This window comes from Iningainema tapete BLCC-T55, assembly GCF_014698965.1.
GTDB classification, from domain to species: domain Bacteria; phylum Cyanobacteriota; class Cyanobacteriia; order Cyanobacteriales; family Nostocaceae; genus Iningainema; species Iningainema tapete.
Genome location: NZ_JACXAE010000086.1, coordinates 57,672 through 288,357, shown reverse-complemented (window position 1 = coordinate 288,357; position 230,686 = coordinate 57,672). Strand labels below are relative to the sequence as shown.

General features: G+C 40.5%; 210 protein-coding genes, 1 tRNA gene and 3 pseudogenes (2 of these 214 only partly in view). 99 read left to right on the top strand and 115 right to left on the bottom strand.

Going from position 1 to position 230,686, the window contains the following annotated elements:
* Positions 1-173, top strand: partial view of an O-antigen ligase family protein gene (locus tag ICL16_RS29295; protein ID WP_190835098.1) — the 3' end only. It extends 1,153 nt beyond the left edge of the window; 173 of the gene's 1,326 nt are visible here — the last part of the coding sequence; the start codon falls outside the window, past its left edge; the stop codon is at positions 171-173.
* Here the strand turns inward: ICL16_RS29295 and ICL16_RS29290 are convergent.
* The 9 genes from ICL16_RS29290 to pgsA all read right to left on the bottom strand — a co-directional run bounded on the left by ICL16_RS29290 (position 122) and on the right by pgsA (position 10,091).
* Complete coding sequence (locus ICL16_RS29290) at positions 122-1,273, bottom strand: glycosyltransferase (protein WP_190835097.1); 1,152 nt, start codon at positions 1,271-1,273, stop codon at positions 122-124. The genes ICL16_RS29295 and ICL16_RS29290 overlap by 52 nt on opposite strands.
* 14 nt (positions 1,274-1,287) lie before the next feature.
* Positions 1,288-2,370, bottom strand: coding sequence for a glycoside hydrolase family protein (locus tag ICL16_RS29285; RefSeq protein WP_190835096.1), 1,083 nt, complete (start codon positions 2,368-2,370; stop codon positions 1,288-1,290).
* Between the two features lie 75 nt (positions 2,371-2,445).
* The gene (locus ICL16_RS29280) at positions 2,446-3,555 is read right to left on the bottom strand and encodes a glycosyltransferase family 4 protein (protein ID WP_190835095.1); all 1,110 of its coding nucleotides are present in this window, start codon (positions 3,553-3,555) and stop codon (positions 2,446-2,448) included.
* Between the two features lie 36 nt (positions 3,556-3,591).
* The gene (locus ICL16_RS29275; RefSeq protein WP_238361003.1) at positions 3,592-4,725 is read right to left on the bottom strand and encodes a glycosyltransferase family 4 protein; all 1,134 of its coding nucleotides are present in this window, start codon (positions 4,723-4,725) and stop codon (positions 3,592-3,594) included.
* Positions 4,715-6,145 (bottom strand): lipopolysaccharide biosynthesis protein, encoded by a 1,431-nt coding sequence (locus tag ICL16_RS29270; protein ID WP_190835094.1) that lies wholly within the window; start codon positions 6,143-6,145, stop codon positions 4,715-4,717. The genes ICL16_RS29275 and ICL16_RS29270 overlap by 11 nt, the downstream gene beginning before the upstream one ends.
* A 71-nt stretch (positions 6,146-6,216) precedes the next feature.
* The gene (locus ICL16_RS29265; protein ID WP_190835093.1) at positions 6,217-7,170 is read right to left on the bottom strand and encodes a glycosyltransferase family 2 protein; all 954 of its coding nucleotides are present in this window, start codon (positions 7,168-7,170) and stop codon (positions 6,217-6,219) included.
* A 140-nt stretch (positions 7,171-7,310) separates the two neighbouring features.
* A complete protein-coding gene (locus tag ICL16_RS29260; RefSeq protein ID WP_337907144.1) occupies positions 7,311-8,510 on the bottom strand; it encodes a WecB/TagA/CpsF family glycosyltransferase in 1,200 nt (399 codons plus the stop codon).
* Between the two features lie 829 nt (positions 8,511-9,339).
* Positions 9,340-9,564, bottom strand: a complete 225-nt coding sequence (locus ICL16_RS29255) for a type II toxin-antitoxin system HicB family antitoxin (RefSeq protein ID WP_190835092.1) — start codon at positions 9,562-9,564, stop codon at positions 9,340-9,342.
* Positions 9,564-10,091 carry a CDP-diacylglycerol--glycerol-3-phosphate 3-phosphatidyltransferase gene (gene pgsA / locus ICL16_RS29250; RefSeq protein ID WP_190835091.1) on the bottom strand — a complete coding sequence of 176 codons (528 nt, stop codon included), beginning with the start codon at positions 10,089-10,091 and terminating at the stop codon, positions 9,564-9,566. The genes ICL16_RS29255 and pgsA overlap by 1 nt, the downstream gene beginning before the upstream one ends.
* Before the next feature lie 86 nt (positions 10,092-10,177).
* Between pgsA and ICL16_RS29245 the strand changes: the two genes are divergently transcribed.
* From ICL16_RS29245 to ICL16_RS29220, 6 genes are all read left to right on the top strand, one after another.
* A complete protein-coding gene (locus ICL16_RS29245; protein ID WP_190835090.1) occupies positions 10,178-11,614 on the top strand; it encodes an aspartate ammonia-lyase in 1,437 nt (478 codons plus the stop codon).
* Positions 11,615-11,688: 74 nt separating this feature from the next.
* A complete protein-coding gene (locus tag ICL16_RS29240) occupies positions 11,689-12,660 on the top strand; it encodes an Npun_F2552 family protein (RefSeq protein ID WP_190835089.1) in 972 nt (323 codons plus the stop codon).
* A 717-nt stretch (positions 12,661-13,377) separates the two neighbouring features.
* Complete coding sequence (locus tag ICL16_RS29235) at positions 13,378-13,563, top strand: TLTLP motif-containing protein (protein ID WP_190835088.1); 186 nt, start codon at positions 13,378-13,380, stop codon at positions 13,561-13,563.
* Between the two features lie 143 nt (positions 13,564-13,706).
* Positions 13,707-14,249, top strand: coding sequence for an inorganic diphosphatase (locus ICL16_RS29230; protein WP_190835087.1), 543 nt, complete (start codon positions 13,707-13,709; stop codon positions 14,247-14,249).
* Positions 14,250-14,280: 31 nt separating this feature from the next.
* A complete protein-coding gene (gene panD, locus ICL16_RS29225) occupies positions 14,281-14,664 on the top strand; it encodes an aspartate 1-decarboxylase (RefSeq protein WP_190835086.1) in 384 nt (127 codons plus the stop codon).
* Positions 14,665-14,675: 11 nt separating this feature from the next.
* Positions 14,676-15,587 (top strand): MBL fold metallo-hydrolase, encoded by a 912-nt coding sequence (locus ICL16_RS29220; RefSeq protein ID WP_190835085.1) that lies wholly within the window; start codon positions 14,676-14,678, stop codon positions 15,585-15,587.
* Positions 15,588-15,668: 81 nt separating this feature from the next.
* Here ICL16_RS29220 and ICL16_RS29215 read toward each other — a convergent pair whose 3' ends face one another.
* Both ICL16_RS29215 and ICL16_RS29210 read right to left on the bottom strand, forming a co-directional pair.
* Positions 15,669-16,739 (bottom strand): anthranilate phosphoribosyltransferase family protein, encoded by a 1,071-nt coding sequence (locus ICL16_RS29215; protein WP_190835084.1) that lies wholly within the window; start codon positions 16,737-16,739, stop codon positions 15,669-15,671.
* Positions 16,740-16,801: 62 nt separating this feature from the next.
* Entirely contained in the window at positions 16,802-17,746 is a 945-nt protein-coding gene (locus tag ICL16_RS29210; protein ID WP_190835083.1) for a LysR family transcriptional regulator, read from the bottom strand.
* Positions 17,747-18,064: 318 nt separating this feature from the next.
* On the opposite strand from ICL16_RS29210, the gene ICL16_RS29205 reads away from it, so the two are divergent.
* The 5 genes from ICL16_RS29205 (at position 18,065) to ICL16_RS29185 (ending at position 21,799) form a co-directional block, all read left to right on the top strand.
* Positions 18,065-18,550 carry a hypothetical protein gene (locus tag ICL16_RS29205; protein WP_190835082.1) on the top strand — a complete coding sequence of 162 codons (486 nt, stop codon included), beginning with the start codon at positions 18,065-18,067 and terminating at the stop codon, positions 18,548-18,550.
* A 177-nt stretch (positions 18,551-18,727) separates the two neighbouring features.
* Positions 18,728-19,363: a pentapeptide repeat-containing protein gene (locus ICL16_RS29200; RefSeq protein ID WP_190835081.1), complete on the top strand. Its 636-nt coding sequence runs from the start codon at positions 18,728-18,730 to the stop codon at positions 19,361-19,363.
* 18 nt (positions 19,364-19,381) lie between these two features.
* Positions 19,382-20,203 (top strand): SDR family oxidoreductase, encoded by an 822-nt coding sequence (locus ICL16_RS29195; RefSeq protein WP_190835080.1) that lies wholly within the window; start codon positions 19,382-19,384, stop codon positions 20,201-20,203.
* A complete protein-coding gene (locus ICL16_RS29190; protein WP_190835079.1) occupies positions 20,204-21,118 on the top strand; it encodes an alpha/beta fold hydrolase in 915 nt (304 codons plus the stop codon). It begins immediately after the preceding gene.
* Positions 21,119-21,163: 45 nt separating this feature from the next.
* The gene (locus ICL16_RS29185; RefSeq protein ID WP_190835078.1) at positions 21,164-21,799 is read left to right on the top strand and encodes a type I restriction endonuclease subunit R; all 636 of its coding nucleotides are present in this window, start codon (positions 21,164-21,166) and stop codon (positions 21,797-21,799) included.
* A 282-nt stretch (positions 21,800-22,081) separates the two neighbouring features.
* Here the strand turns inward: ICL16_RS29185 and ICL16_RS29180 are convergent, their stop codons facing one another.
* From ICL16_RS29180 to ICL16_RS29160, 5 genes are all read right to left on the bottom strand, one after another.
* Positions 22,082-22,990 carry an SDR family oxidoreductase gene (locus ICL16_RS29180; protein ID WP_202895770.1) on the bottom strand — a complete coding sequence of 303 codons (909 nt, stop codon included), beginning with the start codon at positions 22,988-22,990 and terminating at the stop codon, positions 22,082-22,084.
* 141 nt (positions 22,991-23,131) lie between these two features.
* The gene (locus ICL16_RS29175) at positions 23,132-23,437 is read right to left on the bottom strand and encodes a type II toxin-antitoxin system RelE/ParE family toxin (protein ID WP_190835077.1); all 306 of its coding nucleotides are present in this window, start codon (positions 23,435-23,437) and stop codon (positions 23,132-23,134) included.
* Entirely contained in the window at positions 23,434-23,700 is a 267-nt protein-coding gene (locus tag ICL16_RS29170) for a ribbon-helix-helix domain-containing protein (RefSeq protein WP_190835076.1), read from the bottom strand. Before ICL16_RS29170 ends, ICL16_RS29175 begins: the two co-directional genes overlap by 4 nt.
* A 74-nt stretch (positions 23,701-23,774) precedes the next feature.
* A complete protein-coding gene (locus ICL16_RS29165) occupies positions 23,775-24,701 on the bottom strand; it encodes a phosphotransferase (RefSeq protein WP_190835075.1) in 927 nt (308 codons plus the stop codon).
* Positions 24,702-24,760: 59 nt separating this feature from the next.
* Positions 24,761-25,324: a GNAT family N-acetyltransferase gene (locus tag ICL16_RS29160; RefSeq protein WP_190835074.1), complete on the bottom strand. Its 564-nt coding sequence runs from the start codon at positions 25,322-25,324 to the stop codon at positions 24,761-24,763.
* Between the two features lie 21 nt (positions 25,325-25,345).
* Here ICL16_RS29160 and bioB point away from each other — a divergent pair, with 21 nt between their 5' ends.
* On the top strand, positions 25,346-26,329 hold the full coding sequence (gene bioB / locus ICL16_RS29155) for a biotin synthase BioB (RefSeq protein ID WP_190835073.1): 984 nt from the start codon (positions 25,346-25,348) through the stop codon (positions 26,327-26,329).
* Between the two features lie 154 nt (positions 26,330-26,483).
* Here the strand turns inward: bioB and petL are convergent, their stop codons facing one another.
* Entirely contained in the window at positions 26,484-26,579 is a 96-nt protein-coding gene (gene petL, locus ICL16_RS29150; protein WP_190835072.1) for a cytochrome b6-f complex subunit PetL, read from the bottom strand.
* A gap of 201 nt (positions 26,580-26,780) precedes the next feature.
* On the opposite strand from petL, the gene aroB reads away from it, so the two are divergent.
* Complete coding sequence (aroB, locus tag ICL16_RS29145; RefSeq protein ID WP_190835071.1) at positions 26,781-27,884, top strand: 3-dehydroquinate synthase; 1,104 nt, start codon at positions 26,781-26,783, stop codon at positions 27,882-27,884.
* Between the two features lie 675 nt (positions 27,885-28,559).
* Complete coding sequence (locus tag ICL16_RS29140; RefSeq protein ID WP_190835070.1) at positions 28,560-28,940, top strand: response regulator; 381 nt, start codon at positions 28,560-28,562, stop codon at positions 28,938-28,940.
* A gap of 120 nt (positions 28,941-29,060) precedes the next feature.
* Here ICL16_RS29140 and ICL16_RS29135 read toward each other — a convergent pair whose 3' ends face one another.
* On the bottom strand, positions 29,061-29,936 hold the full coding sequence (locus ICL16_RS29135) for a lipid kinase (RefSeq protein WP_190835069.1): 876 nt from the start codon (positions 29,934-29,936) through the stop codon (positions 29,061-29,063).
* On the opposite strand from ICL16_RS29135, the gene ICL16_RS29130 reads away from it, so the two are divergent.
* Positions 29,935-30,681 (top strand): TIGR02117 family protein, encoded by a 747-nt coding sequence (locus ICL16_RS29130; RefSeq protein WP_190835068.1) that lies wholly within the window; start codon positions 29,935-29,937, stop codon positions 30,679-30,681. The genes ICL16_RS29135 and ICL16_RS29130 overlap by 2 nt on opposite strands.
* Positions 30,682-30,736: 55 nt before the next feature.
* Here the strand turns inward: ICL16_RS29130 and ICL16_RS29125 are convergent, their stop codons facing one another.
* The 4 genes from ICL16_RS29125 to ICL16_RS29110 all read right to left on the bottom strand — a co-directional run bounded on the left by ICL16_RS29125 (position 30,737) and on the right by ICL16_RS29110 (position 36,074).
* Positions 30,737-31,603, bottom strand: a complete 867-nt coding sequence (locus ICL16_RS29125) for a nitrate ABC transporter ATP-binding protein (RefSeq protein WP_190835067.1) — start codon at positions 31,601-31,603, stop codon at positions 30,737-30,739.
* Between the two features lie 80 nt (positions 31,604-31,683).
* A complete protein-coding gene (locus tag ICL16_RS29120; RefSeq protein ID WP_190835066.1) occupies positions 31,684-33,687 on the bottom strand; it encodes an ABC transporter ATP-binding/substrate-binding protein in 2,004 nt (667 codons plus the stop codon).
* Between the two features lie 101 nt (positions 33,688-33,788).
* Complete coding sequence (gene ntrB, locus ICL16_RS29115; protein WP_190835065.1) at positions 33,789-34,628, bottom strand: nitrate ABC transporter permease; 840 nt, start codon at positions 34,626-34,628, stop codon at positions 33,789-33,791.
* An 87-nt stretch (positions 34,629-34,715) separates the two neighbouring features.
* Positions 34,716-36,074 (bottom strand): CmpA/NrtA family ABC transporter substrate-binding protein, encoded by a 1,359-nt coding sequence (locus ICL16_RS29110; RefSeq protein ID WP_190835064.1) that lies wholly within the window; start codon positions 36,072-36,074, stop codon positions 34,716-34,718.
* Between the two features lie 868 nt (positions 36,075-36,942).
* Between ICL16_RS29110 and ICL16_RS29105 the strand changes: the two genes are divergently transcribed.
* Positions 36,943-37,389, top strand: a complete 447-nt coding sequence (locus tag ICL16_RS29105; RefSeq protein ID WP_190835063.1) for a DUF6932 family protein — start codon at positions 36,943-36,945, stop codon at positions 37,387-37,389.
* Complete coding sequence (locus tag ICL16_RS29100) at positions 37,386-37,913, top strand: helix-turn-helix domain-containing protein (protein ID WP_190835062.1); 528 nt, start codon at positions 37,386-37,388, stop codon at positions 37,911-37,913. The genes ICL16_RS29105 and ICL16_RS29100 overlap by 4 nt, the downstream gene beginning before the upstream one ends.
* Positions 37,914-37,981: 68 nt before the next feature.
* Here the strand turns inward: ICL16_RS29100 and ICL16_RS29095 are convergent, their stop codons facing one another.
* Positions 37,982-41,650, bottom strand: coding sequence for a hypothetical protein (locus ICL16_RS29095; RefSeq protein WP_190835061.1), 3,669 nt, complete (start codon positions 41,648-41,650; stop codon positions 37,982-37,984).
* Between the two features lie 353 nt (positions 41,651-42,003).
* On the opposite strand from ICL16_RS29095, the gene ICL16_RS29090 reads away from it, so the two are divergent.
* The 3 genes from ICL16_RS29090 (at position 42,004) to cobT (ending at position 44,554) form a co-directional block, all read left to right on the top strand.
* Positions 42,004-42,705, top strand: coding sequence for a Crp/Fnr family transcriptional regulator (locus ICL16_RS29090; RefSeq protein ID WP_190835060.1), 702 nt, complete (start codon positions 42,004-42,006; stop codon positions 42,703-42,705).
* Between the two features lie 98 nt (positions 42,706-42,803).
* The gene (locus tag ICL16_RS29085) at positions 42,804-43,424 is read left to right on the top strand and encodes a DUF2232 domain-containing protein (RefSeq protein ID WP_190835059.1); all 621 of its coding nucleotides are present in this window, start codon (positions 42,804-42,806) and stop codon (positions 43,422-43,424) included.
* On the top strand, positions 43,421-44,554 hold the full coding sequence (cobT, locus tag ICL16_RS29080) for a nicotinate mononucleotide-dependent phosphoribosyltransferase CobT (RefSeq protein WP_190835058.1): 1,134 nt from the start codon (positions 43,421-43,423) through the stop codon (positions 44,552-44,554). The genes ICL16_RS29085 and cobT overlap by 4 nt, the downstream gene beginning before the upstream one ends.
* Before the next feature lie 56 nt (positions 44,555-44,610).
* On the opposite strand, the gene ICL16_RS29075 is transcribed toward cobT, so the two are convergent.
* Entirely contained in the window at positions 44,611-44,991 is a 381-nt protein-coding gene (locus ICL16_RS29075) for a hypothetical protein (RefSeq protein WP_190835057.1), read from the bottom strand.
* Positions 44,992-45,313: 322 nt separating this feature from the next.
* Between ICL16_RS29075 and ICL16_RS29070 the strand changes: the two genes are divergently transcribed.
* A complete protein-coding gene (locus ICL16_RS29070) occupies positions 45,314-46,459 on the top strand; it encodes an extracellular solute-binding protein (protein WP_190835056.1) in 1,146 nt (381 codons plus the stop codon).
* Positions 46,460-46,505: 46 nt separating this feature from the next.
* Here the strand turns inward: ICL16_RS29070 and ICL16_RS29065 are convergent, their stop codons facing one another.
* Positions 46,506-46,991 carry a hypothetical protein gene (locus tag ICL16_RS29065; protein ID WP_190835055.1) on the bottom strand — a complete coding sequence of 162 codons (486 nt, stop codon included), beginning with the start codon at positions 46,989-46,991 and terminating at the stop codon, positions 46,506-46,508.
* Positions 46,992-47,150: 159 nt separating this feature from the next.
* Positions 47,151-48,539: a hypothetical protein gene (locus tag ICL16_RS29060; protein WP_190835054.1), complete on the bottom strand. Its 1,389-nt coding sequence runs from the start codon at positions 48,537-48,539 to the stop codon at positions 47,151-47,153.
* 809 nt (positions 48,540-49,348) lie between these two features.
* Between ICL16_RS29060 and ICL16_RS29055 the strand changes: the two genes are divergently transcribed.
* The gene (locus ICL16_RS29055) at positions 49,349-50,497 is read left to right on the top strand and encodes a response regulator (protein WP_202895769.1); all 1,149 of its coding nucleotides are present in this window, start codon (positions 49,349-49,351) and stop codon (positions 50,495-50,497) included.
* Positions 50,498-50,504: 7 nt separating this feature from the next.
* On the opposite strand, the gene ICL16_RS29050 is transcribed toward ICL16_RS29055, so the two are convergent.
* The 7 genes from ICL16_RS29050 to ICL16_RS29020 form a co-directional block, all read right to left on the bottom strand.
* Entirely contained in the window at positions 50,505-51,497 is a 993-nt protein-coding gene (locus ICL16_RS29050) for a chemotaxis protein CheW (protein ID WP_190835053.1), read from the bottom strand.
* On the bottom strand, positions 51,494-52,348 hold the full coding sequence (locus tag ICL16_RS29045) for a CheR family methyltransferase (RefSeq protein ID WP_337907143.1): 855 nt from the start codon (positions 52,346-52,348) through the stop codon (positions 51,494-51,496). Before ICL16_RS29045 ends, ICL16_RS29050 begins: the two co-directional genes overlap by 4 nt.
* Positions 52,349-52,401: 53 nt before the next feature.
* Positions 52,402-53,439, bottom strand: coding sequence for a chemotaxis-specific protein-glutamate methyltransferase CheB (gene cheB / locus ICL16_RS29040; RefSeq protein WP_190835051.1), 1,038 nt, complete (start codon positions 53,437-53,439; stop codon positions 52,402-52,404).
* Positions 53,429-56,500 carry a hybrid sensor histidine kinase/response regulator gene (locus ICL16_RS29035; protein WP_202895768.1) on the bottom strand — a complete coding sequence of 1,024 codons (3,072 nt, stop codon included), beginning with the start codon at positions 56,498-56,500 and terminating at the stop codon, positions 53,429-53,431. Before ICL16_RS29035 ends, cheB begins: the two co-directional genes overlap by 11 nt.
* 106 nt (positions 56,501-56,606) lie before the next feature.
* Entirely contained in the window at positions 56,607-58,463 is a 1,857-nt protein-coding gene (locus ICL16_RS29030; protein WP_190835050.1) for a methyl-accepting chemotaxis protein, read from the bottom strand.
* Positions 58,464-59,254: 791 nt separating this feature from the next.
* Positions 59,255-60,025 carry an SDR family oxidoreductase gene (locus tag ICL16_RS29025; protein ID WP_190835049.1) on the bottom strand — a complete coding sequence of 257 codons (771 nt, stop codon included), beginning with the start codon at positions 60,023-60,025 and terminating at the stop codon, positions 59,255-59,257.
* A gap of 84 nt (positions 60,026-60,109) precedes the next feature.
* Entirely contained in the window at positions 60,110-61,054 is a 945-nt protein-coding gene (locus tag ICL16_RS29020) for a zinc-binding dehydrogenase (RefSeq protein ID WP_190835048.1), read from the bottom strand.
* A 120-nt stretch (positions 61,055-61,174) separates the two neighbouring features.
* Between ICL16_RS29020 and ICL16_RS29015 the strand changes: the two genes are divergently transcribed.
* Together ICL16_RS29015 and ICL16_RS29010 are read left to right on the top strand one after the other, a co-directional pair.
* A complete protein-coding gene (locus tag ICL16_RS29015) occupies positions 61,175-61,435 on the top strand; it encodes a hypothetical protein (RefSeq protein WP_190835047.1) in 261 nt (86 codons plus the stop codon).
* Between the two features lie 24 nt (positions 61,436-61,459).
* Positions 61,460-62,164 carry a Nif3-like dinuclear metal center hexameric protein gene (locus ICL16_RS29010; protein WP_190835046.1) on the top strand — a complete coding sequence of 235 codons (705 nt, stop codon included), beginning with the start codon at positions 61,460-61,462 and terminating at the stop codon, positions 62,162-62,164.
* Between the two features lie 53 nt (positions 62,165-62,217).
* Here ICL16_RS29010 and ICL16_RS29005 read toward each other — a convergent pair whose 3' ends face one another.
* The 9 genes from ICL16_RS29005 to ICL16_RS28970 form a co-directional block, all read right to left on the bottom strand.
* Positions 62,218-63,150 (bottom strand): tetratricopeptide repeat protein, encoded by a 933-nt coding sequence (locus ICL16_RS29005; protein WP_190835177.1) that lies wholly within the window; start codon positions 63,148-63,150, stop codon positions 62,218-62,220.
* A 121-nt stretch (positions 63,151-63,271) separates the two neighbouring features.
* The gene (locus tag ICL16_RS29000; RefSeq protein WP_190835045.1) at positions 63,272-65,809 is read right to left on the bottom strand and encodes a U32 family peptidase; all 2,538 of its coding nucleotides are present in this window, start codon (positions 65,807-65,809) and stop codon (positions 63,272-63,274) included.
* A gap of 62 nt (positions 65,810-65,871) precedes the next feature.
* Complete coding sequence (locus ICL16_RS28995) at positions 65,872-66,039, bottom strand: DUF3368 domain-containing protein (RefSeq protein WP_190835044.1); 168 nt, start codon at positions 66,037-66,039, stop codon at positions 65,872-65,874.
* An 11-nt stretch (positions 66,040-66,050) separates the two neighbouring features.
* Complete coding sequence (locus ICL16_RS28990; protein WP_190835043.1) at positions 66,051-66,302, bottom strand: UPF0175 family protein; 252 nt, start codon at positions 66,300-66,302, stop codon at positions 66,051-66,053.
* A 71-nt stretch (positions 66,303-66,373) separates the two neighbouring features.
* Complete coding sequence (locus tag ICL16_RS46170; RefSeq protein ID WP_337907142.1) at positions 66,374-66,919, bottom strand: DNA adenine methylase; 546 nt, start codon at positions 66,917-66,919, stop codon at positions 66,374-66,376.
* 76 nt (positions 66,920-66,995) lie between these two features.
* Positions 66,996-67,265, bottom strand: a complete 270-nt coding sequence (locus tag ICL16_RS46165) for a DNA adenine methylase (RefSeq protein WP_238361002.1) — start codon at positions 67,263-67,265, stop codon at positions 66,996-66,998.
* 193 nt (positions 67,266-67,458) lie between these two features.
* Complete coding sequence (locus ICL16_RS28980) at positions 67,459-68,304, bottom strand: peptidoglycan-binding domain-containing protein (RefSeq protein ID WP_190835042.1); 846 nt, start codon at positions 68,302-68,304, stop codon at positions 67,459-67,461.
* Between the two features lie 34 nt (positions 68,305-68,338).
* Entirely contained in the window at positions 68,339-68,575 is a 237-nt protein-coding gene (locus ICL16_RS28975) for a hypothetical protein (RefSeq protein ID WP_190835041.1), read from the bottom strand.
* 178 nt (positions 68,576-68,753) lie between these two features.
* Positions 68,754-69,245 carry a hypothetical protein gene (locus ICL16_RS28970; RefSeq protein ID WP_238361001.1) on the bottom strand — a complete coding sequence of 164 codons (492 nt, stop codon included), beginning with the start codon at positions 69,243-69,245 and terminating at the stop codon, positions 68,754-68,756.
* 666 nt (positions 69,246-69,911) lie between these two features.
* Between ICL16_RS28970 and ICL16_RS28965 the strand changes: the two genes are divergently transcribed.
* The 4 genes from ICL16_RS28965 to ICL16_RS47835 all read left to right on the top strand — a co-directional run bounded on the left by ICL16_RS28965 (position 69,912) and on the right by ICL16_RS47835 (position 76,128).
* Complete coding sequence (locus tag ICL16_RS28965) at positions 69,912-73,517, top strand: WD40 domain-containing protein (RefSeq protein WP_190835040.1); 3,606 nt, start codon at positions 69,912-69,914, stop codon at positions 73,515-73,517.
* A gap of 275 nt (positions 73,518-73,792) precedes the next feature.
* Positions 73,793-74,620, top strand: a complete 828-nt coding sequence (locus tag ICL16_RS28960) for a DUF7453 family protein (protein WP_190835039.1) — start codon at positions 73,793-73,795, stop codon at positions 74,618-74,620.
* A 134-nt stretch (positions 74,621-74,754) separates the two neighbouring features.
* Positions 74,755-75,669 (top strand): DUF7453 family protein, encoded by a 915-nt coding sequence (locus ICL16_RS28955; protein WP_190835038.1) that lies wholly within the window; start codon positions 74,755-74,757, stop codon positions 75,667-75,669.
* Between the two features lie 60 nt (positions 75,670-75,729).
* The gene (locus tag ICL16_RS47835; protein WP_190835037.1) at positions 75,730-76,128 is read left to right on the top strand and encodes a trypsin-like peptidase domain-containing protein; all 399 of its coding nucleotides are present in this window, start codon (positions 75,730-75,732) and stop codon (positions 76,126-76,128) included.
* 855 nt (positions 76,129-76,983) lie between these two features.
* On the opposite strand, the pseudogene ICL16_RS28945 reads toward ICL16_RS47835, so the two are convergent.
* From ICL16_RS28945 to ICL16_RS28935, 3 genes and pseudogenes are all read right to left on the bottom strand, one after another.
* Positions 76,984-77,061: pseudogene (locus ICL16_RS28945) on the bottom strand (histidine kinase dimerization/phospho-acceptor domain-containing protein); the annotation flags it as partial.
* Positions 77,062-77,226: 165 nt separating this feature from the next.
* Positions 77,227-77,901: a LabA-like NYN domain-containing protein gene (locus ICL16_RS28940; protein WP_190835036.1), complete on the bottom strand. Its 675-nt coding sequence runs from the start codon at positions 77,899-77,901 to the stop codon at positions 77,227-77,229.
* A 937-nt stretch (positions 77,902-78,838) separates the two neighbouring features.
* Positions 78,839-79,372, bottom strand: a complete 534-nt coding sequence (locus ICL16_RS28935; RefSeq protein ID WP_190835035.1) for a universal stress protein — start codon at positions 79,370-79,372, stop codon at positions 78,839-78,841.
* Positions 79,373-79,723: 351 nt separating this feature from the next.
* Here ICL16_RS28935 and ICL16_RS28930 point away from each other — a divergent pair, with 351 nt between their 5' ends.
* On the top strand, positions 79,724-79,945 hold the full coding sequence (locus ICL16_RS28930; RefSeq protein ID WP_190835192.1) for a hypothetical protein: 222 nt from the start codon (positions 79,724-79,726) through the stop codon (positions 79,943-79,945).
* Positions 79,946-79,964: 19 nt separating this feature from the next.
* On the opposite strand, the gene ICL16_RS28925 is transcribed toward ICL16_RS28930, so the two are convergent.
* Positions 79,965-80,423 carry a hypothetical protein gene (locus tag ICL16_RS28925; RefSeq protein WP_190835034.1) on the bottom strand — a complete coding sequence of 153 codons (459 nt, stop codon included), beginning with the start codon at positions 80,421-80,423 and terminating at the stop codon, positions 79,965-79,967.
* A 104-nt stretch (positions 80,424-80,527) separates the two neighbouring features.
* Complete coding sequence (locus ICL16_RS28920; RefSeq protein ID WP_190835033.1) at positions 80,528-81,082, bottom strand: peroxiredoxin; 555 nt, start codon at positions 81,080-81,082, stop codon at positions 80,528-80,530.
* A gap of 168 nt (positions 81,083-81,250) precedes the next feature.
* Between ICL16_RS28920 and recJ the strand changes: the two genes are divergently transcribed.
* Positions 81,251-83,287, top strand: a complete 2,037-nt coding sequence (recJ, locus tag ICL16_RS28915) for a single-stranded-DNA-specific exonuclease RecJ (protein WP_190835032.1) — start codon at positions 81,251-81,253, stop codon at positions 83,285-83,287.
* Positions 83,288-83,317: 30 nt separating this feature from the next.
* Here the strand turns inward: recJ and psb30 are convergent, their stop codons facing one another.
* Entirely contained in the window at positions 83,318-83,437 is a 120-nt protein-coding gene (gene psb30 / locus ICL16_RS28910; RefSeq protein ID WP_190835031.1) for a photosystem II reaction center protein Ycf12/Psb30, read from the bottom strand.
* Positions 83,438-83,594: 157 nt separating this feature from the next.
* Between psb30 and ICL16_RS28905 the strand changes: the two genes are divergently transcribed.
* The 3 genes from ICL16_RS28905 (at position 83,595) to ICL16_RS28895 (ending at position 84,754) form a co-directional block, all read left to right on the top strand.
* Positions 83,595-83,945 carry a YkgJ family cysteine cluster protein gene (locus ICL16_RS28905; protein ID WP_190835030.1) on the top strand — a complete coding sequence of 117 codons (351 nt, stop codon included), beginning with the start codon at positions 83,595-83,597 and terminating at the stop codon, positions 83,943-83,945.
* 145 nt (positions 83,946-84,090) lie between these two features.
* Positions 84,091-84,417 (top strand): TMEM165/GDT1 family protein, encoded by a 327-nt coding sequence (locus ICL16_RS28900; protein ID WP_420485313.1) that lies wholly within the window; start codon positions 84,091-84,093, stop codon positions 84,415-84,417.
* 49 nt (positions 84,418-84,466) lie between these two features.
* The gene (locus tag ICL16_RS28895; RefSeq protein ID WP_190835028.1) at positions 84,467-84,754 is read left to right on the top strand and encodes a TMEM165/GDT1 family protein; all 288 of its coding nucleotides are present in this window, start codon (positions 84,467-84,469) and stop codon (positions 84,752-84,754) included.
* A 63-nt stretch (positions 84,755-84,817) separates the two neighbouring features.
* On the opposite strand, the gene ICL16_RS28890 is transcribed toward ICL16_RS28895, so the two are convergent.
* Complete coding sequence (locus ICL16_RS28890) at positions 84,818-85,309, bottom strand: DUF4149 domain-containing protein (RefSeq protein ID WP_190835027.1); 492 nt, start codon at positions 85,307-85,309, stop codon at positions 84,818-84,820.
* A gap of 192 nt (positions 85,310-85,501) precedes the next feature.
* On the opposite strand from ICL16_RS28890, the gene ICL16_RS28885 reads away from it, so the two are divergent.
* Positions 85,502-86,062 (top strand): DUF2808 domain-containing protein, encoded by a 561-nt coding sequence (locus ICL16_RS28885; protein WP_190835026.1) that lies wholly within the window; start codon positions 85,502-85,504, stop codon positions 86,060-86,062.
* 94 nt (positions 86,063-86,156) lie between these two features.
* Here ICL16_RS28885 and ICL16_RS28880 read toward each other — a convergent pair whose 3' ends face one another.
* Both ICL16_RS28880 and ICL16_RS28875 read right to left on the bottom strand, forming a co-directional pair.
* Positions 86,157-86,363 carry a hypothetical protein gene (locus ICL16_RS28880; RefSeq protein WP_238361000.1) on the bottom strand — a complete coding sequence of 69 codons (207 nt, stop codon included), beginning with the start codon at positions 86,361-86,363 and terminating at the stop codon, positions 86,157-86,159.
* Positions 86,364-86,469: 106 nt separating this feature from the next.
* Complete coding sequence (locus ICL16_RS28875; RefSeq protein WP_190835024.1) at positions 86,470-89,004, bottom strand: NACHT domain-containing protein; 2,535 nt, start codon at positions 89,002-89,004, stop codon at positions 86,470-86,472.
* A gap of 664 nt (positions 89,005-89,668) precedes the next feature.
* Here ICL16_RS28875 and ICL16_RS28870 point away from each other — a divergent pair.
* Both ICL16_RS28870 and ICL16_RS28865 read left to right on the top strand, forming a co-directional pair.
* Entirely contained in the window at positions 89,669-89,947 is a 279-nt protein-coding gene (locus ICL16_RS28870) for a TRADD-N-associated membrane domain-containing protein (RefSeq protein ID WP_190835023.1), read from the top strand.
* 106 nt (positions 89,948-90,053) lie between these two features.
* Positions 90,054-90,989: an RpnC/YadD family protein gene (locus ICL16_RS28865; RefSeq protein ID WP_190835022.1), complete on the top strand. Its 936-nt coding sequence runs from the start codon at positions 90,054-90,056 to the stop codon at positions 90,987-90,989.
* Between the two features lie 135 nt (positions 90,990-91,124).
* Here ICL16_RS28865 and ICL16_RS28860 read toward each other — a convergent pair whose 3' ends face one another.
* The gene (locus ICL16_RS28860) at positions 91,125-93,707 is read right to left on the bottom strand and encodes a GAF domain-containing protein (RefSeq protein WP_190835021.1); all 2,583 of its coding nucleotides are present in this window, start codon (positions 93,705-93,707) and stop codon (positions 91,125-91,127) included.
* 507 nt (positions 93,708-94,214) lie between these two features.
* Between ICL16_RS28860 and ICL16_RS28855 the strand changes: the two genes are divergently transcribed.
* The 3 genes from ICL16_RS28855 (at position 94,215) to ICL16_RS28845 (ending at position 96,933) form a co-directional block, all read left to right on the top strand.
* A complete protein-coding gene (locus ICL16_RS28855; RefSeq protein WP_190835020.1) occupies positions 94,215-94,652 on the top strand; it encodes a filamentous hemagglutinin N-terminal domain-containing protein in 438 nt (145 codons plus the stop codon).
* 11 nt (positions 94,653-94,663) lie between these two features.
* The gene (locus tag ICL16_RS28850; protein ID WP_190835019.1) at positions 94,664-96,097 is read left to right on the top strand and encodes a hypothetical protein; all 1,434 of its coding nucleotides are present in this window, start codon (positions 94,664-94,666) and stop codon (positions 96,095-96,097) included.
* Positions 96,098-96,288: 191 nt separating this feature from the next.
* On the top strand, positions 96,289-96,933 hold the full coding sequence (locus ICL16_RS28845; RefSeq protein WP_190835018.1) for an S-layer family protein: 645 nt from the start codon (positions 96,289-96,291) through the stop codon (positions 96,931-96,933).
* Positions 96,934-96,962: 29 nt separating this feature from the next.
* Here the strand turns inward: ICL16_RS28845 and ICL16_RS28840 are convergent, their stop codons facing one another.
* The gene (locus ICL16_RS28840) at positions 96,963-97,910 is read right to left on the bottom strand and encodes a malate dehydrogenase (RefSeq protein ID WP_190835017.1); all 948 of its coding nucleotides are present in this window, start codon (positions 97,908-97,910) and stop codon (positions 96,963-96,965) included.
* A gap of 384 nt (positions 97,911-98,294) precedes the next feature.
* Between ICL16_RS28840 and ICL16_RS28835 the strand changes: the two genes are divergently transcribed.
* Positions 98,295-98,669 (top strand): papain fold toxin domain-containing protein, encoded by a 375-nt coding sequence (locus ICL16_RS28835; protein ID WP_190835175.1) that lies wholly within the window; start codon positions 98,295-98,297, stop codon positions 98,667-98,669.
* Between the two features lie 30 nt (positions 98,670-98,699).
* Positions 98,700-99,059, top strand: a complete 360-nt coding sequence (locus ICL16_RS28830; protein ID WP_190835016.1) for a hypothetical protein — start codon at positions 98,700-98,702, stop codon at positions 99,057-99,059.
* Positions 99,060-99,225: 166 nt separating this feature from the next.
* Here the strand turns inward: ICL16_RS28830 and ICL16_RS28825 are convergent, their stop codons facing one another.
* On the bottom strand, positions 99,226-99,390 hold the full coding sequence (locus tag ICL16_RS28825) for a hypothetical protein (protein WP_190835015.1): 165 nt from the start codon (positions 99,388-99,390) through the stop codon (positions 99,226-99,228).
* Positions 99,391-99,692: 302 nt separating this feature from the next.
* On the opposite strand from ICL16_RS28825, the gene ICL16_RS28820 reads away from it, so the two are divergent.
* Entirely contained in the window at positions 99,693-100,979 is a 1,287-nt protein-coding gene (locus tag ICL16_RS28820; protein WP_190835014.1) for an amino acid permease, read from the top strand.
* On the opposite strand, the gene cbiD is transcribed toward ICL16_RS28820, so the two are convergent.
* The 4 genes from cbiD to ICL16_RS28800 form a co-directional block, all read right to left on the bottom strand.
* Complete coding sequence (gene cbiD, locus ICL16_RS28815; RefSeq protein WP_190835013.1) at positions 100,935-102,092, bottom strand: cobalt-precorrin-5B (C(1))-methyltransferase CbiD; 1,158 nt, start codon at positions 102,090-102,092, stop codon at positions 100,935-100,937. The two genes, ICL16_RS28820 and cbiD, sit on opposite strands and share 45 nt — an antisense overlap.
* Positions 102,093-102,194: 102 nt before the next feature.
* Positions 102,195-103,208, bottom strand: coding sequence for a cytochrome d ubiquinol oxidase subunit II (gene cydB / locus ICL16_RS28810; RefSeq protein ID WP_190835012.1), 1,014 nt, complete (start codon positions 103,206-103,208; stop codon positions 102,195-102,197).
* A gap of 8 nt (positions 103,209-103,216) precedes the next feature.
* Complete coding sequence (locus ICL16_RS28805) at positions 103,217-104,662, bottom strand: cytochrome ubiquinol oxidase subunit I (protein WP_190835011.1); 1,446 nt, start codon at positions 104,660-104,662, stop codon at positions 103,217-103,219.
* 302 nt (positions 104,663-104,964) lie between these two features.
* The gene (locus ICL16_RS28800; RefSeq protein WP_190835010.1) at positions 104,965-105,615 is read right to left on the bottom strand and encodes a hypothetical protein; all 651 of its coding nucleotides are present in this window, start codon (positions 105,613-105,615) and stop codon (positions 104,965-104,967) included.
* Positions 105,616-106,266: 651 nt separating this feature from the next.
* On the opposite strand from ICL16_RS28800, the gene ICL16_RS28795 reads away from it, so the two are divergent.
* From ICL16_RS28795 to ICL16_RS28780, 4 genes are all read left to right on the top strand, one after another.
* On the top strand, positions 106,267-107,715 hold the full coding sequence (locus tag ICL16_RS28795; protein WP_190835009.1) for an APC family permease: 1,449 nt from the start codon (positions 106,267-106,269) through the stop codon (positions 107,713-107,715).
* Between the two features lie 2 nt (positions 107,716-107,717).
* A complete protein-coding gene (locus ICL16_RS28790) occupies positions 107,718-108,371 on the top strand; it encodes a cadmium resistance transporter (RefSeq protein WP_190835008.1) in 654 nt (217 codons plus the stop codon).
* Positions 108,372-108,499: 128 nt separating this feature from the next.
* Complete coding sequence (locus ICL16_RS28785) at positions 108,500-109,333, top strand: sulfite exporter TauE/SafE family protein (RefSeq protein ID WP_190835007.1); 834 nt, start codon at positions 108,500-108,502, stop codon at positions 109,331-109,333.
* A 7-nt stretch (positions 109,334-109,340) separates the two neighbouring features.
* A complete protein-coding gene (locus ICL16_RS28780; RefSeq protein WP_190835174.1) occupies positions 109,341-109,856 on the top strand; it encodes a DUF1634 domain-containing protein in 516 nt (171 codons plus the stop codon).
* 58 nt (positions 109,857-109,914) lie between these two features.
* On the opposite strand, the gene ICL16_RS46150 is transcribed toward ICL16_RS28780, so the two are convergent.
* Entirely contained in the window at positions 109,915-112,200 is a 2,286-nt protein-coding gene (locus ICL16_RS46150) for a putative bifunctional diguanylate cyclase/phosphodiesterase (RefSeq protein WP_238360999.1), read from the bottom strand.
* A gap of 152 nt (positions 112,201-112,352) precedes the next feature.
* On the opposite strand from ICL16_RS46150, the gene ICL16_RS28770 reads away from it, so the two are divergent.
* Both ICL16_RS28770 and ICL16_RS28765 read left to right on the top strand, forming a co-directional pair.
* Positions 112,353-113,432, top strand: a complete 1,080-nt coding sequence (locus ICL16_RS28770) for a glycosyltransferase family 61 protein (protein ID WP_190835006.1) — start codon at positions 112,353-112,355, stop codon at positions 113,430-113,432.
* 161 nt (positions 113,433-113,593) lie between these two features.
* Positions 113,594-114,049, top strand: coding sequence for a DUF7980 family protein (locus tag ICL16_RS28765; protein WP_190835005.1), 456 nt, complete (start codon positions 113,594-113,596; stop codon positions 114,047-114,049).
* 97 nt (positions 114,050-114,146) lie between these two features.
* On the opposite strand, the gene ICL16_RS28760 is transcribed toward ICL16_RS28765, so the two are convergent.
* Positions 114,147-114,959, bottom strand: coding sequence for a prohibitin family protein (locus ICL16_RS28760; protein WP_190835004.1), 813 nt, complete (start codon positions 114,957-114,959; stop codon positions 114,147-114,149).
* 310 nt (positions 114,960-115,269) lie between these two features.
* On the opposite strand from ICL16_RS28760, the gene ICL16_RS28755 reads away from it, so the two are divergent.
* The 9 genes from ICL16_RS28755 to ICL16_RS28715 all read left to right on the top strand — a co-directional run bounded on the left by ICL16_RS28755 (position 115,270) and on the right by ICL16_RS28715 (position 125,198).
* Complete coding sequence (locus ICL16_RS28755; RefSeq protein ID WP_190835003.1) at positions 115,270-116,565, top strand: ABC transporter ATP-binding protein; 1,296 nt, start codon at positions 115,270-115,272, stop codon at positions 116,563-116,565.
* An 8-nt stretch (positions 116,566-116,573) separates the two neighbouring features.
* On the top strand, positions 116,574-117,542 hold the full coding sequence (locus ICL16_RS28750) for a glycosyltransferase family 2 protein (RefSeq protein ID WP_190835002.1): 969 nt from the start codon (positions 116,574-116,576) through the stop codon (positions 117,540-117,542).
* 36 nt (positions 117,543-117,578) lie between these two features.
* Positions 117,579-118,478 (top strand): hypothetical protein, encoded by a 900-nt coding sequence (locus ICL16_RS28745; RefSeq protein WP_190835001.1) that lies wholly within the window; start codon positions 117,579-117,581, stop codon positions 118,476-118,478.
* 206 nt (positions 118,479-118,684) lie between these two features.
* Positions 118,685-119,119, top strand: a complete 435-nt coding sequence (locus ICL16_RS28740) for a cupin domain-containing protein (protein ID WP_190835000.1) — start codon at positions 118,685-118,687, stop codon at positions 119,117-119,119.
* Positions 119,120-119,122: 3 nt separating this feature from the next.
* Positions 119,123-120,238: a DegT/DnrJ/EryC1/StrS family aminotransferase gene (locus ICL16_RS28735; protein ID WP_202895766.1), complete on the top strand. Its 1,116-nt coding sequence runs from the start codon at positions 119,123-119,125 to the stop codon at positions 120,236-120,238.
* Between the two features lie 111 nt (positions 120,239-120,349).
* Complete coding sequence (locus tag ICL16_RS28730) at positions 120,350-121,411, top strand: hypothetical protein (protein WP_190834995.1); 1,062 nt, start codon at positions 120,350-120,352, stop codon at positions 121,409-121,411.
* Between the two features lie 72 nt (positions 121,412-121,483).
* Complete coding sequence (locus ICL16_RS28725) at positions 121,484-122,251, top strand: class I SAM-dependent DNA methyltransferase (RefSeq protein ID WP_190834993.1); 768 nt, start codon at positions 121,484-121,486, stop codon at positions 122,249-122,251.
* A 271-nt stretch (positions 122,252-122,522) separates the two neighbouring features.
* Entirely contained in the window at positions 122,523-123,809 is a 1,287-nt protein-coding gene (gene iscB / locus ICL16_RS28720) for an RNA-guided endonuclease IscB (RefSeq protein ID WP_190834991.1), read from the top strand.
* 165 nt (positions 123,810-123,974) lie between these two features.
* A complete protein-coding gene (locus tag ICL16_RS28715) occupies positions 123,975-125,198 on the top strand; it encodes a glycosyltransferase family 4 protein (RefSeq protein WP_190834989.1) in 1,224 nt (407 codons plus the stop codon).
* A 42-nt stretch (positions 125,199-125,240) separates the two neighbouring features.
* Here ICL16_RS28715 and ICL16_RS28710 read toward each other — a convergent pair whose 3' ends face one another.
* Positions 125,241-125,786, bottom strand: coding sequence for an NUDIX hydrolase (locus ICL16_RS28710; RefSeq protein ID WP_190834986.1), 546 nt, complete (start codon positions 125,784-125,786; stop codon positions 125,241-125,243).
* 61 nt (positions 125,787-125,847) lie between these two features.
* Positions 125,848-126,345 carry a 2-amino-4-hydroxy-6-hydroxymethyldihydropteridine diphosphokinase gene (gene folK / locus ICL16_RS28705; RefSeq protein WP_190834984.1) on the bottom strand — a complete coding sequence of 166 codons (498 nt, stop codon included), beginning with the start codon at positions 126,343-126,345 and terminating at the stop codon, positions 125,848-125,850.
* A gap of 209 nt (positions 126,346-126,554) precedes the next feature.
* Between folK and ICL16_RS28700 the strand changes: the two genes are divergently transcribed.
* Complete coding sequence (locus ICL16_RS28700; protein WP_190835172.1) at positions 126,555-129,134, top strand: PBP1A family penicillin-binding protein; 2,580 nt, start codon at positions 126,555-126,557, stop codon at positions 129,132-129,134.
* Between the two features lie 172 nt (positions 129,135-129,306).
* Entirely contained in the window at positions 129,307-129,531 is a 225-nt protein-coding gene (psb35, locus tag ICL16_RS28695; RefSeq protein WP_190834982.1) for a photosystem II assembly protein Psb35, read from the top strand.
* Between the two features lie 62 nt (positions 129,532-129,593).
* Here the strand turns inward: psb35 and ICL16_RS28690 are convergent, their stop codons facing one another.
* Genes ICL16_RS28690 through ICL16_RS28680 form a run of 3 tightly spaced genes read right to left on the bottom strand, consistent with a single transcriptional unit; the run spans position 129,594 to position 132,891 of the window.
* A complete protein-coding gene (locus ICL16_RS28690; RefSeq protein WP_190834980.1) occupies positions 129,594-130,016 on the bottom strand; it encodes a tellurite resistance TerB family protein in 423 nt (140 codons plus the stop codon).
* A complete protein-coding gene (locus tag ICL16_RS28685) occupies positions 130,006-131,388 on the bottom strand; it encodes a 16S rRNA (cytosine(967)-C(5))-methyltransferase (protein WP_337907141.1) in 1,383 nt (460 codons plus the stop codon). The genes ICL16_RS28690 and ICL16_RS28685 overlap by 11 nt, the downstream gene beginning before the upstream one ends.
* Positions 131,389-131,442: 54 nt before the next feature.
* Complete coding sequence (locus tag ICL16_RS28680; protein WP_190834977.1) at positions 131,443-132,891, bottom strand: glycoside hydrolase 100 family protein; 1,449 nt, start codon at positions 132,889-132,891, stop codon at positions 131,443-131,445.
* Positions 132,892-134,485: 1,594 nt separating this feature from the next.
* On the opposite strand from ICL16_RS28680, the gene ICL16_RS28675 reads away from it, so the two are divergent.
* A complete protein-coding gene (locus tag ICL16_RS28675; protein ID WP_190834975.1) occupies positions 134,486-135,505 on the top strand; it encodes a hypothetical protein in 1,020 nt (339 codons plus the stop codon).
* Here ICL16_RS28675 and ICL16_RS47430 read toward each other — a convergent pair.
* The 7 genes from ICL16_RS47430 to ICL16_RS28645 all read right to left on the bottom strand — a co-directional run bounded on the left by ICL16_RS47430 (position 135,408) and on the right by ICL16_RS28645 (position 139,690).
* Positions 135,408-135,767 (bottom strand): DnaJ domain-containing protein, encoded by a 360-nt coding sequence (locus ICL16_RS47430; protein WP_337907140.1) that lies wholly within the window; start codon positions 135,765-135,767, stop codon positions 135,408-135,410. The two genes, ICL16_RS28675 and ICL16_RS47430, sit on opposite strands and share 98 nt — an antisense overlap.
* On the bottom strand, positions 135,686-137,164 hold the full coding sequence (locus ICL16_RS46140) for a beta-propeller domain-containing protein (protein WP_337907139.1): 1,479 nt from the start codon (positions 137,162-137,164) through the stop codon (positions 135,686-135,688). The genes ICL16_RS47430 and ICL16_RS46140 overlap by 82 nt, the downstream gene beginning before the upstream one ends.
* 228 nt (positions 137,165-137,392) lie before the next feature.
* Positions 137,393-137,596: a type II toxin-antitoxin system HicB family antitoxin gene (locus tag ICL16_RS28665; RefSeq protein WP_190834973.1), complete on the bottom strand. Its 204-nt coding sequence runs from the start codon at positions 137,594-137,596 to the stop codon at positions 137,393-137,395.
* A 293-nt stretch (positions 137,597-137,889) separates the two neighbouring features.
* On the bottom strand, positions 137,890-138,114 hold the full coding sequence (locus tag ICL16_RS28660; RefSeq protein ID WP_190834970.1) for a type II toxin-antitoxin system HicA family toxin: 225 nt from the start codon (positions 138,112-138,114) through the stop codon (positions 137,890-137,892).
* Complete coding sequence (locus ICL16_RS28655; RefSeq protein ID WP_190834968.1) at positions 138,111-138,326, bottom strand: type II toxin-antitoxin system HicB family antitoxin; 216 nt, start codon at positions 138,324-138,326, stop codon at positions 138,111-138,113. Before ICL16_RS28655 ends, ICL16_RS28660 begins: the two co-directional genes overlap by 4 nt.
* 144 nt (positions 138,327-138,470) lie before the next feature.
* The gene (locus ICL16_RS28650) at positions 138,471-139,088 is read right to left on the bottom strand and encodes a Uma2 family endonuclease (RefSeq protein ID WP_190834965.1); all 618 of its coding nucleotides are present in this window, start codon (positions 139,086-139,088) and stop codon (positions 138,471-138,473) included.
* 35 nt (positions 139,089-139,123) lie between these two features.
* The gene (locus ICL16_RS28645) at positions 139,124-139,690 is read right to left on the bottom strand and encodes a hypothetical protein (protein WP_190834962.1); all 567 of its coding nucleotides are present in this window, start codon (positions 139,688-139,690) and stop codon (positions 139,124-139,126) included.
* Between the two features lie 172 nt (positions 139,691-139,862).
* Between ICL16_RS28645 and ICL16_RS28640 the strand changes: the two genes are divergently transcribed.
* The 3 genes from ICL16_RS28640 to ICL16_RS28630 all read left to right on the top strand — a co-directional run bounded on the left by ICL16_RS28640 (position 139,863) and on the right by ICL16_RS28630 (position 144,439).
* Entirely contained in the window at positions 139,863-141,056 is a 1,194-nt protein-coding gene (locus tag ICL16_RS28640) for a Coenzyme F420 hydrogenase/dehydrogenase, beta subunit C-terminal domain (protein WP_190834960.1), read from the top strand.
* A gap of 302 nt (positions 141,057-141,358) precedes the next feature.
* Positions 141,359-142,711: an alkaline phosphatase PhoX gene (locus ICL16_RS28635; protein ID WP_190834957.1), complete on the top strand. Its 1,353-nt coding sequence runs from the start codon at positions 141,359-141,361 to the stop codon at positions 142,709-142,711.
* A gap of 93 nt (positions 142,712-142,804) precedes the next feature.
* Positions 142,805-144,439, top strand: a complete 1,635-nt coding sequence (locus tag ICL16_RS28630; RefSeq protein ID WP_190834955.1) for a TAXI family TRAP transporter solute-binding subunit — start codon at positions 142,805-142,807, stop codon at positions 144,437-144,439.
* Here the strand turns inward: ICL16_RS28630 and ICL16_RS28625 are convergent.
* From ICL16_RS28625 to ICL16_RS28615, 3 genes are read right to left on the bottom strand one after another with little or no spacing between them, the layout of a single operon-like run.
* Positions 144,436-146,010, bottom strand: a complete 1,575-nt coding sequence (locus tag ICL16_RS28625) for a class I SAM-dependent DNA methyltransferase (protein ID WP_190834953.1) — start codon at positions 146,008-146,010, stop codon at positions 144,436-144,438. The genes ICL16_RS28630 and ICL16_RS28625 overlap by 4 nt on opposite strands.
* A 5-nt stretch (positions 146,011-146,015) precedes the next feature.
* The gene (locus ICL16_RS28620) at positions 146,016-146,645 is read right to left on the bottom strand and encodes a restriction endonuclease subunit S (protein WP_190834951.1); all 630 of its coding nucleotides are present in this window, start codon (positions 146,643-146,645) and stop codon (positions 146,016-146,018) included.
* Positions 146,646-146,688: 43 nt separating this feature from the next.
* The gene (locus tag ICL16_RS28615; protein ID WP_190834949.1) at positions 146,689-147,918 is read right to left on the bottom strand and encodes a methionine gamma-lyase family protein; all 1,230 of its coding nucleotides are present in this window, start codon (positions 147,916-147,918) and stop codon (positions 146,689-146,691) included.
* An 83-nt stretch (positions 147,919-148,001) separates the two neighbouring features.
* On the opposite strand from ICL16_RS28615, the gene ICL16_RS28610 reads away from it, so the two are divergent.
* Together ICL16_RS28610 and ICL16_RS28605 are read left to right on the top strand one after the other, a co-directional pair.
* The gene (locus tag ICL16_RS28610; RefSeq protein WP_190834946.1) at positions 148,002-148,817 is read left to right on the top strand and encodes an acyl-CoA desaturase; all 816 of its coding nucleotides are present in this window, start codon (positions 148,002-148,004) and stop codon (positions 148,815-148,817) included.
* A gap of 212 nt (positions 148,818-149,029) precedes the next feature.
* Positions 149,030-150,082 (top strand): fatty acid desaturase, encoded by a 1,053-nt coding sequence (locus tag ICL16_RS28605; RefSeq protein WP_190834944.1) that lies wholly within the window; start codon positions 149,030-149,032, stop codon positions 150,080-150,082.
* Between the two features lie 83 nt (positions 150,083-150,165).
* Here ICL16_RS28605 and ICL16_RS28600 read toward each other — a convergent pair whose 3' ends face one another.
* The 5 genes from ICL16_RS28600 to psbZ form a co-directional block, all read right to left on the bottom strand.
* The gene (locus tag ICL16_RS28600) at positions 150,166-151,437 is read right to left on the bottom strand and encodes a glutamate-5-semialdehyde dehydrogenase (protein WP_420485312.1); all 1,272 of its coding nucleotides are present in this window, start codon (positions 151,435-151,437) and stop codon (positions 150,166-150,168) included.
* Positions 151,437-151,844, bottom strand: a complete 408-nt coding sequence (locus tag ICL16_RS28595; RefSeq protein ID WP_190835169.1) for a hypothetical protein — start codon at positions 151,842-151,844, stop codon at positions 151,437-151,439. The genes ICL16_RS28600 and ICL16_RS28595 overlap by 1 nt, the downstream gene beginning before the upstream one ends.
* 128 nt (positions 151,845-151,972) lie before the next feature.
* Positions 151,973-152,044 (bottom strand) — tRNA-Gly (locus tag ICL16_RS28590).
* Positions 152,045-152,151: 107 nt separating this feature from the next.
* Positions 152,152-152,724 carry a 6,7-dimethyl-8-ribityllumazine synthase gene (gene ribH / locus ICL16_RS28585; RefSeq protein ID WP_190834941.1) on the bottom strand — a complete coding sequence of 191 codons (573 nt, stop codon included), beginning with the start codon at positions 152,722-152,724 and terminating at the stop codon, positions 152,152-152,154.
* 188 nt (positions 152,725-152,912) lie between these two features.
* Entirely contained in the window at positions 152,913-153,101 is a 189-nt protein-coding gene (psbZ, locus tag ICL16_RS28580) for a photosystem II reaction center protein PsbZ (protein ID WP_190834939.1), read from the bottom strand.
* A 150-nt stretch (positions 153,102-153,251) separates the two neighbouring features.
* On the opposite strand from psbZ, the gene ICL16_RS28575 reads away from it, so the two are divergent.
* Positions 153,252-155,966 (top strand): CBS domain-containing protein, encoded by a 2,715-nt coding sequence (locus ICL16_RS28575; RefSeq protein WP_190834936.1) that lies wholly within the window; start codon positions 153,252-153,254, stop codon positions 155,964-155,966.
* 140 nt (positions 155,967-156,106) lie between these two features.
* Here ICL16_RS28575 and ICL16_RS46135 read toward each other — a convergent pair.
* Positions 156,107-156,208: pseudogene (locus tag ICL16_RS46135) on the bottom strand (Uma2 family endonuclease); the annotation flags it as partial.
* A 78-nt stretch (positions 156,209-156,286) separates the two neighbouring features.
* Positions 156,287-157,606, bottom strand: coding sequence for a dihydroorotase (locus ICL16_RS28570; RefSeq protein WP_190834927.1), 1,320 nt, complete (start codon positions 157,604-157,606; stop codon positions 156,287-156,289).
* 300 nt (positions 157,607-157,906) lie between these two features.
* On the opposite strand from ICL16_RS28570, the gene lepB reads away from it, so the two are divergent.
* The 6 genes from lepB to ICL16_RS28540 all read left to right on the top strand — a co-directional run bounded on the left by lepB (position 157,907) and on the right by ICL16_RS28540 (position 164,136).
* The gene (gene lepB, locus ICL16_RS28565) at positions 157,907-158,554 is read left to right on the top strand and encodes a signal peptidase I (protein WP_190834925.1); all 648 of its coding nucleotides are present in this window, start codon (positions 157,907-157,909) and stop codon (positions 158,552-158,554) included.
* Between the two features lie 276 nt (positions 158,555-158,830).
* On the top strand, positions 158,831-160,183 hold the full coding sequence (locus ICL16_RS28560; RefSeq protein WP_190834923.1) for a hybrid sensor histidine kinase/response regulator: 1,353 nt from the start codon (positions 158,831-158,833) through the stop codon (positions 160,181-160,183).
* A 142-nt stretch (positions 160,184-160,325) separates the two neighbouring features.
* On the top strand, positions 160,326-161,480 hold the full coding sequence (ldpA, locus tag ICL16_RS28555) for a circadian clock protein LdpA (RefSeq protein ID WP_190834921.1): 1,155 nt from the start codon (positions 160,326-160,328) through the stop codon (positions 161,478-161,480).
* 111 nt (positions 161,481-161,591) lie between these two features.
* A complete protein-coding gene (locus ICL16_RS28550; RefSeq protein WP_190834920.1) occupies positions 161,592-163,334 on the top strand; it encodes a R3H domain-containing nucleic acid-binding protein in 1,743 nt (580 codons plus the stop codon).
* Between the two features lie 299 nt (positions 163,335-163,633).
* Positions 163,634-163,855, top strand: a complete 222-nt coding sequence (locus tag ICL16_RS28545; RefSeq protein WP_190834919.1) for a hypothetical protein — start codon at positions 163,634-163,636, stop codon at positions 163,853-163,855.
* Positions 163,852-164,136: a type II toxin-antitoxin system RelE/ParE family toxin gene (locus ICL16_RS28540; protein ID WP_190834918.1), complete on the top strand. Its 285-nt coding sequence runs from the start codon at positions 163,852-163,854 to the stop codon at positions 164,134-164,136. The genes ICL16_RS28545 and ICL16_RS28540 overlap by 4 nt, the downstream gene beginning before the upstream one ends.
* Before the next feature lie 96 nt (positions 164,137-164,232).
* On the opposite strand, the gene ICL16_RS28535 is transcribed toward ICL16_RS28540, so the two are convergent.
* On the bottom strand, positions 164,233-166,761 hold the full coding sequence (locus ICL16_RS28535; protein WP_190834917.1) for a mannose-1-phosphate guanyltransferase: 2,529 nt from the start codon (positions 166,759-166,761) through the stop codon (positions 164,233-164,235).
* A 342-nt stretch (positions 166,762-167,103) separates the two neighbouring features.
* Here ICL16_RS28535 and ICL16_RS28530 point away from each other — a divergent pair, with 342 nt between their 5' ends.
* The 8 genes from ICL16_RS28530 to ICL16_RS28495 all read left to right on the top strand — a co-directional run bounded on the left by ICL16_RS28530 (position 167,104) and on the right by ICL16_RS28495 (position 177,428).
* Positions 167,104-167,295 (top strand): hypothetical protein, encoded by a 192-nt coding sequence (locus tag ICL16_RS28530; protein ID WP_190834916.1) that lies wholly within the window; start codon positions 167,104-167,106, stop codon positions 167,293-167,295.
* A gap of 350 nt (positions 167,296-167,645) precedes the next feature.
* Positions 167,646-167,885, top strand: coding sequence for an effector-associated domain EAD1-containing protein (locus tag ICL16_RS28525; RefSeq protein ID WP_190834915.1), 240 nt, complete (start codon positions 167,646-167,648; stop codon positions 167,883-167,885).
* 293 nt (positions 167,886-168,178) lie between these two features.
* Positions 168,179-168,409, top strand: coding sequence for a hypothetical protein (locus ICL16_RS28520; RefSeq protein ID WP_238360998.1), 231 nt, complete (start codon positions 168,179-168,181; stop codon positions 168,407-168,409).
* A gap of 296 nt (positions 168,410-168,705) precedes the next feature.
* Positions 168,706-169,962, top strand: a complete 1,257-nt coding sequence (locus ICL16_RS28515; protein WP_190834914.1) for a sensor histidine kinase — start codon at positions 168,706-168,708, stop codon at positions 169,960-169,962.
* A gap of 78 nt (positions 169,963-170,040) precedes the next feature.
* Entirely contained in the window at positions 170,041-170,553 is a 513-nt protein-coding gene (locus ICL16_RS28510; RefSeq protein WP_190834913.1) for a chemotaxis protein CheW, read from the top strand.
* Between the two features lie 44 nt (positions 170,554-170,597).
* Entirely contained in the window at positions 170,598-174,083 is a 3,486-nt protein-coding gene (locus ICL16_RS28505) for a GAF domain-containing protein (protein WP_190834912.1), read from the top strand.
* A 2-nt stretch (positions 174,084-174,085) separates the two neighbouring features.
* On the top strand, positions 174,086-176,989 hold the full coding sequence (locus ICL16_RS28500; RefSeq protein WP_190834905.1) for a hybrid sensor histidine kinase/response regulator: 2,904 nt from the start codon (positions 174,086-174,088) through the stop codon (positions 176,987-176,989).
* The gene (locus tag ICL16_RS28495; protein ID WP_190834903.1) at positions 176,970-177,428 is read left to right on the top strand and encodes a chemotaxis protein CheW; all 459 of its coding nucleotides are present in this window, start codon (positions 176,970-176,972) and stop codon (positions 177,426-177,428) included. Before ICL16_RS28500 ends, ICL16_RS28495 begins: the two co-directional genes overlap by 20 nt.
* A gap of 166 nt (positions 177,429-177,594) precedes the next feature.
* Here ICL16_RS28495 and ICL16_RS28490 read toward each other — a convergent pair whose 3' ends face one another.
* The 6 genes from ICL16_RS28490 to ICL16_RS28465 form a co-directional block, all read right to left on the bottom strand.
* Positions 177,595-178,065 carry a chemotaxis protein CheW gene (locus ICL16_RS28490; RefSeq protein WP_190834901.1) on the bottom strand — a complete coding sequence of 157 codons (471 nt, stop codon included), beginning with the start codon at positions 178,063-178,065 and terminating at the stop codon, positions 177,595-177,597.
* Positions 178,044-180,890 (bottom strand): hybrid sensor histidine kinase/response regulator, encoded by a 2,847-nt coding sequence (locus ICL16_RS28485; protein WP_190834899.1) that lies wholly within the window; start codon positions 180,888-180,890, stop codon positions 178,044-178,046. Before ICL16_RS28485 ends, ICL16_RS28490 begins: the two co-directional genes overlap by 22 nt.
* Before the next feature lie 13 nt (positions 180,891-180,903).
* Positions 180,904-184,257 (bottom strand): GAF domain-containing protein, encoded by a 3,354-nt coding sequence (locus ICL16_RS28480; protein ID WP_190834896.1) that lies wholly within the window; start codon positions 184,255-184,257, stop codon positions 180,904-180,906.
* A 34-nt stretch (positions 184,258-184,291) separates the two neighbouring features.
* Entirely contained in the window at positions 184,292-184,816 is a 525-nt protein-coding gene (locus ICL16_RS28475; protein WP_190834891.1) for a chemotaxis protein CheW, read from the bottom strand.
* 54 nt (positions 184,817-184,870) lie between these two features.
* Positions 184,871-185,236: a response regulator transcription factor gene (locus ICL16_RS28470; protein WP_190834890.1), complete on the bottom strand. Its 366-nt coding sequence runs from the start codon at positions 185,234-185,236 to the stop codon at positions 184,871-184,873.
* A gap of 63 nt (positions 185,237-185,299) precedes the next feature.
* Complete coding sequence (locus ICL16_RS28465; protein ID WP_202895762.1) at positions 185,300-187,363, bottom strand: response regulator; 2,064 nt, start codon at positions 187,361-187,363, stop codon at positions 185,300-185,302.
* Between the two features lie 605 nt (positions 187,364-187,968).
* Between ICL16_RS28465 and ICL16_RS28460 the strand changes: the two genes are divergently transcribed.
* Positions 187,969-190,461, top strand: a complete 2,493-nt coding sequence (locus ICL16_RS28460) for an EAL domain-containing protein (RefSeq protein WP_238360997.1) — start codon at positions 187,969-187,971, stop codon at positions 190,459-190,461.
* Here the strand turns inward: ICL16_RS28460 and ICL16_RS28455 are convergent.
* Together ICL16_RS28455 and ICL16_RS28450 are read right to left on the bottom strand one after the other, a co-directional pair.
* Positions 190,439-191,890, bottom strand: coding sequence for a BamA/TamA family outer membrane protein (locus ICL16_RS28455; RefSeq protein WP_190834888.1), 1,452 nt, complete (start codon positions 191,888-191,890; stop codon positions 190,439-190,441). The two genes, ICL16_RS28460 and ICL16_RS28455, sit on opposite strands and share 23 nt — an antisense overlap.
* Positions 191,891-192,100: 210 nt before the next feature.
* Positions 192,101-192,442 (bottom strand): hypothetical protein, encoded by a 342-nt coding sequence (locus ICL16_RS28450; RefSeq protein WP_238360996.1) that lies wholly within the window; start codon positions 192,440-192,442, stop codon positions 192,101-192,103.
* 298 nt (positions 192,443-192,740) lie between these two features.
* Between ICL16_RS28450 and ICL16_RS28445 the strand changes: the two genes are divergently transcribed.
* The 3 genes from ICL16_RS28445 (at position 192,741) to ICL16_RS28435 (ending at position 197,059) form a co-directional block, all read left to right on the top strand.
* Complete coding sequence (locus tag ICL16_RS28445; protein WP_190834886.1) at positions 192,741-193,562, top strand: PD-(D/E)XK nuclease family protein; 822 nt, start codon at positions 192,741-192,743, stop codon at positions 193,560-193,562.
* Positions 193,559-195,862 (top strand): Piwi domain-containing protein, encoded by a 2,304-nt coding sequence (locus ICL16_RS28440; RefSeq protein WP_337907138.1) that lies wholly within the window; start codon positions 193,559-193,561, stop codon positions 195,860-195,862. Before ICL16_RS28445 ends, ICL16_RS28440 begins: the two co-directional genes overlap by 4 nt.
* 510 nt (positions 195,863-196,372) lie before the next feature.
* Positions 196,373-197,059, top strand: a complete 687-nt coding sequence (locus tag ICL16_RS28435) for a Uma2 family endonuclease (protein ID WP_190834885.1) — start codon at positions 196,373-196,375, stop codon at positions 197,057-197,059.
* Positions 197,060-197,150: 91 nt separating this feature from the next.
* Here the strand turns inward: ICL16_RS28435 and trpE are convergent, their stop codons facing one another.
* The 3 genes from trpE to ICL16_RS28420 all read right to left on the bottom strand — a co-directional run bounded on the left by trpE (position 197,151) and on the right by ICL16_RS28420 (position 201,322).
* Entirely contained in the window at positions 197,151-198,698 is a 1,548-nt protein-coding gene (gene trpE, locus ICL16_RS28430) for an anthranilate synthase component I (RefSeq protein ID WP_190834882.1), read from the bottom strand.
* Positions 198,699-198,840: 142 nt separating this feature from the next.
* Positions 198,841-199,263: a photosystem I reaction center subunit II PsaD gene (locus ICL16_RS28425; protein ID WP_190834880.1), complete on the bottom strand. Its 423-nt coding sequence runs from the start codon at positions 199,261-199,263 to the stop codon at positions 198,841-198,843.
* A gap of 91 nt (positions 199,264-199,354) precedes the next feature.
* Complete coding sequence (locus ICL16_RS28420) at positions 199,355-201,322, bottom strand: DICT sensory domain-containing protein (protein ID WP_190834877.1); 1,968 nt, start codon at positions 201,320-201,322, stop codon at positions 199,355-199,357.
* Between the two features lie 548 nt (positions 201,323-201,870).
* Between ICL16_RS28420 and ICL16_RS28415 the strand changes: the two genes are divergently transcribed.
* Positions 201,871-202,896, top strand: a complete 1,026-nt coding sequence (locus tag ICL16_RS28415; RefSeq protein ID WP_190834874.1) for a glycosyltransferase family 4 protein — start codon at positions 201,871-201,873, stop codon at positions 202,894-202,896.
* A gap of 367 nt (positions 202,897-203,263) precedes the next feature.
* Positions 203,264-205,552: an amylo-alpha-1,6-glucosidase gene (locus tag ICL16_RS28410; protein WP_190834871.1), complete on the top strand. Its 2,289-nt coding sequence runs from the start codon at positions 203,264-203,266 to the stop codon at positions 205,550-205,552.
* Between the two features lie 102 nt (positions 205,553-205,654).
* Here the strand turns inward: ICL16_RS28410 and ICL16_RS28405 are convergent, their stop codons facing one another.
* Positions 205,655-205,969 (bottom strand): DUF2973 domain-containing protein, encoded by a 315-nt coding sequence (locus ICL16_RS28405; RefSeq protein ID WP_190834869.1) that lies wholly within the window; start codon positions 205,967-205,969, stop codon positions 205,655-205,657.
* 239 nt (positions 205,970-206,208) lie between these two features.
* On the bottom strand, positions 206,209-206,526 hold the full coding sequence (locus ICL16_RS28400) for a DUF2605 domain-containing protein (protein ID WP_190834867.1): 318 nt from the start codon (positions 206,524-206,526) through the stop codon (positions 206,209-206,211).
* 476 nt (positions 206,527-207,002) lie between these two features.
* Here ICL16_RS28400 and thrS point away from each other — a divergent pair, with 476 nt between their 5' ends.
* Positions 207,003-208,847, top strand: a complete 1,845-nt coding sequence (thrS, locus tag ICL16_RS28395) for a threonine--tRNA ligase (RefSeq protein ID WP_190834865.1) — start codon at positions 207,003-207,005, stop codon at positions 208,845-208,847.
* Position 208,848: 1 nt separating this feature from the next.
* On the opposite strand, the gene ICL16_RS28390 is transcribed toward thrS, so the two are convergent.
* Positions 208,849-211,749 carry a glycerol-3-phosphate acyltransferase gene (locus ICL16_RS28390; RefSeq protein ID WP_190834863.1) on the bottom strand — a complete coding sequence of 967 codons (2,901 nt, stop codon included), beginning with the start codon at positions 211,747-211,749 and terminating at the stop codon, positions 208,849-208,851.
* A 202-nt stretch (positions 211,750-211,951) separates the two neighbouring features.
* Positions 211,952-212,092, bottom strand: coding sequence for a hypothetical protein (locus tag ICL16_RS28385; RefSeq protein WP_190834857.1), 141 nt, complete (start codon positions 212,090-212,092; stop codon positions 211,952-211,954).
* Positions 212,093-212,319: 227 nt separating this feature from the next.
* Between ICL16_RS28385 and ICL16_RS28380 the strand changes: the two genes are divergently transcribed.
* The gene (locus tag ICL16_RS28380) at positions 212,320-213,267 is read left to right on the top strand and encodes an SGNH/GDSL hydrolase family protein (protein WP_420485311.1); all 948 of its coding nucleotides are present in this window, start codon (positions 212,320-212,322) and stop codon (positions 213,265-213,267) included.
* A 110-nt stretch (positions 213,268-213,377) separates the two neighbouring features.
* Here the strand turns inward: ICL16_RS28380 and ICL16_RS28375 are convergent, their stop codons facing one another.
* The 11 genes and pseudogenes from ICL16_RS28375 to ICL16_RS28350 all read right to left on the bottom strand — a co-directional run bounded on the left by ICL16_RS28375 (position 213,378) and on the right by ICL16_RS28350 (position 219,803).
* On the bottom strand, positions 213,378-214,433 hold the full coding sequence (locus ICL16_RS28375) for a hypothetical protein (protein WP_202895761.1): 1,056 nt from the start codon (positions 214,431-214,433) through the stop codon (positions 213,378-213,380).
* 385 nt (positions 214,434-214,818) lie between these two features.
* Positions 214,819-215,238, bottom strand: a complete 420-nt coding sequence (locus ICL16_RS28370; protein ID WP_238360995.1) for a hypothetical protein — start codon at positions 215,236-215,238, stop codon at positions 214,819-214,821.
* Positions 215,226-215,453, bottom strand: a complete 228-nt coding sequence (locus ICL16_RS46130) for a hypothetical protein (protein ID WP_238360994.1) — start codon at positions 215,451-215,453, stop codon at positions 215,226-215,228. Before ICL16_RS46130 ends, ICL16_RS28370 begins: the two co-directional genes overlap by 13 nt.
* A gap of 21 nt (positions 215,454-215,474) precedes the next feature.
* Positions 215,475-217,796: a CHAT domain-containing protein gene (locus tag ICL16_RS47425; protein ID WP_337907149.1), complete on the bottom strand. Its 2,322-nt coding sequence runs from the start codon at positions 217,794-217,796 to the stop codon at positions 215,475-215,477.
* Between the two features lie 36 nt (positions 217,797-217,832).
* Positions 217,833-217,913 (bottom strand): annotated as a pseudogene (locus ICL16_RS47830) (tetratricopeptide repeat protein); the annotation flags it as partial.
* Positions 217,914-217,939: 26 nt separating this feature from the next.
* Positions 217,940-218,296, bottom strand: a complete 357-nt coding sequence (locus ICL16_RS46115; RefSeq protein ID WP_238360993.1) for a hypothetical protein — start codon at positions 218,294-218,296, stop codon at positions 217,940-217,942.
* 108 nt (positions 218,297-218,404) lie between these two features.
* A complete protein-coding gene (locus tag ICL16_RS46110; protein ID WP_238360992.1) occupies positions 218,405-218,602 on the bottom strand; it encodes a hypothetical protein in 198 nt (65 codons plus the stop codon).
* Positions 218,589-218,810, bottom strand: a complete 222-nt coding sequence (locus tag ICL16_RS46105; protein WP_238360991.1) for a hypothetical protein — start codon at positions 218,808-218,810, stop codon at positions 218,589-218,591. The genes ICL16_RS46110 and ICL16_RS46105 overlap by 14 nt, the downstream gene beginning before the upstream one ends.
* A gap of 27 nt (positions 218,811-218,837) precedes the next feature.
* Positions 218,838-219,029 (bottom strand): hypothetical protein, encoded by a 192-nt coding sequence (locus ICL16_RS46100; protein WP_238360990.1) that lies wholly within the window; start codon positions 219,027-219,029, stop codon positions 218,838-218,840.
* Positions 219,030-219,144: 115 nt separating this feature from the next.
* Complete coding sequence (locus ICL16_RS46095; protein WP_238360989.1) at positions 219,145-219,453, bottom strand: hypothetical protein; 309 nt, start codon at positions 219,451-219,453, stop codon at positions 219,145-219,147.
* On the bottom strand, positions 219,453-219,803 hold the full coding sequence (locus tag ICL16_RS28350; protein ID WP_337907137.1) for an STAS-like domain-containing protein: 351 nt from the start codon (positions 219,801-219,803) through the stop codon (positions 219,453-219,455). Before ICL16_RS28350 ends, ICL16_RS46095 begins: the two co-directional genes overlap by 1 nt.
* Before the next feature lie 472 nt (positions 219,804-220,275).
* On the opposite strand from ICL16_RS28350, the gene ICL16_RS28345 reads away from it, so the two are divergent.
* Both ICL16_RS28345 and ICL16_RS28340 read left to right on the top strand, forming a co-directional pair.
* Entirely contained in the window at positions 220,276-220,626 is a 351-nt protein-coding gene (locus ICL16_RS28345; RefSeq protein ID WP_190834853.1) for a HEAT repeat domain-containing protein, read from the top strand.
* Positions 220,623-220,871, top strand: coding sequence for a HEAT repeat domain-containing protein (locus tag ICL16_RS28340; protein ID WP_190835162.1), 249 nt, complete (start codon positions 220,623-220,625; stop codon positions 220,869-220,871). Before ICL16_RS28345 ends, ICL16_RS28340 begins: the two co-directional genes overlap by 4 nt.
* A 58-nt stretch (positions 220,872-220,929) precedes the next feature.
* On the opposite strand, the gene ICL16_RS28335 is transcribed toward ICL16_RS28340, so the two are convergent.
* The gene (locus tag ICL16_RS28335) at positions 220,930-221,373 is read right to left on the bottom strand and encodes a hypothetical protein (protein WP_190834851.1); all 444 of its coding nucleotides are present in this window, start codon (positions 221,371-221,373) and stop codon (positions 220,930-220,932) included.
* A 164-nt stretch (positions 221,374-221,537) separates the two neighbouring features.
* A complete protein-coding gene (locus ICL16_RS28330; protein ID WP_190834849.1) occupies positions 221,538-222,359 on the bottom strand; it encodes a DUF4114 domain-containing protein in 822 nt (273 codons plus the stop codon).
* A gap of 256 nt (positions 222,360-222,615) precedes the next feature.
* Here ICL16_RS28330 and ICL16_RS46965 point away from each other — a divergent pair, with 256 nt between their 5' ends.
* The 5 genes from ICL16_RS46965 to ICL16_RS28310 all read left to right on the top strand — a co-directional run bounded on the left by ICL16_RS46965 (position 222,616) and on the right by ICL16_RS28310 (position 226,194).
* Positions 222,616-222,747: a hypothetical protein gene (locus ICL16_RS46965; RefSeq protein ID WP_273039619.1), complete on the top strand. Its 132-nt coding sequence runs from the start codon at positions 222,616-222,618 to the stop codon at positions 222,745-222,747.
* Positions 222,731-223,747: a TOBE-like domain-containing protein gene (locus tag ICL16_RS28325; protein ID WP_190834846.1), complete on the top strand. Its 1,017-nt coding sequence runs from the start codon at positions 222,731-222,733 to the stop codon at positions 223,745-223,747. The genes ICL16_RS46965 and ICL16_RS28325 overlap by 17 nt, the downstream gene beginning before the upstream one ends.
* Before the next feature lie 59 nt (positions 223,748-223,806).
* A complete protein-coding gene (locus tag ICL16_RS28320; protein ID WP_190834844.1) occupies positions 223,807-224,826 on the top strand; it encodes an ABC transporter ATP-binding protein in 1,020 nt (339 codons plus the stop codon).
* 70 nt (positions 224,827-224,896) lie between these two features.
* Positions 224,897-225,793, top strand: coding sequence for an ABC transporter permease (locus ICL16_RS28315; RefSeq protein ID WP_190834842.1), 897 nt, complete (start codon positions 224,897-224,899; stop codon positions 225,791-225,793).
* Positions 225,794-225,831: 38 nt separating this feature from the next.
* Positions 225,832-226,194 carry a hypothetical protein gene (locus tag ICL16_RS28310; protein WP_190834840.1) on the top strand — a complete coding sequence of 121 codons (363 nt, stop codon included), beginning with the start codon at positions 225,832-225,834 and terminating at the stop codon, positions 226,192-226,194.
* Positions 226,195-226,296: 102 nt separating this feature from the next.
* Here the strand turns inward: ICL16_RS28310 and ICL16_RS28305 are convergent, their stop codons facing one another.
* A complete protein-coding gene (locus ICL16_RS28305) occupies positions 226,297-226,734 on the bottom strand; it encodes a peroxiredoxin (protein ID WP_190834838.1) in 438 nt (145 codons plus the stop codon).
* 126 nt (positions 226,735-226,860) lie between these two features.
* Here ICL16_RS28305 and ICL16_RS28300 point away from each other — a divergent pair, with 126 nt between their 5' ends.
* From ICL16_RS28300 to ICL16_RS28290, 3 genes are all read left to right on the top strand, one after another.
* On the top strand, positions 226,861-227,265 hold the full coding sequence (locus tag ICL16_RS28300) for an Npun_F0494 family protein (RefSeq protein WP_190834836.1): 405 nt from the start codon (positions 226,861-226,863) through the stop codon (positions 227,263-227,265).
* Positions 227,266-227,372: 107 nt separating this feature from the next.
* Complete coding sequence (gene cobQ, locus ICL16_RS28295) at positions 227,373-228,854, top strand: cobyric acid synthase CobQ (protein WP_190834834.1); 1,482 nt, start codon at positions 227,373-227,375, stop codon at positions 228,852-228,854.
* A gap of 11 nt (positions 228,855-228,865) precedes the next feature.
* Positions 228,866-229,105, top strand: a complete 240-nt coding sequence (locus ICL16_RS28290; protein WP_190834832.1) for a 2Fe-2S iron-sulfur cluster-binding protein — start codon at positions 228,866-228,868, stop codon at positions 229,103-229,105.
* 192 nt (positions 229,106-229,297) lie between these two features.
* Here the strand turns inward: ICL16_RS28290 and ICL16_RS28285 are convergent, their stop codons facing one another.
* The 3 genes from ICL16_RS28285 to ICL16_RS28275 form a co-directional block, all read right to left on the bottom strand.
* A complete protein-coding gene (locus ICL16_RS28285; RefSeq protein WP_190834830.1) occupies positions 229,298-229,732 on the bottom strand; it encodes a type II toxin-antitoxin system VapC family toxin in 435 nt (144 codons plus the stop codon).
* Positions 229,729-229,983, bottom strand: a complete 255-nt coding sequence (locus tag ICL16_RS28280) for a hypothetical protein (protein WP_190835191.1) — start codon at positions 229,981-229,983, stop codon at positions 229,729-229,731. The genes ICL16_RS28285 and ICL16_RS28280 overlap by 4 nt, the downstream gene beginning before the upstream one ends.
* Positions 229,984-230,101: 118 nt before the next feature.
* Positions 230,102-230,686 carry the final stretch of a WD40 repeat domain-containing protein gene (locus tag ICL16_RS28275; RefSeq protein ID WP_238361010.1) on the bottom strand. The gene runs 1,434 nt beyond the window's last position, so 585 of the gene's 2,019 nt are visible here — the last part of the coding sequence; the start codon falls outside the window, past its right edge; the stop codon is at positions 230,102-230,104.

Genomic DNA, 230,686 nt, shown 5'->3' with positions numbered 1-230,686 from the left:
AACGGGCATTTGCTTGCTTAGCTGTACTGTATTTACAGATGAACGCCACACCTTTAAGTTGGATGGCAGTATATATGTGGTTCTTTTTCCTCTGGTTAGGTACAGTTATTCAAACAATACATCAAGATAATTTGACTGTATCTAGTTGGGAACAGTTATCTGAATTTAAATAATTAAAACCCAATACATTCAAATACTTTTCTGCACAAGCTTCCAGAGAAAATTGGTGCAGCCAACTTGGATCAACTCTCTTTGCATTACCAGATAATACGCTTAAAATTGCTTGCGCCATAGCTTTACTGTCACCGACTGGTGTTAACAAACCATACTTGCCCTCAGCAAGAATTTCACTAGGACCACTTGGGCAGTTTGTAGACACAACAGGAGTTCCCACAGCCATTGCTTCTATGAGTACAGTAGGCAAACCTTCCCAAGCAGAAGATAATACAAACACCTTAGCTTGCGCCATGTAAGCATAAGGATTTTGTACAAAACCCAGTAGCGCTACCTCCTCGTCTAAACCCAACTCACGTATTAAAGTTTCGAGTTGTGGTTTTTCTGGTCCATCTCCCAAAATTACCAACCTTGCTGGTAGCAATTGGCGTACTTGGGCAAATGCACGGATGAGGGTAGGGAAATCTTTTTGTAGATATAATCTTCCTACTGCTAAAATAACAGGCGGTTCTCCAGGCTGAAACCAAGGATGATCTACAGACTCTTGAGCACGGGTAAATATCTCAGGAACTACTACTGGATTATGAATTACTTGAATGCGCTTCTGTGGTAAGTAAGTTATGTTGGCTAAATCTTGCGCTACCCCATGAGAAACAGCGACAATACCATCTGCCCAAGGATAGAAAAGCCTTGCCGCTAAGGGAGTTAGACGCACGGAGATTTGTGGTATGCGTTGCGCTTCGACAGAAAGAGTATTTTGTTCGCATACAACTACTCTTGTCGATACCCCAGACAGACGTTTTGCCCATAAAGCTATTTCGCAAGGGTAATGTAGTGCAGCTAACAGAGTTGTAGGGCGATCGCGTCGTAGGTATTCCACTAACTTAGGAAGACTGTTTAGTACCCATTGAGATTTTAAATCTACCAGTCGAATTTCTGGTGGAACTCGCTCCAAAAAAGAGCCTTTTGCTCTAGCTACCACTAAATCAACATTTAAATCTTGTTTTAGGAAAGCTCCAGCTAAGTTAAGTATTGTTCTTTCCGCTCCGCCGCCATAAAGTTCACGCAGAAAAATTGCAATATCAGGTGATTTAGACATACTATACTTTGATCCTAATTAATTGATATAGAGTGATTATTCCAGCAAACTCGATGCAGCGGTGAAAGTGCTAATGTCATTCGTTTGTAATACCATCCATACGCTATGAATTCATCTGGATTATCCGGAGAAGGAAAAAAGTTTGTTCCATACATTCCAGTTTTCTCGCTACCTTGAACAACTGGTTTTTCACTCACAGGTTTAAAAGGACCAGTAATGCAATCAGAAACATACCAGTACAAAGATGAATCAGTGATTTGATCTTTACCGACTTTCTCTATCCATTTGGGGTTTAACCAGGTAGTCCAACAGGAGAAAAACAAATGATATTGACCATTTTTATAAATCACCTGTGGTCTTTCCATTTCATAGTAAGGTGACTCATTTGTACCTTCAATAACAGGTATAGCAGCCGGGGGTAGTAGTTGGTAAGGTCCAGTAATTTTGTCTGCTACCGCCACCCCAACACATCCCCGAAATTTTCCCTCTCCTCCTTCCTTTAAATAAGCACAGATGAACATGTAATACTTTCCAGTCTGATGATCCTTAACGACATAAGGATCGCGCCATTGATAATGATCGTATTCATCATCACCCATTTGGCGTTTGAAACGTCCGTACCAGCGATAGTTATTATCTGGTTTTACAAGTTGATTAGTTAAGGATCTTTGCCAATGCAACCCATCCACAGATGTTGCTATACCAATTCCTTCATTCATGATTTCTGCACCCTCACCTGCTGCTGAGTAAAAGAGGTAGTAAATATCATCCTCTTTGTGAGTACAGCCAGCTAGCATTCTTCCCGACTCCCATGCATTATCTGGGTTTACATCAAGTAAAACTCCAATATCTTCCCAGAATTTCATATCATGTGAAATTGCACCACATATCTTACCTTGTATCCACCAAATGTTAGATCCCCTTGGTCCTACCAAATAGAAGAGACGGTAGACATCGCCATCTTTTAAAATCCAAGGATCCCAACTAGGATAACTGTTCCACCACGAAAACAAAATATTTCTTGCCTTTTCTCTACCTTTAGGCAATACGTGAATCAGTCGGGCTGTTTTTTGGTATATTTCACTATTAAATTTCATCTTTTCACTTTTAAAGAGTACACAGAGGTAAGAGGCGAGAAAATTAAATAATAAGTATGTTCTTACATCTACGCTTTACTTAATAGTGGACAATACCTGTACTATATTGTTGGCTATATTGTTCCAGTTAAGTTTAGTTCTCACTTGAAAGCGTGCTGCTTGAGACATGGATGCTAATACAGAAGGGTTACTTATCAAATCGACAATTTGGTTAGCTAATAATTCAGATGTTGGTTGTTCAATTACAATCCCATTCACTTTATGTTCAACAATTTCTGGCATTCCGTCATTAGCTGAGACAATACAAGGAATTCCATAATTCATTGCCTCCATCACAAATCTAGGAAAAGGATCGCAATAAGCAGGTGCTAGAACTAAGTCTGTGTTGAGAAAAAGATTTTGTAGTTGTGAACGAGAAATATGTCCTGGATTATCAATACCATCCTCATGAAAAGGTAGCTTCCTGCCAATAATGACTAATTTAGCTTCAGGAAGTATCTGTCTTACCTTTTTAAAAGCAGCTAAAACTAAATCTCCTCCCTTTCTTTTGAAGTCGGAACCGTTAAATAATATTTGCTGACTACCAAAGTTTTTTTCTCCCTCATAAGGTGCTTGAAAATCTCCAGAAGCCCCAACCACAGTTACTTTTTTAGGCTCGATGCCATAATCTTGTAACAAAGAAGTTTTGACGCAATTACTTTGTGCAAAAAGATGGGTAGCTCGTTGAAAAAGTTGACGTTCACACTCAAACCAACCATTGCGATCGCTACGATTAATAAAGTAAGCCCAGGGCAATTGTTTTTTCTCAGACAGAACCATTGTATAATCTAGATAGACAACGTATGGTATATCGTATTTATTCCAAATTGGACTATATGTATTAAAAATATGAAATACCAATTCAGGAGGAGATGGCATTTGCCTAATTTCTTGCTCTATTCTTTGTGATTTGGCAATAAACTCTCGTTGATTCTTTTGAAATAATGTATCTGCTTTACTCACCGAAAACACCCGCAGAGCATAAAGGTATTTCAGTAAACGTCTTGTCATTTTTTGTTCATACCACTCCTGTTTTCTTTGGATAATTTGTAAGTTTTCACAATAAGAAGACATTGCTTGAAAAAGAAACTCATGCCGAAATAAATACGGTGACTCTCCCGTTACCACAATATTTTTTATTTTCATAACTTGAGCGGAAATTAATTTTTACTTAAATATGACTTAATTAGATAAAGTTTTGACTATTTGCTGAGCTATATTGTTCCAGTTAAATTTAGTTTTCACCTTGGAGCGTGCTGCTTGAGACATGGATTCTAATCTCAAAGGATTGCTTAACAAATTAATTATGTGACTAGCTAACATATCAGCTGTTAGTTGTTCAATAACAATCCCATTCACCTCATGCTCAATAATTTCTGGCATCCCATCATTAGCGGAGACAATGCAGGGAATTCCATAATTCATTGCCTCCAAAAGAAAAGTTGGAAAAGGATCGCAAAATGCAGGTGCAACAACTAAATCTGTTGTGAGAAAAAGATTATGAATATCTGAACGAGAAATATGTCCTGGATTTTCAACCCCGTCTTCATTTACTGATATTCTTTTACCTATTATAACTAATTTCGCTTCAGGAATTACTTGTTTTACCTTCTGGAAAGCATTTAAAACTAAATCTCCACCCTTTCTCTTAAAATCTGATCCATTAAATAGTATTCTTTTCGTTCCAAGTGTTTTTTCTCCGTTGTAATTTTCTATAAAATCGCCCGAAGAACCTACAACAGTGATTTTTTGAGAGTCTAGCTCATAATCTTGAATTAAAGATTGCTTTACTATATTACTCATACAAAAAATATGCTTGGCTCTTTGATAAACTAGGTTTTCGCAGTCTAGCCAAGACTGACGTTGTTGATGATTAATAAAATTAGCCCATTCTGACCAATTTCTCTCTGCCAAAGCTACAGTATAGTCTAAGTACATCACATAAGGAATATCAAATTTGTCCCAAAAGGGACTGTATGTACCAAAAAGATGAAAGACAAGATCTGGTTTAGATTTCATTTTGTGAATTTCATACTCTGCACGTTTTGATTTCAAAATGAATGCCAGTTTATTTTTTTGAAATAATGCATTGGCTTTACGTAAAGAACCTGTAAGAAGGGTAAGAATACTTTTCAAAGTAATTCGCGGTATTTGTGTTTCATACCATTCATTACTTCTAGGGAGAAACTGTAGATTATTAATATGTGTAGACATTGCTTGAAAAAGAAATTGATGTCTCTCAAGAAATAACGCTTCTCCTGTCACTAATATTTTTTTGTATATCATAGTAATCCTATCTAAATTATTAGCGTGCATATCTTGCTTTCAACCAATTTACAGATTTATCAGCAATATTTTTGTACTTAGTGAATTGTTGAGGAAAGAAAAATCTAATATTAAAAGCATAAAGTAAAATAAAGACAATTTCTTTAATACCTATTGGTAGATTTATCGATACAACTAAAGGTGAAATAACTAGAAAAATCGGGGTAAAAGCATACATGAAAAACTTTCGCATTGACCAACCAAATTGTTTACAGCCTGCCCACCACCAGGCAAATGTCCAAAATAATCCCAAGATGAAAGCAACCGCAATACTCACTCCAAGAATTCCTTTATATATAGCCCCAATAAAAAAACTCAGAACGGCAAGCGGTGCAATATAAAGGTTCACTTTCGCATTAATGTCTGGGCGTCCCTTTGCAGATAGCATAGAATCTAGAGGATTATTTATAACACGAAAATAGGCAAAAATTAACAACCAAGGAATAACAATGCATAAAGGTGTCCATTGAGAGCCAAATACTAAAGATATAAATTCTTTATCAGTTACTAAAAAAATTAAAGCGTAGATAGGAGCGGTTATAAAAGCAACTTGCTCAACAACTTTAAAAAGCGTATCTTCTTGTTGTTGCTCATCTATTTGAGCAAAGATTGGCATTCCCAGTTGACCAATTACTGAATTGAAAATAGTAGATAATGCCATAGTTAATTGATAAGCAAGGTTGTAGTAACCCAAGCTAGTACTACCTAACACTTTACCGACAACGAAATTATCTAGGTTTGCATTCATATAAAAACCAAAACTAGAGCCAGTAGAGCCAAGACAGAAAGATAAAACTTCCGATTTAACAAGAGGGTTAATTTCTAAACGTAAATTATGACCAGATTTATAGCGTGTCAAAATGCAGCCTATGATCCAAGAAGCAGTATCTCCAATCACAAATGACCAATAACTCAACCCGAGCAAAGCAGAACCAATAGTAGATAACAATCGAGTCATGCAACTGATGAAATTTATATTTGCTAATTCTCGATATTGTAACTGTCTGGTCATAATTGCAGAATAAATACAGAAGACAGAAGATAATAGTAGATTACCTGCAAATACTATTAAGATCCAAGTTAAGTTTGGCTGATTGAAAAAACTAGCTATCAATGGTGAACTAGCTATCATTGCCAAGGAAAAAGTTAGTCCAATGCCAAGACTTATTGTATAAGTAGTGTTTAAGTAGCGTTGATCTTCAGTACCTTTGTAAATGATAAATGACCCTGTTGTACTTTGGGTAAAAAGTGTAAAAAAAGACCAGAAAACGTAGGCTACGCCAATAACACCAAACTCAGATGGTTGTAGTAACCTTGCTAAAACTAAATTACTTAATAAAGCAAAAAATCGTGTAATAAAGGTACTGTAAGTAATCCAAAACCCACTCTTAATCAATGAAATTTGTTTCATGTTTGTCAGCAAATCTGTTTTGTGTCGTCGTTGTAGAGACGTTCCGCCGGAACGTCTCTACCGTGTCATGGTTACCTGGCATTTGCCTTGCCAAGCGATCGCCCAATCACTACCTGACTAAGTGGTGCTAGACGCGAAGCAATTAAAGTCAGAAGCGAACGCATATCCTGATAAAAAATTGACTTGTCGCAAATAAAAGCTTGATCGACAAAATCACGGGCTGTTTGAGTATCACCACCTTGGAGACACAATCGCGCTAAATAGCGGTACATGTAGGCGTAGGCAGTTGGCAACATTGGCTCTATTAAGTCAGGAGAACGTCGGTAAGCTGCCTGAATTACTTGTTCACCACTAATCCGCATTTGAACAAGATTGAAAGAGAGTCCAGAAGGGCGGACACGATAGTAAGACAAAAGACGCTTCTCTCTGTAAAAACGCCACTTTTGCGTTACCGCAATTCGTAACCAAAAATCAATATCTTCCCAACTGCGTAATTCTTCATCAAACTCGCCAATCTCATCCACCAAACAGCGCCGGAATACTGCATTAGAACCGTGTCCGACAAAGTTTTTGCACAACAAAGCTAGTATTGGGTTGACGTGAATGGGTTTGCCACTCAAAGTAATAAAAGTTAATCTCCCATCATCGCGAATTGCCCTAGAAGCACTGTAAACCACTCCTACCTCAGCATTACGCTCAAGTTGAGCTACATGATTAGCTAATTTATCTGAATGATAAACATCATCGCCGTCTAATAATGCAATATACTTACCGCAAGCATGACGAATTCCATAGTTGCGTGCTGAAGAAAGACCACCATTTTGTTTTTGTAACAACTTAAAGCGTGCATCGCGCTTTAAAAAAGGTTTTACCACATCATCCGTACCATCACAAGAACCATCATCAACAATAATTGCCTCAAATTCTGACAAAGTTTGACGTTCTAGAGAACCCAATGCATCGTGGATGTACGATTTCACGTTATAGGCAGGGACTATAACACTAACTTTTGGGGTAATAATCATTTAATAACTCCAGCAATTGTGCATTCTGCTTTTTGTCGGATGTGGCTCTCTATTCGATATCAAAGCGGGCAATACTACCGGCCCCCACAAGGACTACATTGTGAATGCACCCTATTTCAGAGAGAAAGGCTGCGGAGCTATTAGTTATTAGCTACATCAGCGCTCATGTTTTTAACTATCTTATCGATAGTCTGTTGTTGAATTGCTCCCTTGCGTTCTAGGACTTCACCTAAAAGCATTCCGGTTAGTTTTTGCTCAGATAAGGCAGTTTCAACTTGTGTTTTAGTCAAAAGGTTTGCTTCCACAAAATAATCAGCAATCTGTTTGACTCTCGTGTAAATGTTTGCAAGTGATTCCTGATTTTGATTGGTTGAATTTAAGTGTTTGTTCTTGTTGGCATCAGCTTCTAATCTATTGCTATCAATTGATTGCATAGCTTGTACGCGTAATGGAGAGGCGTAAAACTTTGCTAAAGCAATATGTAGTACAAAGGCGGGATTTCCCAGTAAATAACGAGCCGCTAGGCGTTTGGGTTCACGGTACAAACGATATAACCATTCTAAACCCATATGAGAAACAAATCTTGGACAGTCTGGCACAACACCCGCTAGGCGATCAATAATCGCTCCACCTAACATGATTGCATTAACATGCAAGTGATCGCCATATCTTCTAATCCAATTTTCTTGAACTGGCATCCCCATGCCTACTATTAATACATGAGGTTTTGCCTGATTTATTTTTTCAATCACAGCTTCATTTTGTTGTGTATCTTCTTTGTCAAAATATCCGTGGTATCCAAAAAAATTTACACGCGGGTATTCTTCTCTTAAGCGATTAAGAGCCGTTTCTAAACAATTAGGTTTTGCTCCCAGCAAAAATACAGACAATCTCTGCTCATTGCATTTTTCTAAAACTTTTGGCATCAACATTGTGTAGGAAGATTGATAGTCTCTGGGTAACTTTAGCCCCATCCAACTAATCGCTTTTAACATGCCTACGCTGTCACAATGCGTAATTTCCGCACTCTGAAGAAATTGATAATACCAAGGTAGTTGCATTGAAAGATTAAAACTGTGCACATTGTAGTTAGCTACAGTTATCTTTCTCCCCTCAATCGAAGCTTTATATATAGCTTCTACAATGGCTGGGACAGTCATGCAGGTAATGCGGCGTTCTAACAGGTATACGTCTAGATTTGGTAGTTTTTGCACCTGGTGAAGATTAGGTATTCTGGTAAGCTTTTTGCCTCTGTTGCTGTTAGACGCATCAACTTTAGAATACCGCACCTGCATGTGTAAATTGTTAGAAACAGCTGTGGGTTCTTGTATTTGCTCCACAGACGTTTCCTCATATACCTAAATAAAATTTATAGTAACTACACACTCACCTTTGTATCTCTTTAGAGGTATTATTTTTCAATCAAAAAATAATACACATTAATTTTTCTTGTATTATTTCGCATGTGTAGAAAAAAATACTTGTTTTTTGTTGAGAAATGGCAATCACAATTGCAATTTGAATTTAAAAGTAAATTTTTGTAAAAGTCTATAGTATTTACCAAATATAACTTTTGTCTTACAACTTTGCCATAAAACTTTGTTGCAACTAAATACAAAGTCGTGTAACAGACAGTATAAAAAGTAAGTTAACACAGATTATAGACATTGCAATTATACTTTAATTTATATGTATATATGAACACTTATACAAAATAATATACATAGAATATTCATATTCATTACAAAAAAAATTACTGACATCTATCTTTAGATGTATTTTTTTTAATACTTTAAGTAGGTTAATTATATTAAAATAAACAATAAATGAAAAATAGTTTACGTATATTAGTCAAATTTATAAATAAAATTAAGTAGCCAACTTAAAAAAGCTCAATAGATTTGTTGCAAAAAGAGGTTTTTCATGAAACATGAAAGCAGAACGTAGTAATAAAGAGTAAGTTCTTTTACTCGGCTCGGATTACACGTATTAGTACTAATATCAAAAAGTTGTTCGTAAAGAACAATCTTCATTGATACTTATTTCTTTCTATACCAGTTCTAAACAATTAGTCATAACTAAGAAGCCCGATAACTTTAACGAAACCGGGCTTCTTGGGATACGTAATTGTTACTTGGGAAGGATTGCTATGTACTACGTTACCGATGATTAGACGAACTCAAAACAAACGTTTGTAGTTAGAGGTTCTGGTAGTGGTTTTCCTTGTGCTTGGTAATCTTCAATCAAAAGCTCTAGTACTTCCTCTCCATTCTTGAGAGCATCCGCATAGGTATCTCCATGAGTGTGTGCATAAGGTCCAAACTCAGGTAAACTGACAATGTACTTGCGATCTTCGTTTGACCACTGAATAAGAATGCTATACTGGGGTTTCATTAGTTTTTTACGGTGCTGATACCGTCTTTTTGCGGAAAAATATAAATTGCCCCAGAAATTAACGTGAGAACAACAGAAATCCAGAAAGCTATAACAGAGGGGATTTGCCACACTTCAGGTAGGGGAGCGATTAAAAGTACGATCGCCACTATTTGACTGACAGTTTTCAGCTTACCCCAAATATTGGCTCCGGTAATCGTAGTTTGGCTCACCCGCCAACCAGCGATCGCCAACTCCCGTGCTAGGATGAGAAACACACCCCAAGCAGGAACTTGCCCTAGTTCAATTAAAGCTAGTAACGGCGCAAGTACCAGTAGTTTATCAACTAAAGGATCGAGAAACTTACCTAATTCACTAATTTGATTGAGTTTCCGCGCCAAATACCCATCCAACCAATCAGTCAGAGCGGCAACGAGAAAAATTGCCAAACACACCCACCGCGCTTGGGGTGTAGGGTTACGTAACCCGTAAAGCAGAAAAGGTAACGCTAATAAGCGAGAAAAAGTAATCCAGTTGGGTATAGTCATGTCTATTTTGGATGACAGTTGACAGTTGACGGTTAACAGTCAACAGTTAACAGTTAGCAATTCCTAATCTAAAGTCCAAAATCAATATGAATCAACAACCAGATTCCTCAGTACGCATCGAACGCGATTCAATGGGCGATCGCCTTATCCCTAGTAGCGCTTATTACGGTATTCAAACGCTGCGGGCAACAGAAAATTTCCCCATCAGTGGTATTAAGCCTCTTCATACTTACGTAGATGCTTGTATCTTGATTAAAAAAGCTACAGCAATTGTTAATGGAGAACTTAGCTGCATTCCCCAAGACGTAAGTAAAGCGATTGTGCAAGCGGCTGATGAAGTACTTGCTGGGAAATTTCGCGATCAGTTTGTGGTAGATGTTTATCAAGCAGGTGCTGGTACTTCTCACCATATGAACGTAAATGAAGTACTGGCAAATCGGGCGCTAGAAATTCTTGGTGATGAAAAAGGTAATTACAAACTAGTTAGTCCCAACGATCACGTCAATTATGGGCAGTCTACCAATGATGTCATCCCCACCGCAATTCGCATTGGCGGTTTGCTGGCATTATCAAAAACACTACACCCAGCATTAGAAGGGGCAATACAAGCACTTGAAGAAAAAGCTGTCCAATTTCAAGATACAGTTAGATCCGGTAGAACTCACATGCAAGATGCCGTACCTGTAAGGTTGGGAGAAAACTTTCGTGCTTGGGCGCACATTCTGAGCGAACATCAAAACCGGATATACACCAATAGTGGGGATTTGATGGTGCTGGGTTTAGGTGGTAGTGCTGCTGGAACGGGTATGAATACTCATCCTCAATATCGTGGGCGAGTAGTAACAGTTCTTTCGGAGTTAATCGATTGTCCTTTAGAACCTGCACCTCATCTAATGGCAGCAATGCAAAGTATGGCACCATTTGTAAATGTTTCCGGTGCTTTACGTAACTTAGCAACTGACCTAGCTAAAATATCTCATGATTTGCGCCTCATGGATTCAGGACCAAAAACTGGTTTCAAAGAAATTCAATTACCCCCAGTGCAACCAGGTTCCTCAATTATGCCTGGTAAGTATAACCCAGTTATGGCAGAAATGACATCAATGGTATGTTTTCAGGTAATGGGTTACGATAGTGCGATCGCACTTGCATCACTTGCAGGACAATTAGAACTGAATGTGATGATGCCTCTGATAGCTTACAACCTAATTCACAGCATTGAAATTCTCGGTAACACCATTGCCGCGCTCACCGAACGCTGCTTAACTGGAATTACTGCAAATCAAGAACGGTGTTTAGCTTTTGCCGAAGGCAGTTTAGCTTTGGTAACGGCATTAAATCCACACATCGGTTATCTCAATGCAGCTGCTGTGGCAAAAGAATCATTGGAAACTGGTAAGTCGCTGCGACAGATTGTACTGGAAAAGGGACTAATGAATGAAGCCGAATTAGCCGAAGTACTAAACTTGGAACAAATGAGTGCGATCGTACCTCTAAAATACCAAGACGGCGAATCGGATTAAAGAAGAAAGAAGGAAGATAGAACTATAACAATTTCTTCCTTCCCAATTCTTTCTTGTTTGTTCATTATTTAACTATGCTTCCTCCAAATTCATCCGTCAGCATAATTCGTGCAAATTCTTACGCAAAAGAGGTTCTACGGGAATCTTTAGAAACACTGCTAGAACCCATAGGGGGAATGGCGGCGTTTGTCAAGCCAGGAAATCGCGTTTTACTCAAACCCAACTTACTCACTGGCGCACGCCCAGGTAAAGAATGCACCACTCGCCCAGAATTAGTTTACGCAGTTGCCTCTATGGTAATTGAGGCTGGCGGTAAACCATTTTTGGGAGATAGCCCCGCTTTTGGTAGCGCTAGGGGAGTAGCAGTAGCAAATGGCTACTTACCTGTTTTAGAAGAATTGAATTTACCGATTATCGATTTTCACGGGCATCGCTACCAAACCATTAGCGAAGAGTTTAACCACTTGCTGTTGTGTAAAGAAGCGATAGAGGCTGACGTAGTGATTAATCTACCAAAAGTGAAGTCCCATGTTCAACTGGTACTCACGTTAGGGGTAAAAAACTTGTTTGGTTGTGTACCAGGCAAAATGAAGGCTTGGTGGCACATGGAAGCAGGGAAAGATGCTAACCGATTTGGGGAAATGTTGGTGGAAACAGCCAGAGCAATTAATCCCAACTTAACTATATTAGATGGGATCATCGGTCATGAAGGTAACGGTCCTAGTGGTGGTGAACCTCGTGAGTTGGGCGTTTTAGCTGCATCAGCTGATGTTTTTGCTTTAGATCGAGCAATGGTAGAGATTCTCAATGTACCATACGACCAAGTTCCTACAGTTGCTGCATCAGTTAGGTTAGGAGTTTGCCCAGAATTAAAAGCTATCCAGTTTTCTCTGTTACATCCAGAAGCACTACGAATTCATGATTGGCGACTACCAGACAAGTTTGTCCCCATTGATTTTGGGATGCCCCGCGTCATTAAATCTACTTTCAAACATCTTTACATAAGATTTATTAAGGAACCAATGAGTGTCTACGCCAGACGCTAGCACCGCTGCGCGTACATTCACGCATTCACGCATTCAAAAGTATTATCTATCAAGGCTTTTGCCTATTTGAAATGGTAATTTTATTTCCGCGCCCAATGTACGAGTTGCATTTTGTCTCTTTTATTTGCCAATAAGTGCAAACTTTGCTACAACTATTCCCAAATTGACAGAGTAAGCTTGTAAATACCCTCCGATTGCTTAACCAGACCGCCCTAACCTAGAGGCGGTTTTTTCGTTATTTATAAGATACCCGATAACTTCTGCGCAGTCGTGTATCTTTGTGTATAACTACTGATAAATACTTCAAAATACTGATGATTATTCAGTAATTATTCTGTAGGCATTTAAGGTATTTAATAATAAACAGCAACAAAGATCATGAAAAGGAATTTTAGTTTGTACTCGGAAGTAGATGAGGAATCAGAAACCCGGTTTATTGAATAAACCGGGTTTCTGATTGAGGCTTTTTGTTCAATTTTTGTACTGTTATGTGTGCTTGCGCGTCGTGTCTCTATTACAATATCAAATGAAGTACCTAGCTTAGTTAGTCACAAGAGGCAAAAATTTTAAGTCAAAAAATATTGTTAATTAAACTACAAGAATGAGGTAAAATGTTACAAAATAAACATCTAGAAATCAAAAAAATAGTTAAAATAATAAGAAGACTCTCGCTCAGAGAGTGACAATAGTCAGTGATTTAACAATAAGAAGTTATATATGAATTCACATACCACTACTGCCAATGACGAGCGAAATACCCATCGATTGGCAGACATTGTGGGAACTGCGATCGCGCTTTTAACTCTGATACTACCGGTGTTAATCATCGCTCACTATTCTCCAAGCAATGTGCAGAGTAATCACCAACCTGTGACTTACAGCTTGCGAATCAGCGAAGATTAGACGTACCAGACGCGGTATATTGCGTCTGGCAGGAGGGAAATTTTGGCTTTGGAGTTTGGGAATAGTCCACAATTAGCCTAAAATCTAACACGGGGAACAATGCTTGTATCCCTGTGAATCACTGTTAGCTTAGGAGTTTTATTGTGGACTTATCCCGTATTCCAGCTCAACCTAAACCGGGTTTAATCAACGTACTCATAGAAATCCCAGGGGGAAGTAAAAATAAATACGAATACGATAAGGATATACAAGCTTTTGCCCTAGACAGAGTACTTTACTCATCAGTACAATACCCATATGACTACGGCTTTGTACCCAACACTCTAGCCGATGATGGCGATCCCTTAGATGGAATGGTAATTATTGATGAGCCAACATTTCCAGGGTGTATAATTGCTGCCAGACCAATTGGGATGTTGGAAATGATTGACGGTGGCGATCGCGATGAAAAAATTCTTTGCGTTCCTGACAAAGATCCGCGCTACCACAATGTCAAATCTCTCAAAGACATCGCACCACACCGACTGCAAGAAATAGCCGAGTTTTTCCGCACTTACAAAAATTTAGAAAAAAAGGTGACGGAAATTCGCGGATGGCAAGATGTCGATCAAGTGATGCCTTTAGTAGAAAAGTGCATTAAAGCTGGTAGCGAAAAAGGTCGGGATTCTGATTCGGAAACAACTTGAAAGAAACTGATCATTGTTAACTGATAATTATATGCAGCGCACGCTCCTTTTGGCAAAAATTCACAACTGCACTCTCACAGCAACAAATCTTAACTATGTAGGTAGTATCAGCATTGATCGAATCCTTCTAGATCAAGCAGGCATCTTGCCCTATGAGCAAGTGCAAGTAGTGAACGTTACCAATGGGGAGCGCTTTATTACTTATGCGATCCCGGCTACAGCCAACTCAGGAACAATCGAGCTAAATGGGGGAGCAGCACGTCTAGGCATTACAGGCGATCGGTTGATTATAATGTCTTACGGGCAGTTCTCTGGGGAAGAGTTAAAAACATACTCTCCCACTGTTGTCATTGTAGACAAGAACAACCAACTGTTGGAAGTGCGGCGCTACGATGACCTGCTCGGTAAGACCTAAATGCATGGAAAATGTCAAATTTTAAACTGTCGCCTCCCCAGAACTGCGTAAATGAAAAAAACACCTCTGTTGCCAACAGCCAAGAGGAAGAATTTGTTGTGAAATTTTGGGGAGTGCGAGGTTTGACTCCCACGCCGGGTATTAATTGCCGTTATGGCGGTAATACTCCTTGCTTAGAGATGATCTTAGGTGGAAAACATTTAATTTTTGATGGTGGTACTGGCTTACGTGCCTTAGGAAAATATTGGCAGGAACGGCAACAGTCAGTAGAAGCGCATTTATTTTTTACCAATTCACAATCAAATCGCATCCAAGGGTTTCCGTTTTTTGCTCCCGCGTTTGTTGCCCAAAATTGCCTTCACATCTACGGCTCAGCCGCTTCTAATGGAGCCTCGATCAAACAATCCTTATGCGATCAAATGCTTCAGCCGCACTTCCCTTACCCTTTACAAGTTATGCAGTCGGAATTGCGATTTCACAATTTGACTCCAGGTAAGATAGTAAAGTTAGATAATATCAACATCACAACAGCGTTAATTAATCGTACTCAAAAGTCAATTGGTTATCGAGTTACTTGGCAGGGATATAACGTTGCTTATGTAACAGATTTGCAAAATATAGCTGATGAATCAGAGCGAGAAAATATTATACAACTTATTAATAGAGTTGATTTACTCATTACAAATGCCGGCTACACGACCGAAACAGCACTTAATTATCATGATACTAATTTATACTGGGAGACAGCAGTAGAGTTAGCTCATGCTACTAATGTCAAACAGCTAGTCATTTCTCTCCACCACCCCGACGACGACGATGACTTTCTTGACTCTGTTCAAGCTGAAGTCAAATCCGTCTCTCCCAAAACATTACTAGCTCACGAAGGCTTAACTCTACCTATTCCAAATCACCATTCATCATAGCTAATGAGCAGATTTGATCCCCCCAACCCCCCGATGCCTTGGGGGGTACTCAAGGATGAGATCAATGCTGTTCGTTCTAGTTCAAACTGACTCAAAGACTACTTGAGACACCGAATTTACCACCTGAGTGAGTTCAAGCAGTTTTCGTTCTACCGCACCGCTAATTAGTAACTCCTCAGATGCGGCTATACCAGTTTGCACATCTGAGCAAATCCCACAACGCCACAGGTAAAACCCACCATTCCATATGGCAGTTTGCATTAAATCTGTTTGTGAACCTTGCAACACTGCCCACATATCAGCAATTAATTCTTCTTTTGTACCAAGAGGGACATTATGAGTAGTAATCTCATGATCCCGTGGTACGAGGAGCAAACGTTCTATAGGTTTGTTAGCTTGGACTAAGCCAATAATCGCAGTCCGATCGCGTGGTAAATCGCAACTTCCTTCCAAGCCCTTAACTGTGGTAAAATGAGTTACACCTCTTAACGCTAAAGCTTCAGTGAACATAGCTTCTGTGGGAGGATGAACAAACCCAGCAATTATATGAGCATCGCCTTGATAAGGACACCAAATTAGCTCCATTGTTGCTAAAGGTGGACGTTTGCCCAATTGATCGCGGTACTCCCAAATAGTTTTAGTTAAAGGAAAATGTTTGGGTGTATAGACAAAACCTATTCCCGTTTTTTCCAACACCTGCTGGGTTTGTTCCAGTGGAAGTTTAGTCCAATCTACCCCCAAAGACTGCCAAATTTCTACGAGTGGCAGCCCATATTTGGTAGGTAAGCGATCGCCACCGTGCATCACCACTGGTTGCCCGACTGTTGCTAGTAACAACGCCGTCAACGGACTCACGGTCGCAGTGCGCGTTCTCCCATCATACGGTATACCTAAGACTATCACAGGTCGTTCCCAAGAGATTGGTTGCAGTTGTGGTCCCAGTTCAGCATAAGCATCTAACATTCCCGCCAACTCTTCCCCTGTGGGACGTTTAATTCTGTGCGCAATCAAAAACGCCCCAATTTGTGCTGGTTTTGCTTGTCCCAGCAACATCATCTTTGTTGCTTGGCAAGCTTCAGCACGAGTTAAATTCTCTGCTGTATGCTCACCACTACCTATTTTTTTCAATAATTCTCTAAATATATAGCTCATAATTGTTAATTGTTGATTGTTAATTGCTAACTGCTAAATTTGCTCCGATTAGCTATTAGCTATTAGCCATTAGCTATTTCCTTAAACTGTGGTGGTACTGTTTCCTGTACCAGTTGCCAAAAGTGCTTGATAGGAGGAATCTGGAGACGATCTTGAGTTGTTACCATTACTACTTGGCGAGTTAAACTAGAATCGCTATTACCAGAACCATTACTATAATTAGCGAGAGGACGAGTTGCCAGTCCGGGATCATTGCGTGCTTCAACTAATGCCGACTGAGGTAGCAAAGCTACTAATTCTCCTTGGCGCACCACTCCGCGAAAGGCATCTAGGGTGTTTACCTCTAAAGCTGCTTGTAGTGTTGCTTCGAGCTGATCAAATCGATCTTGTACCAAGCGTTGCATCCCATAACCATCCTTAAAAACCACTTGTGGATAACGAATTAACTCTGACCAAGGGATACGTTCATATTGTGCTAAGGGGTGATTAGCTGCTGTTAAAACTTCTATAGGTTCATCGTATAGCACGAATACCACCATTTCTTTACTGGTGGTTAAAAGACGATTGTTCATCACAATTGCTAGATCTACTAGTCCATCTTTGAGGACTTTTAATGCGCGATCGCTACCCAAGGATGTCACCCGTAATTGTACATCCGGGTAATCGCGACAGAATTTTTGTAAAACGGGTGGCAGGTAGTAGGCGCATAGTGAGTGAATTGCCGCTACACATAATTCTGGTTGCCTTCCTGCGAGTAAATCTGCCATTTCTTGAGTAGCTGTTTCCCACTCAAGACAAATTTTCCTCACACGGGGTAGCAAGCGTTCACCTGCCAATGTGAGCTTTGCCTGACTGCTTCTGTGAAACAGTTCTAACCCCAAATCTGCTTCTAATGCTTGGATTTGCCTACTGATAGTCGATTGAGTGACGCCGCATTTTTGCGCCGCCCCTTGAAAGCTGCCGGATTCTGCGATCGCCAGAAAGGCTTGCAACTGTTCTAGTCGCATTTTGCTGTAGCCTGATACACACCTATGGCATCATTTAGGTTAAAGGATTTCCTGACATAATTTGGTAGACTTTGTTACATTTGTTTTATTAGCCGAACATTTTAGCAATAGTCAACTACCTACACCAACCGCTTAGGCAGTATAATGTAGGTAGTTGACGATGCCTTCTAAACCACAATCGCCACAAAACTTCAACCAGAGAAGTTTGCCCAATTAACAATGGTTATTTTTCTCACTGAATGCTTTAACTGTTTTAAGGTAGGCTTATATTTCGTTAAGGTAGCAGAGAGAACGAGCCGCGTCAATACCATACATTTTATGATTTCCCGGAACAAAATCTTAGCTACATCTTTTGATTATCAAGGAGTCTATCCTTGTCCGGTATGTAGGGTCGGTAAGATTACTCATATGCCCATGATGGAGGCAATGGCTTGTGACTTTTGCCAACAAATCTTTACTGTCAACTTAGAACAACAGCAACTCAAGATGCCTTCTCGGCAACCACCGCTAATTTGGCGTTGGAATGGTTTTAATTGGACAGAAGCCCATTTAGAAGGTGTGGAATTTGGTTGGACTTACCTACTGGTGGCGATCGCCTTTATACTCCTGCCGACAAGTTTAATTGGGTTTGTGGCTTACAATTTCCCTCCTCATCCAGATTTGCCCTTATCTTGGATGCCATACATTTGGACATTGTTAACTTTTTTGTCTCACTTATCAATAATTGTTTGGTTATTAGTAGAAGTTTATCAAATTCCCGTGAGAGCCTACTGGAGAGCCATTCAACAGCGTTTACCACATTGATACATTGTCTTCTTTTGTCAGTTAGCATACAAGTATGTATTTACTGGCAACAAACTATTTCTGTTGCCGTAGCGCGGACACATGGAACCAATACTATGATTATAGGCAAAATTACCTAAAATCACCATGTGAAACATCATTACTCATAATTTGCGTTGATTGTCTGTCAAAAGTCTTATGAGAGAGATGAATTTGTACTATCAAATATTGGAGTTAGAGCCAGGAGCAACACTTGACGAAGTGAACCAGGCTTACAAAGACTTGGCGTTTGTATGGCATCCAGATCGAATGCCAAAAGACAATGAGCGCTTGCAAGAAAAAGCGCAGAAAAAGTTACAAGATATTAATGAAGCTAGGGAGAAATTGCGTTCATTAAAATTCAACTACCAATCACCACCACCAAGTAAAAAACCAGCACAAAAAACCGCTGAACCACCAGCACCTTCCTCACCAGATTTGAGTGGAAAAGACTACAGTCGAGCCAACTTGAAGGGAAGAGATTTATCGGGCAGAAACTTGAGTTATGCTAACTTGAGCGGTGCTAATCTCTCTGATGCTTTTATGCATAAAGTTAATCTCAGAGGGGCAAATTTGTCAGATGCCAATTTATTTAGGGCAAATTTACTTTTATCAGATTTGAGAGAAGCAAATTTGCGCGGTGCTAATTTAATTGGAGCAGATTTGAGTGGCTCGGATTTGCGAGAAGCAAACTTCACAGGAGCGCGAATTATGTCAGGCGATCGCTTACTCGTAAAATTAATTGGTGCTAACTTAACTGGAGCAATCATGCCTGATGGCACAATATACGAATAACTCCTAATTTGTGTCGTCATGAACATTGCTATTATTGGGTGCGGATACGTAGGTTGTGCAGTTGCTAAATATTGGCAGCAAAAGACATTTACCATCACCGCTACCACAACTACTCAGTCGCGAGTTCCCACGTTGCAAGCAGTAGCACAAAGAGTTGTGGTAGTGCAAGGTAACGATCTCGAAGGGCTAAAATCAGTGTTGAAAAATCAAGATGTTGTGCTTTTAAGCATTGGTGCAAAAGCTGCTGATGTTTATGAAGAAACTTATCTACATACAGCCCAAAACCTGGTTTCCGCCTTAAAGCAGACGCCGAGTGTAAGACACCTGATATATACAGGAAGTTATTCTGTATATGGCGATCAAAACGGAGCATTGGTAGATGAAGATTCAACCGTAGCACCAGTCACTAAAAATGGGCAAATTTTGAGCGATACTGAGCAATTGCTGCTTCAAGCATCAAGTGTAAATCTCAAAGTTTGCATCTTACGATTGGGAGGAATTTATGGTACAGGGAGGGAACTTGTGAAAATATTTGGCTCAGTAGCAGGCACAACCCGCCCTGGTAATGGAGAAGATGTAACTAATTGGATTCACTTAGATGATATTGTTGCTGCGATAGAATTTGCCAGACGTCACGTCTTACAAGGTATTTATAACCTAGTAGATGATGCCCATCTCCCCAGTCGAGAATTGCTTGATAGATTATGTGAAAAACATCATCTACCTAAGGTTAGTTGGGATGCTACCCAAAAGAGTATTCGACCATATAATGCCTTAGTATCTAACCAAAAAATCAAAGACGCAGGATACAAATTGATTCACCCACAAATGAGATTTTAAATGATTACGCAAGCTCAAACAGCATCTCCTACCCAGTATTATACCTGGAAAAATTATCGCTGCGCCTATGAAGTTCATACGCCAACAAACGTTCAGGCAGAAGGAATTCCTCTAGTGTTAATTCATCCGATTGGTGTAGGCTTATCTCGGCAATTTTGGCGGCGATTTTGTCAAGAATGGTACAATCAGGGAAATCGTAATTTAATTTATAACCCAGATTTACTCGGATGTGGTGAAAGTGAGATGCCGCATGTAGCTTGGAATCCTAGTGACTGGGCAGAGCAATTGCAACATTTTGTCAAAACAGTGGTGCAAAAACCTGTGATTGTGGTAGTGCAAGGTGCTTTACTTCCAGTGGCAATTGAATTAGTTCAAAAAGAAACTGATTTAATTGCGAAACTTATTTTGGCAGGTCCTCCAGCCTGGGCAGTGATTACGAAACAAACACCAAAATGGCGGCAAAAAGTGGTATGGAATATTTTGGATTCGCCCTTGGGAAATGCTTTTTATCGTTATGCTAGACGCGAACAGTTTTTGCGTAATTTCTCGACACGTCAATTATTTGATAGCAATGATGCTGTTGATGCTGAATGGTTGAATACTTTGCAGGCGGGGGCAGAAAATACTGCTAGTCGCTATGCGGTTTTCTCTTTTTTAGCAGGGTTTTGGCGTCAGGATTATAGTAGTGCGATCGCCAAAATTAAGCAACCTACATTAGTAGTGGTGGGGGAAACTGCATCGAGTATTAGTCAAGCAGGTAAACAAGAAACACCCGATGAACGTTTAGCGGATTATCTTGCTTATTTACCTCAAGGTAGTGGAGTCAAAATTACTGGGCGGAATGTTTTGCCATATGAGTCAACGGCGGAATTTGTCAAGGCAATTTCACCATTTGTTAATAAATCATCGACTTAAGAAACCTTTATTGCTAAAGTAGAAGCAACTATTAAACAACAGCAGATGACTACCGGTGTAGGAATTACAGACATTATAAAAAGCTTTAGCGATCTTCAAACTCGTTGCAATTTGCGACAAGCTGATGACAAACAGTTCTTTTATGAGTGGGTGGAAAACTTACCCGAACTTAATCAGCAAGAACTTGCAGGTATTGCGCGGATTAAGCAGCGTTATGACTACCATCGGGTTGATGGTCTGCTGTTGGAAGGTACAATTAACTTACTGGTAGTTTCACCACTGTTGAAACTTGCAGGTTTTCTCGATCCACCGTTTCGTATTCGTTCTCCTTACGGTGTAGCGCTAGAACTTGATGATCCTGAAGAAACAATTCGCGGTTTTATTGACACTTTAGTTGTGCAAGAGCGACTGTGGATTTTGGTTGTTGAGTCGAAGCGAACAAGCATTCCAGTTCCTGCAGCATTGCCTCAGTTGTTAGCTTATATGTTGACGGTGCCACAAAGCAGTAGCCCAGTATTCGGAATGGCAACTAATGGTGACGAGTTTGTTTTTCTGAAGCTGAGCCTGGGAGATACTCCACAATATGACTCATCACGGACATTTTCGCTGTTTCCTCGCCGACATGAGTTAGGTGAGGTTTTACAGATTGTTAAGCATTTAGCACAGGTGGTGTTGCAGTAGTTACTCACTCGTTCCCAGGCTCCGCCTCCATTGTCAAGACGGAGGCGAGAAAGTTAAGGAGATTTCCTTGTGTTGTTTACAGCTATTTTTATCTCACGCAAAGGCGCGAAGACGCAAAGAAGAGCGCTAAAGAATAGTGGGTGAAGAGATTGATGGGTGGTTTAAGATGGTCTAATGCCTTCTTCCCATGTCCATTTCATTTGCATTTTGCTGACGCGCCAATTGTTATTAGACTACTCGTAAATATTTGCCGCCGTGAAATTTTCATTGCTAATAACTTGATTAATCGAGCATTCCGCCAGTTACATCTACAAGTGAACCTTGAAATGCGGTAGCATCATCAGATGCGAGGAACATCACGGCGCGTGCCATTTCTTCAACCGTGTTTGTGCGTCCAATTGGTATTCCTTTTGACCCTTCCTCGAAGGAAACGCCACGTTTGGCACGGGCATAGCGTAGCATGGGTGTATCTACTCCACCAGGTGAGATGGAAGATACACGAATATTGTTGCGGGCATACTCTAGCGCTGCCACTTTGGTAAGTGACGCTACTGCGTGTTTGCTGGCGCTGTACGGTGAAAGTTCACTGAAACCGCGATGTGAGGATACAGAGGCAGTGTTAATTATAACACCTGCGCCTTGCTTGAGCATGTACGGAATTTCGTATTTCATGGAAAGGAAGATGCCAAGGGCGTTGGTGTTCATAACGTCGAGGAAGTCCTCGGTTTTTTGTTCGTGTATTTTTACAAATTCAGGGTTGACAATGCCTGCGTTGTTAAAGGCAATGTCGATGCGTCCATATTTCTTGACGCAGTTATCAATAAAGGCTTTGACATCAACTTCATTTCTGACATCGGCTCGCATATAGGTTGCTTCGCCGCCAAAGCTTTTGATTTTACCTTCCACCTGTTTACCCATGTTCTCACGTCGTCCACAGAAGAAGACTTTTGCTCCTTCTTTGGCAAAAGCATAAGCCGTTCCTTCGCCAATTCCTGATGTTGCTCCGGTAATAAGTACTACTTTGCCTGCAAATTTGCCGTTGCGATTTGTAGTGGCTTTAGGTTCCGGTGGTTTCTGCGTGTTTGCTTGCGCACGTTCAGCTAAAAAAGTCGCCGCCACCCCCGCCACTCCTGCACCACCAATTAGCATTCCTCGACGGGATAAGCCTTTATTTGCTTTTGTGTCTGTCACGTTTGTGTCTCCCCAACTGCTGTTATTTCTAGATTAGAGGAGACAGACTAACAATTCAGGCTCGATTCTTGCTCATGAATATCAAAATCTTGCTAAGTTGAGCGAGAGAAATTTTAACTCTTTGTAAAATTTCCTGAGCCACTATTCACTACCTGACTCTGAAAATAATGAGCCTAAATCTCGGCGTCCACTCACAACACGGAGAATTTCGATGCCATCATCCATTACCTTGTACAGGATCACATAACCTTGTAAAGGAACGCCTCGCAAGGAAGCACTGATTTCTGAATAACTTCGTCCCATATTGGGAAAATTTACTAACTGCTGACATTTTTGATTGAACGCTGCAAAGAAACGCTCACCTGCCTCAATATTTTTTCCCAGGAAATAGTCGGCAATTTCATTCAGGTCTTGACTTGCCAGAATATTGATAATAAGATTATTCAACCTTGAGCCTCACGCGCTTGACGAAACCTTTCTAAAATCTGGCTAATCACTTCTTCCCCGTTTAATCGCTCACCTCTATCTGAGGCGGCGATCGCCTCCTCAACTTTTATACGAGTTTCTTGAACCCACTGTTCATACTGCCGATCGCGTTCCTCCAGCAATTGAAAGGCTTCAAGAATTACCTCATCAGCCGTTTGATATTTACCTGTTTGGAGCTTCGCTTGTATGAAGTTTTCTTGCTCTGGTTTTAATGTAATACTCATACTTATTATTTTCTCATGCTACTCTTTGTAATCCGGCTAACCCCGGTTTTTTATGACAATAATTCTCCTACCCCTTATCTTACCAGGTCAATTGCTAACTCATCCCCCCAATCCCATATAGCCGCGAGCTGGCTCAAGAGACTTATACTTTCTAGCTCGTCACTAGACAAACTACGTACAGATTGATAACCGTCTAAAAATGATTTACTTGCCTGCTCCTCCATTTCCTTCGCAAGAGTTAAATCATAAGCTCTCCAACCATAGGCACAATAATCAAAATCAAAAAGTGTGATTTGATTATCTTCCGTGAAGTGAAAATTGCCTGTATTAATATCACCGTGTATGATTCCGTAGTTATTTGCCTCTTTCTTAAGTTCAGAAAAACACTTTAACAACTCGTCTACTATAGCTAATTCGGGCAATTCAGCTTTTTGTTCAACAGACCAATTGGCTTCAATAAACTTCAGCGGCATTTTTACCAAATAATCTTCATTAAGATGATGTCTATGATGTTGGCTGTGGAATAAATCTGCTGCCAAATGAAAAGATGCTACAGCTTTGCCTAGTTCAAAACACTGATATGGCGTAGGATCTGTGTCCTCTTCAATTGCATTTCCTTCAGCATAAGAAAACAAGGCGCAGGCTCTTAATCCTTCGCTTGTTTGTATTACCGCCATAGTTCCTTCTTGTTTTTGAGGAATGGGGTACGACACAGGAACACCTTGAGAAAATACAAACTCCAATAAATCTAATTCAAATTGGAAATTTTCAAATTCTGGAGCGTAGTATTTACCATTCAGATATACCCTAAAGACGTAATGAAAATTATCTCCCTTAATTAAGTAATGATCATTATATCCCCGGTCTTCTCCTATCAACGTACATTCAAATGGAAGCGTTATCTCATATTTCTCTACTACAAAATCTTTGATTACCTTAGCCTCAATAAGCTCATTTTTAGGCAAATTCTCTTTTTTTTCAAAAAACGAAAGTGATCTCATGCTTTTTTGCTTTTTATGGTTGCTCAAATTTTATATTACAATTGCTACACTCGCCCCGTTTACGACCAGTGATGATTCGTCTTACTAGATAGAATATGGTCTTGCCATGTGCCGTTAATTAATAAATAATCTCTAGCATACCCTTCTACAACAAATCCTAATCTTTTGAGCAAATTTCCACTGCGTTGGTTGTGCGGCATATAGTTTGCCATAATGCGGTGCATATTCAGTTCATCAAATACATACTTGATTGCCACAGTGAGGGCTTCTGTCATATAACCTTTTCCTTGTTCAGCTTCGGCTAAACTGTAGCCTAAATTACAGAATTGAGCAGCACTTCTGACAAAATTTCTAAAATTGATGGAGCCAATAATTTGTGATGGATTTGTTTTGGTAAAAATAAATAGCTTTAAGGATAAATCATTGGTAAATTCATACAAATCTATCTCTACCTGATTTTGCCAATACTCTTGTGTAAAAAAATTTTCTGCCCAAAGAGGGTAGAACGGAGTAAGATAGGTTTGATTTTCTGTGTAGTATTTGAGAATTAATGGTATATCCTCTTGAGTAGCCAAGCGAAGAAAAAGGCGATCGCTTTCAATCAGCGGCAAATCACACTTCATAGACAATAAGGAAGGACAGGGATGTCAGTAGGAATACGCCACAATTGGCAAGTTTCAGAAATTGGTGCAATCTACAATACACCATTGTTAGAGCTAATTTATCAAGCAGCTAGTGTACATCGTCAATATCATGACCCAACCAAAATACAAGTTTGTAAACTAATATCTATTAAAACAGGTGGTTGCCCAGAAGATTGCAGCTACTGCGCTCAATCTTCCCGCTACAAAACAGAAGTCAAAGCACAAGCACTCTTAGAAAAAGAAACTGTACTTAATATTGCACAACAAGCAAAACAAAACGGTATAAGTCGAGTTTGCATGGGAGCTGCTTGGCGAGAAGTGCGCGACAACTCGCAATTTGAGCAAGTGCTAGAAATGGTCAAAGAAGTAACTGCGTTAGGATTAGAAGTATGCTGTACCTTAGGGATGTTAAGCCCATCTCAAGCTCAGCGCCTAGAAGATGCAGGACTTTACGCCTACAATCATAACTTAGACACTTCACGAGACTACTACAATACCATCATTACCACCAGAACTTACGAAGATCGCCTCAACACCATCAACAATATCCGTCAAACAAATGTAACCGTATGTTCCGGCGGTATACTTGGCTTAGGAGAAAGCGTAGGCGATCGCTTATCCATGTTGCACACTCTGGCAACACTAAACCCTCATCCAGAGTCAGTCCCGATTAATATTCTCTCACAAGTAACTGGTACACCTCTAGAAAATCAACCAGAAGTGCCTATTTGGGATGTAGTGCGAATGATTGCTACAGCACGCATTGTCATGCCTTCTTCTGATGTTCGTCTTACAGCAGGCAGAGCTAAACTTTCCCAAGTTGAGCAAGCTTTGTGCTTTATGGCGGGAGCAAATTCCATCTTTTCTAGCGACGACGGGCATATGTTAACCGTCACCACTCCTTGTCCAGGATACGACGCCGATCGCGAAATGCTCAATCTACTCGGTTTATCCATGCGTTCACCGTATACTGCCACTAATTGATCAAATATATATCCAACAAATAACGTAGAGACGTTCCGGCGGAAAGTCTCAACAAGGGTTGTAGACAACGCATAACTAATTTTTGGAGATGTCTAATATGTAGAGACGCGAAATTTCGCGTCTCTACATTATTGCGCCTTTGCGTGAGGATTAATTAGAGTATCTTCGCGGCACGCAAACCAAACAGCAATCCGACAGCGATGCCAAAAAATAGACCTAAGAAGACAATGTAAGCGATTACGGCAGACATTTATGTTTCTCCACAATAGTTCATTAAGTCTATTGAATCATTTACTTGGGGGCTTGGGGATCGGGGATTTGGTAAGAAAAGTTGAAAGATAAAAACATCTGTTCTTTTTTTCCCTATTTCTTCAACTTTTTTCGTTATGGGGTTTCCAGACAGCTTGATTGCGATAGAATACGGCACACGGGCGCTTGAAAGGGTTTGGGAATGGCTTCTGTTATTAATGTAAATTTACCGCAGCAGTCTTACGAGATTGCGATCGCACCTAGCGGCATCGATAAACTAGGTGAGTACATGAGTGGTTTGAAGTTAGGCAAAAAAGTGTTGCTGGTTTCTAACCCTATGATTTATAAGCATTATGGGGAAAGGGCAAGCGCATCTCTCAAAGCTGCTGGGTTTGAAGTGAGCGAGTTAACTTTACCACCAGGGGAACGCTACAAAACTCCCAACTCTGTGCAAAAAATTTATGATACCGCCTTAGAAAACCGTATAGAGCGCTCCTCTACTATGGTGGCTTTGGGCGGAGGTGTGATTGGCGATATGACTGGCTTTGCTGCTGCAACTTGGTTGCGGGGTATTAATTTTGTGCAAGTGCCTACCACACTTTTAGCTATGGTAGATGCGGCGATTGGCGGGAAAACAGGTGTAAACCATCCCCAAGGCAAAAATTTAATTGGCGCATTCCATCAGCCGCGACTAGTGTTAATCGATCCAGATGTGTTGAAAACTTTGCCGATGCGTGAGTTTCGGGCGGGAATGGCAGAAGTGATTAAGTATGGTGTGATTTGGGATGCCAAGTTGTTTGCCGAGATTGAAGAAAGCAAACACCTGAATCAAATTCGCTACGTTAAACCAGAATTTATTGATAGCATACTAACTCGCTCTTGTCAAGCAAAAGCTGATGTAGTCAGCAAAGATGAGAAAGAAGCTGGATTGCGGGCGATACTTAATTATGGACATACCATCGCTCATGCAGTGGAAAGTTTGACTGGATATCGTGTGGTGAATCATGGGGAAGCTGTCGCGATTGGGATGGTAGCCGCAGGGCAGATTGCTGTGGAATTGGGAATGTGGCAAAAGGAAGATACTCAACGTCAGTACGCCTTGATTGAAAAAGCAGGTTTACCGACTAAGTTACCTGCTGGGGTAGATATCGAAGCAATTATTGAAGCTTTGCAACTAGATAAGAAAGTTGAAGCAGGCAAAGTACGTTTTATTTTGCCCACCCAGATTGGTGTAGTGACAATTACTGATTCTGTGCCAACGGATACCATTCGGCAGGTGTTACAGGGGATGCAAAGCGATTCGTAATTAGGTTAATTGCGATGGTTTTAAATTATTCCGGATCTATCAAGTTTTATGCAGGATAAAGGTATGGTAGATGCACCCTAATTGCTGCCCTCAGTCAATAGCTGGGGGTTTTTTTTGATTAGCTATATCTTTTGGATGCCAATGATTGTGAGATGTAAAAATACATTTAGATAGTAGAAGTTTATGAATAATTTTGTTTTTAATAAAATAAGATTTTTCAATGTATAATTTTGCTTCAAAGCTATCACTTTTTTTGATAATTATTTAAATACTAAAAGTTTTCTTATCGGTATCCGGTTTGATTTTTGAACAAATTTAAGTAGGGTGGGCAATGTTGACTAAATCCAGTTTTTGGTGGCATTGCCTACATGTATTTCAAGAATCAATATAGTAGCCATATCTGATTTTTTAACTTTTTGATAATCAGGGTTTATTACTTCCTTTACGACAAAAATAAATTAGCTATGATAATTTAAACACTAATACATAAAGTATAAAGTTTTGGGAGGTAAACATATTTGTTTGATAAAATTGTGTATAGTACCTAAATAGGGAGAGTAATTAGATCCGAAAATAAGTGAATTTATAGTTAGTTAAAATTTTAACTAACAGCGAAAAATTTTTGATGAGTGCCTTTTGACTTTTGCCTTTTTCTGGTAAAAGGTTTAAAAATACATGCCTAAAATACTTTTAGTTGAAGATAACGAAATAAATCGGGATATACTGTCCCATAACTTACAGGGAAAAAACTTTGAGGTAATCCTGGCTATTAATGGTGAGCAGGGAGTGGCAATGGCTCACTCAGAAGCGCCCGATTTAATCCTGATGGATATGGGTTTACCTGTGCTGAATGGATGGGAGGCAACAAAATTGATCAAACAGTCATCAGATACCGAATCGATTCCGGTGATTGCTTTGACTGCTTATGCAATGGCAGGAGATCGCGAAAAGGCTCTTGAATCGGGATGCGATGAGTATGAAACCAAGCCAATTGACTTAACTCAACTTTTGCAGAAAATTCAGTTGCTACTGGCACGGCAAACACAAGGGCAATAAAACCATCTCGAAAAGAGAAAATAACTATGATTTCTTCCGGATTTAGTACCGCGCATCGTGGATAAAGGGATGGTAGATGCACCCTAATTGCCGCCCTCAGTCTATGGCTGGGGGTATTTTTTATTGTGGTGGCACAAAAACTGCTAAAGCTTGAGGAATTACACGAAATTTAGCAGGAGTGTAAGTAGTAATTTCTCCATCAGTATTGATTGGGCGTGGTTTGCGCGTAGACACTTCTATTTCTTCCCCATGAAAAGCGCGAACATTCTTGGAGTTAATATGTCGTCCTCGTCGCATCGCCGGAAGTATAGGAATAATTTGCCACCAGTGTTTAATCTCCAAGCTATACAAATCCAGCCTTTGGTCTTCGATACTGGCATCATGAACTACAGTCATACCGCCACCGTAGTATCGACCATTACCCACAGCAATTTGCACTGTTTTCACGTTAACTGATTTACCATGAAGATGAATCTGGGCACTAAAAGGTCGAGATTCCCAAATTACTTGCAATGCAGTGATGATGTAAGCAAATATTCCCCAACGCCGCTTGGCTTGTTTGGTGAGTCGCTGGGTAATTTTCACACTTAGCCCTAAACTAGCAACATTGAAAAAGTGCTTTTCGTTTACCCATCCTAAGTCAATACGTCTGACTTCACCTTTAGCGATAATCTCGCAAGCTTTGGCAAGAGAGTTAGGAATTCCTAAAGTTCTCGCTAAGTCATTGGCTGTTCCTAAAGGCAATATCCCCAAAGGCAAGTGGGTTTTCACTAAAGCATCTACCGCAGCATTGAGAGTGCCATCGCCACCACCAACGATGACTAAATCAACTTGGTGCTGGTAATGTTCAATCAGTTCAGGTAAGTGTTGGGGGTGTTCTGTAGATCTTTCAATTAAATCAAAGCCTTGTTTCTCCAGACATTCGATTGCTTCTGATAAACTCTTTTGTCCAAGGCGTGCATGGTGATTCACTAACAGCAGTGCGCGGCGGCTCATGGGTAGTACCTTAATTTACTATCAAACCGTGCTTTTTGTTAAAATATTTACTTATAATAAGGTGTTTTCTAGAACATTGTATTTTTTTTATCGTTATTTTTTCGCTGCCATTTTAGCATGTTTGGTTTTAGCAGCTATCGGTGCGCTGCTACCTAGAAAATGGAGTCAGGAATCAAAACGTGACTGTAATTTAAAGATTTGTGTTGCCAATACAGGCATTCATACCAACATTATCGTGCCAACCAAAAATCAAGTTTTTGATTGGCATGGGTATTTAACTATAAAAAAAATTGGTGTTGATAATGTTAAAGATTACAATTATTTGAGTTTTGGTTGGGGCGATCGCGACTTTTATCTGTCCACGCCTACTCTCGCCGATCTCCAACTTTCTACTACCCTTAAAGCTTTATTTCTGCCTACTCCCTCTGTAATCTATATTAAAGGATATCAATTAATCCCAGATGATTTAGAAGTAAAATGTGTTAATATTAGTAATAAAAATTATTTAAAATTAATAAATTATATCCAAACTTCTTTTCAAGTCGATGCAAAGGGTAGACAAATTCGCATAGCTAATGGACACACAGAAAACGCTGGTTTTTATACCGCAATTGGCAGCTACTCGATCTTGAGAAATTGTAATTCCTGGACAGCGGAAGGATTAAGAGAAGCCGACATCAATACCCCCGTGTGGGATGGATTTTCATACCCCATTATGTGGCAATTGCGCAGTGGATGTGAATAATTCGTAATTCGTAATTTAATTGATAATTATGAATTACGAATTAGCAATTACGAATTTAGCCTACATCATCATGAGCAAAGCGATTGAAGAGGAAATCTAAGGCGTAGTTACGCAATTGGTAGTATTGCGGATCTTCCATAATGCGGGCGCGATCGCGAGGACGAGAGAACGGAATCTCCATGACTTCGCCAATTTTAGCGTGGGGACCGTTAGTCATCATCACTAATTTGTCTGCTAAAAACAGTGCTTCATCAATATCATGGGTAATCATTAGCACTGTGCAGCGGTTCTCGTTCCAAATTTTTAATAGTTCTTCCTGCAACTCCTCCTTAGTAATAGCATCCAACGCTCCGAAAGGTTCATCTAAAATCAAAACTTTGGGACGAATTGCCAAAGCACGGGCGATGGAAACCCGCTGTCTCATACCGCCAGACATTTGAGGTGGCTTTTTATGAGCAGCATCCGCCAATCCTACCATTGTCAAATGTTCCCAGACAATCGACCTTTTATCAGCTAGTGACTTGTCAGAATGAACAGCGTTAACTGCTAAGTAGATATTTTCATAAGCAGTGCGCCAAGGTAGTAAAGCGTAGTTTTGGAATACTACCATCCGATCTGGACCTGGTTTGGTGATTGGCTTTCCTTCTAGGAGTACTTGTCCGGAAGTAGGAAAGTTAAAACCAGAAACCATATTTAGCAGCGTTGATTTACCACAACCAGAGTGACCGATAACGCAGATAAATTCACCTTGGTCTACATTAAGGTTAACGCCATCAAGTACGGTAAAAGGTCCTTTTTTTGTTGGATAAACTTTGGTAACGTTCTTGATTTCTAAGAATGGCTCTTGACGGCGTTTTGTAGCTGCTGTCAATGGTTGTCCTAATTGCTGTCTACTGGTTTGAGTAAAAGAGTTTGTGTTCATGGTGATTTGTTAATTGTTAATTGTTTATTGTTAATAGCTAATTGCTCTATTAACCATTAGCTATTAGCTATTAGCGCTCATTACGCTACTTTTCTGGTTGGTTGATCGATGACTACTTCTGCGACTGAAAAATCGCGTTTGATATTTAAGCTGTTGAGATATGCGATGGGGTCATCAGCATTGAAGGGTGTACCATCAAATAGTTGGATTGGCTGACGAGTGTAACTAATGTCTAATCCTAGTTCTCGTGCGGCGGTGCTAAATACACCTACTCGGCACACTCTTTCGACGATTTCCACCCAGTTTCTGGGGAAGGGAGTATCACCCCAACGCGCTAATTGAGTCATAATCCAAATTTGCTCAGTTCTACTGGGGCGGTTGATGGCTGATTGGGCATAAAACTGGTGGTGGGCGTACTCTTGCATGGGATGGTCTAAGCTACAACTGTTATAATTTGGATCTTCGATTTGGATGTAACTTATATCAGTGCTTACGTATTCTGCCCGTGCCAAAATTTGCCGAATTTCTTCTGCATTTTCTGGAAGTGAACAGTAATAGCAAGCTTCTAGCAGAGCTTTGGTTAAGGCAATATGAGTATTAGGATAAGCTGCTGCCCAATCTTCTCTGACACCAAGAACTTTACCTGGGTGTCCGAGCCATACTTCTAAATCGGTGGCAATTGTAAAGCCTATACCTTCCAAGGCGGCACGATAGTTCCAAGGTTCGCCTACACAGTAACCATCAATACTTCCGGCTTTCAAGTCAGCTACCATCTGGGCAGGCGGGATGGTTTTAATGTCAACATCGATGTCGGGATCTATACCACCTGCTGCTAACCAGTAGCGTAACAGTAAGTTGTGCATGGAACTGGGATGCACTACGCCCATTGTATGCCGTAAGTTTTCGGTGCTTCTCAGGTAGTATTTAAAGTCGGAAACGTTTTGCACTCCTTGATCGTAGAAACGCCTAGATAAAGTGATGGCATTACCATTGCGAGTCATGGTAAGGGCTGTAACTACGGGCAGGGGTTGGTTTTCATTTCCACCCAAGGTTAACCATATGGGCATTCCTGATGGCATTTGTGCTGCATCTAAGTACCCTCCTGCGATACCATCGACAATGCCCCGCCAGCTAGTTTCCCGCACAAGGTTGACTTCATCTAATCCATGTTTGGTAAAGAAACCTTTTTCTTTTGCTACAGCAAGAGGTGCGCAAGCTGTCAAGGGCACAAAGCCAATGTCAAGGTTAATTTTTTCTAAGCCATGACGGGAGATGTTTGCTGTTTTTCTCGCTCTGAGTTTCTTGATGCGTTTTTGCTGGTTGAGGAAGTAAATCATTTCACTGCGCAAGCTGTAGTAGCTGGGATGTTCTACTACTTCCATCCGCTTGCGGGGTCGAGGAATGTCTACTTCTAAGATGCTACCAATTTTCGATTCTGGTCCGTTGGTGAGCATGACAATTCGATCAGATAGTAGCACTGCTTCGTCTACGTCATGTGTCACCATTACGGCAGTAACTTGGTTTTCTTGACAGATTTGCATCAACTGTTCTTGCAAGTTACCCCGTGTGAGTGCGTCTAATGCCCCAAATGGTTCGTCAAGGAGTAGCAACTTGGGACGAATTGCTAAAGCACGAGCGATCGCCACCCGCTGTTTTTGTCCACCAGATAACATTCCTGGTTGTTTGTCAGCATGGGGACGTAAACCCACCATATCAATGTGTTTTTCGACAATTGCGCGGCGTTCTCCTGCTGGTAAATCCTTGACTACTGAATCCACAGCTAGGGCAATATTTTCCCGTACTGTCCGCCAAGGTAAGAGAGAATAATTCTGGAATACCACCATCCGATCTGGGCCTGGTTTGGTGATTCTTTTTCCTTCCAGTGTTACAACTCCTTCTGAAGGTAGATCCAATCCGGCAATCATATTTAATAATGTGGATTTGCCACAACCGGAGTGACCAATCAGTGAAACAAATTCTCCCTTCTTAATCTGGAGGTCGATTCCTTTGAGGGCAACGTATTTACCACCACCAGTTAATTCAAAAACCTTATCAATTTGGTCAACAGCAACGAATACAGACATAGTAGTTTGATGTTTGTTAATTGTTAATTGCTAATTGCTAATTGCTGATGGCTAATGGCTAATTGAACTTTTACTATTAACAATTAGCCGTTAGCTATTGGCTATTTTTGTTCTGCTGGCAGAATTAAAGTTTGTACCCAAGCCATCAATTTGTCTAGTATCAGACCGACAACACCGATGTAGACTAGAGCTAATATCACCTCACTAATCGCGTTATTCTGGTAGGCATTCCAGATGAAAAAGCCAATTCCGACAATACCTGACATCACGATTTCTGCTGCGATAATTGCCAACCAAGCCAAACCGATCGCTATTCTTAAGCCAGTAAAAATGTAGGGAAGGGCAGCAGGTATGAGGATATTGAAGAAATATTCTTTTTTGCTCAGTTGCAGAACTTTAGCAACGTTGTTGTAGTCTTGAGGGATTTGAGTAACTCCCACAGCAGTGTTGATTAAGATGGGCCAAATTGCCGTGATGAAAATTACGAACAAAGCTGCTGGTTCGTTTTGACGCAAAGCTGCTAGAGAAATAGGCACCCAAGCCAAAGGTGGTACGGTACGCAGTAACTGAAACAGGGGATCTAAAGCTTTGGACATTGTTTTGTTCACACCAATCAAAATGCCCAAGCCAATACCAACAATTGCTGCCAATGTATAACTGATAGCTACCCGCTGTAAACTTGCCCAAATTTGCCAAAATAAACCTTTATCGATCCCACCCCTGTCATAAAAGGGCCAGAAGATTAGTATCCAGGTATCTTGGATCACTTGAATTGGACCTGGTAATGTAGCTCCGGGAAGCCAAGAAAATAGTTGCCACAAAATTAAGAAGATAATTAAAGCAATAGCAGGCGGCACAATATTGGGAAATTGCTTTTGTAGACGGGCAATTAAGCTATTGTCAAAACTGGGCATTGTTGCGCGTCTTTGTACGGTTGTCATTTTATTCTCCTTAATTTGTTAATTGTTAATTGTTAATTGCTGATTGTTAATTGTTAATTGCTGATTGCTCTTAGCCATTAGCAAACGTTAAACGCTGACTTTTTTGATTTTGAGACTCTTGAGGTATTCTTCTGGTTTTTCTGGATCAAACTTGACTCCATCAAAAAATTCTTCTACTCCACGGGATGTACTTGTGGGAATGTCTGCAGCAGTAATTCCGGCTTCTTTAGCCGCTTGTTTCCAAATATCTTCGCGGTTAACTTTATCAATTAATGCCTTAGCTTTTGTCAAGTAATCTTTTGGTAAAAAGCCCCAACGGACACTTTCGGTGATAAACCACATATCATGGCTCTTGTAGGGATAGGAAACGCTACCTTTTTCATCTTTCCAATAGTAAGCAGCCATTGATTTATCATTAATAACCCGTCCATCTCCCATGTCATACTTCCCTTGGAATGGTTCGAGTAAAACGTCTACTGGCACTTGGAAATAATTCCGTCCCGCCAGGATTTTTGCTGCTTCTTTGCGGTTGTCAAAATTATCCAACCACTGTTGAGCCTCCATAATGCCTTTTAAAATTGCTTTGGTTGCTTTGGGATTTTTGTCAACCCAATCTGCTCTCATGGCAAAGTATTCTTCGGGGTGATTCTTCCACATTTCGGCTGTCAACATTGCCATGTAGCCGATCTTATCTTTCACAATTCTAAAGGGCCAGGGATCTCCAGTACTGAAAGCGTCCATCGTACCCGTTTTCATGTTGGCGACTGTTTGCGCTGCTGGCACTGGAATTAATTTCACATCAGTATCAGGGTTAATACCGCCTGCTGCTAACCAGTATCGAATCCAGAAATCTTGGTTAACTTGAGCAAAGGTAAAGGCAGCGGTAAAGGGTGTTTTTGCAGATTTTAACTGATCGAAAATGGGTTTTCCTGCTTTAGCTAAGTTGAGTTCAATACCTTTTCCTTGGTGTTTACTGGCAACTGCAATCCCATTTCCTTGAGTAATTAATTGTGCCAGCACGTACATGGGAATTTTGGCATTGCCCTTGGTGATTAAGCCTTCTGTAATCAAATGGGGCATGGGCATTTGATATTGCCCTCCATCAACTCCACCACCAGAGGATCCAATTTCTGTGTTATCCCGCATTGAACCCCAAGAAGCTTGTTTTAAGAGTTCAACTTCTGTCATACCGTACTTGGCGAAGAAGCCTTTTTCTTTTGCAATGATAAAAGGAGCTGCTTCAACAATTGGTATATATCCTAGTTTTACTTTGGGAGTTTCTGGTTTTTGTTCAGGGCTTAGGTTCGCTGCAGCTTGTTGTGCTGATTGCTGTGCTTGAACACTACCGCCAGTTAAGCTATCGGGGGGGTTTCCCAAACAGCCTTTGAGTAATACAGCACTGGCAGATACTCCTGCTGTTAACAAAAATTTACGTCGTGAAGTCATAAGATCTCCTAAAAATGAAATTTATGGCATGACAATTCTGGCAGAGAAACTGTTATTTCCTGCGCTATAAAATGTGTAATGAGATTCTCTATATAGTTACAAGTGGTTAACCTGTCTCTAACAGAGAAGGCAAGAGTGAAGGACTTATAAAAAATATGTCATTTCACTTACGTTTATTTGGAGTGTTTTTCAAGACCTTTATTTATGTTGTTGAAAATAGCTTACAGCTTTTTTTGCCCCAATGGTTAACTTTGATCCCCTAATTCTTAAATAAATATTAGATTGGAACTATAAGAAAAACTTTATATATCTGAAGTAAATTAGCTGTTCACTCTATTATTTAGAATAGAATCTATGATATTTATTGACGTTTATTGATGATTCATAGATAAATTGAAGATTAGTTTATAATAACTATTAATAAAAATCTATAGTAGTCCTCAATCATGGCTATAGCAATCCTAATTGAGTTATGAACCGCCAAGACGCCAAGAGCGTCAAGAAGAAGTTGTTGTGTTTACAAATCATTTAGGACTGCTATACCGAAATTAGAATCAGGTAAGTTCGCCATGTCATGTACTTCAGTTCATGGCGCGAGTAGCGCTCCCAAACCGTTAAAACGGACTGTAAATCAACAGTTTAGTCGGTTTTAACCGACTAAACTGTTAGCCTAGAACTTCAGTTCTAGGCGGATGGCGGAAGAATGAAATAGCCCTGGGAGACATGAGTCAGGAGAAAAGTTTGTGTAATTAATTCGGCTGGAGTACTTAGATAGTGCGATCGCCGCTTCAGGAAGCTTACAATCCGTTTTCAAGTATGTACTACTGTGTTATATTTTTAACTAGTTAATTAACTCGTGTTGTGAGAAGTGATTCCAGAATTCGATGAAAACGGTAATTTACCACCAGGGGTACATTGGGCGGAATGGGAGGAGTTTGTAGAAAGATTCAGTACTAATTTCAAAAGACAACAGATGATAGATGGTTTGTTTCTGACCATGACACAATTAAAAGCAGCAGGCTGTAGAACTATTTATATCAATGGTAGTTTTGTTACCATTGAACCTAACCCTGGTGATTTTGATGCCTGTTACGATAACGAAACTGTCGATATCGATTATCTCAGAATTAATGCACCTCGATTGCTCAATCATTATGACCGTGCTGGGCAGAAAGCCAAGTATAAAGGTGAGATTTTTCCTTCTAACCAACCTGTTGGTAGTTATGGAGACAATTCGTTTGAGTTTTTTCAAAGTGATAGACGGGGAAATAGGAAAGGCATTATTGCTATAGATTTAATGAGGTGGGAACCATGATTAAAGATGAATTAGAGTATCAAGTTTCTCAAGAATGGGTAGAGAAGTTTAAAAAATCAATAGCCGTAATGGAAAAAGATGAAGAAAGAAAAAGAAATGATCCTGAGCGCTGGGAACTGAATAGAAGCGCATTACAATGTCACTTAGATAAATTACAAGAAGAAATAGCAGAATATGAAAGACTTATAAATTGTGATAATAGCCAGCAAATTAACATTAAAGTTGAATCTTTACACAAGTTACCAGATGCTTTAATTAAAGCTCGAATAGCAGCAAAAATGAGTCGGAAAGAACTTGCTGATATATTAGGAATCGAAGAACAACGAGTTCAGGAATACGAAAAAACTGATTATCAATGTGCCAGTTTTGTAGAAATCCTCGAAGTTAGTGCTGCTTTGGGGATAGAATTTGAAACTGCAACTGTACAAGTAGATTTTGAGGAAATAGAAGCAGGTAAACAAAGCGCAGAAAAATGGCGCAAATGGCGCTCTGAAAAAATGAATGTTAAAACTAAAGTCTCTTGAGTAAACAAGATACCCGACTTCTTTAAGAAGTCGGGTATCTAGGGATCTTGGGTGGGCAATCTAAATTGTCATTGAACAACTCCTACAGCAAAATTAACTGTATAAGGTTCAGAGAGTGATTGCTGAGTACTAGCTTTGATTGCATCCAAATAGCGCAGTACGTGTTGTCGTTGGTGGGAATTGGGACGGTAGTTGAGACTTCCTTGTTTTTCAAACAGTGGTGCAGCAGAAATTGCCTGATAGTCAGAATTTTCCTTTGAACTTTGAGTAAGCCAGGTAAAATCTGTAGCTGATGGAATTAAACCTGGAGGTAGCTCACCTTCTAAGAAAGCTAGTAGGCGTTGCTGACAGCTACGAGTGTTGATCCCACGATTCTCAAATAATTGCACAATTTCGCTGAAGGAAATAGTTCGCTCGGGTAAAAGCTGTAGTAATTCGCTAAACAAGAAATAGTCAGTATATTGTTGTCGGGGAACCTCTAAAACTTGGGGATGTAGTGGCAACAAAGCCAATCCGTAGGCTACCCGACTACAAGTAGGAGCGCTATCACTTTTGTTAGGGTTTTGAATCATCTTAGCATTGGGCAGTTTTTGCCGTAACCAACGGCTGACTGCGCCTACGGAACCTACTCCACCAGTCAAAATTGCTTGATTAATTGCTTCGGTGGGGATGCCTTTAGCGATGAGCAATCTGTTGAGTTCTCGATTTAAGCGACGTACAAATGGGACAAATACTTGGCTTTCTAAGTCTCGCCGCTGTAATACCCACTGTTGATCTGCTAATTCTAAGGTAAAAGAGTCTTGGTGTTGTAAGATGAGTTTGAGTGCGATCGCTGCCTCTTGCACACCCTTGCCAAGCAGAGAACTTTCTAAACGCTGCTGGAGGCGAATGCGATCTATAATATCTGGTTCTCCGGGTCGAGGTAAGTTTAGCTCTTCCCATTTTAAACTTGATAGGAGCATTTGATCTAAACCAGCGATCGCCGGACTCCAGTGTCTTAGGCTCTGTTCATTTTTGTTCTCATCCTCAACAAAGGTTCGCGGTTGTCGCCATTTAGGTGGAAGCAGCAATTGGCAAATAATGTCTTGCTCTATTCCCGCTCCGGCATAAGCAAAACCGTGGAGCATGAAATCACTGTGTGTTAAATCTTCTAAGATTTCTGGCACATCGACTAGCGCCATTTCTGTTGTGTTAGCGCCAATACTAACGATGAGAGTGTTGCCTAATAGAGAATGATCGCTAGTTTTGACGGAAAAGTTTCCTTGATGAGCGCTTAATTTTACTTGCTCACCGTTAGCGCCATCAAGTTCTGGTAGTAAGCTGGCGATGGCTTCTTCGACAAAAAACACTTGTTGTGGATGCTGCACTAACATACTTGTAAGTATTGCTTCGCGCACATTGAAACGATATTGTTCCGACCAATTAGACGGGCAAGTACAGATGACACCAGCAATGTTATTAATAATAGTATGGAAGGTTTTTTGGTCTAAACCAATTGCCGCCGCCGTTAAGCCTAAGGTTGTACTACTACGATCTGACTTCAATGTCAAGAGCAATTTGGCGAGCGATCGCACAACCCAAACTAACGGAACTGTAGAAAGTTCGTTTAATTGTAACACTGGTGTCCATTGCCCTTGATCTTTGTAAGGAAGACAAATTTGTAAATACGGCTTTAATTGGGCTGAGAAGAGATGATGCGGTTGAACTGCAACAGGTGCAATAACTGGGATCTGTTCTGTTTCGGTTATCGCTTCTGCGGGTAGATAAACTTCTGCTGGTAAACGTTGAGATTGTGTAGAACTAGATGTAACTGAAAGATTTTCGGCTGACCAGTACACAGGATATAATTCAATTGTCGAGCGATTGAGTAGTGCTGCAGAAATTCCTGTTGTACCCAAATCTAATCCCAAATACCAAACTGAGTCAACAGTATTTTCTTTTTCTGTGTGATTAGTTTCGTTCTGAACAGACGAATCTATTCCTTCTAAGATTACTTCGTTTGTTGCAGTTGCAGTATTTTCTTGAGGTTGAGTGTTACTTACAGGTTGCAGTAAAGAATTTAGCTGGCGATCAAAGTCAGCTAAATCTTGTTCTAATTGTTGTAACTGTTCTTGTTCCAGAGAAATGGCGGAGAAGGCTTCTTCTGAATTCTCCTGATAATCTAGTAAATTTTCAGTTGCAGAAGCGGGTACGTAATTATTTAAAGATCGTTCCAAATCATCATAATCATCGATGATTTCTGGAGTTGGGGCAATCGCAACTAAATTACCACTCTCCTCAAGATCGGGAACTATTTCTTGTGGGTATTGTGGAGCTTGATTTACTAATGCTTGTGACTCAGGATTATTGCTTGCATTTGTAAGCAGGTCAGTTAATACTGTGATTGTATCAGTACTTGTCGGTTTTTCAATTGACGCCCCTTCTGTTTCTGAATGTTCTAATGTATTAAATAGATCTAATGATTGTGCTGTTGGTGTGAGCGTGAAGTTTTCTTGTGCTTGAGTATTGCTCAGATTTAAAAGCCCAGCATCTGGTTCATCAAACCAGGGATCGGACATGACAATAGCAGAATCTGGTTGTTGGCTTGTTGATGTGGGTAACTCCGAAGTGACTTCAAAGGTGATTTCAAAAGTTTCCGCGTTAATGGCATCTATTAACTCAGGCGATAATTCAGCCGGAACAGATGAAATTTCCTCTACAGGTGTGACTTCTGTTGTTGCTTTTGCTGGGATTTCCTGATTTAACTCTGTTAAATTTTCATTACCAAATAAACTAGCGTAAAGTTGATCTACTTCATCACGTAGCTCAGAATTATGATTTTGTAATTCTACTGATGCTTCTTTTCTGCTAGGCGTTTGTGTTTCGCGCTCTAACTGCTGTAACATTGCTTCTATTTCTGGCGCGATCGCAGTATCCTCTGTCTTTTTATCAGTTTCTTGATAATTGTTGGTAAATAAAGTATTTTCTGGTGTCAACAAAGTTTTATTTTTATCATCTGATTGATTGAGTAAAGCAGTTTGATGCTGTAAATGTTCTGTTAAATCGTTAATTATACTGATGAGCAACTGTTCTCCCTGGATTCCTTGATTATGCATTCTTGCCAGGGATTGGGACAAAGACTCATGATAGGTGTTAATATTACGTTGTAGTGCATCAAACACAACATTTACAGTACCATCTAGTGCTATTAAACGTTGATCTAACTCCGTAGTTAGACGTGTGAAGCGTTCTACTTGATCTGGTTGAGTCGCATTTTTAGTTATAGTAGAAGAATTAGGAGCATCAATGGTGAGCGTTGATGCGATCGCACCTCCTGGCTGTGGTACTAAATTTGGTGATAAGCGAGTCATTAACACTTGCAAAAATTCGGAAATTATTTTCTCTTGGTTTGCCATTTGCTGTGTTAATGAGTAATTGTGCAGTCGTTTTTGCTCCAACTGTCTAATCTCCTGCACAAGTGTAGCCCTCTGTTGCAAAAGGGTTTGTAATTCTGCTTGTAGTGGCATTAGTAATCCCGATTCTGTCGGCATTTGTGGTTGTGGTTGTGGGATGTTGTTTTCAGCATCATCACTGGGTGAGCCTTGAGCTACACTAACAAGGAAGTTGCGAATCCGTTCTAAGACTTGGCGTGGTTGCCCTGGGCTAGAGAGAACAATAGGCAAGCGCCGATTTTTCTGAGCAAGTAAGTTGTCAATATCTGCGATTAGTGTTTGAATTTCAGTTGCGCGAGAAGTCACTTGAATTTACCTTTTGCATTGAAAAATTTGAGTTTTGAGAATAGGGTGTAGGGGTATTCCTATACCGGATCTTCGAGTATCATTGACATTGTATGCCTACGTTGTTAAGTAATCATATTTGCAGTATTGCTAGCTTCATAGGGAGCTATTGTAGACTGCATACTATTTTGGTGCAAAACTTTTACCCGGTTTAAACCCACTAAGTAAAAATTACTTATAAAAGCGTTAATATTACTTTGCTGTGTACCATAGTTTAGTTTTATGTTGAAAAAAATTTGTGCTTTGATAGCTATAGCTTAAAATGGCGCTGTTGTTTGTTGTGTATATTGCAGCTTTATAAAAATTATTCAGTAATGGAAGATCGTTATAGCTTGCAGGCATCTGTCCATGCCTTGATGATCACATCGGCTCCCTTTTTTCAAGGATTGCCAGAATCAGCTGTAGAAATTGCCCTAACTCATCTTGCTACCCGTACTCATCCAGCGAATCAAGTGATATTGTTGGAAAATGACTGGGGTGGCTCTGTATATTTCATTATGGATGGATGGGTAAAAATACGCACTTACAATCTTGAAGGTAAAGAGGTAACACTTAATATTCTCGGTCAAGGAGAATTATTTGGCGAAATGGCAGCGCTAGATGAAGTACCTCGCTCTACTGATGTGATTACCTTGACTCCTACGGTAATTGGCAGTATGCCATCTCAGGATTTTGTCAAGTTACTACAAACAGAACCTTTGGCTGGAGTTCGGTTAGCACAGTTGATGGCGCGACGTTTGCGACAAGTTAATCGGCGACTGCGGTTACGGGAATCTGATAGTCAGTCGCGAGTGGCTGATACGTTGTTGTTTTTGGCAGAAGGGCAAGGCAAAAAAAGCGTCTCAGGAACAGAAATTCCCAATTTACCTCATCGCGAGTTAAGTAGTTTGAGTGGGTTGGCAAGGGAAACAGTAACACGAGTGTTGACAAGGTTAGAAAAAAAAGGATTAATTAGGCGCGAACAGGAAGTTATATGTATTCCTGATATATCAGCTCTAGAACGAATGATCGTTTAAATGAATGGCTAATGGTTGATTGTTAATTGCTAATGGCTAATGGTTAATTCCTCTTAAAGCAGTTGTTAGACTGGTAATTATAACTTAAAATGATCGCAATGAAAGAACCACCTTTAAAGATGGTAGAGACGGCTTTTTTAGCCAGTACTGGTAGTATGATTTGGTTTATTAATAGTTACTTTCCTTTAGGTCCGGTTTTGCGGATATTTTTCTCAGTACCAATCGCCTTAGTTTACCTCCGTTGGGGTAGTCGGGCATCATGGATGGCGGCACTTACTTCTGGTTTACTGCTTTCAGTACTAATGGGACCAGTACGCAGTATGCTGTTTGTCATGCCTTTTGCTTTTATGGGCGTACTTTTGGGGGCAGCATGGCATCGTCGTGTTCCTTGGATTGTTTCTATTAGCTTGGGTGCATTGTTAGCTGCAATTGGAGTCTTTTTTCGCTTTTGGTTGTTGTCGGTTTTGTCAAGTGAAGATCTGTGGATCTATTTAATTAACCAAGTTACAGATATTCTGGAGTGGTTATTCCTCCGTCTAGGAATTTTAGCAACTCCGAACATATTTTTGATTCAAGTGGGAGCGATCGCCTTAATTTTATTTAATAACTTTATCTACTTATTTGTGGTACACATAGCAGCGTGGTTATTACTAGATCGTCTAGGCAATCCCATCCCTCGTCCCCCACAATGGGTACAAGTACTCATGGATTATGAATGATTCGCATTTATACTCAGATAGACGTAGGTGAGGAATGGCTGAGAAATAACCGTCATTGTTCACCTGTGTTTGCTTGTGTTTTAGGATTTACTGAAACTGGTTTGATCCCAGGAATTTCTGCTGCCGGTAGCACACCCGAAGATCGCAAATACACTGCTTGTGCAGATGCAGAATTTTTGTACTACGGTGCGAAACCAGGTTTACAATATCCCCTACCACCCCTGATTGCAGGTGCATCGCCTGTATTTATTACCCGTGCCGTAGTTGAGGCACTAAAGATTCCGGTTTATTTATTCAATGCTGGGCTACCCCAACTACCTGCTGTACCAACAATTGATTTAGGCGGTGCTCCAGCTAGGTGTTTGAGTCAAGGGGAAGCAATGGAACTAGCAACTGTAAATCATTTGTTAGAGCAAGGGCTACTTTGGGGTGAAAGGTTAGGAAACAACATTCAAAACGGGTATTTCCTTTTAGGCGAGTGCGTTGTGGGCGGAACCACAACAGCTTTAGCGATTTTAACAGGTTTAGGTATAAAAGCAGCAGGAAAAGTCAACAGTAGTCATCCTGTTTGTAATCACACCAACAAGTGGTCAGTAGTACAAGCTGGGCTTTTGAAGATGACACAGAGAGTGGGGGAGATTGATCCCCTACAACTTGTCGCAGCAGTAGGCGATCCCATGCAAGTTGTAGTTGCTGGGATGACGATCGCACTTTCGCGACATTGTGGTGTGATGCTGGCGGGTGGGACGCAAATGCTGGCAGTTTACGCGCTGACAAGTGCGATCGCCAAAGGATATGATTTACCTTGGCAACCACAATCTGTAGTTATAGGCACAACCCGCTGGGTAGCAGAGGACCCAACTGGTGGTACTATTGAACTTGCTCAGTTAATTGGTGAGTATTGTGTCTCTCTGACTGGGGTTCCGCCGTCTCTACTTGCCACTTCGCTTTCCTTCGCTAATTCTCATTATTCCCAACTTCGAGTTTATGAGCAGGGCTTCGTTAAAGAAGGTGTAGGCGCGGGAGGAATTTGTATTGCTGCCCATCTCTATAAAGATTGGCAGCAAAATCAACTTCTAGCAGCAGTAGAAAATCAGCTTGAGCGTTATCAGCAGATTTATAACACCTAAGTTTTTTTGCTAATTTCGCTTTTTAAAACCAAAAATGCCAAATTTTCCTTTTATTCTCAAAAATTAATTCTTTTGAGCAGTAATTGTTCTTCTAATGCAGCAATGCGATTGTATGCTGCTGTTAATTGCGCTGTTAATCGTTGAATCTGAATTTCTGGCGTTATTTGCTTGTCTCCCCCTTGAAGATTGGTATCTGTATAAATACCATCCACCAAAATATCCTTGTGTTCAAGCTCTGGGCTGAAATTAATTTGTCCTTTGAACTGGTAACGTCCTACGTCACTGTTTTCCAGAAAATTATCCCTGACTTCGTGAGTTTTCTCTAAACAGCCATCTGATAAAGCTTGAGAGACTTTATTATCGAGCTGCTCAACCACTTGATATAGGGCATCCAGCTTGTGACCTATAGTCAGAACCTGCTTTTGTAATGGCTCCATTTAAGACCCTTATGAGCATGATTTATTCTATATTATGCAATCTAGTGGCAATGTTAAACATACTTATGATTTTTTTAACTTTTAAAATTTTCTGTTGAAATGTAATACTTAAATTCTAAATTAGAAATACTTTTAAATACTTAGTAGGAGTTTTACTCTACGTTAGTGTTGCAATGTGTAAATAAAAGGCTTGAACTTAATTAATCAAGCAAAATTACTTATGTTTCCCGGAATACTTTGGTGGGGGCAACTCCTGAGTGGGCTACTCCACGTTGCTTAAGATAGAACAGAGCTAAAATCGAAAAACTAAAATCGAAAATCAATGGAGAGAAGGTCTTTTTTACAAGGTACTACGACACTGGTACTATCACAACTGCTTATTAGCTGTACACAAAGTAACCAACAGACATTTGAGGTACAGTTGCTCAAAGATTCCATCCCTGGGCAGGTAGTCGATCAATTTCGCCGCAGTTTAGAGCAGAAGCCGCAGTTAAAATTTATCCCCGTAGAGCAGTTACGCAATTTATTTCAGCAATTGCAAAATTGGCAGAAAAAAACAAATCCGACACCAGATTCTTTTTGGCGTCGGATTATACCTTTTATCAAAGCCGAAAAACCAAACCCAGCAGACTTAGTTACTTTAGGCGATTACTGGCTCAGCTACGCGATTAAGGATAAACTAATACAACCATTGTCTGTAAATCAGCTCAAAAATTGGTCTAATTTACCTAAACAGTGGCAAGAATTGGTGACACGCAACGACCAAGGTTTCGTTGATGCTCAAGGAAAAGTTTGGGCAGCACCTTATCGTTGGGGTAGTACAGTAATTGTTTACAATCGTCACAAGTTTGAAAAATTAGGTTGGATGCCAAAGGATTGGAGTGATTTATGGCGAAGTGAATTGCGGGGACGTATCTCTTTACTAGATCAACCAAGAGAAGTGATTGGTATAGTTTTAAAGAAGCTGGGACAATCCTACAACACAGTAGATTTCAAGAAAGTTCCTTCTTTAGAGGCAGAACTACGTGTATTAAACCAACAAGTAAAGTTTTATAGTTCTAATCGGTACTTAGAACCTTTAATTATTGGTGACACTTGGCTAGCTGTTGGGTGGTCAAATGATATACTACCAGTGCTGGGTCGTTACCCAGAACTTGTTGCAGTTATTCCTCAGTCAGGAACAGCGTTGTGGGCAGATTTATGGGTAAGTCCTACTGGTAAAGACAGGGGAAACTTTTTGTATCAATGGATAGATTTTTGTTTATCTCCTCATATTGCTAAACAAATTTATCTTCTCACCAAAACTAATTCGCCAATTTCTACAGAAATTAATGTATCTGACTTTCCCGAACAATTACGCAATATCTTAATTAGTAATCCTGAAGTTTTTGCCAAAAGCGAATTTTTGCTTCCCTTGCCAGCAGAAACAACTGAGCAGTACAAGTCTTTGTTTGAGAAGATTAGGTAGGGTGAGCATTGCCCACCACAATCAGATTTTGTGGGCATTGCCCACCCTACTTTGCTCTGCTATTTAGCTCGATACTGCATGAAGCTGGGGTTGTATTAAAGTTACAAGTGTAAGTTGCTAAACGGTCTTGTTGATAATTGTAAACTCTAACGTTGTATCGATAATTTCGTGCTACACTACCAAGGCGATTTACAAAGCCATAGCGCTCAAAGTTATCTAGTATACTCCAAACTTGCTGATTTACAAGTAAGTCTATTCGCCCAGGTTCTTTACCAGTAGCTGGGTATGCTATCCAGTTATCTAAAAGTTTGTTTTCAGAGTTATCTCTAGCTAACCACAAACTAGGAGTAGTTAATCCAGTTTGGGATATGGTGTCAGCTGTGATGATAGACTCGTTTGGTTGTTTAAGCAAGTTGAGTTGCAAGGGAGCATCGGAAGGCTTTGGCTCCGAGGCGGTTTGTGCAAGTAACCGCTGTGGTAAAAAAGTTAGAGTAGTGAGGCAGATACCTAACAGTAGTGCAAGCGATCGCATTTTCTTTAATAGAGAATGGCAAGCAGGAGACTTATATCCATATGATACTCACTACTCTATGATAGTTCCTCTTGGTATGCGATGACACTAATCTTTTGATTGAATTCTACGCAATTATTGTAGAGACGCTCCGGCGGAGCGTCTCTACTGCTATGTCCATCAGTTAAGGGTAATTAGATAGTGTCCGACTAAAGTGTGGCGCTCGTAGGACAAGAAATAAAAATGGAGTAAGTTGGGATTAAACTTGTCGCGATGCATAGCTACTCCAACCAAACCTGTGTCGTGGTGATTGATCCATTTATTTTGAGAATCAAGTAAAACACTAAAATAAGGACTTTGAGCAGGAGGAGCTTTTTTTAAATCTTCATAACTTTGAGAAAAAGGCGGTAATCCAATTCCCATTGGCATATACAAGCCTTTAGAATAATCATTGACTGCAAGCTGAGGAATTTTGTTGATGTCAATTCCACTTACTAAAAATCGATTCTTACTGTTTGTCTGCTTATCTTGGAAGATTAGTTCAAGTTCTTGTAATTGTTGATTAGTTGCAGGTGATTTTACATTTCTCAGAATAGCTTTTTCAAAATTAGCTATTCTCCAGTATTTATTACCCCAAGGTTTATTAACATCATATTTACCAGGTGCTACAAAACTTGCAAATGAAGCTGATTTGTCATTTTGTAAATCCTTCCAAGTAAAAATATTATCTGCAAATAATAACTTAGATTTCCTCTTTTGTTCTCCAGAGGCAAAAATTTTCTCATCTGCTAAAAATTTAGTGGGAATTTCTTTTTCAGAAATAACTTGTCTTAAAGCTTGTACATCTACAGGAGTCCCTTCTGGATTCTGCCAGTGTTCTAGCTTATACCAGTGTTTCCAGTAGGAAATATTATTGTTCTGCTCGAATATATTCTTGTAATGTCCAGCCGGAAAGGTAAACCAACCTTGGTAGTAAAGTTTTTTAGAGTCGCCTTCTTTATGAAAGAGTAATATTTCCCACAAGCCTGAGTTTAAGCAATTATTAGCAATTTCCACGGAAGATAAATTCTTTTTTTCAAATCCATCACCACCGGAAATTTCAATTTCTTGGGCGTTAGGCTTAAAACTTACTTGTTGCCTATTCCATTCTCTATTAGCCAGAGAAATAACTTCTAAATTTTCATTTTTACTTACCCAAGATGGGCGCTGTGGTACAAACAGCCTCATATCAATGTTTTTAAACACTATCTTAGCTGTGTGTTTATTAGTAGGCTCTAAAACAAAATCAAAATGATTGGCATCTTTTTTAACAACAGTTAATTTACGATTAACATATTGTCTATAATGTCCGCTAAGATCGGCAGGATTTTCTGGATACTCACTTTTGGAAAATTCCTTAAGATCTACAGCCATTTTATTAGCGGTATTATATCTGGAGAAAAATAAAATACTTGCGATCGCTAATATAGACAAAGCGCTTAAGGTTCCAATCAAAAGCACCTTTGGGAAATGTTTACCTTTGCCAATGGCAAAAGCCTGCTTAAATTGTTGATTTTCTGTAAGTTTCATCTCTATTGCACCCAAATTAAATTCACACTTTTGCAGTTCAGCAATGCAAAGGTAGGTATAACTCTAGATAGATAATAATTTTCTACCTTTCTAGGTATTGTGCATTATGGATTAAGCTGCAAGTTACGAACATAATCTAATGGATGAAACTAGTGTCAAAGAGGGGTTAGACCCCTCACTTGTAATTTATTTGCTCATGTTACTTAAGTTGAAAAATTACATGAGATTTTAAGTAGACAAAAGAATAGTTTTTTACTGCTAGCAGAAGACAAGTGGCGATCACCACTTAATAAAATACAATTTTTTTAGCTTAGTAGTGTCCTTTTTTACGGTTTTATGTTGTATAATTTTTGAAAAATGAATACCTGAGCAAACAAGTATATACATAAAAGATGTAACTTTATATACGTAATTTTATAGTGTATTACTGAGTAAAGATTTCAGTATTGTTACAGCTTTTTACGAATGGAAAAGAATCTACCAACAACTTAATAATAACAAAAGTGTAAAAGTAAGCAAGAGATCTAAACGCTGCTGTGTAATAATAGTAAGCCTTGAACTTCTGTTTAAGGCTAATAGATCAAGTCTGTTAAAACGGATTCAAAGACTTACCTCATCAGCTAATCGCATACTTGAGCCTAAAGCCAAGACATAAATTTATTGGTAGAAAAATTCTGGGACAAAATTTAAACGTATAATTTTGTCCCTAGATGTTCTCTAAACTACCTTAAGACTACTTATGAAAATTAGTTCTAAGGCATGTTATTATCCTAAACTCTTACGCTGAAATACCATTTAAATTGACACGAATGACAATAACAAAATTAACTGAAGAATTAAACAATCTAAGTAAATACGGTGATGGAGAACTAACTATAACAAGTAGTGCTGTCACTTGGAAGCTTTATCTTGTCCGTGGTCAGTTACTTTATGCTACAGGCGAGGTTCATCCTGTAAGACGATGGGACAGAGCTTTGAAGCAGCATTGTCCTAAATGGAATTGGTGTGCTGAGACTTCTCACTTAACAAGCAATGAGTCGTGGGAATATCACTTGCTTGAATTAGGACTTAGCCAAAAGCGCTTGAGCTTAATCCAAGCAAATTCAGTAATTCGTACTGTTTTCCAAGAATGTTTGTTTGATTTAATTACCTACACAGACTTTATCAGCGACTGGAAACCTGGCGAAAAAGCTATATCCACTTTATGTAGGGTTGTCTCTTTGTCAGTTCAAGGAATGCAGTCAGTTCTAATCAAAGCTACACAAACACAGCGAAAATGGCTGACATCTGGGTTAGGGAACTTTAGTCCCATCCTAGCACCAATTTTGCAATCGGGTGGGTATCGTCAAGCACCTCCAGTTCTGGAAAAGTATCTCAATGGTATGTACACCCTTTGGGATATCGCTTGGCAGTTAGAGAAATCGGTAACAGAGGTAGCTTGCTCGTTAATGCCTTTCGTGGATAAGGGGATACTGCAATTTCAAAATATTCCAGATTTAGCGTTACCAACCATAAAACCGCTAATTCCTACTAAATTTATATCACCAAAATCTCTACAAAAACAGGCTCTAATCGCGTGTATTGATGATAGTACTGTGTTAACACACACTTTGAAAAAAATCTTAGTACCCGCAGGTTATGAAGTGTTGATCATTCCAGAACCAATGCGCGGGTTTGGTCAACTGATCGAACACAAACCTGATTTGATCTTGTTAGACTTGCTTCTACCAAATGCTGATGGCTATAGTGTTTGTAAGTTTTTGCGAGAAACTCCCGCTTTTAAAAATACACCAATTTTGATCTTAACAGCTAAGAATAGTCCCATTGATCGTGTTCGCGCTCAGCTAGCTGGTGCAACGGAGTTTCTCAGTAAGCCTCCACAACCTCAAGAATTGCTGCATATGGTTGAGAAATATCTTGGGCAAGGTCATACCCTCAATCAAGTAAAATCGTTTTAACTACAAATCAAACTGCCTCATTAACTGTTAACCCACCATGGTGAAAAATTTTGGGTAAATCTAAAATACTCATCATTTTTCCTTGGTAAGGAGTTGTGCCTTGAAGATACGTCTTATTAATCGAATACAAACTACTAATTATCTCTGTTATATTTAAGGGGTTGAGAAAGAACATTACATCACAAACTTTTTCCACTACTAAACCAGCAACTATACTCTCAAACTCCACAATTATTACTTTAGAATCGTGCATATTGGTCGGTTGTATATTCAATAATCTACGAATATCAACTAAAGTAATAATCTCTCCACGCAAGTTCATATTTCCAATAATATGTGCTGGACAACAGGGAACAGGAGTAACTTTACGAATGTCGGTAAACTCACGCACCATTTTTAAATCAATACCAAAAAAATCATCATTTAAAATAAATACTGTCAGTGGTCTTAAACTCTGTGTATCCTGACTGTATGTTGATAACGCCAAATGATTAGTTTGGGCGGGAAGAATTGTCTGTGCTAATGTATCAACATCATAACTAGTCTGGGTTTCTTGTTCTAATGAGTTACTAACTATCGGTAGCCAATATCCTGGATGGTTCAAAATGAAAATATCTTCTAAATTTTTGGCAACACCAGCAATAATTTTATTTTGCTTGATTATTGCTTGTTCTTCATAGAATTCGGTGTGAATTTCTTGAGTCGTTACGTTAATAACTTCACGAATTTCGTTAACAATAATACCTACTCGCAATTCTTCCCACCTGAACACGACTATACTATCGGTCAAACTATATTCTTGTAATTGATAACCCAAGCTGAGATTAAGATCCATTACTGGTAAAATATCTCCCTGAAGATTAATCGTATTAATACTATCAGGAGAAGCTGTAGAAATTGGGATCAAATCTGGTAGAGAAAAAATCTCTTCAACATAAACTGTACTGATGCCATAAAGACGATTATTTAATCTAAATGTGAGATAAAAATCTTGGTTCATTTTACACCTGAATCTTCTGCCCGACGTTGATAAACTACCGATTCTGGAAATAATTGTGTTTCAAATTGACTTAAATTCTGATGATAAAGTTCAGTATGACCAGTCAGGAGATATCCTGATGGCTTTAGCATATGGTAAAATTTATCTAAGACCTTAGCGATCGCCTCGACTTCAAAATATATAAAAACATTACGGCAAACAATTAAGTCCATATCTCTCATTTCATTTTGCGTTTGAATTACATCTTGAACTAAATTTATATTTATAAATTTAACCATTTGCTTAATTGATTCATGAATGTGATAATGCTCGTTGAATAACTTAAAATATCTTTGCTGAATGTAGGGATCAATATTCCTAAAGGACCAGGAAGTATAAATTCCCGTTTTTGCTTTATTTAAAACTGCTTGATTAATATCTAACCCTAAAATTAGTACATTCCATTCCTCAAAATTAGGAATAATTTCTTTGAGAATAATCGCTATAGAATACGGTTCTTCACCAGATGAACATCCGGCACTACAAATACGAATAGTTTTAGTACTGTAATGACGTTTAATTAATTCAGGAAAAATGTAATAGCGCAGAAGAGAGAATTGCTCTTTATCTCGAAAAAAATAACTGTCAGTGTTAGTTAGTAATTTAATTAATTTAAGCCATTCTTCATGATTATTAGTAGATAAAAACTGATAGTATTTTTCAGGTAAATCTAATTTGAGAGCTTTCATTCTAGCGAAAATCTTTTCTTGTAAACCTGCTTGATCTCGCTCTCTAATCTCCAATCCAGTATGCTTAACAATTAACCGCATAAAAGCCTGTCTTAACTCTGTATTTAAATCCGCATATGTCACTTTCATCTCCTTATTTTGTAAAAGCAAAGAGCCTTATTGAAACCGCTATAAATTTACTGCTTAAAGATATTTAGTAGTGTCGGTGCGATCGCCTGAATTGGCAAAACCTGTTTGACGGCTCTCAACAATATTGCTTCTTTTGGCATTCCAAAAACTACAGAAGTAGCTTCGTCTTGAGCAATCGTAAAGCCACCAGTAGCGGAGATCGCGCTCATACCTTGAGCTCCATCTCTACCCATACCAGTTAACAATATACCCATTGTAGCTTTCCCATAAAACTGAGCTACAGACTCGAATGTAATTGTGATAGAAGGGCGATGTCCCATCACGGGTGGTGCATCAGAATAGACAAACCTACCCATAGCATCTAGTTTTAAATGTAACTTTTCGGGAGGGAAATAAATCCTTCCTGGTTTTGGAAGATCTCCTGATACAGCAATTTGAATTGACAATCGACAACTTTTAGCTAACCAATCAATTAGTCCTTGTAAAAAACCAACACAAATGTGCTGTACACAAATTATTGGGACAGGAAAATTGGATGGTAGAGCAGTAAACAGTTCCTCTAAAGCTTGAGGACCACCAGTAGATGCACCAATAACCACAATTTTAGGCTGAATAAATTGGACAAATGGATGAACAATTTCCCGATTATTTAATAATGGATACTGCCGTTTTTTTCTCAATACCTTTACCCCAGAAAGAATTTTAATCTTATTGATTAAATCCTGCTTAATTTGTTCATCTTCAAAAGATAATCCTGCCGATGGTTTAGGAAAAATATCTACTGCTCCTGCATTTAAAAGTTGAAAAACTTGATGAGTATTGTCTTGCTGTACTGAGACACTAATTACTAGAATAGGTCGAGGGTAAAGCGCCATAACTTCAGATGTAAACGTCAATCCATCCATCTGAGGCATATATAAATCTGTACAAATGACATCTGGCTCAACTTGGGGAATTAGTGCTAAACCTTCTAAACCAGTACGGGCTTCTCCCACCACTTCAATTTGTGGTGATGAGTTAAGAATTCTTTTCAATATGACTAGAGAAATTTGTGAATCTTCGACTAACAAAACTTTAATAGACATTCAACAATTCAACAAGTTTTTCTAATGTTTCTAACAAAATACTTTGATTAAATTTACCTTTAATAATGTAAGCATCAGCCCCGGCGGCAATTCCTTTTTGCTTATCTTCGTCACCAGCAAGCGTTGTGACTAAAATAATTGGTAATTTGCTATATTCCTGATACTGACGAATTTTTGCAGTTAGGGCAAACCCATCCAGATTGGGCATTTCCACATCAGAAATCACTGCATCAAAATCCCTAGTTCTTAGTTTGTTATAACCATCTAGTCCATCCACAGCTAAAACTACTTCATACCCAGCATTTTCCAAAAGCCGTTTTTCTTGAGTGCGAACAGGGATAGAGTCTTCTACTAAGAGAATAACTGGCTTTTTGCGTTCTTTAGGTTTAATTGAAACTGATATGGATTGTTTTTGCAGTGATTTGAGTAAATCGGAAGGGTTAAGAATCATACAAACTTCTCCAGTGGGGAGAATAGTTGCTCCAGAGACATTACGTACCCTTTTTAATAGCTGGCTCTGCGGTTTGAGTACAATCTCTTGAGTATCTAAACAAGCATCGACAAAGAATCCAGCTTGTTGTTCTCCAACTTTCAGTAGGATGCAAGGCTTGAGATTACTCTTTGGTTGTTCAGCAACGCTTGTCTTAGCATCAGCTTGATTGGATTCCAAGACATCAGCAAGGTTGGCAACCGAGATACTTTGATCTTCAAAAATTATGTACGCCTTATCTTCAATAGTAGAAATTTGCTCTGGCAAGACAAGTAAAGTGGTTAGCACAAACTCAATTGGTAGAGCATAGACAACTCCTTGAATTTCGAGCAGCAGTGCATGAACAGTTGTTAAGGTTGTGCTAAGCTGTATGCGGAAGAGGCATCCTCGACCGGGAGTTGATTCTATGTGAATATTGCCTTTAAGCCGTTCGACGTTTGTACGTACTACATCTAACCCAATACCTCTACCAGAAATTTCTGTAATCAAACTCCGGGTTGAGAAACCAGGAGCTAAAATTAAAGCATAAATTTGGTTTGAAGTCATAGTCGCGAGAGCTTCTTTTGTGCAAATTTCTCTTTCCAGAGCAGTTTGTTTAATCTTTTCGATGTCTAGCCCTCGCCCATCATCTGCAACTTCAATCACGATGTTGTTAGCAGTTTGGTAGCCCCTCAGCCAAATGGTGGCGATAGGAGGTTTGCCCAATTGTTCTCGTTCCGCTGGAGTTTCAATCCCATGATCGATCGCATTCCGAACCATGTGCATTAAAGAGTCTTGGATTTCTTCAATCAAGCGTTTGTCGGCTGTTGTTTCTCCTCCTTCAATGATTAATTCCACTTGTTTTGATTGTTGTTTTGCTAAATCCCTAACCACGCGGTGGTACAACTGAAACACGTTGGATAAAGGAAGAAGCCGCAAGGTACGAATTTTTTCTCTTAATTCCCCAGTAACAATTTCTAACCTAGAACTATTTTCTTGAGTTGAAGTCCACACAGAGTTGATAATTTTTTCTAGGCGCTCTTGATAAGGATTGGCACGGTTAAATGGAGAATCAACAGATCTTCCTTTGCTCAGACTAGCTTTCCACTCTTCCCACAAAGTTAACATTTCCTCAATTTGCGCAGTGGCATGAGCTATGGCAATTTTGGTAACTGTTAATTCCTCGGCTTGTGCCATTAAAGCATCAAGATGGCGAGTTTCTACCCGAATTGTGTCGATGCGATGTGTTTCATTCACCTCTGACGATGAAGGCAATTTTGCCACTTCGACAGGTTGAGGGGGTTCAAAAAATGATTGGAACTCCTCAACAGGTGGTATCCAAACAGTTTCCATCAAAGAGTCAAGGATTTGAACTGTATCTACCCCACTAGGTTTACCTGTCGTCGCTTCTTGAATTAGTCTGCCCATTGCATCTAATCCTTGCAACAAGCGATCGCTCACGGATGGAGTTAAGGCAATTTGTTTGCGTTTGACACCCAAAAGAATCTCTTCAATTTCATGGCTAAGAACTTCTACTGTTTCTACCCCAACACTTCTAGAGTCTCCTTTCAAACTATGGACTCCGCGTAGCATCTGTTCTAAAGTTGCTGTATCAAAAGGATTCTTTTCGATTTGCAGCAAGCTAGCTTCTAATTTTTGTAAACGTTCAAAGCTAGAAATTTGATAAGCATTTCGGAGTTCTTCGTCTTCAATCAAAATTGGAACTATTTGGATGTTGCCTTTTACAGGTATCTCCGGCTGTGGCTGTGTAGACAATAAAAATACTTCTGCCAAAGTGTCAAGAGTTTTGAGTATTTCTACCCCACTCGGTTTACCTGTCACTGCTTCTTGAACTAGTCGGCTCATGGCATCTAAACCTTGCAGGAGGCGAGTACTCACATCTTCGGTGAGAGTAATTTGTTTGCGTTGAATACCTAAGACAATTTCTTCGACTTGATTGCTCAAAATTTCTACAGTTTCTACGCCGAGACTGCGAGAGTCTCCTTTGAGACTGTGTACTTCTCGCCGCAATTCTTCCCAGGTTTCTTCACCTGGTTGTTCGTTTAGATGTAATAACAGAACTTCTATTTTCTGTAAATGTTCAAGGCTAGAAATTTTATACAGATTTCGGAGTTCTTCGTCTTCAATCAAGCTTGGTAAGAGTTCAACGGTATAGTCACTGACAGCAACTTCTTGCCCCTGTTGTGTAGGTGGCAAAAATACTTCCATCAAATTGTCAATAATTTGAGAAGTTTCTATTCCACTTGGGTTACCTGTCACTGCTTCTTGAATCAATCTGTTCATTGCATTCAATCCTTGAAACAGGCGATCGCCCACATATTCAGTAAAGGCGATTTGGTTATTTTTGACAAACAAGATAATCTCTTCTACTTGATTGCTGAGAATTTCTACAGGTTCTACGCCAAGACTGCGAGAATCTCCTTTAAGACTATGTACTTCTTGCCGCAATTCTTCCCACGTTTCGTCATTGGGCGAAGTTTGTAAATGCAGTAAAAGAGCTTCCATTTTTTGCAAATGTTCTTCGCCAGAAATCTTATACAGATTTCGGAGTTCTTCGTCTGTAATCATCATAATTTTTGCACAAAAGCAGTTTACAGAGCATAGCGGTTAGTCTGCCAATAAATTTATTTGCTCAGAGCTACTGTCAGCTTCAGTACCTTAGTCAAGGCGTACTGAGTTAAACTACCTGTTTAAGCTCAAGAGCTATTTCGTTAAGTTGCTGGGTATTCAACTTTGTTTGATTAATACCAATGGCTGTTTCTTTTGCTCCCCGGTTAATATTGTCCATTGCTTGAACAACTTGTTGGATACCATCTAGTTGTTGCTTGAGATTGAGCGAAATTTGTTGATTGTTTAACACCACTTTGTTAACTGCTTGCTCCACGCCTACAAAGGCTTGCTCTGTTTTTTGCGCAATTTCCACCCCTGCTGTTACTGTCTTGGTACCTTCTTCTGTCATCATCACTGTTGAACTTACCGCGCTTTGGATTTCGGAAACTAAGATGTAAATCTTTTCGGCAGAACGTTGACTTTGATCTGCCAATCTGCGAATCTCATTGGCGACTACAGAAAAGCCTTTACCATGTTCTCCAGCCCGAACAGCTTCAACTGCTGAATTAAGTGCTAGCATATTAGTCTGGTTCGCTAAGTCAGAAACGAACTGAGAGATACTGCCAATTTGATTAGCTTGCTCACTTAAGTGAAGCATTTGCTCGGCGATGGCTCCCACTTTCTTTTCTAAGACGAACATACCTTCCATGTTTTTTTCTACTGCTTCAGTACCACTTTCTGTAAGTTGAAGTACTTGCTGTGCAGCAGCAACAGCGGCTTTAGCCTGTTCAGATGATTGTCGGAAGGAAGCTTCTAGCTCATCCATAGTAGTGGTAGTTTCATTTACTGAGGTAGATTGCTGACTAGCGATACGTTCTTGCTGTTCCAAGGCTGAGAAAGATTGCTGGCTAGAAGCAGAAATTCCATTAATGAGTTGCTTAATTAAATTCGTTAGTTGCCGCGCTCTAAAAATTCCTAGTGGTAGCACTGTAGCTATTGAAGCCAAAATTATCACACTGGCGACGATTTTTAGCCAGTTAACCGAAGCAAAAATGGTATTTTTAGGGGATTGAGTGATAGCAACTAGATATTCGGACTGATTTGGATTTGGAACAATTCTTTGGTAGGCAATCAGTTGATCGGTTCCCTCACTAATAAGTCCCTGCTTATTGTTGAGAATTTGCTGAGCAATCTCTGGTGGATAATCCTTGGATAATTTCTCATTCTTCTTGAGATCAACTCCCCACTCTTTTTCTGGTTTGGGATGAGAGATATAGTAACCATTTTGATCGACTAGTAAAGCCTCTTCTTTTTCAGATGCATCTGCCTCTTCGACAATTTTTATGAATTTGTTAGCTAATACGTTGGCGATAATGATTCCTCTTTTTGTACCAGTTGAGTCAACAATTGGTGTAGAATACCTAATAGTTGGTTTAAAAGGTCTTTCAATTTGACCCCGTTCCTGATTTAACTCTACAGCTGAAGTATAGACAATTCCCGGAGACAACTTCATTGTTTCGCCAAAATATGGTCGTTCTTTCTTATTTTGTAGTTCGGCTTGGGAGATAACTTTGACATTAGCTCCATCTGAATCGACGCGCACAATTTCCTGCCCATTTTCATCTATATACCGCAGTTGCATGTAAAAGGGCTTTGTCTCGATTAAGCTAGCAAAGATACCTTGCAGCTGCTTATTCCAGTTGCTTGAGTTGCGATCGCCTGATGCAATAATACCTTTTACTTCAGGAGTTTTACTTAAGAATAAGACATCATCCGTAATTCCTTGTAATACTGCTTGAATTTTCTCAGCTTCGTCATCTACTTGCTTCTGGAGATTGTTTTCAGCTAAGTTTGATAAGGCGCTGGTGGAAGAAGCAATACCATAAGCTCCCACAATTGATACAGGAATAATACTGCTTAAAAGTAGCAGAAGCAGAATTTGATTTTGCAGTTTAAAAGGCTTCTGAAAGTCTTTGAATATCATACAAAAATTACCCACAATTATATAAGTCGACGCCTTGCCTAGCCTTGAACTTCAGTTCAAGGCTAATAGCTTAAGTCAGCTTTTAGCTGACTGAAAGAGTGATGCCGTCAGGTTTAGCTGACAGTAGATTTTAGCCAAGAGATTTATTTTTTGAGCGATAAAAATTATGGGGCAAGATTTGAGTTGCTCCAAATCTAAATATTGGAAATAAATGTTTCCACTAAATTTTGATACTAATTCTGCTGGTTTAGTCCCTTTTCTTAGCATTTGAAAAGGGAGTAGTACACTCTGATTCGCTCTGAAGATTGTTATTACCTTGGGTAAAATAACTCAAAAAATTTCTTTTCTGAGTTAATAAAAACTTAGAAAAAACCTAGCAGTAATAGGATTATGAAATTGAAATAGACAACCCTGATATTTATAACTTATAGGTTAGCCCAGAGTCGGAGCGATCGCCCCTTCTACCGTTCTCACCTTATGAGACTTTTTCTTTTATTACACAAGTGTACATGATAATAATACAGCTTGTATAAGTATAGACATGATTATATTAAAAATAGTGTTATGTCAAGACCTTGAATTCTGCAATGAATTCCAGAGATTTTCGTAAATTTTCTTAAATTTGTTATAGAAAATACAAACGTTAATAACCACCACCTACCCGACCAAAGCTAAGCGGTGGGTTTTGACCAATATCCACACCAAGACGTTAATAAACGGCTCGGAGATATCATCATGTACAAACATATTACCAAAACTTCTCCAAAGGTAACAATAGTAATTAAGGATCATTACGTAGCTATATAACCGCCATCTACCACTAAAGATTGACCAGTGATATAAGAAGCGGCTGAGGAACATAAGAAAAGAACAGTTGAAGCAATTTCTTCAGGTTTGCCCATTCTTTTCATTGGCGCTGATGTTGCTAGCTGTTGCCTTGCCGTTTCCGGATCGTCCGATGCCTGTATGTAACGGGACATCATAGCTGTATCAATTGTACCAGGATTGACAGCATTAATGCGGATGCACGATTGAGCGTAATCAAGAGCGGCTGACTTTGTTAACCCCATAACAGCATGTTTGCTAGCTATGTATGGTCCAATGCTAGGATAGCCGACGAGTCCACCTGTTGATGAATTGTTGACAATTACGCCTCCTCCTTGAGCAAGCATTTGAATAATTTCATACTTCATGCATAGGAATACTCCTCTCAGATTGATTGCTATAAGTCGATCAAAATTTTCCACCGATTGTTCGTGAAGAGGAGCGTTTTTCCCTTCAATACCAGCGTTGTTGAATGCGTAATCCAAGCGATTATATGTTTCTACCGTTTTGCTCATCAGTGCTTGCACGGCTGATTCTTGAGCAACATCTGTTTTGACAAATATAGCTTCACTGCCAAGTTGTTTGATCTGATTTACGGTTTGTTCTCCTTCCTGTTCACGAATATCCGCAACGACTACTTTTGCACCTGCTTGACCAAAAGCGATCGCCGTCGCCTTACCGATGCCAGAACTTCCACCTGTAACAATTGCCACTTTGCCTTCAAATTGACCTGCCATAATTTTTTCTCCTGTTTATGGGCTAGACTGTTACGATGATTTTACCGTTGTGTTGATTAGACTCCATGTAGCGATGTGCTTTTACTATGAAAAATGTAAAACTGCCTTACCAGCAAAACGCCTGTCTGTAAGCTGCTGCGCTATGGAAGCTACTTCGGTCCAAGGTGCTTCCACGTCAATGTGAGGGCGGAGTTGTCCATTTGCGACTAAGTTTACCAACCGTTGTAACCCCACCGATGCTGGTTCGCGCTTTAACTCATGAAACAAAATAAAACCATACAAACTAGCACCACCTGTGGCGTAGAACTTGCTAGCATTAAAAGTTACTTCCGAACTAGCAGATGTACCGAAGAGGACACACACGCCATCTGGTGCTAGTAAGCTAAGGGCAACGGATAGTGTAGCTCCACCCACAGATTCTAAAATCAAATCATAGGGTCCAAACTCACGAGCTGGGGAAAGGTCATCTCCTGAGACAACAATATGTGCGCCAGTATGCTTGACAGATGCCTCAAACTCTGCATTACGCACATGGGCTACCACTGTTGCACCCGACAGCCGCGCCAACTGACAGGCAAAGTTCCCTACTCCACCAGAAGCACCCGTAATCAAGACATTACGATCTAACAGAGAACCTGCTTTGGCTAGAGCGTGCAAAGCAGTCAGCCCTGCCACAGGTAGAGTGGCAGCTTGGGCAAAAGAAACTGAATCGGGTAGTGTGGCGATCGCATGTGTGGGAACCGCCACAACTTCTTTCCACGCGCCGTTGGGAACAAAGCCCACAACGCGGCACTTTTCTCTCGGACTCGAACCATCCGCCGCTGCAACTTCAATAGTACCTGCTAAGTCCCAACCCGGTTGCCATCCAGCCTCAGCATTCATTGCTCGTCGTACCTCCCCCCGATTGAGGGAAATTGCCGCAACCCTTACCAGTACTTCCGATGGGGTAGGAGAAGGAGGAGCCACTTCTTTGATGGCTAAACGTCCGGGAACCTGAGGATCAACAACAACAGCACGAATATTATCCATTACTTCAATTTACCTTGCTACCTAAATCACTATTTTGCCAAAGTATTTGCTACAGTATTTCAGGTTTTTGCTGGGTTTGGTACCTTTTTGCTAAACTTAGAGGGAAAAAGGCGAGAAAAAATGACTGACGAAGCTAGATTTGACGATATTTATACGCGACTAAATGACTTAACCGAAGATGTAGCTAACCTTAAGATTCAAGCAGGAACCATTGGTACATCTCAAGTTGCCATAGCTAGAACATTGACGTTGGCTACAGGTTTAGCCTCGGATATGAGAGAGGTAAAAGCTGATATCAGGACAATGAAAGCTGATATCAGAAATTTAAATGCGAGCGTAGAGGAAATTTTGAGGTTGTTACGCGATCGCAGTGGTAATTAAGTGTTATGTTTCAAAGGATACAACTTGATTAATTTAGAAGATATAGCAGAGTTTCTTAATCACTTCTTTGCTGTAGAGACTTATTCTCAAGAGGAAAGAGGAGGTATATATTTGCCATCATCGCACAGGGTGCAACGTTTGGGGTTAGCACTGGAACCTTGGACACATTTGCCAGAATGGACGAAAGCGAGAAATTTAGATGCCCTGTTCTTACATCGACCTTGGCAACTTGAAGAGATTTTACCTGATATCGGGGTTATTTGCTATCATCTACCATTTGATGAACACTTGACACTCTCGTTCAATCCCCGGTTAGCCCAAGTACTAGGAATGTCTGGTTTGCAAGTGTTGGGCAAGAAACAAGGTAGAGCGATAGGTATGGTTGGAGAGATTCCGACTCAAAGCTTTGCTTGTTTGTCCAGTTGTGTAAATCAAGTATTTAGTGGGTACGAACATATACATGCTGTGAATGGCAATGAAGTTCAAAGAATTGCCGTTGTTGGTGCAATGACAGACTCACTCATACGTGAGGCTGCTGCCTCTGGTGTCGATGTTTACATAACCGGACAGTTACGAAAACCAGCCCAAGAGGCAATGGAAGAAACTAAAATTGCCGTAATCGCTGTTGGTCATCGTCGTAGCGAGACATGGGGATTACGCGCACTTGCTGGGATAATCCGCGAACGCTGGTCTAGCTTAGAGGTGATTATACCCCAAGAATACAACTAGACTGTACAGATTGGATACTCCACACACCACAAAAAAACGCACTCTTGTTCAGATTATTGTTGGATTAAAGCTTGAAAGCGCCTATCCTCTCGGATTCTGTCAAATTCTGCGTTAGTGAAGATCATTTGTCGATATTTTTCTGGACAGAGATTAATTGCCTGTTGCAAATTCTCTATTGCAGCTTCAATGTTGTTTTGTAAGGCATAACATCGAGCCTTATTATACCAGATAATGTCATCTTTTGGTTGCAACTTTGTCGCACGGTTGTAGCTAGCAATTGCTTTTGAGTAACGCTGTAATTTTTCCCATACTATGCCCCGGTTTAACCAAGCTTTGTAGTAGTCTGGTTGAATTTCTAAAGCTCGATTAAAACTCTTGAGTGCTTTGTCATACTGTCCCCACTCACTGTAACACACGCCTCGGTTATGCCAAGCCATCACGTTATTTGGGTCGAATTCAATAGCGCGATCATAGCTGTTGAGGGCATCTTGGTAGGAACCGAGTTGTTTGAGCGCATTACCTCTGTTGTTCCATGCCCAGTAAGCATCTGGTTGCAATCTCAATGTGTGATCAAAGCTTTTGATTGCTTTGTCATACTGTCCCCAGTCACACAAAGTAATACCGCGATTGTGCCAAACCGTGGCGGCATTAGGGTTAAACTCAAGGGCACGGTCAAAACTGTTCAGAGCTTCGAGATAGCGTTCTAATTTTCCTAACGCAATTGCCCGGTTGTGCCAAACCCAGCTAGCATCCGATTGCAAAGAAAGCACTTTGTCAAAGAGTGCGATCGCCTCAATATGGCGTCCTAAACTACCCAATGCAAAGCCTTTCTGGAATAAGGCTTCTGGATATTCGGGTTTACATCTGATTGCTTTATCCAGTGCTGCGATCGCCGCTACAAACTTGGATGCTTTATTCCGGCGCAGTCCTTGCTGGAAAAAAAATTCTGCCTCCAGATTTAATGTGAGTTTCATAAAGTTTGGCATCATACCTTGGGATGATCTTTTTTTCTGATTCCCAAAACAATAGCATAACTTTATAGCTAAAATGCTTATTGCAAATCAAAATCAATCCGGAAATGCTTACATTGCCAAAATTGCATCCTACTCAAGATAGAGATGTTGCCATTGGACCGCGAGTTACGCCCAGCTGCCGTTGCAGCTTTAACTCTCGCCACAGTTGAGAACCTGTAATTTCCCCTTGCAACAGTTGACGATAGCGATGTATCGTTCGAGTCACTTGTTCCGGTGTCTCGTTAACAAATTCGATGCGGAAGTGTTTTACTCCAAGCTCTACCAGGCGCTGTACGTACTCTGCTCCGGTTTGCGCAGTGCCATTAAATACAGTATTTCGACAACCAGCATCAGCCTGAAGTATGTGTTCAGTACCAACGCGATCGCGCAATTTCACCTGATGCTTCTCACAGGGTCGTCCACAGTTAGTGTAGTCAGTTCCCGAAGATAGAAAGGCACAAAATACACAATGCTCCATGTGAAACATTGGCATATGTTGGTGAATTGTCACCTCAAACCAATCGGGCGGACAACTTGTTAGCAAGTCTTCTAGTTGAGTAATATTTAAGTCGTAGGATGCCGTAACTCGTTCTAAACCAAAATCATGCTTAAAGTAGTCGGCTGTTAAAGGATTGGTAACGTTGAGGGAGAAATCGCCAATACAACGATTTTGTGCAAAGAACTGGAGGTGATCGTAGTTACGCACCAGATAACCATCTGCTTCACAGGAACGCACTTGCTGCAAAATCCAAGTTTCCCCTGGTTTGGTAATTCTGGGTGGTGCAACCCAGATGGTTTGGTTCGCAACATTCCCGTTACGCACTAGTTGTACCGCTTCCTTGTAAGCACGGGGATCTTCAAATTCACAATATAGTGTTTCAATTCCCGTTTGAAGTCCGGTTTGTAATTGTTGCAAGTTGCGCACTAGGACGATGAGGGATGGGGTAGAGACGTTCCGGCGGAACGTCTCTACGATTCGTAAATTTGTCAGGGAGGCGTCTTGCCGCAATTGCCAGCGTTTAGGTTGCGTTCGTAATTCCTCCAACTGCATCACTATCTCCCGCCGCACACGGTTCAACTCACTCACGGGTAGCATGACATCACCAATCAGGTGATTTGTCAAGGTTCCTAAGCAAAAGGGAGTGTTGCCGAGACGACCAAACTGTTCTTGTAAGCGATCTCTACTCAGCGGTTTGGTGTGTGCTTCAACAAGAGGTATTTCTGACTCTACCTGAACAATATGACTGTATTCGTCACGGGCGATCGCGATCAGTTTTTGCCCAACTTCTCCATAAATCTCAATGTCAATGGGACGCTGGAATTGAGGGTTTTCTCCAGCGAAACTTTGACGCAGTTGCTTATCCAATTCTGGATCGCTGGTTTTCCAAAGCTTATCTCCCACATGCACCCGTCGCAGGTTCACATCATGCCGCCCAAAAGTCAGCACTGCCTCCTTACCTTTGTGTTCAACTGCATAAACTCTGCCGCCCTGTTCCTGTGCTTCGGGATGACCGTTGTCAAAAACAACACCATCCCCAGGCTTAATTGGAGCTTGCAATTGTACTGTTACCTGTTCGTTGCGGATACGAGTTACTTCCCCCAGGTAAACCCCACGTTTTTTACCAAAGTGGGCATGAACTAGTTCTTGATTGTTAATACCGCGAAACCAACCTGTGTATAGTCCGCGAGAAAATGCCATTTCTAAGTTGTAGCGTTGTTGACGAACCCAACCCCCCTTATGAAGGGGGGCTAATTTCCCTCCTTTTGAAGGAGAGCTAGGGGGGTGCGCGATCGCCTGGTCTAAAGCTTCTCGATAAACACGGGTAACATTTGCAACATATTCTGGAGTTTTCAAGCGTCCTTCAATCTTCAGGCAACTCACACCTGACTTCACCAACTCTGGCAACACTTCTAACCCTGCCAAATCTTGGGGACTGAGTAAGTATTTACGGTTGCCCAAATCCACAACTTCCCCATCAGCGATTAATTCATAGGGCATTCGGCAAGCTTGAGCGCATTCGCCTCGGTTAGCAGAACGTCCACCTAGAGCTTCACTTGTCAAACATTGACCAGAATAAGCCACGCACAAAGCACCATGCACGAAGACTTCTAAAGGAAGTGAAGTTTCCTGTTGGGCAATCTGGCGCTGAATTTTGTCGATTTCTTGAAGGGAACATTCACGGGCAATAACTACCAATTGACAACCTAGTGACTTGGCAAATTCCACTCCAGCAGCACTGGTAATGGTCATCTGAGTGGAAGCATGGATGGGAAAATCTGGTGAGATGTAACGTATTAGACGACATATTCCCACATCTTGGACAATTACCGCATCTACACCTGCGGTAATTATCGAGCGGAGATACTGCTCTGCTTCGCTTAGTTCTTGCGTAAAGATAAGTGTATTAAGAGTGACATAGCCTTTCACGCCCCGACGGTGCAGAAATTCCATTAATTTAGGCAAATCTGCTTCGGTAAAGTTTTGCGCCCGCATTCGCGCATTAAACCGATCCAAACCAAAGTAAATAGCATCTGCCCCATTTTCTGTTGCAGCTTTAGCACATTCCCAGTTACCTGCTGGGGCGAGTAGTTCTGGACGTTGAAGTTCGGTTTGTTGGCTCAAGGCTTTCATCAGTTTTGGTTCGGGTTAAGTAGCACCATAGTGATTTTAACGAAGTCGCCGCGCTCTTTGTCCTATGGTAATTCACCTGATAACCGCAGTGCCTGACGAATAAAGCCGTCACTCAACCACATACCTTTACTTTGAAGCAACGCGATCGCAGAACCAACCGATTCTATATATCCTACCTGCTTTGCTTTGACTAATTTGATATAGGTAGAGCAAAGGAGAAGTATTAACAATGACAGTTAGTTCAGGCGTTGCTGACATCACGCTCTAGTTCTTCAGGAGTAATATAAAAAGGAGAAACCTGATACTGTCCCAAAGACAGCAAAAACTGGACTCGCGACATACCAGCTAACTGAGCTGCACGTCCTGACGAAAGCTTACCCAATTCAAATAGCTTAACAGCTGCCAGAATGGAAAGTTGACGAGAAATAGTTGTAGGTGTCTCTTTGAGACTTATTAATACTTCTTCAGGAACTTCAACCTCTACCTTGCTCATAGTTAGCTTTGCTGCTCAGCTTTCTTCTTTTTAATTATAGTTTGTCAAATTGTTGATAACTCTTTCATAAGCTAAATCAAGGATAACTGGTGGGGTTGACATTCGGATGCTTGTTGTGCTTGAGTGCGAGCAAAAGTATTGTTGGCAACATGATCTATGTCATAGTTTACCCACAATACTTCTGTTCTTAATCCTTTTGTAGAGTGACAAGCCTTTGTTGGTGCTTCGATAGATTTCCAGTCTCCGTAAAGTTCTTCCATTAGAGAGCATTTGTAACCAGAGATAGCAACTTTACCTGTAACATTGTGAAGAACATCGGCAAGTTCACGATGCTGAGCATCTGTCATCTCGTAAGCATAGGCTTGACTATCACCTCTTGAATCATGTGGGTAAGGAGGATCGCAGTAAAACAGAGTTTGTTCACTGTCGTAACGTTTAATCACTTTAATTGCTGAGTCATGCTCAATCTGAACTCTTAAAAGTCTTTGCACAATTTCTGGCAAATCCTCTACACTTCCTAACCATCTGGAGACTGCTCCAGCCATCCCAGCACGACTTGTTAACTTACAATGCGCCCACCTGCCAGAACTGGCTTTTTGTGCTAAGCCAGTTCTCACCTGTCTAGCTCTAATGAAAAATCGCCTAGCTCGTTCAAAGTCAGATAAATCTTGGGTAGGCTCTGAGATTGCTATCTCAAATTCGCAAAGGAGAGAAGGGAGTTAAACCAATAGCTTCAATTAAGCTTTCCTTTTGCTCCCGTAGTACGCGAAAGAAATTTACGACTTCACCATCAAGATCATTGTATGTTTCTACAAGTGAAGGATTGCGATTGAGCAAAACAGCCGCCGAACCTCCAAACGGTTCACAGTAATGTTGGGAATCGGGTAGTAGAGGTAAAAGCCAATCGAGATGACTGAACTTACCACCATACCAACCAAAAGCTATCAGCTTATTTTTGCCCATCTTTATTATCCTTTCAATTCCGTAATATCAGCACGATCGCATGATCGGCTCAACCACTTCAAACTTCACTTTGTTATATAAATCCACGCTAAATGGTATTAACCCCACAATCTCCTCTAAATTATGTAACCGCAGCACTTCCTAGCGCCCAGAAACATTCTAAACTCACGATTCGTTCGGGGCAATTGTAATTTTACTTAATCAATTTTAACAGGAAATAGAGAACTGGTTTCCAAAAAATACCAGTTAACACGTAGGGGGCATATTCAAAAAGCAGCACGCGAGGCTGGTTAGATTGCAACACTTGTAAACGCTGTAGCAAAAACGGCACTACACAGGTGAGTCCATAGGCAGTCGCTATGGCTGTATTCAATTGAGGAGGGGAGCCTGGTAGGGGACTATGATAAATACCCAGTAGGATGCAAACAATCATTAACAACTGCTTCCATAAGAATAAAGACTGAACTGGTAGGAAATAAAGTATCTTGGGAAAACTCTTTTCTCTTTTTTGCCGCATTCCCAACAGAACAGCCCAAGTCGCCGCCCCAACTATGCCATCATCTTTTAGTCCATAAATTCTTTGGAAGTATTTAACGGCTCTTTCGGTTTGCTTGTCAAAATACCCATCAGGGTCTTTTTTTAAGATTCCTTCTTTGTGCAGGATTTTTTGCAATTCATTCACTGCATCCTGTAATTTTGGAGAGAGACTGCTATCCCTAAGGGAAAGCTTTGGGTAGCAAAGGCAAGCCCAAGTCAGTGGTCCGACTATTCCATCAACATAGAGATTATGTTGTTTCTGGAACTCTTTCACCGCCGACTCAGTTTCCAAGTCAAATTTACCACTGGGATTTGACAGGAAATTTAAGGAGTGCAAAATGGCTTGCAATTCATGTATAGCATCCTCTAAGGATTTTGGAGTAAAGTCTCGGTGAAGTATGGGACGCTTGGTGAACAGATAAACTTGTTTTTCTCCTGAGAAATAGAGCTTGGGGTTTTTCGCCCCAAGCAATATATTTACCAATTCAATTGCTCTTTTCATTGCAGAAATCTTAGTAGTAAGGTGTGGGATTTACCTAACGCAGTGACTCAAGAATTATTGCTGTTAATATCAAACACAACAGAAGAATTCCCAATCGCAAAAGCCAATCTCCTGCTAAAAATAGTACAGAGGTGAAAATATATGATCCACCCAAAATTGTTGAAATAACGTAGGTGATCGCAAACCCTACTAATGCTAGTAAAAAATACTTGAGTCCTTTAGAACCGAACTTTAACAAAAGATTATGGTCGTTGGTGAAATTAGTTTTCATTGTTTTTGCCCTTACTTAATTGATTGTTCCTTAAAAAAACAAGAGACTAGTCACGCGATCGCTCACTTACACTAGTCTCTGGGTTGGTATCCAACTCTCTGAAGATAGTCAAACAATTTATTCATTTTTGCAATGCCCTCCATCAGTTATATAACTGCTTGGAATTTTCAGGGGCAATCTAAATTTTTATGTCTTGGCGATAAGAAAATGTCACTCTACATACAAAACAGCCCTTTTGAAATATGAGCATTACATCTCCAAAACCAGTGGTTTGAAGAATATTTAGCAAACCAGCTTCTAAGTAATCTATTGCACTAGTCCGATTTTTCATCAACACCACACCGTAAGGTTCCAGTAGCAACCCGCGTTCGGATATATAAGCGTCCAAGTCTGCCTTCTGGAATCGAAAGTCATTATTTGGATGCCCTACTACCACAATCAAAAACTCTGGTGTCCTACCACTCCTAATCGTGCTGCATTCTACCAGCAGTTTGCGTGGTACAGAACCTTGATAATCATTGGGTAAACATGCCTGGAGGGTTCCGAAAAATCCTTCCAACATGGGATAACTCCTAACGTAGGTAATTGCAAAGCTTACTAATGCTAGTAAAAAGTATTTGAGGAACTTACAACTTAATCTGAGGAGAAGACTGTGCTGATTGTTTGTCATAGTTTTGCACCCACAATTTTGTTTGCATGGTTTCATTTAGTTTTGGCTAAGCTTGAGACTACCTGTACCGATTGCAATGTGACTGGCTCATGTACTGAGTGATATTAATACTAGAATTACCTAATTGCCTGAACACATTGATAATTGCACACACCACTGAGATCCGCTCCAAAAGCAGGTTGTTGCTGTTGGAAGCGTGCTTTTGGAGTTTTGGGGATATTGCATATTTATTTTCTGAATCCCTTGAGTTTTGGTTCTTTAACAGGACTTACACATCATGTGGTAGAAATCCAGTTTCTTCATCAGTATTTGGTTACTAGAAGGTAAAAACTCGGTCTATTTGTGCAAGTCCTCTTGAAATAGGATTAATTCAACTTATATAAACATTCTGAACGATCAAGCCCAAAAACTGTAATACAGGAAACTTCAGAATTTTCAGAATTTTTCGTCAAGCTCATAAAACTGAAAGTTCAGGAAAGTTAGCTTTATACTAGAAAACATATATTGACCTTTGGCTAATCAATGAAGCTCTCTTGGAGTTATGGTGATAAGCAAAGCTAATTATTCACAAAACGTTTATAGGACAAGGCTTTCAGCACATAGTTTTTAGGGAGCTATCAGTAAATAGGCGGGTTTCCATTACAAGTACAGGAAGGAGAGCCATCAATGAATGCTGAAGAGGCACTATCATTCGTAGATGAATTAGTTTTTGTGAAGACCGGAAAACGACTAGATGATCTGCAAAGGATTATATTTCTAGGATCTTGGCAAGGTAAAAGTTACAAGGAGATTCACAAAGATTGTTCTGACCGTTGCGGTTTAGACCACATTATGCGAAATGTTGCTCCTGAGCTATGGAAGCTTCTTTCTCGTGTTCTAGGAGAAGGGGAAAAGGTCGATAAAAATCATCTTCAGGCACCACTAAACCGCGCACGAAAGCAGCTGGAGCGAACCCAGCAGCTGCAATTGCAGTTAATAGAAGAAGACATACTACCTCAAGTTAGGGAAGAAAAGAAAGTCACTATCGTTGATTGGGGAGAAGCACCTGATGTCTCTGTTTTCTTTGGACGTAGATCGGAGTTAGACAAACTAGAAGAATGGATTGTCAAAAACCATTGCCGATTAGTGGGTATATTTGGCATGGGCGGAATCGGCAAAACTGCTCTAACTGTAAAGCTGACTCAGAAAATTCAGGATCAGTTTGAGTACGTTATTTGGCGATCGCTCCGCAATACTCCACCTATCAAAGAACTTTTGGCTAACTTGCTGATCCAATTTTTGTCAACTGATATACCAGAAACCGTAGGCGGTAGAGTCACACTACTGATTAATTGTTTACGAGAGCGGCGAAGTCTTTTGGTACTGGATAATGCTGAGACGATTATGCAAGGAGGTGATCGCGCTGGACATTATAAAGAGGGGTATGAGGGTTATGGTGAGTTGCTGAGACGGATGGGAGAAGAACCCCATCAAAGTTGCTTGGTGCTAACTAGTCGAGAAAAACCCAAAGAATTCACACCTTTGGAGGGAGAAGCATCACCAGTTAGAACACTATCACTAGTAGGCTTGGGACAAATAGAAGGGCAAGAAATTCTCAAGGGTAAAGACTTGTTTGGATCTCAGCAGGAATGGGCACAGCTGGTCAAGAATTATTCAGGCAATCCCTTAGCATTGAAGCTAGTTTCTGAACCAATTCGCCAGTTATTTAGCGGAGATATCGCTGCTTTTCTAGAAGAAGGGGAGATAATTTTTGGCGACACCCGTAATTTATTGGATCAACAGTTTGAACGCTTGTCAAACCTAGAGAAAGAAAGTATGTACTGGTTAGCTGTCAAGCGTGAGTTAGTTTCGTTGAAGGATTTGCGAAATGCTATTGTATGTCCATTTTCAGAAAGTAACTTACAGGATGCTTTAACATCGCTGCGACAGCGCTCAATGATTGAAAACAGTTTAAAGCTTTTTTCACTCCAATCTGTGGTAATGGAGTACATGACCGATAAACTGATTGAACAAGTTTGTCAAGAAATTACTACTGGTGAAATTGCACTATTCAAGAGTCATGCTCTGATTGAAGCAACTGCAAAGGATTACATTAGAAAGATTCAAATTAACCTTATACTTAAATCGGTTATTGATAGGTTGTTAACTATTTTCAAATTTCCCAATAATCTTAAAGATAAGCTTACTCAAATTTTATCGAAACTCCAAAAAGAATCTCCACCAGAAGCAGGATATGCAGGCGGAAATATTCTGAATCTACTTTGTCAACTACAGGTGGATTTAAGTGGTTATGACTTTTCAGGTCTAAGTGTTTGGCAAGGCTACTTGCAGGAGGTGAATTTACATGATGTTAATTTCGCTAACTCCAATCTGGATAAATCTGTTTTTGCTGAAGCCATAGGCAGTATTTTGTCAGTGGCATTTAGCGGAGAGTCTTTGGCGATCGGTTCTTCTAATGGTGAAATTTGCTTGTTTCAGGGACAAGGACGTTCCATATGTAAAGGACATACTCATTGGGTTCGTTCGATCGCCTTTAGTCCTGATGGGCAAAAGTTTGCTAGTGGCAGTGACGACCAAACTGTGAAGATATGGGATATCAAAACCGGTAAATTCTTCAGCACATTATCCGGGCATAGTAGTTGTGTCCGTTCAGTTACCTTTAGCAATAATGGTCTTGTTGCTAGTGGTAGTGAAGATGGAACTGTGAAGATATGGAATGTCGATACTGGTGAGTGCTTAAGGACTTTGACAGGACACGTTGGTAAGGTTTGGTCAGTTGCTTTTAGTCCAAACCCCCCAAGAGGGATCTTAGCTAGCGGTGGTGAAGATAAAACCATTAAAATATGGGAACTGGACACAGGTAAATGCCTCAAGACTTTAACAGGACATGAAAACTGGGTCAGATCGGTGGCATTCAGCCCGGAGGGGCAACAAATTGTCAGCGGTGGAGATGATAACACTGTCAGAATCTGGGAAGTTGACACAGGTAAGTGCATTAAGACTTTAACGGGACATGACAACTGGGTTCGGTCAGTGGCATTCAACTGTGATGGACGAAGAATCATCAGTGGCGGCGATGACAACACCGTAAGAATCTGGGATGTCTCGGATGGTAAGTGCCAGAATATTTTGTATGGGCATGAAAATAGAGTTTGGTCAGTAGCTTTTAGCCCCGATGGACAGCGGATTGCTAGTGGCAGTGACGATCAAACTGTGAAGACTTGGGATGCTTCGGATGGTAAGTGCCTGAGTACAGTGGGGGGATATTCTAATTGGATTTTGTCTGTGGCTTTTAGTCCCGACCCCCCTGGGGGGTTATTAGCCAGTGGTGGTGAAGACAAGATTGTGAGAATATGGGATGTCAAAAATCATAACATTATCACCACCCTAAGAGGACATACCAGCCGCATTTGGTCAGTAGCTTTCAGTCCGGATTGTCGATTGCTAGCCAGTGGCAGTGACGATCGCAGCATTAGAATCTGGGATCTTAAAACTAATGGGGGTAAGCAATGCTTGCAGGTGTTTACAGATCACGATCACTGGGTAAGATCGGTTGCATTCAGTCCTGATGGGCTGCTACTTGCTAGTGGCAGTGATGACCATACTGTGAGAATATGGGATATTCATCAGGGTATTGGGCTTAAGGTATTGCGAGGTCATGGAAATTGGGTGCGATCGGTTGCGTTCAGTCCTGATGGAAAGTTACTTGCTTCTGTCAGCGACGATCATACCATTAGGATTTGGGATGTTTACACTGATGCTTCCCCCAGAATATTACTTGGTCATCAGAACTTAGTTAGGTCAGTCGCCTTTAGTCCCGATGGAAAGCTAATTGCTAGTGGCAGCAACGATCATACCGTCAAAATTTGGGATGTTCGCACTGGCGAGTGTATTAAAACTTTAACAAGACACAAGAACTGGGTACATTCAGTTGCTTTCAGTTCTGATGGTCATATGCTCGTCAGTGGTTGTCAAGACGGAACTATATATTTATGGAATGTCAGTGATTATAAACCCATCAAGTCCTTTCATGAAGATGCTAATGAAGTGCTATCAGTAGCCTGTAGTCCAGATGGAAAACTCATCGCTACTGGAATCAATAATGGGATAATCCGACTGAGAAGCATGAATAAAGGAGGATTTGAACAACCAATATCATTGAATATCCCTAAACCTTATGAAGGAATGAACATTACAAGCGTTATTGGCTTAACCGAGGATCAGAAACGAAATCTTCGCGCCTTGGGAGCAATTGAAGTGAAACATACTTAAAAATTCATAATTCATAATTTATAACCCACCATTCAGCAACGCCGTTTTCCGCCCAATATTTAAAGTTGAGATAAATTTTCACCTCATTTTCCGTCTTTTTTTTAAAGATTATATTTGTGTATAAAAAACTACTTAATTTTTATGCAATATTTTGAATAAATAAATTGCAGCCCTCTTGCTATAGCTATTCCATGAATATATTTACCAATACAACAAGCATTGATAGTGTTATCACTGATGCAAGAACACTCACATTAAAAAAGGATACTTTATCAATGATTAAAAATTTACAACCATATACATGTCAGGTGAGTAGGGACTTAGTACTTACTGATTACGATAAGAACTTATCTATAGAAAAAAATCAAACAGAGACAGTTAGGTTTTCTTGGAGAGGATCTGATACCAATCAAGAGGGTATTTACGTTAGCTGTAACAACACTTTACAGGTAGTGGCGGACAATAATACACCGATCCCTGGCGGTAAAGGAAACTTTGTTTTTTTTGACTCTTTTTCTGTATCCAACGATAATGTAGCTTTTGAAGGATTTGGTTCTTCCTTAGATCAACAAGGTATCTACATTAGCTCTAATGGTAAATTGCATGTGGTTGCCGATCGCAACACAGCTGTTCCTAATGGTACAGGAAACTTCATTGGTTTTAGCTTGAGTCATCTTGGGCTAGATGGTAATCGCCTAGCATTCTTTGCCTTCGGTAGTGATAGTGAGGGAATTTATCTGTATTGTGACGGAAAATTGCAAGTAGTAGCTGACAAAAGTACACCAATTCCCGGTGGTACAGGGAACTTCTCTTCCTTGTGCGATCCTGTAATTGCAGGTGGTAATGTAGTTTTTATTGGCACTGGCGACAATAGACAGCAAGGTATTTATATCAGTAGAGATAATTCACTACAAGTACTGTTAGATACTAATACAACCATTCCTGGAGAGCCAAGAAAGTTCAGTAGATTCAGCAATATTGTCTTAGATGACAATTATCTGACGTTTGTTGGGTATGTATGCATTTCCGCAGAGGATACAGCCGATGAACCTATTGGTCAATATTATTACCTAAATGGTACTCTCTGGCAAAAGATATTTTAAAGTTAGGATAAATTTTAGTGATATTTTGCCTCTTTTTTTTAAAGATTTTGTTTGTGTATAAACAAATACTAAAATTTTCTTAACAATCAAGATAGATTATGCTTGGGGTTTTTATTTACAAATAAAGAAAGTAAATGAACACATCTACTAACAAAATCAGTGTAGACAGGGTAATTACTGAGACGACAGCGCCAATCTTGAATAAAAATTCTTCATTAATACAAAAATTACAAATACAAGTTAGTCAGGTAAAAGGAGAATCGGCACTTAAAGCTAAGCTGAACATACCACAGAAAAATCAGGTAGCAGGAGCAAACTTCTCCCTTCAAGGATTCGATATCAATCAAGAGGGTATTTATATAAGTATTGATAATATGTTGCAACTGGTAGCAGACGATAACACACCTATTCCCTGTGGTAAAGGAAACTTTGTTTTTTTCGACTCTTTTTCTGTACAAGATCGTAATGTAGCATTTAAAGGATTTGGTTCTTCCTTAGATCAGCAAGGCATTTACATTAGTTGTGATGGGGAATTGCAGGTGATAGCTGACTGTAGTACAAATGTTCCGAATGGGAGGGGAAACTTTATTGGGTTCAGTTTGAGTGATCTTGGGCTTGACTCTAACAATGTAGCGTTTTTTGCCTTTTCAACCCAAGAAGAAGGAATTTACTTGAGTTGTGAGGGGGAATTACAAATGGTTGCGGATAGCAATACACCTATTCCTAGTGGTACAGGCAATTTCACGTCATTTAGCGATCCTGGGGTGAAAAATGGTCGCGTAGTATTTATTGGCAATGGTTTAAATCAGCAGCAGGGTATATACATTAGCACAGATAATTCTTTACAAAAGGTAGTCGATACTAATACAACTGTTCCTGGTGAGACAATAAAGTTCGCTAAGTTCAATCACATTACACTAGATGGTAAGAATTTAGCGTTTGTCGGGTATGTCTCTATGCCTGACTTGATTGGTACATCTTATTCACCTATTGGTATATATGCTTATAGTGATAATTCTCTAACTAAGGTGGTTGACTTCAGTCTTTAAACTTGTCAACCCTTTTTTCCGCCGCCCAACGCCCACGTCGTTGATGGTGCGGATACGGTTGTGAAGATTCAAGCAGATAATTTACCAGTTGTCTCCTTGGATAACTTAGAACAACTTCAACCAGGACAATGGGCGATCGCGATCAGTAACCCCTTGGGTTTAGACAACACTGTGACAACTGGCATCGTCAGGGGTACTAGAGGCAGTAGTAAAGATATTGGCGGCGGTATTGATAAACGAGTAGCATTTATTCAAACAGACGCCGCCATTAATCCTGGTAACTCTGGAGTTCCCTTGCTTAACGCTCGTGGCGAAGTAAATTCTATCCAAAATGCTGTAGAAAATAGTCAAGTCGGCGCTTCATTGCGCGTTGAATTGCGCCGCCTTCTGCCCTCTAACTCATGTACAGTGCTAGACTCAAAGCACAAACGGCGACAAGAACAGGAAGTGCCGTACTAAACTCCAGTTTCCTTGTCCTAAAGATTGCTACACAAGAAATCGGGACAAGCACAGGCCATAGGATAGTTGTAATGATGAACATAACAAAAGATAAAAATTTATCTTCTGGAGAAGAACTAGGATGACTAAGGCAAAATCTTAACCAGTTGCTGAAAAAATAGCAAGTGATGGCTAGGTAACTCAAAGTCAATGGCAAGATAAAGTTGTTCACGCCCTGGTACTCCTTAATTGCTACTTGAAATTTACCAAATACAAAACTATAGTTCGGTTATTGCAGGTTGTCATCAATTTTTACTGATAAGTTTGAAATGCTACTGTGCAAAGCTTGAATTAGATATAAAATATTTAGTTCATAATGAGCTAAATATTAATCTATTTCCGAAATTTATTGAATCAGTACTTACACTTAATTTTAAATTTTACCGATTAAATAATGACTCATCCGGATAAATTACTACTATTCCTCCTGGAAAACCCTTTAAAGTTTAAATCTTTTTTAAAAAAAGTTCCTCTATTAAAAGTTTAATTTTGTTCAACTTGTACTCCATCTTCACATATATCAAGAGTCATAGTACTAAATAAAAGGGTCTTGACACGATTACATTTGTATATTGTAAATATAGATATATTCATAGGAATGAATACGCTCACTTTTATACTTAAGTTGAGCGTAGTATAATTTTCGTAGATTGAGTAATACAAAAAATGTTAAGAACAAATTTATTTTAAAAAAAAAATATTGTATTTGATGATGCAATAAAAAACAGCAGTTTTGATTACGCTTGTGCTGTGAAACTTTGTAGTTATGACTGCTTAATGTCAATTGGTCGTATTGTCAAGCCAAAGGTAGAAAATATTGGGTTCTATTGAGCCGTCTGCTAGTTCCTCTAAGTATCCACGCACAACTGTCAATGGTGTTCGCAACTCATGAGTGTTGGATTAATTGAGCAATTTCAGCTTCATCCTCAATAATTAAAATATTCATTCTGATTTGGGGCAAGCATCTCGGAGAGAAAGTCACGCATTCAAAAGCTAAAAGACTTATATTTTCACCTTTTGCGCCATTTTGAATGGTAACTTTATTTCTGCCGCAATGTACTAGTATTGTACGGCGATCGCTCCTTTGTAGCTTGAGTGAGAATCCTTTTGAATGTGTTGTTTAATGGTGTCGATCTCAATAAAGCAGTCTGCTACATCAATTAAACTATCACTAGTCATTGAGCGCACGCTGACTACTTCCACCCGAACTCCTTTGTAGGTGACAGCATTAACGGCATAAGCCAGATCTCCATCACCACTAACTAGGACCCCTGTATCATAGTAAGGAGCTAGATTCATCATGTCTACAGCAATTTCTACGTCTAAATTAGCTTTTTTGGAACCATCTGGTAGTTGGACTAAATCTTTGGTGACTACACGATAGCCATTTCGACGCATCCACAGCAGAAAACCTTGTTGTTTTTCGTTAGTGCGATCAACTCCTGTGTAGAAGAAAGCACGTAATAGCCTTGAACCATTGGTTAAGTGGCATAGCAGTTTAGCGTAGTCAATTTCGATGCCTAGTTGCAAAGCCGCGTGAAATAGGTTCGCTCCATCAATAAAAATAGCAACTCGGCCCCGATTCGTTTCATGGTCATGATATTTGTCAGCTGACAAGTCTCTGTGCTTGTCTTCACCTGCTACGCCTGATTCTAAAAGGCGTTCTCCTGGCCAATGCGGTTGCTCTCTTATTAATCTATAATGGTGATCTATTTGTTTAGTAAAATTAGACATTGATACCTCTTAGTTTGTAATGAGCGGAGTATTTTTGGTAAATTCGTGCTTTTATAATTAAATTGTCCTGATTTTTATCTGAGCATAAGTTAAAATAAGGTACAACCTCAAAGGCTTGCTACTGTTGATGACCAACCCTTTTTTGATGAACACCAAGCCACTTTAGATGAAAGCGGCTTTCCACTTTGTGCTGTTTTGAGCTTAGCAAAATATAAATTTATTGTAACTAAGCATTCTCTAATCGCCATATTTCTCTGATCTTGCTTGGGAATATCGCCCGTTGACATTTAATCAAATCTTTAGATGCAAACACTACACTGCTGTGTTGGCAACAGGTTTTGTTAGCATACAGTTCTACATCATACATTTATTGGCAATATAACTCAAATTTTTACACGTAGTTCCACTGAAATTTTTGTGCGTTACTTGAAGCTGTAGAGAACAGAGATTTTCATTGCACCACTGTCCAAGAGGCATTTAGGCCGAAAAGACTGAGGGCAGCGATTGAGTCTTGCAGCATAAACGTTGCTTAAGTTCATCATGGCTAACCCGTTTACAGTGCTGCTTCACTGCTTTGCGTCTGTTGCATTACTTTGGGTACTTGTGGCTTGCGATCGCCGATTAGCCCTTGTGAAGAGATTCTTTTCAGTTTGAGCAGATTCAATTTTTTGTTGGTTTTACAAATGCTATCTCTAATTTATGCAAGTAATTTAGTGATATAAATATTTATCTCATAACTTAATCAATTTGTCAATCTTTAGGTAAATACTGATTAAATAATATCTTGATTTATGATGATAATTGATATTAGTTTAACATGTATTGTCGAGAAAAATGTAAAACTGATAACTAAAAAATTATTTTTAAATGTAGAGACGCGCCACAGAGCGTCTCTACATTGTTAAAAAAGTTTGTAAAAATAGGATTTGGGAGAAAATTAGGTTTTCGCTATTTGCTCTACTTCACAGGCGGTATTCGTAGGAGCATGACTTAATTGACCTTGTACTGTCAAAACTGAGCAAGGAGCATGATGTAACACATAATTACTAACGCTACCAAGGAGAAGTTCACTTAGTCCACTCCGACCCCTACGACCTACTACAATTAAGTCAGCTTCCCAAGTACGAGCTAAATCACAAATCAGACGCCCTGGGTCGCCAATACTTTCCGTAAATTCAGTTATGACACCAGCAGAAATTGCCTTGTTTGTCAGTGATGCTAACCAATTTAATCTTTCTTGCTTAAGTTCTTCCCATTGATTTATATGATAATTGATAGCTTCAGTGTTAAAAGATGGGTACACACCCTCTGGTTGTAAAAACATGGGATGTATATATTGCTCATCTAAAGGCGAAATAACATGCAATATTAACAAGCTAGCATTGTTAACTTTTGCTAAAGACACAGCAGACTCAAAAACGTACTGACCAATGTCAGAGTTGTCTATCCCAACGAGAATTTGTTGAAACATACTGAGAGCGTCCTTTGTTATCAGTGGTTGGTGTATGACTAGCGCTGCCCTATTCGCGATCGCTCAGTTGCTCAAAAGGAAAGCATCGTAACTACACCTATATTTCTATTTATAGAAAAACTTTTTGAGGAATTTGTGAGGAAACATCAGATGATATCAATTAACTTAAAAAAATTAATAAAAGTGTAAATTTAGTTACAATAGTTAGAATATTTTATTTTTTACTCACAACTTCCTCACAATTGCTCAATATGCTGAAAGCATGAAGAGTTTGTTTTCCCTTGGTAGTCCAATTGTTAACTAACTTTTCTAATTAAAAACACAAATTTGTTATAAAATTTCCAAAAAATTATGAATTACTGTCCTTGCTGTTCTCATACACTTCTACGCCACATCAGAGGGCATGAAGTTTACTGGTTTTGCCGCAACTGTTGGCAGGAGATGCCAGTATTAACTTGGAATCATTTTACTAAAACACTTCACAATCCAAAACAAGATCTTGCTACTGTTGGCATGAATAAACGAGAAGCTATATCTGAATGGATTGAGGCACAATTGCCACAAATGATATAAGCCAAAAAACAGATGCATATTAATGAGGACGCATTGCTTCCCGTCCCAATATAAACATACCCGCTACACCCAAGCTCACAAACCAGATATATTGATACCAATATTTGTGTATCTGTTGTGCACTAAGTTCTGGATGTAGCGTGTTCAAGTACAGTAGCAAGACAACTATCATTAGCGCAGCAAAACCAACAAAGCTTAAACCAATTCTAATTCTTGCAGGTCGCAGTTCAAAGTCGCTAATCTTTTCTATGTCAACCGATGCTAACTCCTTTAAAAAATCTTCTGCTACAGACGAGGTTGCTTGCAAGACAGAACTTAACTTTGGTGGCAAAATTGGTACTAGCATTGCTACGGTTGGGCGGCGAAGCAACTCTTCTGTATCTCGCAGCAATTCCAAAGGCTTTACCAAAGTAGGAGGTTCAGTCAATCTTATCTTCTGTGAAGTAGTTTGAGCAGTGACTTGAGGTTCAACATCCATAACATGCGCCTTCTCAGTAACTGTGAACAATTTTTGCCTGACTCTATTTTAGCGATCGCGCCTACAACCAGATACCCGACTTCTGTCAGAAGTCGGGTATCTGACTAAGATGCTTGCTGCAATTCGTCAAGTCGCGCCATCACTTCTGTACTGTGGATGACTGGATTGACTTTAACAAAAGTCTCGCGTAATCTACCTTCTGGGTCAATGATAAAAGTATGGCGCATAGATATAAAACCCATCCAAGAACCGTAAGCTTTGCTGACAGCGCCAGTGGTATCAGCTAACAGCGGAAATTTTAGCCCTTCCGAATCACAAAATTCGGCATGAGAGTTAATATCATCTGCACTGACTCCAATAATCTCAGCGTTTTTTTCGTGGTATTTGGACAAATCTTGCTGGAAGCGACGGGCTTCTATAGTGCAACCAGCAGTAAAGTCTTTGGGGTAAAAGTAGAGAACTACCCACTTACCACGATAATTAGACAATGAAACTTTGCCATCGCCAGTGTTGGTTGGCAAACTAAAGTCTGGTGCAACTTGATTAATTGTGGGAAGTTTACCTCCCAACGCCATAGAACTGGGAACAAAACTCAACCAACCTACCAGAGCAAAGAAACTGGCAAACAGTATACTCAAAAAAGTGCGACGCTTAATCATTTGACAAACCAAAATACATAACTTAAAGTAAGTTTACAATTTTTTTGGTACGTATTTGCCTAGAGAATGCGTTAGCCACTATGATTTAAACAATAATGGCATCTGCTGAAGAATCGCTACACGTCTTGTTTGCTATAGAATTATTTGCTAGTTCCTATTGATTCAACAGTGTTAAAGCAACCAATATCTGAATTACCTCGTCGCACTAAAAGATCGCCCAATCAGCGATGGCAAATTTCTCGTGCTAAAACAGAATTAGCGCTATCTTTCGCCCAAGCTCTGAATTTGTCGCCGATAGTTAGCCAATTGTTGATTAATCGTGGAATTGAAACTCTAGAAGCAGCAACAATATTTCTCCATCCAGAGTCTCTTGTCTTACCTTCTGCTTTAGAAGAATTTCCTGATTTGGTAATGAGTTTAGAATTATTGCAATCAGCGATCGTACGAGAGGAAAAAATTGCCATTTGCGGTGACTACGATGCTGATGGGATGACAAGCACTGCTTTACTCTTGCGTAGTTTGCGTTGGTTGGGTGGTGATGTAAATTACGCTATTCCCAGCCGGATGCACGATGGCTACGGTATTAATAAACGTATTGTCGAAGAATTCCATCGTGAAGGGATAGGACTAATTCTCACTGTAGATAATGGGATCTCAGCATTTGAACCAATTGCCAGAGCAAGAGAACTTGGTTTAAAAGTGATTGTCACCGATCACCATGATATCCCTCAACAATTACCACCCGCTAATGCTATCCTCAACCCCAAATTAATTAGCGAATCTTCTCCTTATCGAGGTATTGCTGGTGTTGGTGTTGCCTATATTTTAGCAGTATGTCTTGCCGAACAAATGGGACATCAAGGCATATCTACTTCGTTGTTAGAACTTTTTACACTAGGAACTATCGCAGATTTAGCACCCTTAACTGGTGTCAACCGTAGCTGGGTGAAACGCGGTTTAAATCTGTTACCTAAATCTAAGTTACCAGGTGTACAAGCATTAATTCAGATGTCTGGCGTACAGGGGCAATCAACATCCTTAAAGCCAGAAGATATTGGATTTCGCCTTGGTCCCCGTATTAATGCTATAGGTAGAATAGGCGATCCACAAATTGTCATTGAATTGCTAACTACAGATGATATGGGCATAGCACTGGAGCGGGCAATGCAGTGTGAAGAAATTAACAGACAGCGCCAAGAAATGTGCGAACAAATTGAACAGGAGGCGATTACAATTGTAGAGACGTTACATGCAACGTCTCTACACGAGGATCGGATGTTAGTTGTTGTGCAACCAAACTGGCATCATGGTGTAATTGGGATCGTCGCCTCTCGTTTGGTTGAACGTTACGGTGTACCTGTATTCATTGGTACTAATGAATCGGATACTTTAATTCGCGGTTCAGCACGAGGAATCCCAGAGTTTGATGTATTTGCTGCGTTAGAATATTGTCAAGACTTACTGGGAAAATTTGGTGGGCATAAAGCTGCTGGGGGATTTTCACTACCAGCAGAAAATTTAGAGGCTGTGCGAATGCGCCTCAGTGAGTTTGCTAACCAGTGTCTGGAAGTGCAACACCTCAAACCGTTGGTCAAAATAGATACGCAAATCCATCTCAATCAAGTCAATCACCAGCTTTATCAACAGCTTAACATTTTAGAACCCTGCGGTATCGATAACCCCGATCCCATCTTTTGGACACCTAATCTTAAAATACTTGAACAGCAAATTGTTGGCAAGGGTCACATCAAAATGACGTTAGCACAAACTATAGGCGATCAACAGTATAAAATCAAAGCAATTGCTTGGCGTTGGCGCGACTACTTTCCTCTACCGTCGCAAGTAGATGTTGCTTACAAACTACGAGAAAATCAATTTAATGGCAACACTACCATTGAGTTAGAGTTACTGGGCTTCTTACCACCAACTCAGTCACACCTGTTTTATCCCTCACTACCCACTTCTTTGCGAAGCACCTTTGATTACAACCAGCACCACTACACTTGTGGCTTCTATCAAAATGGCTCTCTTCACGAATTGAGAATTAAAAATTCTGACGGGGTATTCTTAGTCATTCAACCTGGAAAAACTATCGGTTTACTGGGAAACAATCGTCAAGAAGCGCAAGAAATTGATATTTCCCAACCCCAATATCATAGTATTATTCAAGCTGCTCTTCAATCGTTACAATCACATGATCAGTAGAGACGTTCCGACGGAACGTCTCTACAAATTTTATAGATCACCATTACGGAATGCTAGTACAAAAATCACTGCAGGTCCAGCCAGCATGATGAGCGCAACAGAGGTGAGCTGAAAAATTACTTCCCAGTTGATGTTTGCTAAAGCTTCCATTATTCTTATCCTCCCTGTTGTCATTAAAAATAAATAGATCAATGTAAAACTCAAAACTTATCATATCCGGACAGCGCCGAGTAAATTTAATTTCCTTAACAAAAGTATAAGGAAACATCTAAAAATGTAAAATATCAGTGTAAAAAAGGTTGAAACAATGGCTACCTGGCAATGTGTGAAGCAATGTGGAGCTTGCTGTAATCTCGATCCAGCAGAGCGTCCAGACTTAGATAAGTACTTATCACCACAAGAACTTCTTCTGTATCTGAGCATGGTAGGTGAGGGAGGATGGTGTGTAAATTACGACAAAGAAACACGAGAATGTCGTATCTACCCTAATCGTCCGCGTTTTTGTCGTGTAGAAACAGAGATATTTGGAGATATGTACGGCGTTGCACCTGAAGATGTCAACGATTTTGCTATTGAGTGCTGTCGCCAACAAATTGAAGGAGTTTATGGCGTCAGTAGCTTGGAAATGGTGCGTTTTGAACATTTTATTAATCTTTAAAAGTGCATGTGAGGGTTGCAATTTGTAAAAAATACTGAGAAAATGAGAAAAATATGAAAACAACAGAGAAATAAAACAACAGCCAGTGAAACTAGACACACCACCTTTAGATAGAGACGAGCAATTTCACCTCTCTACAGACGTGATTCATCACGCTTCTACTACACAAATTAGCACTCGCCCACAAAAGCCCTCGCCCTTAGTAACTTTCGGCACTACCTTCTTAACCATCTTTCTTGCGGAAATTGGGGATAAGACACAGTTATCAACTCTTTTCATGAGTGCCGAATCCCATTCTCCTTGGGTGGTATTTCTAGGTTCAGCAGTGGCATTGGTAACAACTAGCCTGATAGGTGTAGTGTTAGGTAGTTGGATAACCACGCGACTGTCTCCTAAAAATGTGGAAAAAGCAGCAGGAGTAATGCTGCTGCTAGTTTCACTGATGCTGTTTTGGGATTTGGTGAAGAGGTAGAGACGTCCCGCTGGGGCGTCTGTAAAATTATTTAATAAATAGTAGAATTATGGACTGGCATCTTTTAGGATTGAGCTTTATTACAGTTTTTCTGTCAGAATTGGGAGATAAAAGTCAGTTAGCAGCGATCGCACTTTCTAGTCGTGGGCAATCAACTCGTGCTGTATTCCTGGGAACGGCTTGCGCACTTTTACTTACGAGCCTTTTGGGTGCAGTTTTTGGTGGTGCTGTAGCCGAGTTGTTACCAACTTCGTTGTTAAAAGCGATCGCCGCTGTCGGATTTGCTATTTTAGGTATACGCTTACTTTGGGTTAATCGTGAATCCCAAGTTGAATAATGTCTCACGCAAAAATGTAGAGACGCGTTCGGACGAAGTCTCTACAGCGTCTTAGCTAAATATTCAACCCTGACGCCAGCACCAATTCAAAACTGTGCCGCCGGCAATTAGTTTGACTGCTTCTAATAGCCAGTAACTACCGTGTAGTAGATTCATTGTTGCCGGAACTTCAGTTGATTGTGCAAACAAGTTCAACTGAATTCCTGTAGCACACATATTTGGGGTTAAGAAATAAGTTTCTAACAAAGATACAGCTAGTAGCACTACTGATAGAAAAATAGCACGATTATGCCATTGAGATTGTCCGTTGCTCCAAGCTAATACAGATGTTAATAATGTGGCAGCGGAAAGTAGTTCGAGTCGATTAAAGTTCCAGAAAATTACGTAACCTGCAGTGGCGAATTCGGCTTGAGTCATCATGCCAGAAACGAAAAGACTAGGCATAATTACTAAGTCTAATACAAGACTAGCACCTAGCCATAATCCTAGAGTTAACATGGCAACTGTTTGCCAGATTGGGCGCTTTAATTCAACGCTGGAAGAAATAGAATTCATGTGTAGGAATAATTGCGTGTGTTCTATTCTTAGTTTCTAACTTCACCAGTTGCTTTGACAACAAATTTCAATTAACCTTTACAAATGTGTGGTAATCGAGAGCGCAAGTATAGTTATTTTTGCCTATATTAAAGATAGAACGTAAAATTCAGGATTTTGAGTTCTGAGTTGTTTATATACTAAGTAAATATTATGCGGATTGCATTTTTATTTGGTACAGCAATTACTTGCCTTGCAGCAGTTGGTGGCTATACTGCGAACTTGAGCCAAGCGGTACAGTTACGAGATGGGAGAGTATATTTTGTCCAACCACCGCGTTTGGTGGAGGCAGTAACTACTTATAAAGAAATTTATGTGTGGGGGGCGACTTATTACTTTACAATGGATCTGCCAGAAAATGCAGGAGAACCATTACAAAAGGTAACGTTTAACCAGCATGAGGGAGTAGATCGTATCCGGTTTGATGTTAAAGATAGTTATGCTTTTGTTGGTGAACGTTCGAGTAGAGGAGAGAAGTTAGCCATCAAAGAAGCAACAAGCGATCGCAAAACGCGAACTGTATCGTTAACATTTGATCCGCCAGTGTCTCCTGGTAAAACTATTACAATTGCTCTAAAGCCGGTACAGAATCCGACGATTCAAGGTGTTTATTTATTTGGAGTCACAGCTTTTCCACCAGGAGAGAAAGCTTACGGTCAATTTCTCGGCTATGGAAGGTTACAATTTTACGGTTTCGGGATTGATGGGATTTAAAGCCTCGCACAACTAGAAGATTTGGGCGAGGCGCTGTTGGATGCGTGCGAATGCCGCAAATTTCACCAGTGGGATGCAGTCTGTTTCAGGTTTATTAAGCGAGCGCAGGTTTCCTATCCAAAGCTAGCTCAGCATCTGCTGAGTGCTTTTGTACCTCTGTTTGTGCTGTTAAAGACTGCTCGAAAGCAAATTCTATCTCTGGTTCATTAGAACTTCTAGAACTAGAATCAACTGATGGATTCGGGCTACAACAGCCGTCTGTCCACTTTTCGCCTGGTTTGTGCTGACATATTTTTTGCATCTGCTTGCCCATAGTAAGTAGCCATTCCTTCTTAATGCTGTAGTTACCTATGAATCATAGCATTCGTTGGTAATCATCGGTAACAAGCGGTAAGAAGTGGAAAAAATCAAGGTAAGAGTTCAGGTGGAATACGATTATATGGTAATAACAGATGGTCAATAATTTGGTTGCGTAACTCTTTAGAAGAGTAACTACCTGCTCTAATACATTCGAGCAGCAGAATGTTGGCATAAAAATAATCTTCTAAAGTCTTGATTTGCTGATGTGAAAATTTCACATCATTGTAGCCAATATTTAAATACAACATCATCAATCCTCGCAATTTATTTGCCCATTCCTGCCACTCCCATTTAGGGGCCTCATCAGCAGGAAAGCAATCTTGCACGTATATGAGTTCATCTGCTAAATCGTCGTATTTAAGTTGCCGAGCGCGTGCGATGATATCTTCTTCGCCAATATCAGCTTGATCTTCAATAGAATCACTCATATAACTTGCTTGAATAGGGAAACGCTCTTTATCTATCATTTGACCTTTTTGCTTATTAATAGTAATTACACCCTTCTCCTTATCAATAGTTACTCCACTTAGTAGTTGAGGAATAATTACCGAATCATCGCTTACAGGAAGTTCTTTTCTTAGTAACGGACTAACTTTACTCGTATCAAATTTATTGTCATAAGCCTTATCAGAAACTTTAGTATAAACGTCAACTAAAAGTAGGGCAAAATCAGATAATTGTGAACGTTTGATTATTTTTCCTTGTTCTTTATTAAACTCTTTTAACATAACTGCAAGCCTTTCTGCTAAAGTAGAATCACTTTTTGTTAGCAGATTAGTATAAAGTTCAAACTGCTGGTCAACCCATAGATAGTACGCTCTCCATGAACTAGATTTAACTGCATATAAGGTAGTAACATCATCCAACCAAGTCAACATCTTTTGCAGAGCATCACTTTCTACTAGAATATTGATTTGATGAAACATAAGTTTTAGAAATTCATCAGCGTTTGCAAGTCGCACGGCAATCATTAGAAATACTTCTCGCCACTGACGATTTGTCAAATGTTGCTTGATAACTACGTTTAAAGTTTCATGATTTCGGCTCTCAACTATATAATTAGCAACGAAATATTCCTGAAAAGTTAGGTGTGAGAATGAATATAAATCTTTAGCTTGCTTAACAAGTAATCCATGATTTGCTTCAATTGTTTCCAATACTACTATGCTTGCAAAAGTGAGAGTTTCAGGAGCAATTTCAGGAATGTTTTCAATATAGTTATGAATTAATTCTTCTAGTTCTCTAGGCTGCCAAAAATACTTTTGTGGTTCTTGGTTAAAAGCCTCATAAGCTATCTGGCTAAGCATGTTAACTTTTCGTTGATAGGGTAAGTTAAATTTATTAACAGAATTACGGTCTATTCGTCTACTGGCATCCCATTTGCGTAGAAGTATATTTACAGCATCCTCTGTCAGGGAGTACTGATTTTTCGGAAATTCATAATTATCCTCAAACACTAAACACAACATAGTCAGTAGTAACGGACTAGTTGTTAACTCTTTTATAGACTTGTTTCTTTCTAGTTCTTCTATAAATCTGTCTCCTAAGTTTTGTTCTTCACTGGATGCAAACCATTTTTTCACAAACATCAAAACTTGGTTTTCATCGAAATCTGCCATCTCCACTTCTGTAAAGTAATCAAATGTATAATCTGAAGCTCCAGAACGGCAAGTCATTACAAAGCGATTTTTTGCATATTGTTCTAAAAAAGTATTAATATTTCGATAGATTCGGTCGCTTTCTGCGTTTACAACCTCATCTAATCCATCTAACAAAATCAAGCAACTTCCTTGCTCCAGTAACTCCTGAACGAGTTGCTCTGGTTCAGGAGTGCATGTCATGAATTCTCGTATGATTACATCAATAAGATTTGGTTTATTTTCTTCGTCTGCAAATGCCTTTAATGAAATAAAAATTGGCACAACTTGCTTTCCTAATTCTTGAGCAGAATGTATAGATAGATGCTTAAGAAATGTAGTTTTACCTGCTCCTGGTTTGCCCCAAATTATCAGCTTTTGGTAACGCTTTACTACATCTAAAGCTCCAACATTTCTGTCACTCACCTTATAGTTAAGGCGACTAAAGCTGATATTGTCGCTAGTTATATTAGCCAACAATTCTTCAATTGTTTTTTGCTTCCTTCCTTTAATAATTTCTAAAACATTTACTTTGGCATAAATACTATCTAACTCTACAGGTCGAGTCATAGTCAGGACCTTCATTGTGCCACACTTTGTGCTAATATATTCCCGGTAGCGGTCAAGCCATTCATTTACTTCAGGATTTATCTGCTCTACTTTTTCTAAAATTACTTGTTGTCTTAAGACTTCTTGATAACTTTCGTATCCCAGTAAAACTCTGCATAAAAAGTTAAGATTCTTTTCCAGCATCTTCATGGGTTCAGTATCCTTGAAGAAGTTACGGATAGTTTTATCTGAAATTACATCTTTTGTATTGTCTGTTTTTTCCTGATAAATACGATTAAGCTCATTAATTAAAAGCTTTGGCGATCCACCAAACTTTTCTGTATAAGCTTGTTTTAATCTTTCAAATACTTTTTGTTCGACTGTAATTGCTGCCATTTCTACCCTCTCTACTTACTTTAAATATTTGAGCGCTATAGATTTGAGCAGTGGTTAACTAGGCTTAGTGCTAGTAATTAACATTCTAAAGATTTCAGTTTAAAGCTTCAGTTTGAGGAATGCAAGCTTTTAAGAGAAAAGTATACTTAAGTATTCACAAATTTGTTCATGTTGAAAATTTTAAGCTGTGCTTAACACTTTTTCTTCCCGACATAATTTTGTATTTTATGATACTCTTCTCTTCGTTTTACAAGAATCATTAAAGTTTTTATACTGATACTCCTAAAGATAGTGTACACATAGAACAAATCTGCTATCAGGTATAGAGATGTCAGTTAAGAAGGCTTATATACTGAGACTTATCCAGATTTTTACCTTTTATTTCTGCTAATTACCGCTTATTTCTGAAAATATGCTGTTTGGTATAGGACGGCAGTCAAGAAGATTCATATACTGAAATTATTCAAGCATCTACCGTTTTTTACCGATTGTTACCGAAATTTATTTACACGGGATGTATGTCATAAGTAATAAGACGCATCAATAAAACAACCCAGTGCTGACTGCAAATCAGCATTGGGCATGTCTCTTGTTAGTTTTTACCAGTTCTGATTCGCGGTCGGTACTGGTAAAGTTCGGAATTCTCTTCTTAGGAACTATTAATATGTTATCAAAAAATGATTCTTCTCGGAACGAAGTTGCTTATCAAGAACGTCTTCGTCAAGCTCGTCTTAGCTTCAACTTCACACTTGCAGCTATAGCAACAAGTGTTTTCATTAGTCTTGTAAGCGTTGCATTCCTTTTGACAGGAGGTACAAATAGGATCAGCGCTATGAAATTGGCGATCGCTTCCAACATTGTCATAGTACGATGTCTTCAACTGGCTAGGGATGCTAATGACAGGTTTGACAAAACGACAAAGGATTCTCTTGACGAATCTTAAACGTTGTTTAGCAGCTTCGGGCGGAGCGAGCGCGATTAGCTGACTAACATTAGCTGTTGATTGAGATGGTTTAGAATTATGATTACCTAGTTTAATTGTTACCTACATGAGCAATCCCCAAACTGAATTTGACACACCTTGGAAAGATATCCTACAGCGTAATTTTGAAGACTTTATCCTCTTCTTTTTCCCCCAAGTACACGGGCAAATTGATTGGACACGCACTCCTGAGTTCTTGGATAAAGAATTGCAACAAGTAGTCCGGGATGCAGAACTGGGGCGGCGGCTGGTAGATAAGCTTGTTAAGATTTATCGCACTGGTGGAGAAGAAGCTTGGGTTCTTATCCATGTGGAAGTTCAGGCTCAAGAAGAAAGCGACTTCTCTCAAAGAATGTTTACGTACCACTACCGCATTTATGACAGGTACAAGCGATCAGTTGTATCTTTAGCGGTTTTGGGTGATGATCGTAGCACTTGGCGACCATCACAATTTGGCTATGAACTGTTTGGCTGTAGGCTAGATTTTCAGTTTCCGATTGTAAAATTATTAGATTACAGTCAAAGGCTGTCTGAACTTGAAGCCAGCCGTAACCCGTTTGCTGTAGTGGTGATGGCACATTTGGCAGCAATACAAACTAGCAATGATCGGTTACAAAGAAAACAATTAAAGCTAGATTTAGTAAGAAGGTTGTATTTACTCGGGTTTGAGCGTGAGGATGTCATCAATTTGTTGGCTTTTGTAGACTGGTTATTGACACTCCCTCAAGATTTAGAGCGAGTGTTTCGGCAGGAAGTAGAACAATTGGAGGCGGAGCAGCGTATGCGGTACATTACTTCTTTTGAGAGAAATGCCCGAAGGGAAGAACTGTTGGAAGGAATTGAACTCGGTTTAGAACTTAAGTTTGGCAGCGAAGGATTAAGCCTAATGCCAGAAATTTCTCAATTCGAAGAAATTGAACAATTAAGAGCGATAAGAGTTGGGTTAAAAACGGTTCAGACAATGGAGGAGTTGCGTCAAATTTATCGTAACTCGCAAGAGTGATTGCGTCTGGATTTGTGGATTTCTTAAATATATCTCTTAGCTTGATTGATTTTGGGTAGATTTAATTGGAAATTAGTGACTGGGAAATTTCCCTAATTCCCAATCCCTTATTTCCAATCCAAAATCTAAAATTGCCTATTTTTCTTTAAAAGTCCACACTCCAGCATCCCAATCGTTATCAGTTGGGGGTTTTTGCAGCCAGTGGTGACAACGGTTTAGATGTAACTTTGCGGCTAAATCATTTTTGTCTATTTCTAAGACTTTGGCAAACTCTGATTGGGCAGAGGTAAATTGACGGTTGAGATAATACTGGCGTCCTTTTTGGTAATGCTCAATTATTTGCAGTTTTTTGCTCTCAATGGAGTCGGAGCGCAAGCCTACTAGTTCATAAATGGCTACTGGCTCATTTCTACCTTTGACGCGGATGTAATCTAGTTCTCTTGCCCAAATACTATCTTGACAAGGTTTATAAGTGTTATCACTGAGAATAATATCGCAACCGTATTGCTTGCTGACACTTTCTAAGCGAGAGCCAAGGTTGACGCCATCGCCAATAGCAGTGAATTCCATCCGCTTACTAGAGCCAATGTTACCACTAATAACGGTGTCAGAATTAATACCAATACCTATGTTGATGATGGGTTTTTGATCAACGTGACGACGTGCGTTAAATTCTTGCAAGCGATCACGCATTTCCAATGATGTTTGTACTGCCATCCAGGCATGTTCGTGTAAAGGTAAGGGGGAACCATACACAGCCATAATCGCATCACCAATGTATTTGTCGAGGGTTCCTTTATATTTAAAGACAGCTTCTACCATCGATTCAAAGTATTCGTTCAGCATTGATACCACTTCTTCGGCTTGCAAATTTTCGGTTAATGTGGTATAACCTCGAATATCAGAGAATAAAATGGAAACGTCCTTGCGATCGCCACCCAACTTCGCATCATCCAACTTCAGCAATTCTTCGGCTAATTCTTGAGTCATGTAACGGTACATCGTACTCTTGAGGCGCTTCTCATCACTAATATCATCCATGACGACTAGCGCCCCGCGCACCTGTTGATTGTCACTGGCGTCGGCGATCGTATTAATTGATAGATTTACACTATGCTGCTCTTCACCATTTGACACGAGTGTGCGATCAGGGTAGTATTGTTCGTGATATTTTGCGTCGGCTGCATTTAAAGCAGCTTTGCACCACTTGCTAAAGTTGCCTTCTTTGATGCGGATAATGTCATTAATTAATTTACCTTCTAAACGATCTTCTGGTTCTAAACCTAGTAAACGTTTAGCACTTTCATTGGCGGCAATGATTAACCCAGATTTATCGGTAGAAATCACACCATTGGAAAGACTGCGTAAAATATCACGTTGCATTTGTTCTTGTTGCTTGACAGTAGCAAATAATTGTGCATTGTGCAACGCCACTCCGGCTTGAATATTAAAAGCTTCCATGAACTGTTCGTCATTGCGATCAAAACTAGCTTGGAAGCATTCAGGTGCTTTAGGCCAAGATGCCGGGTTATAATGAGGAAAATCTCCAGGTTTCTTTTTATTCACTAACTGAGTGACGCCAATTAATTGTTGATCGGCATTAAAGACTGGCATACAAAGTAAGCTACAAGTACGATAACCATTTTGTTGATCCATTTGTTTTGCAGTATCAGAATCTGGATGCTCGTATAAGTCAAAGGGAATATTGAGTCTTTCGCAAGATACTGCTACCATTCCCGCAAAGCCTTTACCTACTGGTACTCGTAACTCTTTGGTAGAACCGTCATCAAGGGTAATTTTTGTCCAAAGTACATTTGCTTCTCGATTTAATAACCATAGCGTACTGCGATCGGCATTCATTAACTCCTTTGCTTCATCCATTACCCGTTTAAGGGTTTCTTCTAAATCAAGGCTGCTTTGCGACAGAGATTTCACTGCCTTCATCAAAGCCGCTGCTGCTCTTTGTTTTTGAGTGGCGATGTAAAAGGAGCGTGATGACTCTAAAATTAGTTTAATCGAAGGTGCAAATTCCTGAAATAATTGTTCGTCAGTACTGGTGAAGCCGTTGATATCAATCCGCTCTGACAAAGGAGCATCCTGATTTTCGTCACTATTGAGTTTATTGAGCAATTGTACCACTGCGACTAATCGTCCTTCTTCATTTAACAGTGGCAAAGCTAGCATTGTGTAGGTACGGTAACCTGTTCTTTTTTCTTGTTCTTGAGCAAAATAAGAACGAGGATCATCGTAGAAATCAAAGGGAATATTGACGACTTTCTTGTTTGATGCGACTTCGCCAGCAATCCCTTTATAGGCGGGAATGCGAATTTCAAGCGAGCGATCGCCTTCACCTTCTGCGACAATAGACCATAGTTCTTGTTTCTCTTCATCTAGTAAGAATATTGTAGTCCGGTCTGCTCCCAGTAATTCCCCTGTTTTGATGGTAATGGAATGGAGCATTTCTTGCAGGATTGTTTCAAACCCATGAGAATCCAACATCGACAGGGTTTGATTAACAATTTTTAATTTTTGTTCAACATCGGCAACAACTTGTTTAAAAGTATCTTTCGTTAAGGGGGCAAGAAAGCTAGAAATAGTTCCTTGTCTTCTGGCAAGAACACCCACTGGGGTTGAATTATACTGCAATTTGCCATTGATTGGATTACCAACACCAATAATCAAATCGGCGTCACCACAACTACTTTGATGCACTGACATAATAACTAACTTTTGCTCTCAATGAGATTTAGAAATTATTAAAAATGTTACTCAATATGTAATGTAAGCATTGTTACTAATAACAAAGGCTTAACATTACCCATCCACAGTTTAATCTGTTATACAGTAAGCGTCATCTGTGATGAGAAGGATGACAGTAGGCTCAGAATATTTACTAAACTCAGTGTAATTTACATCTATTAAGTTAAGAGAGTGCAATCGACATCAAATTACTTGTGATTTCAGTAATTATACTATTTCAATTTATCTAGGGGATTGGGTATGACAAGAATTTTCACCACCCAGTACCCATGTTATAATTGCGTCTCCCACAGAGCGCAATTAATCGCTTCTCTACCAAGGGAGTTGACGAACGTATAATAAATTTCGGATTTTATCAGTAAGTTAGCAGCTACCACCAGAAAAATAATGTAGAGACGTTCCGGCGAAACGTCTCTACGGATTTTGAATCATGCACGTTTACATATATATAGAAAAACAGGTAGAATGCTAAAAGTTAGTTATAATCAGCCCATCAGTTGTTTGAAGTTTGCTTGGGTGTGTTTAGTAGTAGGAGCGATCGCTAATCAAAACGGTGCAAAAGCGCAGATTATACCAGACAAAACCCTACCAGTAAACTCCATCTCCACCCCAGGATGTCAAAACTGCACTATTGAAGGTGGAACTCAAGTAGGCAAGAATCTTTTTCACAGCTTTGAACAATTCTCAATCCCTACCAATGGCAGAGCTTACTTTAACAATAATACAGATGTTGTCAATATCATTAGCCGTGTTACGGGTTTATCAGCTTCAATCATTGACGGGTTAATTCAAGCTAATGGTAAAGCAAACGTTTTTTTAATCAATCCTCATGGTATTATTTTTAGTCAAGGCGCTGCGTTAAACATCGGTGGTTCATTTTTAGGAACTACAGCAAGTGCGTAGACGCTTGCGGCTTGTCGTCAGACATCGCTTTTGGTGAACAAGGATTTTTTAGCGCTACAGTGCCAAATGCTCCTTCACCACTACTCACGGTGAACCCTTCTGCACTGCTATTCAATCAAATTGCCAATCCGATTCAAGTCAATCAAGCAACTCTATCTGTTAACGATGGTAGAAGTTTGTCACTATTGGGTGGTAATGTCAACTTGGATGGGGGAAAATTACAAGCAGCGAATGGGCAAATTGATTTAGCAGGAGTGGCGACAGGAAGGATAGAGCTGGAAGTTAATAATTTATTAGTATTACCACAGACACAAAGAGCCGATGTCTCTCTCACCAATTCTGCAAAAGTTGATGTGACAAACAAAGGTGCTGGTAAAGTAGGAATTAGCGCTCGTAATTTAGATATTACAGAAGGAAGTAGCATTTCTGCTGGCATAGCACCAGGATTGACGGTAGATAACATAGCACCAGGAGACATTACAATAGATGCAACTGGAACTGTGAAAGTACAATCCAGTGAGCTGAGGAATGTGGTTAATATTCAGGCAACTGGTAATGCAGGTAATATTCACGTCAGTGGTAATAGAGTAGAGTTAAGTGGTGGTGGCAGACTGCGCACTCGTACTTTGGGTAAGGGCGATGCAGGTAACATTAATATAAAAGCAGGTGAAATTTCTATAGCTCATCCGGTTTATGATTTTCCTGTTAATAGTCAAGTAGATGATCAACCTGCACTTGATGCTAGTAACTCTGGTAGTAATGAAAATTACGGTTCAGGACGTAGTGGAAATATATCACTATTTGCCGATGGTTCGATATATTTATCTTTAATTAGGCAAGATAGAGAAGTGGAGAATGAGCGAGAGAATAAGATCATATCTACCTACAACTGCTGTGATGCGAAAGGCGGTGGAGATATAACACTCTTGGCTAATGGAGCTATCTTTCTAGATAATGCTTATCTTGTCAGTAGCAGCTTTAGTCAAGAAAGAGGAGCGGGTTCAATATTTATTAATGGGAAAGAATCTGTATCTATAGCAAATAACAGCGCGATTAATGCAATCAGCTTTAGTAGTGGAAATTCGGGAAATATCACAATCCAATCAACTGGAAGTGTGTTGTTACAGACTAGCACGGTTTCCACGAATATTGGCAGTACAGACTTAAATTTCTTGCCGGCTCAAGGTGATGCTGGTAATATTAAAATTAGCAGCAAGTCAGTGGCGATCGCCGATGGTGCTTTAGTCACAGCTAGTACGGTGACTAGTGGAAAAGCTGGCGATATTCAGATTGATGCTCAAGAATTGGTAGAAATTGCAGGTACAACCCCGTTTCCTCTTCCTGGTGGTTATTGTCAAGGCGATGTGACTTATAGTTCTGTCAGGACGAACAGTGAGGAAAATGCCAAGGGTGCTGGGGGGCCAATACGTATAATAATTCTATAGGTTCAGGAGGTAGTGTAGAAATTACCACTGGGCAATTAGTTGTTCAAGATGAGGCACAAGTAACTGTAAGTAGTGCAGGGAAAGGTAAAGCAGGTTCATTAAGAGTTACAGCTAACTCGATTAAACTGGATAATCAAGGAAAACTACAAGCATCTACTACAGCCCAAGAAGGTGGCAATATCAATTTACAAGTGCGAGATTTAATCTTGTTACGCCGCAATAGTTCAATTTCTGCTCAAGCTAGTAACAATGCCAATGGTGGTAATATTACCATCAATTCTCCTCAAGGCTTCATCATTGCCGTCAAGAGTGAAAATAGTGACATCATTGCCAATGCTGTAGAAGGTAACGGAGGTGAGATGAAAATTAATAGTGCTGGTATTTATGGATTAGAGAATCGTACCCAGCTAAGTTTAGCTCCAAAAATTAGCGAGATTAACGCTAGTTCAGATTTTGGCATAGATGGAACCATTGAAATCAACACTCCTGAAATCGATCCCAATCAGGGATTGATTAACTTGCCAGTAGAAATAGTTGAGCCAAAACTAAATCAAAGCTGTCAAGTAGGTGATCATCAAGATCGTAGCAGCTTTGTGATCGCAGGACGTGGTGGATTGCCAATGAGTCCTTTAGAACCTCTTAGTAGTGAAGCAGTGATTGCCGATTGGATAATTCTTCCCACAACTAATGCTGTCACTTCCAGTAAAATACCCACTGCCCCAAAACCTATTCTAGAAGCTACGGGCTGGGTGGTAAATTCTCAAGGGGAAGTAATTCTCACAGCTGGTGTACCCAAGCCTTTTCAAAGTTCGCTAGGGTGCGTTGGGAACACTTAACGCGCCGTGAGAAAATGATGCTGATCATTCTACTTAGGTAAATAATTATACGCTTCTTCTAACTTAGCGGCTGACTCTTCAAGTTGATGTTGTTCTTGAGGATTTCTAGGTATCACTAGTTTACGCTCAATACCCTGCTTACCAATTATACAAGGCAGCCCAAGTACAACATCACCAATACCATAGCTGGAATCTGCTTTCACTGAAACTGTAAATACCCTTTTTTCGTCTCGCAGGATGGTATCTATTAGTTGAGTAGCAACTGTGGCTACACCAAAGTCAGTATTTCCTTTGCGTTGAGAGATTTCTGAACCTCTTTTACGTGTAATTTCGGAATAATTTTGTTTAATTATTTCAAGAGATGTACCAGGTGGTAAGGGAAATTCAGTGAGTAAAATACCGCTTATATAAGCACTTGACCAAAGTATAAACTCACTATTACCATGTTCACCAAGAACATAAACATGAACATTTTGTTTGCTGACATTAAGTAGCTTACCTAATTGATATCTTAGTCTAGCAGTATCAAGTACTGTTCCTGAGCCGAAGATGAGGTTTTCGCTTCTGGTAGAAGTGGCGATCGCAATCCTTGTGAGTACATCGACGGGATTGCTGATCAGGATTAAAATGGCATTGGGTGCTACTCGATCTAAGTCTTTAATCAAGTCAGTGATGATTTCGGCATTTTGATCCAAAACATCTAATCGAGATTGCCCTTGTTTTGGCTGTACTCCCACAGTTATGACAATCACATCACAATCAGCTAAATCTTCATACTTATCTGTGGGAATTACATCCATTTCCTCAAGTAGGGGTATGGCATCTTCAATATCCCACGCTTCTCCCTCCGCTTTTGCTAAAGTGCGATCGTAAAGCACAACTGTCACACAAGTACCCAGTAGCACTAAATCATTCGCCACTGCTGCACCTACATTACCCGCACCAATTACACCAACCTTTGATGTTTTGCTCTCCATATCGCCTCTGCTCACTTCATAATTAGGGATTGCTCACATCTGTTAGCTTAAGAGTTACAATTGGGCGATAACACGACCTACTGGCAGATCATTATCACAGCCGACACAGTAAACTTTACTCCGACACATAATTTGCGATCGCCTTAATGTCACCTTGCTCTGCAAGTCTGAGTATATTATCTGACATATAATCTAACTATGAGTGTATAGCTCGGTTGTACTGCTGTATTAGTTGTAAAGAGTGCGACAAGAATACTGAATCTGATCAAAAAGGGAACACTTGTTCACCATATGCATAACATTTGTTGATAAAAACTCAGAATAGCTTATAAATTGCTTATGGGATGCTCCCACTCTTCAAACTCAATTTAAAAATAATTTTTTATTAGTGAAGGAGGAAAAATTCGCTTCAATCAAATTAATGAAATTAGGGCGATTGCCCTTGCATACGACGTTGGTACTTGTTTACAATGTGCTACCCCTATTAAAGCTTATTTGAAGAGCCAAAAGCTTAAAGGCAGAAATATTCGAGTCGAAACTCTTTCACCACATGGATTGCAAGGAATTATCTACGATGATGGAACCAATCAACAGATTGCTACTAATGGTTTCCATGAAGGAATTGTTATTGAAATAGAAGGAGTAGAAAAAGTGTTTGATAATCTGTATCCTGAAGGAAAACCAATAGAACTATGGCTCCAAGATTTAGTTGTTATTCCCGGCAATCGCCTTAATTTCATGCTTGTAGAGCAGTTTTAGAGTAACAGCAAATCACAGAGGAGGTTTTGTATGGGAAGTTTTTCTGATCTCTTACCAGAAATCAAAAAAAGACCAACTCTCTATTTGAGTAGGTACTCAATTTTTGATTTTCAGTCATTTTATTACGGATACGATCTGGCTCGAAATCAACTTGGTTTACCCAAAGACGAGAAAAACCAAGAATTTGAAGAGTTTTTGTCTTGGGTGCGCTCAAGGTATAACATTCAAACTACTCAATCTTGGGCGAGTCTCATCCTCTTTCATTCTGTGGATGAAAGAGATGCTCTGGATCGGCTGTTTGATTTATGGGAAAATTTTCAGAATAGAGAAAAGAGTCAATCATCAATTGAGAGTGATTTTAATTACAACGGTCAAAAGGTAGAAGTTTAGCTACACTCACTTCATCCCAAGCCGGGTCACTCAAGTGACCCGGCTGAAAGCTCAAGTCCGTTGAAACGGACTAGATTCAGAAAATTGCTAGTCGGCTAAAGCCGACTTTAGCTATCAGCCTAAGAATTTATTCTTAGGCTGTATTAAAGCACCCAACAAAATGTAATTAAGATTTACGTTTTCGTGAATCCTCGTCTGGTGGTACTGGGTACTTGGTATGGGAAGGCGGGGGTTCAGGAAGTTTTAAACGATTTTCGCTTGCTACAGGCTGAACATCGTCAATAATTTCCTTAAGTCTGGTACAGATGGTAGTGGGACGGTTTCTGGTCATGGTAATGCACCTTGGTAGCCCTAGTTAATATCAAGCATAAGACCAATTACAGGTTGATAGTGACAGTATAATCACGATCGCCCTAATGTATTAACACCTGAAAACTATTACTCCTCGGCTTTGATCCTGTTTTCGCTCTTTTGCTTAGGTTTTTTATGATAGTCTTCGATAATAACATAAATATCAAAATATAGCTATATTCTCATAAACTCAATCATAAAGTTTTTGCTAGTATATATTTACATAAGTTAATATTGGTGGCAGTAAGTCCATACAAAGAGCAAGTATATAAGCATTAACCTATGAAGACTGTTCTCAAGCCGGATTCCCGATTGTTTTCTAACCTAGAGCTAGATGGTGATAAACTCAGTCATCAACCGGGTAGTGTGTTAGGAAGTACTGCGCTGATAGCAGGAACGACAGTTGGTGCTGGTATTCTTGCCCTACCTGCGGTAACGTTACCCTCTGGTGTTGTACCATCTACAGCTTTGCTAATTGCTGTTTGGCTGTACGCCTTAGTTTCAGCTTTATTACTAGTAGAAGTAACTTTAAATACAATGCGTTTTGGGGGAAGCTCAAGTAACGGTTTATTGGTAATGGTTGAAAGTACTCTATCTAAACCAATTGCCAGAATAACAGGTGGCGCGTATCTGTTTTACCACTACACCTTACTAGTAGCCTATATTGCACAAGGCGGAGAAATTCTCGGTTCGGCGGTAGAGAAAGTTGCGGGTGTGCAAAACGATTTACCTGTATGGGTAGGAACAACCACATTTACCCTCTTATTTGGCGGAATTATGTACCTTGGGCGCGAGAAGCTGGTGGAAAAACTCAACAGCGCCTTTGTAGCGATTGTAATTGTTTCTTTTATCGGGCTTTTGTTACTAGCAGGAACACACATTCATCCTTCCCAATTCTCGGTACAAAACTGGAGTGCGCTTCCTCCTGCTGTCTCAGTCATGTTTGTGGCGCTATTTTTCCACAATATTATTCCGGTTGTTACGGTTCAACTAGAAGGAGATGTGCGCAAAATTCGCTCTTCGATTATTATTGGTTCTGTAATTCCCTTAATCATGTTCTTGGCGTGGAACGCTGTGATTTTAGGTAGCGTCAGTCCTGATACAATTCAAGGAATTGGCGGTGCTGTTTTTGATCCTCTGCAAGCTCTCCGTAACGGTGGGGCAGGAGAATTGTTGGGTGTGCTTGTCTCTGTGTTTTCTGAATTTGCGATCGCCACTTCTTTCATCGGGTTTGTCTACGGCTTACTAGATTTCTTCAAAGATATTTCCCCAGCACCAAATCAACTTTCTCGTCGCCTACCCTTATTTTCTTTAATACTCTTCCCACCTCTAAGTCTTTCGACACTTAATCCTGGCATTTTTCTCACTGCCTTAGATTACGCTGGAACATTTAGTAGTTCAATTCTTGCTGGAATTATTCCGGCATTGATCTGTTGGAAGCAACGCCAACTATACTCAGGTAGGATAGAGCAAACGCTTGTCCCTGGTGGTAAGCTGACGCTTGTGGTGATGATTGGTGTGGCTTTAGCTGTGATAGGGAGACAGATTTGGTCTATGTGTGGAATGTAAAGTCAATAGTTCTGTTGCTTGCGAGTCTTGAGAGATGATCTCACCCTGGCGATCAAATAAAATAGTACCTACTTTGAGATACGCATTAGCATATTTTTGTACGTATGCTTGTGCTTTGTAACTAATCTTTTCACTTAGGTGACGAAAGACGGATTCTGCTAAACCAAGTTCACGTAATTTTTTCTGAGCAGCATCGGCAGTCTTTGCTTCTAAGACTGCTTGGACAGCTTGTATATTACCGCCAACGGCTACAACAGCAGCACTCATAATTTCTAATTTAGCATCTGCTATATGACTGGAAGTGTTAAAAATCCCACCAGCCAACTTAATCAGCTTGCCGTGGTATCCTAGCAACAGGACAGAATTTGCTCCTGTTAACCCAGCTTCTACAAGTAGAGCGCCTATCCAGTTTCCAGTTTGTGCGATCGCTTGTTTTGGTAAGCCTAATCGTTCAGCCACCTGCATCCCATTACTACCAATACAGAATACAATATCGGCACAAACTTTAACTTTATCTTGCAAAGATTGACGAAATTCTTCTAAATGCTCTGCTGCAGAGAGCGGTTGAGAAATACCACTAGTACCTAACAAAGCTAGCCCTTCCAATATACCAAAAGCTTCATTAGAAGTGCGTTGAGCAAGTTGACGACCTTCAGGTAAAATAATCGTTACTGTTGCAGTTAAATTTGTGGGAATCAGTGGTAATAAATTAGCATCAAACAGACGACGAGCATAACTATATATAGCTGATTCTCCAGACGCTGTTTTTCCTAACCCCTCTCCTGCTACTAAAATTAATGGTGGTTGCGCTCCTCGCTCAGACAACTTTACCCAAGCCCAAATTGGCGTATTGCGGGTTAAATCTAAGTTATCACCAGGATCGCTGAGTGTAATAGCTAAGGCACTATGACTATCTAAAATAGCCACCTGAGAAATCGGAATCTCTGCTACTTCAGGAAGGAGATCGATTTGTGTTGATAATGCTTGCTCCCCTAGAGCGCAAGCTCCTTGCCGCCCTTCATAAGGGGGGTTGGGGGGTGTACACAAATGCATCAAAGCAGCCTTAGCCGCAGCGACGGCAAAAACTGGTAGAGTGTAGCCTGTACGAGCCATATGAATGTTATGCTGGTGTGGCGGTGTCGCAAGAAAAGGAGGCGGAGCCTCAAAGTAGGCATTCCCAGTCAGAGACTGGGAACGAGGTAGGTACGAGGTACATTAACCGCCGTAATGTCCACCAGTAACTTTACCCCGGAAAACAATATATTGGTAGAGGTTGTAGAATAGCATCACGGGGATGAGGAAGCCAATGAAGATAATCATAATTACCAATGAACTGGGATCGGCTGCAGCTTCGTAAATGGTAATTTGAGTGGGAATGATGTAGGGAAAGACGATCAATCCTAACCCTAAAAATGTCAGCACAAAAAGTAGTATTGTCCAGACGAAAGGCGCTCTTTCTTCTTTACGATTGAGGCTTTGCAACAATTGCCATATTAGCAAGACTCCAAGTATGGGAATTGTCGCAAAGATATAAACTAGGGGCTGTTGAAACAAACGCGCTCTGGCACTTTCGTAAAATATCGGTGTCGATACTGTGATGAAAATTGCGCCAATTAATGTTGTCCAAGCGGCAAGTTTAGCAGTTTTATAGTGAGTTGCTTGTAATTCGCCTGTGGTTTTCCAAACTAGATAAGTTGAACCAATCAGGACGTATGCTTGAATTAATGTCAATGCTACTAATACTGATTGCCAACTCAACCAATCCCACGATGTGCCGATAAAGTGTCCCGTTTTATCTACAGAGATACCTTTTAGCACAGCGCCAAGTGCAAATCCTTGCCCCAAGGCGGCAACGAAACTTCCTGCACCAAAGGCAAAGTTCCAAAATAGTTTTCGGTTTGCGAGTTCGCGAAACTCAAAAGCTACTCCTCTAAATATGAACCCGAAGATCATTGTGAGAATGGGGATGTACAAGGCACTGAGGATGGTACTATAAGCTAGGGGAAATGCACCAAAAAGACCTCCTCCCATGAGTACTAACCAGGTTTCGTTGGCATCCCAAATGTTGCTCAAGCTGGTCATTAGTATACCCCGACGTTCATCATCTGAGGAGGTGAGTGACAGGATACCTACTCCTAAGTCAAATCCATCTAGCATGACGTAGAGGAAGAGAAACAAAGCCAAAATGACAAACCATACCTGGGGTAAGAAATATTCTAAAGTCTCCATACAGTCTCCTATTGTTGAGCTTCTACTGGACGTTCATCTGGAATAAACTGTCCAGGAGTGGTGTCTACTGCTGGTTGACTTGGTTCAACACCTGGAATGGGTAAGTTGAGATTTGGTCCTTTACGGATAATTCTGCTACCAAAGTATAATGCAGCAATGAATAAAAGTGTGTAAACTACGGCAAAACTTGTGAGTGAAACTAATACATTGCTGGCAGGGATGTGAGATGCTCCATCAACTGTGCGAATCTGTCCATACAATACCCAAGGTTGCCTTCCGACACAACGCACTATCCAGCCTGATTCTACTGCTATGTATCCTAGCGGTGCGGCAAAGATCCAACCAAGCATTAACAAGCGTTGTTGGCTAATGTTTTCTTCTCTGAGCTTACCGCGTAACCATTGAAGTACGCTGAGGAGCATCAACCCGGCAAAGAAGAAGCCTATCCCAATCATAATCCGGAAAGCGTAGTAAATTAAACCTACTAACCGAGGACGATCTTCTGGTTTCCACTCTTTTAATCCGTGTACTGGTTCTGAGAGGTTCTTTTTGAATTCGAGAATATAACCTAATGCATTGGGGATCGTGATTTCCCAGTCGTTTTTCTGCGCTTTTTCGTTGGGTAATGCAAGTAAACTCCAATCTGCTGGTTGCCCTGCAGGTGTGGATTCCCATTGCGCTTCCATTGCGGCTAGTTTTGAAGGTTGATAGTGATATACTTGTTCACCGCTTAAGTGACCAATATATATTTGTAGGGGTGCAACTGCGATCGCTGCTGCTAAAACAATCTTTAATGATTTAGCAAAGAAAGCTGGATGGCGGTTATTGAGGATGTACCAAGCACTAATTCCACCAATCACAAATAAAGATGTTTCCAATGTAGCGAAAAACATGTGGAGAACACTGTTTGCCATGAAAGGGTTGAGGATGGCTTGAAAGTAATCGTGAACAACAAATTTGCCATTGACTAATTCCCCTCCTGCGGGGGTTTGCATCCAGGAATTTGCTGTCAAAATCCACAGGGTTGATAGGTTTGCACCTACAGCCACCAAGATTGTGGACATATAGTGAATGGCTGGATTCACTCTCTCCCAGCCAAACAACATAATTCCCAAGAAAGCAGCTTCGAGCATAAACGCCCAAGAAGCTTCAAAACCAATGACGCTACCAAAAAAGTTGCCTACAGCTTCCGAAAAAGGTGCCCAATTTGTGCCAAATTGAAACTCCATTGGGATACCTGTTGCTACACCAATCCCAAAATTTAACACGTAGAATTTAGACCAAAAGCGGGCATGAAGATAGTAATCTTGATTGCGAGTTTTCAGCCACACTCCCTCGACAATAACTAAATATATTCCCATACCCGTGGTGAGAACGGGCCAAAGTATATGGAATATTGCGGTGAGTGCAAACTGCATCCGCGATAGTGCCACTGTGTTTGAGAGAAAATCCATCTTTCTGTTTTGTATAAGAATTTTAGTGCAAGATTTGCTCTTTAATTCTTAAGCAAATATTAACTATACCCTTGTTTCTGTAAGAAAGTTTTAAGCTCTGTACTAAGTAGTTCAACAGAAGAGGCAATTATAACAATTTTTCTTATAGTTGCCACACATCTTTACCCCCCTTATTAAGGGGGGGCTTGGGGGGGTGGGCAAGAAGGGAGCGTTTATAGTCAGCTTGTGGAGAAATGGTATGACTACAAGTAAAAATAAGCCCCCTTATTAAGGGGGTTGGGGGTAAATATGAAAGCTAAAATTTATGCCTTGTTGGTTGGCGCATTGGTTACTCTTGCATCAACAACATCCTGCGACACATTAGGAATAAACCATTTAACTTCACCGGGTTTGAGGACTTTAGTTCCGGCGCTATTAAATTCTATTGCGCCCGTATCTGGATTTGTTTTGAGGACTAATTTTGTTCCGTTCAGAACTTTGATGACAACACCACCAGTCAATTCTTGATTTTGTCCGTTGGAGTTTAAAGCGATCGTCACATCAGTGGGCAGGTATACTCCTTTACAATCCCATTGATTTTTTGTCGTCTTACCATTAGCTAAAAAATAGAGTGTGGCACCGTTAGAGTAATCATCATCGTCTAAATCTGGTTCTGGACCATAAACCGCTAAAGTTTTACCTGTCTGATTGGTGCATTGTCCCCAGTATATACCTGACTCGAAAGCATATTTTTGAAATTCTAATTCACTTATTCTCTGTTCGATTTGCTCTGGCGTATAACCTTCAATTTCACTTTGGCTATCTTTGACTTTTTGCAAAGAAACTAGTTCTTTAGTCAACGCTTTGTAATCAGGATTTTTACTAAACTTTGGTGCGTCTGCTAATGAAGGTTGGGCAAATACTAAATTTACCAGCAACAGCACCACTATGGAAATATATTTGCAAGCTTTCATTTTATCTGTCTCCAATTTGACAAAATGCAGCTTATGACTATTTAACAAAGTTGTCAACAATGTATCTAGTGTTAAAGCTGAGTTTCTATTAACTATCCCTTTGTATTGAGAAGCAATATTTACCATAACACCTCTGGTGCTGTTATGCAATTTCTCTCACAAATTTTATTTTCCAAACACTTTACTTAATGGCTGTATATCCTCATAATCAAGGTAGCATAACGGTTTTAGCAGTAATTAGCTTTTAATCTTGATATTTCCGCTCTGCTTTTCGGGTATTGTTTTTAACTTTTTTTTAAGTTATCAATTCTTGATATTTTTCAACTTTTAATACCCATTATTCCGATGAGTTTAGGGGAAAATAAAGTTATTAAGAAAGGATTAAGAAAAACTTGATACTAATACTTGATTATGGAAGATACATGAGTTACTATGAATCTGTCTTCACCAAACAAATTTGACTGGAGCGCTGCTAAAAAATAGATAAATATTTACTGTTAACAGTCAAAAGTCCCAACAATTTAGAAATGTTTACCACGATGAAAGCAAAATAGAACAGTTAAAACAGAAAAAATTAAACTCAAAATTCAGTTAATAATTATCCACACATTTAATAACATAAGGGTCATCTCGCACTTCACAAACTGCCAAATGAAAAAGAAAGTAGAATCGCATCAAAGTGTTCACGGTTTGAAGCCTGAGTGTCTTTCGTTCGCAGAAGTTCTAGCGCAATCGTTTGCCGTAATCGCACCGACAACCATACCAGCATCGAACATTGGTTTAATCGTTGCTCTGTCTGGTAACGGTACTTGGCTATCGTTTCTCATTGGAGGAATAGGATTGGTTTTTGTGAGCATCAATATTAATCAGTTTGCCAGTCGCTCAGCTTCTCCGGGTTCATTGTACTCCTACATTGTTAAGGGTTTAGGTCCGGTGGCAGGTGTTATCGGTGGTTGGAGTTTAGTGCTGGCTTATTTATTCACAGGTATGTCAGTACTGTGCGGTTTCGCCAACTTCAGTGGGATGATGCTAGGTCATATGGGAATACATCCGGATAGTATTACACTATTGGCGATCGGTGCGGGAATTTCCTGGTATGCAGCATATAAAGATATTCAGCTTAGTGCTGTGGCAATGCTGTGGATGGAAGGCATCTCGTTGATGCTGATTGCAATTTTGTGCGGGATTATTTGGGCGCATAAAGGTTTTGCCTTAGATATGTCTCAACTTAGTTTGCAAGGTGTCAACTTAGGGAATATCGCCACAGGATTGGTATTGGTGATGTTTGGCTTCTCTGGGTTTGAAAGTGCCACTTCTTTAGGTGATGAAGCAAAACACCCTTTAAAAACGATCCCCCTAGCTGTGATGGGTAGTGCGATTCTCGCGGGGATTTTCTTTGTTAGCACCACATATGTAGAGATGCTGGGTTTCGCGGGTACGGGAGTGTCGATTACTAAAACTGAGGAACCGTTGAGTTTCTTGTCACAACAGGTGGGAATGGGTTTCTTAGGTGAAGCCATTGCTTTGTGTGCGCTATTGAGTTTCTTTGCTTGTGTGTTGGGCTGTATTAATCCGGCTGCGAGAGTGTTCTTTACGATGGCGCAGCACGGGTTGTTTCACTCCAAGTTGGGCAAAGCACACTCTGCAAATAAAACACCCCACATTGCCGTGACAATGTGTTCGCTCATTATCTTTCTCATCCCAGCAGTGATGTCGATGTTTCACATCAAACTGTATGAGAGTATGGGTTATTTGGGGGCAATTTGTAGCTACGGCTTTTTAACTATGTACATCTTGATTTCCATTGCCGCACCTCTATATCTATATAGAATCAGACAAATGCGTAGAGTGGATGTGGTGTTTTCAGTTGTGGCGATCGCATTTATGATGATTCCGATTGTTGGTAGCGTCGGTATTCCTGGTAGTAGTATGTTCCCTGTACCTGAAGCTCCTTATAATGTATTTCCCTACCTATTTTTAGGGTATCTAGTTGTCACCTGTGGCTGGTTTATGATGCAACGGCGTTCTCCAAGAGTGATGCACCAAATGCGGCAGGGAGTTGAAGAGATTCACGCTCGATTCAGTGAGGAAAAGTTATAGACATGAGTGGATTAGTGACGACAATTGCTTCAGGGATAGTTGCTTTTAGTGCAACCAATATTGATGATATTGTGATCCTGACGTTATTTTTCTCTCAAGTGAATGCGGCATTTCGTCGTTGGCATATAATAGTAGGGCAGTACTTGGGATTTACAGCATTAGTCATTGCTAGTCTTCCCGGTTTCTTTGGAGGTTTTATTTTACCACGACCTTGGATTGGACTATTGGGTTTAGTGCCAATCGCGATTGGGATCAAGTGCTTGTTGAATCGTGAAGATGATACCCAGCAAGTAGAGGAAGATACACAACCATCTCAAAACTCGTTACTCGCCAAATTTCTCAATATACAGACTTACAGTGTAGCAGTGGTTACTTTTGCTAATGGTAGTGACAACATTAGTATTTACGTTCCGTTGTTTGCTAGTAGTACCTGGGAGAGCCTGGTAGTAATTTTAGGGGTATTCTTTACACTCGTGGGAGTTTTGTGCTTCGTTGCATATAAATTAACTCATCAAAGAGCAATTGCGGAAATTATGATTAGCCACGGTAATAACCTCGTACCTTTTGTTTTAATGGGATTAGGTGCTTTGATTGTGGTTGAGAGTGGTACATTGACGTTAATTTCTTTAGTTAATGACGAATTGCCTTTTTTGTAACCATTGACGCTTGTAAAGACGCGATATATCGCGTCTCTACAGCAAAATATAACGGTAATAATAGTATTAAAACATACAAATTTTAGCGAATTATTTTTATATACATAAATAAAAAGAGGAATAAAAGTTTGAGTATCTTAGAATTTTCTTTACTAGTGTGGATTGGCTCGTTTACCGCAGGCTTAGTAGGAGCGTTGACTGGTTTAGGCGGTGGGGTAGTAATTGTCCCTTTGTTAACCTCAGTATTTGGAGTTGATATTCGCTACGCCGTTGGTGCTTCTTTAGTGTCGGTAATTGCTACTTCCTTAGGCGCGGCATCTACATATATAAAAAAAGGCTATACTAATTTACGCTTGGGAATGTTTTTAGAAGTAGCGACAACAATAGGAGCATTAATTGGCGCTTTAATTGCTACTTTTATTTCAGTTCAAGCCTTAACTATCGTCCTTGCAGTTGTCCTACTTTATTCAGCATACCTTTCACAACAACCCAAACTCGAAAATCCTGAAAATGAATCACCTGATGTGCTATCAACTTATCTAAAACTTGATAGCACTTATCCAACCCCTGATGGAGTGATTTCTTACCAAGTTCATTCTCTTCCTTTGGGATTTTGCGTGATGTTATTAGCTGGAGTAATATCTGGATTGCTAGGTATTGGTTCGGGAGCGTTTAAAGTATTAGCAATGGATCAAGTTATGCGTATCCCTTTCAAAGTTTCTACTACCACTAGCAATTTTATGATTGGTGTAACAGCCGCAGCGTCAGCAGGAGTATACCTAGCGCGGGGGTATATCGATCCTGGTTTATCAATGCCTGTGATGTTGGGAGTATTGCCAGGAGCTTTTTTAGGTGCAAAAATTCTTGTAGGTGCTAAGACGCAAGTACTCAGAATTATCTTCAGTTTTGTGCTAGTGGTAATGGCTCTGAAGATGGTCTATAACAGCTTATCAGGGGGATGATAAAATGATGGAAAAATTAAGTTTTGGTTTTCCGTGGTTTTCACAAGTAAGTAGACTACTATTACAGCAAGAAGAACCAGATTGTGATGTTGAACAGTTAGCTCAACGGCGCGTAAATAACGAGGCTGATGCTAATAGTAATCTGAAAACATTGAGTGAACAACAATTTGAGCAGTTGCTGAGCAATCTACTTAAATACGGTGTTTTGATTGCTAGTAGTGTAGTTTTAGTGGGAGGCATACTCTATTTGCTTCGACATGGTAGTGAACCTGTGGACTATGGGTTTTTCCAAGGAGTACCATCCAAGTTATGTTCTCCAACAGGTGTGGTAACAGCAGCTTTATCAGGAAGTTACAGTGGTATTATTCAACTTGGATTACTCCTGTTAGTTGCTACTCCCATAGTTCGTGTTGTCATCTCCCTATTGGTTTTTCTCAAGCAAAGAGAATATATTTTCTCTGCTATCTCTTTGTTTGTACTGACTGCTCTCATTTACAGTCTTGTCGCTGGCGCTTATTATTAGTAAGATACCCGACTTCTTAAAGAAGTCGGGTATCTTAGAGGGGAGCTTGTTGATGCATTTACCACTGAGGATTTGCCACAATTAAAGCCTCAGCCGACTGACTGGGCAAAGGTGGAGAAAAAAAGTATCCCTGCCCATATTGGCATTTCAAATTTCTTATTTGTGCAAGTTGTTGTGCTGTTTCTATTCCTTCTGCTGTCACATCCACACGAAGTTTTTGACTCAGGGTGATGATGGTTTCGGTAATTTGTTTGCCTTGCTCAGTATTTATCTTTCTCACAAAAGAGCGATCAATTTTCAACTCATCAATGGGAAAGCTGTGCAGGCGACTTAATGATGAGTAGCCTGTACCAAAATCATCAATCGCTAACCGAATACCTAAGGCTTTTAGTTGCGTAAGCTTGGTAGTAGCAGACTGCTCCATCATCACTTTTTCAGTAATTTCTAACTTTAAATGGTTTGCATCGAAGCTTGTTTCTTGAATAATTTGGCTAATTTGTTCGACTAAATTCGGTTGAATAAACTGTTTGTGACAAACATTGACACTGATTGATAAGGGTACGCTCTGAATTTGTTGCCAATGCTGCATTTGGCGTATAGACTCACCCATTACCCATTTATCAATACAGCAAATTAGTTCCGTTTCTTCGGCTATGGGGATAAATTTAGTTGGAGAAACCAAACCACGTTGTGGATGCTGCCACCGCAGCAGAGACTCAAACCCAATAATTCTACCAGTTTCTAAGGACACAATCGGCTGGTAGTACATGAGAAACTCTTGACGTTCAATCGCTCGGCGCAAATCTGTTTCCATCTGCAACCGTACTACCGCTTTTTGATGCATCCTCGTGTTAAAAATTTCATAGCGTGCTGGGGCTTGATTCTTGGCTCGGTACATGGCGATATCAGCATCACGCAACATGTCTTCTGGCTGACTATAACCTGTGGCACTTAGGGCGATGCCGATACTTACTGTAATAAATACTTCTTGTTCATTTAAATTGAAGGGCAACCTTAGTTCTGTCTGTATCCGCTCGGCAATACCTATTGTGTCGCTAACATCCGAAAGATTTTCCAGTAAGATGATAAACTCGTCTCCGCCAAAACGCGCAATTGTATCCACTGGGCGCAAGCAAGCTTTCAGTCTACCTACAATGGCAATTAGTAACTGATCGCCAACTAAATGCCCCATGCTATCATTAATTACTTTGAACCGATCCAAGTCAAGAAAGAGTACAGCGAACACAGAATCGCTTCTGCTTGAATCAAAAGCTCTGTGTAAACGTTCTATGAACAAATATCGATTAGGTAAACCTGTTAGTTTATCATGAGCAGCATTGTAAGCCAACTGTTTGTTAGAATCCCGTAACGATTTCTCTACTTGCATACGATAGGTGGCGATCGCACCTAAAATCAAGCCGGTTTGCGAAATCGCCATTAAGCCAAACTGCAAAGCCAAAAAATGAGAGAAACCTAATTCTGTACGCACCAAGAATGCAACACAAACGTTGATTAACAAAACTGTCACCGCCGCTCTTTCAAACCCGTGCCGCAAAGCGCTCCACAACAGTGGTAAAAAAGTGAAATAGGTATAGTCTAGACGCTCACTTCGCGGCACACCGTACCCAACCCAAATCCCCATACCCAGTGCAACGCCCTCTGCCACCAACTCCGGAATTTCTTGGCGTGTGGGTAAGCGCAGATTTTCCTCCGGCACAGGCTGCTCTTCACTCTGCCACCAAATGCGGGGCAGCAAACGAAACAAAATTAGCAAAACTGGAGCTAGCATTGCGATGCCAGTAGCGTCTCCCGCCCAGTAATGCAGTGTATACGTGCCTATCTTAGACCAAGGGATAATTCCACTCCAAGCAAAGTTTACCACTTGCAGCACAGCGACGATTAATGGTACGGTAAATACGGCAACAATGTTAAACCACACTACATCGCGCAACTGACGCAAGCGGGGGTTGATGCGCAGCTTGAATAGTAGCAGGGCGCTAGCTCCTGCGTAGCCTGCCGTTGTAATAAGATTGAAGATTAGCAATGTCACCAAATTGAGGTGGCGCTGAGTTACTATATATTGATGTACGAACGTGTTAAGCCACAGCCCTAAAGTGTAGCGGATACCAAACACAAACAAGAGGACGAAATCTAGTGCTGACGGTGGATACCAAATTTGAATCTCCGGCGTCGTTTCAAACGCAGTTGATACTTTATCTAGTATCCCCCAGGCAATGAGGTAGATTGTAATCACCAGCACGTAGCGCACAGGTGGTGGGATGTGGTGCAGCCACCGTAAAAGTGTCCTGGATATGTCAGACTCACCGTCATTTTGCATTGCCATATTGGCATATTGTCATCATACCTTTGTCGAGAAAGTTTAACATTTTGGCGATCGCTTTGTTCCATAGGTGACTAATTTTTTTGCATTAAGATTCTTTTATAATAATTTCATCTATCTAAAGTGTTATACTTGTTAAGCTTGAGGATAAGGCGATGAAACTTTTAGACGCATCTGTTAGTTACAGAAAATTGCCAGTAAATTTAATTGATAATGACTTATTTTTGTTTGCAGATGAACTAAAAAAATCAACAGAGGAAACCAGATTATTAACATTGCGGAATGTCAGGATAAGTCCTGAAGGATTAATATTTAAAGATTTCAATATTTTCAAAGAGTCCTATAGCAAGGATTATATTTATTCTTTTTCACTGGATATTCTTAAAAAAGACATAAAATCTTTACTCAAGAACTATTTTTTGAGAAAAAGTATTACGTTGCAAGAAGATGATTATCTTTGGATTACTGATGAGCAGAGCTATAACTATTTTCATTGGCTATTAGATGTTGTACCGAGACTTGTTGCTGCACTCAAGAAAATAGAGAAGCCTAAAATAATATTACCCTATCATTACAAAAATATTAGGTTTATGGCAGAGTCCTTGGAGGCTTTTCCTCTTTCTAACCTAATATTTATGTCTCAGAATGTAGTGTATAACTTAAATAAGTTAATCATCCCGACTCATATTGCTTCATCAGGCGATTATAACGATAGATTAGTTAAGCAAGTTAGAGAAATTTATAGAAATTACTATTGTGATAAACTAAATGTATCTTTAGGAGATAAGATATATATAAGTAGAGCTAAAGCTAGAATGAGAAAAATTATTAATGAAGAGGAATTGATAGCTTTATTAAAGCAACATGGTTTTGAAATAATCATAGCTGAAAATTATTCATTTGCTGAGCAAGTCAGTATTGCTTTTCATGCAAAATATTTAATTTCAAGTCATGGAGCAGGATTGACAAATATGTTATTTATGGAAGCAGGTAGTTCGGTTTTGGAACTGCGTAAAGCAGGAGATAAATATAATAACTGCTATTTCTCTCTCGCATCTGCATTAGACCTAAAATATTATTACCAAAAATGTAAATCGGAATTAGGTAATTATATAATGCCAAAAGATTCCAATCCGATGATGGAAGAATGGGCGCTATTTCATAATGCTGATATAGTTGTCAATGTTGAAGATTTCAAAGCCAATATTGACCGGATGTTAGGTGAGTCAATTTGAATCACTATGATAGGCGATGCCCTCCCAAATAGTTTTGTCAATACTCAAAAATTACATCTATCCACAGGTAGATATTTATATAATTAGCTCTTTTATTTTCCAGTAGACTTTCTTTCCGTTTTTCGTTAAACTACGGTAAAGAGATAGAATTTATGTTTTTTATGCAAAAAATCGAGATAGTTACTCAAGAGCCAGTATTGGAACAAACAAACCTTGAGCAGTCACTTGCTGTGAAAAGGGATATAAAACAAGAGATATTGAAGAAACTAAGAGGTGGATTACTTTTAGTTTTAGGATATTTGCTCTCGCCACTATGCTGGTGGAACGACTTGTTATTTAATCTGCCAATTGCCTATGGTTTTGGGTATGTTTGTAGTTTTTTTAACCCAAAATTACTTCTACCTTGCGTAATTATTGGCTACTGGCTCTCTAACGTTGTGGGAATTATCTTGATGCAAGCAGGAACTATGGATGTTTTTCAAAACCAACCCAAAGAGCGAAATCTCAAAAAAGAGTTATTTACAGGTTTAGTTACTTCCACTATATATACCCTTGTCGTTTTAGCATTAATTCAATTGAAGATTGTGGATACTTCTTTCTTATTCCCCAGTATTTGAGCAGAAATCGGATAGTAGGTTGGGTTAAGCAGAGCGCAACCCAATCATAACCAAGAATTATGTTGGGTTTCGTTTCCTCAACCCAACCTACTTACTATCACTTACTTTCATAAACTTTAATAAGTTCATTTAAATCGAAAAATTTTGGCTCACCATTACCAACAATAAGAGGTAGCTTACCATTCCACTTTTCAATAGCTTGTCTTTTCAGTAAATCTGGTGTCAAATTTTCTTTTAATAACCTTTGCGCCTCAGCTTCTCCTTGTGCTATATTCACGTTTGCTTGTGCCTCTTTTGCTGCTCTTACCGCAATAAACTCCGCCCGTTTTGCTTCTTGCTCGGCAACTTGTTTCGCCTCGACAGCATCACTAAATCGTTGAGAGAAATGAACATGCACAAGGGAAATATCATCCACGGCTATATGATAGTTAACTAGTCGTTGCGTCAAAGCCTCATCTACCTCTGCTTTTACCTCTCCTCTTTTGGTAATAATCTCAACAGCAGTGTATTTTGCCATTACTGCCTTTAGCACTTCTTCAATCGCTGGATTAATAATTCGCTCAATAACTGCCTTTTCCTCACCAATTTGTTGATAAATCCCATTGACTTCTTGTGGAAGAATATGCCAATTTAGTGCCACATCTGTAAAAACATCTTGCAAATCTTTAGATGATGCTTCTGCTGAAAGTTCTTGGTTTTGTACACGCACACTTAACTTTTTTACAGTATTGACTATAGGGATAATGACATGAATTCCTTCCCCTAATATGTTATCTTGTACTTGACCAAACTGCATTAGTACACCACGTTGTCCAGCATCTACAATCACAAATGGTGTCAGGAAGATAGTTATTAGGCATAATAAGGCAGTTAATTTAGCCGGATTGCTAAAGGCTTTGTTTTTCTTCATAAATATAATATTACGCTATTCTCAAGTATATACCGTATTTAATTGTCTGCTTTTGATGCAGCAAATAAACAGTTGATAATTTTGTTACTTAGTAGAGACGTTTCGGCGGAACGTCTCTACATTGTTATTCCTAAATTTTAGATATTTTCTTGGCACAAGATTTCGGATATTATCAAAAAATATGCAATATCACAGGTAGATATATGAGTAACAGTACTTCTACGACTAAAATGGTATTAGATATTTCCCTGAAGTGAAACGCACATTTACTGATTTGAGGTAATATGTGATGGAAGTAGGAGTTCGGTAAATGTCAGATACTGTAATCTCTGTTCAAAACCTGAGCAAAAAGTACATCATCACACATCATGATGAAGTAAATGTAGCATACAAAACATTTCGTGGAGCGATCGCCAATGCAGTTACATCCTTTGCGAAGGTAATCAATCCTGTAGCCAAAACAGAAAACAAGAAACGGGAAGAGTTTTGGGCATTAAAAGATGTATCATTTGACATTAATCAGGGTGATAGAGTTGGCATTATCGGGCGTAACGGAGCAGGGAAATCAACGCTACTAAAAATTCTCAGTAGAATTACAGAACCTACCCAAGGAAGGATTCGGATTAAAGGGAGAATTGCTAGTCTACTGGAGGTGGGAACTGGTTTTCACCCAGAACTTACAGGTAGAGAAAATATTTTTCTCAATGGTGCAATACTAGGGATGAGCAAAGCGGAGATTGAACGCAAGTTCGATGAGATTGTGGCTTTTGCAGAAGTGGAAAAGTTTTTAGATACGCCAGTCAAACATTATTCTTCCGGGATGTATGTACGTTTAGCATTCGCAGTAGCAGCTCACCTAGAGCCAGAGATACTGATTGTTGATGAAGTGTTAGCAGTGGGAGACGCCCAATTTCAAAAGAAATGTCTAGGGAAGATGGAGGATGTATCAACCAAAGAAGGAAGGACTGTTTTGTTTGTCAGCCATAGTATGAATGCCGTTGAGTCGCTGTGCAGTCGAGGCATCATGTTGGATGCAGGCAGATTGTACATGGATAGCAACTCAAAAACGGCAATTAACGCTTATTTAGAAAAGACTTACACAATCATACGCGAAACATCTTTGGCTGAGCGAAAAGATCGTAAAGGTTCGCTAAAGATAAAAGCAATTAGCTTCAGAGTTTTAGATGCTGCCTATAAAGAAGTAAGTTCTTTACAATCAGGTAAAGATTATTATTTGGAAGTGGGCTATCTAAATAATACAGGACTGCCTCTACATGATGTTGTTTTTAGCTTTGATTTTTTAGATCAAAGAGGGAACACGATTTTGCTTTTTCGGACTAACTTTACTAACAGTAATCTAACTTTAGAACCAGAGGTTGGTTATGTAAGATGTAAGATTAACAATTTACCATTAGCAAACGGCTTGTACCACTTTTTAATCTTTATTTCTCATAATGATCAAGAAATATTAGATTTAGTTGATGATGCCGCATCTATTAATGTAGAAGGAGGAGACTTTTTTGGTACTGGTAATTCAGGATTACCAGATAGTTGTAAGATTCTAGCAAAAGCAGAATGGTCTGTATCAGCATCAAATTATTCTTAATAAGAACAATGTTGATTTCAGTTATTATTCCAACTTACAATCGTTTGGATGTTCTCTTACAAGCTCTGAAAAGTTTGCAAGAGCAAACCCTGGAAAACTTTGAACTCTTAGTTATTGATAACGCTGCCGCTCATAAAATAGAAAGTGCTGTAACAAAGTTTAATCAAACAGCAAAAGTCAGAGTCAAGTATATACCAGAACCACAACTAGGCTTACACAATGCTCGTCATACTGGTGCAAAGAATGCCCAAGGAGATGTTTTAGTTTTTACTGATGATGATGCTACTTTCGATCCAGGATGGCTACAAGCATATGCTCAAGCTTTTACCGCACATCCTCAAATGGTAGCAGCAGGTGGTCCTGTTCGACCAGTATGGGAAGCCTCACCTCCTCAATGGTTACTAGACTATATGGGAGATTCTAAAATGTTCACCATACTGAGTTTGATGGAACCGTATGCTGAATTTCGTCTTGATGCTCAAGGATTTTTCTTTGGTGTCAACATGGCAATTCGGTGTGATGTGTTATTTAAGGTAGGTGGTTTTAATCCAGAAAGCTTTGGTGATATTTGGCTCGGAGATGGTGAATCGGGACTGAATCGTAAATTATGGGACAATAATCTTTTAATTGGTTACATACCTGATGCGATCGCATACCATCATGTTCCACCATCACGCATGACAGTTGACTACTTCTGTCGTCGCATGGCAAATGAGGGAGCGTGCGATATGTACTCTCACTATCATAACAACGGTATTCCCAACCAGCTTCGTCTCCTGATGCATCTTGTGCAAATTACTCTCAAGAATAAATTCTGGCTAAAATCCCTAGTAATTGGCAAACGCAACGATCCTACTGCCTTAAATATTAAGCTCCATGCGACGAGAACCCAGTCTCAAATTAAATACATTTTGCGCTTAATTTTTGACAAGGATTTTCAAAAATTAGTCTTGGAGCAAGACTGGTTGTTGAAATAAGTGAATCTTCTTGGCGTCTCAATAGGGAGAAATTAGATGAACCCTAAAATTACATTCTTTATGATTGTAACTGACCGTGATACGGTAATTGCTGATTATGCAGTCAAAAGTTATGCCAAAATCAAGAATATTCCTTTTAAATTACAAGTTTATTCTAATTGGATTAGTTCCGCTCTTAAACAAAAATACTTCCCTGTTTGGCGACAATTTGACTTTGTAGAGATTGTTGAAAACGAATGGCAAACTGATGATAAAAAACCTACAGATCCTAAATTAGAAGGACCATTTGAAAGAGGAGCAACTATTTGGGATAGAGAATTAAAGAAAATTACAACACCATATCATGCAACTGTAGATGCAGATTTTGAGATTTTAGATGCAAAGTTCATTCCAGTAATGCTCGAACAACTAGAAAAAAATTCTAAATTAGTGGCAATTTCCACTGATTATTACCCAACCATGCCCAAGGTATATGATTCTTTTTCTCATGAAGTTATTTGCTTAAATGAACGTTGGAATACTTGGTTTTGTATATACAAGCGTGAAGCACTTCAATGCAATGTTTCTCATGCCTATTATGAAGAAATCTTATCAGAAGGTGCAGTACGACGTAATGCTTGGGATGACGCTGGTTACTTTCAAAAAGCGCTTAAAGATGATTGTGGTTTTGACATAGCAGTTTTAGACTCTAAATATCAGCCTTGCTTTATTCACTATGGTGGATTCAGCAAAAACGTAGCTATTAATGAAAGTAATGTGGGAATGTATCGTCAATTACAAATTTTCCGGAAGAATGGGCTGTATGGTAATGATATCTTGACTAAAAAATTGGCAGATTGGCTAGATAAGATGATCTTTGGTCGAGTAGATAGAACAAAATATGTAGATGGTTGGGGTCAGGATAGAGACGAAAATAATCAACTATTAAATTACTAGGAATATACCTTAAAGACAGCAGAATATTATTTTAATAAATAATTTAAGGAGGAAATCTTTACGGAATTTTAGGCTAATAAAGAAAAAAAAATCAAATTGGAATCAGCAAAAATGCTAGAAACTATTATATTGTAAAGAAAATAAAAAAAGAGACATCCAGCAACAAGACTGTTAAAAGCTAGCAATAAGAAAGGGTTGGTATTGCAATGGTTGAAGAAGTTACCTATCACAGTCAGCTCCTAGCTCTGATTATTTCTCGTGATTTTAACGAGCCTGGTATTCACTTTCTCACACCAGGTAAGCTATCTCAGCAGCTGGCGTATATGCGCCATCCAGAAGGTAAAATTATTGCACCCCACGTTCACAATCCTGTCCCCCGCGAAGTGCAATACACTCAAGAAGTTTTAATGATTAAAAAAGGTAAACTGCGCGTAGACTTCTACAACAGTGAGCAGCAATATCTAGACAGCCGCATCTTAGAGTCTGGTGATGTGATTCTTTTAGTCACTGGGGGACATGGTTTTGAGGTGCTAGAAGAAATTGAAATGATTGAGGTCAAACAAGGGCCCTATGTAGGAGAACATGATAAAACCCGCTTTAATGGGATAACTACAGCCCAAGCCAAGATAGTAGGTAGGTAAGTGATGGAGCCAATACCAGTTAACCAGCCACTCTTAGATGGGAATGAAAAGAAATACTTGCTTGAGTGCATAGACAGTGGCTGGATTTCTTCGGAAGGAGCATTTGTCCAGAAATTTGAGGAACAATTTGCGGCGCGGATGGGGCGCAAATATGGCATAGCTGTGAGCAACGGCTCTGTCGCTCTTGATGCGGCAGTGGCAGCACTCAAAATCGCGGCAGGAGATGAGGTGATTCTACCAACATTCACAATTATTTCCTGTGCAGCGGCTATTGTTCGTGCAGGTGCTGTACCAGTTGTGGTAGATTGCGATCGCCACACTTGGAATATGGATGTTAGCCAAGTAGAAGACAAAATTACATCCAAAACCAAAGCCATCATGGTTGTACATATCTATGGGCTACCTGTAGATATGGAGCCAGTACTAGCCTTGGCTGACAAATATGGGCTACAAATCATTGAAGATGCAGCCGAAATGCATGGTCAAACATACAATGGACGCTCATGTGGTAGCTTTGGTGATATTAGTACTTTCAGCTTCTATCCAAACAAGCATGTCACCACTGGCGAGGGCGGAATGCTGCTTACTGATGATGAGCATTTGGCGGAGCGCTGTCGAGCTTTACGCAATTTGTGTTTTCAACCCCAAAAACGCTTTGTGCATGAAGAATTAGGTTGGAATTTCCGCATGACAAATTTGCAAGCTGCGCTTGGGGTGGCTCAACTAGAGCGATTAAACGAATTTGCCGCTCGTAAACGTTATATTGGGGCGCGTTATACAGAGTTATTGTCAGATATCTCCGCTATACAACTTCCTTTACCAAGAACAGACTACGCTGACAATATCTATTGGGTGTATGGTTTGGTTTTAAAAGATGACTTGCCTTTTGATGCAGTTGAGGTAATGAAAAGGTTAGCTCAATCCAAAATTGGTACTCGCCCTTTTTTCTGGTGTATGCATGAGCAGCCTGTTTTCCAAAAAATGGGTTTGTTTGATGGTGTGTTTTGCCCTGTGGCAGAACGAATTGCTCGTCGTGGTTTCTATGTTCCTAGTGGTATGGCTCTTACAGATGCGCAGGTAGAAAGAGTATGTGTTTGCTTGAGGGAAATTGTTGTTTAAAAGTTATTTCTATAGCAATCCTATTTGAGTTATCAACCGCCTTCGCGCAGCGTCTCGAAGAGAAGACGCCAAGATCACCAAGAAAAGAAACAAATTATTTAGGACTGCTATATGAAAAGTGTTATTTGTGTATGGTGTAATAATAATTCACATGAGTTTGAACAGCAGATTCCATTAAATTTTTTGGGTAAGCGTAATCATGCTTTGGGTTTTAGTAATCAATTTGAAATTCTATTTTTAGATGGCTTTGACAGAATTGATCAACAGTATAAAAATTCTTTGGAGGAGTTAGGATATAGTCTACATGACTGTAGTAAGATATTTGCTTCGTTAAGTAATCAATATTCGGCTCTGTCAAGATTTGGTGATTATGAAAAGAAGTGTTTTTTAAGATGGTTGGTAATTGAGCAATATCTATCTGGGGAAGCGATCGCACACTATGATGGTGATATTGTCTTTAATGAAGATCCATCTATTCTACAGCAAAAAATGCACAATAAAACCTTCATGCTGCAAGGTTGTCCGGCGTTGATTTGTATTAGTGACAAAGACTGGTTTAATCAATATCAGTCTCAGCTTGAGGTTTTTGTTAATAATATTGAAGAGTATTCAGAACAAGCTTGGCAAGAGCGGGAGGAATGGGAGTTATCACAAGAAAATAAATGGGCAGGTAGCAGATTTAGAAGGATTATTTCCAGTGATCAAGATTTTTTTTCTCACTTAATTCATACTGATAGAATTAGCCAAGATAACCCTCAAGAAATCATCAGCAATCTGCAATCTTATATTCTCTGGGAAAATCCTTTATATCTTCATGTATATAGTCCCTGGAACAAAAACTTGCCCTTTAGATATAAAAGAATAAATAATATTGATTTTATTAATGAACAACAAGTCGCTTTTTGGCATATGCAAGGATATTTTGTTAAATATCTGGGAAAATATCTATATTTAAAGAATATTTTAAAATTCCTTAATATGAGGTTAACCAATGAGATGGAAGTTCTAGGTGGAGATAAAGGAGAATATTTCTCTAAATTGACAAGAAAAATTATAGACAAATTTCATAAAAATTATTCTCGATTAGAAATATATAATTTCTACTTTAAAGAAAAAAGTTTTGATGATGTATTTAATAATCAAGTTTGGTGGCAAAAAGGAGTATTTGTGTAATAATTAAGACAATTGAAGCCTATGTTATCTCTATTGAGTTTATATGTAAGCTTTTGATGGAGTTAAATTCATATGAGTGTTTTTGGTAACTATGCTCGTTATTACGACTTACTCTACCAAGACAAAGATTATGTTGGAGAAGCAAAGTTTATTGTTGAGTTGCTCAAACTTTATGCACCATGCACCCAATCTATCCTAGAGTTGGGATGTGGTACTGGTACTCACGCAATACTACTAGCTAAGGAAAATTATCAAGTTTACGGGGTTGATTTGAGTAGTGAGATGTTGGACAAAGCAAGCGATCGCACTCTGCAACTTCCTCAACAACTATCATCTAGATTAAAATTTTTACAAGGTGATATTCGCTCAATTCGTCTAGAACAGCAGTTTGATTGCATCATATCATTATTCCACGTCTTTAGCTACCAAACGACAAATGAAGATTTACAAGCTGCTTTTTTGACAGCTAAAACACATTTAAAACCTGGTGGTGTACTGATATTTGATTGTTGGTATGGAGCTGCTGTATTGAGCGATCGTCCAACGGTAAGAATTAAGCGACTAGAAGATGAGCAAGTACAAATTACTCGAATTGCTGAACCGATCATGCATCCTAATGATAACTTGGTAGATGTTAAATATCAAGTCTTCATTAAAGATAAAGGTAACGGTGTTGTCGAAGAACTTCAAGAAACTCACCGAATGCGTTATTTGTTTAAACCAGAAGTAGAATTACTACTCAAGCAATTTGAGATGGAGTTGCTTGAATCTAGAGAGTGGATGACTAACAAAGAACCAGGGTTTGATACTTGGGGAGTTTACTTTGTAGTGAGAAATTAAGTCAATAACCCAGCACTGATTGCTTCACAATACAGTGTGGGCTTGAGAAATAGCCCTAGTTGACCAGACAGTGTGGGAGAGGATCGTACTCGTTATTACCACGCAGCCGTTACAGGCAAAGTTAGAGAACGTACTCTAGGATGCGTGCCAGTTCTAGACCCTACAACGAAACGTTTAAACAAGCTTAACGGGTTAAGCTAGTGACGTAATAGAAAGTACTGACCTGTAACAATGTCAAGGCAAACATTACCCGAAAGGAGTTTTTAAAATCATGTCTAAAGTATTAGTAATCGACCCTGACAAAAAACCACAAAATCCCGTTCATCCTGCACAAGCAAGACAACTTTTAAGAGACAGTAAAGCGGCTATTTATCGCAAATTTCCATTTACAATTATTTTGAAAGAATTACGTCCAGATGTATCTGTACATCCTTTAAGAATCAAAATAGATCCTGGTGCGAAAACAACTGGAATAGCTGTAGTAAACGATTCTACTGGTGAAGTTGTACTTGCAATTGAACTTCAACACAGAGGTTTTCAAATCAGAGATGCATTAACATCTCGTAGACAGTTGCGAAGAAGTAGAAGGAATCGTACAACACGTTATCGCCAACCACGTTTTGATAATAGAAAACGTCCTGAAGGTTGGCTACCTCCAAGTTTAATAAGCCGAGTTTGTAATATCGAAACATGGGTTAACAGATTACATAACTTTGCACCAATCTCTAATATTTCTCAAGAATTAGTTAGGTTTGACACGCAGTTAATGCAAAACCCTGATGTTCAAGGTAAAGAATATCAGCAGGGTACACTTGCCGGATATGAAACACGCGAATATCTATTAGAGAAATTTGATAGAAAGTGTGCATATTGTGATAAAAAGGACGTACCTTTACAAATTGAACACATTCACTCACGGGCTAAAGGTGGTTCTAATAGAATTTCAAACTTAACGTTGAGTTGTGAAAAATGTAATATCAAAAAAGGAACACAAGATATCAAAGACTTTCTCAAAAAAGAGCCAACACGTTTGAAAAAAATTGAACAACAATGTAAGAAACCATTAGCAGATACTGCCGCTGTTAACGCTACTAGATTCAAATTACTCGAAGTCTTAAAATCGACTCTCATACCGGTAGAAACTGGTAGTGGTGGTTTAACAAAGTTCAATAGATCACAACGAGAACTAGACAAAACACATTGGATTGATGCCGCAGTAGTAGGTACATCAACACCAGAAAAGTTAATAATCAAAAACGTTAAACCATTAATAGTTGTAGCAGTGGGACATGGAACTAGACAAATGTGTAGAACTGATAAATACGGATTTCCAAATCGTTATGTACCACGAGAGAAAAAACACTTTGGGTTTCAAACAGGTGATATTGTCAAAGCTGTGGTTAAAACTGGTAAGAAAGTAGGCGAATATATTGGAAAAGTTGCAATCCGTTCATCTGGTAGTTTCAACATCTCAACCAAAAACGGATTAGTTCAAGGTATTTCGTATAAGTATTGTAAACGTATTCACGCGAAGGACGGTTACTCGTATGCAGTCTAAGATATTAGAAATTGTTCGGCTATCCCCTTCATTGTTTGTGCTTGCGCACTCCCCAACCCCCCGCAAGCGGGGGGCAAGGGGGGTAGGGATGCCTCTCAATTTCTCTCCATTCCACGCTTTCGCTGAACAGAAGCTGTTACAGCGCCAGTCTCCTGGAGGTTTGAGATGAGAGTTGGTATATTTGCTGGAACTCAAATCCCGGAGCTTGGTGGTGGTTACACATTTGAAAGTCAAGTACTGGCAACTTTATTAAAGTTCGCACCGCAGAGTCACCATAAATTTGTATTATATACTTTTAGTCAAGATATACCTGAAGACTTATCATATTCACATGTGCAAATTATCTCTCTTGCTCGTTGTTTTAAACAGCGTACTTTTCAGGAGCGTTTAATCTCAAAAATTCGGCGCACAGCATCTGCTATTTCCCGCAAACGCCACAGTAATAAATTTAAAATGGACGTAGCTGCAAAGTTTGTCCTCGATTATTTAATCCAAAATAATACTGATATTACCTTATCTCTATCACCATACTGCCTGACAATGGAATTACCGTATATTACGGTAGTTTGGGATTTACAACATCGATTACAACCATATTTCCCAGAAGTCAGCACAGCAGGAGAATGGGAAAATCGTGAACAATCATACACAATGATGTTGAAAAGAGCATCATTTATTATTACAGGTACTCAAACAGGTAAAGAGGAAATTGAGCGCTTCTACCAAGTACCATCTGCACGAATTAAAGTTCTGCCTCTGCCCACACCCCAGTTTGCATTCAACTCTGCGCAATGTGACGAGAAAAGAGTATTGGAAAAATATAGTCTACCAGAAAATTATCTATTTTATCCGGCTCAGTTTTGGTCACATAAAAATCATATCGGATTGCTACTAGCTAGTAAATGGTTGCGCGACAAATATAACTTAGTTTTTCCAGTGGTGTTTTCTGGCTCTGATAAAGGAAACCAAATCTATATTAAACAAAGAGTGGCAGAACTTGATTTAACAGAACAAGTATATTTTTTAGGCTTTGTACCTCAAGAAGACTTAATTCCCCTATACCGTAATGCATTTGCACTGGTATTTTTATCATTTTTTGGTCCTGATAATCTACCACCTTTAGAAGCTTTTGCGATTGGATGCCCTGTAGTTGCATCTAATGTATCAGGCGCACAAGAGCAGCTAGGTGATGCAGCTTTGTTAGTCGATCCCAAAAATACAGAACAAATAGCGTTAGCCATCAAATCTCTGTGGGATGATAAAACCTTGCGTCAAAATCTCATCCAACGTGGGTTAGTCAGAGCAACTAAATGGACTACACAAGATTATGTTAAAGGTATTTTCTCTATTTTAGATGAGTTTGAGGCTATTCGACGTTGTTGGCTTTAGACCCCCTTAGATACCCGACTTCTTTAAGAAGTCGGGTATCTATCATAAAAATGGACGAGCTAAGAAAAAGCTACAAATCGATTTAGCATCTATTGGCTCACCGTTTTTAATTGCCTGCTCGAATTCTTCAGGAGTAAATAACACAGTTTCCATATCTTCATCTTCCTCTTGTGCTGGTGGTTGCTCTAGCTTTTCTAAATCTTGGGCAAGAAAAGCATAAATAATTTCATCAGAGTAACCAGGCGCTAAGAAAAATTCTCCTAATTTCTCCCACTTATGAGCGCGGTAACCTGTCTCTTCTTCTATTTCGCGCTGAATTGTTTTGAGAGGAGCTTCATTTAGTTCTATAGTCCCTGCGGGAAATTCTAACAATCTTCCCTGCGCTGCAAAACGATATTGACGCACGAGAATCAGTTTACCATCAGATGTTACAGGTACAGCTAGAGCGCCACCTGGGTGACGAATACATTCCCAATCTCCCTCTGAGTTGTTCGGTAAACGCAAGCGATTGACTTCAAAATTAAACTTGCGTCCTTTGAAGAATAAGCGTTGTCTAAGCAACTGCGGTAATTCTCTACCTAATGGCATAATTTATGAACTTTAATGTGGAAACGGACAACAATGTCATGTTTTGCGTTTATTGATAGTATTATTGATACTCCAATAAATGCACATCAGAACAGTCTACCTCTTGAACTAGTTCTTTAATCTTGTATCCAGAGACTGGTTCTATCCAATCAGGAGCGATTTCTGCTAGAGGTACTAATACGAAAGCTCTTTCCCGCATTCGGGGATGCGGTAATTGGAGCTTTGGTGTATCTAATATTACGTCATTGTATAGTAACAAGTCCAAGTCAAGGGTTCTTGCCTCCCAACGCTCTCGTCGCTGGCGTCCAAATTTATTTTCTATTTGTAATAAAGTTTCTAACAACAATTGCGGTATCATCTCTACTTGTAGGAGTGCTGCCCCGTTGATGTAATCTGGTTGTGGTGGTCCTACAGCTTTGGTTTTGTACCAATTGGATTTTTTCTCTAGAAAAATGCCTGGTGTTTGCGCTAATGTTTCTATAGCTGCTTCTAAAATTGCCCAAGTTTCACCTATGTTACCACCAAGAGCGATCGCACAAGCAATATTTTGATTTACCATAAGTGCTTGTTGTCCCAACTTTCAACAGTATTTGTTTGCAAACGAATAGTAAAAATATTAACAAAAGTTATTAGGCAAAAAGTGAAAATTTTCTTTGTTAGTGAATATAGTACCCTAAGAGGGAGTGATATACTAACACAAATGTGGTGCGCTGTTGGAATCATCAAGCGTGTAATGATGACAATATCTTCTTGGAGCGAGGAACTAACGTGGTGAAGTTTACCTCCTGGTTCAAGGATCGATCAACTCAGTTAAGTGACTCTTCTAAGGAGACATCGGGATTACCACCGGGTAATCATGAGGATGAGTTTTCTGAGTCAAGCAAAGAAAGTAAGCCACCAACTAAGGTGGAAAAAGTAAAGCAATTGCTGCACCAGGTAGGAAGTGTATCCTCAGAGATACTCAAAAAACTTCCCGGTAGCAACAAACCGATTTACCGCCGCTATTGGATTTGGGCAACTTTGGGTGTAAGTGGTGGGATAATTGCCACAAGTTACACAATTTGGTCAATAGATCGCGGTTTACCAAATAAAACTGAGTTGAATGTTGTTAGTAGAGAGCAAACGTTAACAATTAAAGCCGCTGATGGTAGTATCCTACAGCAGCGCGGAGACGCAACTAGAGAACAACTCCAGCTCAAAACAATTCCAAAGCAACTTCAACAAGCTTTTATTGCCTCAGAAGACAGAAGGTTTGACAAACACCAAGGGGTGGATGCCTATGGGATTGTCAGAGCAGTACTTTCCAACTTGCGATCGCAAGACGTAGTTGAAGGTGGTAGCACCATCACGCAACAACTAGCGAGAATTCTCTTCCTCAAGCAAGAGCGCACATTTTGGCGCAAGCTGAAAGAAGTTCGTCTCGCACAAAAAATGGAGCGTGAATTGACGAAAGAGCAGATTTTAGAACGCTACCTCAATCTAGTGTATTTGGGATCTGGGGCTTATGGTGTGGCAGATGCGGCTTGGGTATACTTTAGCAAACCCGTGAATAAGTTAACTTTGGGTGAAATGGCAACAATTGCTGGATTAGCCCCAGCACCCAGTCGCTACTCGCCAGAGGTGAATAAACTTGCAGCTAAACAACGGCGTAATTTAGTCTTGCAGCGGATGCTAGAAGACGGATTTATTACCGCCGCCGAGAAAATTGCCGCCACTTCTGAACCAATCACCCTCAAAAGTAGTTTGCCCAAACGATTACAAGTAGAAGCCCCGTATTTTACCACATACGTTCAAAAAGAACTACCAAAGTATGTTTCCTCAGAGGTGATCGCCGATGGTGGTTTAATAGTGGAAACTAGTTTGAATCCAAAGTGGCAAAAAGCAGCAGAAGACGCTGTCGCCAAAGTTTTACGTAATGAAGGACGTTGGGAAAACTTTAAACAAGCAGCAATTGTCGCCATAGATCCTCGTAATGGTGAAGTTCAAGCAATGGTTGGGGGTAAGGATTTTGGCAAGAATCAGTTTAATCGCGTTACCCAAGCACAACGTCAACCAGGCTCAACGTTTAAAGGCTTTGTATATGCTACTGCCATAGCAGCTGGTAAAAGTCCTTATGATAGCTACTTAGATGCACCATTTATAGTCGATGGCTATGAACCAAAAAACTTTAGTGAAAAATTTTATGGCTGGATGAACATGAGGGATGCCCTCACCCGTTCCATCAACGTGGTTGCTGTGAAAGTATTAATAGATATAGGATTTGAGCCAACGATCAAAATTGCCCACGATATGGGCATTAAATCTCAACTCAATCGTAATTATTCCCTCGCGCTTGGCTCCAATGAAGTGAATCTGCTAGAATTAACTAGTGCTTATGGTAGCTTTGCCACTAACGGTTTACACGCAGAACCTCACGGGATCCGCCGAATTATCAACCGTCAAGGAAAAGTAATCTGGTCGGCTAACTTCAAGCCAAAACGTGCTATAGATGCTGAAAGTGCGGCAATTATGACATGGATGCTACGTAATGTAGTAACATCAGGTACAGGTCGTGCGGCACAATTAGGACGTCCTGTAGCAGGAAAAACTGGCACATCAGATGAAGCTCGCGATTTATGGTTTGTGGGCTATATTCCCCAGTTGGTGACAGGTGTTTGGTTGGGCAACGACAACAATAATCCAACCTGGGGCAGTAGTGGCAGTGCTGCTCAAACCTGGCATGAATTTATGGAAGAAGCTATCAAGGGAATGCCCGCCGAGAAGTTCGCTACACTACCTAAGTTGGAAGGTAGAAAAGGTATCATTAAAGCACAACGAGTCAAAACTAGACGAATTGTTAATCGCGCTATTTCTTCTTACTCACAAGATGACACTTCAGATGAGGAAAGCACCAGCAGAAGATCTTACAGGCGAAGATACCGTCAAGATAATTCTGATGATGATAGTGTAAGTACAACCAGAAGACGTAGAAGCAGACGCTACAACTATCAAGAACAACAGCAAGAGGAAACACCAAGATACAGCAGAAGAAGGCGCTACTCCCAACAACAAGAAGAGGATTCTACACCCAGAAGAAGGCGCTACTCCCAACAACAACAAGAAGATTCTACACCCAGAAGACGCTATCGGCGTCGGCAAACAGAAGAATCAAATTCTAGTATCCGTGAATCTTCAAGTTCATATCGTTCACGTCGAAGATACAGGCAAGAATCAAATTCTGACTCCGAAACTGTTAGGTATCGGCGGCGGATTTCGCCCTCCTCAAGTGGCTCCAATTCAAATTCTTCAACTCAGTCTTGGCGGGAAAGACTCCGCCCATCTACACCCTCCTCAGGAGCAGGGGAGTAGGGGAGAATTAGAGGTTATTTTCTGCAAATTCTAGCCATCAGAAACCCGGTTTCTTTAAGAAACCGGGTTTCTCTAATCTTCTTCCCTTCCTTCAGACCTACGGGGGATGCGAGAAATACGTTCTTTTTATACGTTCTTATTTAGGATCGGTTTAAAATAGGAGGATATACTCATGTCTTTATTAATGCAAGTTGCTGGACAAGCAGTAAAAGAACCCCATTTTCCTTGGTCTGCTACTTTAGTATATATAGCAGGTTTTATTGCAGCTGCTGTTATTGGCTCTATTGCTTGGTACAATTCTAAGCGTCCTGTTGGTTGGGAAGACAAACAGCGTCCTGCTGTTGTACCTAAGGTTGAGAAAGATGAGACTCCTGGTATTGGAGAACCAAAGTCATAAGTAGAAAATAGCTAATTGCTAATTGTTAATTGTACTATTAGCCTTTAGCTATTAGCTGATGATTAATTTTGCACTTCAACCCAACGACGATAAAGCTTTTGAATCTGTTTAAGAACGCTATTGTAACCTGCTTGGGTTGACTCATGATCACTAGATATTTGTTGTAATTTAGTCAGCAGTTTTGCTTCCTCAATCGCCACGTCTCCATCACTATATATTAAGCCACTGAGCGCTTCAATTAAGTTTTGGCATTCCGCAGCACTCGGAAAGTCGCCTAAATACTGTTTTACCCACTCATAACACTGACTCGGCTGTACTGAAACCAGTTCATTTAGCAGTGGGCGAATTTCTGGATCTTCAGCTAATCCTTTTTCTTGAGCTATTTGATGAAGATATTGCCGCTCTTCTGGCTGTATTCTACCATCAATCCAAGCCGCACCAATTAAAATTTTGATTAAATTTTTCACACTGGAATTAGTATTCATGATTTTTCTTCCTTTTTTTTCTTAAACGCACCATGAAAAAACCATCCATGTCATGGCGATGAGGTAACACTTTGATCCAACCTTCTGGGGTGGAATATGCAGCAGGGGGTGAATGAGGATTGGGCGGTTCAATTTCCCAGTTGGGATGCTCAGTTAAAAATGATTCTACTACACCTTCATTCTCTAATGGATGCAGCGTACAAGTAGCATAAACAAGTACACCTTCGCTCTTGACAAAAGATGATGTATGTGATATCAATTGTTGCTGCAGTACACAAAGTTCTTGGACAGTTTGTGGTGTTTGTCGCCAACGAGCATCAGCATGGCGGTGTAGAGTTCCTAATCCAGAACATGGCACATCAAGCAGTACGCGATCAGCTAAGTTTTTAAACTGGGGTAAGTTGCGGCTATCTCCAGTGTGAATTTGAATAGATTGTAACTTCAAGCGTTGAGCATTTTCTTGAAGTTTAGCTAGACGAGAGTTTGTGCGATCGCACGCCCAAATCGTACCACAATCTCCCATTAATTCTGCGGTGTGAGTTGTTTTCCCCCCTGGTGCAGCACAAGCGTCAATCACCACCTCACCAGGTTGAGAATCAAGCAAATAACTTACCAACTGGGCGCTACTATCTTGTACAGTCCACCAACCCTCACGAAAACCAGGTAAATTTTGAATAGCACCTGCACTACTAATCAACCGTAAAGCTTGGGGGATGTGGGGAAGCCGTTGAGTTATTACAGACACAGATTGCAATGCCGCCTCAACTTCCTCAATAGAACTACGTAACCTATTTACCCGCAAGTCAATGGATGGAGTTTTGTTCATCCATTGACACAATTGCTCTGTCTCAGTAAAACCCAGTTGTTCTGCCCACACTTGAATAATCCAGTCAGGAAAACTTTCTTGAATACCCAAGCGTTCCACTGGGTTTTCTGGCAAATTTAAAGGCTGTGTAGCAATTCTGGTATATTGCCGCAATAAACCATTAACAAATCCCGTCAGTCCAGAAAAGCCATTTTTTCTGGCTAATTCAACTGTAGTATCAACAGCGGCGCTGGGAGGTATTCGTTCTTGATAGCGCAGTTGATACAAGCCAATATGCAGGATTGTACGTAGATCCTTGGGTTGTTGGTATGATTTCTTTTTACCAAGTTGGTCTATAAAGGCATCAAGAGTACGTTGCCTTCTCGTACAACCATACACCAACTCTGTCGCTAGACGGCGATCGCTATCCAGTAAATCGACTTTTTGTAGTACACGATCTAGGGCAATATCAGTATATGCCCCTTTGTGAATTTCTCGTAAGGCAATAAAAGCTAGTTGACGAGGGTTGGGAGAAGTCACTTGAGATTTTAAACTGCAGATGGACACAGATAATTTTCTGTTATATCAGCGTTTATCCGCGTGCATCTGCGGTTACAATTTTTAGCCAAAGAATAAGGAGTCAACACTGTTGAGTTCAAACTCACAGGCTCGAGAAATTAGTTCGGGAGGTAATTCGTCAAAACAAACTAATGGTAGGTGATGGGGGTTTTCCATTAGTTCTTTGGCTAATAAGAAACCAGTGATTGTCCAAGTTTGATATTTCCTAGCTTGTCTGCCAATTAATCGTCCCTTCTTACCATCGTAATACTCAGGCCATTCATCTTCACATAAACGTACTTGTGCTATTTCTAAAGCTTTCCTGGCAATATTTGTTCTGTGAGTTTTCACTGCCGCCGCTGCCAACATCCACATTAAGACGGGCCAGTTACCACCATTATGGTATGACCAAGGAATATTTTTGGGGTCGCATCCAGTGATAATTCTGTACTCTTCGTTTTCTACTGCCGGGAAACAGATTTTCATCGGCATATCTCCTACTAAGTCATCCCATCTTTCTTCAATGAGATTCATGATAGCTTGTGATTGTTCTTCTGTTGCGAGATCGGAAATAATTGCCATCATATTTCCTAGTGAGAAGAAGCGACTATCTAGTTGAGATGGACCAACGTTACCGACTAAATAACCACCTTTTTTTGGTAGCCATTTATCTAATTCGTAGTAAGGAAGAGAGTCTGCGTATATGTTGAAGAGATTGACAGCTTTCTTTCCATACTCTTCACTTTTGAAGCGATAAATTGCATTTAAGCGGTTAATATCTATCCAATAATGTTGGCGAATATGAGCGCATAAAAGAGGCAAGCGGTTATCAATTGCAGCGATAATATCTTCATTTTCTTGACAAATTAGCAGTTCACGAGCAGCTCGTAATGCTGCGTAGAAGAGAACTTGTATTTCTAGCGGATGTCCAGCTATACCCATCCGACGGTCGATCATACAAGCACCATCTGGAACTAACAGCGTTGGATACATGTCAAAGCGAGTTGCCAAGCACAGTTCCATAATCAATCTGATACCCTGTTGGAATTCCGGTCTATAGGCTAGACAGAAGTCTTTTGAGGATACTGTATAAGCACGCAATAAGATGAGCCACCATAAACAAGAATCAACTGGTGTAACTCGGGCGATCGCATGTTCACCAAAATCTGCTTCTAAATACTCTTCACCCTGAGACGATATTACTTTGAAGCTAGCTGGCATTAAGCCTATACCAGGCTTATAAGCATCCAATTGCCGCTCTTTTGGCTGTAACTTTAAAGTTACTTCCAAGAAGTTACGGACAATATCTGTTCTACCCTTGATCAGAAAAATTAAGGCTGAGGACACAAAATCTCGAACAAAGCACTGGTCATAATTCAATGCTTCTACTGATACATCATAAGCTGCTACTGTCCCTACAGGACGCCCTTTATAGTAGATAATAGTTTTCTCTAGTGCTTCCCACGCCTGTGTCTCGATACCTTTAATTGTTACTAAGTCCTCTATTTGCATTGCCCGAATTACTCCAGTTTGATTGTGTTTTTGTGGTAGATGATTGTAGATGCACTTTAATTAATTGGATAGTTATTTATAAATGCTATTTCGATCATAACAAGACTAATTTTTGAAATAGCAAATACAATTCAAGAAAACCAAGCATAGCAATAACTGAATTAGCTGCTCATCAATGAGCAGCTTTATTGACAGTTCTTTACTTTTACTTAACTTTTCGAGCGTGAGTTACATATGCTGTTTCACCTCAAGCATTAACAAGATTCTTGATTTCCGTTACCAAAAACTTTTACCCATGATTTTTTATTTCATTTCAAAATCTCCATTTTTGCTTGAGCAAACAAAAACGTTTTTCAGGTACTGTTTAAGGTTTCCATGAAATTTAAATCTCTTTAAGTATATTTACTTGAATTTGGAACTACCTGATTAAATTATTCCCCTATATAATAAGAATTTATAACCTATTTTCATAAAATGCAATATTATTTTTAAATTTCATTTATTACTACTCCTGTGAACGCGGTGTATTGTACTCCAAATTTCTGAAATTGTGATGTTTCAGAAACAATAAAATAACGATCTTACCGTGTAGATACTCATAAAAAAGCTGTCCACCCTGCTTTGCCACAAATGAGAGAAGTGTAGGTCAAGTTATTTTTTAAACAGCAATAAATCCTGCAGAATTAGCATTAAAGTATGTATCAATGCTGTAGGTCAATTTAGTAGTTTTGCTCATGCTAAATCCACCTTTAATGCTTAGCAATTGATCCAAACAACTAGCTAATACTAGTATATTTACTGCTTCCTGGGCGAAAGATGTAGATTTGTAAATTTACAGATCGACTAGCACATCATGGCGGAAACGAAGCTGCCATTCAAAATGGCGCAAAAGTTGATATATGGTAAGTATTTTGACTTTTGACTTCCGCACAGCGGTGCTAGCCGTCACTACAAATATAAATAATTTACTTGTAGTCTTCTGTGTACAAAACTACAACTAGGATAAATGGAAAAGTGAGGTGTGTAAGTGTAAGCACTCCAATGAGAAAAACATAGGACACAATCAAATTATGTGCCAAGCACACTATTGCTGTTACGCCTGCAATTGAGAAATTATTTATTTCTTTAGCATTTTGTTACTTATGATACAGCAAATCTTTATTTATATAGTAACTGGATTTAACAACTCTTGGTACGTAAGAATCAGTAAAATATTCCGGAATATTTTTAAAGTTTGTGTAAATTAAACCATAGAACTATCTTAAGTAATATTGTAATAAATACCGTAAACCTTTATGATGTAGAGCCACCTAAGAAAGGAGAACACACTTTCAAGATGTTCGATTGTGTCAGGGTCAACAGATTTTAGCCTTCATGGGTGGGTATTTATCCTGAAGTGTAAAAATTGCTATCATATTTTAAAATAGTTTAAAAAAAATATTCACTTAACAAAAATTAGCAATTGCCATTAAGCTAAGCAAGTTAATTATATATAGCGGTAGGATAAAAGTAAACAATTTTTTCGTAGCACACCACATATCACAATCTAGGTGCGTCAATTAATTAAATTCATAAAAAATAACAAAGGAAAATTATGCTTAAGACCTCTGTAGAGGTTAAAACACCATCAGTGCAACGCTTACTCAACCTTTGGGCGCAGCGTTACTTAACTGAATTATCCTCAGTATCCCAGAATGATTCCGCGAAATATAGTTCAATGCTTGCTGCGGCATCACCAGAAGGTCGAGCCGCAACAGTAGCCAAATTGAAGGATAACATACTAGATGTTAACTGCCAAATGGCATGGATACAAACAAAAACTCTGTACGGGTATATTCCTAATATTCTAGATCTAAATGAGGCAAGGCGAATAACTCAATTCTCGTTACGAGTGTATCGAAAGCTACTGGAAATTTATCAGCAACAATCAGTTTTGGGCATACCCGCAGTAGAGGAGCTAGCATACGGGCTAGAACCAATCTTAATGATATTTCAAGAGCAGCACATAGTTTCTAAGGACTGGCGTGCTCTTGGCTTTATGACAACCCAGTTAAATTTTAGCAACAGCTTAATTTTGAGAAAACTTGCACCTGCAGAAAAAGTACTGCTTGCTCCTTATTTACAGTTTGTCGAAGAGCAAGTAGCTATGCCTTGGCAGCGAGTTTGTGCTGCTGCGGCAAAATACGAGCTAGATTCGCCAGTATTTATTCTTGTAGAGCAAATGTTATCTGCTGTAGGAGAGATTGCTCAGGCTGCTTACCAGCGACTTGTTGAATTGTTCCCTCATCATCGCAGTCGTCGGGGAGGGTTAAACGATTTGAGCATAACACACTCTTGCCTGCGTGATTTGGTGATGTTTCAAGCTTATATACTGTTATGTTTTTTGGAGGAGAGTTTGACTCCAATTGAGGTGGAACTGCTTCCTTTATGTGTGATGGTGGTGGAAGGTGTGGATATTAAATGGGAAATGACGGAAAAATGGTGTCAGGTATTGGCTTGGGAGATAGAGATTCGTCTTAATCCGGAGCAGAGTTCTTTGTTGCTACCTTATGTTCACCAAATGCAGCAGCTATTTTTTGCACATCGTGAGCGGTTGGGTTTTCAGGATTGTTGAAATCGGGGTGGTAGTGCCTTGCTAATCTACGGTAAGCAAGCTTGATATTATTGGGATAATCGTCCTTCTCTACGCCTAAAACTTCCCACCATTCTCCAGATAGTATGGGTTCGAGTGTTGATTTATTGATGCCTTGTATTTTATGCCAAATTTTGATTGTACCGCCTTTACCTCCACTTACTAGGGTTTTGCCATGAGGACTAAAGGCAACGGGACTACTTCCTGGAGGGTTTGTAGTAGTTTTCTCTGGTGTAAATTCCACATGATGATGCCGTCTGTGCTGCTACTGGCGAGGGTTTTTCCATCAGGGCTAATAGCAAGGGATAAAACCGCTGCTGAATGTTCAGTTACAGTGTGGAGTAATTCGCCAGTTTGAAGATTCCATAGTTTGATGGTGGTATCTGTACTTCCACTAATGAGAGTTTGTCCATCAGGCGTGATGGCAACTGTATTAACTGCTCCGGAATGTCCGGTAAGAATACGAAGTTGATTCCCAGTTTTTAAATCCCAATGTCTGATAGTTTGATCGCCACTTCCACTTATTAGGGTTTTGCTATCAGGACTAAAAGCAACAGATAAAACGGCGTCTGAATGTCCATTCAAAGTACGTTTTACGAATCGTGTGTAGCGTCCCCAAAGTTTAATCGTCTTGTCGGCACTTCCACTGGCAACAATTTTACCATCAGGACTGAAGACAACACAGTAAACAAAGCCATTATGGCTGTAAGGATAATTTAAGTATAATAAGGTATTTAAAAACGCTTTTGTATCTAGTTTCCAACTAGTGATTTTACGGTCTACACTCCCACTAGCAATCACTTGACTGTCTGGGCTGATGGCAACTGACAAAACAGCTTCTTCGCAGGCAAAGGTGTAAAGCGATTTTCCTGTTTTTAAGTCCCATAGATTAACAGTTCTGTCATCACTGCCGCTAACAAGGGTATTACCTTGAGGATTGATGGCGATCGCATTAACTCCTGCCAAATGTCCTTTGAGAGTATGTACACATTTCCAACTTTCAGTTGGCTCTTTTGTGAGGGATACTACTTCTGCTTCGATATTTGGAGCGGGAGGGGTAACAGATTCTTTATGTAATTGAGCCTTGAGTGCCTGTAACTCATCTTCTATTTCCAAAGCCGCAAATTTTTGGTTGAGATCTTCGCCTGATAAAAGTAACTCTAATTCAATGATTGCTGAAGAATAAGCTTCCATCTGCAAGACTTTTTCTTCCATCCGATCAAAAATCTGTGCTGGAGTTTCTCTAGTTCCAGATTCATCTAGCAGTTTGGCAATACCATAGGAGGCTAATCCAACCACTGCACCAAAGGCGGCCATCGGTGCTGTACCAATACCAACAGCCAGTCCTATTTTTGGTACGACTAATCCCATACCGCCAACGACGCTAGAAACACTAGCACCGCCTACTGCCCCAATTCCTATTGCACCGAAAGCTACAGCATCTCCTTCTCCTATTGCCTTAAAAGCACCAAACACAGCAGCACCAGCAACAGCACCCACACCGACTACAGGAGCCGTGCCAATTCCGACTGCTCCAAATCCTCCGGCTAATCCCATTCCGCCTACCGTTGCGGAAACACCAGCGCCTGCTACGCTTCCTGTGGCAATAAATGCTGCACCTGTTGTAAACTTTTGTGTCACTTGTTCTGGTTTCGGGTAGTTTACATTAAAGAAGATTATGTATACTTTAAACGCAATGAACTGTTACTGCTCAGTACGAATCCACGGAATTTTTGTCAATCCTTTTAAAGTTTATTTAAAGTGCAGCCTTGAGTTATCTTATTAACGAACTGCCCTTGCTGTTATGGCGTGGAAATTTAAGAGAAATGAACCGCTAAGACGCAAAGGACGCGAAGTAAGTCAACTGAGTCATGCTGCAGCAAATGAAACACTTACTAATGGTGCTACTTCCCCATGTTCAAGTTTATCCGCAAGTACCCGCAAAGCTAATACTTGGACTCTGGCAACCGCTTCTTCCCGTGTTTGTCCGTAAGCCAGTACACTTAGAAAATCAATCACTTCAGCCAAAAAGCGACCATCGTCTTCTTGTTCAATTTCTATAGTGAAGTTCATAATCTGTGAATAGGTGGGTTGGGGAGCCAGTTTTACTATTAATTTTGTTGTGATTGGCGTTGTAGTTCGCTGATGAGAACTTGGCAGCGATGACTAGCATCACGGGCTTGCCGCATTAAGTTTATACTTTGCTCGCGATCAGAGGAAGCAATTTCTGCAGCTTGGTGGCTGTATTCGGCTGCTTGTTTGCCCAGCTCTTTTATATGGTTTTTTAGTTGTTCGATTGTTTTTATTACTCCTATTAAATTTTGTATAAAGTAAAGCCTTGGGCTATTCCCGCAAGGTTGAATGTATCATAATAATGTCCTGAACTCATCGCGGCTAATCTGGCAATCACGGAGTATCTGTGATATTAAACCAGGACCTATTGTTTCACCTGAGTGTACGGGTACAACAGTCCGCCGACCATCACTATGTATGAGAAAATGGTGACTGCCGCGTACTCTTGCCACTTCAAAACCAGCTTTGCTTAAAGCAGCTATTACTTCTCTTCCGGTTAAACTTGGCAGTTTGGTCATACTTCAACTGCAACTCTCTGGACACCGATAAATTCGAGTGCTTCAGCGTTACCTTCCTCAACTTCTATACAAAGCGCAATTGCTTCTTGAATGCGCTCTATCAGTTCATCAAGAGACTTAGCTTGCGTATGACATCCGGGAAGACTAGGGACAGAAGCGACAAAGTAACCTTCTGAATCTCGCTCAATAATTACGTTGAATTGTCGGATCATCTTAAGATTGGTATTTTGTAAAGATGTGTAATTTTATAATAACGAATTAATGCTCCCACTCCTACTTTTGTAGAGTTGTTAACAGTGGATATTTAAGAGAAATGAACCGCTAAGACGCAAAGGACGCGAAGTAATTATACTAAATTATGCTGCATCAAAAATCTGTTGAGCGGTTAAGGTAAGTTCAGGAAATGTTGGCGACTGGATGCGATCGTCACCGCGAAACTTACTTACCCGATATTCACCTTCCTCTAAAGAACAAACCAAAATAGTAGGTTGTTTGGGGTTGCCAATAAACTCTCTACCACCCAAAGCTAGGTAATCCACCATCCAATATTCAGGGATTCCCATCGTTTCATAGTCTGCATATTTTTTGAGATAATCATCACGCCAATTGGTACTAACTACTTCAATCGCTAATACTATTGATGCTGCCTGAGTAATTACTGATTCCCGCTCCCAAATTGGTTCATTGACAAGATTAGAATCATTTAATAGCAACACATCTGGTGAGTAACCTGATTGATTCTCTGATGGTTTGACTATGACAGTTTTTGGTACGAAATAAGGTAGATTTAACCTGTCAACTTCTACATTTAGCTTTTTGACTAAAAAGCCAATAACTTTTTCATGTCCTCCTTTTGGTAAAGGCATTTCAACAATTACTCCATCATGTAGTTCATAACGCCGTTCCGAATCCGGATACCAAGCAATGAATTCATCAAAGGTTACTAATTTATTTTTAGGTAAAGCTTGAGTCATGGTTAATTACCTCAACTTAAATCCTTTGTACTAGACTACTCACTCATTCTGCGACGAATGAAACACTTACTAGTTGTAGTAGTAGGTTGGGTTGAGGCACCGAAACCCAACCATTTATCCATTTTTTGTTGGGTTTCCCCACGGTAAACCCAACCTACCATAACTTTTATAATTACATTATTCTGACTTTGCCTGACTTTGCTGAAGAGCTTGCCACGCGCTGTATCCAAAATATCCCACTGCTGCTGTTGCGGCGACGGAAGTACTACCGGTGCGGCTGCTGCCACTGCTGGTGCTGCTACTGCTGCTAAAGGAGCAACCACTGTCATAGCTGCTTCTCCAATTGCCGCGATTTCACTCACTCCAGCAACTGTAGCTACAGTGCCACCACCTCCGGTAGCAACAAGCGTTACTGCACTGCCCGAAGCTACGCCCGCAGCAAATGCCGCCATGTTTCCACAGTCTGACTCACACTTAACAATCACGAAATCATTATCTGCCCTAGCTGGGGCGGGTAAAATCGTTATTGCGCTAGTAACCAGCAGCAGTGTAACTAGGCACATTGAAATTAGTCTTTTGGCATTTTGAAATATACTTTGCATAGAACTTCCTCGTGTATAAAAGTAATCCAGACTTGAGATTACATACAAAGTATCCTACGTAAACTGGTTACAGCATCGTAACAATCAATGAATTCTTGCTTTCTACTCTTAAATTTTGTGTAAAGTGAAGCTTTGGATATCTTATTTTCTTAGTTAACAAACTCTCCTTAATATGACCTCGGTTTCTCCTCACAAAAAAGCTAAAGCTCTTAAACCCGGTAGCCCTCGCCCCGCTAAGGAACTTTGTAGCGAGTGTGGGCTATGTGATACATATTATGTTCATTATGTCAAGGATGCTTGTGCTTTTCTTAATCAGCAGATAGATAATCTTGAGGAACAAGCGCACACGCGATCGCGCAATCTTGACAACAATAATGAACTTTACTTTGGTGTTCATCAAGACATGATGGCGGCGCGGAAAGTAGAGCCAATTCCTGGGGCGCAGTGGACGGGTATTGTTAGTAGTATTGCGATTGAAATGCTCAACAGGGGAATGGTTGAAGGTGTTGTCTGTGTACAAAACACTAAAGAAGACCGTTTTCAACCGATGCCAATTATCGCTCGTACGACCGAGGAAATACTAGCTGCTAAGGTAAATAAACCTACACTATCACCTAACCTTTCTGTGTTGGAACAAGTGGAAAAATCGGGGATGAAGCGGTTACTGGTAATTGGTGTTGGTTGTCAAATTCAGGCATTACGAGCTGTAGAAAAACAACTAGGTTTAGAAAAGTTATATGTATTGGGTACGCCTTGTGTAGATAATGTTAATCGTGCCGGATTGCAAAAATTTCTCGAAACCACTAGCTCTTCGCCTGATACAGTTGTACATTACGAATTCATGCAAGACTTTCGCGTTCACTTCAAACATGAAGATGGCTCAACAGAAACTGTACCTTTTTTTGGATTAAAAACAAACCAATTAAAAGATGTGTTTGCCTCTTCTTGTATGAGTTGCTTTGACTATGTAAATTCCTTAGCGGATTTAGTAGTCGGTTACATGGGCGCACCTTTTGGTTGGCAGTGGATTGTGGTAAGAAATGAAACAGGTAACTCAATGTTGGAATTGGTGAAAGATCAACTAGAAACTCAGCCAGTGATGTCCAAAGGCGATCGCACTTCAGCAGTTCAACAAAGCATCCCCGCTTATGATAAAGGAGTCACCCTTCCCATGTGGGCAGCAAAATTAATGGGTGTGGTGATTGAAAAAATTGGTCCTAAAGGTTTAGAATACGCTCGTTTCTCAATTGATTCCCACTTCACGCGCAATTACTTGTATGTAAAACGCAATCATCCAGAGAAATTAGTGGCGCACGTTCCTGAGTTTGCCAAGCGTATCGTTGGGCAATATAAATTGCCAGAATAGCTATTGAGATCCCCGACAACTCTTACGAAGTCGGGGATCTTAGGATGCTAAAACGTTAATTGAAAATAGTTTTTATTTTTGAGCGCACACAAGCAGAAATATATATTTACATTTATTTATATAATCACAATTAATCGTGAGTTTAACTAAGCTTAACTTTAGCAATATATTCTAACTACTTGGGTAGATGCATTAACAAAAAAATTATGCATTAAAAATTGGCAAATAAATATGTTGGTTTAGCCCAATATTTGCCGTATCTACTCCTATTTAGATCTGAATTAAAGAGAAGAGAGAACACTGTGGTATCAAGAAGAAAATTTTTTACTCTTGCAGGTTCAACTGCGGCAACTCTTGTTGTAGCAAATGGCTTAAAAGGTCTTCATGCCAGAGCGCAAGGAACACAACTAACAACTGAGGGTTATGGTCCACTGATACCAGATCCTAATGGCTTACTAGATTTACCAGCTGGGTTCCGATACAAAACTTTTTCCAACACAGGCGATTTGATGAGTGATGGCAACCGGGTACCGGGCGCTCACGATGGAATGGCTACTTTTGCTGGACCAAATCGCACCACTATTCTAGTCCGTAACCACGAACTCAGCCCAAACTCATCTACAGAAGTTATCGGCAATAGATATGACGAGTTTTGTAAGGGTGGTACAACAACATTAGTCGTCAACTCAAATCGCGAACTCGTCAGAGATTATGCTTCATTAGCAGGAACTGTCCGCAACTGCGCTGGTGGTGCAACTCCTTGGGGTTCTTGGATTAGTTGTGAAGAAAACACCTTTACTCCACAAACAAATCCAGAACTAATCGAACAACCAGCAAATTCTGGTATTTTAGTCCCTAACCCAAATAGAGTTTCCAAGCGCCACGGTTATAATTTTGAAGTTCCAGCGCTACGTAGACCCAAAAAGGGTACTGTAGATCCTGTACCTCTGGTAGAAATGGGTCGTTTTAACCACGAAGCTATTGCTGTAGATCCTAGAACAGGAATTGTCTATCAAACAGAAGATGCAGGAGACAGCCTATTCTATCGTTTCATCCCCAAAAGACGAGGCGTATTAGAGGAAGGTGGTGTTCTTGAGGCTCTAGTGATTAAAGGTATACCTCAAGCCAACACCAAGACTAACTTCCCTCCAGATGCAAAACAAGTCGAGTGGGTTCGCATTGAAGATTACGATCCTGCTCAAGACACTGTACGTAGAGAAGGTTTTGCTAAGGGGGCAGCACAGTTTGCTCGTGGTGAAGGAATATGGTACGGCAACGGAGAGTTTTACTTCTGCTGTACAAGTGGTGGAGCTAACAGTGGTGGTCAAGTTTGGCGTTACACTCCTGGTAGAAACGCAGCAGACGGTGGCACAATTCAACTATTTGTGGAGCCAAATGATAAGAGCATACTAGATATGCCAGATAACATAGTTGTAGCTCCCTTTGGCGACCTTATCCTTTGTGAAGATGGTGATGGCGATAATTTCCTGGTTGGGGTGACTCCTCAAGGAGAACTTTACCAGTTTGCTCGTAACGCTCTTAATGATAATGAGTTTGCTGGTGCTTGTTTCTCTCCAGATGGTGAAACATTGTTTGTCAATATCCAAACTCCTGGAATCACTTTTGCCATTTGGGGACCTTGGGATAGGGCTTAGAAGTTTACTTAGCTAGGAATTCTGGAATATGTCACCTCAGTTTGTAGTTATAAATGAGCTAAAGCCTACAACAGCAATACATCATTTGCGGATATGGCAGCATTAAAAATTTCTACAACCAAATTCCTAGCTTTTTTTCGCACTCTTGACCCGCTATCTAAGTTTATTTTTATCAGTTTAGGATTCACAAGTATTAGTTTAGCTTTACTAATTATCTCAAATATTGTTATACGTGTCACAGGACCTGAACTGATTTTGGCAGCAGGAGACAAAGAAGGGGAAAGTTATATCATTAGTGAAGCTATTAAAAAAGTTGTTGAACAAAAATCGAATATTAAGATTAAAGTTGAACCAACTGGTGGCACAGCAGAAAACATCCAAAAGTTAGAACAGGGTGAGGTGGCTCTAGCAACTGCTCAAGCAGATGTTTTAGCTGAAGAAATGGATGTAATATCTCCTAGAAAATATAATTCACAACAACCCATAAAAGCTGCACCACAAACAGTTGCTGTATTGTACAAAGATTTGTTTCAGTTAGTGGTAAGAGACGCTAATATTAAACAATTTGTTCAACTTAAAGGTAAGAATATTGCTTTACCTACTCAGGGAGGGCAGTATAAATCTTTCCAAAAAGTAGCAGAACATTATGGTTTAGTAAGAGAAGATAAAAAGACTCTAGACCTTACAGTTACAGGAGCTAATAATGGTAGTTATAATGACAGCCAAGCAGAACAAGATTTTCAATTAGGAATTGCTGATGCTTTGTTCCGCGTCCGCGCTTTAGGAAATAGAGGTATTTCTACACTTGTACAAGAAAAAGATGGAAGATTAGTGGCGATCGCACAGGCAGAAGCGATGAAAGTCAAGCATCCTGCCTTTGAACGTGCCATCATTCCCGAAGGAACTTATAGGGGCGCTCAACCAGTACCCGAAAGAGACTTGTCAACAGTAGCAGTGTCAAGGTTGTTGGTAGCAAGTGACAAGGTAGATAAAGGTGTGATTCAAGAAATCACTAGCATTATTTTTGAAAATCGTCAAGAAATAGCTAAAGCTATCTCTAATCAGCATCCGGAAGTTAAACCTTTAGTTGCCAGCATTAGTCAACCAAGTAGTAATACTAGCGCTAGTGGAATTCCACCAATTCACCCAGGAGCGATCGCCTACTACGATCAAGACAAACCCTCTTTTATCCAACAAAATGCTGACTTTTTAGCTCTAATACTCACAGTTATCCTGCTGATAGTTTCCTGGATTCGGCAATTTAGATTATGGGTAGCAAATAGTAGAAAAGAAAATGCTGATACCTATATTAATGCAGCGATTAACTTAATGACAGGACAGCGACAAAACCTTGATTCTAGACAACTTGCACTTGATATAGTTTTCACAGATGCGGCTAGTGCTTTAGTTAAAGAGAGAATTTCTCAAGAATCATTCCGAACCTTCAACGAAGCTTACAAAACTACGCGAGAGGCGATAGAGAGAGAAAGGCAACTTGAACAGCAAAAAATAGAGCAGGAGCAAAAAGTTCTTTCCGCTGATTATATTAATGAAGTAGTTACATTACTGCAAACGTCTAAGCACAACAAAGATTTACTTTTACAACAATTAGATAGAGTTCTCCAAAAAGTAGCAAAAGACTTAATAGATAAAAAGATATCACAAGAGTCATTCCGAACTTTTATCGAAGCTTATAAAACTACAAGAGACGCGATTGAAAGAAATTAGTCGTCAGAATAACGATTTCTCACAAATGCTAGAGCTTCCATTACTTCAGAACCTTTAGCTTCTATCAAGTGTAATAACTCTTCTTTTGTCTGACTATCTTCTTTCACAAAAATATTTGGGTTTACTGCCATGAGATTATAGCCGTTGGACTCTATTACTTGACGAGATACAGTCCAACTACGTGAACAAGTATTAGTGCTATCACTCAACTCACTTTTACTTTGCTTAGCTAGCAAATTAAAAAACTCTTCAAATTTATCTAATGTTAAAGGACTTTTCTTGCTAATTTTAATGTCTGACAAATCGTAATACCAAATATTCTCTGTTGGTTTACCTTTAGTAAAAAACAACAAGTTAGTTTTCAAGCTTGTACCTACGTTTACGAAAACGCCCACGGGTAAACTCACCACACACCATAAGTTACATTCTGTAAGTAGCTTACGCTTTGTCTGAACAAATGATAATTCATTTGTCCGAAATAAAACACCTTCATCAAGCACAATACCGCAACGTCCACCAGGTTTAAGGCTATTAATTATATGTTGCAAGAATAACACTTGAGTTGAGCTTGTTTTAAAAGCAAAATTGTTTTGAACTTCTTTTCCTTCCTTGCCACCAAAAGGAGGATTAGTAAGAATAACATCAAAGCAGTTTGGAGCATTTTTATATAGCTCGTCATAAAATACTTGTTTTGCCAGGGTGTTACCATGCCATATGTGAGGTTCATTAATTCCATGTAGTAGCAAATTTGCTAAAGCGATTGGGTAAATAAGATTTTCTTTTTCTCTACCATAAAAGGTATGATGCTTGAGTACTTCAAGTTGCTGAACAGAAACATTTTTTCCCAAAGATTCACGAATATATTCATAAGATTGTGCTAAAAAACCCCCAGTTCCACAACAAGGATCGTAAACTGTCTCACCCAGACGCGGTGCAACAACATTTACCATGACGCGGACAATCTCACGCGGAGTAAAAAACTGTCCACCGTCGTTCGACTTTTCTCCCATTTTCAGCAACAATCCTTCATATACTTGGGATATGGGAAATATATGAGTAAAGTCTACATTTTCATGACTAATTTTGTGGATTTTATCTATTACTTCCAATAAGTTATTTTCAGTATCAAGACGTACTTTCTCTACGCCAGAAATAATTTCAGCAATTACTTTTTGACGATGTGAAGATAAAGGCTGATCTTTTAAAGATTTGAGATATGGAATCAGTTCTTTATTAACAAAGCTGAGAAATTCTCCACCCCGGCTCATTTGTAACTCTATTCGTTTCCATCCATTGGGTGCTGCCCATTGATGCCAACGGTATGGTGATATTAATGAAGGTATAAATTGACTTCCTATGATTGCTGCTTTTGCTTCAATAGCCTCCTGTTCATCGAGAATACGCAGAAAAAACAACCAAGTTAATTCTGGAATATACTGCATTGCACCAGCACAGTTTGAGCGCCGCATAATGTCACATATACTCTTAATCGCTCCGTTAAGTGACTGAGGAGTTTTAAAAATCTTACTATTTTTAGTCTCTTTTATTTGATACTCATGAAGCCTACTCATTTAGCTTATTCAATCATTAAAGGAAAATCCGTTCGCAAACGTACTAATAGTTTGTCGATTAATGTCAATTGTTCAAGACAAGCCTTTTTGGCATGTTCAATACTGTTCATTTGCTCATCCATCGCATCTGCTAACTTTTCTTGTTGCTCGATTAAATTTGGGACAGGAACCTGCAAAAGTAGTAACTTGTCAATATTAGCGCGTGGCATTCGAGAACCAGTTGTTTCCTTCATAGCAAATTCTACAGTTTCAGGTCGTCTAAGTAACCAAGCTAAATAACGTCTGGAAACATTTGGATTAGGCAGAAGAGGAATAAGTTCTGTGGTGCAACGACCACAAAAATCTGGTAGGGCAACTTTATTTAAATAAGGACGCAATTTGCCATAAAGAATGTGACTGTTGTTAAAAGCAAATGTTGTACTTTTGCCTTCATCTTCTACCAAAGTAGATGAAGTTCGCAGAATTCGACCTGTTTGACTTTCAATATGTTCCATACTTAAGTATGGCAAACTAATGCTGGCGTGAGAACCAGGTTGGATAATTTTTCGGTCTTGGACGCACAATTGATTTAATCGTACCCAAGACCAATTTTGCGGAAGTTCAGTATAAGAAATGCTGATTTTTTGTAGATTCATTTGGTTAACCAGATTATTTCTTTCCTGACTTCCAAGATAAACCTCAAATCGGTCCTACGGCTTCTATGGCAGCTTCTAAAGCGATCGCCACATGTGTCCAATGAGTTCCGCCTTGGCAGTAAACTACATAAGGTTCACGTAAAGGACCATCAGCAGAGAATTCTAAGGTACTTCCTTCGATAAATGTTCCTCCTGCCATGACTACATCGCTCTCATATCCAGGCATTTGGGCAGGTTCGGGGTTAATGTAAGAACCGATGGGAGAATTTTGTTGTATGGCTTGACAAAAGGCAATTAGCTTTTGTGCTGAACCGAGTTTAATTGCTTGAATTACGTCCCGACGTGGGGCGAGTGGTGCTGGGTTGACTGGGTAACCTAGTTTGTCAAATACATAACCAGTAAGGTGAGTGCCTTTCATTGCTTCTCCTACCATTTGGGGTGCGAGAAATAGCCCTTGGAATAGTAGGCGGTTTTGGTCAAATGTAGCACCTCCATAACTACCGATACCAGGTGCTGTGAGGCGACAAGCTGCTGCTTCTACTAAATCTTCCCGACCTGCTACGTAACCACCTGCGGTAACAATAGTGCCACCGGGGTTTTTAATTAATGACCCGGCGATTAAATCAGCACCTACGTGGGTGGGTTCTTGGGTTTCGATGAATTCGCCGTAGCAGTTATCGACAAAGCAAATGGTGTTGGGGTTTTGTTGTTTTACCGAGTGGACGATTTTTTCAATATCGGTTATTGATAGGCTAGGACGCCAAGAATAGCCACAGGAGCGTTGTATCAATACTAACCTAGTGTTGTCTTCCACCGCGTGGCTTAAAGCTTGCCAATCCACAGTTCCTTCTGGGGTAAGATCTAATTGTCGATAGTGGATGCCAAACTCAAGAAGTGAGCCTTGACCGGACGATCGCAAACCGATGACTTCTTCGAGGGTATCGTAGGGTGCACCTGCCACTGCTAACATTTGATCGCCAGGACGGAGGACTCCAAATAAGGCACATGCGATCGCGTGGGTTCCAGAAACGAATTGTATCCGTACAACTGCTGCCTGGGCACCCATTACAGAGGCAAAAACTTTATCCAATGTTTCTCGCCCTAGATCATCGTGACCGTATCCGCTGACACCAGCAAAATGATGTGCGCCTACACGCTGATTGCGAAAGGCTTTCAAAACTCTTTGAAGATTTTGCTTGACCTGAGCGTCAATTCCAGAAAAAATCTGTAACAGTGCCTGTTCTGCTTCTTGCAGCTGTTCAAAGCTGTTCATTTGTTCCTCGTTCACAAAAATATACATTTGCGGATTTATGGATCACGCAGATTAGGCTGAACAATTCCTATTCAGGTTACTGCATGACAATTGCTACTTCAACCAAACTTCAAATTCATTGGGTTAATACCATTTTTTTCGTGATTTTGCATGCCGGAGCGTTAATGGCACTGCTGCCCAGCAATTTTAGCTGGAAAGCTGTGGGTGTGGCTTTGTTTCTTTATTGGGTTACAGGCGGCTTAGGTATTACCTTGGGATTTCACCGCCTTGTCACTCACCGCAGTTTCACCGCGCCCAAGTGGCTAGAGTATTTCCTGATCTTTTGCGGAACTCTAGCTAGCCAGGGAGGGGTAATTGAGTGGGTAGGAACACATCGTATACACCATTTGCATTCTGATCAAAATTTTGACCCCCATGATTCAAATAAAGGTTTCTGGTGGAGCCACATGGGTTGGCTGATTTATCATAGAGAAGATGAATTAGAAATTCCACGTTTCACTAAAGACATTGCCGATGACAAAGTTTATCAGTTTTTAGACAAAAACATGATATTCATTCAGTTTGCTCTAAGTGTATTACTTTTGCTCTTAGGCGGCTGGTCGTTTGTAGTTTGGGGGATTTTTGTTCGGATCGTCTTTGTGTGGCACTGTACCTGGTTAGTAAATAGCGCTACCCATAAATATGGATACCGCAGTCACGAATCTGGCGATAAGTCAACTAACTGCTGGTGGGTAGCTCTACTAGTCTTTGGTGAAGGCTGGCATAATAATCACCATGCCTATCAGTACTCGGCTCGTCACGGGTTGAAATGGTGGGAATTCGATTTAACTTGGATCACAATTCGATTGCTACAAACTCTTGGTTTGGCTACAAATGTGAAACTAGCACCAGAAAAGTAGTAAGCTGTAGTCTACTTAGCAAATGGAAGGTAGGGGGATAGCAATGCTAGTTCTCCTACTATTTCCAGGATTTTTCCTAAATTTCCTGTTATATAGCACCAATGAGGCTATATTTATTGCTATAATCCGAAACGCCAATGTTAAGAAACTTTGCGGAAATTCACTGATTGATTTGGTGAAACGCTAGTGAAGTTTAGGTTTATCAGGTATTCATGACTACATCAACAATCAACAGCCAAGAACCAGTTTATGACTTTAGTAATTCGGATTTAAAACTGAAAGATATAGTCAAAACCCTACCAAAAGAATGTTTCCAAAAAAACCAACTCAAAGCTTGGACAGGAGTAGTAGCTAATGTTTTGATGGTTGGTCTGGGTTACGCTGGGATAATATTCGCTCCTTGGTTTCTTTTGCCCATAGCGTGGATTTTTACAGGTACTGCATTGACTGGTTTTTTTGTAATCGGTCATGATTGTGGTCATCGTTCTTTTGCTAAGCGTCGCTGGGTTAACGATTTAGTTGGGCATTTATTTATGATGCCCTTGATTTACCCTTTCCACGCTTGGCGCATTCAGCATAATTACCACCATACTCATACCAATAAGCTTGATGAGGACAATGCTTGGCATCCGATTCGACCCCACGTGTTTGAAAGTTGGGGTAAAATCGGACGCTGGAGTTTCGAGAAGTTCACACGCAACCGCTTATGGTGGGTAGGTTCTATTGGTCATTGGGCAGTTTTACACTTTGATTGGACTAAATTTCGCACCAAAGATCAATCAAGTGTCAAGCTTTCTGTGGCTGTGGTAGTACTTTTTGCTCTCGTCGCTTTCCCAACTTTAATCGCCACAACTGGTGTCTGGGGATTTGTGAAATTTTGGTTCATCCCGTGGATGGGTTATCATTTTTGGATGAGTACCTTTACACTTGTTCACCACACTGTTCCAGAAATTCCCTTTGTTGCAGAAACGGAGTGGAATGCGGCAAAAGCGCAGCTATCTGGTACAGTTCATTGCATTTATCCTCGCTGGATTGAGTTTCTGTGCCACGATATCAATGTTCATGTCCCTCACCACATTTCCACTGCGATTCCTTCTTACAATTTGCGGTTAGCTCATCGTAGTTTGCAAGAAAATTGGGGATCATATTTGTATGAATGCCAGTTTTCATGGTCTTTAATGAAGTACATTACAGACCAATGTCACCTGTACAATCCTCTTAAAGGGTATTTATCTTTTAAGGAATACTACCAAAATGGGAAATAGTCAGAGCTAATTGATAAATGCTAATTGCTAATTGCTCATGGCGCTGTTATTTCTTACCATTAGCGATTAGCGATTAGCATTTATTAAAATCGCCCATTTCCCTGAACGATATGCTTGACGGTAGTGAGACTTTCTAAGCTAATCAATCCACGGCGATGTCCTTTTTGGTTAGACATACCTAAAAATACTGAATCTCCCCGCGATAGTTGGCGGCAAAAACGTGGAGAAGCGTTGATATAGGTAGAAGCGCTATTCACTCCTAAAGCAAACTGCCGACTTTCCTGGTAAGATTCAGTGACAATGCAGTCGGCATGACCACTACTGTACTGATTAATCCAAGCGATCGCTGCTTCTAAGCTATCGACTAGTTTAAAAGCTACTGTTTTATTTAAGTAAGCGCTGCCCCATTCGCCTTCTTTTGCTAACTGTAACTGGGGAAATGTTTCTACTAGTTCTGCATCTGCTTTAATATCAAAGCCTTTTTCCCTTAAGCTGTTCCACAGTACTGACAAGGACGATGGCAAAGTTTGGCGATGAATTAGTACTTTTTCAATCGCATTAACTGGATCTGGCTCACTTTGATGACTATCGAAAATCATCCAGCGTACCATTTCTAGGCTACCATTGGGCGACCAATAGAGGTAACAGTTACCGATTGCTGACTTTAAAACAGGAACTGTTGATTGGCGGACTACTTGTTGTACTAAGCTAGCTCTCCCATAGGGAATGACTAAATTTAAGTACTGCTCTTGTGTGACTAAATCCCGAATCGAAGTTCCATGTTCTGCCGCAATAAATTCTATACTACCTGTTGGTAAACCTGCTTCCGCCACAGCCGCTTGTAAAACATTCGCTATGACTAAGTTAGAATTACTCGCTTCGGTGCTACCCTTGAGAATTAGACTATTACCTGTTTTAATACATAATCCGGCGGCGATCGCTGCTATTTCAGGAAATGCTTCATAAATAAAAGCAATTACTCCTAAAGGCATTAATTGGGAGTATGTCTGAGAGTCTTCTAGTTGGTAGTCTGCGTGTCTTACCCGCCGCAAAGGATCTGATAATTCGCCTAACCTTTGGAGAATTTCTACTGTAGTTTCTAGTCTTTGTGGTGTTAGTTTGAGCCAATCCACAATCAACTCTGGCACAGCCATTTCCCGACTAACTTCTAGATCCAAGGTATTTGCTTCTAGAATGTCATCAAATGATTGTTGGAGCGACTGTGCCATTGCCCACACCGCCCTACTACGATCTACTCCTTTGGTTATCCCTAGCTTGAGAGAAGCCTGATAAGCGCGTTTGGCACTTATCACATGTTCAGGGCAATCATCAATAGCATCCACACTCAGCCTCATTAACGTCTGTAAGTAAGCCAGACCATCAGCGCTGGCAGGATCGCTAATAGCACTGCCACCATTGCCCAAGCAATAATGCTAGAACCACTTGCTAAACGCAGTGCTAATGGCAACCATATTATCATTAGCACGAAAATAATCCCTAGCGCTACTGGCAAATAACTTTCTCCCATTTTCGGATGAGCTACTTGCCATGAAGTTCCACTCCACCGCCAAGCTCTTTTATATGGGTAGGTGGTGGATAGCTGCTCTAGAGCATAACCATTATCTTCGACTACAAATATTTGCTGACAGCGATCGCAGCCAAATGCTTCTGTTAGTGTAATCGGAATTAACTGTCCCCGCCGACGACAAGGACACGGATACTCGCTATTGAAGTCAATTTTTTCCACTTTTTGAGGTTGCACAAGCGGTACTGTAACTTGGGCGCGTTTATCTAATAATTTGCTATATGACCTACCATCATTACATCCAGTGTAGTACATTCTACCTGCGTTGATTTGTACACACTTATCATCTTATTTACTTTTTCTTAAGCGGGTAACGCGATTCGAACGCGCGACATTCACCTTGGCAAGGTGACGCTCTACCACTGAGCTATACCCGCAAATCTCATTACAAACTATCATGTCATACTCCTTTGTGATTGTCAAGAGGTAATTTTAAATTTGGGCATGGGGCAGCCCATTGCCCCATACCCTATTCCCAACTCAATTAGAGATGTTCTGACTCAGTAGTAAAATTGCCTACGCCAGCACTTTTGAGCGAAGCTGGCAATTGAGCATTGGCTGCATATGGCTCAGCGAGGTTAGAACGTAATTTCCGCATCAGAGTACCCATTTCTATAGCACTCATAGCATAGTCCCAACCATGATTACTTTTAATCCCTGCTCGTTCTAAAGCCTGCTGCATAGTATCAGTTGTCAAAATGCCAAATATCACGGGTACGCCAGTTTGGAATGCTGCTGCGGCAATACCCTTAGCTACCTCAGAAGATACAAAATCAAAATGAGGTGTTTGTCCCCGAATCACAGCACCCACACAAATAATCGCATCGTAGCGATGAGACAGTGCCAGTTGACGAGCTACCACAGGCACTTCAAAACTACCGGGAACCCAGATATAGTCTACTTGAGAGCCTTGGGGATCGATATCAACACCGTGGCGTTTCAAGCAATCTTGACAGCCCTCCAGTAATTTATTAGTCACAAGGTCATTGAATCGACCAATAACCAACGCAAACCGTAAAGGTTGTGTCTCAGTAAAAGTTCCCTCGAAAACTGCCATGACTGCCTCTAAATCAACTATACTTATTGAAAATATACATTTCCTTTGGCAAAAATTCAGGATGACAAACAAAAAGACGCGGATTGATTTGCATAGTCGCGGTTTTTTGTCAATATTTTCCCGCATCAATGCTTCAAGTAAGTCTCCGCGTCTTCCATTATGTAAGAGTGGTTTTTTAAAGTAGTTGCCTAAACTACGAAAAAGTTTAATGCACCAACTAAAAATACTAATGCAAACCAAACACCGGAACCAATCCAAAGAAGTCTTTTCGACTCATTCCAATTTTGGGGAGTGGCGTATGCAACAGGAACCCCTATTACCAAAGCAAAAGACACAAAAACCAAAGCTACTAATGCAATTTGGAATATAACAGACATTTTTCCCTTCTCCCAAAACAGCAAGATACTATAGTTACAATGTTCAACAGGGCAACGTTTATAGTTTTTCCTTAATTGTAAACTAGCAGAAATTGCTACATTTTATTCATTTACTTGTACAGACGTTCCGACGGAACGTCTCTACGTCTTATGGATCTAATTCTTTGCCACACAACAGCGGATTTTGACGCACTAGGAGCTGCGGTAGGACTAACACGCTTGCTACCGGGAAGTAAAATTGTCTTACCAGGTGGAGTTCACCCAGTTGTCAAAGATTTTTTGGCGTTGTATCGTGATGAGTATCCGTTAATTGAACGGCGTGCAGTTAATCCGGAAACAATTCGTTCCTTAGTAGTGGTAGATTTGCAAGATCGTACTCGCTTGGGCAAAGCTGCTGAGTGGTTAGATTTACCCGATATTCAGGAAATTATAGTTTATGACCATCACTTAGAACAAGTTGGGGATATTGAAGCGACACAATTACATTTAGAGCAAGTGGGCGCTACGACGACTTTAATCGCCGAGCAATTACAACAAAAGCAAATTTCCCTGACAAAAGCCGAAGCAACCGTAATGGCTTTGGGTATTCACTTTGATACGGGTTCCCTTACCTTTAGTTGTGCTACACCACGAGATGCTTTAGCTTTGGCTTGGTTGATGCAACAAGGAGCAAGTTTACAGATTGTTAACCAGTACCTCGATCCTGGTTTGTCTCCTCAATTACAAGAGTTATTAAAGCTAGCACTGGAAGAATTAAAGTCACAAGAAATACATGGATATAAAATAGCTTGGGTAAATTTACAGTCAGATAATTTTGTACCTGGTTTATCAAGTCTGGCTTCACAGCTAATGGATTTAACTGAGATTGATAGTCTACTACTAGCACATGAATATGGTGTAGAAGATAACATATCTAGTTTGACACTAATTGGGCGATCGCACATCCCCAATCTTAATCTCCACAAATTATTTCAACCTTTAGGTGGTGGCGGACATTCTCAAGCAGTATCTTTAAACTTACGTGGAGTAGATACCCAAGCCATCTTACAACAACTCCTAGACGGGATAAACGCCACAATACCCCATCCACCTACCGCCAGAGATTTGATGTCATCCCCAGTACGTACTATCCGTCCAGAAACTACAATTGCCGAAGCACAACGCATTTTGTTACGCTACGGACACTCTGGCTTATCTGTAGTCGAAGCAACTGGGCAACTAGTAGGTATCATTTCTCGCCGAGACATTGATATTGCTTTACACCACGGCTTCAGTCATGCGCCAGTCAAAGGTTACATGACAGTGAATATGAAGACAATTACCCCAGATACCACACTGCCAGAAATCGAGTCGCTCATGGTAACATATGATATCGGGCGGCTACCAGTAATAGAAAACGAGCAGTTAGTAGGAATTGTCACCCGTACAGATGTATTGCGGGAATTACATCAACGCAGTGACGGTAGAGACGCCCCGGCGGGGCGTCTCAAAACCAAGACAGCACAAGGAAATATTAACATCCCACAATTGCGATCGCGTCTTGCACCTCAATTATGGAAATTACTAAATTTAGCTTCTGTGGAAGCCGAAAAAAGAGGTTGGCATCTTTATCTTGTTGGCGGAGGAGTACGAGACTTACTACTCGCCCAGACAACTGGTAACTTAATGATTCAAGATATTGACTTGGTTGTAGATGGTTTTCACTCTTCAGCAGATGTAGGTGCAGGAGTTGAATTAGCAAAAGCACTACAGCAAATGTATCCCCAAGCACGTTTAGAAATTCATGGAGCATTTCAAACAGCCGCTTTGCTATGGCACAACGATCCAGAATTAGAATCTTTATGGGTTGATATTGCCACCGCTAGGACAGAATTCTATCCTTACCCAGCAGCAAACCCTGAAGTAGAAGCAAGCTCCATTCGTCAAGACTTATATCGTCGAGACTTTACCATCAACGCAATGGCATTGCGACTAACATCTCCCCATGCAGGTAAATTACTAGATTTCTTTGGTGGATTAGTTGATTTACAGGCGAAACAAGTTCGAGTATTGCACGCGAACAGCTTCATTGAAGATCCTACCCGCATTTATCGTGGTGTACGCTTTGCTGTGCGATTGGGATTTAAATTAGAAGCACAAACACAAGAATATATTCAATATGCCATCAACAGCGGCGTTTATGATCGCACCGCCAAAGAAAATAGCAAAACACCCGCCCTACAAACTCGACTCAAGGCAGAATTAAAACACATCCTCGAAGCCCGCTATTGGAAACCAGCTTTGCAGTTACTATCCGACTTAGGCGCATTACAATGTATCCATCCTACCCTTGAACTAGATCAAGAACTATTACGACAACTAAATTTATTAGAACGTTGTTTGCGACGATTTGATCGAGAGCAAACCCTCATCCACTGGCAAATGCGCTTAGAAGCTTTAATTGCTCACTTACAACCACAATACCGAGGGCAAGTAGCAAAAAACCTGCAATTACCTGATGACAGTATCAATTATTTAGATAACTTAGCCACAGCACAAACAGAAATCACCGAATCTTTAACCAACAGCCATCGCCCCAGTCAAGTAGTACAAATGTTGCGCAGCTACGACTTACCCACACTGATTATTATCGCCGTACAATCCCAACGACATCTCAGACGTAAAATTTGGCAATATCTCACCCTATGGCGTAATATTCAACCCATTCTCAACGGCAACGATTTGAGAAAACTAGGCTACAAACCAGGACCGCAATATCGTTTAATATTAGATGACATACTAGCCGCTACCCTAGATGGAGTGATTAGCGATCGCTCAGAGGCAGAAAAGTTTTTAACAAAACATTATCCTTTAGATCACAAGTAAGTAACAAAGTACAAATAAAAGTTTGTAGTAAGCGCTTAAGCGCTTAAAATCCTTGCTTTGAGCGCTGTAGACGCGGAGCGGCTTCTCGAAGAGTAGCGCTCACTACGAACATAAATGTGTATTTTATTTACATACCACATTTACAAAGCCGAATCAAAAATTTGTTGTGCGGTAAGATTCCAATTGGGGAAAGTGGGAGAGACGATGAGGTTATTGCCCGTGAACTTAGTTACTTGGTACTCTGTCTTCTCTGTGTTCTCTGCGTCTGGTGCGGTTCATATATAACTATTGTAGAGACGTTCCATGGAACGTCTCTACAACTAACCAAACGTCAAAGCTTGTCCCCTTACTTCAGTATTTACCTTACCTTTATCGTAAACAATTTGACCTCCAACAATAGTTGTCACCGCCCATCCTGTGAGATTCCAACCTTCAAAAGGACTCCAACGACACTTAGTTAAAAGTTCCTCACGTAAAACTGGGCGGTAGGTATTCAAATCTACCAGAACTAAATCAGCATCATAACCGCGAGCAATTACCCCCTTATTTGGAATACCATAAGCCTTAGCCACAGCAGTTGACATCCAGTTAACCACTTGAGCAACAGTACATTTTCCCTGCATTGCTCCTGTTAACATTAGTGGTAGAGAAGTTTCCACCCCAGGCATTCCGGAAGGACTATTCGGGTATTGTTGAGCTTTTTCCTCTAAAGTATGGGGTGCGTGATCTGTAGCGATAAAATCGATTATACCATCACGCAACGCTTGCCAAAGGACTTCGTTATCATGTGGCGATCGCAATGGCGGATTCATCTGCGCCAAAGTACCAATTTTTTCATAAGCGCTGGTATTCAACCACAAATGTTGTGGAGTAACTTCTGCTGTCACCCAACTTGGTTTATCTTCTCGCAACAACTCTGCTTCCTCTGCCGTTGACATATGTAGAATATGTAAACGACGTTGGTATTTACGCGAAAGCTTTAATGCCAGCTTCGTTGCTAACAGTGCTGCTAAATTATCTTGTATTTGGGAATGAACTGCTACGTCGTGAATTCCGGCAAATTCTTGGCGTCTGGTGTTGATTCTTGCTTGATCTTCTGCGTGTACGGCGATGAGACGAGATCCTTGAGCAAATATCGGTTCTAATGCTGTTTCAGTGTCAACTAGTAGCTGACCGTGCATCGACCCCATGAAGATTTTAATTCCTGGCGTCGGTTTTGCCAAGAGTAAATCTGGTAAATCTTCTGGTGTTGCCCCAATAAAAAAGCCATAATTGACCACGCACTTTTGGGCTGCTCGTTGTAACTTGTCATCTAGAGCTTGTTGAGTAGTTGTGAGGGGGCGAGTGTTGGGCATTTCTAGGAATGAAGTTACGCCGCCTTTGGCACAAGCACAACTAGCGGTAAACAAGTCTTCTTTGTGTTCTAGCCCTGGTTCTCTAAAGTGTACTTGAGGGTCGATTACTCCTGGCAACAAAGTTAACCCTTGTGCGTCAATTTCTTTAGTGGGGGTGGCATTAGAGATTTCTGGTGCGACTTCTACTATAGTGCGATCGCGCGTTAGTACATCCCTAATCATTAATTCCCCATTAGGTAAAATAGTCTGAGCGCGACGAATCAATAAACTTGTTAATTCTGACATGGTGTCATTCTGATCGCTGATAAGTATTCATACATAATTAATGGCTGTCATTATAGATAAAATATCGCATTAATTACGATCTCAATGTCTCTCTACTATACCATTAAGTTAAAATTAGGGATAATATTACTGTCGTGTTGGTGTTATATATGACAAGCCACCCAATAATTTTTAACTGTGAAACCCGTTCTACCAGACAAAGTAACCAAAGAGAACGAATTTCTACAGTTAAGATAAAAAAACGCAGTATGTTCAATCTGACTGGTTACCTAACCATAGAGTCAACACATTAGTAATTTCATGCAAAATCAAGTGTCTGATCACAACTCTAGCCAAAAACCCAATAATTCCTGGTTCGGAGAGCTAAGTAGAACAATTGTACTAAGCATTGTTCTCGCTTTGGGAATTCGTACATTTGTTGCGGAAGCGCGTTGGATTCCCTCTGGTTCAATGGAACCTACATTACATGGTTCTGCAAACCAGTGGGAAGCAGACAAAATTATTGTTGATAAGTTGAGTTATAAATTTAGTCAACCAAATCGAGGCGACATTGTAGTATTTTCACCAACCCAAGTGCTACAAAAAGAACAATATCAAGATGCCTTTATTAAACGTATAGTTGGCTTACCAGGAGACAAAGTACAACTTAAAGAAGGTAAAGTTTACATTAACAGTAAACCGCTACAAGAACAGTATATAGGTACTGGACAGCGTACAGTAGTAGATGTTTGTACATCAGGACAACAACCGCCTTTCTTATCTCAAGCTGTCACAATCCCGGCAAATTCATATCTAGTACTAGGTGATAACCGTAATAGTAGCTATGATAGTCGTTGCTGGGGTGTTGTACCTAGAGAAAATATTATCGGTCGTGCCATACTTCGTTTTTGGCCTGTAAATCACATCGGCTCAATTGATAAAAAACCACCCTATTCAGATGTGAAGTAAAAAGTCAAAACGAAGGCAGAAGGCAGAAGTAATTAAGGTACAAGGAAATAGAGTGGAGGCTTGAACCCACCACTGATTTAAGACTGCCCGAATTGGTAAAAACAGAAAAGAAGAACTAGTCGGGGTTTAAATCCCCGACTAGGGTTTTCAGCATTTTATTTATAAAATTTTATTTTCTGGTAAAATTAGGCTTAAACAGAGCTTAATTGGAATTTAATTACTATTGGCTCAAAAAATATTTACTCATATTTAATTATAAACTTATTTTTGTTAGCAATGCTTTTAAATCAGGTAAATAATTATAAAGGAAATATACTAGTTGTAGATGATACACCTAATAATTTACGTTTGTTGTCAGCAATGCTGACAGCACAAGGTTACGAAGTGCGCAAAGCCTTAAATGGCAAAATGGCAATAACTGCATGTCAATTGGTTTTACCTGATGTGATTTTGCTTGATGTTAACATGCCAGGAATGGATGGGTATGAGGTTTGTAAACAACTAAAGAGTAATGAGAGAACTTGCCAAATACCAGTAATTTTTATTAGTGCGCTTGATGATGTTTTAGACAAAGTGAAGGCTTTTGATGCTGGTGGTGTAGATTATATTACCAAACCTTTTCATGGTGCAGAAGTCATATTACGAATTGAAAATCAAATTAATTTACGTTTGCTACAAATTAAATTAGAAGAAAAAAATATTCTTTTACAACAGGCGTTGGTTAATTTACAAGCTGCTCAAGTACAAAGGATTCAAAATGAAAAGATGGTGGCATTGGGGCAATTAGTAGCAGGCATTGCCCATGAAGTAAACAATCCAATTAGTTTTATCTATGGCAATCTTCAATATGCAAGCCAGTATGTGGGGGATTTGGTAAATATAATTGAAGTATATCAGAAAGAATATCCTCATCCCACTGTCAAAATACAGGAAATAGTCAAGGATACAGATCTGTATTTTTTAATCAACGATTTACGTAAGTTGATAGAAGCCATGTTTCGCGGCGCGGATCGTATTCGTCAACTTGTACTAGCACTCAAAAATTTTGCGAGAATTGATGAAGCACAAATCAAGTCAGTAAATATTCATGAAGGTATAGATAGTACCTTACTGATGTTACAACACCGACTTAAAGCAACAACCCATCATCCGGCAATTGAGATAGTGAAAGATTATGGTAAATTGCCTTTAGTCACTTGTTATGCAAGTGAAATCAATCAGGTATTCATGCATCTGTTAAATAATGCGATTGATGCCATAGAAGAGGGAATAGGGCATCGAACATGGGGCAGAGAAAAAACCCATAATGATGCTAAATGCCTCAAGTCACAAGATATCGTTACACCATCCCAATGCCCGAAAATTCAGATTCGCACACAGGTGACAAATACAGATAGTGTGAAAATTTGTATTGCTGATAACGGTTGTGGTATTAATGAGTTGTGGCGAGCGCGAGTTTTTGAGCCATTTTTTACCACCAAGTCTGTAGGTAAGAGTGGGCTGGGATTGTCGATTAGTCATCAGATTGTCGTCCAAAAACACCAAGGTAAGCTCACTTGCCACTCATCCCCAGGGCAAGGAGCAGAGTTTGTGGTGGAAATTCCGGTAAGACTAAGGGATAGGGTGTAATACCATTTCACAAAAATTTTGCTTTGAATGATGGATTTCTAATTCTTTCCCCCCACTCACCCACTCCCCTACCTGTACTTTACAACTTAACTTTTTATCAAAAGCTGACTATTATTTTCAGTTGCATAGCATAATAGATAATGTGACTGATCTTTTAGACCCTTTACGATCTCTCAAACAAAGTCACTGGTTCAAGCTGATCTGCGGAGCCAGTATGCAACATCTGAGCTCAGTTAGAAGTTTAACATTAGCCTACGCTCTAGCTGGTGCTGATTGCATTGATGTCGCAGCTGATCCAGCTGTAATTGCAGCAGCTCAAGAAGCGATCGCAGTTGCAACTAACTTGAGTAGTGAACGAGCGAGACGGGGCTTTGGCAAAAACATCCAGTCTCCCCTGTTGATGGTTAGCCTCAACGATGGGGAAGACCCTCATTTTCGCAAAGCAGAGTTTAATTCTACGGAATGTCCAACTGATTGTAGCAGACCATGTGAAAGAATTTGTCCGGCACAAGCAATTGTTTTTAATAGTATAAAATACGACTTATCTGGAGTAGTGGCGCAAAAATGCTACGGGTGTGGACGTTGCATACCTGTGTGTCCATATGGTATAATTTATACAAAATCATATGTATCAACGCCAGGAGCGATCGCGCCATTGATACTCTCAAACGGGGTGGATGCTGTAGAAATTCATACAAATGTTGGACGTTTGGCAGAATTTCAGAGATTGTGGCAAGCAATATCACCATGGGTTGAACGTCTTGCTGTAGTAGCAATTAGTTGTCCAGATGGAGATGGTATAATAGAGTACCTTCATGCTTTACACGATCTCATTGCCCCACTACCATGTGCCTTAATTTGGCAAACCGATGGTCGTCCCATGAGTGGAGACATTGGCGATGGCACGACTCTAGCGGCGGTAAAATTAGGGCAAAAAGTTTTGGCAGCTCAATTACCAGGATATGTGCAGTTAGCAGGAGGCACAAATGGCTACACCGTTGCTAAGTTAAAGGCAATGGGACTGCTAAGGAAAGCAGAGGAGCCTGTGAGTAGGGGAGCAGGGGAGAAGGAAGGAATTCTCTCCTCTGCGCCTCTGCCCCCCCACCCCCCTGCCTCAATTTCTGGAGTGGCATACGGTAGCTACGCCCGGTTATTGCTGTCACCAATTCTTGAACAGTTAGAAGCTATGGAGGTGAATCAACTCGTAAATGTCCGTCTAGAAGACGAAACCGAATTACTTTGGCAAGCCGTAAAGCTTGCTGATTCTCTCGTTTCCCAGCTCAAGTCACAGCAGTAGGAATACAAAAGGTATTTCCTACATTCGCGCCATACGGACATTTAATCCGATGCTGCGGTTACTCAGCACGGAAATGTCCTTGCTATCTCTAAAAACGTCACCAAAGAAAGCATGACGATTACAGACGATCTCCAAAAGTTATTAGAAATTTTGCCCCAAGACCTACGGCAAATACTAGAGAAGCATCCCCAACGAGATAGTTTAGTAGAAGTGGTCTTGGATTTGGGTCGTCGCCCAGAAGCTCGTTTCCCTGATAGAGCTGAGTATCTGAGCGAAACACCCGTTACTCAGGATGAGATAGATGATTGTATTCAGCGAGTGGGAACTTTTGGCGGAGATAATCGGGCAGGAATAGAGCAAACCCTGCACAGAATCAGTGCTATCCGCAACCGCACAGGCAAGATTATTGGTTTAACTTGCCGTGTCGGTAGAGCGGTATTTGGCACGATTGGGATGATCCGCGACTTGGTAGAAACTGGAAAATCAATTCTGATGCTGGGACGTCCTGGCGTAGGTAAAACTACTGCTTTGCGGGAAATTGCCCGTGTTTTAGCGGATGACCTACAGAAGAGGGTGGTGATAATTGACACATCAAATGAAATTGCTGGAGATGGTGATGTCGCCCACCCCGCGATTGGTCGCGCACGACGAATGCAAGTGGCTCATCCCCAACTACAGCATCAGGTAATGATTGAAGCAGTGGAAAACCATATGCCAGAAGTCATTGTGATCGATGAAATAGGCACAGAACTGGAAGCGATGGCGGCTCGTACCATTGCGGAACGAGGCGTGCAGTTGGTAGGTACAGCACACGGAAACCAGTTAGAAAACCTGATCAAAAACCCAACCCTTGCTGATTTAGTTGGTGGTATCCAAGCTGTGACACTGGGGGATGATGAAGCTAGACGACGGGGTAGTCAAAAAACCGTGTTGGAACGCAAAGCTCCTCCTACTTTCGAGATTGCTGTGGAAATGTTAGAACGGCAACGCTGGGTAGTTCACGAAAGTGTCGCTGACGTGGTAGATAATCTGCTGCGGGGACGCCAACCCAACCCACAAGTGAGAACGGTTGATGAAAATGGTAAGGTAACGACAACGCGCCAACTTACTGCGATCAATGGTCGTGGTAATACTACTGTCAATGAAGATGAATCTTTTGCAGGTGGGACGCCGCGACAGTCTAACGGTTGGCGTGCTTCTGGGCAAATGGTTCCACTACCATCTTTTTCTAACATCGGAGAAAAAAGTTTTGGGCAAAGTGAGTTTGACCGTTTACTAAATGAATCTTTAGACTACTCAGATAGCTTTGATTTTTCTGCGAAAAAAACAGCAGGACCAAATGGTGAAGATTTGCCACTGCATATCTATCCTTATGGTATTAGTCGTGGTCAATTGGAACAGGTAGTCTCTGTACTGAATTTACCAGTAGTCTTGACAAAAGATATTGATAGTGCTGATGCGATTTTGGCGTTGCGATCGCACGTCAAAAACCATGCCAAATTACGGCACATGGCTAAAGTCCGTCAAGTACCAATCCACATGATTAAATCCAGTACCATTCCACAAATTTCTCGTGGTTTGCGGCGGTTGCTCAACATTGACGAGCCAGAAATTACCGATGACAATGAACTCCAACTGTTTCTGCACAACGGTAGCGACGATGAGATGGATGCTCTAGAAGAAGCTAGATTAGCCGTCGAGCAAATTGTCATTCCCAAAGGACAGCCAGTTGAGTTGTTACCACGTTCAGCTCCTGTACGTAAAATGCAACATGAGTTGGTAGAACACTACCGTCTCAAATCCCACAGTTTTGGCGAAGAACCAAATCGCCGTCTGCGGATTTATCCGGCTTAAACGAGTAGGGGCGAACGGCTGTTCGCCCTTACAAAACTATTTATATGAACCGCCAAGACGCCAAGAAAAAGAGAGGTAATTTTGTAGCGGTTCGGGTAATGGTTTAATCTTACATAGTTTTACGGACAGGGTGCAAGATGTAAATTATGAGTTACAATACCTGAGCTGTTTCCGTACAACCTATCCCCTTTTCCCTGTTTCTTATTTCTCAGTAAAACTATGAGTGTATTGCTGCTGATAAAAGTTAACATAGTTAGAATAAAAGAAGAAAATATTATCAAAACTTATAATCTCTGTCCATGAACAAGCCTGTGTCCTTACAGACAGTTATTGAATACGTTGAGAATCTTTCAATTGAAGACCAAGATTTGCTATTGGAACTGATTCATAAAAGAAGGGTTGAAAAACGGCGTCAAGAAATTGCCCGAAATGCAGAACAAACGCTGGAAGCCATTAAAAAAGGTACAGCCAAACGTGGTACTATTGCTGACTTACGGGCTGATTTGTTAAATGAAGAATGAGAGCTATTGTTTGGGATAGTAGTTTTAAGCGTGCTTTTAAACGAGTTGTTCGCAAAAATCCTCGTCTAGAAGAAAAAATTTTTGATGTTTTGGAATTACTTGAGGATGAACCGTTTGCGCCTGCTTTGAAAGCACACAAGTTGAAAGGTGATTTAGAAGGTTTGTGGGCGTGTTGGGTAGAGTATGATTGCCGCATCATCTACAAATTTCAGCAAAATCCTGATTCTGATGAAGATATGATTGTCTTAATCGATCTTGGTACTCATGATGAGGTGTATTAAGAAATCGATGTAACAAACTCATACTGGTTTGAGAATGGGTAAAGAAACCTGCTAATGGTTAATCGCTCATAGCAATTAACCATTAGCAATTAGCAATTACACCTCCGCTACTACTTGTTCTTGTTCTCGTTCGACAAACTTCTGCACACGATTGCGATATTCTCTGAGGGATTCATCTGCCCATTCGCGATCATTACTATTTGCGTACAAATGTACTAGTGGTTCGCTGGCATCGGGCAGAACTAATACCCAACTATCGTCATGGGGTTGACAAACTTTTACCCCATCGATTAATTCTAGGTTTTGTGCTGGGTGAGTTTCCACTAAGTGGCGCATCAATGCCCCTTTGACTGTCCAAGGACAACGGATGACATGAGATTTGTGAATTACACGAGGTAATTCTGTGCGTACTGTGGCGATCGCTCTTTCCTGAATTGTCAGCATTTCAATCAGTTTAGCAACACAGAACATGGCGTCAAATCCGGGATGTAATTCTGGGAAAATAAAGCCAATATCACCACTACCACCCAACACGACATTGGCATTTTTCTGACACGCCTCCATCAATGCTGTAGGATTTGCTTTGGTGCGAATCACTTTACCATCGTGACGACGAGCAATTTGTTCTACAGCACTAGAAGCATGAACTGGTACTACTACGGTTCCTCTGGGATTAGAGGTTAAGATCATGTCCACCATTAGTGCTGTTAACATTTCTCCCCGAATGGGAATACCTGATTCATCAACCAAAATCAGTTGTTCTCCATTGGCAGATACTTGAACACCAAAGTTAGCTTTCAATGCTTCGACTACATGTCCTAGTTGAACCAAGAGTGCTTCGCGATCGGTTGTTGAGATAGCACTTTTATTCAGGCTAGCATTCAAAACTACAGCATCAGCCCCAAATTTATCTAACATTTGAGGTAACACTGCTCCTGCGACCGAGTATACGTAGTCAATGACCACTTTTGCGCGACTGTTACGAAGTGTATCAACATGTAGCAGTTTTTCAAAAGCTGTGCAGTATCGATCTATAACTCCTGTGGGGTAAGTAACATCACCAATTTCGTGCATTTGCGCTCGGCGCATATCTTCTTTAAAGTAAGCCCCTTCAATTTTCTTTTCGAGAGCTTTGGTGATATTAATTCCCTTAGCATCCATGAACTCAATTAAGATGTAGTCAGGGCGATCCGGATGCACCCGCACATGGATACCACCAGCAACGCCCATTGTGGGTATAACTGTACGCGCCATCGGGATAGCTGTGGCATCTAGGTTTTGGATTGTCACACCAACAGATAATAGACCGGCGATGAGCGATCGCGTTACCATGCGAGAGACATTGCGTTGATCGCGAGAAACTGTCACCCGTGAACCTGGTTTCAAAGTAGAACCGTAAGCCGCTCCCAACTTCACAGCAAATTCTGGAGTAACGTCGATATTCGCAAGTCCTTGCACGCCACGTTGTCCAAATAAATTGCGTTGAGCAGTGCTACCCCAAATTAAGTTAATGTTTAAAATCGCACCAGAGTCAATTTTCTTACTAGGCCAAACACGCACACCAGGGCTAATTTGAGCTTCTTCGCCTACAGTAGAAAGTGACCCAACCACAGATGCTTCTAATACATGAGCGCGACGATCTACACGGGTACCACGAGATATTACACAAGCTGACAAATGAGCTTCCTCACCAATTATTGCACCATTCCAGACAATTGGTCGCTTCAGATTAGCATAAGCACCAATGGTTACGTTATCACCAATTACAGTTCCACCTTCGATCTGCACTCTTGCCCCAATACGACAATTATCACCAATAATTGCTGGAGCTTCAATTTCAGCAGTAGGATCAATATGAGTGTTTTGACCTACCCATACTCCAGGCATTTTCTCTTGGTAGGCAAAGTCGAGCTTTACTTTGCTATGTAATCCATCATACTGGGCTTGGCGATAAGCGTCTAAGTGACCGACATCGCACCAGTAACCTTGAGCAATGTAGCCATACATTGGCTCGTTTTTTGAGAGTAGCAAAGGAAACAATTCTTTAGAAAAGTCTGATTCAGTATTGGCTGGCAAATATTCCAAAACTTCTGGTTCCAGGATGTAAGTGCCAGTATTGACTGTATCGGAAAAAATTTCACTAGTAGAAGGTTTTTCTAAAAATCGGCGAATCCGATTTTCTTCATCGGTAATTACCACTCCAAATTCTACTGGATTGGGTACACGAGTCAAAACCAAAGTTGCTTTCGACTTTTTTTGTTTGTGAAATTCTATTGCTGCTGAGAGGTCAAAATCTGTTATACTGTCACCACTAATTACTAAAAAAGTTTCATCCAGAAGCTCGGCAATGTTTTTCACGCAGCCTGCCGTTCCCAATGGTTGATCTTCTTCTACCGCATAAGTCATCTGCACGCCAAAATCACTGCCATCTTGGAAGTAATCTCGCAAAACATCAGGTAAATAGTGTAAAGTGGCAACTACTTCTGTAATTTGATGCCTTTTGAGGAGATTGATGATATGTTCGGCAATTGGACGATTGAGAATAGGCACCATAGGTTTGGGTAAATCGCAAGTTAGTGGGCGAAGCCGTGTTCCCGATCCCCCAGCCATTAGTACTGCACGCATAAATCCTCCTTATCTATTGCACCAGTCATGGCGTTAAAACCCAGTGATAAGTGTTTTGTTCTTCTTTCTCTAGTCTCCTATGGATGTTTACTTTTGCGGAACTTCCGCAAGTCTCATCTAGCCTGAATTAAGAATATCCTTTTGTCAGAGTATCTGGTTTATCCGCATAAAATCAAGATTCATACTCTATAGCCGTAAGCCGAAGAGCTACTTTACACTGGTATAAAAGTGAGTGGGAAGCACTATTCGAGTTGTTATTTCTTTGGTTTGGGGTGTAAATTGTCATTATGGTGTGAGAATGGCTGACTCGAATTTTTTCTGTTGCTTGCGGAGTTAATTGCAATGGGTGAGTTAATTAGTATCTTATTATTTGTCGGTTACGTAGCTGGCTTTTGGAAGTTTTGGAAAGGTTTTGAGCGAACTAATTTCTCTCGAACTTTGCCCAATCGTCTTAGTTTATCCTTATTATGGCCTGCTTTATTTATTATCAATAAGTCCTATCGTCGCAATTTTAGGAAGGCTTTGAAGGGTTAAATCTGATTTTTAAAGTCAATCTTAAATTTGTAGGGTGCGTTAACTCAGATCTTGCACCTCACCCTGAGTAAGCCTTGACTTATGTAAGGGCTTATAGCCAAAGTCCGTTTTAACGGACTAAAATATCTACCTAGTAAGCTGTCTTCTTACTTAAGCTATTAGCCTAGAAATAAATTTCTAGGCGGACAAAAAGCGGGTGCAAGATCTGATTTTCCAGTGATCGCTTGTCACATTCTCCCTCGACGATACTACCTTAAAGCCCGAAAATTAGTGTTGTTTGTGAAAAATAACACGATTACCAGTTCCTAAAGTAACCTAATTAAATTAATATATACTTGAGTGAAGTTTTTATGCGCCTAACAGGTGATCAACGCAAGAAATTGCTCGAAGCTATTACAAATGCTTATCCTAACCGTGATGATTTAGAGATTATGGTTAGTCTTCAGCTAGAAGAGAACCTCAATGCGATCGCCGGGGGAGCCAACCTTACTCAACTTGTTTTTAAATTAATTCTTGCTGTAAATAATCCTGTGATGGGTTGCGATCGCAATTTCATGGGGAGTATAAATCACAGAAAAATTTACAGGTAGAATTTTTTTGTAGTTTGGTTTTAGCGTTCAATACTCATCGTTGAGAAAGCGTGAACGGTCTTTTACTCTTGCAATGTAGTAATTTTACCCGAAAACTGCTATAAGATCAAGATAAATAGCAATCACGTCAACAGATATTTGCCTCGCTCGCAAAGAATAAGGAGTAAACAAGAGACTGGAGGGAGGAGGAGGGATCTGAAAAAAGACAACTGGCTCACACTGGGGCTATTACTGATATTCTTGCAGAAAACTTTGACTCATCCGGGCGTTCATTACCTCAACCGGGTTACAGGTTGAGAGAATATCACAGAATAGAGCAGTTTGTCGATCCGCGCTTTCCTGGTGCTAGTACTCACAGTAGAGTAGGAGATTGGGAAGTTATCAGGGTTGAGGAGTATACTCCCGAAGTTCCTACCAGTGGTTTTGAAGCAATTGTGATTTGTTATTGTCGCTACTCGCCTGTAACTTCTCCCCTAGAGCCTTTGCCAAAAATTCAAGTGTCGGAACAATTGCAGGAAGTATAAGTAAGTAGGCGTAAATAAATGAAAGTTTGTAGTAAGGGCTGTCTTCCCTACAAAGCTTTCTCTGAGCGTCACGATACTACGAACGTGAACGTGTATTTTATATTTAATTTTACGCCTTGCCAAGAAATGAATTTCTTGGCGGACGAAAACGAGATATTATCTGCACCATAGAGATTCCAGTGGTTTTACTGAGCGACAAACAAGATAACTACAGCTAAAACTATATTACATCATATATTATTTCCTCAAATATAATCATACGTCCTGAGGAGAATCACACGCTCAATCACTTAGCTATGGATTCCTATGCAGAAACTACAATTTTAATAGTTGATGATAGTCCGACAAACTCAATATTTTTATTAAATCTATTACAACAAGCCGGGTTTCATTCTGTTATCGCTAATAGTGGTGAAAGCGCTCTAAAAGAAATAGAGGCGATTTCACCAAGTCTAATATTGTTAGACGTGATGTTACCAGAAATGGATGGATTTGAATTGTGTTGTCGTCTTAAACAAGTAGAAACAACACAAGATATTCCAATTATTTTCATGACATCTCTAGATAAAACAGAAGATAAGGTGAAGGGACTAAGCTTGGGTGCTGTAGATTACATTACCAAACCTTTACAAAAAGAGGATGTACTAGCACGAGTAAATGTTCATCTCAAGCTGAGGAATTTAAATAAAAAATTAGAGGAGCGAACCGCAGAACTAACTCTTGCTTTAAATCGGTTACAAACATCTCAACTTCAATTGATTCAAAGTGAAAAGATGTCTCTCTTAGGACAATTGGTTGCTGGTGTTGCTCACGAAATTAATAATCCTGTTGGCTCTATTAGTGCCAATATTCTTTACGCATCGACTTATGTTAAAGAAATTATCGAGCATCTCCGACTTTATCAACAAAAATCAACGGATATTCAAATTGCTGCTCATGCTAAAGAAATTGAATTGGAGTATTTAATTGAAGATTTATTTAATATCTTGGTTTCTATGGATAGAAGCGCAATCAGAATTAAAGATATTAGCTCATCTTTAAGAATTTTTTGTCGTCATGATCATGAAGAAATGGTTTCTTTTGATATACATGAAGGACTTGATAGTACACTGCTAATTCTTAAACATCGACTTGATGCTATTGATAAACAACCTAAGATTGAAGTCGTCAAAAACTATGGCAATTTGCCTATGGTGCGCTGCTTTCCTGGTCCCCTAAATCAGGTATTTATGAATTTGCTAGTAAACGCAGTTGATGCTTTAAGAGATTCTTTTAGAAGTGACAAAATAAATCCGCAAATTATTATTAGTACTGCTTTAAATGCTGATTATACCAATATTATTATTTCTATTCAAGACAATGGAGCAGGTATTCCAGAAAATATTTTACCGCATATTTTTGAATATGCTTTTACCACCAAGCCAGTGGGCAAAGGAACAGGATTAGGATTAGCGATCGCTCATCAAATTATTGTCGAAAAACATGGTGGTTCCTTAGCGGTTAATTCTATTCCCAGTGAGGGGGCAGAATTCGTCATTAAATTACCAATTTAAATTATTGTAGAGAAGTTCAGCCGGAACGTCTCTACAGGATTTAATTGATAGCACATTCATTTAATTCAAAATTAAACTATGTTACCCTCCCTAGATTCGATATTAACAACTACTAATTTAAATCAGTCCATATTTGATATACCAGTAGAGGACAATAGACAAAGATTTCTCAGCTTTCCGATTGGAACTTATGGAAATAGTTTAATTCCCTTGGATCAAATTACAGAAATTTTGCGGGTTAATTTGGAGGAAATTTTAAGCGTACCGGAAACCCCTAGTAGTGTTTTAGGTGCATATAACTGGCGGGGCGATATGCTGTGGTTAATAGATTTAGAACATTTGATTGGTGGATATTCCATATTTGCACAGGTTTTAACTCCACAGCTAATAGCTATTGTCCTTCAAGTTGATAGCTATTACTTTGGGTTAGTTGTAAAATCGGTGAACGAAATTGAACTGCACCATCTTAATCAGCTATTACCTGCAAGAATGGGTTCGTTTCCCACTCAATTGCTTCCTTTTATTATTGGATATTTACCAAACGGTTCAACAGTTTTAAATCCCAAAGCAGTTGCTCAGTTTTTCTTATAGATGCTTAGCCTATTATTATTAGTTTAATCATCAAAAAAATAGTTATGAATACCGATTTAAATCAAAATAAAAATGGTAGTCCAAAAGTAAATAGCAGAACTCGAAAAGTTTCCTCTCCATCTGCTAATTTAGCAACAGAAAAGACTGAATACCAGTCGATGTTAACTCACGAAGAGTTGATATCGTCCGATATACTCAAACAGCAACAGCAGCAAATTATGGCGATCGCTAGACAAATGCAGCAAGCATCAGGTTTAGATGACTTGTTTAAAATTGCAGTGACAACGATCCGTTCTATATTAGCAGTAGATCGCGTATTAATTTATAAATTTGATGGGGATGCATCCGGTGTAGTGAAAGAGTCAGTTGAGCGCGGCTATACACCAGCAATACGAGATGGAATGCCAATGGTAGTCTTTGGCTATTATCAAATTCCTGATTATGAACAACAATCTGTGATTCGTTTTGATGATGTTGAAACAGCAGATTTGAGTCCAGATCAACACAAATTATGGCAGCAATTTCAAATTAAAGCCAGCTTAAACTTTCCTCTACAACTGGAGGGTAAAGTTTGGGGAATTTTAGCTGTGCAGCAATGCTCTAGAACTCGAATTTGGCAGGAAGCAGAAGTTACTTTACTGCATCAAATTGCGCGGGAATTCTTGATTTGTCTACAACCAGCACAATTTCAAGCATTGATGCAACAACGTTCAGAACAAGAGTTGCTTGTTACCCGTATTACCCAAAAAATTGGACAGTCGCCAAATTTTGACAACCTTTACCGCTTCGCCACAGTAGAAATTCGCCGCCTATTGAAGTGCGATCGCGTTGGCATCTACCATTTCAAAGAAGATTGGAGTGGGGAGTTTATCGCCGAATCTGTCGGTGCAGGCTGGGTATCAGTAGTAGACACTCAGGAGCGTGATAGTAGTTTGCACGGAAGTTTGACAGAATATGATCGCTGTACCATCAAAAGTTTGACTGCAGCTTCAACGCAAGAAGTAGACACCTATCTTAGAGATAGCAAAGGCGGTGAATATGCCCGTGGAGAACGGTATAAGCAGGTGAATGACATCTACACTATGGGTTACACTCCTTGTTACATGGATACATTGGAGAAATACCAATGTCGTGCTTACATAGTTGTACCACTGTTTGTCAATGGCAAACTTTGGGGATTATTAGCAGCATATCAGAATTCTGGTCCCCGTGCTTGGCAAGAGTCTGATGTTAACTTCATGTTACAACTAAGTTCACCTCTTTCTGTCGCCATACAGCAGATGGAAGCTCAGATCAAGATTGAGCAATCTGCAAAGCAAATTGCCAAATCAGCAGCTCGCGAACAAGCCCTCTCCCGCATAACCACCCGATTGTCGCGCACGATGGATTTAGAAGCAATTTTCCGATTATCAGGGCAAGCACGGGAGAATCTAGCCGCAGATCGCATTGAAACAATTTTTAAAATTGCCACTCAAGAAACCAGACAAATGCTCAACTGTAGCCGAGTGGCTCTGTATCAATTCCTTCCAAATTGGAGCGGTAGGTTTGTAGCTGAATCAACAGCGATCGGCTGGAATCGGTTGCTAGAAATTATTCCTACCATAGAAGATACTTTTTTGCAAGAGACTCAAGGTGGTCGCTACAAAAACAACGATTCCCTTGTCGTCAATGATATCTACACTACAGGACACGCCTCTTGCCACGTCGAACTCTTAGAGCAGATGGAAGCCAAAGCATACATGATTGTGCCAGTGTTTGCCGGAGAGCAATTATGGGGCTTGCTCGGTGCATATCAAAATGACAAACCACGAGTTTGGGAGAAAGGAGAATTAAGTTCTCTGGTGCAGGTGGGTATTCAAGTTGGCATTGCCCTCAAACAGGTGAAATACCTTGAACAAGTACGGCAACAATCCGATCAACTGGCAAAACTAGCAGAGCGAGAAACCAACTTCGTTCAATTTATCTTCAAAATTGGACAGCGCATTGTGGAACGCTTGCAACAAAAAAACTTCAAACCAGACTCGCTGTTCCGTTCGATTACCCAAGAATTGCGGCAATTGCTTAACGTTGATCGCGTCGCCATTTATCGATTCAACCGCGATTGGAGTGGAGAGTTCATTATTGAAGATGTGGGTAGCGGATACCTGAAGCTAGCTGGTACAGATATGGCGCTCATCGCCGATCCTGTTTTACAAGAAAGTTCCGGTGGGCGCTATCGTAAGAATGAGCCAAGCGCCGTCAATGACATTAATCTTTCTGCCGATCTTACCTTTAGTCGAGAGATTCTGGAACAGTGGGGGGCAAAAGCTTATATTGCTGCACCACTGTTTAAGAATGAACAGCAACTTTGGGGTTTGCTGTTAACTTATCAAAATACTTCTGCTCGTTCTTGGGAAGAGGGTGAAGTAAATTTGCTGATTCAAGTAGCCACACAGTTGGGCATTGTCTTACAGCAATCTGAGTATTTAGAGCAACTAGAAATTCAGTCGCAACAACTCAGTGAAGCCGCAAGACGGGAGAAGCTAGCCAACGAAGCATTGCAACAGGAAGTAGCACAACTATTATCTGCGGTGCAACCAGCGCTCCAAGGAGATTTAACAGTCCGCGCACCAGTTACTGGCGATGAAGTAGGTAAAATTGCCGACACTTATAATAATACTTTAGAGAACCTGCGCAAGTTGGTGATGCAGGTACAGCAAGCTTCTCAAGCAGTAGCCAGTACTTCTCAAAATAGTGAATCCTCCATTGTCAAGCTTGCTAACCAAGCGCAACAACAATTTCAAGCCCTCTCCCAAGCAGTTGAGCAAATTCAAGAGATGGTGGCTTCTACAGAAGCAGTAGCTACCAGTGCCAGACAAGTTGAAGACGCGGTGCAAAAGACAAATCAGACTGTCAAAGAAGGTGAATCTGCTATGAATAAGACTGTGGATGGGATTACGACAATTCGAGAAACGGTTGCAGAAACAAGTAAACGCATCAAGCGCCTTTCGGAGTCTGGTCTGAAAGTTTCCCGCGTGGTGAGCTTGATCAGTAATTTTACCACACAAACGCAAATTTTAGCACTTAATGCAGCAATTGAAGCTACTAAAGCTGGAGAACATGGTCGAGGTTTTGCTGTGGTTGCCGATGAAGTGCGCTCTCTAGCCGGACAATCAGCCGAAGCAACTGCCGAAATAGAGGAACTAGTACAAGAGATTCAAGCAGGCACTTCCGAAGTAGCCGCAGCAATGGATACGGGGATTCAGCAGGTTGTGGATGGCACAAAGTTAGTGATCGAAGTGCGACAGCAACTCAATGCGATCGTTGAAGCAACAACCCAAATCAGTCAACTGGTAGAGCGCATCACCCATACTACCCAAGTACAAAACCAACAATCACAATCAATTACAGAAACTATGACAGATGTAGCAGCGATCGCCAACAAAACTTCTGCCGATTCAATCAAACTATCTCTTTCCTTCAAAGAACTACTCATCATGGCACAAGACTTACAACGCAGTGCCAGCCAGTTTAAGGTAGCTAGAGGCTGAGCATGAATATAAACCCCGACTACCAAACCGAACTTTATCACCACTTCTCCCTAGAAGTTCCAGAATTACTAAGCACAATTGAACAAGCTTTGCTCAACTTACAAGCACAACAAAGCAATCTTGATCAAGTGCGCACAATGATGCGGGCAACTCATACAATCAAAAGCATCACTGCCACATTTGGATGGGAAACTATTAAGAACATAGCGCACACATTAGAAGATGTTTTCCGTTCCATCTGTCAGCCAAATGTGGTGATAGATTCTGAAATGAAAGCTTTGTTTTTTGAGGGTTATGAATGTCTGCGCGATCCTCTCATGGCAGAAATTACAGGCTCTCATGTCGAGCCACAGCAGTTAGAAGAACGCTCAAAACTGATCTTATCTCGTTTGCAAGAAAAGTTTAAAGATTTCTTGCTCACACCAGAATCCTCAACTCCTTCAGAAATCAGCTTTGAGAATATTCAAATTATCTTTGAGGGCAGTATCGCTCCGGAGCTAGAAAAGACTGCCCAAAATATTGTTAACGCTAAGCCGAAAGATATTATTACTCTGTTACGCAACTTAGCTCAAAAGTTTGTTGGTTATGCTCAAGCAATTGAACTTCCCGGTTTCTTAGCTATTGCTCAAGCGACAATTGCCGCACTAGACAATCACCCCCGGCAAGCACGTACTATTGCCCGTCTCGCCTTGGAAGATTTTCGTTCTTGCCACGCTGCGATCCTTTGTGGTAACACCTTGTATTATCCTAGTTCTGCTTTACAGCAACTTGCGGAGTTAAAATTTGTATCTGTTGAGGAGGAAGAAATTACTCACAATGAATTAGTAGCAATAGATGATTTTGAGTCTAATACTTCAACTGATTCAATTCCAATAGCATCAACTACTCACTTCTCATCTTCTGGATTTGATCCCCCGCCAACAAATCTTCCTAAAATTGTGCGAGTCAATGTCGAACACCTTGAACAACTAAATTACCTCAATGCAGAATTATTGACAAATCAGAACCGTCAGTTTCTACAAGATGGCAAGATGCGAAGTTCGTTGCGTAAAGTTTTCAGTCGTTTGCGGCAATTCCAGCAAATTTTAGGCAATTTACAAGATTGTTCAAATCCTTTACTACTGGAATATGGGGTGCAACGCAAAAATCCTTTTGGTTCTGTTTATTCTCCTAGTTTTGATACGCTAGAACTAGATTCTTACAGTCAATTTCACGAGTTGCTCCATACTTTAGTAGAAGAATCAGCTTACTTAGAGCAAGAAATCGATCACATAGAACAACTCAGTCGTCAAAAGACTCATTTGTTGAACAAACAGCAAAAATTAGTTACCAAATCTCGTGATGTTCTTTTAGATGCACGAATGCTGCCTTTAGGTAGTGTCTTGAATCGATTGCATCCGGTTTTAGAACAGTTACAAACTTCACACAAAAAACTAATTAACTTAACGATTAAGGGCAATGAAGTTTTGGTTGATAAAGCGATCGCCGAACGTCTTTATGAGCCGCTTTTACATTTAGTTCGTAATGCCTTCGATCACGGTATTGAATCGGCAGAAGTTCGTCAGCAACGTGGTAAACTTGTCCAAGGTAAAATTGAAATTCGCGCATACTATCGAGGTACTAAACTGCTTATTGACGTGCAAGATGATGGGCAAGGACTTGATTTTGATGCGATCCGAAACAAAGCTATTCAATGTGGATTAATTGCGGCTCAAACAGCTAACTCCAAGAGTGAATCTCAATTAGCTGAGTTGCTTTTTGAACCTGGTTTCTCCACAGCTAAACAAATTAGCGATCTCTCTGGGCGGGGTGTCGGACTTGATGTGGTACGTGTACAACTTCAGGCAATTCAAGGTAAAGTTGCTGTAAATACAGAAGTAAAAAAAGGTACAACTTTTACTCTGCAAATCCCGCTTAATCTCAGTATTGATAAATTACTGGTTTGTCAAGCTGGTGAAAAGGTTTATGCTTTATCAGCAGATACGATAGATCAAATTCTTTTACCTAAACCTGGTCAAATTCACTACTCTGAGCATGGTAGAGTTCTACGTTTAAATCTTACCTCAGGTTCTCAACTAGAACAAGGTGAATTAATCCCAATCTATAGGCTCTCGTCGATTCTTGATTATTCTAGGGGAGTAGGGGAGAAAGGGAGTGGGGGAAATACGTTGCCGTTGTTGATTGTTTCTAGTCACCATCAACTGCAAGCGTTAGAAGTGGATCGCATTATTTGGGAACAGGAATTAGTGGTTCGTCCTTTCGGGAAGTTAGTATCCACTCCATCCTATGTCTACGGTGGCACAATTTTAGCTGACGGAAGGCTCACACTGGTAATTAACGGTGCAACCTTGCTTGATTTCATTTTGAATAAACAGATGCAAGTAATGGAATCACAAAAAACTGGGTTGATACGCTCAATACAACCTGCACTTCCCAGACTAGCAGAACCATCTAAAATTGAGTCTAGTAAACCCACGATTATGATTATCGATGATTCAATTACTCTGCGTCAAGCGCTAGTATTAACGTTGCAAAAAGCAGGCTATCAATCGTTACAAACTCGTGATGGTTATGAGGCGAACGCTATTCTGAAAACTGAGCCTAAAGTCGATTTAATCATTTGCGATATTGAAATGCCCCGAATGAATGGTTTTGAATTTCTCACTCACTGCATATCCGATGATCGCTTATCTCAAATCCCCATTCTCATCTTAAGTTCTCGTACCGCATTAAAGCATCGTCAATTTGCATTGAAACTTGGTGCAACTGCTTACTTAACTAAGCCCTATTCAGAGCAGCAATTGCTATCTACTATCAGTCAAATTCTCTCAGAGTTAGGGAAACAAAAAAATCACGACTTATCAACTCGCTTGCGGGAGTATTCTCATGAAGACATCACTGACTGAAGGTAAGTACATCACTTTCAAAATTTCTAACTACATATTAGCATTACCAATAGATAACATATTTAAAGTAATTACCTGTCCACCCGATTTAAGTAAAATTCTCAAACACACAAAACTCGCACAAATGGGTAAACGTACAGTCATGCTGCTCAACCTTCGCGCTAGTCTGGATCCTCACTTAAATCATCAACAAGACAACGACTGCTTTGGTCGTTTTCTCATCATTACCCAAGGCAGCCAAGAAGAATTATACGGTATTTTGGTGGACGCTCCTCCAAACTTGCTCAAAATTTCCGAAACTAGTATTCAGTCTGTACCTGAGTCTTTTCACCACATTGGACTTCCCAGTTGGGTGAGCCAAATTGCTATTTTAAACCACAAAGATCAACCCTCAACTATATTAATGCTGGATATTAATCAGGCATTTGCTTTAAAATAAGTTTAATCTTTTTGTGTAACCGCCAAGACGCCAAGAGCGCCAAGGAAAGAAAGTCTATGTAGGTTGGGCTATGCCGCACATATCTGAGCTTTGGTGGGCAGTGCTACTATAAATACTACTATAAATACCCTCAAAGCAAGATATAATCTCCTTTAAATCCAAAGTTTTACTCAGCTAATTGATGTTGATTCCAAAGTGAAATAGTCCCCTTTATATCTAGTAGAAAAATCGTTTTTGTGACTTCTTTGTGGGATATAACAGCTACATGGCTGAGCATCTCGTTCCCTGGTTTCTCATAACGAAAAGACTGAGGCAGCAAGCGAAAAAATTCTAGCGGTAACTCTAATAAATCAGGAGGTTCATCCACTGAAATTCCACAGAGTTCCCCCTGAGAATTGCGCGTAATTACAAGAATTGGTTGGTTACATTGTTGAGGTAAATCACCTGAGCTTAACTGTTGGTGCAAGTCCAAAAGCTTAATTATATGCTTGCCTAACTGGACTAACCCCATTGTTGTCTGCCTTGTGGCGATCGCATAACAATCCACAACTTTGATTACATCACTAACCAAAAGCGCAATTAGATTTTCTCCAATCTTAAAAACTATAAACTTACTTACTTTTGACTCTTTGTCCATGCATCTCTCCTGAGAGTGTTTTTCTCTAGTACATCTGTCAGTGTGGCTAACAGCATGTGTTCTAGATAAGGTTTGGTAATATAAGCGGTTGCTCCCAACTTGAAAGCAATTAAGCGGTGCTTTTCGCTACTTCTAGAAGTCAGCATCACGACCGGAATATTTGCTAAATCTGGGTTATGCTGACGGTTTTTGAGGAACTCAAAGCCATTCATCCGGGGCATTTCGATATCGCAGAATACTAAGTTAATGTCTGTGTGCTGCTGGAGTTGTTCTATCGCCTCGTAACCATCTTTTGCTTGAAGCACCTGATAGCCAGCTTTTTGTAGGGTGAGGGCTAGAGTTTGGCGCACGGTAATTGAATCATCGACTAGGAGAATAGTTTTGTTTGGTCTTTCTTTTAACTGTGGTAATGGTGATGCTGGTAAGGTAGCACGAGCCTGTTGAGGCAATTGCGGCTGTTGTTTGGATGTGAGGAGCAGGGGTGTGTGCTGTGCTGTGCTGTTAGTTTGTTGATTAAACAGATATTCCATTAATGCTGACCCATCTAGTACCAATGTTAGCCGACCATCAGCGAGAATACTACCTCCATAAACATAGCTGGGTGGCACAATCATTTTGCCTAAAGGACGGATGACTAATTCCTGATCTCCAAGTAACCTATCTACTTCCAAACCAAGAATTTTATCTTGGCAACGGATGAGAATGATGGGCTGCATCTGTTCGTTGGGCTGCTTATTCTGGCTCAACTGGGGTTGGTTTTCTAACGAGAAATAATTCAAGCTCTTTAGTTGGTAGATTGGGATAAGTTGATTTACCCCGTCATTGCTCCACCGGAGGACTTTGCCACCTTCCCAAGTGTGAATTTGGTTTGTCGAGGGAATCAGAATTTCTTTGATCGCATTCTTCAACAAACCATAAGTGCGATCGCCGACCTGAAAAAGCAGTACAGATCCGATACTTAAGCTCAGGGGAATTTGCAGCTTGAAAATTGTACCGTGATACAGCTCAGAATCAACTGCCACCGAACCTTGCATTGCATGTAAATGAGTACGAACCACATCAAGACCAATACCCCGCCCAGAGAGGTCATTTACTTGGGATGCCATAGAAAAGCCTGGTTCAAAAAGTAAATCTGTCAGCTGAGTCTCATTCAGGCTCCTAGCTTGTGCTGGCGAAATAAGTTGACGTTCTACCGCTAGAGCACGAATCTGTTCAAAATCCAATCCTTGACCATCATCTCGGACTTCAACTACCAAATACCTACCTTGATGGTAGGCGCAGATTTCAATCAGACCTTTCTCTGGCTTGCCCCGTTGTTGTCTAACTCTGGGAGACTCAATTCCATGATCGAAGGCATTGCGCAGCAGGTGTAGCAGGGGGTCATACAATTTCTCCACCACTGCTTTATCGACTAAAGCTTCAGATCCACGTAACTCCAGTCTTACCTGTTTTTTATGTATCAATTCTAACCGCTGCAAGATGCGGGGAAAGCGGTCGAAAAGATTTCCCAAGGGCAACATCCGAGCTTCCATTAAGGCATCACGGGTATTAGTTAACAACCGCCGCTGTTTTTCTTTGGTTTCATGAGACTGACGAGTGAACATTTCAATGGCGTCGGTGGCTTCTCCTAATTGCACAGCATCTTCCACAATCGAGTGGATCAGATTGTGCAATTGTTCTGGTTTGAACTGGCGACAAGACCATTCTTGGAGTTGGTTAAGCAGTTGCTGATGTTGCTTTTGCCTGACTAGAAGTAATCGCACCGCTGCCCAAAGTTGTTCATTTTGCAGCAACAAGCGATTTTGGTTGGTGAGCAATTCCCCAATGAAGTAATTAAGTTCTTCTAAATGGTCAACATTAACCCGCACGGTGTGCGTTGAGGGGGTAGGAGGAGAGGGAGGAGATGCTGATGCCTTTTGAGCAGCATCGGTATCGTTTGAATTGGCGGCTGTTTGTCCCCAGACGAGTTCTAAAAGCGAGTTAGCTTCCTCGTAACTTGATGTAGCTACACTCGATATGTCCACTACTGGCTCAGTTGAATTGCTGTGTAGTTCACTCAGTTGTTGTAATGCCAACGACGGTTGTCCACCTTGGGTACGATCGCCATTGAGTACTGCTCTTTGTCCTGCTTGAAAATCTTCAAGAGCAGTGGCGGTAATGGTTTGGGCTTGCTCTGGATGGCTGTCTAAAGCAGCGATCGCCGCTGTAGCGATGGCTCCAAATCCAGGTAAGTTCAGGGATTCGCCTAGCCCAAAAAAAACTTCTGCCTGAGTTCTCAGCGTGCTGGCAATCTGCTGGGTGTCACCACTATCTAGGGCTAGTACGAGTTGTGCTAATCTTTGAGATACACCCATTTCAAAAATGGACTGGGTTAAATCGAAGCCCAATTCTACCGAACTGGGAATGTAAGCTTCTTGACCAAAACAGTCCCCTAACTTTTCTTGCAGTTGAGCAAAAACAGCAGCGGTGCGATCAAGAACTGAGGTATCATGATGCTCACCTGTGAGTAGAGCGGTTATGGGTAGGCGGAGACACTCATAACCTTCAAACAGTAAAGCTTCAACTTCTGGATCAATTGACTTGTCGGGTTGGCAAAGTCCTCTAAAAATATCTTCCAAGGAGTGAGCCACTATTTTAATTGTTTCCAAACCAACACTGGCTGCTGCCCCTTTAATAGTGTGGGTAGCCCGCATTAAAGTATGAAATTTATTAATATTGTACCCTTCTCTAAGACTGAGCAATTCTTGTTCGATGACTTGCAGCAGTGAGGACGCTTCTTGGAGAAAGTAGTGGTAACTTTGTTCATAAATAGTTGAGTCAATCATTTCTCAAAAGTCCTTAATTGACCTTAAACTGGTCAGCACTTGCCTGAAGATTTTGCGCCATTGCCTGAAGTTCTTTGAAGGAGGTAGAAATATGAATAGAATCCTCCTTTGTCTTATTAGCGATCGCTGCCACATCGGTCATAGTTTGCGTTACCGAGTCAAACTGCTGAGTTTGTACTTGGGTTGCCTGGGTGATGCCCTCCACAAGTTGGCTGATTTGGGTGGTAGCAGCAACGATCGCATTCAAATTCTGACGGGCATTGTCTACTTGCGTTGTGCCTGCCGCCACCTGCTGGATTACATTTTCCATCGCAATGGAAACCTCTGCCGTGCCTTTTTGAATTTCCTCCACCAGTTGCTCAATTTCCGTAGCGGCTTGGGCAGACTGACGCGCCAAAGAGCGCACCTCGTCCGCAACCACAGCAAAACCGCGCCCATACTGTCCGGCTCTGGTGGCTTCAATCGCTGCATTTAAAGCTAGCAATTGGGTTTGAGTCGTAAAGTTGCTAATCAAATTTACCACCTTAGTCACCTTTTGGGAAGATTCCGAAAAGCGCTTGAGCCTTTGACTAGTTTCTGCCACTGTCTCCCGGATATCTTGAATTCCATCCACGGTGCGGTTCATTGCCGCATCTCCTTGCTGGACAATTTGGTTTGCCATCTGCACTGCCACTTCCACCTGTTGGGCGTTCGTCGCTACGGCTTGAGTGGAATTAACCATCGTTTGGATTTGCTCCAGAACGCGGTTGAGGGACTGAAACTGCTGCTGGGCAAGGTTTGCTAGCCCAACAATTTCGGCAACGCTTTGTTGGGAGGTTTGGGAGACTTGGAGCGAAGCTGTTTGCACTTGTGTGACGATTTTTCGCTGACTTTGCAGAGTGTTGTTGTAGGCATCGGCAATAGTACCGACTTCAGTTTGCGTTACTGGCGCACGGACGGTGAGATCCCCTTTGAGAGCAGGTTGCACCGCCTTCAGCAATTGGATCACCTCTTGTTGGAGTTGCTCTTTGGCAGTTCTTTCTCTTGTTCCAGCCTCTGCTAATTGCTCTGATCTAGTGCGCAGTTGCTCCAAGTATTCTGCTTGTTGTAGCGCAAGACCGATTTGCACTCCCACCTGGGCTAGCAAGTTGACATCTATTTGTTCCCAATGACGTGGTGCATCATTTTGATAAGCTCCTAACAGCCCCCAGAGTTGGTCGTTCATGAAGATGGGCGCAATCATGTAAGCTTTCGTACCCCACTCCGTAAGCAACTGGATGTGGCATTCCTGATGCCCAGAAGTTCGGACGTTGTCTACGCAGATAGTTTCTCTTCGGCGATACCTCCCGCCCTTAGTTTCTTGGAGGTGAGTATCTTCAACCTTAGCCAAGTCAGTTCCCACGAGGTTGATCCAATCGCTGCCAACATCCTCAACCACAAAGTCACCACTCCAGTCCGGATTAAAGCGGTAGATGGCTACGCGATCGCACTTCAACTGTCTCCTTAATTCCTGAACAGCCATCTTTAACAGTTTGTCGAGGGAAAAATTCTCCTGAATTAGTGCTAACCCAAGTCTATATACTAGTTTGCTGTAAATTGTCCCCTGTTCAACGGACTTTGCTAATCTTTGTGATGAAGAACGAAGTTCCTCAATATATTCTGCATGCTGCAAAGCTACCCCTAATTGAGAGCCAATTTGAGCCAACACCTTGACTTCACCCTCTTGCCAGTGCCGTGAGCCGCTGTGTTGAAACGCCGAGAGCAACCCCCAAAGCTTCTGCCCTTGGAATATAGAAACAACCATGCAGGATTTGATGCCAAATTCTTCTAAAGCTTCTAAATGGCAATCTGTTAGATCGGCATTGTAGACATCATCGACGACAAAAGGTTCGTTTTTGCGGAACCTGCCGCCAGAGTGTTCGTTTAAATAAGGATCTTCCCAAGCACTACCAACTAATTTGGCCCATCCGCCAGACTCAGACTCTACCACAAAGTCGCCGAAATAATCTGGACGAAACTTGTAGATGGTTACTCGCTCCACGCCCAGAAGTTTCCTGACTTCCTGCGTCGTCGTCTTGAAAATCGTGTCAATGTCTGATGAGGTGCGAATCTTTTGGATTACTTTAACTACTGCTCGTTCCCGCTCTGCAGTTTTAGCAATTTGGATGGACTGCTCCCGTAGCTGCTCTAGATACTCGGCTTGCTGTAAAGCCACGCTAAACTGAGATGCAATCTGCTTGGCAAACTCTATTTCATCCTGCTGCCATTGACGTGGGCTACTGCATTGATGAATGCATAACAATCCCCACAATTTACTTCCTTTGAGAAGTGGTATAATTAAGTTTGCTCGAACTTGAAACTGTGATAATATATTGATGTGGCAGTCGCTTAGGTTTGCATTGTAGATATCAGCCACTGCCTGAATTTGTCCTTTGGCGTAGTGGACGGCATACTGTTCGCCAAAGCAGTAGTCGTGAACCTTTGCCGCTAGTGCCGAAGTGTAGCCATTGACATCTTCCGATACAAATTCTCCATCACTAAAGCCGGAATTAGGGACAAAGCGGAACACACCTACTCGATCAGCGTTGAGGATTTGGCGGACTTCTTTTGCAGTGATTTTAAAGATGGTATCTAAGTTTAAGGTTTGACGGATCTTTTCAATCGCCTTGGCGAGGATTTTTTCCTGCTCTGTTTGCTTTTGCATTTGAGTGCGAAATTCTTCAGGCAGCAACATTAAACTCAATTGCGTGACAATCTGAAACAGCAGATTGATTTGAGTTTCCTGCCATTGCCGTAAACCAGAGCATTGCTGCACGACGAGTAAGCCCCATACTTGTCTGTCTAGCAGAATTGGCAACGAGAGCGAAGCTTTGACTTGGAACTTTTTGAGCAGTTGGAGTTGGTGGGCACTCAGAGCTTTTTCTTCAATATTATCTAAGGCGACTACAAGCTGTTGCTGATATGAAAGCCGATTCTCACCGCCAAAGGCGATCGCTGACAGAGACTCGGACAGAGCTGGAGTATAACCTGCTACTAGCGACTCTGCCAATACTGTGCCTTGATTTTCTGACTGAAAACGGTAAATGAGCGCTCGATCTACTTGTAAAAGGTTACGAACTTCAATTACTGTGGCAATTAACAAGGCGTCAATATTTGCCGCTTGACGCATCCGACTGACGACACTATACAAGCGTTGGCGCTCGTGCTTGATGTGTTGCTCAATGACAGCCAAATTAGCCTGAAACTGTGGATCTAAATTACCATTCTCGGCTCTTTCCTTGTCGCTGTTGCTGTAAGGAAGCGACTGGTTTTGCTGGGACTGAATCTCAAATAATGAATCGGTTTGCTCAAATTCGTGCAAGACTATACCTAAATCTTCAGTTGTCATGTTAGTTTCCTTATTAACTTAGTTTTTCCAGCCCTTACACCTTCTGATGTATCTGCCATAAAGGACACTGAGTAATAGCTGTGACATCCAAAACAGTACTATAGTCCTCAAGCACAACCCCTAAGACAAAAGGTAGGAGTGTTCTAAGACAGAAGCCAGGAGCCACTTTTTGGAGTTGTTGTAAATCGTGTAACTCAATGTCGTCCACTTGCTGAACAACTAAACCCACAGATCCTTCGTTACTTTGAACCACTATTGCCACAGGAGATAATGCTTTGAGATCAGATAGGGAAGGATAGCCGACAAGATGGTTAAGATCCACTAGCCACAGCATTTCTCCTCGCCAATTGCCAATTCCCAAAACGCACTCAGGCATTTCTGGAACTGGCATAGTTTCTGTCAAGTTTACCCTGATAATTTCTGCAATTTGCTCAAGAGGCAGCAGCGCACTATCCTGCCCAAGAGAAAAGCGGAGCAACCGAGATCTGGTTTCTATTGGTAGTGGGTCTAATCCCAGTGGGTCAATAGTTTCATTATATACTGAGTTACGTGCCAGCATAAATCTTCTTTTTGAAACAGCATGAATCAAGACGTTTGATGGAACGTCTATACATTATTTGTCACTTAATTGCTCAATGGTTTGTAGCAGTTGTTGTTGATTTACTGGCTTAGCTATATATGCATCGGCTCCCAGCATTGAACCCCAAAGTTTATCTGCCTCAGTTCCTTTGGTTGAACACATAATCACCGGAATGCACTGAGTACTAGAGTTTGTTTTGAGTTCGCGGCAAAGTTCAAATCCACTTTGTCCCGGTAAGATCACATCAAGAATCACCACATCTGGTTTGTGCGACTGAAGTTTGATCTGAGCCTCTTCACCAGAGGAAACACTAACTACCGTTAAGCCCGCCTGTTTAAGATAATGGGTTAGTACTTGGGTTTCGGTCAAGCTATCTTCAACTAAAAGCACTGTAGTCATAAAATAGGTTATAGTAATACAAAATTTTCTGTTGGTCGTTAAAACACAATTTCTGCTAAATACTTACGTAATTAAGCTGTTGGCAATTTTTGTCTTGACGTTCCATGAAACGTCTCTACTTTGTGCGGAAATTTCTATTGGAGTCGGTATATACCTCTGTAGAATTCTCAGAATTTTATCTCTAGTAATGGGCTTGGCTAAAAAACCCGAAGAGCCAACCATTTTTGCCCGCACTCGGTCTACAATTCCGTCATGGCTGGTAAGAATAATTATGGGTATGTTTTTGAAAGCTGACACGCGGCGAATTTGCGCACAGATTTCATATCCATTGGCGATCGGCATGACCAAATCTAAGAAGATTAAGCTAGGTTTGTTCTCTAGCAAAATCGGCAGTGCTGTCACCGGATCTTGAACATTAATATACCGATAACCAACGAGTGTGAGAATGTGACCCATTGTCATGCTATCGCTTTGGCTGTCATCAATGTAAGCTACCAAGGGACTAGTCGGTTGAGGCTGGATCTTGTTTATGGGTGGAGGTATAACTGTAGGCTCAAGATTAGTAGTTTGAACTCGATTAACCCAACTGTAGTCCTCAACTTCTACTAATCCGATCAACCTTTGCGCAAGGTAAGGTTTAATTGATTGGATGATAGGTAACACGTTCTGTTTCAACTTAACTGCTAAATCTCTTAAAGTTCGATTACCATCTGCTAAGTTGGTAAGTCTGTGGTAAACTTGGGGTGAGGTTTGTCGTCGCAATTCTTCAGTTTGCCAAATTGCTGGAGCTAAGTTCTGAGAACAGTCTACCCAGCCTGCCTGCTGCCAAGCTTCCCAAGCCTGCATTGTTTGCTCCCAAGCATCGGAGACTGGAATCAAAACCAATACTGAATCTGCTGTATATATGGAGTCTTGAGGAATCCGCTTGTAGGTGAGTGGCAATGTGTGCTGTTGTGAGTGTTGGTGGAGATCGAAGAGTATCTCTGTGATTAAACCTTCAATGACTGCTGTCATTTGGTTATGCAAGACGAGTCCCTGTTTTACCAGTTCTGCTAAGGAGTCATAATCCCAACACTGAGGTAAATTTTTAGAGTGACTGAAACTAGTGATTGGAATTGTGGGCGAAGTATCTCCAATATACACTTCGCGCTCAACATTCAGTTGTGGGCAGTGCTGAACTAACTGTCTACACCAACGGCGAATTGGATGCACCGAAGTTGCGCATCCGCTCAAATCACCTAAGTAGAAATACAGGCTCCACTGTCTTTGAGAATCTTCAATCTCTAAGTGTCCTGTAAATGCCGAGGAGCTACAAGCTTGAAGTTGCTGAGCTAGTTCGTTGGCGGTAATTTGTTGAATTGTTGTTAGTTTAAGCGATGATGAAGGGCTGTTCACGCTTAGGGGCAAGGACACTGATACTCCAATGGGAGCGGGTAAATCTGGGACGGTTAAGAGTTCTATCATGCCCTGGTTAGCTAAGTGCTGTAAAGTACTTGCCACGGTTGTGACATTTTGTTTTAGCTGTAAGGCAAGATCCCAAATGGTGTTTTCGCCATTGACTAGCTGGGTTAAGCTGAGTAAACTTGTAGGAACATTTAAATTGCGATCACCACTAGGCTGTTTCAAAATTGGTGCAGTGTCAGGGCTAAGCTCTCCCAAACCCATGTTTTGCCATTGTTCGCATAGATCAACTGCTGTCTGCAAAGATTCTTCTAGATCTAGTAAAGCAATTGGATGTAGTTTTGTTGGCAACCAACGGCTGCTCAGGTCAGAATAGCCTACTAAGGTGAATAAAACCTCATGCACGATATTGGCGATCGCACTTTTTGCCTGAGTTAGAGTTAACTGGTTTTGATTTACGCCCACCTTCAATAAATTATATTCCCAAAGTTCATCCTCATGGAGATGAGAATCAGATTTAAAGCTTGGGCAATGTTGTGTGATTGCTCTGTGCCAACGTCGGACGCGGTGAGATCCTCCTATAGCGTATAGCAGACGTCCCAAGAAAAGATAAAGATGCCATTGGTGTTCTTCCGACGACAAAATTAGCTCTCCAGTTGCTCGTTGCTGGCTCAAGACTGCTAACCCTTCGGCAAGATTTGCAAATCTTGGAGATCCTGGTTGCATTTACGTATTTTCCTTTTCAGAGTGGTTCCTTTTTTTAAGTAAATTGCACCCAGTTTTTTTCCCACTTGGTTGCGTTTGGTCTTAGCGCCAAACAGCAACATTTTGGCTAGTATGTCTTTATTATATGTATCTTATATTAGTAGAATTGACTAGAACCCAAGATAAAATTTAAAATTTTATAAAGAAAGTTTTAAGTAAAGATACATTAAGCGAAAATTAGTCATACCTAAGCCTAAGACTGACTACACACGCTCCATTAATACTCCCCTTTCTCAGGGAATTTGGGGGGATAAGATGTGAAGCAACTACAAGAAAAAGTTAGTATTATCCGTAATTTTCACTTTAATCGAATCACTACGACATTTTTAATTCTTTACCAATTCCTTCACCATTTAAGTGATTACACTGAATATTTTTTCTTTGATTACTGTTAAAGTATACAGTGCATCTACTTGCATAATATCAAAAATCTTTCCCACCCTAAGTAGAAAGGTACAAGTAAAGATAAGTATATAAAGAAAAATAAAATTCTGAAAAACTCTCTTCTTTTCTACCCTCTGCTTTGCCTCAAAGATAAATATTATGGTATCTTTATGTTAACTTTCATGAATACTGTTCAAGGAATCTTAATTTCTCATTATGCAGAATACTTAGTAATAGCTCCCAATTGGCGAATACGAAGAACTTCAGCAAATGTTAAACGGTTTGCAAATGGCGAAGAAGTAAAGCCAGGAAAAGACGTTCGATTAAGTTTTCCTGAATTAGTAGGAGTAGAAAGTTATCTCAGCGAAATTTTGTTAGGAAAGCGGAATAGTTTTGAATTAAAAGGTATTGCTAGGAAAGATCCTAGTTCTCCTTTGTATATTGATTTATATATTACCAATATAGAGAGAGAATTGATTGTTTTACTAGACGATGCAACAGAAAGAATGGTGTTGCAACAAAAATTAGTACAGAACAATCATAAAATGAAGCTGTTATTGCAGAAATCAACTGCGGCTCGAAATTATGTTGATAAAATTTTGATGTCTATAGCAGACGCCTTATTTGTTACCACACCATTAGGAAATATATTAACAGTAAATCAAGCGGCAATAAATTTATTTGAATACAGCCAAGAAGAATTAATCAACCAAACAATTTCTCACCTGATTATAGACGACAATATCTTACCAACATCTATAAATATCAATTCACAAAACTATTATTTACATAATCAACCAGTGATTTGTCAAACCAAAACTGGAAAAAAACTTACTGTTGCTTTTTCTTACTCTGTAATGGAAACGGAGATTCATGGCTTACAAAATTTTGTCTATATTGGTCGAGATATTACACAGCGTTGCGCTTTGGAGCAACAATTGTTTGAAGAAAAAGAACTAGCTTTGGTGACGTTGCAATCTATTGGGGATGGAGTAATAACAACAGATGCGGAAGGCAAAATAAAGTATATTAATCCCATTGCCGAACAACTCACTAGTTGGAACCTAGATGATGCACAAGGAAAATCTTTGGTAGAGGTATTTAAGATGTTTCACGAAACTACGAGGGAAGCTGTAGAAAATCCCGTGCAACAAGCTTTATCTTCTGGTTGTAGTGTCTCTTTTACCAAAGATAGTATCCTAATTACCCGTAACAATATTGAGATTGCTATTGACGTTTCAGCAGCACCAATTCGTGCCAAAGATGGTGAAATCGTCGGCGCAGTGATGGTATTTCAAGATGTTTCCCAAAAGCGCAGTATGGCACATCAGTTATCCTGGCAGGCAACTCACGATGCTTTAACTGGCTTACTCAATCGACACGAATTTGAGTTTCGTTTAGAGCAAGCTTTAAACACTGCCAGAATCACAAATAAACAACATGCACTATGTTATTTAGATTTAGATAGATTTAAGATCGTCAATGATACTTGTGGACACCTTGCAGGGGATGAACTATTACGTCAAGTTGCAGCACTTTTACAACTAGGAGTGCGCTCTTCTGACAGTTTAGCTAGGTTGGGCGGAGATGAATTTGGCATATTGTTAGAAGGTTGTCCACTCGAACCAGCATTCCGAATTGCGAATAAGTTGGTACAGAGTATCCAAGAGTTTCGTTTTATCTGGCAAGAAAAAACTTTCAACATTGGTGTCAGCATCGGTTTAGTGGGAATCAATGCTGACAGTCAAACGATGAACAGCGTATTAACTGCTGCTGATGCGGCTTGCTATTTAGTAAAAAACAATGGGCGTAATCGCGTACATATTTACCAAGCAGATGATAGTGATTTGGTGAAAGCTAGAAGTGAAATTCAATGGGTAGCAAGAATTACTCAAGCTTTAGAAGACAATCGTTTTTGCCTTTATTACCAAGCAATCATTCCCATCAATTCAAATCAAAACAGTAGCGAACATTATGAAGTGCTTCTACGCTTGATTGATGAAACGGGTAACTTAGTTTCGCCAATGGCTTTTATGCCGGCAGCTGAACGCTATAATTTGATGCAAGCGATTGATCGCTGGGTAATCCGCACACTCTTTACTAGTCTTGCACAGTGTGGAAGAGAAAAATGGACTTCTGGTACTAGTGAAGGTTGTAATTGTAATTGTATCTATGCTGTAAATCTTTCTGGTGCTAGTATTAACGATGACCAATTCATAGACTTTTTGCGCGAACAGTTTACATTACACCAGGTTCCGCCACAAACAATTTGCTTTGAAATTACTGAAACCGTTGCCATTGCTAATTTGAGTAAAGCGGCAAGTTTCATCAGTTCTTTAAGAGAACTTGGTTGCAGCTTTGCCTTGGATGATTTTGGTAGTGGTATGTCTTCCTTTAATTATCTTAAAAACTTGCCCATTGACTATTTAAAAATAGATGGTAGTTTTGTTAAACACATTGTCAATGAGCCAATTGATTTGGCAATGGTAGAAGCTATTAACCAAATTGGGCATGTTATGGGCATTCAAACCATTGCTGAGTGTGTAGAAGATGAAAAAATCTTGGCAAAAATCAAAGCGATTGGAGTGGATTATGCACAAGGTTATGGTGTTGCCAAACCATGTCCGTTATCTCACGGTAGGTTAAAGCAGATTAAAACCGCTGACCTGTTGTAATATCAAATCTAACTTCTCCTTGATCGCTAATTCCTAAGTCACCCCGCAGCAGCCCAAATGGTGATTTGACTCGCAAACCCAATCCGTAACCAAACCCACTTCCAGGTTTACCTCTGAGTATACCTGGTTCCCCCAGCACTGTTTTGCTAGTGCCAAAATCAGAAGCAAAGTCAGCAAAGAAAACACCTCCCACCGACTGAAAAATCGGGAATCGATATTCCACAGAAGCCAAGCCATAACTTCTTCCACTGGCAACTTTACCACCTCCGTAGCCGCGCACAGAATTTAGTCCACCTAAATCAAATGCCTCTGCTGGGGGAAAATCTCCAACAGTTGTACCAGCTTGTAGATTAAAAGCCAACATTTCCGGATTGTCACTTTTGCGACCATTGCCGATCCAGCTTACTGGTACATACTGAATATAGTTTGCCCGCACTCGGTTTCTGACAATATTACCTAGTCCAATAGGAATTGATTGCTCTGTACTGAAAGTAAACAGCGATCCTTGAGTTGGATTTTCACGCCGATCGCGCTCATCTCTAGTCAATCCTACGGATACTGTCACCAAATCATCAATCCCAGTACCACTAAGTGAGAGGGGACTGCCTAATCGATCTACTTGTGCTACGTTATAGTCGCGATCGCGCAAACTAATTCTCGTATAATTTAAAGCAACAGCCGTATCCCAGTCATCGAAAGATTTTAAAAGTCCTATAGAACCACCAAATCTTCCTTCACGTACTGCGCTATCGTTAGCTAGCTTAATATCATCAGTAAAAGTACGCGATAAATCTCGATTACGAAAAGCTTTGATGCTGTAACCCAAACGATTCGGTTCTCCGTGACGGTAAGGGCTAGTATACTGACTATCAAACTGGACACCTTCACCACTGACTTGAACAGTTGTACCTAGCTGATCGTTCAAACCATTGATATTTGTATCTTCATATCCCACTTGACCGTAAAGCCCAAAGTCCCCGCTATCACCGCCACCAAAGTTTACTGAAGATTTACGTTCTTTAATATCGTATATGATATTTACACCACCGTCATCTTCTTGCCAAGAAACCTGAACATCAACTAACGAGTTCAATCTTCTTAGCCGTTGCAAGTCTTTTTCCAAAATCTCAGAACTAAATACCTCACCTGGCTTCAATTTCAAATTGCCAATGATAAAATCTTTCTGGGTTCGTCCTTTAATTGGCTGATCTTTGTCATCGACCAATTTGCCTTTATTGTTGATAAACCGAATCTGGACATCTTTGACAACCCTTTGAAATAAGGCATTGTTGTCTTGCTCTGAATTATCAACTTCTTGCTCTGTTTGAGTTAATGGTATCGCTGATTGACTAGATTCAGATGCCAGCACCTCCTGATTTTTCTGTAACACTAACATTACCGCAATTAAAAATACAACTTGAACACGCATACTAAATAATTTGCTCTCTACCTTAGTATATTAAAATACAAAAAAAACCGCACTATTAGCTAACCTTACTGCCTACACTTTAATAGAAGCACGTTCGTCTAGGGTAGAAGCGTAAAACTTTCAGTCGCAAATTGACCGGAACAACGGCAGTACTCGCAATAATCTCGTGATCGCGCTGCAACAATTCGCCTTATACTGCTTGGTACTCGTTCAGACGCCATTAGATACTCTATGAGATGGCAAGTACTCACTGACTAGGGTTTGCAAATCAACACCCCGAATTTTCGCAAGCTCGATCAAAGCCTCGGCTCGTTCGGCATCTTCAAGCTCTACCTGGTCTACGTAGGCAAGTAGCTCTTGATGTTCTGCTTCAGTTATCTCGTCGCTCTCGTTTTGTTGACGCAAATAAGTCAATCTGATCTGGTCGTCTTCCGGTAGTCGGCGTTGAATAATTTGCACTAAAACCTCTTCTTGAGATTTTGAGGTTGCCCCAATACTTTGCTGACTCGCTTCGCAGCACAAAGCTTCTAGAAGTTCAACTGCTGTCTTCATGGGATTCTCCTGGTAGTTGCTCAACCAACTCCTTTGCCCTTTGGCGAATTTCTGTCAGCGCGGTCATAGGACACCTAATATTAAGTCATGCCTAGTTATATTCTAGCATTAAAGTTTGGCTCAAGAGATTGGTAGCAGTTAAAGCATCCCAATCTACTAAATTTTTATTTTTACAGCTTTGACCACCACCCATAACATCATGTATATTATCTGTTTAAATCAAAACAGAGAAACTCCATCTATGATTTGATATTTTGAGCAGTTGTGCTAAACGCAAGCTTCCCAGGAGTTTAAATGAATGAAAAAACGTGTTCTACCCTTTGCAAGTTATAACCTTTGGTTCCTGTTTGCTTCACCAGTAGGAAAAGAAGAATGGCATTGTGACATGAAACGAGGTTTTACCAAAGCTCGTCAGAATGAACCTCAAGTTAAGGCTCTCTTGAAGCAAGACAACACACATCAGCGAATTGGCATACTGGCACAAAAGGGAGTTTACGAATTTCATCAAGACAGCCGACTGTTGCAGCAGTCAAACGGTGTGCAACGAGTTGCGGACATTCTTCAATTAAATCAAGAATCAGAGGAAGTTCAGCAGCGAGTAATTTCCATTCTATCCAACTATTACAACAATGCCATTTTAGGTGGTAAAAACATTATTCAACTGAACAGAGGTGATGAAGGTTTTCCCAAACCGATTACCATCAAGCAGGGTAGTTCTTGTTTTGATTTATATGCACCAACAGATTGCATTTTTACTGAGCTAGATGGTACTATGCACATTTTAGATTTCAAGACAGGTAAATCAAACTTTGACCGAAGACAGGCTTATGTTTACTTGTTAGCTGCTAGCTATCTTTACCCACAGCAGCCTGCTGTTGCCTCATTTTACAACTTGGAAAACTGTTCAGCATCTGAAATTATTACAGCTAACCCAGAAAAACTTAACTTTGTTCAGATAGAGCTGGCAGAGCTAGCAAAAAAGCATGAGCTTGAAAAGATAAGTTACGGGACTCGCCCAGAAGATTTTGCCAATATATTTCCGGCAAATCCAGGTATTTCCTGTAGGTACTGTACATTTAATTCTATTTGTGAATTTTCTTTAAGTGAGGTTTATAAGTGATTGCAACTGCAACAGCAACTGTTAGTCAACCTACAGTGTTTTCTAGCGAGATTTTTCCACTGACAATTTCACACCCTAATTTGATACGTTTCCGACTCACTCCTAACGTTGAACAGGAAGAGGGCAACCGCTTAAGCTTCCATCTTAGTCGCAATTTTCCTTATATGGTCGTGATTTGGCATAAGCCATATTTCTATGCTTTGGGAACTCCTAATTACCCTATGCACCTTTTAGTGGAAGAGTGGCAAGATATTCTGGTACAGATTGTTGAAGAAGGATTAACAGACTTTAGAGATCGCACTTGGCAATTTGAACAAGTGCCACTTACTTTGCCAGTAGCACCGAATGTTATTTCCCAACTAGCTGTTCAGGTATTAAAGACAACCCAACCATTACCCTTGTCCTCTATAACTGCTCGGTCTAAAAATGGTGTGCAAGTCAGGCGTGAAGTGAGATTTTGGTCGGAAGTTATCGAATTGAAAGGGAATTTACAGCCTGCTATTACTTTAACGCTTAAAAGCAAGTTTTTACTTATCAAGAATTTGGCTGAGTTCTACCTGAATCATCGCGACAGGCAGAACCCTGACAAGCTTTTAATTGGTTTAAATGTTCGCTCTCGTTCTCGTGACTTTCCTGGTAACGGTACTATTACCGAGCTGGTTGTTGAACCTACTTTAGAACACAGGCAAAAACTTATTGAACTGGCAAAGAGTGAAATTAGTAAGCAAGCACTGCAAGATACTCCATCTGACAAAATCCTAGTGGCTGTAAAGTTTGGCAAAGGCAAAAAGCTTTATCAATATGGTATGGCGGCTCTGCGTCCCTGCATCACATCCGAAACAGCTAGTCGGTTTGGGGTAGAGTGGGGAGAATTACTTAAGGAAACTAAAATTTCTTACAAAGAGCGACTCGACTTGTTAGTTGCCTACAAACAAGAAGCTGAGCAAGCTTTAGCTGCTTATGGATTTGAGTTAGGACTTAGCATTAACAGCCGTCATTATCCAGAGTTGTTTTGGCAACCACCAGTTCCGCTTGAACAAACCCGACTACTCTTTGGTAACAGCTTTATTGGTTCTCAAAACCAAATTCTGTCAGGTCTTTCTAGAGTTGGTGTTTACCGCCGTCACTCTACTTATTCTGACCCATCAAGACCCATTCGGATTGCTGCGCTGAATCTTTGTGATTTGAATTTAGCTCCGTTTCTCCAGCAAGTTAAGCAACAATTGAAAAGCTACAAATTTGATAGCCAATTTTTATCACTATCAGTATCAGTAAAAAACTTAAGTGGGACTGAAGCAAGAGTCAAAGTTGAGAAAACCATTCATGAAGTAATAGAGGCTCAAACTGACAAAGTGGAGCAAGTGGTTAAGGAATTAATGGAAACTCCACCTGACATCGTTTTGGCGTTTTTACCCCAGAGCGATCGTGACGCTGATGAGAAAGATGGAGGCAGTTTTTATCATAAAATATACGACCTATTACTCCGTCGCCCAATTGCTAGCCAGATGATTTATGAAGATACCTTAAAGAATCCTAGCAAGTATAAATATATCCTCAATCAAGTGATTCCAGGGATTCTCGCCAAGCTGGGTAATTTGCCCTTCGTTCTAGCTGAACCTTTAGAAATTGCTGACTATTTCATTGGATTAGATATTTCCAGAGAGTCTAAGGCAAAACTGTCTGGAACAGTAAATGCTTGTGCAAGTATTCGTTTGTATGGCAAGCAAGGGCAGTTTATTCGCTATCGGCTGGAAGATGCTTTGATTGAAGGTGAAGAAATCCCTCAACGAGTGCTAGAAAGATTGTTACCAGCTTCGGAGCTAGAAGGCAAAACCGTATTGATCTATCGTGATGGTCGCTTTTGCGGTCAAGAAGTTCCTAACCTCCTAGAACGAGCTAAGGCTATAGGCTGCAAATTTCTCTTAGTTGAGTGTAGAAAGTCTGGTATTCCCCGACTATATAATGTGGTCAACAGAGTCATAACTGCACCAGAAAAAGGGTTAGCGCTTCGCCTGTCTTCTAGTGAAGCAGTTCTGGTAACGACTTCTGTTGCTGAAAATATGGGTCTAGCTCTTCCTCTTCGTTTAACAGTTGTTACTGTTAACCACCCAGCTTTAATATCACCTCCTATAGAACAGGTTCTTGAAACTACCTTGAAACTCACCTTGCTACATCATGGAGCATTAAAAATGCCTCGCTTACCAATGCCAGTATATGGAGCGCATAAGACGGCTAAACTGCGATTAAGGGGGATTTATCCAAGCAGTATGCTATCGGGCGATCGCCAGTTTTGGCTTTAGGAGTAAAATTGTTAATTTGAATAACAACTAATAAATTCTCTAATCACCCAACCCCATACCCTGTATGTTCCATTGTGATATCCACCTACTTTAACCCAAGGGCGATTTTGATTATCAAAACTAGTTTCAATAATATCAACTTGTTTACCATTTTTTAGGGTATTTATTAATCTACCATTAGGTTGTTATCGTATGTTGAGCGGAGTACCAGTAGGGTCGGTTACTTTACAAATCTTGACTTTTGGAGAACCAGCAAAACCAACACTTGCAGAGTTAAAAATAATGGTAGAGGTAAAAAGACTCAAAATTGTTATACAAGCAATACCTTTGATTTTCATATTTGATTTTTGTTATTTTTATTAACAAAATAAGACAAGTAAATGAATATTTACTTTTTACAGGTAATTGCCAGTAAACAACATGCGAGAAGATACGGAAAATCATTTGTAAAGCTGACTTCTTAGAGGAAAAAGCGCTACATTAAAAGCTAAATATTCCCCGTCCTGTGTTATGTTAGTCAGTACCGCAAATTACGAAATTACCTGGGAAAAGCTACCAGATGACTTTGTTCTAGATGATGAACCAGTGGATAATATCAATCAGCCACCTCTTGCCGCTGCTTTAACTGAAAGTTTGGAAGTTGCAGGAAAGTTACCAGCTAACGCCCTCGTCACTACTAACTACGGTATTTGCGCTACCCTAAATCAAAAGATGGTAGTGAAAGCCTCAGATTGGGCATATGTACCATCTATTAAGGTATCACGGGAAGAAGTCAAACGCAGTTACACACCCCGACTGCAAGGCGATATCCCAGTGATTGTGATGGAATTTCTTTCTGATACAGAAGGCAGCGAGTATTCCAGCAAGCCAACCTACCCTCCCGGTAAGTGGTTTTTTTATGAGCTAATTTTAGAAGTTCCTAATTACGTGATTTTTGAACCAGATACAGGTGAGTTGGAAGTTTATCAATTCAATCATTATCGACGGTATCAGCTCCAAAATCCCGATGCCAATAACCGTTACTGGATTGCCGAAATGGGGCTATTTTTGGGAGTATGGCAAGGAACTAAAGAAAATCGTACTGGTTACTGGTTGCGATGGTGGGATAAAAATGGAAATCTTTTGCTTTGGGGTTCGGAACGAGCCGAAAGATTGGCAGCACAACTTAGGGCTGCCGGAATTGAACCGGAGATTTGATCCCCCCAACCCCCCACACCCCCCCAACCCCCCCTTATTAAGGGGGGGCAAGAGGGGGTGGGCATGATGATCGCCTTTTATAAGGGGGAATCTACCGTAACGAGCGAATTGCTTCTAAAAGCCCTCTAGCTTTATTCAGTGTTTCCTCGTATTCTTTCTCTGGTTCAGAATCAGCAACTAAACCTGCACCAGCTTGCACCGTTACAGTATTATCACGTACAACCATTGTTCTAATCGCTATGGCGCTGTTTAATTGTCCTTCAAAATCGTAATATCCGTAAACACCAGAATACACGCCACGCCGACAAGGTTCTAGCTCGTGAATAATTTCCATTGCTCTAATTTTAGGTGCGCCGCTGACTGTTCCTGCAGGAAAGCAAGCTTTCAGTAAATCCCACGCAGTTTTACCTGGTGCTAATTTACCTACAACATTGCTAACTATATGCATCACATGAGAGTAGCGCTCGATGACCATTAATTCATCTACTTTCACTGTACCACTTTGGCAGACACGTCCTAAATCATTGCGTCCCAAATCAACTAACATAACGTGTTCGGCAATTTCTTTGGGATCTTTGAGCAAATCTTCGGCTAAAGCTGCATCTTCTTGGGGAGTTTTACCTCTTGGGCGTGTTCCAGCGATGGGACGTACTGTTGCTATAATCCCACCATCCGGATCTTGTTCTGCTTTTACCATTACTTCCGGACTGGAACCGATAATTTGCCAATCGTGAAACTGAAAGAAAGCTGTGTAAGGCGATGGATTAATCTGACGTAGGGAACGATATAATGCAAATGGATCGCCTAAGTATTCTGTTGTCAATCGCTGGGAAATTACTACTTGAAATATATCTCCAGCTTTGATATAATCCTTAGCCTTAAGAACACTAGCGCAGAATTCTTCGCGGGTAAAATTACTCTGATACTCAGAATACTCCCCTAATCCCCTACTCCCCTGCTCCCCGACTCTACTACTGGGCGATGTCCACTCCATCAGTGTATTTTGTCCAGACAGAGGCATAGATAGCTTGTTGACTAATTGAGTGACGCGATCGCACGCTTGTTCATACACTGTTTGTAGAGACGCAAGATCTCGCGTTTCTATATTACGTAAATCAGCGTAGGCTACCACCCAGATTTTCCGCTTTACTTGGTCAAAAATCAACAACTGGTCTACTTGCATCCACAATCCATCAGGTATATTACTGTCATCTGCTGGATAAGTTGTGACTCTTGGTTCTATCCAACGAATTAATTCATAGCCCCAAAATCCAAATAAACCACCTATTCCTGGCGGTAATTGCGGTAATTTTACTGGGTGATAAGGTTCTAGACACTTAGCTAAAGTTGTTAAAGGATCGCCTGCAAATACAACTTCGGAACCATCCCGATGTGTTTGAGTAGTGCGATCGCCCCTTGCTGCTAAAATCCATAGTGGATCGCAACCTAATAAACTATAACGTCCGAGTTTTTCTCCACCTTCTACTGATTCTAACAAAAAGCTATAAGGCTGACCCGCACAAACTTTGTACCAAGCAGACACTGGTGTATCTAAATCTGCTACCCATTCTTGGTATACCGGGACAAAGTTACCTTGTTGAGCTAGCTGTGAAAATTGCGATAGATTTGGAAAGATCATAATTGTCTCTAGGGAGTTGGGGAGGGGGAATAGAATAATTGCTAATTGCTAATTGTTAAGATTTTTCAACCATTAACCATTGACCATCAACAATTAACCATTCCCCGTACCCTATTGTCTATTCCCTAAGGACATTTTTTTACTAAGCGTCGTAAGTAGCTTTACCACTAAACTTAAGTTTTGCTGGACTGGGGTTCCTACCTATGTTACGGTCTACGTAACGGACTTTTTCACGACCTGGATTCACCTTCTCAGGGAACACACCATCAGCTGGGTGCAGGTACTGAATTTCTCCGTTAGCATAAATCCGGTAAATTTTGTAGTCTGTGATCTTCAATTTTCTCAATTGTTGACCACCCAAAAAGATAGCATATTCTTTGCGAGCCAAGTATAGCACGTTTTCGCCCTTGCGTGCGATCGCTGTGCCACCTGTTGGCAATTCAAAATAATGCTCCTTGGGGGCAGTCCAGGTGATAGCATAGTGTTCTTCTTCAAATGCCTTTGTGAGTAAGCCCCCGGTGCTGCCACCAAAGATGGGAGTTTGTCCAGAGAATTTTTCTGCCATAAGGTTTTCTCTCAACGTTTTTACGGCATCCTAACACTGCGACTAGGATCATGTTGCGATCGCGTCATAGACTGTAACAGTTTTTAGGAAACTAACCAAAGATGGGTATTGTGAAATGAAACTGACTACCTTTGTTTTTGCCATTCGAGGAAGCCCAAATTTCACCACCCCAACCAATGACAATTTGACGGCAAATCGCTAAGCCAAGACCAGTACCACCAGCGCTACGGCGCAGAGCGCCTTCTTCTTGGTAGAATCTGTCAAAGACTACTTCCAGACGATTAGGTTCAATGCCGCGTCCAGTATCAGCTATTGTTACTTCTACCATGCGATTGCTGTTACGTTTAGCTTTAATGGTAATTTGTCCTTCTTTTGGAGTAAATTTGCAAGCGTTGTCTAACAGTTTAGCTAGCACCTCTACTAACCAATCACCGTCTGCTTTGACTAAGGGTAAGTTCTGTGCAATTTGAGTCTTGATTTTCGGTAAATTTTCTGTATTGGAGCGAGTACGAATACGGCTGAGTGCTAAATCGACACATTCTTGTAAGGTAAGAGATTCTGGATGCCATTCTACCCGTCCACTTTCCAAGTTAGAAAGAGTGAGGAAATCTTGTACAAGTTTGCGCATTCTTTCTGAGTCAGTCAGCGCGGTGCTGAGCATGACTTGTCGCAATTCCAAGGGCATATCTGGTTCGCTGGCAAGACTTTCCAAACAAACTTGAATGGTAGATAAAGGAGTGCGTAGTTCATGTCCAGTAATGGCGATTAAATTGCTACGAGTGCGATCTAAGGCTTCTAACTGTTGGTTAAGATCTTCTAAATTAGCATAAGCTTCTGCTTGGATGAGAGCTACGCCTACAGAAGTGGCGATCGCTTTTACCAAGTCAAAGTCTCCTGCTTGCCATTCATGTAAAGTTTCGTTACAATAATGTAATTCGACTATGCCTAATAATCGTCCTTGATACAAAACTGGTTCCATAAACCAAGAGCGAATGGCAAAACTTTCGACAAGTTCTTTGAGTGTACTCGAATTAGTAACGCGCTGATCGCGAAGAGTGTCAGCAATACATACTGACTCACACATTTGTACTACTTCTGTAAATAAGGCATTGTTTTGCAAAGGCCAAGTTTTCCCTACCAAAGAGACAACAGAAGTATTCAAAAACTCGTGTTCAATTATGGCTTGAGCATCTGTAGCTTGAGCGCGGTAGATGAGACAACGACAAGCTTCCAAGTTTTGCCCCAATTCTTGGGCTGCCACCTTGAGAATTTCGTGCGGATCGAGCGATCGTCTAATTGCTGTACTAATGGAGTTGACTAAACGTTCTTTACGTGCTTGTGAGGCAATTGAGCGATAAGCTTTGTGCAGTTTGTACTGACTTGCTTGCAAGTAAGTCACCAAACGTTGTACAAAAGGGTCTGTATCTATGTCGCAAGCATATTCATTTTGTTGATCTTTTCCTAAGATCTGAGTTTCCCCGATGCCGAGCCGGAGTCGAGCCTGCTTGATTTTACTTGCCAATTCTGGTCTATAAACTAAAATTCTGTCTAGTAGTAATTCTGCTGCTTTGAGGCTTACTCCCCGTTCCGCCGTCCAAATTCCTTCAAACCGTCGCGCTGTATCTGTCTCCAAACTTGGGCTTAGTTCCCGGATTTGCTTGTTTTTGGTGAAAGAACTCAAACTTTCTCGGCAAACAAGGCAAGTAGCATAGTTTTGGGCAATCACTACCAAATGCCATTCTTGGCTCAAGGCATCATCAGGGTCAAATGCTATTTTTTCATAGTACTCTGAGCTATTTGTAAAATCTGTTTCTGGCGCAGCTAGTACGTATATTTGATCGCTTCTTTGTGCCAGCCGCTGATACCGATGAGCTTCTTGTCGGTAGAATCGCTCTCGTTGAAAGCTAGCTATCACCAAGGGCTGCTCTAAAGTGGCAGCCAAAACTTGGTCTTCCATTGCATGGGAGAGCGCCGTTAGTGAAGCTTTAAAATACAAATGGGGCCGCAGGTAGGGTAGAGCCTGTAGCAGTTCACTTAGCACAGAAGTCGAAATGCTCATCAATTTCGTCAAGGAGCCACAATCAGGATAAAATCCTCTTCACAGTTGCATTGTACAAATTACCATGAACTATGACAGTTAATTAGATAGTGATAATTTGTAAAGAATAGTAAAAAATACCAGAGATTAGTGCATCAAAACTAGCATACATTATCTTTCAGCACTTTGATACATTTCTCACGCTGGGAGTAAACTGGCGGTGTATATTTAAAGATATGTAAACCAAGCTGCGATTTACAATCATCCGACATGATTGTAAAAAAGGAAGTTGAACATGAGTGCATTCTGTTTTTCTTCCATGTGCAAAAAACAGGAGCTTGTACTCTTTTTATCGTTGATGATTCTCACTACTGAGTTCTGAGTTCGGAGTTCTTGCTTCAGTCAGCTTCTTGCTAAAGATAACCGTTTCATGTAATATTAATTTTGGAAATAATTTACAAAAGTTTTAAAACAAAGTACTGCATATTTGCCCACTTGTTGAAACTATGAGTTTCCTTGCTTAAATTTCCTGGGCAAAGGATGCTAACGTTTATCTGCTCAGGTGAAACATGAGAATAGCCCAAATATCTCCTTTGTGGGAGCGAGTTCCTCCCTTCCGTTATGGTGGTACTGAACTAATTGTCCAGTTAATTACGGATGAATTAGTTAGGCGCGGTCATGATGTAACTTTGTTTGCTTCAGGTGACTCAATTACCAAAGCAAAACTATCTTCAGTTCATCACCAAGCTCTCAGACTAGATCATAACATTAAAGAGCCGATATTTTACGAGCAAATGAATCTTGCTGAGGCTTATGAAAAATCCCATCATTTCGATATTATTCACTCTCACATGGGTTGTTTTGCTCTTCCCTACAGTAGTTTAGTGAAAACTCCTACTGTCCATACTATGCATGGTATTTTCACCCCAGATAACGAGAAAATGTTTCGTCGCTTTGCTTGGCAACCATTCATCAGTATTAGCGAGGCACAACGAGAACCGCGTTTAGGTTTAAATTACATCCACACTGTCTATAACGGTATTGACACAAACGCCTATTCTTTTTACCCCAATCCGATTCAACCTGCTTACCTAGCATTTGTAGGACGTATTTCACCAGAAAAAGGACCAACACAAGCAATTAAAATTGCTCAAGCAACAGGCTTACCGTTGAAGATGGCTGGAAAAATTGATGTTGTAGATAAAGATTTTTATCGAGAGAAAGTAGAACCTCTGATTGATGGTGAACAGATTCAGTACTTGGGTGAAGTTTCCCATGAAGAGAAAGTCAAACTACTTGGTGAAGCAACTATTACTTTGTTTCCCATTACTTGGAGAGAGCCTTTTGGTTTAGTCATGATTGAGTCAATGGCAACTGGTACTCCTGTAGTTGGGATGGCATTAGGCTCTGTGCCAGAAGTGATTACTCATGGAAAAACAGGTATGGTGTGCCACTCATTAGAAAAAATGGTTGAAGCAATTCCAGAGGCGATGAAATTAGATCGTCAAACTTGTCGAGAGTATGTTGTCAACCGTTTCAGTGTCGAGTCTATGACTAGTGAGTATGAAAGGGCTTACAAAATGGTGCTAGGGTAAGGCGAACAACCGTATTCGTAGAGATGTTCCGGCGGAACGTCTCTACACGGGTTGATATGAATATAGCTAATCATTTATATAAATTATTTTAATCAAATTTATTATAAATATTAATTTAAAATAATATAAGCTAAAAATATATACTCTTTACTTTTCTCGTCAAGGGTTCACGTATAAAAATTTTTAGAAAAAATATATTTATAAAGATTTGATGATATTGGGTTTTACCCATATCCCCATTCTACTGGGATGTGATTATGATTAGTTTTGCTCAATTAGCTCAAATCAGTTGCATTTTGATGCAACTTATTCCTGTTGAACTGATTCAACTAGTGAAAATGGAAACCTGTACACGGAATAATTACTAATGACACCGGATTCACTGATGACACCGGAAAAAATTCTTCTAGACGGAAAAACTTTTGTTCCTGCCGATCAAATACCTATTCCTGAATGGCCTTGTGTGATAAGTGAAAGACAACAACTGACACTTACAGTTAAAGATGATGATTTATTTTTAGTGACAGACACTCTGGGGAATATTTCTGGCTGTTCGCTCAATGATGCTTCCCCAAGTAAGGGACTATTTTGCAGTGATACAAGATTTATCAGTCGCTTAGAGTTACAAATTGAAGGGAGATCGCCTGTACTCCTTTCCAGTACTGCGGAAAAAGGGTTTTCCCTGTCGGTACTGTGTACTAATCCCCGGATTGACGATCGCCTCAATGCCGATACTGTCGGGATTCGCCGAGAACTTGTACTGAATGGAGCGCTATTTGAAGAATTAGAAGTTTGTAATTATAGCACAACTTCAGTTAGCTTTCAACTAAGTATTAGCTTTGATTCAGATTTTGTTGATTTATTTGAAGTGAGAGGTTTTGGCAGAGAGAAACGAGGTAAACTTTTACGCCTAGTGGAACCAACAGGTGAGGATGGAACACTAGTAGACGGAGGCGTTATGCTCGCACCAACGCAACTGAGTGCCACGCAAGAAAATATGTTGACACTTGCCTATCAAGGTGTAGATGGTTTGATCATGGAATCACGCATCCAATTCCAGCATCGACAACCAGACTACTTTAAAGGTTACACAGCAGTTTGGGAGCTAGAGTTAGGTTCACACGAAACCCAAAAGTTGGGTTATAGGTTGAACATGTTAACCAACAACAAATCTAGTTCCACCGTGAGTGCGGCTGTCACCTTAGCACAAGCAAAAGCTGCTGAGTTGATGGAAGAAAAACACTGGGTGCAACAAATCACAAGCATTCGCTCAGACAAAGGTACTTTCAATCGAGTGATTGAAAGAGCTGAGCAAGACATGTATTTGTTACGTCAATCCTTTGGTAAGCAGAAAACTGTATCAGCCGGAGTACCGTGGTTTTCCACATTGTTTGGGCGCGATTCGATCATTACCGCCTCCCAAACTCTCATGTTAAACCCCCAAATCGCCAAAGAAACTTTGACAATACTGGCAGCATACCAAGGTAAAACAGAAGACGAGTGGCGCGAAGAAGAACCAGGTAAGATTTTGCACGAATTACGGTTTGGAGAACTAGCTCGTTGCCAGGAAATTCCCCATACACCTTACTACGGTACAGTTGACGCCACGCCTTTATGGTTAATGCTTTATGCAGAATATTATGCGTGGACTCACGATGTAGAAACCCTAGAACAACTTTGGGGAAATGCTTTAGCGGCAATGGACTGGATTGACCGTAATATGAAAGAAAGTGGTTATCTGGGCTACTACCGCAAATCGAAGCGTGGTCTTACTAACCAAGGGTGGAAAGATTCTGGCGATTGTATTGTGAACCGTAAAGGAGAACTGGCAAGCGGAGGAATCACGCTCTGTGAAGTGCAAGCTTATGTTTATGCAGCCAAATTGCGTCTTGCCGAAATTGCGCGATTGAAAAAGCGCATAGATTTATCCGATCGCTGGTTAGAAGATGCGAGAAACCTCAAGCTTCGTTTTAACAGGGATTTCTGGATTGAAGACCAAGATTTCTGCGCTCTAGCTTTAGATGGAGATGGCAACCAGGTGGATAGTATAACATCGAATCCTGGTCATTGTCTACTTTTAGGTATCTTCACACCAGAAAAAGCTTATAGTGTAGCAGAGCGGTTACGCGCACCAGATATGTTTAACGGTTGGGGTATACGTACTCTCAATAGCTTGTCGCCTGCTTATAATCCGATGGGTTATCACATCGGCTCAGTATGGCCTCATGATAACTCACTGATTGCGATGGGTTTGCGATCGCTGGGCTTAGTAGATCAAGCCTTGGAATTATTTGAAGGTTTGTTCGACATGACTTGTGCGCAGCCCTATCAACGTCCCCCAGAATTATTCTGCGGCTATGAGCGGAATGGAGATGCTGCCCCGGTTCAGTATCCTGTTGCCTGTACCCCTCAAGCTTGGGCTACTGGCAGTATCTTCCAGCTGCTACAGATGATCGTTAACCTAGTGCCTGATGCCCCCAACAACTGCTTACGAATAATCGACCCTACTTTACCAGAGTCGATTAATCGCTTGTCGCTGCATAATTTAAAAGTTGGTCAAACCATCCTTGATTTAGAATTCGAGCGTTCTGGTAACACTACTGCTTGTCGTGTTGCCAAGAAGCGCGGCAACCTCAGAGTAGTGATTGAAGCATAAATAGGGAATTGGGCAATGGGCAATGGAAAGAGCTTCCGAGCGTTGAGGTTTGTGTCAAAACCAATGATTTCTTACCATGCCCGATGCCCGATGCCCGATGCTTTACCCTTCTTCTTGAATATCTTTCTTGCTTCCTGGGGAAGATTCGTACAGAGCGTCCAATTGTTGGCGGGCATCTTCGACATTAACAGAACGCATCACTAATAGTGGCTCTTTGATTAAATTGCCAGAGCTATCCAACAACTCTGGATGGGGTCTAATTCCTTTGTTGGGAATATAGGGGTAGCCTTGATTTCCCATAGACTTGGAATAAGACCGCTCTCGATCAAAACTAAAAAAGATCAAGTTGCGAATTAAATTTGCCACAGCGATAAAAGCAAGGATAGTAAAAGCAAAAATGTAAAGCAGGTGTAACATCGGGTTTTCCTCCAAAATCGCAAATCTTAAAATTTTGTAATGTAACGGGACGTTGCGGTTATTCCATCACCCAAAGCGATGGTGAATGGCTGACGCACTTGAAGTGCGCTAAGTAACTCAAAATCACAGAAGAGATTAACTTTTTGTCAAGCGAACTATTTGAAAATGCCTTCCCGCTACATGATAATTAGAATTATGTCAAGGTTTTACTTTTTATCTTAATAACCGTCTTGTTTTTGTCAATTATCTTGCTGAAAACGAAAGCGTGTTGCTACATTCCAGCATTCTGTGAGCAATTGATGCCAAGGCATTAAAGTTGCCATATCAATGCCGACAGTTCCGTCAGTGGCGTTGAATAGCATTTTTGCTGTAGTCACTTCCTCTTGCGCTGTCTTGACGCGCAAAAGTAAGGCAGACTGCTCATGTTCACTCATAAATGAGATTTGCTCGTTTTCCAACAAATTGCGGGAGCGGGCAAACCAGTACTGAAAATCATCTAGCAACGGTTGTAGAACCGTTTTAAGTAATTCAGGTCCCGGTATATTTGAGTTTGGCATAAATGAGCAGTATATTTATAACTTTCTTACTAATATTAACTCTATTTAAGTTTCTTAATATTTATTTTAACTACGACTTAAGTCATAATTTATCAAAAATATATAATCCTAAATACATCTTATATGATAAACGGGGATCGCTAAAGGGTTTGTATACAGCCATTAGAGTGATTTCAGAATGATCCCCAGTGTAGTTGCATCTGGACTAAAAATCTTTACCTCAGAATATACGAAGATACGTAGCCTTGACTTATGTAAGGGCTTATAGCTCAAGTCCGTTTTAACGGACTACAAGAGTTATGCAGTCAAAAGATCGCAGACTGAAGCTTGAAGCCAAGAAATAAATTTTTTGAATGACGAAAATTATGGTGCAATTTGCTGAGTCACCAAATTGAAACATAGGCTCCGTGCTATATTAGGAGATGTTTTTCACTTTTTGGTAATCAGTAAACTTCAGCTAGTCAATCACTTCGCCAATGGTTCAGCAACCGATGTCGCAACAATCACCCATAAACCAGCCAGAACAACCAGAAAAAATATATTTGCCGCGTACTAGCGAATCGGACAATCTCAAGAAGATTCGCCATACAGCTTCCCACGTGATGGCAATGGCAGTACAAAAGCTGTTTCCCAAGGCGCAAGTCACAATCGGCCCCTGGATTGAAAATGGATTTTACTACGACTTTGATAATCCTGAACCATTCACTGACAAAGATTTAAAAGCCATTTATAAAGAAATGGTTAAGATTATCAATCGTAAACTACCAGTAATCAGAGAAGAAGTTAGCCGCGAAGAAGCTCAAAGGCGAATTAAAGAAATTAACGAACCTTATAAATTAGAGATTCTTGGAGATATTAAGCTTGAACCCATTACGATTTACCATTTAGGAAATGAATGGTGGGATTTGTGTGCTGGTCCTCATATAGAAAACACAAGTGAACTCAACCCAAAAGCGATTGAACTAGAAAGTGTTGCTGGGGCTTACTGGCGCGGAGATGAAACCAAAGCACAGCTACAAAGAATCTACGCCACCGCCTGGGAAACACCAGAACAGTTGGCTGAGTATAAGCGGCGTAAAGAAGAAGCCCAAAGGCGAGATCATCGGAAACTAGGTAAGGAACTGGGATTGTTTATATTTTCCGATTTAGTTGGACCAGGTTTGCCATTATGGACGCCGAAAGGAACTTTGTTGCGCAGTCTTTTGCAAGACTTTCTGCAAAAAGAACAACTAAAACGGGGTTATTTACCAGTAGTGACGCCACACATAGCCAGAGTAGACTTGTTTAAAACTTCTGGACACTGGCAGAAATATAAAGAAGACATGTTCCCCTTGATGGCAGAGGATGAAGAATCTACAGAAAAAGAGTTAGGTTTCGTCCTCAAACCCATGAACTGTCCCTTCCACATCCAAATATATAAGAGTGAGTTGCGATCATACCGTGATTTACCAATGCGACTAGCGGAATTTGGCACAGTTTATCGGTACGAGCAATCTGGGGAATTGGGAGGCTTAACGCGGGTAAGAGGTTTCACTGTAGATGATTCTCACCTGTTCGTAACGCCAGAACAACTAGATAGTGAGTTCCTTAACGTCGTAGATTTGATTCTGTCGGTATTTAAGTGTTTGCAACTCAAGAATTTTAGAGCCAGACTGAGTTTCCGCGATCCTGCTAGTGACAAGTACATCGGTTCAGATGAAGCTTGGGAAAAAGCACAAGGTTCAATTCGTCGTGCTGTAGAAAAGTTGGGAATGGAGCACTTTGAGGGAATAGGGGAAGCAGCATTCTACGGTCCCAAACTAGATTTTATCTTTCAAGATGCCCTAGAAAGAGAATGGCAACTGGGAACAGTGCAAGTAGATTATAACTTGCCAGAAAGATTCGATTTAGAATACGTATCTGAAGATGGATCTCGTCAACGCCCAGTAATGATTCACCGTGCGCCTTTCGGTTCTTTAGAAAGGTTGATTGGGATTTTAATAGAAGAGTATGCAGGAGATTTCCCATTGTGGTTAGCACCAGAGCAAGCAAGATTGCTACCAATCGGTGAAGCACAACTAGATTTTACCAAAGCTGTAGCAGCAAAGATGGTAGCACAAGGCATTCGTGCCACAGTAGATACTAGCGGTGATCGCCTCTCCAAACTCATCCGCAATGGCGAAAAAGACAAAATCCCTGTCATGGCTGTAGTTGGCGCAAAAGAAGTTGAAACAAACGGATTAAGCATCCGTACTCGTGCAGGCGGTGAATTAGGCACAATACCCGTAGACGAAGTATTGCCAAAAATGAGCAATGCGATCGCCAACTTCGAGAACTTTTAAACTAAAAATCATTAGGGCGTAAATCATTAGATATTTCCACAATACCCCGATAGCCATCCATCCTTACCCGCTGCCCATCTTGCAAAATCCATGTAGCATTATGCACATCCATCACCGCAGGAATACCATACTCACGAGCAATAATTGCCCCATGAGAAAGCCGCCCACCAGCCTCAGAAATTAAACCAGCCGCTCTCACCAGCAAAGGCGCCCAACCGGAATCTGTATAAGGAACTACCAAAATAGTATCCGCAGCAAATTCCGGTACAGATTGCAAACTGCGCAAAACCTTAACCCGCCCTTCAACTACCCCAGGGCTAGCCGGGATACCCTGCAAAGCATGATCCGGAAAAGGAATAGCAGTGCGGAAAACCAGCGCAGGAGGATTATTACCATAAACAATCGTCGGCACAGGATGAAGCTGAACATTATCTTCCAACTGCTTCCGCCGCAACAGCACCAAATCCTGCAACTGCTCCACAAACTCTGGCTCAAAACCCTCAACCAAACGCCGCACCTCATCCAACTCCAGAAAAAATATATCCCCAACCTGCCCAAGCAAACCAGAGCTTAACCAAACCTGCTCCAAAGCCACAAAACACCAACGCAACTCAGCCAAAAGACGAGAATAAACCTCAGTCACCTTGCCCTTCAAATCCACACGCCCCTGCACAAACCCCTTCCTCTTCCCTCTGTGGAGTGGGCATCCTGCCTGCCCTCCTTTTGGCGGTTCAATTCCCCCCTCAATCAACTGCACAAACAACTGCTTAATCGGCGCAGGCTCCTCCTTCCAAGTAGGAACAGCAATATCAGTACCCACCTCACTTAAAAAACCATAACGCTGAAGCAACTTATCAAAATCCGCCAAAACCTCCTGCCCACCATCAGTTTGCCCCAACTGCTCAAACACACCCTCTCGCTCCACCACAGACAACACCTGCCGAGCACGAAAAGCCAAATCTTGAAGCGAGCGCATTGCCGCCACCTCTGGCGTCAAACTATTATCAACATCCCCATCTTTAACCCGAAAAATGCTAGAACGCAAAGCCACACTTAACGGAGCCAAAATACTATAGTAAGTAGCACTACGCAACAACTCCAAAATATAGTCAACTCTTGCCAACAACCGAACAGGATCAAGATCCTCCACCATTTCCTGACTTAACTGCGCAAAAGCAGGAACAAACCGCCGACGATAAGCCCAATGGAAATCCACATACAAACATAATTCCCGCCAAACCAACCGTGACAATCCAGGAATATTACTCAAAGTAGTAGCCAAAGGCGGCTTACTCATCTTAGCGCCCCTGGTCAAAAACTCTAAACTTTCTGGCGGCAAACCCATGCGGCGAAAAATCTCTCCTAACAGAGTTGCATTAAAATAAGCTCTTGAATAGTGTAGCGTTGCAGTTTGATTAAAATCCAATCCCACAGCACGTTGACCTAACACCAAAGCAAAAATTCCGCCCCAAACACCACAAGTTAATGGACGATTAATCGACCAAGTTAACGGACGAATTAATCCAGGAATCACTTCTGCCGCAATCTTACGTGTCCAGATTGGTAGTAGAGTACTAATAGGTCGAGTTTGTAAAACCCAAAGAGTTTGACCGTCATAAGTCCACTCAATATCTTGAGGAATGCCGTGATAACGATCCTCTAGACGACGGGCTAAGTATGCCACCTGTTTAATTAATGCTGCAGGCACTCGCCCCGTTCCTTCTAACTGTACAGAAGCGAAATTTTCTGTATCGATCACAAAAGCGCAATACTGTTCTGGTGTAAGTTTACCAGAAACTACACTATTAGCGTTTCCTGGTAAAGCTTCTATAATAACTGCATCGCCTTGCTTAGTCATGGGATCGCGAGTAAAGGCTACACCAGAAAATACACCTTGGACTTGTTGTTGAATTAGTACTGCCATTCCAGCTTCGGTGAGATTGCGATCCCGACGATATTGCACAGCGGTAGGATTATTGTAAGAAGCTAGAACTCTAGCGATCGCTTGTTGCAAACCGTGTTTATTAGTAACATTTAAAACCGTTTCATATTGCCCTGCGGCAGAAGCTTGCTCTGTATCTTCGCCAATTGCCGAAGAACGCACAATCAAAGGAGACAAATCCGAAGGTTGAAGAAATTCTATTAACTGTGTGGGATCATCCCAAGGTGCGAGTACCCACCCCTTCGGCACAGGATAACCCCACCGCTTAATTTCTGCTAATCTAGCTGCCTTATGTCCAACTAACGCTGCATTCAAATCATCATTAAGAGAGAGAATTTTTTGCTCACCGCGCAAAAACTGAAAAGCTGCTTGCGACTCTGGTTGTGCTTCTTGAGCGGGAAGCTCTAAATCATCATCTATTCTGGTATAAATCCAGCCCAACAAACCAGCAAGAGCAACAGCAGCAAAAATTCTTGGTACATCTTCAATATGTAAGATTGCCACAATCAGGGGAAATAGAACCAAAACCCCAAATTTTGCTAACAGCTTAGAGCGTAAGATAGTAAAGCTGGCGCTAGTCAGCAAAAATATAAACACCGCTGCGAGTGGATCGTGTACTGTAAATCCCCACACAACATTTGTCGTGCCTGCGCCTTTACCAGCCGAGTATCTACCTATGACTAAAGCAAATAGCGCAACTAATTCCCATACTGATCCATTACTAAAGAAAGCACGGGCAAGTAGAACTACAGCGATCCCTTTAAAAGCCTCTGAAAACACTGCCAAAATTCCTGCCAGAGTGCCTCCGTGGTAAAATGCCGCCGAGACACCAACATTGCCAGTACCGATGGTTGCCAATTGCTTTTTACCTAGAGCTTTAGTAATCCAAGCAATCAGCGGTAAGGCACCCAGTAAAGGGCACCCAATTAAAATGAATAAAACACCCCAGAGTTCAGACATTTTTTAGTTAGATTTTAGATTCATTTTTCATCTAAAATTTTTAATATAAATCTAATAATTTTTTTATGTTTATACAGCAGACACTTGGCAGTGACGAAAACTGTTTCCCCTTGCCACAAGGTGATCATTTTTTCCATCTGTACAAAGGGTTTGTCTGTTTTTTGCTGCCCAGTGTCTTGCTTTACTTCATCAATATAGCTTTTTAGTTTACCGCATAGGCTGCTTGTAGCGCCCAAATAACTAGTGCCAAAATCGACCCCAATAGCAGAACGGTAGAAATGGTTACTGCTTTTGGTGAATCTGCACCATCAAACTTCATGATTCCTCGGTTTAGGTCGGACATAGCTTGTTATCCTCCTTTAATGATCGGACTAATTTGTCCGCTTCGATTGTAGTCTTTTTATTCGCTTATAATGCAAATTGCCTAATCTTATTTTGTTTACACTTTGCAATATTTACATCGCTATATGTACTTATATCTATGGACACAATTTTATGCATCGTTATTTGTATAGTATTTTACAATTATTTTCGTTAAGGTATAATTTAAAACAAATAAAGATGTTTGAATTGAAATTAGAATTGGTAATTATTTTAGCTGTATTTATCTGTTTAACAACAGAGTTAGTCCTGCGTCTAACAGGGTTCGGTAATCCCTTAATTTATATTGCTGATGAGCAAATTGGATACTTATTAGCCCCCAACCAGCGTACTCGTCGCTTTGGTAATCGGATAGAGATTAATGAGTATTCGATGCGTGGTGAGTCGATCCAAAAGACGCCTTTAGCTTCTACACTTCGAGTGCTACTTTTAGGAGATTCGATCGCCAATGGTGGTTGGTGGACAGATCAAGCTAATACAATTTCTAGTTTACTGAGAGATTCATTATCAGGAAAAATTAGTAATTATCAGCATGTTGAAGTGCTTAATGCTTCAGCAAACTCTTGGGGACCAAGAAATGAGTTAGCTTATTTACAGAAGTTTGGCAGCTTTAACGCGCAAGTGGTGGTGTTGCTAATTAATACCGATGACTTGTTTTCTACGGCTCCTACCTCTTTACCTGTGGGACGCGATCGCAACTATCCAGACAGTAAACCTGGTTTGGCATTGGTAGAAGTGTTTGATCGTTATCTTTCTCAACCAAAGCCGATCCCAGAAATGAAAGCAGTTTATGATGAAGCAGGCGATCGCGTTGGTTTTAATCTGGAAGCAATTGATAAAATTCAAGAGTTGGCGCGTCAAGCTAATAGCCAATTTTTGCTAGTTATGACTCCCTTACTGCGAGAAATTGGTTCTGGAGGACCTCGCGATTATGAAGTTAAAGCACGTCAGCGGCTGAGTGATTTTACTCAGGAAAAGCAGATTAGTTATATAGATTTTTTATCAGTATTTAACTCAACTAAAGATGTTCAAGCTTTGTACCAAGATCATATCCACCTGAACAAACAAGGTAATCAGCTTGTGAGTGAGGCGATCGAGCGATCGGTTTTAGAGCTATTGGGATTACCAATAATGTAGAGACAGTACTGTACGGTCTCTACAGGATAGGGGGGTTTTAACGATGGATTTAGTATCATGGTTAAGATTTTGAACCGCCAAGACGCCAAGGACGCCAAGGAAAGAGGTATTTAGCGGCGACGGAGGATAATTAAGGTAGCAAGCACGAAGAATGTTCCAATAACTACACTCCAGCCAAAAACTTCTGCTCGAAAGCGCAGATGCTGTTGATAATTATTGGGCTGCGCTAGGATGACGGCGGAGGCTATTTGACTGGTGGCGAGTCCGACGCTGGCGATCGCCACTGTTGTGTTGAGGGCGCGGTCATTTTTGGATTGCTCAATATCGATTATTCCTTGTATTGTCTTGATAGTATTTTCCATTAATGTCAATTTTGGGCTGAGGTTAGCCTGCTCTGTTTCTATTTGGGTTAAGAACTTCTCTTCTACAAAGTCACTGAATTCTTGAAAAAATGTCCAATCACTACCGCTATCTAACTCTTTTAGCTTTTGCCAACGTTTATTATAATTACTGATGTTTATTTTTATTGTCCGCTTTTGGTCATCTATGTAGCTGACATTATTCGTATATTTTAATAAAATTTCGGGAGTTTTGGCTAATGTTTTTCGCAATTGATTAATATCAATAGCAGGATTATTAGCTTGCTCGTTCAAAGCAATTACTGTGTTTTGTACTAATTTAGCACCTTGCTTCAAATTATCTTTGATACTACGACTTTGAGCGTAAGCCCAAAGTATTTTGTGACGGTATCTAAATAGTCGTAGTAATTGCGGATATAACTTTTGATTAACTTTTTGAATTGCATCTAGTTTTAAATTATAGGGAAATAGACATATTAATATATGATAGCCATCACTTATTTGTTGCCCGGTCGAGGGTAGCCGCCACAGTTCAAATACAGTCCCTCCTAAAAATGTACCTCTTATATCTGCTTTCCAATCATGTTTGGAGGGTAATTGTAACTGAGCATAGCATTCTTGAGCAGTTTCTTCAGCATCTTGATCTTCTGTTGCTAATTGACCCCAGATTAACCAACTTTCACCAAGTTTACCTTTTTGCTGATTGATATGGGAGAGAATTTCTTGTTGTACCTGCTGCAAGCAACTTACAGATTGAGGCAAAGATTTATAATCAGGAATATAATTTGCCGTGCCGTCAACCTGCAAAGCGAAAGTGTCTCCTAATTGTACAGGATAATAATACCCATCTAGGGAATCCTCAAACTTCTCAACTTTTTTAGAACCTAGTAGCTCAACATAATCATAACCATCTTTTTCAGCTTGCTTGAATCCTACTAACCGCTGCTCGTCTAAAGGACTTCCGTAGATTTTTGCCCAAAATTCTTCACGATTTATGTCAACTTGCTCATCTTGCCCTAAACCTTCTTTTAAATCATAGAGAAATAAATCAATTGTTGGGTAGATTAAGCAAGTTTTACTAGTTATAAACCAATCATCAAATTTTATAAAAATCTTTGCTCGTAGTAAGGGCTTTAGCCCTTGTTTATTTACAACTCGAATGCTTATTAGCTTAACTCAGGCAACCCACCTATTAAAAAATAATAGTCTGAATCACATCTCTAGCTGAAGAGACAGAGTTAAGAGCTTTAGTAATTTTCCGAGCTATTTCAGTCAATTTATTATTATCAAATTTCTTGTCAAATTCAACTAGCACCTGTATAATTTCCACAGCGGAATTATCAATTTCAGTATTAAACTCTTCAGGTTCAGGCTCAGGTAAAAAATCAACGCCTTTACTGCGCTGTTTAATAATTGTGTCTAAATACTCGCAAACCTGTTCGTAAGACTTTGCGAGCGGGGGATAACTCATAGCAACATCATAAAGTTTGCCAATATCCGCTGGAATATTAATTTGATTTACCCGCGCTTGCACATCAGCAGGTAGTGGTGCTTTAAGTCGGGATAATGCCAATATAAAGGCTTTCAACTCAGAGGCTTCTAAAGGGTGCATGGTGGTATACCAGTAATTGTGAAAGCTGCCCAGAAGTAAGGGTGATTATACGGTTGTTTGCTAGGTTCTTGTGTATCCTTAATACTGTTTAAATGGTGGGACAAGAAACGGCGAAGAATGGCTTCATCTGCAGGAAGTTTGGCTATCTCTACTGCATACCATTCTGTAAGTTCCCCCGCTGTGACATTTCGTAGCCACTGGGTAGCTTCAGCCAAAGCCACAGCCTCTGATTTACCTTATTGTAGCAATTGGTAAAACTGCATCATCACCAAAGCGCTAGCGGCTGATTCGACAGTCCACAAAGTACTGATGACATGAGCTACACCGCAACTCATAAAACCACTGACAAGCCCCACATATTCTGTAGTAATGGTGTGATTACCAGTGATAGCCGTTTCACAAGCCGCAAGACTGACAAGTTGGTAGCTTCTCAAATCAAAATCGCGGATATCAGCAAGCGTCAGTTTATCCTCACCTGCTAACGCCAAGTAGGATAAAGCAGGATTGTGGAAATTGTAAGTGCCATGCCCAGTGAAGTGAAAAATATTGTAGCCTTGAGGCAAATCTTTTTTTAGTTGCTCCGTTGTAGCTTCATCAGAACGCAGACGGGTATGATTGGGGAACATCCGGCAAATCGTCTCAGATTCAATTTGGGCAAATTCCAGTATGGGAAGCCCCAAGCTTGTGGGATGTTCCACACTAAGTAAAGATAATCGATGATGATTGCCTTGTCTTGTGGGGTGGGCATCTTGCCCGCCCTGATACTCTAAATGAGAAAGTCCTAGTTGGGCACTGGGTAAATAGGTGATAGTAAACTCATCTGGAAACAGCGCATGAAGCGGAAAGCGGTGCAAGTCACGATGAGAAACCAAAATGAGATTTTGGTTCTTAGTTGCGCGATTTTGGATTGATTCGATAATAGTGGTGATATCGAGAATATTACCCAAGTTATGGAGCATTTGCGGCAAGCGTAAGCGCCACGAACTTTCTTCTTCACCTTGCTTATCTTTACCTTGACGATATTCCGCATATTGTTGATTCCACTCTTTCACCCAGTCTTCAAACTCATGTAAACGTCGCGCCTGACTAAAAACCCCAGTAACTTCTGCGAAACCGGGTTCTCCCAACACAATAGGTGATGGAGAATCGTGTTTTAGAATAAACGTGTGTAGAGCGTAAGGGCTGATATGCCAGTAGACAATAGCAGTTGTAGAATTGAGCAACTGTTGAATTTCTAAATAGCTAGGAGAGGTAACCTCATCACTCCACGCATACAAAAGCCAACTCAAACAAGCATTCTTACCCTGTTCAGCTAATTCAACCGCTTGCACCAAATCCCCAGACTGTACCGCCAAATCAACCGTCAACTGCTGAAACCCTGCAAACTTCAAAGCAAGTTGTTTTTTACTTTCATCAGAGCGATTTGGTTCATTCAGCAAGCGTCGCAACAAATCTGTACACCTTCGCTCAAGTTCTTCAGCTTTAGCAGTTTCCCCCAAATCCAACTGCACGCGAATCAAGTCTTGCAAAACCTCCAGATGCAACTGGGGAAAATCTGCCTCGGTAAGAGTTTTCAACGCCTCGTTGTACTCAACCACAGCTTTATGCCAATAAGAGCGAGGGTAGAAATCTCCTCGCCCTCGCAAATAGTGAGCATTACCTATCGCCCGATGCAATTCTCCCCAACCCTCAGGGTGAGTGTCTTGGTGGCAATACTTCAACCCTTCCTTATAGCTTTCCAATTCCCCTTCATAGCCACGCTGGTTAAGGTTGGGATTTTGTTTGGCTATAGTACTCAAGGACGCCAGCAGCGGATTACAACTAACTGATTGTCTTGAAGCATAGCCCCGATTAATCCAAGCTTGGTTTAAGTCAGGTTTGATTTCTATGGCTTTGTCGTAGGATGCGATCGCCTCTTGATATTTTCTTAACTCAGTCAGCGCCAAACCCCGATTGTTCCAAGCTTGGCTTAAGTCAGGTTTAATTTTTATGGCTTTGTTATAAGAGGTAATCGCATCTTTACTTTGCCCTAATACATACAGTATTAAGCCTCGGTTGTACCAAGCTTCGTAATCATCGGGTTTTATCTCTATGACTTTTTCGCAAGATGCAAGCGCTTGCTCAAATCGCCCTAAGTTGACCAACTCATTTATTTGGATGCGCCAAGCTAAGTAGTCGTCCGGTTTGATTTCTATAGCTTGTTTGCAGGAGGTGATTGCATCTTCACTTCGCCCTAAGTCAGCCAGCGTTAAACCCCGGAAGCTCCAAGCTTCATGAAAGTCGGGCTTGATTTTTATGGCTTTATCAAAGGATGTGAGCGCTTCTTCAGATTGCCCTAAGTTAGCCAGCGCCAAACCCTGGTTTATCCAAACCTCATAGTCGTCAGGTTTGATTTCTAGAGCTTTGTCGAAGGATACGAGCGCTTGTTCAAATTGCCCTAAATTTTTCAGTACCACCCCCTGAGTAAAATAAGCTGCGTAAAAATCTGGTTTGATTTCTATGACTTTGTTGTATGATGCGATCACTTCTTCAAACCGTCCTAATTCCTCCAACACCATGCCTCGCTGAAACCAAGCTCCGTAGTAATCTGGTTTGAATTCTATAGTTTTGTCGTATGATGCGATTGCTTCTTCAAATCGCCCTAATTTATGTAGGGCAATTCCTCGGTTGAACCAAGTTCCTTCGGCATCGGGTTTGAATTCTAGGGCTTTATCATAGGATGCGAGCGCACCTCTCCCACTTCCCCAATGTCCAACTCACCTAGCTGCACCATTCGCGCTGCTAACTCATCATTCGGTGTGGGTGACGCTAACAATCTTTCGCCATGCCGCAACCACTCCACCAAAGCAGCCTCAGTAATGTTCTTTGCTGCTAAAAAGCCCCTTACCCGTCCCCGACTCCAGCCCTCATTCACCCCAGCCAACAGTTCGAGGAACAACGATTCATACTCCGCATCTGTCGGCTGTTTCTCCTGTTTTACTATGTTTTGTCCCGCGCCTGACTCCTTCCTTGCTTGCGTTGAGCGTTGGGGAGAGTTTCCAAATAACCGCTTGAGCATTTACCGCCTTTTGTATCGCCTTTATCCTGTATTATAGCGATTTTACTTATATTACGGGAGTTTTAGATCACATTGAGAACGTGAGTGCGATCGCTCTTCACCATAGAACTAAAAGGTGTGTTTGCCTATAATGGTCATCAAGCTTTGAAGTTTTGCTTCGTCAAATGCAATACCTCGACGGGCTTTGTTGTCAATATTGATTTGCACAAATAAATCTTTGAGTTCCTCGGCAATTTCTTGAGGTGGGTTTCCTGATAATGCGATCGCAATTAAACGTTCTGCGGTGTGAATTTCACCGAGCGTCAATTGCAAGAGTTGCAGCACTACGATGTAACACTGAACGGGTTGGTTCTGCCTCAACATTACTGGCTAGCAACTCGGCTGCTAATCGTTCTTTTTCAAATGCTTGTCTAGATAATTGCTCAGCTTGAGCAAGGTTGCCTCTGAGTTTAGCAACCTGTGCCATCTGTGCCAAATCCATTGCCTGTTGATGAAACTCTTGTATCTGACTCATTTTTATGTAATAAAGAGGCAACCTCTCCTACCTCACCACAAGCTTACCTTGACTTCGTGCCGCTTTAATCGCATTCATGTTGCTGGTAAATACCCGAATTCCAGGAACGCTGACAAAATCGCCGTCATCAGTAATCACATTTACTATCCCTTCTTTATTCATTGTTTCGAGGATAAACAGATCGTAGCCATCAAGCAGTTGAGTTTGAAATCTAGTCAAGGCTGCATCTACTGTGCGCTCGTCGATTGTTAAATTAATTGGTGCGGCGATCGCTTTAACTTGACTCCAAGCTGCTTGAACTTCAGCTACAACTCTAGATCTCTGTGCTGGTTCATTATGGCGATATTCCGTCTTCTGTAATTGTCCCCTGTGCCTTAATAAAAATTTCTCGTTCCGCTTTTTCTATAAGATGGGCTAACTCTGCTAAAGAGAATCCAGTGTAAGAAAGTAAAGATTTAGCGGAACGAGCTTTTCTGAGATAGGAGGTATAATCTGTAGTTTGATAAGGAACAGACGAACCGATGGCTGGAGTGTAAGTCAACCAATACCAGACATTTGTATCTACTAAAAAGATGTCATCTTTTTTCGGGATATCAGAACGGATATCAAACACCTCTGCCTGAACTATGTAATTAACCGTCATTAGACACTAACTGCTTGCTCTTTCAACACTTCGTCTACTGCTTGACGGATATGTTCATTACTATAGTACCGCTTCGAGTTTTCAATAACTCGGTTAAGTACCTGTCTACCAAGTGGATTCAGGTTAGATACCTTGAGTAGACGGTTAATGTCTTCACTGCTAATGTCTCTATGTAGTTGTCCAATAGCGAAGTTAAAGAAAGGCGAAGCAAAAATATCTACTCCTGCAAAGTCAAGTTCAATAGGATGATTCGCCAGTAATTCTGGATGGATAAGATTATACAGCTTTTGACCTTCATCCGGTGTCATACAGTTTTCGCTGATTAGATTGCGAATATCATACTTCATCATTCAAACTTCCTTTCACACAAGTGGTAAGTGGTGCTGTGCGTTTATTTTTAATACCTATCGGTTTTTATTCTAACATTATAGTAATTTCACTAAAAACAGTGGTTTTAGTTCGCTTTGATTTCATAAGTGCGATCGCACAAGTAAAAAAGCGATCGCCCGAAGGGCAGTGCGCTACAACCAGCATCGCACTTAACTACGTAAGTAAGTAAAGAAGGAAGGCTCAATTGGTGGAGGTGAACAGGTGAATGTCAAAGAAGAAGTTGACACGAGTTCTCCAGAACCAAGTTACCTTTTCCGTGCGGATGATGACTACAAAATGGGTAATCCAGTTGGATTCGAGCTAGATAGTCAAGATGCTGCGCTCTTCAGATATTCAAAATCCTCAGGAGCATGTTCTTGATAAGGAATCTGGACAAACACCAGGCGACCTCATAACTTGGGCAAAGTAAAACTTTCGTGCATAGGTAACTTTATGGATGAACTACAAATAGCAATAGCAGAATTACATAACGTAAATCCAGATATTCGAGAGTTATCACTCGATAAAATAGGAACTCTTAATCCTGACAATGCTTTTGAAATTATAGTTCCTTTTATCTCCGATCCAGAACCAGAACTACGTGGCACGGCTGCTTGCAATTTAGGAGAAATTGGTGATAGTCGAAGTGTACCGCATCTGATTAGATTAGCAAGAATTGATCCTGAAGAAAAAGTTCGGAGTGAAGCTCTGTCTGCATTAGATAATTATAGGACACCTGAAATATTAACATGTCTAATTGATGAAGTTAATCGAGAAAAAAATCACGCAGACCTAGACAAATAGTTGCACAACAACTCCAGCATTATAATGATGATAAGTCAGTTGATACTTTAAGTATTTTGCTACTTGAGGATGAAGATGTGTATGTGCGTATTTTTGCTGCTGACTCACTTTTAGAATTAAATCGTCCCAGATTACGTGAAGTTTGGAAACAAGCATTGGAGGACGACAGCACTTACGTAATTCAAATAGCTTCTCAAGCTCTTACTAATTTACAAAAATGTGAAAAATTACTAGAAGCTAGCTGATAGAAGCAGTTAGCATATTACATAGAGTGCTAACTGTGTCATCAAGCGCTAATTTTGCTTAGCATCCAGCATCTCCAATTACGGGAACTTTGACTTCTTGACCATTTTGTTTAACACGGATAGTGCCTTCTTTAATTGCCACAGATTCAATTTCACCCTTAGCGCCAAGTTTTACGGCAACGTCAACCATAATTTTGCCATCTTGATTACTAAAAGTTTGAAGTGTCCGTTGTCCATAGAACTCTTTACCACTAGCTTTAATCCGGCTAAATTTAGTAATTTTGCCGTTTATTTTCATTTCCATTGAATTCTTTTCAAGACCATTGAAGAAGACCAATTTATTCTTCTCTGCTCTATTTTGTCTCCACAATGTCATGCCACAGCCACTTCCACTAATCTCGTTTAATTGAAATTCTCCTACTTTTGGTGGTGCGGCGACTCCAGAGTTGGCAAAAATAATTGCTACTATTAAGAACAAAGATATAAGCGCAATTTTTTTCATGATTTTTCAAAAATTATCGATATTGTAAATACTCAAGTGCAAGCTTAATTTATCCTTTAAACCTGCCTTGGTTGTTGATAAGAGTATCTACACACCGAGATTTGAAATATCCTGAGTAAAATTCAATTTCACCCGATTGGGTGAGCTAGAGATAGATGCGGGTATTAGCTTTGAGGAGTGGAACGACGACGAGTTGCCAGCAGACATAGTGCGGCAACACCAATTACAGAGATTGTGACTGAAGGCTCTGGTACGCTAACACTGATATTCTGTCTACCAAAATCAATAGCGAATACTGTATCGTTATAATCTCTGTCGCCACCTCCCCACAAGTCCTCGAAACCTAATATGAGGTAATCGTTGTAGAGGTAAGAGACAGTGTGCTGTACTTTATCTGGGTTCTCTTCTGGATATATACCAAATATACCTTTGATTCCGTCGTTGTAGATACCACCATTGATGTCATTTGACTGTAACAAGAAGTCAAATTTAGTACCTGCTTTAAAGACTCCCAAATCTACCCAATCACCTACATTTAGAGGTGAATCTGGTGCTACTTTACCTGGTAAAGGTTGATCCGGATTTTGGCAGAAAGAACTGAAATTAGTGAAACCACTATCTCCAGGATTACAAGATGTGTCACCAAAAATTTTACCTGTTTCTACTTCATTACCGTAAGTAGTTTTGTAATCCAATCTGTTGCGATATGCTCCGGCTGTTTCACCGATAAAGAATACTTTGACACTATTGTCGTTTAATAGCGATAGCCGAGATATATCTACTTGGTAGTCTTTAACCTGCTCAGGAGACAAATACCGACTTTCTGCGCCTACAAAAGCTCCCAAGTCAGGGAGTATATTTTGAAACTCTACTGAGGCTTCATCTCTGCTTCTAATATTAATAGCATTTGCAGGTGTAACTGCGGAAAGGAGGCTAGAAGCTAAGGTGCCGGCGGCGATTAAAAGAGTAAAGATGTGATTTTTCATGAGATGATGGTTTTCCTTGATCTTGCTTAAAGTGTCTAGATGATTAATTCACTTTTGTATCTAACAATTCCGTATAATTTCTAGATGGTTTTTTGTGTTTGTTATATTTTTTATATTCCCATCAAGAATCACAAACATCCTCCTTTTTGTGCAACTTTGATAATTGTCCCTCTGTCATACTGTGTACTTAAAAAACTTTCCGCCAAAAAATACTTAAGTATATGGCACATAGCTTGATAATACCAATTTTACTAAGATGGTAATTGATTCAGATCACATCAAATCAATGAGTGCGATCGCGGCGGCAACAAAACCACTGAGTTCTTTCTATGCTATTAGTGATTTAATCGAACCAAAAAGGTGCATTAGCTGTGGGCATATTAGTTGAGAACGTATCCAAGCAGTTTGGTAGTTTTAAAGCAGTAGACGACGTAAGCCTAGAAATTAAGAGTGGCTCCCTTGTCGCGTTGTTAGGACCATCGGGTTCAGGAAAATCTACGTTGCTGCGCTTAATTGCTGGTTTAGACACACCAGATAGTGGTAAAATTTTTCTTACAGGCAAAGATGCTACACATCAAAGTGTACAAAAGCGGAATATTGGCTTTGTGTTTCAGCACTATGCTTTGTTCAAACATCTCACTGTAAGACAGAATGTGGCTTTTGGGATGGAAATCCGTAAATTACCGAAAGCGAAAATTAAGGCAAGGGTAGAGGAATTACTGGAATTAGTACAACTGAGTGGACTAGGTAACCGCTATCCGGCGCAACTTTCAGGAGGTCAACGTCAAAGGGTAGCATTAGCGCGATCGCTAGGTGTGGAACCTGAAGTATTGCTGCTTGATGAACCTTTTGGCGCACTTGATGCAAAAGTTCGTAAAGACTTGCGCATTTGGTTACGGAGATTGCATGATGAAGTTCATGTTACCACAGTTTTCGTTACCCATGACCAAGAAGAAGCAATGGAAGTTTCTGATGAAATTGTGGTGATGAACAAAGGGCGTGTCGAACAAGTTGGTACACCAGCAGAAATTTACGACCATCCCGCTTCAGCGTTTGTGATGAGTTTTATTGGTCCTGTGAATGTGTTACCTAGTAGTGCGCGGATTTTCCAAGGTAATGGGTTTGATTCAGCACATCCGGAAATGTTTTTACGTCCGCAAGATGTGATCATAGAAACTACTGAAGAAGGCAATAGTGTGTCAGCTAGGGTGAGTCGTTTAATACACCTGGGTTGGGAAGTGCAGGTAGAGCTAACATTAGATGATGGACAAGTAGTTACAGCGCAGTTAACACGCGATCGCTTTGACGAATTGAACTTAGAACCACAGCAGCGCGTGTACGTTAAACCGAAAGATGCCAAATCTTTTCCTCTGTACTATTCTATTTAAGCAGAGCGTAAAATAGAGATAGACTTTGTTGAGATTTGTATAGTAAGGGATAACCTGTCATGACTCCCGCCATTTTAATAGAAAATCTAAAGAAGCGTTATGGCACGGTTGAAGCCGTTAAGGATGTTTCCTTTCGGGTAGAGCCAGGAGAAATCTTTGGTTTACTCGGTCCTAACGGAGCGGGGAAAACAACTACTCTGCGTGCTTTGTGTACCCTCACTACACCAGATGCTGGTAAAATAGAGGTATCCGGGATTTCTGTACTAGATCATCCCAAAGCAGCAAGACAACGGCTCGGTTATGTAGCCCAAGAAGTTGCACCAGATAAAGTGCTGACGGGAAAAGAATTGCTACAACTCCAAGCGGCACTTTATCACTTACCAAATGCGATCGCCAAACAACGTGTAGACACTGTACTAGATTTGCTCGGTTTGCAGGAATACGCCAATAAAAAGACTGGCACTTATTCCGGCGGTTTACGTAAGCGTTTAGATTTAGCCGCAGGCTTACTTCACGCACCAGATGTTCTCGTTCTTGATGAACCGACAGTAGGACTTGACATAGAAAGCCGTTTTGTGGTATGGGACTTCTTAAGGAAGTTGCGTTCAGCAGGAACAACAGTACTAATTACCAGCCATTATTTAGAAGAAATAGATGCCCTGGCTGATAAAGTGGCAATTATTGATCGTGGGGTGGTAATTGCCTCAGGAACACCTTCACAATTAAAAGATAACTTAGGTGGCGATCGCATCACATTGCGCATCCGCGAGTTTTCACCAATTGAGGAAGCGCAAAAAGCTAAAGATTTGCTTAACTCTTTACCTTTTGTGCAGGAAGTCATCATTAACAGCGCCCAAGGAAATTCCCTCAACTTGGTAGTAACGCCACAGAATGACGCTTTGATGATCATACAACAAAAGCTGAATGCTCTTGGATTACCAATGTTTGGTATAGCCCAATCTCGTCCAAGTTTAGATGATGTTTACCTAGCAGCAACGGGAAGAACCTTATTAGATGCAGAACTTGCGGCAGCAGGAACTCGCGATCCTAAGGCAGAAAAGAAGCAGAATATGAGGTAATGGCTAATTGCTAATAGTCACAATTAGCGATTAGCAATTAACAATTAGCAATTAACAATTCTAAAATACTATGAGTGGAACAATCATTCCTCCAAAATCAGATCTAAACTTGCAGCAAGTGGCAGCACCTAAGCTGTACACAGAAGCTGCACCAAATTTTTTCGGTGAGTTAGTTCAAGAAACTTTGGCTTTAACACGTCGTCTATTTATTCAGTTACAGCGACGCCCTTCAACATTGTTGGCAGGAATTATTCAGCCAGTGATGTGGCTAGTATTGTTTGGTGCTTTATTTCAAAATGCACCAAAGGGTATTTTTGGTAATACTACCAATTACGGTCAATTTTTAGGGGCTGGAGTAATTGTGTTTACAGCGTTTGCGGGAGCGCTGAATGCAGGTTTGCCAGTAATGTTCGATCGCGAGTTCGGCTTTTTGAATCGTTTGTTAGTAGCACCACTAGCATCGCGATACTCGATTGTTCTGGCTTCGGCAATCTTCATTATCAGTCAAAGTTTACTGCAAGCAACAGTAATTGTGGCAGCAGCAGCGTTTTTAGGGGCTGGGCTACCAGATGCTACTGGGTTAATTGCCATCGCTCTAATAGTCTTTCTTCTGGCTTTAGGCGTAACCGCCCTTTCTCTTGGGTTAGCCTTTGCTTTACCCGGACACATTGAACTAATTGCTGTAATTTTTGTTACTAACTTGCCTCTATTATTTGCCAGTACTGCTTTGGCTCCTCTATCCTTTATGCCCAAGTGGTTGCAGGTTGTGGCTACGCTTAATCCTTTGAGCTACGCAATTGAACCGATCCGCTATTTGTACTTAAACTCAGATTGGGGATTAAATAGTGTAGTAATGCACGCATTTTGGGGTGATGTTACCTTTGGTGGTGCATTGTTAGTGCTAGTTGGTTTTGCGATCATAGCTTTGTTAAGTATTCAACCCCAACTACGACGGACTCTAGCTTAAAATTTAAGCAAATGTACCAGGAGAAAGAGGAAAAATTTATGAAAATACCGATTAAGCAACTCTTTGTTGTTACCATAGCAGGCATTGGTGCTTCCCTGTTCGTGCCTCAACCTAGTTTGGCTCAACCTACTAATGGGATTAACCAGCAAAACTATGAGTCGCCAAATAGAATCGATCCTTTTGCTCAGGGTGTTGAACCAAATAATTTCAACCCTTTTCAGTTACTGCATAATGCTAATCTTTTCAATCAAGGAAATAATAGCATGAGCAACGAAGAACTTAACAGCGCAATTTCTGATTATCAAAGAAAACTACAAGAGCGCTTTTCTAACCAACAACCAACAACTCCTAACTCTCAGAGAATTACTCCTGGTGTAATTACACCCCAATCGGGTAAATGAAGGAAGTTGGGGAGTGGGCTGTAGCACAGAGCTAATAGCTAATGGCTAATAGCAATGAACAATTAGCCATTAGCTATTAACTATTCCCTCACTCCCCCTCTTCTACAATCCCAGTGCAGCTAAAATATCGCTAGCATGGCTAGAGGTATTTACAGCAGAGTCAACGTGGATAATTTTACCGTTACCATCAATTACGTAGGTAACGCGCTTGGCATAACCACCACCATCAACATCGTAAGCTTTAATCAAGCTTTGATCGGTGTCAGCTAGTAGTGGAAAATTGAGATTGTATTTTTGAGTAAATGCTTGGTGAGCGGCTTCATCATCAGCACTAACTCCGAGTACAACAACATCTTTATTTTTGTAATCATTACTAGCATCGCGGAAACTACAAGCTTGCTTGGTGCAGCCTGGAGTATCGTCTTTGGGGTAGAAATACAAAACTACGGTTTTCCCTTTGAAATCAGATAAGGAAACAGTGTTGCCATTGGTATCTTTGGTGGAAAATGCAGGTGCATCTGTACCAACTGTTAGAGCCATAATTAACCTTTGCGATTGAATAATTGATGCCTTAGAGATTTTACAATAATTTACAATAAATACACGGATTACTAGTAGTTGACTGTTACGTGTCAACTGTGAAACGAAAATTTACCGAAATACGAAATGTCTACTGTAAATTCCCCAAGCCAGAAACAGCTTTCCTACCCAAGTAAGACACAACAAAGAGCAAAGCTCAGCTTAATTTGTTCCCCCTTCAATCAATGTTTGTTTGAGGTGATGCGCAATGAAAGAGTAGCTTTAAGTGAAATTGCTGGTAAATTAGGTGTTGAAAATGGCTATACTAAACACCAGTTGTCGGAATTAGCAGCCGATAATGCTTTGGTGTGGTTAATTAATGTGGGTGTATTGCGACGAGAAGTTGATGGGCAGGGAATTACAGATAGTTTTCGGCTGACTCCGTTGGGGCGCTTGGTACTGGAAAAATTCCAGTCTCAACCTTGGGGTAATCCCTCATGGCGCGATCGCTTATACCATAGTGTAATTCGTTGGTTGAGGATACCATTTTAAAATAGAACAAAAAAACGTTATAAGTTTAGAGTAAAAGGGAACAATAAGTACAGAAAATACAACGACCTATATAAAATCTTTACCATAGCCATTCGACACAGTTAATCATGAAAGCAATTATGGTAGTGGGAACAACATCCCACGCGGGGAAATCACTGTTAACAGCAGCTATTTGTCGCATTCTATCGCGACGAGGTTGGCGAGTGGCTCCTTTTAAAGGTCAAAACATGGCTCTGAATGCTTATGTCACCGCTACAGGAGGAGAAATTGGTTATGCTCAAGCGGTACAAGCTTGGGCAGCTGGAGTTGTTCCTTGGGTAGAAATGAACCCAATTTTATTAAAACCTCAAGGTGATATGACTTCACAGGTAATTATTAAAGGCAAGCCTGTAGGTAAAGTAAGTGCTACAGATTACTACGAGCAATATATTGAATTGGGGTGGCGAGCAATTGAGGAATCGCTACAGCATTTGGGAACAGAATATGATTTAATCGTTTGTGAAGGAGCCGGTAGTCCTGCGGAAATTAACATTAAGCACCGTGATTTAACGAACATGCGAGTGGCAAAATATTTGAATGCGCCAACTCTTCTAGTCGTTGATATTGATCGAGGTGGTGCTTTTGCCCATATAGTCGGAACCCTAGAGTTACTAGAACCAGAAGAACGCGCCTTAGTTCGCGGTGTAGTAATTAATAAGTTCCGAGGACAGCGATCGCTCTTAGAACCAGGGATAAAATGGTTAGAAGAACGCACTGGTATTCCCGTGGTTGGTGTAATTCCTTACATAGAACATTTATTTCCAGCGGAAGATTCTTTGGATCTACTGGAACGTAATAACGGGCAGAAATTGCAATCAGAACTTAATATTAGCGTTATCCGCTTACCCAGGATTTCTAATTTTACTGACTTTGACCCGTTAGAATCAGAACCAACAGTAGGAGTAAGATACTTAAATCCTAAGCAAGATTTAGGACATCCAGATGCAGTAATTATCCCAGGGACAAAGACAACCATACCTGACTTGCTACTACTACAAAAAAGTGGCATGGCAGAAGCGATTCAAAATTATGCAGCGGCTGGTGGTACAGTATTGGGTATCTGTGGTGGCTACCAAATACTGGGTCAAATGATCGCAGATCCAGAAGGGATAGAAGGACAAGCAGGTAGATATCAAGGATTAGGGTTATTACCGATTAAAACTGTGATTACAGGACAAAAAGTTGCCCGTCAACGCCAAGTGACATCGAATTTTCCCCAAATGGGTTTACCAGTAACAGGGTTTGAAATTCACCAAGGGCGATCGCGCACAGAAACCCAAGGAGTAGATCCTCAATCCTACCAACCTTTGTTTGACGACGTGAATTTAGGGTTAGTAGATGGTTGCTTATCGGTTTGGGGTACGTACCTCCACGGTATATTTGATAATGGTCCTTGGCGACGCGCTTGGTTAAATCGTCTACGTCAACAACGCGGTTTAAAATCCTTACCTACTGGTGTCTCAAATTACCGAGAACAAAGGGAGCAAGTTTTAGACTCCTTAGCAATAGAGGTGGAACGCCATTTAGATTTAACACCATTTTTGTCTTGAGGTTAGTTGTCATGACTATTCGCGTCCACTTTTTACCAGATGATATTACAGTTGAAGCCACAGTGGGAGAACCATTGCTAGATGTAGCAGATCGAGCTGGCGTGTTTATTCCCACTGGTTGTTTAATGGGGTCATGTCACGCTTGTACTGTGGAAGTTGAGGATGGAGATCCGATCCGTGCTTGCATTACCTCAGTACCACCAGGGCGCGAAGAGTTGATAATTAATCTATTTAGCGATCCAACTTGGTAATAGGCAATAGCTAAGGAATGATAATTAAATAACTTACGTAGGTTGGGGAGCGTAAGCTCCATCCGGGTTTCCCGACAGAGGCGTCTGGCGTTTGAGGAACGAAACCCAACAAAACCAACCAATACGCTGCTAATTGCTAATGGTTAATTGCAATTAGCGATTAGCGATTAGCAACGCTTACACATCAGCTTCTTAAGGTTGTATTGTCCAGTCTTCAAATATCAAAGCAGGCACTTGAGCAAAATCACGCTGGTTGCGCGTAACTAAAATAGAATTGTTGGCAAGCACTATACTAGCGATGCGCAAATCTTGTGTACCAATACGTATTTTTTGACTGCGGAATTCTGTATACAGAGAATAAGCATTCTGGTCGAATTTGAGAATGTTGAGACTCTTAAAATCTTCCAACGTATTCCATAGTTTCATATAAGCTGACACTAGTTTGTCAACTTGGGAAGACTCGGAAGCTTGCCTGATAACATTAAACCTACCGCGTATTAATTCTTCCGCTGTGATGATAGTAATTGCAAGATTGTCAGGATTTATAGTCTGAATACGTGTTGTAACAACTGGGTGATTTCGTTGCCAAAGCGAGAAGTGATCTGTATCAAGTATGTAACGAATCATCTGGCTTGAGCTTCGGCATCAAGTTCACGACGATATTCTTGTATGTATGCCAATACCTCATCGTAGTCTGGATCATCTTGATACTTGCCAGCAAGCCGTATCCAAGGATTATCTGTTGCGTAGGGATGAAGATTTTCCTGATGCTGCTTGTCCAGTATTCGCTGGTGAAGTTGATCAAATAATAAGGCTTGGTCTTCTTGTGACAGTGCCTCAATTAATTTAATAATTCTTTGAATAGATTGAGTATTCATAAGTGTCTTTTTAATTTCGCTGTTACTAATTATAAATGATTATAGTCATGCTGGTGTAGCGAGCGCCTATTTTTTAAAGGCATCGCTGACTCACTTTCGCCGCTCTTGAAAAGATTCCTCATTTTACATCATTACAAACTTGACGCTTTGGGTCATCTGGTTTCATACCATTGTTAGGGTTTTTCAGGTAGTCTTGCGCCCAAGAACAACCGCCTTTTAACAAATTTTTCAGATTTAAATTCCAATTAGATAAAACTACAGTTCCATCTGTACTAGCAGAAGCAATTGTTTGCCCATCTTTACTCATATTAACATCAGTAACTCCTGCACTATGTCTGTTTCTGGTGTCCATTAATTTGCCATCATGACGCCGCCAAAGCTTGATGCTTTTATCATCGCTGGCAGAGATGATTGTTTTCCCATCAGTACTGAAATTAACATCGGTAACCCCAGCACTATGCCCTTTAAGAGTATTAATCAATTTACTCTCTTTGACGTGCCAAATTTTCACAGTTGTGTCGGAACTGGCAGAAGCAATAATATTACCATCTCGACTGAAAGTGATATCATTAATCCCGGCAGTATGTCCTTTGAGAGTAGCATTCAACTTGCCATCAGTTACGCGCCAGAGTTTGATGGTGTTGTCCCAACTGACAGAAGCAAGAATTTTGCCATCAGGACTGAAACTTACATCACTCACCTC

What these genes read in the sequence shown, in the direction of transcription:
- ICL16_RS29290 (WP_190835097.1), bottom strand. Translation starts at nt 1,273, where the DNA reads ATGTCTAAATCACCTGATATTGCAATTTTTCTGCGTGAACTTTATGGC.
- ICL16_RS29285 (WP_190835096.1), bottom strand. Translation starts at nt 2,370, where the DNA reads ATGAAATTTAATAGTGAAATATACCAAAAAACAGCCCGACTGATTCAC.
- ICL16_RS29280 (WP_190835095.1), bottom strand. Translation starts at nt 3,555, where the DNA reads ATGAAAATAAAAAATATTGTGGTAACGGGAGAGTCACCGTATTTATTT.
- ICL16_RS29275 (WP_238361003.1), bottom strand. Translation starts at nt 4,725, where the DNA reads ATGCACGCTAATAATTTAGATAGGATTACTATGATATACAAAAAAATA.
- ICL16_RS29270 (WP_190835094.1), bottom strand. Translation starts at nt 6,145, where the DNA reads ATGAAACAAATTTCATTGATTAAGAGTGGGTTTTGGATTACTTACAGT.
- ICL16_RS29265 (WP_190835093.1), bottom strand. Translation starts at nt 7,170, where the DNA reads ATGATTATTACCCCAAAAGTTAGTGTTATAGTCCCTGCCTATAACGTG.
- ICL16_RS29255 (WP_190835092.1), bottom strand. Translation starts at nt 9,564, where the DNA reads ATGAAACCCCAGTATAGCATTCTTATTCAGTGGTCAAACGAAGATCGC.
- pgsA (WP_190835091.1), bottom strand. Translation starts at nt 10,091, where the DNA reads ATGACTATACCCAACTGGATTACTTTTTCTCGCTTATTAGCGTTACCT.
- ICL16_RS29245 (WP_190835090.1), top strand. Translation starts at nt 10,178, where the DNA reads ATGAATCAACAACCAGATTCCTCAGTACGCATCGAACGCGATTCAATG.
- ICL16_RS29240 (WP_190835089.1), top strand. Translation starts at nt 11,689, where the DNA reads ATGCTTCCTCCAAATTCATCCGTCAGCATAATTCGTGCAAATTCTTAC.
- ICL16_RS29235 (WP_190835088.1), top strand. Translation starts at nt 13,378, where the DNA reads ATGAATTCACATACCACTACTGCCAATGACGAGCGAAATACCCATCGA.
- panD (WP_190835086.1), top strand. Translation starts at nt 14,281, where the DNA reads ATGCAGCGCACGCTCCTTTTGGCAAAAATTCACAACTGCACTCTCACA.
- ICL16_RS29220 (WP_190835085.1), top strand. Translation starts at nt 14,676, where the DNA reads ATGTCAAATTTTAAACTGTCGCCTCCCCAGAACTGCGTAAATGAAAAA.
- ICL16_RS29215 (WP_190835084.1), bottom strand. Translation starts at nt 16,739, where the DNA reads ATGAGCTATATATTTAGAGAATTATTGAAAAAAATAGGTAGTGGTGAG.
- ICL16_RS29210 (WP_190835083.1), bottom strand. Translation starts at nt 17,746, where the DNA reads ATGCGACTAGAACAGTTGCAAGCCTTTCTGGCGATCGCAGAATCCGGC.
- ICL16_RS29205 (WP_190835082.1), top strand. Translation starts at nt 18,065, where the DNA reads ATGATTTCCCGGAACAAAATCTTAGCTACATCTTTTGATTATCAAGGA.
- ICL16_RS29200 (WP_190835081.1), top strand. Translation starts at nt 18,728, where the DNA reads ATGAGAGAGATGAATTTGTACTATCAAATATTGGAGTTAGAGCCAGGA.
- ICL16_RS29195 (WP_190835080.1), top strand. Translation starts at nt 19,382, where the DNA reads ATGAACATTGCTATTATTGGGTGCGGATACGTAGGTTGTGCAGTTGCT.
- ICL16_RS29190 (WP_190835079.1), top strand. Translation starts at nt 20,204, where the DNA reads ATGATTACGCAAGCTCAAACAGCATCTCCTACCCAGTATTATACCTGG.
- ICL16_RS29185 (WP_190835078.1), top strand. Translation starts at nt 21,164, where the DNA reads ATGACTACCGGTGTAGGAATTACAGACATTATAAAAAGCTTTAGCGAT.
- ICL16_RS29170 (WP_190835076.1), bottom strand. Translation starts at nt 23,700, where the DNA reads ATGAGTATTACATTAAAACCAGAGCAAGAAAACTTCATACAAGCGAAG.
- ICL16_RS29165 (WP_190835075.1), bottom strand. Translation starts at nt 24,701, where the DNA reads ATGAGATCACTTTCGTTTTTTGAAAAAAAAGAGAATTTGCCTAAAAAT.
- ICL16_RS29160 (WP_190835074.1), bottom strand. Translation starts at nt 25,324, where the DNA reads ATGAAGTGTGATTTGCCGCTGATTGAAAGCGATCGCCTTTTTCTTCGC.
- bioB (WP_190835073.1), top strand. Translation starts at nt 25,346, where the DNA reads ATGTCAGTAGGAATACGCCACAATTGGCAAGTTTCAGAAATTGGTGCA.
- petL (WP_190835072.1), bottom strand. Translation starts at nt 26,579, where the DNA reads ATGTCTGCCGTAATCGCTTACATTGTCTTCTTAGGTCTATTTTTTGGC.
- aroB (WP_190835071.1), top strand. Translation starts at nt 26,781, where the DNA reads ATGGCTTCTGTTATTAATGTAAATTTACCGCAGCAGTCTTACGAGATT.
- ICL16_RS29140 (WP_190835070.1), top strand. Translation starts at nt 28,560, where the DNA reads ATGCCTAAAATACTTTTAGTTGAAGATAACGAAATAAATCGGGATATA.
- ICL16_RS29130 (WP_190835068.1), top strand. Translation starts at nt 29,935, where the DNA reads ATGGGTAGTACCTTAATTTACTATCAAACCGTGCTTTTTGTTAAAATA.
- ICL16_RS29135 (WP_190835069.1), bottom strand. Translation starts at nt 29,936, where the DNA reads ATGAGCCGCCGCGCACTGCTGTTAGTGAATCACCATGCACGCCTTGGA.
- ICL16_RS29125 (WP_190835067.1), bottom strand. Translation starts at nt 31,603, where the DNA reads ATGAACACAAACTCTTTTACTCAAACCAGTAGACAGCAATTAGGACAA.
- ICL16_RS29120 (WP_190835066.1), bottom strand. Translation starts at nt 33,687, where the DNA reads ATGTCTGTATTCGTTGCTGTTGACCAAATTGATAAGGTTTTTGAATTA.
- ntrB (WP_190835065.1), bottom strand. Translation starts at nt 34,628, where the DNA reads ATGACAACCGTACAAAGACGCGCAACAATGCCCAGTTTTGACAATAGC.
- ICL16_RS29110 (WP_190835064.1), bottom strand. Translation starts at nt 36,074, where the DNA reads ATGACTTCACGACGTAAATTTTTGTTAACAGCAGGAGTATCTGCCAGT.
- ICL16_RS29100 (WP_190835062.1), top strand. Translation starts at nt 37,386, where the DNA reads ATGATTAAAGATGAATTAGAGTATCAAGTTTCTCAAGAATGGGTAGAG.
- ICL16_RS29090 (WP_190835060.1), top strand. Translation starts at nt 42,004, where the DNA reads ATGGAAGATCGTTATAGCTTGCAGGCATCTGTCCATGCCTTGATGATC.
- ICL16_RS29085 (WP_190835059.1), top strand. Translation starts at nt 42,804, where the DNA reads ATGAAAGAACCACCTTTAAAGATGGTAGAGACGGCTTTTTTAGCCAGT.
- cobT (WP_190835058.1), top strand. Translation starts at nt 43,421, where the DNA reads ATGATTCGCATTTATACTCAGATAGACGTAGGTGAGGAATGGCTGAGA.
- ICL16_RS29075 (WP_190835057.1), bottom strand. Translation starts at nt 44,991, where the DNA reads ATGGAGCCATTACAAAAGCAGGTTCTGACTATAGGTCACAAGCTGGAT.
- ICL16_RS29070 (WP_190835056.1), top strand. Translation starts at nt 45,314, where the DNA reads ATGGAGAGAAGGTCTTTTTTACAAGGTACTACGACACTGGTACTATCA.
- ICL16_RS29065 (WP_190835055.1), bottom strand. Translation starts at nt 46,991, where the DNA reads ATGCGATCGCTTGCACTACTGTTAGGTATCTGCCTCACTACTCTAACT.
- ICL16_RS29060 (WP_190835054.1), bottom strand. Translation starts at nt 48,539, where the DNA reads ATGAAACTTACAGAAAATCAACAATTTAAGCAGGCTTTTGCCATTGGC.
- ICL16_RS29055 (WP_202895769.1), top strand. Translation starts at nt 49,349, where the DNA reads ATGACAATAACAAAATTAACTGAAGAATTAAACAATCTAAGTAAATAC.
- ICL16_RS29050 (WP_190835053.1), bottom strand. Translation starts at nt 51,497, where the DNA reads ATGAACCAAGATTTTTATCTCACATTTAGATTAAATAATCGTCTTTAT.
- cheB (WP_190835051.1), bottom strand. Translation starts at nt 53,439, where the DNA reads ATGTCTATTAAAGTTTTGTTAGTCGAAGATTCACAAATTTCTCTAGTC.
- ICL16_RS29035 (WP_202895768.1), bottom strand. Translation starts at nt 56,500, where the DNA reads ATGATGATTACAGACGAAGAACTCCGAAATCTGTATAAGATTTCTGGC.
- ICL16_RS29030 (WP_190835050.1), bottom strand. Translation starts at nt 58,463, where the DNA reads ATGATATTCAAAGACTTTCAGAAGCCTTTTAAACTGCAAAATCAAATT.
- ICL16_RS29025 (WP_190835049.1), bottom strand. Translation starts at nt 60,025, where the DNA reads ATGGCAGGTCAATTTGAAGGCAAAGTGGCAATTGTTACAGGTGGAAGT.
- ICL16_RS29020 (WP_190835048.1), bottom strand. Translation starts at nt 61,054, where the DNA reads ATGGATAATATTCGTGCTGTTGTTGTTGATCCTCAGGTTCCCGGACGT.
- ICL16_RS29015 (WP_190835047.1), top strand. Translation starts at nt 61,175, where the DNA reads ATGACTGACGAAGCTAGATTTGACGATATTTATACGCGACTAAATGAC.
- ICL16_RS29005 (WP_190835177.1), bottom strand. Translation starts at nt 63,150, where the DNA reads ATGCCAAACTTTATGAAACTCACATTAAATCTGGAGGCAGAATTTTTT.
- ICL16_RS29000 (WP_190835045.1), bottom strand. Translation starts at nt 65,809, where the DNA reads ATGAAAGCCTTGAGCCAACAAACCGAACTTCAACGTCCAGAACTACTC.
- ICL16_RS28990 (WP_190835043.1), bottom strand. Translation starts at nt 66,302, where the DNA reads ATGAGCAAGGTAGAGGTTGAAGTTCCTGAAGAAGTATTAATAAGTCTC.
- ICL16_RS46165 (WP_238361002.1), bottom strand. Translation starts at nt 67,265, where the DNA reads ATGGGCAAAAATAAGCTGATAGCTTTTGGTTGGTATGGTGGTAAGTTC.
- ICL16_RS28980 (WP_190835042.1), bottom strand. Translation starts at nt 68,304, where the DNA reads ATGAAAAGAGCAATTGAATTGGTAAATATATTGCTTGGGGCGAAAAAC.
- ICL16_RS28975 (WP_190835041.1), bottom strand. Translation starts at nt 68,575, where the DNA reads ATGAAAACTAATTTCACCAACGACCATAATCTTTTGTTAAAGTTCGGT.
- ICL16_RS28970 (WP_238361001.1), bottom strand. Translation starts at nt 69,245, where the DNA reads ATGACAAACAATCAGCACAGTCTTCTCCTCAGATTAAGTTGTAAGTTC.
- ICL16_RS28965 (WP_190835040.1), top strand. Translation starts at nt 69,912, where the DNA reads ATGAATGCTGAAGAGGCACTATCATTCGTAGATGAATTAGTTTTTGTG.
- ICL16_RS28960 (WP_190835039.1), top strand. Translation starts at nt 73,793, where the DNA reads ATGATTAAAAATTTACAACCATATACATGTCAGGTGAGTAGGGACTTA.
- ICL16_RS28955 (WP_190835038.1), top strand. Translation starts at nt 74,755, where the DNA reads ATGAACACATCTACTAACAAAATCAGTGTAGACAGGGTAATTACTGAG.
- ICL16_RS28940 (WP_190835036.1), bottom strand. Translation starts at nt 77,901, where the DNA reads ATGTCTAATTTTACTAAACAAATAGATCACCATTATAGATTAATAAGA.
- ICL16_RS28935 (WP_190835035.1), bottom strand. Translation starts at nt 79,372, where the DNA reads ATGTTTCAACAAATTCTCGTTGGGATAGACAACTCTGACATTGGTCAG.
- ICL16_RS28930 (WP_190835192.1), top strand. Translation starts at nt 79,724, where the DNA reads ATGAATTACTGTCCTTGCTGTTCTCATACACTTCTACGCCACATCAGA.
- ICL16_RS28925 (WP_190835034.1), bottom strand. Translation starts at nt 80,423, where the DNA reads ATGGATGTTGAACCTCAAGTCACTGCTCAAACTACTTCACAGAAGATA.
- ICL16_RS28920 (WP_190835033.1), bottom strand. Translation starts at nt 81,082, where the DNA reads ATGATTAAGCGTCGCACTTTTTTGAGTATACTGTTTGCCAGTTTCTTT.
- psb30 (WP_190835031.1), bottom strand. Translation starts at nt 83,437, where the DNA reads ATGGAAGCTTTAGCAAACATCAACTGGGAAGTAATTTTTCAGCTCACC.
- ICL16_RS28905 (WP_190835030.1), top strand. Translation starts at nt 83,595, where the DNA reads ATGGCTACCTGGCAATGTGTGAAGCAATGTGGAGCTTGCTGTAATCTC.
- ICL16_RS28895 (WP_190835028.1), top strand. Translation starts at nt 84,467, where the DNA reads ATGGACTGGCATCTTTTAGGATTGAGCTTTATTACAGTTTTTCTGTCA.
- ICL16_RS28890 (WP_190835027.1), bottom strand. Translation starts at nt 85,309, where the DNA reads ATGAATTCTATTTCTTCCAGCGTTGAATTAAAGCGCCCAATCTGGCAA.
- ICL16_RS28885 (WP_190835026.1), top strand. Translation starts at nt 85,502, where the DNA reads ATGCGGATTGCATTTTTATTTGGTACAGCAATTACTTGCCTTGCAGCA.
- ICL16_RS28880 (WP_238361000.1), bottom strand. Translation starts at nt 86,363, where the DNA reads ATGCAAAAAATATGTCAGCACAAACCAGGCGAAAAGTGGACAGACGGC.
- ICL16_RS28875 (WP_190835024.1), bottom strand. Translation starts at nt 89,004, where the DNA reads ATGGCAGCAATTACAGTCGAACAAAAAGTATTTGAAAGATTAAAACAA.
- ICL16_RS28870 (WP_190835023.1), top strand. Translation starts at nt 89,669, where the DNA reads ATGTTATCAAAAAATGATTCTTCTCGGAACGAAGTTGCTTATCAAGAA.
- ICL16_RS28865 (WP_190835022.1), top strand. Translation starts at nt 90,054, where the DNA reads ATGAGCAATCCCCAAACTGAATTTGACACACCTTGGAAAGATATCCTA.
- ICL16_RS28860 (WP_190835021.1), bottom strand. Translation starts at nt 93,707, where the DNA reads ATGTCAGTGCATCAAAGTAGTTGTGGTGACGCCGATTTGATTATTGGT.
- ICL16_RS28855 (WP_190835020.1), top strand. Translation starts at nt 94,215, where the DNA reads ATGCTAAAAGTTAGTTATAATCAGCCCATCAGTTGTTTGAAGTTTGCT.
- ICL16_RS28840 (WP_190835017.1), bottom strand. Translation starts at nt 97,910, where the DNA reads ATGGAGAGCAAAACATCAAAGGTTGGTGTAATTGGTGCGGGTAATGTA.
- ICL16_RS28830 (WP_190835016.1), top strand. Translation starts at nt 98,700, where the DNA reads ATGGGAAGTTTTTCTGATCTCTTACCAGAAATCAAAAAAAGACCAACT.
- ICL16_RS28825 (WP_190835015.1), bottom strand. Translation starts at nt 99,390, where the DNA reads ATGACCAGAAACCGTCCCACTACCATCTGTACCAGACTTAAGGAAATT.
- ICL16_RS28820 (WP_190835014.1), top strand. Translation starts at nt 99,693, where the DNA reads ATGAAGACTGTTCTCAAGCCGGATTCCCGATTGTTTTCTAACCTAGAG.
- cbiD (WP_190835013.1), bottom strand. Translation starts at nt 102,092, where the DNA reads ATGGCTCGTACAGGCTACACTCTACCAGTTTTTGCCGTCGCTGCGGCT.
- cydB (WP_190835012.1), bottom strand. Translation starts at nt 103,208, where the DNA reads ATGGAGACTTTAGAATATTTCTTACCCCAGGTATGGTTTGTCATTTTG.
- ICL16_RS28805 (WP_190835011.1), bottom strand. Translation starts at nt 104,662, where the DNA reads ATGGATTTTCTCTCAAACACAGTGGCACTATCGCGGATGCAGTTTGCA.
- ICL16_RS28800 (WP_190835010.1), bottom strand. Translation starts at nt 105,615, where the DNA reads ATGAAAGCTTGCAAATATATTTCCATAGTGGTGCTGTTGCTGGTAAAT.
- ICL16_RS28795 (WP_190835009.1), top strand. Translation starts at nt 106,267, where the DNA reads ATGAAAAAGAAAGTAGAATCGCATCAAAGTGTTCACGGTTTGAAGCCT.
- ICL16_RS28790 (WP_190835008.1), top strand. Translation starts at nt 107,718, where the DNA reads ATGAGTGGATTAGTGACGACAATTGCTTCAGGGATAGTTGCTTTTAGT.
- ICL16_RS28780 (WP_190835174.1), top strand. Translation starts at nt 109,341, where the DNA reads ATGGAAAAATTAAGTTTTGGTTTTCCGTGGTTTTCACAAGTAAGTAGA.
- ICL16_RS46150 (WP_238360999.1), bottom strand. Translation starts at nt 112,200, where the DNA reads ATGGCAATGCAAAATGACGGTGAGTCTGACATATCCAGGACACTTTTA.
- ICL16_RS28770 (WP_190835006.1), top strand. Translation starts at nt 112,353, where the DNA reads ATGAAACTTTTAGACGCATCTGTTAGTTACAGAAAATTGCCAGTAAAT.
- ICL16_RS28765 (WP_190835005.1), top strand. Translation starts at nt 113,594, where the DNA reads ATGCAAAAAATCGAGATAGTTACTCAAGAGCCAGTATTGGAACAAACA.
- ICL16_RS28760 (WP_190835004.1), bottom strand. Translation starts at nt 114,959, where the DNA reads ATGAAGAAAAACAAAGCCTTTAGCAATCCGGCTAAATTAACTGCCTTA.
- ICL16_RS28755 (WP_190835003.1), top strand. Translation starts at nt 115,270, where the DNA reads ATGTCAGATACTGTAATCTCTGTTCAAAACCTGAGCAAAAAGTACATC.
- ICL16_RS28750 (WP_190835002.1), top strand. Translation starts at nt 116,574, where the DNA reads ATGTTGATTTCAGTTATTATTCCAACTTACAATCGTTTGGATGTTCTC.
- ICL16_RS28745 (WP_190835001.1), top strand. Translation starts at nt 117,579, where the DNA reads ATGAACCCTAAAATTACATTCTTTATGATTGTAACTGACCGTGATACG.
- ICL16_RS28740 (WP_190835000.1), top strand. Translation starts at nt 118,685, where the DNA reads ATGGTTGAAGAAGTTACCTATCACAGTCAGCTCCTAGCTCTGATTATT.
- ICL16_RS28735 (WP_202895766.1), top strand. Translation starts at nt 119,123, where the DNA reads ATGGAGCCAATACCAGTTAACCAGCCACTCTTAGATGGGAATGAAAAG.
- ICL16_RS28730 (WP_190834995.1), top strand. Translation starts at nt 120,350, where the DNA reads ATGAAAAGTGTTATTTGTGTATGGTGTAATAATAATTCACATGAGTTT.
- ICL16_RS28725 (WP_190834993.1), top strand. Translation starts at nt 121,484, where the DNA reads ATGAGTGTTTTTGGTAACTATGCTCGTTATTACGACTTACTCTACCAA.
- iscB (WP_190834991.1), top strand. Translation starts at nt 122,523, where the DNA reads ATGTCTAAAGTATTAGTAATCGACCCTGACAAAAAACCACAAAATCCC.
- ICL16_RS28715 (WP_190834989.1), top strand. Translation starts at nt 123,975, where the DNA reads ATGAGAGTTGGTATATTTGCTGGAACTCAAATCCCGGAGCTTGGTGGT.
- ICL16_RS28710 (WP_190834986.1), bottom strand. Translation starts at nt 125,786, where the DNA reads ATGCCATTAGGTAGAGAATTACCGCAGTTGCTTAGACAACGCTTATTC.
- folK (WP_190834984.1), bottom strand. Translation starts at nt 126,345, where the DNA reads ATGGTAAATCAAAATATTGCTTGTGCGATCGCTCTTGGTGGTAACATA.
- psb35 (WP_190834982.1), top strand. Translation starts at nt 129,307, where the DNA reads ATGTCTTTATTAATGCAAGTTGCTGGACAAGCAGTAAAAGAACCCCAT.
- ICL16_RS28690 (WP_190834980.1), bottom strand. Translation starts at nt 130,016, where the DNA reads ATGAATACTAATTCCAGTGTGAAAAATTTAATCAAAATTTTAATTGGT.
- ICL16_RS28680 (WP_190834977.1), bottom strand. Translation starts at nt 132,891, where the DNA reads ATGCAAATAGAGGACTTAGTAACAATTAAAGGTATCGAGACACAGGCG.
- ICL16_RS28675 (WP_190834975.1), top strand. Translation starts at nt 134,486, where the DNA reads ATGCTTAAGACCTCTGTAGAGGTTAAAACACCATCAGTGCAACGCTTA.
- ICL16_RS28665 (WP_190834973.1), bottom strand. Translation starts at nt 137,596, where the DNA reads ATGAACTTCACTATAGAAATTGAACAAGAAGACGATGGTCGCTTTTTG.
- ICL16_RS28660 (WP_190834970.1), bottom strand. Translation starts at nt 138,114, where the DNA reads ATGACCAAACTGCCAAGTTTAACCGGAAGAGAAGTAATAGCTGCTTTA.
- ICL16_RS28655 (WP_190834968.1), bottom strand. Translation starts at nt 138,326, where the DNA reads ATGATCCGACAATTCAACGTAATTATTGAGCGAGATTCAGAAGGTTAC.
- ICL16_RS28650 (WP_190834965.1), bottom strand. Translation starts at nt 139,088, where the DNA reads ATGACTCAAGCTTTACCTAAAAATAAATTAGTAACCTTTGATGAATTC.
- ICL16_RS28645 (WP_190834962.1), bottom strand. Translation starts at nt 139,690, where the DNA reads ATGCAAAGTATATTTCAAAATGCCAAAAGACTAATTTCAATGTGCCTA.
- ICL16_RS28640 (WP_190834960.1), top strand. Translation starts at nt 139,863, where the DNA reads ATGACCTCGGTTTCTCCTCACAAAAAAGCTAAAGCTCTTAAACCCGGT.
- ICL16_RS28630 (WP_190834955.1), top strand. Translation starts at nt 142,805, where the DNA reads ATGGCAGCATTAAAAATTTCTACAACCAAATTCCTAGCTTTTTTTCGC.
- ICL16_RS28625 (WP_190834953.1), bottom strand. Translation starts at nt 146,010, where the DNA reads ATGAGTAGGCTTCATGAGTATCAAATAAAAGAGACTAAAAATAGTAAG.
- ICL16_RS28620 (WP_190834951.1), bottom strand. Translation starts at nt 146,645, where the DNA reads ATGAATCTACAAAAAATCAGCATTTCTTATACTGAACTTCCGCAAAAT.
- ICL16_RS28615 (WP_190834949.1), bottom strand. Translation starts at nt 147,918, where the DNA reads ATGAACAGCTTTGAACAGCTGCAAGAAGCAGAACAGGCACTGTTACAG.
- ICL16_RS28610 (WP_190834946.1), top strand. Translation starts at nt 148,002, where the DNA reads ATGACAATTGCTACTTCAACCAAACTTCAAATTCATTGGGTTAATACC.
- ICL16_RS28605 (WP_190834944.1), top strand. Translation starts at nt 149,030, where the DNA reads ATGACTACATCAACAATCAACAGCCAAGAACCAGTTTATGACTTTAGT.
- ICL16_RS28600 (WP_420485312.1), bottom strand. Translation starts at nt 151,437, where the DNA reads ATGAGGCTGAGTGTGGATGCTATTGATGATTGCCCTGAACATGTGATA.
- ribH (WP_190834941.1), bottom strand. Translation starts at nt 152,724, where the DNA reads ATGGCAGTTTTCGAGGGAACTTTTACTGAGACACAACCTTTACGGTTT.
- psbZ (WP_190834939.1), bottom strand. Translation starts at nt 153,101, where the DNA reads ATGTCTGTTATATTCCAAATTGCATTAGTAGCTTTGGTTTTTGTGTCT.
- ICL16_RS28575 (WP_190834936.1), top strand. Translation starts at nt 153,252, where the DNA reads ATGGATCTAATTCTTTGCCACACAACAGCGGATTTTGACGCACTAGGA.
- ICL16_RS28570 (WP_190834927.1), bottom strand. Translation starts at nt 157,606, where the DNA reads ATGTCAGAATTAACAAGTTTATTGATTCGTCGCGCTCAGACTATTTTA.
- lepB (WP_190834925.1), top strand. Translation starts at nt 157,907, where the DNA reads ATGCAAAATCAAGTGTCTGATCACAACTCTAGCCAAAAACCCAATAAT.
- ICL16_RS28560 (WP_190834923.1), top strand. Translation starts at nt 158,831, where the DNA reads ATGCTTTTAAATCAGGTAAATAATTATAAAGGAAATATACTAGTTGTA.
- ICL16_RS28550 (WP_190834920.1), top strand. Translation starts at nt 161,592, where the DNA reads ATGACGATTACAGACGATCTCCAAAAGTTATTAGAAATTTTGCCCCAA.
- ICL16_RS28545 (WP_190834919.1), top strand. Translation starts at nt 163,634, where the DNA reads ATGAACAAGCCTGTGTCCTTACAGACAGTTATTGAATACGTTGAGAAT.
- ICL16_RS28540 (WP_190834918.1), top strand. Translation starts at nt 163,852, where the DNA reads ATGAGAGCTATTGTTTGGGATAGTAGTTTTAAGCGTGCTTTTAAACGA.
- ICL16_RS28535 (WP_190834917.1), bottom strand. Translation starts at nt 166,761, where the DNA reads ATGCGTGCAGTACTAATGGCTGGGGGATCGGGAACACGGCTTCGCCCA.
- ICL16_RS28530 (WP_190834916.1), top strand. Translation starts at nt 167,104, where the DNA reads ATGGGTGAGTTAATTAGTATCTTATTATTTGTCGGTTACGTAGCTGGC.
- ICL16_RS28525 (WP_190834915.1), top strand. Translation starts at nt 167,646, where the DNA reads ATGCGCCTAACAGGTGATCAACGCAAGAAATTGCTCGAAGCTATTACA.
- ICL16_RS28515 (WP_190834914.1), top strand. Translation starts at nt 168,706, where the DNA reads ATGGATTCCTATGCAGAAACTACAATTTTAATAGTTGATGATAGTCCG.
- ICL16_RS28510 (WP_190834913.1), top strand. Translation starts at nt 170,041, where the DNA reads ATGTTACCCTCCCTAGATTCGATATTAACAACTACTAATTTAAATCAG.
- ICL16_RS28505 (WP_190834912.1), top strand. Translation starts at nt 170,598, where the DNA reads ATGAATACCGATTTAAATCAAAATAAAAATGGTAGTCCAAAAGTAAAT.
- ICL16_RS28500 (WP_190834905.1), top strand. Translation starts at nt 174,086, where the DNA reads ATGAATATAAACCCCGACTACCAAACCGAACTTTATCACCACTTCTCC.
- ICL16_RS28495 (WP_190834903.1), top strand. Translation starts at nt 176,970, where the DNA reads ATGAAGACATCACTGACTGAAGGTAAGTACATCACTTTCAAAATTTCT.
- ICL16_RS28490 (WP_190834901.1), bottom strand. Translation starts at nt 178,065, where the DNA reads ATGGACAAAGAGTCAAAAGTAAGTAAGTTTATAGTTTTTAAGATTGGA.
- ICL16_RS28485 (WP_190834899.1), bottom strand. Translation starts at nt 180,890, where the DNA reads ATGATTGACTCAACTATTTATGAACAAAGTTACCACTACTTTCTCCAA.
- ICL16_RS28480 (WP_190834896.1), bottom strand. Translation starts at nt 184,257, where the DNA reads ATGACAACTGAAGATTTAGGTATAGTCTTGCACGAATTTGAGCAAACC.
- ICL16_RS28475 (WP_190834891.1), bottom strand. Translation starts at nt 184,816, where the DNA reads ATGCTGGCACGTAACTCAGTATATAATGAAACTATTGACCCACTGGGA.
- ICL16_RS28470 (WP_190834890.1), bottom strand. Translation starts at nt 185,236, where the DNA reads ATGACTACAGTGCTTTTAGTTGAAGATAGCTTGACCGAAACCCAAGTA.
- ICL16_RS28465 (WP_202895762.1), bottom strand. Translation starts at nt 187,363, where the DNA reads ATGCAACCAGGATCTCCAAGATTTGCAAATCTTGCCGAAGGGTTAGCA.
- ICL16_RS28460 (WP_238360997.1), top strand. Translation starts at nt 187,969, where the DNA reads ATGAATACTGTTCAAGGAATCTTAATTTCTCATTATGCAGAATACTTA.
- ICL16_RS28455 (WP_190834888.1), bottom strand. Translation starts at nt 191,890, where the DNA reads ATGCGTGTTCAAGTTGTATTTTTAATTGCGGTAATGTTAGTGTTACAG.
- ICL16_RS28450 (WP_238360996.1), bottom strand. Translation starts at nt 192,442, where the DNA reads ATGAAGACAGCAGTTGAACTTCTAGAAGCTTTGTGCTGCGAAGCGAGT.
- ICL16_RS28445 (WP_190834886.1), top strand. Translation starts at nt 192,741, where the DNA reads ATGAAAAAACGTGTTCTACCCTTTGCAAGTTATAACCTTTGGTTCCTG.
- ICL16_RS28435 (WP_190834885.1), top strand. Translation starts at nt 196,373, where the DNA reads ATGTTAGTCAGTACCGCAAATTACGAAATTACCTGGGAAAAGCTACCA.
- trpE (WP_190834882.1), bottom strand. Translation starts at nt 198,698, where the DNA reads ATGATCTTTCCAAATCTATCGCAATTTTCACAGCTAGCTCAACAAGGT.
- ICL16_RS28425 (WP_190834880.1), bottom strand. Translation starts at nt 199,263, where the DNA reads ATGGCAGAAAAATTCTCTGGACAAACTCCCATCTTTGGTGGCAGCACC.
- ICL16_RS28420 (WP_190834877.1), bottom strand. Translation starts at nt 201,322, where the DNA reads ATGAGCATTTCGACTTCTGTGCTAAGTGAACTGCTACAGGCTCTACCC.
- ICL16_RS28415 (WP_190834874.1), top strand. Translation starts at nt 201,871, where the DNA reads ATGAGAATAGCCCAAATATCTCCTTTGTGGGAGCGAGTTCCTCCCTTC.
- ICL16_RS28410 (WP_190834871.1), top strand. Translation starts at nt 203,264, where the DNA reads ATGACACCGGATTCACTGATGACACCGGAAAAAATTCTTCTAGACGGA.
- ICL16_RS28405 (WP_190834869.1), bottom strand. Translation starts at nt 205,969, where the DNA reads ATGTTACACCTGCTTTACATTTTTGCTTTTACTATCCTTGCTTTTATC.
- ICL16_RS28400 (WP_190834867.1), bottom strand. Translation starts at nt 206,526, where the DNA reads ATGCCAAACTCAAATATACCGGGACCTGAATTACTTAAAACGGTTCTA.
- thrS (WP_190834865.1), top strand. Translation starts at nt 207,003, where the DNA reads ATGGTTCAGCAACCGATGTCGCAACAATCACCCATAAACCAGCCAGAA.
- ICL16_RS28390 (WP_190834863.1), bottom strand. Translation starts at nt 211,749, where the DNA reads ATGTCTGAACTCTGGGGTGTTTTATTCATTTTAATTGGGTGCCCTTTA.
- ICL16_RS28385 (WP_190834857.1), bottom strand. Translation starts at nt 212,092, where the DNA reads ATGTCCGACCTAAACCGAGGAATCATGAAGTTTGATGGTGCAGATTCA.
- ICL16_RS28370 (WP_238360995.1), bottom strand. Translation starts at nt 215,238, where the DNA reads ATGCACCCTTTAGAAGCCTCTGAGTTGAAAGCCTTTATATTGGCATTA.
- ICL16_RS47425 (WP_337907149.1), bottom strand. Translation starts at nt 217,796, where the DNA reads ATGGTGTTGGAGGAATTAGGACGGTTTGAAGAAGTGATCGCATCATAC.
- ICL16_RS46115 (WP_238360993.1), bottom strand. Translation starts at nt 218,296, where the DNA reads ATGCTCAAGCGGTTATTTGGAAACTCTCCCCAACGCTCAACGCAAGCA.
- ICL16_RS46105 (WP_238360991.1), bottom strand. Translation starts at nt 218,810, where the DNA reads ATGAGTCAGATACAAGAGTTTCATCAACAGGCAATGGATTTGGCACAG.
- ICL16_RS46095 (WP_238360989.1), bottom strand. Translation starts at nt 219,453, where the DNA reads ATGACGGTTAATTACATAGTTCAGGCAGAGGTGTTTGATATCCGTTCT.
- ICL16_RS28350 (WP_337907137.1), bottom strand. Translation starts at nt 219,803, where the DNA reads ATGATGAAGTATGATATTCGCAATCTAATCAGCGAAAACTGTATGACA.
- ICL16_RS28345 (WP_190834853.1), top strand. Translation starts at nt 220,276, where the DNA reads ATGGATGAACTACAAATAGCAATAGCAGAATTACATAACGTAAATCCA.
- ICL16_RS28335 (WP_190834851.1), bottom strand. Translation starts at nt 221,373, where the DNA reads ATGAAAAAAATTGCGCTTATATCTTTGTTCTTAATAGTAGCAATTATT.
- ICL16_RS28330 (WP_190834849.1), bottom strand. Translation starts at nt 222,359, where the DNA reads ATGAAAAATCACATCTTTACTCTTTTAATCGCCGCCGGCACCTTAGCT.
- ICL16_RS46965 (WP_273039619.1), top strand. Translation starts at nt 222,616, where the DNA reads ATGGTAATTGATTCAGATCACATCAAATCAATGAGTGCGATCGCGGCG.
- ICL16_RS28320 (WP_190834844.1), top strand. Translation starts at nt 223,807, where the DNA reads ATGACTCCCGCCATTTTAATAGAAAATCTAAAGAAGCGTTATGGCACG.
- ICL16_RS28315 (WP_190834842.1), top strand. Translation starts at nt 224,897, where the DNA reads ATGAGTGGAACAATCATTCCTCCAAAATCAGATCTAAACTTGCAGCAA.
- ICL16_RS28310 (WP_190834840.1), top strand. Translation starts at nt 225,832, where the DNA reads ATGAAAATACCGATTAAGCAACTCTTTGTTGTTACCATAGCAGGCATT.
- ICL16_RS28305 (WP_190834838.1), bottom strand. Translation starts at nt 226,734, where the DNA reads ATGGCTCTAACAGTTGGTACAGATGCACCTGCATTTTCCACCAAAGAT.
- ICL16_RS28300 (WP_190834836.1), top strand. Translation starts at nt 226,861, where the DNA reads ATGTCTACTGTAAATTCCCCAAGCCAGAAACAGCTTTCCTACCCAAGT.
- cobQ (WP_190834834.1), top strand. Translation starts at nt 227,373, where the DNA reads ATGAAAGCAATTATGGTAGTGGGAACAACATCCCACGCGGGGAAATCA.
- ICL16_RS28290 (WP_190834832.1), top strand. Translation starts at nt 228,866, where the DNA reads ATGACTATTCGCGTCCACTTTTTACCAGATGATATTACAGTTGAAGCC.
- ICL16_RS28285 (WP_190834830.1), bottom strand. Translation starts at nt 229,732, where the DNA reads ATGATTCGTTACATACTTGATACAGATCACTTCTCGCTTTGGCAACGA.
- ICL16_RS28280 (WP_190835191.1), bottom strand. Translation starts at nt 229,983, where the DNA reads ATGAATACTCAATCTATTCAAAGAATTATTAAATTAATTGAGGCACTG.